At 63.7% G+C, this 224,130-nt stretch carries 216 protein-coding genes, 2 pseudogenes and 1 riboswitch (1 of these 219 only partly in view); of the genes and pseudogenes, 110 read left to right on the forward strand and 108 right to left on the reverse strand.

Annotated elements, in window-relative coordinates:
- Positions 1–262: 262 nt before the first annotated feature.
- The 4 genes from PI87_RS13960 to PI87_RS13975 form a co-directional block, all read right to left on the reverse strand.
- On the reverse strand, positions 263–1,156 hold the full coding sequence (locus PI87_RS13960) for an ABC transporter permease (protein WP_039598325.1): 894 nt from the start codon (positions 1,154–1,156) through the stop codon (positions 263–265).
- Positions 1,146–1,931 carry an ABC transporter ATP-binding protein gene (locus PI87_RS13965; protein WP_039598326.1) on the reverse strand — a complete coding sequence of 262 codons (786 nt, stop codon included), beginning with the start codon at positions 1,929–1,931 and terminating at the stop codon, positions 1,146–1,148. Before PI87_RS13965 ends, PI87_RS13960 begins: the two co-directional genes overlap by 11 nt.
- A gap of 65 nt (positions 1,932–1,996) precedes the next feature.
- Entirely contained in the window at positions 1,997–2,719 is a 723-nt protein-coding gene (locus PI87_RS13970; protein ID WP_039598327.1) for a GntR family transcriptional regulator, read from the reverse strand.
- A gap of 113 nt (positions 2,720–2,832) precedes the next feature.
- Entirely contained in the window at positions 2,833–3,762 is a 930-nt protein-coding gene (locus PI87_RS13975) for an MBL fold metallo-hydrolase (protein ID WP_039598328.1), read from the reverse strand.
- Positions 3,763–3,836: 74 nt separating this feature from the next.
- Between PI87_RS13975 and PI87_RS13980 the strand changes: the two genes are divergently transcribed.
- Entirely contained in the window at positions 3,837–4,736 is a 900-nt protein-coding gene (locus PI87_RS13980; protein WP_039598555.1) for a LysR family transcriptional regulator, read from the forward strand.
- 38 nt (positions 4,737–4,774) lie between these two features.
- On the opposite strand, the gene PI87_RS13985 is transcribed toward PI87_RS13980, so the two are convergent.
- The 4 genes from PI87_RS13985 to PI87_RS14000 form a co-directional block, all read right to left on the reverse strand.
- The gene (locus tag PI87_RS13985; protein WP_039598329.1) at positions 4,775–5,539 is read right to left on the reverse strand and encodes an SDR family oxidoreductase; all 765 of its coding nucleotides are present in this window, start codon (positions 5,537–5,539) and stop codon (positions 4,775–4,777) included.
- A gap of 44 nt (positions 5,540–5,583) precedes the next feature.
- Positions 5,584–6,618, reverse strand: a complete 1,035-nt coding sequence (locus PI87_RS13990) for a phosphotransferase (protein WP_039598330.1) — start codon at positions 6,616–6,618, stop codon at positions 5,584–5,586.
- A gap of 19 nt (positions 6,619–6,637) precedes the next feature.
- Positions 6,638–7,312: a histidine phosphatase family protein gene (locus tag PI87_RS13995; RefSeq protein ID WP_039598331.1), complete on the reverse strand. Its 675-nt coding sequence runs from the start codon at positions 7,310–7,312 to the stop codon at positions 6,638–6,640.
- Between the two features lie 153 nt (positions 7,313–7,465).
- A complete protein-coding gene (locus PI87_RS14000) occupies positions 7,466–8,539 on the reverse strand; it encodes an alkene reductase (RefSeq protein WP_039598332.1) in 1,074 nt (357 codons plus the stop codon).
- Positions 8,540–8,644: 105 nt separating this feature from the next.
- Between PI87_RS14000 and PI87_RS14005 the strand changes: the two genes are divergently transcribed.
- Positions 8,645–9,520, forward strand: coding sequence for a LysR family transcriptional regulator (locus tag PI87_RS14005; RefSeq protein ID WP_039598333.1), 876 nt, complete (start codon positions 8,645–8,647; stop codon positions 9,518–9,520).
- A gap of 2 nt (positions 9,521–9,522) precedes the next feature.
- Here PI87_RS14005 and PI87_RS14010 read toward each other — a convergent pair whose 3' ends face one another.
- The 3 genes from PI87_RS14010 to PI87_RS14020 are packed head-to-tail and all read right to left on the reverse strand — an operon-like array spanning position 9,523 to position 15,305.
- A complete protein-coding gene (locus PI87_RS14010) occupies positions 9,523–10,980 on the reverse strand; it encodes an efflux transporter outer membrane subunit (RefSeq protein WP_039598334.1) in 1,458 nt (485 codons plus the stop codon).
- Positions 10,981–10,983: 3 nt separating this feature from the next.
- The gene (locus PI87_RS14015) at positions 10,984–14,127 is read right to left on the reverse strand and encodes an efflux RND transporter permease subunit (RefSeq protein ID WP_039598335.1); all 3,144 of its coding nucleotides are present in this window, start codon (positions 14,125–14,127) and stop codon (positions 10,984–10,986) included.
- A 20-nt stretch (positions 14,128–14,147) separates the two neighbouring features.
- Entirely contained in the window at positions 14,148–15,305 is a 1,158-nt protein-coding gene (locus PI87_RS14020; protein ID WP_039598336.1) for an efflux RND transporter periplasmic adaptor subunit, read from the reverse strand.
- A gap of 111 nt (positions 15,306–15,416) precedes the next feature.
- On the opposite strand from PI87_RS14020, the gene PI87_RS14025 reads away from it, so the two are divergent.
- The gene (locus tag PI87_RS14025) at positions 15,417–16,172 is read left to right on the forward strand and encodes a response regulator (protein WP_039598337.1); all 756 of its coding nucleotides are present in this window, start codon (positions 15,417–15,419) and stop codon (positions 16,170–16,172) included.
- A complete protein-coding gene (locus tag PI87_RS14030; RefSeq protein WP_039598338.1) occupies positions 16,169–17,251 on the forward strand; it encodes an ATP-binding protein in 1,083 nt (360 codons plus the stop codon). The genes PI87_RS14025 and PI87_RS14030 overlap by 4 nt, the downstream gene beginning before the upstream one ends.
- A gap of 4 nt (positions 17,252–17,255) precedes the next feature.
- On the opposite strand, the gene PI87_RS14035 is transcribed toward PI87_RS14030, so the two are convergent.
- From PI87_RS14035 to PI87_RS14050, 4 genes are all read right to left on the reverse strand, one after another.
- The gene (locus PI87_RS14035) at positions 17,256–17,993 is read right to left on the reverse strand and encodes an aspartate/glutamate racemase family protein (protein WP_039598339.1); all 738 of its coding nucleotides are present in this window, start codon (positions 17,991–17,993) and stop codon (positions 17,256–17,258) included.
- A 16-nt stretch (positions 17,994–18,009) separates the two neighbouring features.
- The gene (gene hydA, locus PI87_RS14040) at positions 18,010–19,425 is read right to left on the reverse strand and encodes a dihydropyrimidinase (RefSeq protein ID WP_039598340.1); all 1,416 of its coding nucleotides are present in this window, start codon (positions 19,423–19,425) and stop codon (positions 18,010–18,012) included.
- Between the two features lie 13 nt (positions 19,426–19,438).
- Positions 19,439–20,167 carry a maleate cis-trans isomerase family protein gene (locus tag PI87_RS14045; RefSeq protein ID WP_039598341.1) on the reverse strand — a complete coding sequence of 243 codons (729 nt, stop codon included), beginning with the start codon at positions 20,165–20,167 and terminating at the stop codon, positions 19,439–19,441.
- Between the two features lie 92 nt (positions 20,168–20,259).
- Positions 20,260–21,567 (reverse strand): MFS transporter, encoded by a 1,308-nt coding sequence (locus PI87_RS14050; protein ID WP_039598342.1) that lies wholly within the window; start codon positions 21,565–21,567, stop codon positions 20,260–20,262.
- Between the two features lie 262 nt (positions 21,568–21,829).
- On the opposite strand from PI87_RS14050, the gene PI87_RS14055 reads away from it, so the two are divergent.
- Together PI87_RS14055 and PI87_RS14060 are read left to right on the forward strand one after the other, a co-directional pair.
- Complete coding sequence (locus PI87_RS14055; RefSeq protein WP_052321556.1) at positions 21,830–22,555, forward strand: GntR family transcriptional regulator; 726 nt, start codon at positions 21,830–21,832, stop codon at positions 22,553–22,555.
- A complete protein-coding gene (locus tag PI87_RS14060; protein WP_039598343.1) occupies positions 22,552–23,400 on the forward strand; it encodes a fumarylacetoacetate hydrolase family protein in 849 nt (282 codons plus the stop codon). Before PI87_RS14055 ends, PI87_RS14060 begins: the two co-directional genes overlap by 4 nt.
- 15 nt (positions 23,401–23,415) lie before the next feature.
- Here PI87_RS14060 and PI87_RS14065 read toward each other — a convergent pair whose 3' ends face one another.
- Together PI87_RS14065 and PI87_RS14070 are read right to left on the reverse strand one after the other, a co-directional pair.
- A complete protein-coding gene (locus PI87_RS14065; protein ID WP_039598344.1) occupies positions 23,416–23,814 on the reverse strand; it encodes a hypothetical protein in 399 nt (132 codons plus the stop codon).
- An 85-nt stretch (positions 23,815–23,899) separates the two neighbouring features.
- Entirely contained in the window at positions 23,900–25,051 is a 1,152-nt protein-coding gene (locus tag PI87_RS14070) for a pyridoxal phosphate-dependent aminotransferase (RefSeq protein ID WP_442965490.1), read from the reverse strand.
- A gap of 137 nt (positions 25,052–25,188) precedes the next feature.
- Here PI87_RS14070 and PI87_RS14075 point away from each other — a divergent pair, with 137 nt between their 5' ends.
- From PI87_RS14075 to PI87_RS14085, 3 genes are all read left to right on the forward strand, one after another.
- Positions 25,189–26,088: a LysR family transcriptional regulator gene (locus PI87_RS14075; RefSeq protein WP_039598346.1), complete on the forward strand. Its 900-nt coding sequence runs from the start codon at positions 25,189–25,191 to the stop codon at positions 26,086–26,088.
- Between the two features lie 56 nt (positions 26,089–26,144).
- A complete protein-coding gene (locus PI87_RS14080) occupies positions 26,145–27,029 on the forward strand; it encodes a LysR family transcriptional regulator (RefSeq protein WP_039598347.1) in 885 nt (294 codons plus the stop codon).
- Between the two features lie 146 nt (positions 27,030–27,175).
- Positions 27,176–28,129 (forward strand): AEC family transporter, encoded by a 954-nt coding sequence (locus PI87_RS14085; RefSeq protein WP_039598348.1) that lies wholly within the window; start codon positions 27,176–27,178, stop codon positions 28,127–28,129.
- Between the two features lie 85 nt (positions 28,130–28,214).
- Here the strand turns inward: PI87_RS14085 and PI87_RS14090 are convergent, their stop codons facing one another.
- Positions 28,215–29,258 carry an alpha/beta fold hydrolase gene (locus PI87_RS14090; protein ID WP_039598349.1) on the reverse strand — a complete coding sequence of 348 codons (1,044 nt, stop codon included), beginning with the start codon at positions 29,256–29,258 and terminating at the stop codon, positions 28,215–28,217.
- Positions 29,259–29,291: 33 nt separating this feature from the next.
- Positions 29,292–29,690 (reverse strand): cupin domain-containing protein, encoded by a 399-nt coding sequence (locus tag PI87_RS14095; RefSeq protein ID WP_039598350.1) that lies wholly within the window; start codon positions 29,688–29,690, stop codon positions 29,292–29,294.
- A 341-nt stretch (positions 29,691–30,031) separates the two neighbouring features.
- Here PI87_RS14095 and PI87_RS14100 point away from each other — a divergent pair, with 341 nt between their 5' ends.
- Both PI87_RS14100 and PI87_RS14105 read left to right on the forward strand, forming a co-directional pair.
- On the forward strand, positions 30,032–30,286 hold the full coding sequence (locus PI87_RS14100; protein ID WP_039598351.1) for a hypothetical protein: 255 nt from the start codon (positions 30,032–30,034) through the stop codon (positions 30,284–30,286).
- A 66-nt stretch (positions 30,287–30,352) separates the two neighbouring features.
- Complete coding sequence (locus tag PI87_RS14105) at positions 30,353–31,123, forward strand: alpha/beta fold hydrolase (RefSeq protein WP_039598557.1); 771 nt, start codon at positions 30,353–30,355, stop codon at positions 31,121–31,123.
- A 37-nt stretch (positions 31,124–31,160) separates the two neighbouring features.
- On the opposite strand, the gene PI87_RS14110 is transcribed toward PI87_RS14105, so the two are convergent.
- The 11 genes from PI87_RS14110 to PI87_RS14160 form a co-directional block, all read right to left on the reverse strand.
- Entirely contained in the window at positions 31,161–32,261 is a 1,101-nt protein-coding gene (locus PI87_RS14110; RefSeq protein ID WP_039598352.1) for an acyl-CoA desaturase, read from the reverse strand.
- Positions 32,245–33,375 carry a sterol desaturase family protein gene (locus tag PI87_RS14115; RefSeq protein WP_052321539.1) on the reverse strand — a complete coding sequence of 377 codons (1,131 nt, stop codon included), beginning with the start codon at positions 33,373–33,375 and terminating at the stop codon, positions 32,245–32,247. Before PI87_RS14115 ends, PI87_RS14110 begins: the two co-directional genes overlap by 17 nt.
- Positions 33,372–33,995 (reverse strand): phosphatase PAP2 family protein, encoded by a 624-nt coding sequence (locus tag PI87_RS14120; RefSeq protein WP_039598353.1) that lies wholly within the window; start codon positions 33,993–33,995, stop codon positions 33,372–33,374. The genes PI87_RS14115 and PI87_RS14120 overlap by 4 nt, the downstream gene beginning before the upstream one ends.
- Positions 33,992–35,302, reverse strand: coding sequence for a F390 synthetase-related protein (locus tag PI87_RS14125; RefSeq protein ID WP_052321540.1), 1,311 nt, complete (start codon positions 35,300–35,302; stop codon positions 33,992–33,994). Before PI87_RS14125 ends, PI87_RS14120 begins: the two co-directional genes overlap by 4 nt.
- Complete coding sequence (locus PI87_RS14130; RefSeq protein WP_039598354.1) at positions 35,299–36,105, reverse strand: MBL fold metallo-hydrolase; 807 nt, start codon at positions 36,103–36,105, stop codon at positions 35,299–35,301. Before PI87_RS14130 ends, PI87_RS14125 begins: the two co-directional genes overlap by 4 nt.
- Positions 36,093–37,109: an NAD-dependent epimerase/dehydratase family protein gene (locus PI87_RS14135; RefSeq protein WP_039598355.1), complete on the reverse strand. Its 1,017-nt coding sequence runs from the start codon at positions 37,107–37,109 to the stop codon at positions 36,093–36,095. The genes PI87_RS14130 and PI87_RS14135 overlap by 13 nt, the downstream gene beginning before the upstream one ends.
- Positions 37,106–38,092 (reverse strand): 3-oxoacyl-[acyl-carrier-protein] synthase III C-terminal domain-containing protein, encoded by a 987-nt coding sequence (locus tag PI87_RS14140; RefSeq protein WP_039598356.1) that lies wholly within the window; start codon positions 38,090–38,092, stop codon positions 37,106–37,108. The genes PI87_RS14135 and PI87_RS14140 overlap by 4 nt, the downstream gene beginning before the upstream one ends.
- Positions 38,093–38,253: 161 nt before the next feature.
- The gene (locus PI87_RS14145) at positions 38,254–38,958 is read right to left on the reverse strand and encodes a Crp/Fnr family transcriptional regulator (protein WP_052321541.1); all 705 of its coding nucleotides are present in this window, start codon (positions 38,956–38,958) and stop codon (positions 38,254–38,256) included.
- Positions 38,951–39,586 carry a 2-hydroxychromene-2-carboxylate isomerase gene (locus PI87_RS14150; protein ID WP_039598357.1) on the reverse strand — a complete coding sequence of 212 codons (636 nt, stop codon included), beginning with the start codon at positions 39,584–39,586 and terminating at the stop codon, positions 38,951–38,953. The genes PI87_RS14145 and PI87_RS14150 overlap by 8 nt, the downstream gene beginning before the upstream one ends.
- 16 nt (positions 39,587–39,602) lie before the next feature.
- On the reverse strand, positions 39,603–40,277 hold the full coding sequence (locus tag PI87_RS14155; RefSeq protein ID WP_039598358.1) for a 3-oxoacid CoA-transferase subunit B: 675 nt from the start codon (positions 40,275–40,277) through the stop codon (positions 39,603–39,605).
- Between the two features lie 30 nt (positions 40,278–40,307).
- Positions 40,308–41,072, reverse strand: coding sequence for a CoA transferase subunit A (locus PI87_RS14160; RefSeq protein ID WP_039598359.1), 765 nt, complete (start codon positions 41,070–41,072; stop codon positions 40,308–40,310).
- 248 nt (positions 41,073–41,320) lie between these two features.
- On the opposite strand from PI87_RS14160, the gene PI87_RS14165 reads away from it, so the two are divergent.
- Complete coding sequence (locus PI87_RS14165) at positions 41,321–42,541, forward strand: cation:proton antiporter domain-containing protein (RefSeq protein ID WP_084209961.1); 1,221 nt, start codon at positions 41,321–41,323, stop codon at positions 42,539–42,541.
- 67 nt (positions 42,542–42,608) lie between these two features.
- Complete coding sequence (locus tag PI87_RS14170) at positions 42,609–43,163, forward strand: NADPH-dependent FMN reductase (protein WP_039598360.1); 555 nt, start codon at positions 42,609–42,611, stop codon at positions 43,161–43,163.
- A gap of 424 nt (positions 43,164–43,587) precedes the next feature.
- Here PI87_RS14170 and PI87_RS14175 read toward each other — a convergent pair whose 3' ends face one another.
- Positions 43,588–44,262: a hypothetical protein gene (locus PI87_RS14175; RefSeq protein ID WP_039598361.1), complete on the reverse strand. Its 675-nt coding sequence runs from the start codon at positions 44,260–44,262 to the stop codon at positions 43,588–43,590.
- 311 nt (positions 44,263–44,573) lie between these two features.
- Here PI87_RS14175 and PI87_RS14180 point away from each other — a divergent pair.
- Positions 44,574–45,284, forward strand: a pseudogene (locus PI87_RS14180) (GNAT family N-acetyltransferase); the annotation flags it as partial.
- Between the two features lie 95 nt (positions 45,285–45,379).
- Positions 45,380–46,009 carry an NUDIX hydrolase gene (locus PI87_RS28085; protein WP_052321542.1) on the forward strand — a complete coding sequence of 210 codons (630 nt, stop codon included), beginning with the start codon at positions 45,380–45,382 and terminating at the stop codon, positions 46,007–46,009.
- Between the two features lie 60 nt (positions 46,010–46,069).
- Here the strand turns inward: PI87_RS28085 and PI87_RS14190 are convergent, their stop codons facing one another.
- Complete coding sequence (locus PI87_RS14190) at positions 46,070–47,701, reverse strand: membrane protein (protein ID WP_039598363.1); 1,632 nt, start codon at positions 47,699–47,701, stop codon at positions 46,070–46,072.
- A 156-nt stretch (positions 47,702–47,857) separates the two neighbouring features.
- On the reverse strand, positions 47,858–48,316 hold the full coding sequence (locus PI87_RS14195) for a FlxA-like family protein (protein ID WP_039598563.1): 459 nt from the start codon (positions 48,314–48,316) through the stop codon (positions 47,858–47,860).
- Positions 48,317–48,597: 281 nt separating this feature from the next.
- On the opposite strand from PI87_RS14195, the gene PI87_RS14200 reads away from it, so the two are divergent.
- The 21 genes from PI87_RS14200 to cheZ all read left to right on the forward strand — a co-directional run bounded on the left by PI87_RS14200 (position 48,598) and on the right by cheZ (position 70,742).
- Entirely contained in the window at positions 48,598–49,419 is an 822-nt protein-coding gene (locus PI87_RS14200; RefSeq protein ID WP_052321558.1) for an ABC transporter ATP-binding protein, read from the forward strand.
- Complete coding sequence (locus PI87_RS14205; RefSeq protein WP_039598364.1) at positions 49,403–50,233, forward strand: ABC transporter permease; 831 nt, start codon at positions 49,403–49,405, stop codon at positions 50,231–50,233. Before PI87_RS14200 ends, PI87_RS14205 begins: the two co-directional genes overlap by 17 nt.
- Positions 50,234–50,261: 28 nt before the next feature.
- Positions 50,262–51,275 carry an ABC transporter substrate-binding protein gene (locus PI87_RS14210; protein ID WP_039598365.1) on the forward strand — a complete coding sequence of 338 codons (1,014 nt, stop codon included), beginning with the start codon at positions 50,262–50,264 and terminating at the stop codon, positions 51,273–51,275.
- A 20-nt stretch (positions 51,276–51,295) separates the two neighbouring features.
- Entirely contained in the window at positions 51,296–52,093 is a 798-nt protein-coding gene (locus PI87_RS14215) for an IclR family transcriptional regulator (protein WP_039598366.1), read from the forward strand.
- A 63-nt stretch (positions 52,094–52,156) separates the two neighbouring features.
- Positions 52,157–53,344, forward strand: coding sequence for a CaiB/BaiF CoA transferase family protein (locus tag PI87_RS14220; RefSeq protein WP_039598367.1), 1,188 nt, complete (start codon positions 52,157–52,159; stop codon positions 53,342–53,344).
- Position 53,345: 1 nt separating this feature from the next.
- Positions 53,346–54,185: a citryl-CoA lyase gene (locus tag PI87_RS14225; protein ID WP_039598368.1), complete on the forward strand. Its 840-nt coding sequence runs from the start codon at positions 53,346–53,348 to the stop codon at positions 54,183–54,185.
- Complete coding sequence (locus tag PI87_RS14230; RefSeq protein WP_039598369.1) at positions 54,182–55,078, forward strand: SMP-30/gluconolactonase/LRE family protein; 897 nt, start codon at positions 54,182–54,184, stop codon at positions 55,076–55,078. The genes PI87_RS14225 and PI87_RS14230 overlap by 4 nt, the downstream gene beginning before the upstream one ends.
- Positions 55,079–55,919: 841 nt before the next feature.
- The gene (flhD, locus tag PI87_RS14235; protein ID WP_039598370.1) at positions 55,920–56,237 is read left to right on the forward strand and encodes a flagellar transcriptional regulator FlhD; all 318 of its coding nucleotides are present in this window, start codon (positions 55,920–55,922) and stop codon (positions 56,235–56,237) included.
- 74 nt (positions 56,238–56,311) lie between these two features.
- The gene (gene flhC / locus PI87_RS14240; RefSeq protein WP_039598371.1) at positions 56,312–56,872 is read left to right on the forward strand and encodes a flagellar transcriptional regulator FlhC; all 561 of its coding nucleotides are present in this window, start codon (positions 56,312–56,314) and stop codon (positions 56,870–56,872) included.
- Between the two features lie 486 nt (positions 56,873–57,358).
- Positions 57,359–58,219 (forward strand): flagellar motor stator protein MotA, encoded by an 861-nt coding sequence (gene motA, locus PI87_RS14245; RefSeq protein ID WP_039598372.1) that lies wholly within the window; start codon positions 57,359–57,361, stop codon positions 58,217–58,219.
- A gap of 77 nt (positions 58,220–58,296) precedes the next feature.
- On the forward strand, positions 58,297–59,244 hold the full coding sequence (motB, locus tag PI87_RS14250; protein ID WP_039598373.1) for a flagellar motor protein MotB: 948 nt from the start codon (positions 58,297–58,299) through the stop codon (positions 59,242–59,244).
- Between the two features lie 24 nt (positions 59,245–59,268).
- Entirely contained in the window at positions 59,269–59,682 is a 414-nt protein-coding gene (locus tag PI87_RS14255) for a response regulator (protein WP_039598374.1), read from the forward strand.
- Between the two features lie 33 nt (positions 59,683–59,715).
- Positions 59,716–61,917 carry a chemotaxis protein CheA gene (cheA, locus tag PI87_RS14260; RefSeq protein ID WP_039598375.1) on the forward strand — a complete coding sequence of 734 codons (2,202 nt, stop codon included), beginning with the start codon at positions 59,716–59,718 and terminating at the stop codon, positions 61,915–61,917.
- 79 nt (positions 61,918–61,996) lie between these two features.
- Complete coding sequence (locus PI87_RS14265; protein WP_021192842.1) at positions 61,997–62,488, forward strand: chemotaxis protein CheW; 492 nt, start codon at positions 61,997–61,999, stop codon at positions 62,486–62,488.
- A gap of 150 nt (positions 62,489–62,638) precedes the next feature.
- A complete protein-coding gene (locus PI87_RS14270) occupies positions 62,639–64,489 on the forward strand; it encodes a methyl-accepting chemotaxis protein (protein ID WP_039598376.1) in 1,851 nt (616 codons plus the stop codon).
- 227 nt (positions 64,490–64,716) lie between these two features.
- On the forward strand, positions 64,717–66,651 hold the full coding sequence (locus PI87_RS14275; protein ID WP_039598377.1) for a methyl-accepting chemotaxis protein: 1,935 nt from the start codon (positions 64,717–64,719) through the stop codon (positions 66,649–66,651).
- A 117-nt stretch (positions 66,652–66,768) separates the two neighbouring features.
- A complete protein-coding gene (locus PI87_RS14280; RefSeq protein WP_039598378.1) occupies positions 66,769–67,668 on the forward strand; it encodes a CheR family methyltransferase in 900 nt (299 codons plus the stop codon).
- An 89-nt stretch (positions 67,669–67,757) separates the two neighbouring features.
- On the forward strand, positions 67,758–68,375 hold the full coding sequence (cheD, locus tag PI87_RS14285) for a chemoreceptor glutamine deamidase CheD (protein WP_039598565.1): 618 nt from the start codon (positions 67,758–67,760) through the stop codon (positions 68,373–68,375).
- Between the two features lie 27 nt (positions 68,376–68,402).
- Positions 68,403–69,533 (forward strand): protein-glutamate methylesterase/protein-glutamine glutaminase, encoded by a 1,131-nt coding sequence (locus PI87_RS14290; RefSeq protein ID WP_039598379.1) that lies wholly within the window; start codon positions 68,403–68,405, stop codon positions 69,531–69,533.
- A gap of 145 nt (positions 69,534–69,678) precedes the next feature.
- A complete protein-coding gene (gene cheY, locus PI87_RS14295; protein ID WP_039598380.1) occupies positions 69,679–70,080 on the forward strand; it encodes a chemotaxis response regulator CheY in 402 nt (133 codons plus the stop codon).
- Positions 70,080–70,742, forward strand: a complete 663-nt coding sequence (gene cheZ / locus PI87_RS14300; protein WP_039598381.1) for a protein phosphatase CheZ — start codon at positions 70,080–70,082, stop codon at positions 70,740–70,742. Before cheY ends, cheZ begins: the two co-directional genes overlap by 1 nt.
- 198 nt (positions 70,743–70,940) lie before the next feature.
- Here cheZ and PI87_RS14305 read toward each other — a convergent pair whose 3' ends face one another.
- The 4 genes from PI87_RS14305 to PI87_RS14320 form a co-directional block, all read right to left on the reverse strand.
- A complete protein-coding gene (locus PI87_RS14305; RefSeq protein ID WP_084209963.1) occupies positions 70,941–72,023 on the reverse strand; it encodes a formylglycine-generating enzyme family protein in 1,083 nt (360 codons plus the stop codon).
- Positions 72,023–74,008: an arylsulfatase gene (locus tag PI87_RS14310; protein WP_039598382.1), complete on the reverse strand. Its 1,986-nt coding sequence runs from the start codon at positions 74,006–74,008 to the stop codon at positions 72,023–72,025. The genes PI87_RS14305 and PI87_RS14310 overlap by 1 nt, the downstream gene beginning before the upstream one ends.
- Positions 74,009–74,173: 165 nt before the next feature.
- Positions 74,174–74,947 (reverse strand): hypothetical protein, encoded by a 774-nt coding sequence (locus tag PI87_RS14315; protein ID WP_039598567.1) that lies wholly within the window; start codon positions 74,945–74,947, stop codon positions 74,174–74,176.
- Between the two features lie 58 nt (positions 74,948–75,005).
- Positions 75,006–75,596, reverse strand: coding sequence for a hypothetical protein (locus PI87_RS14320; RefSeq protein ID WP_039598383.1), 591 nt, complete (start codon positions 75,594–75,596; stop codon positions 75,006–75,008).
- Between the two features lie 258 nt (positions 75,597–75,854).
- Between PI87_RS14320 and flhB the strand changes: the two genes are divergently transcribed.
- Together flhB and PI87_RS14330 are read left to right on the forward strand one after the other, a co-directional pair.
- Positions 75,855–77,021 (forward strand): flagellar biosynthesis protein FlhB, encoded by a 1,167-nt coding sequence (gene flhB / locus PI87_RS14325; RefSeq protein WP_039598384.1) that lies wholly within the window; start codon positions 75,855–75,857, stop codon positions 77,019–77,021.
- A 287-nt stretch (positions 77,022–77,308) separates the two neighbouring features.
- Entirely contained in the window at positions 77,309–77,536 is a 228-nt protein-coding gene (locus tag PI87_RS14330; RefSeq protein ID WP_039598385.1) for a hypothetical protein, read from the forward strand.
- A 188-nt stretch (positions 77,537–77,724) separates the two neighbouring features.
- Here PI87_RS14330 and PI87_RS14335 read toward each other — a convergent pair whose 3' ends face one another.
- The 8 genes from PI87_RS14335 to PI87_RS29940 all read right to left on the reverse strand — a co-directional run bounded on the left by PI87_RS14335 (position 77,725) and on the right by PI87_RS29940 (position 82,734).
- Positions 77,725–78,165: a hypothetical protein gene (locus PI87_RS14335; RefSeq protein WP_039598386.1), complete on the reverse strand. Its 441-nt coding sequence runs from the start codon at positions 78,163–78,165 to the stop codon at positions 77,725–77,727.
- A 17-nt stretch (positions 78,166–78,182) separates the two neighbouring features.
- Positions 78,183–78,581 (reverse strand): hypothetical protein, encoded by a 399-nt coding sequence (locus PI87_RS14340; RefSeq protein WP_039598387.1) that lies wholly within the window; start codon positions 78,579–78,581, stop codon positions 78,183–78,185.
- Between the two features lie 139 nt (positions 78,582–78,720).
- On the reverse strand, positions 78,721–79,131 hold the full coding sequence (locus tag PI87_RS14345; protein WP_039598388.1) for an LPXTG cell wall anchor domain-containing protein: 411 nt from the start codon (positions 79,129–79,131) through the stop codon (positions 78,721–78,723).
- 45 nt (positions 79,132–79,176) lie between these two features.
- Entirely contained in the window at positions 79,177–79,491 is a 315-nt protein-coding gene (locus tag PI87_RS14350) for a hypothetical protein (protein ID WP_039598389.1), read from the reverse strand.
- 446 nt (positions 79,492–79,937) lie between these two features.
- Positions 79,938–80,462 (reverse strand): DUF6714 family protein, encoded by a 525-nt coding sequence (locus PI87_RS14355; protein ID WP_039598390.1) that lies wholly within the window; start codon positions 80,460–80,462, stop codon positions 79,938–79,940.
- Between the two features lie 78 nt (positions 80,463–80,540).
- Complete coding sequence (locus tag PI87_RS29100) at positions 80,541–80,966, reverse strand: hypothetical protein (protein ID WP_157003143.1); 426 nt, start codon at positions 80,964–80,966, stop codon at positions 80,541–80,543.
- A 7-nt stretch (positions 80,967–80,973) separates the two neighbouring features.
- Positions 80,974–81,816 (reverse strand): hypothetical protein, encoded by an 843-nt coding sequence (locus PI87_RS28540; RefSeq protein WP_232313998.1) that lies wholly within the window; start codon positions 81,814–81,816, stop codon positions 80,974–80,976.
- A 255-nt stretch (positions 81,817–82,071) separates the two neighbouring features.
- Positions 82,072–82,734: an RHS repeat protein gene (locus PI87_RS29940; RefSeq protein ID WP_198139562.1), complete on the reverse strand. Its 663-nt coding sequence runs from the start codon at positions 82,732–82,734 to the stop codon at positions 82,072–82,074.
- Between the two features lie 1,385 nt (positions 82,735–84,119).
- Here PI87_RS29940 and flhA point away from each other — a divergent pair.
- From flhA to PI87_RS14385, 4 genes are read left to right on the forward strand one after another with little or no spacing between them, the layout of a single operon-like run.
- Complete coding sequence (gene flhA / locus PI87_RS14370; RefSeq protein ID WP_039598392.1) at positions 84,120–86,219, forward strand: flagellar biosynthesis protein FlhA; 2,100 nt, start codon at positions 84,120–84,122, stop codon at positions 86,217–86,219.
- Positions 86,216–88,084 (forward strand): flagellar biosynthesis protein FlhF, encoded by a 1,869-nt coding sequence (flhF, locus tag PI87_RS14375; RefSeq protein ID WP_039598393.1) that lies wholly within the window; start codon positions 86,216–86,218, stop codon positions 88,082–88,084. The genes flhA and flhF overlap by 4 nt, the downstream gene beginning before the upstream one ends.
- Positions 88,085–88,099: 15 nt before the next feature.
- A complete protein-coding gene (locus PI87_RS14380) occupies positions 88,100–88,858 on the forward strand; it encodes a MinD/ParA family ATP-binding protein (protein WP_039598394.1) in 759 nt (252 codons plus the stop codon).
- An 8-nt stretch (positions 88,859–88,866) separates the two neighbouring features.
- Positions 88,867–89,628, forward strand: a complete 762-nt coding sequence (locus PI87_RS14385; protein ID WP_039598395.1) for an RNA polymerase sigma factor FliA — start codon at positions 88,867–88,869, stop codon at positions 89,626–89,628.
- A gap of 36 nt (positions 89,629–89,664) precedes the next feature.
- Here the strand turns inward: PI87_RS14385 and PI87_RS14390 are convergent, their stop codons facing one another.
- Positions 89,665–90,747, reverse strand: a complete 1,083-nt coding sequence (locus tag PI87_RS14390) for an MBL fold metallo-hydrolase (protein WP_039598396.1) — start codon at positions 90,745–90,747, stop codon at positions 89,665–89,667.
- A 315-nt stretch (positions 90,748–91,062) separates the two neighbouring features.
- On the opposite strand from PI87_RS14390, the gene PI87_RS14395 reads away from it, so the two are divergent.
- The 3 genes from PI87_RS14395 (at position 91,063) to PI87_RS14405 (ending at position 94,082) form a co-directional block, all read left to right on the forward strand.
- The gene (locus PI87_RS14395) at positions 91,063–91,797 is read left to right on the forward strand and encodes a hypothetical protein (protein ID WP_157003144.1); all 735 of its coding nucleotides are present in this window, start codon (positions 91,063–91,065) and stop codon (positions 91,795–91,797) included.
- A gap of 148 nt (positions 91,798–91,945) precedes the next feature.
- The gene (locus PI87_RS14400) at positions 91,946–93,358 is read left to right on the forward strand and encodes a nucleobase:cation symporter-2 family protein (RefSeq protein WP_039598398.1); all 1,413 of its coding nucleotides are present in this window, start codon (positions 91,946–91,948) and stop codon (positions 93,356–93,358) included.
- Positions 93,359–93,554: 196 nt separating this feature from the next.
- A complete protein-coding gene (locus PI87_RS14405) occupies positions 93,555–94,082 on the forward strand; it encodes a hypothetical protein (protein WP_039598399.1) in 528 nt (175 codons plus the stop codon).
- A gap of 54 nt (positions 94,083–94,136) precedes the next feature.
- On the opposite strand, the gene PI87_RS14410 is transcribed toward PI87_RS14405, so the two are convergent.
- Complete coding sequence (locus tag PI87_RS14410; protein ID WP_039598400.1) at positions 94,137–94,808, reverse strand: cysteine hydrolase family protein; 672 nt, start codon at positions 94,806–94,808, stop codon at positions 94,137–94,139.
- A 136-nt stretch (positions 94,809–94,944) separates the two neighbouring features.
- On the opposite strand from PI87_RS14410, the gene PI87_RS14415 reads away from it, so the two are divergent.
- Positions 94,945–95,913: a GlxA family transcriptional regulator gene (locus PI87_RS14415; protein WP_157003145.1), complete on the forward strand. Its 969-nt coding sequence runs from the start codon at positions 94,945–94,947 to the stop codon at positions 95,911–95,913.
- A gap of 18 nt (positions 95,914–95,931) precedes the next feature.
- On the opposite strand, the gene PI87_RS14420 is transcribed toward PI87_RS14415, so the two are convergent.
- Both PI87_RS14420 and PI87_RS14425 read right to left on the reverse strand, forming a co-directional pair.
- On the reverse strand, positions 95,932–96,114 hold the full coding sequence (locus PI87_RS14420) for a glycine zipper 2TM domain-containing protein (RefSeq protein ID WP_039598402.1): 183 nt from the start codon (positions 96,112–96,114) through the stop codon (positions 95,932–95,934).
- A gap of 195 nt (positions 96,115–96,309) precedes the next feature.
- On the reverse strand, positions 96,310–96,870 hold the full coding sequence (locus PI87_RS14425; protein ID WP_021192817.1) for a YggT family protein: 561 nt from the start codon (positions 96,868–96,870) through the stop codon (positions 96,310–96,312).
- 189 nt (positions 96,871–97,059) lie between these two features.
- On the opposite strand from PI87_RS14425, the gene PI87_RS14430 reads away from it, so the two are divergent.
- On the forward strand, positions 97,060–97,635 hold the full coding sequence (locus tag PI87_RS14430) for a YbhB/YbcL family Raf kinase inhibitor-like protein (RefSeq protein WP_039598403.1): 576 nt from the start codon (positions 97,060–97,062) through the stop codon (positions 97,633–97,635).
- Positions 97,636–97,664: 29 nt separating this feature from the next.
- Here the strand turns inward: PI87_RS14430 and PI87_RS28550 are convergent.
- The 5 genes and pseudogenes from PI87_RS28550 to PI87_RS14450 all read right to left on the reverse strand — a co-directional run.
- Positions 97,665–97,973: pseudogene (locus PI87_RS28550) on the reverse strand (DUF971 domain-containing protein); the annotation flags it as partial.
- A complete protein-coding gene (locus PI87_RS14435) occupies positions 97,900–98,859 on the reverse strand; it encodes a HEAT repeat domain-containing protein (protein ID WP_039598404.1) in 960 nt (319 codons plus the stop codon). The pseudogene PI87_RS28550 and the gene PI87_RS14435, both read right to left, overlap by 74 nt.
- 7 nt (positions 98,860–98,866) lie before the next feature.
- A complete protein-coding gene (locus tag PI87_RS14440; RefSeq protein ID WP_039598405.1) occupies positions 98,867–99,112 on the reverse strand; it encodes a 4Fe-4S dicluster domain-containing protein in 246 nt (81 codons plus the stop codon).
- Positions 99,113–99,130: 18 nt separating this feature from the next.
- Complete coding sequence (locus PI87_RS14445) at positions 99,131–100,864, reverse strand: fumarate reductase/succinate dehydrogenase flavoprotein subunit (protein WP_039598406.1); 1,734 nt, start codon at positions 100,862–100,864, stop codon at positions 99,131–99,133.
- On the reverse strand, positions 100,861–101,649 hold the full coding sequence (locus tag PI87_RS14450; protein WP_039598407.1) for a GntR family transcriptional regulator: 789 nt from the start codon (positions 101,647–101,649) through the stop codon (positions 100,861–100,863). The genes PI87_RS14445 and PI87_RS14450 overlap by 4 nt, the downstream gene beginning before the upstream one ends.
- Before the next feature lie 169 nt (positions 101,650–101,818).
- On the opposite strand from PI87_RS14450, the gene PI87_RS14455 reads away from it, so the two are divergent.
- Together PI87_RS14455 and PI87_RS14460 are read left to right on the forward strand one after the other, a co-directional pair.
- Entirely contained in the window at positions 101,819–102,808 is a 990-nt protein-coding gene (locus PI87_RS14455; protein WP_039598408.1) for a helix-turn-helix domain-containing GNAT family N-acetyltransferase, read from the forward strand.
- Positions 102,805–103,614, forward strand: a complete 810-nt coding sequence (locus tag PI87_RS14460; protein ID WP_052321545.1) for an arylamine N-acetyltransferase family protein — start codon at positions 102,805–102,807, stop codon at positions 103,612–103,614. The genes PI87_RS14455 and PI87_RS14460 overlap by 4 nt, the downstream gene beginning before the upstream one ends.
- A 41-nt stretch (positions 103,615–103,655) precedes the next feature.
- On the opposite strand, the gene PI87_RS14465 is transcribed toward PI87_RS14460, so the two are convergent.
- The 4 genes from PI87_RS14465 to PI87_RS14480 form a co-directional block, all read right to left on the reverse strand.
- Positions 103,656–105,428: a hypothetical protein gene (locus tag PI87_RS14465; protein ID WP_052321546.1), complete on the reverse strand. Its 1,773-nt coding sequence runs from the start codon at positions 105,426–105,428 to the stop codon at positions 103,656–103,658.
- A 91-nt stretch (positions 105,429–105,519) separates the two neighbouring features.
- The gene (locus tag PI87_RS14470; protein ID WP_039598409.1) at positions 105,520–105,795 is read right to left on the reverse strand and encodes a hypothetical protein; all 276 of its coding nucleotides are present in this window, start codon (positions 105,793–105,795) and stop codon (positions 105,520–105,522) included.
- Between the two features lie 1,114 nt (positions 105,796–106,909).
- Positions 106,910–109,042 carry a hypothetical protein gene (locus PI87_RS14475; protein ID WP_039598410.1) on the reverse strand — a complete coding sequence of 711 codons (2,133 nt, stop codon included), beginning with the start codon at positions 109,040–109,042 and terminating at the stop codon, positions 106,910–106,912.
- A gap of 237 nt (positions 109,043–109,279) precedes the next feature.
- A complete protein-coding gene (locus PI87_RS14480) occupies positions 109,280–110,236 on the reverse strand; it encodes a LysR substrate-binding domain-containing protein (RefSeq protein ID WP_232314004.1) in 957 nt (318 codons plus the stop codon).
- Positions 110,237–110,402: 166 nt separating this feature from the next.
- Here PI87_RS14480 and PI87_RS14485 point away from each other — a divergent pair, with 166 nt between their 5' ends.
- From PI87_RS14485 to PI87_RS14495, 3 genes are read left to right on the forward strand one after another with little or no spacing between them, the layout of a single operon-like run.
- The gene (locus tag PI87_RS14485; RefSeq protein WP_039598411.1) at positions 110,403–110,945 is read left to right on the forward strand and encodes a hypothetical protein; all 543 of its coding nucleotides are present in this window, start codon (positions 110,403–110,405) and stop codon (positions 110,943–110,945) included.
- 7 nt (positions 110,946–110,952) lie between these two features.
- Complete coding sequence (locus PI87_RS14490; protein WP_039598412.1) at positions 110,953–111,279, forward strand: hypothetical protein; 327 nt, start codon at positions 110,953–110,955, stop codon at positions 111,277–111,279.
- Positions 111,280–111,297: 18 nt separating this feature from the next.
- On the forward strand, positions 111,298–112,149 hold the full coding sequence (locus PI87_RS14495; RefSeq protein WP_039598413.1) for an MBL fold metallo-hydrolase: 852 nt from the start codon (positions 111,298–111,300) through the stop codon (positions 112,147–112,149).
- A gap of 122 nt (positions 112,150–112,271) precedes the next feature.
- Here the strand turns inward: PI87_RS14495 and PI87_RS14500 are convergent, their stop codons facing one another.
- Positions 112,272–112,877 carry a class I SAM-dependent methyltransferase gene (locus tag PI87_RS14500; RefSeq protein ID WP_039598414.1) on the reverse strand — a complete coding sequence of 202 codons (606 nt, stop codon included), beginning with the start codon at positions 112,875–112,877 and terminating at the stop codon, positions 112,272–112,274.
- A gap of 551 nt (positions 112,878–113,428) precedes the next feature.
- On the opposite strand from PI87_RS14500, the gene PI87_RS14505 reads away from it, so the two are divergent.
- Both PI87_RS14505 and PI87_RS14510 read left to right on the forward strand, forming a co-directional pair.
- Positions 113,429–114,052, forward strand: coding sequence for a hypothetical protein (locus PI87_RS14505; protein WP_039598415.1), 624 nt, complete (start codon positions 113,429–113,431; stop codon positions 114,050–114,052).
- A gap of 287 nt (positions 114,053–114,339) precedes the next feature.
- Positions 114,340–114,750, forward strand: coding sequence for a hypothetical protein (locus tag PI87_RS14510; protein ID WP_039598416.1), 411 nt, complete (start codon positions 114,340–114,342; stop codon positions 114,748–114,750).
- Positions 114,751–114,887: 137 nt separating this feature from the next.
- On the opposite strand, the gene PI87_RS14515 is transcribed toward PI87_RS14510, so the two are convergent.
- Entirely contained in the window at positions 114,888–115,553 is a 666-nt protein-coding gene (locus PI87_RS14515) for an alpha/beta fold hydrolase (protein ID WP_442965491.1), read from the reverse strand.
- Positions 115,554–115,600: 47 nt separating this feature from the next.
- Complete coding sequence (locus PI87_RS14520; protein WP_039598418.1) at positions 115,601–115,981, reverse strand: tautomerase family protein; 381 nt, start codon at positions 115,979–115,981, stop codon at positions 115,601–115,603.
- Between the two features lie 80 nt (positions 115,982–116,061).
- On the opposite strand from PI87_RS14520, the gene PI87_RS14525 reads away from it, so the two are divergent.
- Positions 116,062–116,919: a LysR family transcriptional regulator gene (locus tag PI87_RS14525; protein WP_039598419.1), complete on the forward strand. Its 858-nt coding sequence runs from the start codon at positions 116,062–116,064 to the stop codon at positions 116,917–116,919.
- A gap of 81 nt (positions 116,920–117,000) precedes the next feature.
- The gene (locus tag PI87_RS28555; RefSeq protein WP_084209968.1) at positions 117,001–117,375 is read left to right on the forward strand and encodes a cytochrome c; all 375 of its coding nucleotides are present in this window, start codon (positions 117,001–117,003) and stop codon (positions 117,373–117,375) included.
- 80 nt (positions 117,376–117,455) lie between these two features.
- Here PI87_RS28555 and PI87_RS14530 read toward each other — a convergent pair whose 3' ends face one another.
- The 6 genes from PI87_RS14530 to PI87_RS14555 all read right to left on the reverse strand — a co-directional run bounded on the left by PI87_RS14530 (position 117,456) and on the right by PI87_RS14555 (position 122,621).
- A complete protein-coding gene (locus tag PI87_RS14530) occupies positions 117,456–118,025 on the reverse strand; it encodes a YdeI/OmpD-associated family protein (RefSeq protein WP_039598420.1) in 570 nt (189 codons plus the stop codon).
- A 66-nt stretch (positions 118,026–118,091) separates the two neighbouring features.
- On the reverse strand, positions 118,092–118,742 hold the full coding sequence (locus PI87_RS14535; protein ID WP_039598421.1) for a dihydrofolate reductase family protein: 651 nt from the start codon (positions 118,740–118,742) through the stop codon (positions 118,092–118,094).
- A 66-nt stretch (positions 118,743–118,808) separates the two neighbouring features.
- Complete coding sequence (locus PI87_RS14540) at positions 118,809–119,462, reverse strand: glutathione S-transferase family protein (protein ID WP_039598422.1); 654 nt, start codon at positions 119,460–119,462, stop codon at positions 118,809–118,811.
- 540 nt (positions 119,463–120,002) lie between these two features.
- Positions 120,003–121,001 carry a hypothetical protein gene (locus tag PI87_RS14545; protein ID WP_039598423.1) on the reverse strand — a complete coding sequence of 333 codons (999 nt, stop codon included), beginning with the start codon at positions 120,999–121,001 and terminating at the stop codon, positions 120,003–120,005.
- 343 nt (positions 121,002–121,344) lie between these two features.
- The gene (locus tag PI87_RS14550) at positions 121,345–121,587 is read right to left on the reverse strand and encodes a hypothetical protein (RefSeq protein ID WP_039598424.1); all 243 of its coding nucleotides are present in this window, start codon (positions 121,585–121,587) and stop codon (positions 121,345–121,347) included.
- 62 nt (positions 121,588–121,649) lie between these two features.
- Positions 121,650–122,621, reverse strand: a complete 972-nt coding sequence (locus PI87_RS14555; protein WP_039598425.1) for a helix-turn-helix transcriptional regulator — start codon at positions 122,619–122,621, stop codon at positions 121,650–121,652.
- Positions 122,622–122,719: 98 nt separating this feature from the next.
- Here PI87_RS14555 and PI87_RS14560 point away from each other — a divergent pair, with 98 nt between their 5' ends.
- Complete coding sequence (locus PI87_RS14560; RefSeq protein ID WP_039598426.1) at positions 122,720–123,457, forward strand: NIPSNAP family protein; 738 nt, start codon at positions 122,720–122,722, stop codon at positions 123,455–123,457.
- A 35-nt stretch (positions 123,458–123,492) separates the two neighbouring features.
- On the opposite strand, the gene PI87_RS14565 is transcribed toward PI87_RS14560, so the two are convergent.
- Together PI87_RS14565 and PI87_RS14570 are read right to left on the reverse strand one after the other, a co-directional pair.
- Positions 123,493–124,500 carry a sodium:calcium antiporter gene (locus PI87_RS14565; protein WP_039598571.1) on the reverse strand — a complete coding sequence of 336 codons (1,008 nt, stop codon included), beginning with the start codon at positions 124,498–124,500 and terminating at the stop codon, positions 123,493–123,495.
- A 24-nt stretch (positions 124,501–124,524) separates the two neighbouring features.
- Positions 124,525–124,709: riboswitch (yybP-ykoY riboswitch) on the reverse strand.
- A 202-nt stretch (positions 124,710–124,911) separates the two neighbouring features.
- Positions 124,912–125,769 (reverse strand): LysR family transcriptional regulator, encoded by an 858-nt coding sequence (locus PI87_RS14570; protein ID WP_039598427.1) that lies wholly within the window; start codon positions 125,767–125,769, stop codon positions 124,912–124,914.
- On the opposite strand from PI87_RS14570, the gene mdtD (PI87_RS14575) reads away from it, so the two are divergent.
- Positions 125,768–127,306 carry a multidrug transporter subunit MdtD gene (mdtD, locus tag PI87_RS14575; protein ID WP_157003146.1) on the forward strand — a complete coding sequence of 513 codons (1,539 nt, stop codon included), beginning with the start codon at positions 125,768–125,770 and terminating at the stop codon, positions 127,304–127,306. The two genes, PI87_RS14570 and mdtD (PI87_RS14575), sit on opposite strands and share 2 nt — an antisense overlap.
- Before the next feature lie 24 nt (positions 127,307–127,330).
- Here the strand turns inward: mdtD (PI87_RS14575) and PI87_RS28095 are convergent, their stop codons facing one another.
- Positions 127,331–128,683, reverse strand: a complete 1,353-nt coding sequence (locus PI87_RS28095) for an ankyrin repeat domain-containing protein (RefSeq protein WP_157003147.1) — start codon at positions 128,681–128,683, stop codon at positions 127,331–127,333.
- 125 nt (positions 128,684–128,808) lie between these two features.
- Positions 128,809–129,219 (reverse strand): HU family DNA-binding protein, encoded by a 411-nt coding sequence (locus PI87_RS14585; protein WP_039598429.1) that lies wholly within the window; start codon positions 129,217–129,219, stop codon positions 128,809–128,811.
- A gap of 328 nt (positions 129,220–129,547) precedes the next feature.
- Here PI87_RS14585 and PI87_RS14590 point away from each other — a divergent pair, with 328 nt between their 5' ends.
- The gene (locus PI87_RS14590) at positions 129,548–130,465 is read left to right on the forward strand and encodes a DMT family transporter (protein WP_039598430.1); all 918 of its coding nucleotides are present in this window, start codon (positions 129,548–129,550) and stop codon (positions 130,463–130,465) included.
- A 19-nt stretch (positions 130,466–130,484) separates the two neighbouring features.
- On the opposite strand, the gene PI87_RS14595 is transcribed toward PI87_RS14590, so the two are convergent.
- Positions 130,485–131,291 carry an MBL fold metallo-hydrolase gene (locus PI87_RS14595; RefSeq protein ID WP_039598431.1) on the reverse strand — a complete coding sequence of 269 codons (807 nt, stop codon included), beginning with the start codon at positions 131,289–131,291 and terminating at the stop codon, positions 130,485–130,487.
- A 90-nt stretch (positions 131,292–131,381) separates the two neighbouring features.
- Here PI87_RS14595 and PI87_RS14600 point away from each other — a divergent pair, with 90 nt between their 5' ends.
- Positions 131,382–132,353 carry a GlxA family transcriptional regulator gene (locus PI87_RS14600; protein WP_039598432.1) on the forward strand — a complete coding sequence of 324 codons (972 nt, stop codon included), beginning with the start codon at positions 131,382–131,384 and terminating at the stop codon, positions 132,351–132,353.
- 14 nt (positions 132,354–132,367) lie between these two features.
- On the opposite strand, the gene PI87_RS14605 is transcribed toward PI87_RS14600, so the two are convergent.
- The 3 genes from PI87_RS14605 to PI87_RS14615 form a co-directional block, all read right to left on the reverse strand.
- Positions 132,368–132,760, reverse strand: coding sequence for a VOC family protein (locus PI87_RS14605; RefSeq protein ID WP_039598433.1), 393 nt, complete (start codon positions 132,758–132,760; stop codon positions 132,368–132,370).
- Positions 132,761–132,857: 97 nt separating this feature from the next.
- The gene (locus PI87_RS14610; RefSeq protein WP_039598434.1) at positions 132,858–133,652 is read right to left on the reverse strand and encodes an enoyl-CoA hydratase; all 795 of its coding nucleotides are present in this window, start codon (positions 133,650–133,652) and stop codon (positions 132,858–132,860) included.
- Positions 133,653–133,660: 8 nt separating this feature from the next.
- Positions 133,661–134,215 (reverse strand): TetR/AcrR family transcriptional regulator, encoded by a 555-nt coding sequence (locus PI87_RS14615; protein WP_039598435.1) that lies wholly within the window; start codon positions 134,213–134,215, stop codon positions 133,661–133,663.
- Positions 134,216–134,295: 80 nt separating this feature from the next.
- Here PI87_RS14615 and PI87_RS14620 point away from each other — a divergent pair, with 80 nt between their 5' ends.
- From PI87_RS14620 to PI87_RS14645, 6 genes are all read left to right on the forward strand, one after another.
- On the forward strand, positions 134,296–134,907 hold the full coding sequence (locus PI87_RS14620) for a DJ-1/PfpI family protein (RefSeq protein ID WP_039598436.1): 612 nt from the start codon (positions 134,296–134,298) through the stop codon (positions 134,905–134,907).
- 136 nt (positions 134,908–135,043) lie between these two features.
- Complete coding sequence (locus tag PI87_RS14625) at positions 135,044–136,405, forward strand: hypothetical protein (protein WP_052321548.1); 1,362 nt, start codon at positions 135,044–135,046, stop codon at positions 136,403–136,405.
- A gap of 238 nt (positions 136,406–136,643) precedes the next feature.
- Positions 136,644–137,168, forward strand: coding sequence for a formaldehyde-activating enzyme (fae, locus tag PI87_RS14630; RefSeq protein ID WP_039598437.1), 525 nt, complete (start codon positions 136,644–136,646; stop codon positions 137,166–137,168).
- A gap of 11 nt (positions 137,169–137,179) precedes the next feature.
- Complete coding sequence (locus PI87_RS14635) at positions 137,180–138,202, forward strand: aldo/keto reductase (protein ID WP_039598438.1); 1,023 nt, start codon at positions 137,180–137,182, stop codon at positions 138,200–138,202.
- Positions 138,203–138,216: 14 nt separating this feature from the next.
- Complete coding sequence (locus PI87_RS14640) at positions 138,217–139,665, forward strand: NAD-dependent succinate-semialdehyde dehydrogenase (RefSeq protein WP_039598439.1); 1,449 nt, start codon at positions 138,217–138,219, stop codon at positions 139,663–139,665.
- A 113-nt stretch (positions 139,666–139,778) separates the two neighbouring features.
- Positions 139,779–141,152 carry an MFS transporter gene (locus tag PI87_RS14645; RefSeq protein WP_039598440.1) on the forward strand — a complete coding sequence of 458 codons (1,374 nt, stop codon included), beginning with the start codon at positions 139,779–139,781 and terminating at the stop codon, positions 141,150–141,152.
- A 43-nt stretch (positions 141,153–141,195) separates the two neighbouring features.
- Here the strand turns inward: PI87_RS14645 and PI87_RS14650 are convergent, their stop codons facing one another.
- Complete coding sequence (locus PI87_RS14650) at positions 141,196–142,071, reverse strand: LysR family transcriptional regulator (protein ID WP_039598441.1); 876 nt, start codon at positions 142,069–142,071, stop codon at positions 141,196–141,198.
- A 377-nt stretch (positions 142,072–142,448) separates the two neighbouring features.
- Here PI87_RS14650 and aldA point away from each other — a divergent pair, with 377 nt between their 5' ends.
- The 11 genes from aldA to PI87_RS14705 all read left to right on the forward strand — a co-directional run bounded on the left by aldA (position 142,449) and on the right by PI87_RS14705 (position 156,896).
- Positions 142,449–143,873 carry an aldehyde dehydrogenase gene (aldA, locus tag PI87_RS14655; protein WP_039598442.1) on the forward strand — a complete coding sequence of 475 codons (1,425 nt, stop codon included), beginning with the start codon at positions 142,449–142,451 and terminating at the stop codon, positions 143,871–143,873.
- Between the two features lie 204 nt (positions 143,874–144,077).
- Positions 144,078–145,298, forward strand: coding sequence for an MFS transporter (locus PI87_RS14660; RefSeq protein WP_332308701.1), 1,221 nt, complete (start codon positions 144,078–144,080; stop codon positions 145,296–145,298).
- A gap of 28 nt (positions 145,299–145,326) precedes the next feature.
- Positions 145,327–146,649 (forward strand): MFS transporter, encoded by a 1,323-nt coding sequence (locus PI87_RS14665; RefSeq protein WP_039598444.1) that lies wholly within the window; start codon positions 145,327–145,329, stop codon positions 146,647–146,649.
- Positions 146,646–147,863: a mandelate racemase/muconate lactonizing enzyme family protein gene (locus PI87_RS14670; RefSeq protein WP_039598445.1), complete on the forward strand. Its 1,218-nt coding sequence runs from the start codon at positions 146,646–146,648 to the stop codon at positions 147,861–147,863. The genes PI87_RS14665 and PI87_RS14670 overlap by 4 nt, the downstream gene beginning before the upstream one ends.
- A gap of 18 nt (positions 147,864–147,881) precedes the next feature.
- A complete protein-coding gene (locus PI87_RS14675) occupies positions 147,882–149,594 on the forward strand; it encodes a GMC family oxidoreductase (protein WP_084209969.1) in 1,713 nt (570 codons plus the stop codon).
- A 118-nt stretch (positions 149,595–149,712) separates the two neighbouring features.
- Positions 149,713–150,855, forward strand: a complete 1,143-nt coding sequence (locus tag PI87_RS14680; protein WP_039598446.1) for a porin — start codon at positions 149,713–149,715, stop codon at positions 150,853–150,855.
- Positions 150,856–151,118: 263 nt separating this feature from the next.
- A complete protein-coding gene (locus tag PI87_RS14685; protein WP_039598447.1) occupies positions 151,119–152,219 on the forward strand; it encodes a branched-chain amino acid aminotransferase in 1,101 nt (366 codons plus the stop codon).
- A 40-nt stretch (positions 152,220–152,259) separates the two neighbouring features.
- On the forward strand, positions 152,260–153,063 hold the full coding sequence (locus PI87_RS14690; protein WP_039598448.1) for an alpha/beta fold hydrolase: 804 nt from the start codon (positions 152,260–152,262) through the stop codon (positions 153,061–153,063).
- 28 nt (positions 153,064–153,091) lie between these two features.
- Positions 153,092–153,985, forward strand: a complete 894-nt coding sequence (locus tag PI87_RS14695; RefSeq protein WP_039598449.1) for a LysR family transcriptional regulator — start codon at positions 153,092–153,094, stop codon at positions 153,983–153,985.
- 173 nt (positions 153,986–154,158) lie between these two features.
- Positions 154,159–155,451: a glycerate kinase type-2 family protein gene (locus tag PI87_RS14700; RefSeq protein ID WP_039598450.1), complete on the forward strand. Its 1,293-nt coding sequence runs from the start codon at positions 154,159–154,161 to the stop codon at positions 155,449–155,451.
- A 281-nt stretch (positions 155,452–155,732) separates the two neighbouring features.
- Complete coding sequence (locus tag PI87_RS14705; RefSeq protein WP_039598451.1) at positions 155,733–156,896, forward strand: alkane 1-monooxygenase; 1,164 nt, start codon at positions 155,733–155,735, stop codon at positions 156,894–156,896.
- Positions 156,897–156,979: 83 nt separating this feature from the next.
- Here PI87_RS14705 and mdeB read toward each other — a convergent pair whose 3' ends face one another.
- Together mdeB and PI87_RS14715 are read right to left on the reverse strand one after the other, a co-directional pair.
- Positions 156,980–159,679 (reverse strand): alpha-ketoglutarate dehydrogenase, encoded by a 2,700-nt coding sequence (gene mdeB / locus PI87_RS14710; RefSeq protein ID WP_039598452.1) that lies wholly within the window; start codon positions 159,677–159,679, stop codon positions 156,980–156,982.
- A 90-nt stretch (positions 159,680–159,769) separates the two neighbouring features.
- Complete coding sequence (locus PI87_RS14715) at positions 159,770–160,786, reverse strand: 1-aminocyclopropane-1-carboxylate deaminase (RefSeq protein ID WP_039598453.1); 1,017 nt, start codon at positions 160,784–160,786, stop codon at positions 159,770–159,772.
- A 145-nt stretch (positions 160,787–160,931) separates the two neighbouring features.
- Between PI87_RS14715 and PI87_RS14720 the strand changes: the two genes are divergently transcribed.
- From PI87_RS14720 to PI87_RS14740, 5 genes are all read left to right on the forward strand, one after another.
- The gene (locus PI87_RS14720; RefSeq protein WP_039598454.1) at positions 160,932–161,453 is read left to right on the forward strand and encodes an Lrp/AsnC family transcriptional regulator; all 522 of its coding nucleotides are present in this window, start codon (positions 160,932–160,934) and stop codon (positions 161,451–161,453) included.
- 90 nt (positions 161,454–161,543) lie between these two features.
- Complete coding sequence (locus tag PI87_RS14725) at positions 161,544–162,458, forward strand: AraC family transcriptional regulator (RefSeq protein WP_039598455.1); 915 nt, start codon at positions 161,544–161,546, stop codon at positions 162,456–162,458.
- A gap of 105 nt (positions 162,459–162,563) precedes the next feature.
- Positions 162,564–163,454, forward strand: coding sequence for an NmrA family NAD(P)-binding protein (locus tag PI87_RS14730; protein WP_039598456.1), 891 nt, complete (start codon positions 162,564–162,566; stop codon positions 163,452–163,454).
- Positions 163,455–163,577: 123 nt separating this feature from the next.
- Entirely contained in the window at positions 163,578–164,372 is a 795-nt protein-coding gene (locus PI87_RS14735) for a hypothetical protein (RefSeq protein ID WP_039598457.1), read from the forward strand.
- A 75-nt stretch (positions 164,373–164,447) separates the two neighbouring features.
- Entirely contained in the window at positions 164,448–164,975 is a 528-nt protein-coding gene (locus tag PI87_RS14740) for a hypothetical protein (protein WP_039598458.1), read from the forward strand.
- 18 nt (positions 164,976–164,993) lie between these two features.
- Here the strand turns inward: PI87_RS14740 and PI87_RS14745 are convergent, their stop codons facing one another.
- The 4 genes from PI87_RS14745 to PI87_RS14760 all read right to left on the reverse strand — a co-directional run bounded on the left by PI87_RS14745 (position 164,994) and on the right by PI87_RS14760 (position 166,909).
- Positions 164,994–165,473, reverse strand: coding sequence for a YbhB/YbcL family Raf kinase inhibitor-like protein (locus tag PI87_RS14745; RefSeq protein ID WP_039598575.1), 480 nt, complete (start codon positions 165,471–165,473; stop codon positions 164,994–164,996).
- A 200-nt stretch (positions 165,474–165,673) separates the two neighbouring features.
- The gene (locus tag PI87_RS14750; RefSeq protein ID WP_039598459.1) at positions 165,674–166,036 is read right to left on the reverse strand and encodes a DUF1304 domain-containing protein; all 363 of its coding nucleotides are present in this window, start codon (positions 166,034–166,036) and stop codon (positions 165,674–165,676) included.
- A gap of 79 nt (positions 166,037–166,115) precedes the next feature.
- Positions 166,116–166,550: a hypothetical protein gene (locus PI87_RS14755; RefSeq protein WP_039598460.1), complete on the reverse strand. Its 435-nt coding sequence runs from the start codon at positions 166,548–166,550 to the stop codon at positions 166,116–166,118.
- Positions 166,547–166,909: a GIY-YIG nuclease family protein gene (locus PI87_RS14760; RefSeq protein ID WP_039598461.1), complete on the reverse strand. Its 363-nt coding sequence runs from the start codon at positions 166,907–166,909 to the stop codon at positions 166,547–166,549. Before PI87_RS14760 ends, PI87_RS14755 begins: the two co-directional genes overlap by 4 nt.
- Positions 166,910–167,130: 221 nt before the next feature.
- Here PI87_RS14760 and PI87_RS14765 point away from each other — a divergent pair, with 221 nt between their 5' ends.
- Positions 167,131–167,847 (forward strand): dienelactone hydrolase family protein, encoded by a 717-nt coding sequence (locus PI87_RS14765; protein WP_039598462.1) that lies wholly within the window; start codon positions 167,131–167,133, stop codon positions 167,845–167,847.
- A gap of 26 nt (positions 167,848–167,873) precedes the next feature.
- Here PI87_RS14765 and PI87_RS14770 read toward each other — a convergent pair whose 3' ends face one another.
- The 7 genes from PI87_RS14770 to PI87_RS14800 all read right to left on the reverse strand — a co-directional run bounded on the left by PI87_RS14770 (position 167,874) and on the right by PI87_RS14800 (position 175,819).
- Complete coding sequence (locus tag PI87_RS14770) at positions 167,874–169,496, reverse strand: NAD(P)/FAD-dependent oxidoreductase (protein WP_039598463.1); 1,623 nt, start codon at positions 169,494–169,496, stop codon at positions 167,874–167,876.
- Between the two features lie 13 nt (positions 169,497–169,509).
- On the reverse strand, positions 169,510–171,093 hold the full coding sequence (locus tag PI87_RS14775) for a polyamine aminopropyltransferase (RefSeq protein ID WP_084209970.1): 1,584 nt from the start codon (positions 171,091–171,093) through the stop codon (positions 169,510–169,512).
- Positions 171,094–171,233: 140 nt separating this feature from the next.
- Entirely contained in the window at positions 171,234–171,950 is a 717-nt protein-coding gene (locus PI87_RS14780) for an ABC transporter ATP-binding protein (RefSeq protein ID WP_039598464.1), read from the reverse strand.
- Positions 171,947–172,696 carry an ABC transporter ATP-binding protein gene (locus tag PI87_RS14785; RefSeq protein ID WP_039598465.1) on the reverse strand — a complete coding sequence of 250 codons (750 nt, stop codon included), beginning with the start codon at positions 172,694–172,696 and terminating at the stop codon, positions 171,947–171,949. The genes PI87_RS14780 and PI87_RS14785 overlap by 4 nt, the downstream gene beginning before the upstream one ends.
- On the reverse strand, positions 172,693–173,652 hold the full coding sequence (locus PI87_RS14790) for a branched-chain amino acid ABC transporter permease (RefSeq protein WP_039598466.1): 960 nt from the start codon (positions 173,650–173,652) through the stop codon (positions 172,693–172,695). Before PI87_RS14790 ends, PI87_RS14785 begins: the two co-directional genes overlap by 4 nt.
- The gene (locus PI87_RS14795) at positions 173,649–174,518 is read right to left on the reverse strand and encodes a branched-chain amino acid ABC transporter permease (protein ID WP_039598467.1); all 870 of its coding nucleotides are present in this window, start codon (positions 174,516–174,518) and stop codon (positions 173,649–173,651) included. Before PI87_RS14795 ends, PI87_RS14790 begins: the two co-directional genes overlap by 4 nt.
- Before the next feature lie 41 nt (positions 174,519–174,559).
- Positions 174,560–175,819, reverse strand: coding sequence for an ABC transporter substrate-binding protein (locus PI87_RS14800; protein ID WP_039598468.1), 1,260 nt, complete (start codon positions 175,817–175,819; stop codon positions 174,560–174,562).
- 320 nt (positions 175,820–176,139) lie between these two features.
- On the opposite strand from PI87_RS14800, the gene PI87_RS14805 reads away from it, so the two are divergent.
- From PI87_RS14805 to PI87_RS14835, 7 genes are all read left to right on the forward strand, one after another.
- Positions 176,140–176,538: a DUF350 domain-containing protein gene (locus tag PI87_RS14805; RefSeq protein WP_039598469.1), complete on the forward strand. Its 399-nt coding sequence runs from the start codon at positions 176,140–176,142 to the stop codon at positions 176,536–176,538.
- A 38-nt stretch (positions 176,539–176,576) separates the two neighbouring features.
- Positions 176,577–177,620 carry an SPFH domain-containing protein gene (locus PI87_RS14810; RefSeq protein ID WP_039598470.1) on the forward strand — a complete coding sequence of 348 codons (1,044 nt, stop codon included), beginning with the start codon at positions 176,577–176,579 and terminating at the stop codon, positions 177,618–177,620.
- A 343-nt stretch (positions 177,621–177,963) separates the two neighbouring features.
- The gene (locus PI87_RS14815) at positions 177,964–179,415 is read left to right on the forward strand and encodes a DUF4178 domain-containing protein (protein ID WP_039598577.1); all 1,452 of its coding nucleotides are present in this window, start codon (positions 177,964–177,966) and stop codon (positions 179,413–179,415) included.
- The gene (locus PI87_RS14820) at positions 179,412–179,597 is read left to right on the forward strand and encodes a hypothetical protein (RefSeq protein ID WP_039598471.1); all 186 of its coding nucleotides are present in this window, start codon (positions 179,412–179,414) and stop codon (positions 179,595–179,597) included. Before PI87_RS14815 ends, PI87_RS14820 begins: the two co-directional genes overlap by 4 nt.
- Positions 179,594–180,013: an adenosylmethionine decarboxylase gene (speD, locus tag PI87_RS14825; protein WP_039598472.1), complete on the forward strand. Its 420-nt coding sequence runs from the start codon at positions 179,594–179,596 to the stop codon at positions 180,011–180,013. Before PI87_RS14820 ends, speD begins: the two co-directional genes overlap by 4 nt.
- A 214-nt stretch (positions 180,014–180,227) precedes the next feature.
- Positions 180,228–181,517, forward strand: a complete 1,290-nt coding sequence (gene cqsA / locus PI87_RS14830; protein WP_052321550.1) for an alpha-hydroxyketone-type quorum-sensing autoinducer synthase — start codon at positions 180,228–180,230, stop codon at positions 181,515–181,517.
- Complete coding sequence (locus PI87_RS14835) at positions 181,514–182,812, forward strand: sensor histidine kinase (RefSeq protein ID WP_052321559.1); 1,299 nt, start codon at positions 181,514–181,516, stop codon at positions 182,810–182,812. Before cqsA ends, PI87_RS14835 begins: the two co-directional genes overlap by 4 nt.
- A 34-nt stretch (positions 182,813–182,846) precedes the next feature.
- On the opposite strand, the gene fumC is transcribed toward PI87_RS14835, so the two are convergent.
- Positions 182,847–184,232, reverse strand: a complete 1,386-nt coding sequence (gene fumC, locus PI87_RS14840; protein WP_039598473.1) for a class II fumarate hydratase — start codon at positions 184,230–184,232, stop codon at positions 182,847–182,849.
- Between the two features lie 108 nt (positions 184,233–184,340).
- Between fumC and mdtD (PI87_RS14845) the strand changes: the two genes are divergently transcribed.
- Positions 184,341–185,849 (forward strand): multidrug transporter subunit MdtD, encoded by a 1,509-nt coding sequence (gene mdtD, locus PI87_RS14845; protein WP_442965492.1) that lies wholly within the window; start codon positions 184,341–184,343, stop codon positions 185,847–185,849.
- Here mdtD (PI87_RS14845) and PI87_RS14850 read toward each other — a convergent pair whose 3' ends face one another.
- The 5 genes from PI87_RS14850 to PI87_RS14870 form a co-directional block, all read right to left on the reverse strand.
- Positions 185,850–188,000, reverse strand: coding sequence for an ATP-dependent helicase (locus PI87_RS14850; protein WP_039598474.1), 2,151 nt, complete (start codon positions 187,998–188,000; stop codon positions 185,850–185,852).
- A 171-nt stretch (positions 188,001–188,171) separates the two neighbouring features.
- A complete protein-coding gene (locus PI87_RS14855; protein ID WP_039598475.1) occupies positions 188,172–188,561 on the reverse strand; it encodes a hypothetical protein in 390 nt (129 codons plus the stop codon).
- Between the two features lie 20 nt (positions 188,562–188,581).
- The gene (locus PI87_RS14860) at positions 188,582–190,384 is read right to left on the reverse strand and encodes a S10 family serine carboxypeptidase-like protein (protein ID WP_039598581.1); all 1,803 of its coding nucleotides are present in this window, start codon (positions 190,382–190,384) and stop codon (positions 188,582–188,584) included.
- A gap of 1,111 nt (positions 190,385–191,495) precedes the next feature.
- Complete coding sequence (locus tag PI87_RS14865; RefSeq protein WP_039598476.1) at positions 191,496–191,810, reverse strand: hypothetical protein; 315 nt, start codon at positions 191,808–191,810, stop codon at positions 191,496–191,498.
- A 155-nt stretch (positions 191,811–191,965) separates the two neighbouring features.
- Entirely contained in the window at positions 191,966–192,298 is a 333-nt protein-coding gene (locus PI87_RS14870; protein ID WP_039598477.1) for a YnfA family protein, read from the reverse strand.
- A 112-nt stretch (positions 192,299–192,410) separates the two neighbouring features.
- Between PI87_RS14870 and PI87_RS28560 the strand changes: the two genes are divergently transcribed.
- Positions 192,411–192,719, forward strand: coding sequence for a DUF1272 domain-containing protein (locus PI87_RS28560; RefSeq protein WP_084209971.1), 309 nt, complete (start codon positions 192,411–192,413; stop codon positions 192,717–192,719).
- Between the two features lie 20 nt (positions 192,720–192,739).
- Here PI87_RS28560 and PI87_RS14875 read toward each other — a convergent pair whose 3' ends face one another.
- Positions 192,740–193,750, reverse strand: coding sequence for a TraB/GumN family protein (locus tag PI87_RS14875; RefSeq protein WP_039598478.1), 1,011 nt, complete (start codon positions 193,748–193,750; stop codon positions 192,740–192,742).
- 49 nt (positions 193,751–193,799) lie between these two features.
- A complete protein-coding gene (locus tag PI87_RS14880; protein ID WP_039598479.1) occupies positions 193,800–194,411 on the reverse strand; it encodes a TetR/AcrR family transcriptional regulator in 612 nt (203 codons plus the stop codon).
- Between the two features lie 113 nt (positions 194,412–194,524).
- Here PI87_RS14880 and PI87_RS14885 point away from each other — a divergent pair, with 113 nt between their 5' ends.
- Positions 194,525–196,054: an MFS transporter gene (locus tag PI87_RS14885; RefSeq protein ID WP_232314000.1), complete on the forward strand. Its 1,530-nt coding sequence runs from the start codon at positions 194,525–194,527 to the stop codon at positions 196,052–196,054.
- A gap of 36 nt (positions 196,055–196,090) precedes the next feature.
- Entirely contained in the window at positions 196,091–197,011 is a 921-nt protein-coding gene (locus PI87_RS14890; RefSeq protein ID WP_039598480.1) for an alpha/beta fold hydrolase, read from the forward strand.
- A 3-nt stretch (positions 197,012–197,014) separates the two neighbouring features.
- Here PI87_RS14890 and PI87_RS14895 read toward each other — a convergent pair whose 3' ends face one another.
- Complete coding sequence (locus tag PI87_RS14895) at positions 197,015–198,205, reverse strand: hypothetical protein (protein WP_039598481.1); 1,191 nt, start codon at positions 198,203–198,205, stop codon at positions 197,015–197,017.
- Positions 198,206–198,381: 176 nt separating this feature from the next.
- Here PI87_RS14895 and PI87_RS14900 point away from each other — a divergent pair, with 176 nt between their 5' ends.
- The 5 genes from PI87_RS14900 to PI87_RS14920 all read left to right on the forward strand — a co-directional run bounded on the left by PI87_RS14900 (position 198,382) and on the right by PI87_RS14920 (position 203,714).
- On the forward strand, positions 198,382–198,783 hold the full coding sequence (locus PI87_RS14900) for a DUF2946 domain-containing protein (RefSeq protein ID WP_039598482.1): 402 nt from the start codon (positions 198,382–198,384) through the stop codon (positions 198,781–198,783).
- 84 nt (positions 198,784–198,867) lie between these two features.
- Positions 198,868–201,180 carry a TonB-dependent receptor gene (locus tag PI87_RS14905; protein WP_039598483.1) on the forward strand — a complete coding sequence of 771 codons (2,313 nt, stop codon included), beginning with the start codon at positions 198,868–198,870 and terminating at the stop codon, positions 201,178–201,180.
- Complete coding sequence (locus tag PI87_RS14910) at positions 201,180–202,433, forward strand: sialidase family protein (RefSeq protein WP_039598484.1); 1,254 nt, start codon at positions 201,180–201,182, stop codon at positions 202,431–202,433. Before PI87_RS14905 ends, PI87_RS14910 begins: the two co-directional genes overlap by 1 nt.
- Positions 202,430–202,936, forward strand: coding sequence for a TlpA family protein disulfide reductase (locus tag PI87_RS14915; RefSeq protein WP_039598485.1), 507 nt, complete (start codon positions 202,430–202,432; stop codon positions 202,934–202,936). Before PI87_RS14910 ends, PI87_RS14915 begins: the two co-directional genes overlap by 4 nt.
- 73 nt (positions 202,937–203,009) lie before the next feature.
- Positions 203,010–203,714: a hypothetical protein gene (locus tag PI87_RS14920; protein WP_039598486.1), complete on the forward strand. Its 705-nt coding sequence runs from the start codon at positions 203,010–203,012 to the stop codon at positions 203,712–203,714.
- Between the two features lie 305 nt (positions 203,715–204,019).
- Here the strand turns inward: PI87_RS14920 and PI87_RS14925 are convergent, their stop codons facing one another.
- Both PI87_RS14925 and PI87_RS14930 read right to left on the reverse strand, forming a co-directional pair.
- Positions 204,020–204,310 carry a hypothetical protein gene (locus PI87_RS14925; protein ID WP_039598487.1) on the reverse strand — a complete coding sequence of 97 codons (291 nt, stop codon included), beginning with the start codon at positions 204,308–204,310 and terminating at the stop codon, positions 204,020–204,022.
- A 17-nt stretch (positions 204,311–204,327) separates the two neighbouring features.
- Entirely contained in the window at positions 204,328–205,086 is a 759-nt protein-coding gene (locus PI87_RS14930; protein ID WP_039598488.1) for a sulfite exporter TauE/SafE family protein, read from the reverse strand.
- Between the two features lie 126 nt (positions 205,087–205,212).
- On the opposite strand from PI87_RS14930, the gene PI87_RS14935 reads away from it, so the two are divergent.
- From PI87_RS14935 to PI87_RS14945, 3 genes are all read left to right on the forward strand, one after another.
- Positions 205,213–206,097, forward strand: coding sequence for a LysR substrate-binding domain-containing protein (locus PI87_RS14935; protein ID WP_039598489.1), 885 nt, complete (start codon positions 205,213–205,215; stop codon positions 206,095–206,097).
- A 137-nt stretch (positions 206,098–206,234) separates the two neighbouring features.
- The gene (locus PI87_RS14940; protein ID WP_039598583.1) at positions 206,235–206,756 is read left to right on the forward strand and encodes a hypothetical protein; all 522 of its coding nucleotides are present in this window, start codon (positions 206,235–206,237) and stop codon (positions 206,754–206,756) included.
- 151 nt (positions 206,757–206,907) lie between these two features.
- Positions 206,908–208,596 carry an AMP-binding protein gene (locus PI87_RS14945; protein WP_039598490.1) on the forward strand — a complete coding sequence of 563 codons (1,689 nt, stop codon included), beginning with the start codon at positions 206,908–206,910 and terminating at the stop codon, positions 208,594–208,596.
- Between the two features lie 78 nt (positions 208,597–208,674).
- Here the strand turns inward: PI87_RS14945 and PI87_RS14950 are convergent, their stop codons facing one another.
- Complete coding sequence (locus tag PI87_RS14950; RefSeq protein ID WP_039598491.1) at positions 208,675–209,016, reverse strand: DUF1488 family protein; 342 nt, start codon at positions 209,014–209,016, stop codon at positions 208,675–208,677.
- Between the two features lie 899 nt (positions 209,017–209,915).
- Between PI87_RS14950 and PI87_RS14955 the strand changes: the two genes are divergently transcribed.
- Entirely contained in the window at positions 209,916–210,992 is a 1,077-nt protein-coding gene (locus tag PI87_RS14955) for a serine hydrolase (protein ID WP_039598492.1), read from the forward strand.
- A 26-nt stretch (positions 210,993–211,018) separates the two neighbouring features.
- Here the strand turns inward: PI87_RS14955 and PI87_RS29845 are convergent, their stop codons facing one another.
- Positions 211,019–211,147: a hypothetical protein gene (locus PI87_RS29845; RefSeq protein ID WP_021192722.1), complete on the reverse strand. Its 129-nt coding sequence runs from the start codon at positions 211,145–211,147 to the stop codon at positions 211,019–211,021.
- A gap of 457 nt (positions 211,148–211,604) precedes the next feature.
- On the opposite strand from PI87_RS29845, the gene PI87_RS29445 reads away from it, so the two are divergent.
- Positions 211,605–211,751 (forward strand): hypothetical protein, encoded by a 147-nt coding sequence (locus PI87_RS29445; RefSeq protein ID WP_039598493.1) that lies wholly within the window; start codon positions 211,605–211,607, stop codon positions 211,749–211,751.
- A 129-nt stretch (positions 211,752–211,880) separates the two neighbouring features.
- Here the strand turns inward: PI87_RS29445 and PI87_RS14970 are convergent, their stop codons facing one another.
- Positions 211,881–212,507 (reverse strand): FMN-dependent NADH-azoreductase, encoded by a 627-nt coding sequence (locus PI87_RS14970; protein WP_039598494.1) that lies wholly within the window; start codon positions 212,505–212,507, stop codon positions 211,881–211,883.
- 127 nt (positions 212,508–212,634) lie between these two features.
- Between PI87_RS14970 and PI87_RS14975 the strand changes: the two genes are divergently transcribed.
- Positions 212,635–213,582 (forward strand): LysR family transcriptional regulator, encoded by a 948-nt coding sequence (locus tag PI87_RS14975; protein WP_039598495.1) that lies wholly within the window; start codon positions 212,635–212,637, stop codon positions 213,580–213,582.
- 87 nt (positions 213,583–213,669) lie between these two features.
- Positions 213,670–215,244, forward strand: a complete 1,575-nt coding sequence (locus PI87_RS14980; protein WP_039598496.1) for an MDR family MFS transporter — start codon at positions 213,670–213,672, stop codon at positions 215,242–215,244.
- Between the two features lie 3 nt (positions 215,245–215,247).
- On the opposite strand, the gene PI87_RS14985 is transcribed toward PI87_RS14980, so the two are convergent.
- Positions 215,248–216,144, reverse strand: a complete 897-nt coding sequence (locus PI87_RS14985) for an oxygenase MpaB family protein (RefSeq protein WP_039598497.1) — start codon at positions 216,142–216,144, stop codon at positions 215,248–215,250.
- 224 nt (positions 216,145–216,368) lie between these two features.
- Here PI87_RS14985 and PI87_RS14990 point away from each other — a divergent pair, with 224 nt between their 5' ends.
- Positions 216,369–217,235 carry a hypothetical protein gene (locus tag PI87_RS14990; RefSeq protein ID WP_198139567.1) on the forward strand — a complete coding sequence of 289 codons (867 nt, stop codon included), beginning with the start codon at positions 216,369–216,371 and terminating at the stop codon, positions 217,233–217,235.
- 7 nt (positions 217,236–217,242) lie between these two features.
- On the opposite strand, the gene PI87_RS14995 is transcribed toward PI87_RS14990, so the two are convergent.
- The gene (locus PI87_RS14995; protein ID WP_039598499.1) at positions 217,243–217,674 is read right to left on the reverse strand and encodes a PGDYG domain-containing protein; all 432 of its coding nucleotides are present in this window, start codon (positions 217,672–217,674) and stop codon (positions 217,243–217,245) included.
- A 152-nt stretch (positions 217,675–217,826) separates the two neighbouring features.
- Here PI87_RS14995 and PI87_RS15000 point away from each other — a divergent pair, with 152 nt between their 5' ends.
- Positions 217,827–218,330, forward strand: coding sequence for a nucleoside deaminase (locus tag PI87_RS15000; protein ID WP_039598500.1), 504 nt, complete (start codon positions 217,827–217,829; stop codon positions 218,328–218,330).
- Between the two features lie 116 nt (positions 218,331–218,446).
- Positions 218,447–219,877: a dipeptidase gene (locus PI87_RS29450; RefSeq protein WP_084209973.1), complete on the forward strand. Its 1,431-nt coding sequence runs from the start codon at positions 218,447–218,449 to the stop codon at positions 219,875–219,877.
- A 64-nt stretch (positions 219,878–219,941) separates the two neighbouring features.
- On the opposite strand, the gene PI87_RS15010 is transcribed toward PI87_RS29450, so the two are convergent.
- Entirely contained in the window at positions 219,942–222,044 is a 2,103-nt protein-coding gene (locus PI87_RS15010) for a hypothetical protein (RefSeq protein WP_039598501.1), read from the reverse strand.
- A gap of 241 nt (positions 222,045–222,285) precedes the next feature.
- Here PI87_RS15010 and PI87_RS15015 point away from each other — a divergent pair, with 241 nt between their 5' ends.
- Positions 222,286–223,404, forward strand: coding sequence for a helix-turn-helix transcriptional regulator (locus PI87_RS15015; protein WP_039598502.1), 1,119 nt, complete (start codon positions 222,286–222,288; stop codon positions 223,402–223,404).
- 7 nt (positions 223,405–223,411) lie between these two features.
- Here the strand turns inward: PI87_RS15015 and PI87_RS15020 are convergent, their stop codons facing one another.
- Together PI87_RS15020 and PI87_RS15025 are read right to left on the reverse strand one after the other, a co-directional pair.
- Complete coding sequence (locus PI87_RS15020) at positions 223,412–223,717, reverse strand: NIPSNAP family protein (RefSeq protein WP_039598503.1); 306 nt, start codon at positions 223,715–223,717, stop codon at positions 223,412–223,414.
- Between the two features lie 87 nt (positions 223,718–223,804).
- Positions 223,805–224,130, reverse strand: the end of a protein-coding gene (locus PI87_RS15025; protein ID WP_039598504.1) for a cytochrome d ubiquinol oxidase subunit II. The gene runs 706 nt beyond the window's last position; the window shows 326 of its 1,032 coding nt (coding positions 707–1,032); its start codon lies off the right edge, out of view — the gene reads right to left on this strand; it ends in the stop codon at positions 223,805–223,807.

The raw sequence follows: 224,130 nt of genomic DNA on the forward strand, positions 1-224,130 counted from the left end.
CCGTTTCGTCCCCTGCCGGGGCCGACTCACTTTCTTTGTCTTGCCAAAGAAAGTAAGCAAAGAAAGGCGCGCCCGAGATGGCGACTTCCCCTTGGATTTTTGTCACGGGGAGGGGAAGGAGCCAAACTCGCTGCGCTCAGACAAGGCTCCTTCCTTTTTCCTCCCCGCAACAAAAATCCAAGGCGCCATCTAGGGCAGGGTACGGCCAAACCGTCTGGGTGCGTGGGTTGGCGCCAAGGCTCGCTGCGATACTGGCGCGGGTTTAGTTCTGCATACCCCAGCGTTTGACGGTACGGTTTTCCAGCGTGCGGAACACGAGGTTCTCCACCAGCAGGCCGATGATGATGACGGTCAGCAGGCCCGCAAACACTTCCGGAATCTGCAACTGGTTCTTGTTCTCGTAGATGTACCAGCCGAGGCCGCCCTGGCCAGAGCTGACGCCAAACACCAGCTCGGATGCGATCAACGTACGCCACGCAAACGCCCAGCCGATCTTCAGGCCGGTGAGGATGGACGGGAACGCCGCCGGGATCAGGATCTTCGTCAGATACCCCATGCCTGAGAGGCCGTAGTTGCGGCCGACCATGCGCAGCGTGTTCGAGACCGACAGGAAGCCCGCATGCGTGTTGAGCGACACGGCCCACACCACTGAATGCACGATCACGAAGATCAGGCTGCCGTTGCCCAGGCCAAACCACACCAGCGCGATCGGCAGCAGGGCGATGGCGGGCAGCGGGTTGAACATGGCGGTAAGCGTTTCCAGGAAGTCCTGCCCCAAGCGGTTGCTGATGCCCAGCACCACCAGCGCGCACGACAGCGCCAAACCAAGCGCATAGCCAGCGAGCAAGGTCTCCATGGAGGTGCCGATGCGCGCGAACAGTGTGCCGCTGGCGAGCCCTGCCCACAGCGCCTGTGCCGTATCCGAGAAGGTCGGCAGCAGCAGCGGGTTGTCGAGCCAGCGCGCGCCGCCTTCCCAGACGAGCGCCAGCACGACGAGGATGATCAGCTTGCGCAGCCACACCTGTTCGTAAAGTCGCTCGGCAATCGACAACGGTTTTTCAACCACGCCGATACGCTCGAACGCCACCGGCGTGCGGTACACCGGCTCGCGATCGCTCACGTTGGTGGTGGGCATGGAAAGGGTTTCAGTCTGCATGGGTTTCCTCCACCGCGCGGGCGAACAGCATGTCGTGGATCTCGGCTTCGAGGGCCTTGAAGCGCTCGGGGTCGCCATCACCGCGCGCGAGGCTTGGCAGTTCGGCGCGGACCTGGCCGGGGTGCGGCGAGAGGATCAGGATGCGGCTGCCGCAGCGGATCGCTTCCGGAATCGAGTGCGTGACGAACAGCACGGTGAAGTGCGTTTCGTCCCACAGTTGCAGCAGCTCATCCTGCATCTTGCGGCGGGTGAGCGCGTCGAGCGCAGCAAAGGGCTCGTCCATCAGCAGCACGTCGGGCTCCATCGCCATGCCGCGCGCAATCGCCACGCGTTGCTTCATCCCGCCCGACAGCATATGCGGGTGGTGGTCGGCAAACTTGGTGAGGTTGACCTTGTGGATGTAGTGCAGCGCGCGTTCCTCCGCTTCGCGCGCACCGAGCTTGGCCGTCGACAGCAGCGGGAACAGCACGTTCTCTTTCACCGTCTTCCACGGCAGGAGTTGGTCGAACTCCTGGAACACCATCATGCGATCCGGCCCGGGCTTGGTCACCGGTTGGCCCTTGAGGCGGATCTCACCCTCCGTGGGCGTGAGGTAGCCGCCGATGGCCTTGAGCAACGTCGACTTGCCGCAGCCCGATGGGCCCAGCAGGATGTAGCGCTCGCCGGGGTAGACCTGGAAGTCGACGCGGTACGTGGCGGTGACCAGATGCTGGCGTGTCTTGTACTGCAGCGTCACGCCGCGTACGTCCAGCAGTGGCGGAGGGTTCGCCTGCATGGTGTGTTGTCTCCTGTTTGTGTTTTGTAGGTATGGGTGTGTCGCGTGCGGCTGTGGCGCTACCGCTACCGGATGTCGACGTGATATCGGAAGTGCGCCGCCGCGCCGCGTGAGCGCCGCCATTCGAGCGGCGTACGGTCATAGCCGCGCGCCACGCGCTCGATCACCATGACCGGGTCACCGGCCTGGATGCGCAGCAGGCGCGCGTAGGTGGCGTTGACGGCCTCGGCGGTGAGCGTTTCTTCTGCGCTCGCGATGATCTGGCCACAGTGCGATTCGTACAGCGGGTAGAGCAGGTCGCCAAAGGCACTGAGGTCCAGCGTGGCGAGGTCGGCAAAGCGGTCGTGCGGCAGCCAGATTTCTTCGGCCAGCAGCGGAGCGCTGTCGAGCAAGCGCAACCGGGTCAGGCGGATAACGGGGGCACCGGTTTCAATCTGCAGGCCTGCGGCGGGCGCGGAGGGTGCGTCGAGCACATCGCGCTTGAGGATGCGGCTCTCGGGGATACGTCGCTCGCCGGTCTCGCTCTGGAAGCGGAAGAAGCGGAAGAGCGAGCTGGCAAAGCTGGCGCGCCGCACGAAGGTGCCGCGCCCCTGGAAGCGCTCGAGCAGGCCTTCGGCCACCAGCACATCCACCGCTTTGCGTACCGTGCCGACGGCCACGTTGTACGTCTTGGCGAGTTCCGCTTCAGTGGGGATGGCGTCACCCGGGCGCCAGTGCTGTTGGGCGATCTGCGCGGCCAGGTCGTCGCGCAATTGCTGGTAACGGGGCAGGCGGAGATCAGCGGGCATGAGGAGCAATGCAGGTCAACTATTCATCTATATGACTCCGCCATTGTAGAGAGCTTGGTCTCAATGGGCAGTACAGGAAAACCCGTGCCCGTGCCGGTCGCCTTGCGTGTGCCTTAGCTGGGGCGATAGACGCCGTGTTCGTCCACCTGCACTCGGCCATCGGCTAGGAGTTCGGCCAAGTGCTGCGAGATCGTGCGGGTTTCGGCACTCACTGCCCAGAGGCTCTCGTAGCCCGGCGGATACAGCAGCCGTTGCTCGACCAGTTGCTCCAGTGTCTTGGGCGATGCGTTCAGCAATGCCAGCAGGCGCTGCTCACGCTCATTGAGCTTGGCCGTGTACGCGGCGAGATCACGCAGGAATTGCGCGCGATCGGTGTACACGCCCCGATGGTGCGACGTGACCCACACCTTTGCGGGAATCTCCGTCAACCGTGCGAGGCTGCGGCGGAAGTCGCGCAGACTCGAACACGCATCGCCGTAATAGGGGCCGAAGCCGGTCAGGTCGATATCGCCGATGAAGGCCACGCCCTCCGGCTCGACCAGCAGCACGGTGTGGCCTGCCGTGTGGCCGGGCATGTGGATGGCGCGAATCCGCGTCTGGCCTACGTCCCACGAGGCACCGTCCGCGTACCCCAGCGCATCGGGGCGGGGGGCGTAGAAAAAATCGCGCTGGATGTTCGCCAGCATGGCCGGAGCATGTGCCGCGTCCAGGCCGTAGTGAGTCACCATGCCGTCCCAACTGTGCACGGCAGCCAGATCGGCTTCGTTCACGTGCACGGTGGCATGCGGCAGGCGATGCAGGCCGGCCATGTGGTCTTCGTGCGCGTGACCCATCACCACCAGTTCGGTTGCGTCGAACTCGGGCCCGATGTGGTTCGAGACGATGGGCGTGTCGAACGCAGCGCGGGTGTCCGAGCCGCGGATCACTACCTGATTGCCATCGGGGTACTTCCCGCTTTTCTCACCAAAGAAGACAGACACGCGGCCAAAGTCGACGCGCTGGACGGGTACGTGGGGAGCGGGTTTGCCGGCAGTGGTGCTCACGTTGATCCTTTCTTCAATGGGCGTAGCCGCCGCGTGCTCGATCGCGCTTATGATCCCGCCATGGAGGCATGGCGATGCGCATTTCGAAGGTTGACCTGAATCTGTTCGTTGTATTTGAAGCGATCTACCACCACCGCAACCTGACGCGGGCGGCGGAAACGCTGTGCATCACGCAACCTGCTGTCAGCAACGCGCTGGCGCGCATGCGCAAGACCTTCAACGACCCGCTGTTCGTCAGCACCCCTGCCGGCATGGTACCGACACCGATGTCGGAGAACATCATCGGCCGGGTGCGCGAGGCATTGCAGTTGCTCGATGCCAGCGCGCACGAGGGCGATGTGTTCGACCCGGCCGCGTCGGAGCGCGTCTTTCCCGTCAGCATGAGCGACCTGACTGAGGCCCTGGTGCTGCCCGCGCTGGGCGAGCGGCTCCAGCAGCAGGCGCCCGGCATGCACATCCGCAGCTACTACACCGACCGTGCCGAGGTGCCCATTGCGCTGGCGAATGGGTCCATCGCCCTGGCCATCGACGCCCCGCTCATTGCCGATCCGCAGTTGTGCCAGACCGCACTGGGGCGCGACCGCTACGCTTGCATGATCCGCCACGACCATCCGTTCAAGGGGAACGTGATGTCGATGGAGGACTACCTGGCGATGGGGCACGTCCACGTGTCGAGCCGCCGCAAAGGCAGTGGCTATGTCGACGCGGAACTCACGCGGCTCGGGCAACGCCGGAACATCCGGATGCGCGTGCAGCACTACATGGTCGCGCCGCTGATCGCCATGCGGACGGACCTGGTGCTGACGGCGCCGCTCAGGCTGCTGCAACGCTATCCTGTCCGCATTCTCGAGTTGCCGTTCGAGATTCCCGATCTTGAGTGGCACTGCTACTGGCACCGCAGCGTCGACCGGGACCCCGGCAACCAGTGGCTGCGCGAACAACTGATGAGCCTGATGCGCGACGCCGCGGACTGACCCGCGCTAGCGGGCCATCAACCATCAACCATCTACCGTCAGACCGTCATGCCACCGTCCACGACGATGCACTCGCCGTTGGTGTAGCTCGCGGCATCGGATACCAGATAGAGCACCGTGCCGGCCATCTCGCGCGGCTCTGCGTGGCGGCGCAGCGGGATCTGGCTGATCCAGCGGTCGTAGGTTGCCTTGTCTTCGAACAGCGCACCGGCAAACTTGGTCTTGGTCAGGCCGGGCAGCAGGGCGTTCACGCGGATGCCGAACGGCCCGCATTCCATGGCAAACGCACGCGTCATGTGGGCCACAGCCGCCTTGGTGATGGAGTAGATGCCTTGCTTGTCTCCAGGGTGTAGCGCATTGACCGACGCGGTATTGACGATTGCGCCGCCGCCCTGTGCCTTCATCATCTTGCCGGCTTCGATCGACATGAAGAAGTAGCCGCGGATGTTCACTTCCACCGTCTTCTCGTATGCGCCGAGATCGGTGTCGAGGATGTGCCCGAAGTGCGGGTTGGCGGCCGCGTTGTTGATGAGGATGTCGAGCCGGCCATGCGTGCGGCGGATGGTGTCGAACGTGGCGGTGATGTCTTCCATGCGGCCGACGTGGCAGGCGAGGGCCTCGGCCTTGCCGCCTGCTGCGCGGATGCTTTCTGCAACGGCTTCGCAATCGGCCAGCTTGCGGCTGGAGACGATCACGTGTGCGCCTTGGCTTGCGAGCAGTCGGGCGATTTCCTCGCCAATGCCGCGGCTTGCGCCGGTCACCAGGGCAATCTTGCCGGTCAGGTCGAACAGGTTGGTGCTCATGTTGTGCTCCTCCAATGGTTGGAATTTTGTTGGCTGCGGCGGTGTCAGTGTTGGGCGTCGATCAGGCGCACCGCGGCTTCGGCCAGCGGCCTGGTCATGTCTCCGGCCTTGCTGGCCTGTGCGTTGGATGCGTTGCCGTTGAGCGCGCGCCGCTTGACGCCTTGTGCAATGGACGCAAGGCGGAAGAAGCTGAACGCCAGGTAGAAGTGCCAGTTGTCGATGGGGGGCAGGCCGCGCAACTCGCAGTAGCGCGCCACCATCTCGGCTTCTTGCGGAATCCCCAAGGCGTCGCGGTCTTGTCCTGCAAGGCCGGGAATGTGTGAGCCCGACGAAGGCAGCCGCAGGCACATGCAGAAGTACGCCAGGTCTGCCAGCGGATTGCCGAGGGTCGACAGCTCCCAGTCGAGCACCGCCTTCACACGCGTGCTGTCCGGCTCGAACATCATGTTGTCGAGGCGGAAATCGCCGTGTACGAGGGCTGGTTTACCGTCATCCGCCGGGCAGGCCGAGGGCAGCCACGCGATGAGCCGCTCCATCGCGTCAATCCGTTCCGTTTCGGCCAGGCGGTACTGCTTGGTCCAGACGCCGATCTGGCGTTCGAAGTAGTTGCCGGGCTTGCCGTAGTCGGCCAGCCCCACCGAGTCCACATCAATGTCATGCAGCGCCGCCATCGTGCGCAGCATGGCGTCGTAGGCAGCGGTCCGATCCGTTTGCGACAGCTCGGGCAGGGCTGGATTCCAGAAGATGCGCCCGTCTTCAAAGCTCATCACGTAGAACAGGCTGCCGATCACCTCACGGTCTTCGCACAGGTGATACGGGCGCGCCACCGGCACCGCCGTGCCCGACAGCGCGGTCAGGATGCGGAACTCGCGGTCGACCGCGTGGGCGGATTTCAGCAACTCGCCTGGTGGTTGCCGGCGCAGCACGTAACGGGCGTTGGGCGTGCGCAGGAGAAAGGTCGGGTTCGATTGGCCGCCGGAAAACTTCTCGGCAACCACCGGGCCTTCGAAGCCGGGAACATGGTCTTGCAGATACCGCGCCAGCGCGGCGATATCGAGTTGCTGCGGATCGTTCGTCATGGTGAAACGCGTGGAGCGCTTATCCGTAGGTCTGGAAATCGTGCCGCTCGGAATGGTCCAGGTGCGGGATGCCGTTGAAGGTGGCGAGCTGGAATGCGTCGGCATTGAAGAAGTACTGCGAGATGCTGCAGTTGCGCACCTGCAGATTCAGCGCGATGGCGCTGGCCGCCGGTGCCGCCAGTACCTGCTGTGCGGTGACGGCAATCGGGCCGCCTGAGCTGACCGTCAGCACACGCTGCCCGCCACCGCGTTGGATGGCGGCGCGCGCATCGGCCACGCGCTGCTGGAACTGGGCCCAGGTCTCGGGAACGGGGCCGCGGATCTTGTCTTCGGACCACAGTTGCAGCACCTGCTTGAGCGCGCGGTAGTGGTCGCGCATCGACCCGGTGGCCATGCGCGTCAACTCGGGAAAATCATCGCCGAGCGCGGCAAACAGCCCTTGGAAGTCGTATTCGTTCAGGCCGGCGTGCTGTTCGCACTGGGCGTCCGGGCGGCCCATGCCGCGCAGGATGGCGTCGACGGTTTGTTCGTGCCGGCGCAGCGTGCCGCAGATCACCCGGTCGAAGACGATGTTTCGCTGCGCGAAGTACTCGCCCAGCCAGGCGCTCTGTTGCACGCCGCGTTCGGAGAGCTGGTCGTAGTTCGCCGCGCCAAACGATGCCTGTCCATGCCGTACGAGATAAAGCTCCGCCATCGTCTGCTCGCTAAGTAGGGGGCCCCAGCTTAGCGGCAGGACATCTATTTTTGAAATTTATTGTTTTAATGGTTGGTCATTCATGCGAAGAATGACCTGCGGCCCCTGCTGGGGCCGCGTTTGGGTGGGTTGCACTGAACTATGGACGGCGCGTCAGGCGCTCTGCGCTTCACGCAGCGTCGGGTAATCCGTGTAGCCCTGTGCCGTGCCGCCAAAGAAGCCGTTGCGGTTTGCCTCATTCATCGGCGCAGCGGTTTGCAGGCGGGTCACGAAATCGGGGTTCGCCAGCACCATCTGGCCATAGGCTTCCAGATCGGCCAGGCCGGATGCCACATCGGCGCCGATCTGCTCACGCGGGCGGCCCGGCCGGTTCAGGATGAGCGTGCCCCTCCACAGCCGGCGGATGTCGGCCAGCAACGTTTCGTTGCCCTGATGCATGACGTGCAGGTAGGCCAGCCCCAGCGTGTCGAGTTCTGCGACGAGGTGGCGGTAGAGGTCCGGGCCTTCTGCGCCTTCATCGATGCCCCACATCGTCGTACCCGGCGACAGGCGGATGGCAGTGCGGTCCCCGCCGATTTCCTCGGCAATGGCCGTGGCCACCTCGATGGCGAAGCGCGCACGGTTCTCGAGCGTGCCGCCGTAACCATCCGCGCGCGTGTTGGCGCTGGGTGCGAAGAACTGCTGGACCAGGTAGGCATTGGCGCCGTGGATTTCCACGCCGTCGGCGCCGGCCTCGATGGCGCGGCGGGCGGCGTGACGGAAGTCCTGCACGGTCTGGCGCACCTCGTCGGTGGTCAGCGCACGCGGCGTGGGGATGTCCTGCATGCCCTTGGCGGTGAACATCTGCGTGCCCGGCGCAATGGCCGACGGCGCAACGCCCGGCCGGTGGTGCGGCGTATTGTCCGGATGCGACATGCGCCCCGCATGCATGAGCTGGATGAACAGACGGCCGCCCTGCGCGTGCACAGCGTCGGTGGTTGTCTTCCAGCCGGCCACATGCGCGTCGGTATAGATACCGGGCGTCGTGAGGTAGCCCTGGCCGTCATCTGAGGGCTGCGTGCCTTCGGTCACGATCAGGCCCACGCTTGCCCGCTGGGCGTAGTACTCGGCGGCCAGTGCGCCCGGCGTGCCGTCGACCTGGGCGCGGCTGCGCGTCATCGGTGCCATGACCAGGCGGTTGCTCAGGGTGGTGCGTCCAACGCGGGTGGAGTCGAACAGCGTGCGCATGATGAAACCTCGAAATGGGGTGGGATGGCGGCATCATCGTCTGCTTCTTCGGCGGGATAAATAGGATAATCTGCAGAACATTGATCCATTGATGGAGCAATCAGCATGGAGTTGCTGAACGACATGGCCTTGTTCGTGGAGGTCGTCAAAGCCAAAGGTTTCCGCAGTGCTGCGGAGGCGATGGGCGTGCCGAACTCGACCCTGTCACGGCGCATCAGCGCGCTGGAGAAAGCGATCGGCCTGCGCCTGCTGCATCGCACGACTCGCAAGATCGAGTTGACCGAAGCCGGGCAGATCTACTTCGAGCGCTGCAAGCGCATCGTTGACGAAGCGCGCCTCGCGCACGAGCAGTTGGGCGACATGTTGGCGCAGCCCAGCGGCGTGCTGCGCGTGTCGTTTCCGGTGGATTTTGCGGTGACCTACCTGGCGCCGTTGATTGTCGAATTCGCCAACCTGTATCCCGGCATCACGTTCGATTTCGACCTGACCTCACGGCGGGTCGATCTGGTGAGCGAGCCCTTTGATGTGGCGATCCGCATGGGCGAGTCCGATGACTCGCAACTCATCGCGCGCCAGCTGGTACAGCTCACGCCCAGGCTCTACGCATCGCCCGGCTACCTGCGGCGTGCGGGCGAGCCCGCCAGGCCCGCCGAGCTGGCGCGGCACGAGTGCGTGGGCATCCTGAAAGCGGGCGCGTGGACATTGCATGACGGCAAGCGAAGCACCACGGTGTCGATCGGCGGCCGCTTTACGCTCAACAGCGTCGGCATGATCCGGCGCCTTGCCACGCTGGACATGGGCATCATCCTGGTGCCGGAAGAGGTGGTGGCCGATGAGCTGGCCAGCGGCAAGCTGCACCGCATTCTGCCGGCATGGCATGGGACCCCCACGCCTGTTTATGCGATGACCGAAACGCGCCTGCTACCGGCGAAGACGCAGCGCTTCATCGAATTTCTTCGCGAGCGTCTGGGCGCGGCCTGAGCCTATTCCGGAGCACCCGGGCGGACGTTCTGAACCGCGCCGCTCGCGAGCGTGGCGTTGGTGTCTGACAAACCGCCCCCCAGCGCCTTGTAGAGCGCGACAGCATTGCCGAACTCGCTGCGGCGCAGGTCCAGCAGCGCCTGCCGTGCGGCATACAACTGGCGCTGAGAATCCAGCAGCTCTAACCGTCCATCGACTCCCGCGCGATAACGCAGGTTGGACAGCTCGGTCCGGCGCTCGGCGCTGGCAACGACCCGGGCTTGGGACGCGATCTGCCGGCCGAAGGTTTCACGCCCGGCCAAGCCATCCGCCACTTCACGGAAGGCACCCTGGATGGCGCGTTCGTACTCCGCCACCGCGCTGGACTTGCGCAGCTCGGCCAGACGCAGTTCAGAGCGCAGCCGGCCGCCCTGGAACAGCGGCAGCGTGACCTGCGGCGCAAAGCTCCAGGCGCGGTGGTCGCCATCAAACAGGCCGCGCATGGCTGGGCTGACGAAGCCCAGCGAGGCCGTCAGTGATAAGCGCGGGAAGAACGCTGCACGTGCCGCGCCAATGTCGGCATTGGCGGCCACCAGTTGCTGCTCCGCCTGCAGGATGTCGGGCCGACGCAGCAGCAAGTCGGACGGCAGCCCCGCCGGCAACTGCGTGACCACCTGCTGCTGATCCAGCGGCAGCGGGGCAGGGAGGTCCACCGGCAGTTCGGTGCCCACCAGCAGTTGCAGCGCGTTGCGGGCTTGCTCAACGGCACGCGTGCGGGCGTCCAGATCGGCCTCGGCACTGGCGACTTGGCCTTCCGCCTGCGCGACATCCAGACCGCTGTTCTGTTGGCCTTCTTTCAGGCGGCGTGCCAGCTCCAGCGACTGGCTCCAGTCGGCCAGCGTGCGGGTGGCCAGCCGCCGCTGTTCGTCGGCCAGGCGTTCCGCAAAGTAGGCGTCGGCCACTGCGCCAACCAGCGCGATCTGCGCGGCGCGGTGCCCCTGCTCGCTCGCCAGGTAGCGCGCGAAGGCGGCGTCAGACAGCGATCGCACACGGCCGAACAGGTCGATTTCGAACGCGCTCAACCCCACGTTCACGCCAAATTGCTTCTGCGTTTGCGCGGGAACGGCGGGGTCGACGTCTGCATTGGCCGCCGTGCGCTGCCGCGTGGCGTTGCCGGTGGCGTCAATGCTGGGCAGGCGTGCAGCACGTTGGATGCCGTACTGGGCCTGCGTGGCCTCCACGTTGAGCGCGGCCAGGCGCAGGTCGCGGTTGTTGGCCAGCGCCAGCGCAATCAGGCGCTGCAGGCGCGGGTCGCCAAACATGGCGCGCCAGCCCAGATCGGCTGCGTGCGCCTGCGCATCGGTTGTGGCAAGAGCGTTGACCGGATACGTGCCCGGCACCGGCAACTCCGGCTTGACCATCGCGGGTGCCAACGAGCAGGCCGACAAGGCCAGGACAAGAGGAAGGATGAGAAATCGCATGACTTAATGTTCTTGTTCGGGGCTTGGCAGAGCGAGCTTGCGGCGAGACGTCAGCCACTGCCCGATGCGCTCCTGCAGGCCCATCACGAATACGAAGAAGACGGGAACGAAGAAGATGGCCAGTACGGTGGCCGTCACCATGCCGCCGAATACGCCGGTACCGATGGCGTGCTGCGTCTCGGCGCTGGCGCCCGAGGCGATCATCAGCGGCACCACGCCCAGGCCGAAGGCCAGCGAGGTCATCAGGATCGGGCGCAGCCGCAGCCGCGAGGCTTGGATGGCCGCTTCGATCAGCCCCTTGCCTTCTTCGCGCAACTGCTTGGCAAACTCGACGATCAGGATGGCGTTCTTGGCGGACAGACCGATCACCGTGATCATCCCGACCTTGAAGAACACGTCGTTCGGCAAGCCGCGCAGCAGCACCGCACCAATCGCGCCGATCAGGCCCAGCGGCACCACCAGCATGACCGACAGCGGGATCGACCAGCTCTCATAGAGCGCTGCCAGCACCAGGAACACGACGATCATCGACAGCGCCATCAGCATGGGCGCTTGCGATGCCGATTGACGTTCCTGCAGCGACTGCCCCGTCCACTCGACTGCAAAGCCAGGCGGCAGTTGTGCAGCCAGACGTTCCATCTCGGCCATGGCGGCGCCGCTGGACTGGCCGGGCGCGGCGGTGCCCGAGATGCGCGCAGACGGGTAGCCCTGGAAGCGCACCATCTGCAGCGGTGTTTCAGACCACACGGGGCGAACCACTTCAGACAGCGGCACCATGCCGCCGCCGGCGTTGCGTACGTAGAGCTTCATCACGTTGTCGATCTGCATGCGCGCCGGTGCATCGGCCTGGATGATCACCTGCTGCATGCGGCCCGCGTTCGGGAAGTCGTTCACGTAGGTCGAACCCATCGCGGTCGACAGCGTGTCGCTGATGGTCGTGAACGATACGCCGAGCGCCTGCGCTTTTGCGCGATCGATCTCCAGGCGGATGCTTGTGCCGGCCGGCAGGCTGTCTGGGTACACGCCCGACACGATCTTACTTTGCGCCGCGAGTTCGAGCAGCTTGGTCTCGGCCGCCTTGAGCGCTGCATTGCCCTGGTTGGCGCGGTCTTCCAGGCGCATGGTGAAGCCGGAGCTGTTGCCCAGTTCATCGATTGCCGGTGGCAGCAGGCTCATCACCGTGCCTTCGGTCACGCCGGCCATCGCCTGCTGGGCCAGCATGCCTTCCTCGAGGGTTGACGAGCCGCCGCGGTTCTTCCAGTCCTTGAGCACCGCCCAGTTCATCGCGGCATTCGAGCCGGAGCCGGAGAAGCCATAGCCGATGACGGAGATGCTGGACTCGATGGCCGGACGCGAGGCAAGGTGCTTTTCCAACGTGTTGACCACATCCTGCGTACGCTCGGTCGTGGCGCTGGCGGGCAACAGGAAGCCCGTCATGAAGTAGCCCTGGTCTTCATCCGGCAGGAACGACGACGGCAAGCCCTTGAAGCCGAACACCAGCGCGCCCGAGATTGCAACGAACACCAGCATCACGCGGCCCGCGCGGCCGATCAGCCGGCCCACGCGCGTCTCGTACCAGTCTGTCAGGCGTTCGAAGCGGCGGTTGAACCAGCCGAAGAAGCCGCGCTTTTCGTGGTGCCCCGGTTCCACCGGTTTGAGCATCGTGGCGCACAGGGCCGGCGTGAGTGTCAGCGCGAGCAGCGCCGAGAACAGGATCGACACCGCCATCGACAGCGTGAACTGCTTGTAGATGACGCCCACCGAGCCGCTGGCGAGCCCCATGGGGATGAACACAGCGGTGAGCACCAGCGTGATGCCGACGATGGCGCCAGTAATTTCCTTCATCGCCTTGATGGTTGCGTCCTTGGGCGAGAGGCCTTCTTCCGCCATCAAGCGCTCGACGTTCTCGACCACCACGATGGCATCGTCGACGATGATGCCGATCGCGAGCACCATGCCGAACATGGTCAGCACGTTGATGGAGAAGCCGGTCATCAGCATGACCGCGAAGGTGCCGAGCATGGCCACCGGCGCGACGATGGCCGGGATCAGCGTGTAGCGCGCGTTCTGCAGGAACAGGTACATCACCGCAAACACGAGCACCATCGCTTCGAGCAGCGTTGCGATGACCTTCTCGATCGAGATCTTCACGAACGGCGACGTGTCGAACGGGATCGAGTAGCTCATGCCCGCCGGCATCGTCTTGCTCAGTTCCGTCATCCGCGTGCGGATGGCGTCGGCGGTCTTCACCGCGTTGGCACCCGGTGCGAGCTGCACGCCGGCAAGGGTGGCCGGCTTGCCGTTTTCGCGGTTGACGAACGCATAGCCCTGCGAGCCGAGTTCAACACGTGCGACATCGCCCAGCACGACCTTGGAACCGTCTGCGTTGGCGCGCAGCACGACCGCCGCGAATGCTTCCGGCGTGGTGAGCTGCCCTTGCACCGTGAGCGGCACGGCCACGCGCTGGCCCGGCAACGCGGGCGAGGCACCCAGGCTGCCCGGCGCGATCTGTACGTTCTGCTGGCTGATCGCTGCCGTCAGGTCGCCCATCGACAGGCCGTAGTTAATCAGCTTCTGCGGGTTGACCCAGATGCGCATCGCGCGCTCGGAGCCGAACTGCTGCACGCGGCCCACGCCTTCAATCCGGCGCAGCTCTTCAGCGAGGTTGCGCGACATGTAGTCGGCGAGTTCGCTTTCATCAAAGCGGCCGCTCTCGGAGCGCAGGCCGATGAGCATCAGGAAGCCCGATGACGCGGATTCCACGACCACACCGTTCTGACGCACGACGGCAGGCAGGCGCGGCTCGATGGTCTTGAGCTTGTTCTGCACGTCGACCTGCGCCATGGCGGGGTCCGTACCGGGCTTGAACGTGACCGTGATCTGCGCGCTGCCGGACGTGTCGGACGACGATTCGAAGTACAGCAGGTTTTTGACGCCGGACAGCTCGCGCTCGATCAGGCTCAACACGCTGTCGTTCATCGCCTGCGGCGTGGCGCCGGGGTAGTTGGCGGTAATCGTGACGCTGGGCGGCGCCACCGTGGGGTAGCGCGCGACCGGCAGTTGCGGGATGGCGATCGCGCCCATCAGGATGATGAACAGGGCGATCACCCACGCAAAAATCGGGCGCCGGATAAAGAATTGAGACATGGCTGGATGCTCCCCGAGGCTCAGTGCGCGGAGGCAGTTGTTGTCGCATCAGGCGACTTCCAGTCGGACGCGGTCACGGCCGCGCCGTCGATCAGGCGTTCCATCCCTTCAACGACAACCTTCTGGCCGGCCTGCAGACCCGACTTGATGCGGTAGCTGCGGTTTGTCAGCTCGCCGATCTCAACGGCTGTCAGGTGCGCCTGGCTCTTCGCGTCGAGCACCCACACCTGCGGTTTGCCGCCCGCGCGCAAGATTGCCTGTTGCGGCACCGTCAGCGCGTTTTCGTAGTGCGCACGTGGAATGCGGGCGCGCACGTACATGCCCGGCAGCAGTTGGCGCTTCGGGTTGTCGACCAGCACACGCAGCAGCACGTCACCGGTGCCGGGGTCGACATTGACCCCCGAGAAGAGCATGCGGCCCTGCACGTCGTAGCGCGTGTCGTCGTCGCGCAGTACGTCGACGGGCAGGCCGTTGCCCTTGGCTTCTGGCTGTGCCGCCAGCGCGCCACGTAGGGTTTCGAGCGATGCGGCCGGCTGGCGCACGTCCACATAGACCTGGTCGATCTGCTGGATGCGGGCCATCGGGTTGCTGTCGCCGCTGCCGACCAATGCGCCCTCCGTCACGAGTGCCTGATCGATGCGGCCCGGGATGGGGGCCTCCACCGTGGCGAACTTCAGGTCGAGCTGGCGGCGGGCGAGGGTTGCGCGGGCTTGCGCTACGTCAGCGGCAGCTTGGTCTCGCTGGGCAACGGCGTCGTCGTAGACCTGGCGGCTGATCGCGTCAGCCTGGACCAGCGGCTGGAGCCGGGTGGTCTGTACGCGTGCACGCGTCAGGGCAGCTTCTGCGCGTTGCAAGGCGGCCGCGGCGGTTTCCATGTCGGCCTTGAAGGGTGCCGGGTTAATCTGGAACAGCGGCTGGCCGGCACGGACTTCGGTGCCTTGCTCGAACAGCCGGCGCATCACGATGCCGCTGACCTGCGGCCGGATTTCCGCCACGCGCACCGCGGCCACACGGCCGGGCAGGTCTTCCGTCAGTTTGAGAGGGGCGGGCGCCACGGTGGTCGTCGCCACCTGAATGGCCGGCGCAGCGGCCTGCTGCTGGGACTCCCCACACCCCGCGAGTATCGCCACCGCCAGGGCGCACACCACCCCGTAGCGGCAACGTCGTTCGTTCTTCATATCGACTCCATAAGGCGCAGGCAGCCACCTGCCCGCTAAGACCAGCCGGAGTCTGAGCGCGTCGAATGGGGGTTTCCGTGCGGTAGTATGGAGATTCGATGGAGATGTTGAATGGCTGTGAAGTCGACGACGACCGACGCTACCCCCTCGCCCGGAACAGTACCGGGCCCGCAGGCCCTGATCCTCATAGCCGAGGACGAACCCGAGATCGCCGAGATCCTGGCCGCCTATCTGACGCGCAACGGCTTGCGCAGCGTGCATGCCCCCGATGGACGCAAGGCACTGGAGCTGCATCTGGCGCTCAAGCCAGACCTGGTGCTGCTCGACGTGCAGATGCCCCACGCCGACGGCTGGCAGGTGCTGGCGGAAATCCGCCACCGGGGTGACACGCCGGTCATCATGCTGACGGCGCTGGACCAGGACATCGACAAGCTGACCGGCTTGCGCATCGGCGCGGATGACTACGTGGTCAAGCCGTTCAACCCGGCAGAAGTCGTGGCGCGTGTCCAGGCCGTGCTGCGGCGGTCCATGTCCGGCTCGCGTCAGCCGGAGCAGCGCGTGTTGCGCGCCGCGCCGTTCGAGATCGATCTGGACCACCACGAAGCCACCGTGCAGGTGGGCAAACAGCGCCATGCGCTGGCGCTGACATTGACTGAGTTCAAGCTGCTCGCCCAGTTGGCGCGTGCCCCCAGGCGGGTGTTCAGCCGCGGTGAACTGCTGGCAACCTGCCTGCCCGAGGGAGATGCACTCGAACGTACCGTAGACAGCCACATCAGCAAGCTGCGCAAGAAGCTGGAGGATCTGGACGTCACCGGTATTCCGGTAGGCGTGCGCGGTGTCGGCTACAAACTCTGGAGCGGCGAATGAGGCTGCAGGGGCTGAGCCGCCAGATTGCACTGACCATGGCGGCGATGGCGTTTGGCGTGATGCTGCTGGTGGTCGTGTCGGCTTACGGGTTCTACTACCTCGCGTTTCTGTACTGGCCGGCACATCTCGAGACATCCGACTGGACCATCACGACGCCGGAATGGCTGGTACTCGGTGTGTCGACGCTCGCAGGGCTGGCCGTCTCGGTTGCGGTGGCAATCAAGTTGGCGCGTCGCATTCTGGTGCCGCTCAACTCCGTCACGGACAGTATTCGTCGCGTTGCCCGGGGCGATCTTGGTGCTCGTGCCATTGCGGGCGACCGCTCGCTGCATGAAGCGGCCGCGCTGGCGGACGACTTCAACGCGCTGGCAGACCAGTTGCAACGCGTCACCAACGAACAGGTGTTCTGGAACGCGGCCATCGCCCATGAGTTGCGCACGCCCGTCACCGTATTGCGCGGGCGGCTGCAAGGGCTGGCCGAGGGCGTCTTCACCCCCGACGAGGCGCAGTTCCGCAACCTGCTGACCCAGGTTGAAGGCTTGGCCCGGCTGATCGAGGATCTGCGCGTGATCAGCCTGGCGGAGAGCGGACACCTGAGCCTGGATGTCCAGCATGTGGATCTGGCTGCGGACATCAAAGCCGTCGTCGCGGTGTTTGCCGATGCGCTGCAGGCCGCTGGCCAACAGCCCGTGCTGGATCTGGATGACCGGCACATGCATTGCGATCCGGTTCGGATTCGGCAGGCGCTGCTGGCGTTGCTGGAGAACGCGCGCAAGCACGCGGTGCCTGGCGCGGTGCGCATTCAGACGCGCGTCGAGCAGGGCACGTGCCAGTTGTCGGTCGAAGACGATGGGCCGGGCATCCCACCGGAATTCGCGCCCCACGTTTTTGAAGCGTTCAGGCGCGCAGACAGCGCACGTACCACCCGGAGCGGAGGCAGTGGGCTGGGGCTGGCTGTGGTTGCCGCCATTGCCCATGCTCACGGCGGGCAGGTCACTTGCAGCCCAGCCGCCGGTGGCGGCACGCGGTTCGACATGTCCTGGCCCGACGCTGTCACGCTTGCAGGGAAGGCAAGCTAACCGCTTACGCCAGCATGGCCGCCAACGCTGGCGGCAAGCCGCGACTGGGCTTGTGCGGTGGGCGCGCAAAGCTACCTTCGGCGGCGCCCTTCGGGGCGAGTGCGATCAGGCTCTCGCAATGGCGGATGGCGCTGGACACGCCATCGACCACCGGCACAGGAATGCGGTCCTTGAGCGTGCGGGCCAGCCCCGCGAGCGGGGCGCCGGCCACGATGATCACGTCGGCGCCGTCTTCGCGCACGGCCTGCAGGCTGAGTTCTTCCAGCCGCGCTGCATGGTCTTCCTGCACGCTGCCGATATCGCGCAGCGGCTGGTGCAGCGAGCGCACGCTTGCCAGTCGCGACGACAGCCCGTTGGTCGCCACGCACTCGCGGTACCACGATTGAATGCGGTTCGAGATTGCGATGATGGAAAAGCGCTGACCAAGCAGGCACGCACTCGCGAGCGCCGCTTCGGTCATGCCAACGACCGGCACGTTGCAAAGCTCCTTGATGCCGGCTAGGCCCGGATCACCAAACGCCGCCACGACCACGCCGTCGAACTGGCCTTGATGTTCAGCGACGGCGCACGCGGTGGCATAGCCGCCCACCAGCGCTTCGAAGCGCGTTTCGATATAGGCCACGCCAAACGGCGCCGTTGCCATGGTGAGCGTGGTGCAGGGGGAGATGGAGCGCTGTGCCTCTGCATGGATCAGCTCGGTCACGCTCTCAGAGATGTTGGGATTGACGACGAGAATACGCATGATGGAAATCTGAAGATCAAACCAGAGACGGCGCACCCGCCGGCAGGAATTGTCCGCGGCCCGGTGCCGGTTCGAGGTACTTGCCGTTCTCGACCAGCATCTCGCCGCGCGAGAAGCAATGCACTGGCCAGCCGGTCACTTCAATGCCTTCGTACGGGGTGTAGTCCACCGCGTGATGCAGCGCATCGTTGGTGATGCGCACGCGGCGCTCCGGGTCCCACAGGGCGATGTCGGCATCGGCGCCCACGGCGATGGTGCCCTTGCGCGGGTATAGGCCGTACAGGCGCGCCGGGCGATACGACGTCAGTTCCACAAACTGATGCAGCGACAGCTTGCCTTGCGCGATGCCGTCGAACAGCAGCGGCAGGCGCGTTTCGATGCCGGGCACGCCGTTGGGAATATGGTCGAACGGCTGCGCTTGGCCGCCGAGCTTCTTGCCTTCCGGGTCGTCATAGTTGAACGGCGCGTGGTCGGACGAGAACACGCTGAACACGCCGCCGGCCAGCGCACGCCACACGGCCGCCTGGTTCTCGGGGTCACGCGGCGGCGGGCTGCAGACGCACTTGGCGCCTTCGTAGCCGTCGTCGCCTGGCAGGCCCATGTCTTCGGCGGTCAGGTAGAGGTACTGCGGGCAGGTCTCGGCCAGGATCTGCAGGCCGCGGCTTTGCGCCCAGCGGATCTGCTCGATGGCTTCCTTGCCCGACACGTGCACGATCAGGATGGGCACGTCCACCAGCTCGGCAAACGTGATGGCGCGGTGCGTGGCTTCACGCTCGACCGCGGCCGGGCGCGACAGACCATGGAAGCGCGGCGAGATGCGGCCTTCGCCCACCAGCTTTTCGGTCAGCCACGAGATGCAGTCGGCGTTTTCCGCGTGCACCATCACCAGCGCGTTGTTCTGCTTGGCAACGTCGAGCACGTCCAGCATTTCGCGGTCGGAGAGCTTCAGGTCGTCATAGGTCATGTAGACCTTGAACGAGGTGTAGCCCTTGCGGATCAGCTCCGGCAGTTCGTGCTTGAGCACTTCGGGCGTTGGGTCGGCCACGATCAGGTGGAATCCATAGTCGGCCACCGCTCGACCTTCTGCGCGGCGGTGGTAGTCGTCCACCGCGGCCTTGAGCGAATGCCCCTTCTCCTGCGCGGCAAACGGGATGACCGTGGTGGTGCCACCGCACACGGCGGCGCGCGTGCCGGTGAAGAAGTCATCGGCCATGCGCATGCCGTCGGGCATGGGTTGGTCGAGGTGGCAATGGCCGTCAACGCCGCCTGGCAGCGCGAGCAGGCCGGTGGCATCGATTTCGCGCGCGCCACGCGGCAAGCCGTGGCCGAGCACGGCGATGCGGCCGTCGCGCACGCCGATATCGCACGTAAAGCGGTCGGAGGCGGTGACAACATCCGCGTTGCGAATCACCAGGTCGAGTTCGGTGGACATGATTGGCGCCTCCTTATGCCACTTTCGAAAACAGGCGGCCCCAGCCGTGCAGCTCGCGCGTGTCGACGCCGGCCAGGCGCAGCGATTTCCACACGACCGTCGAGATGGTGTCGTAGACGGGGATGCCGGTTTCCGCTTCCAGCGCTTCCACCAAATGCGCCGCGCGCAGGTTTGTGCAGAACGTGGTGATGGCAGCGGGTTTTTGCTGCGCCACTTCACGCACCATTGCGCGGATCGTGTCTTCTTCCACATCGGCAAAGCTGTGGTTGACGTGCAGATCCAGGTGGCGCTCGGCGATGCAGTTGAAACCGCTACGCTTGTAGTTCTGCACGATCAGCTGCTGCACGTCGTTGAGGTACGGCGTGACGAGCGCGAAGTCACGCGCGCCCGTCTTGGCGAGGATCTCATTGAGCGCCAGCACCGACGTGGTGGCCGGAATGCCGGTGGCCTCGGTGATCTGGCGGCACAGCGCTTCGTCTTTCTCAAAACCGAGCCAGCCGGAGGAGGTGCCGTTCCATGCGATCACATCGACGTGCGCGTCAGCCAGCAGCTTGGCCGCGTTCAGGATCTTCTCCAGATCGAACTGGCCCAGCGCCTGATCGCGCAGCGAAATTTCCGTGACGGTAAAGCGCGAGAAATGCGCGCTGACGTTGGGCAGCCCGCTCACCATGGCGCTGGTGATGGGTTCCAGCGCCGTGTTGGACGACGGCGTGAGCATGCCGAGCTTGATGCGTTTGGTCATGGGAGTCTTCTTCGTGATTGGTGCGGCCCTGGCGTGCGGATGGTCACGCGCGGGGCCTCGCTCATTGATTGGGGGTGGTTCCTCTTCTAGCGTCAGACCGGCAGCTTCTTGCCGTAATCGATCAGCATCGTGGAGCAGATGAACAGCCCAGCACCGGCAGCGGCAAATAGCATCAGCGCCATGTCGTAGGAGCCCGTTGCCTGCACGATTACGCCCACGATGATGGGCATGCCGATACCGGCCACGTTGCCGCCCAGATTCATCGTGCCGCCCAGGAAGCCCACGCGCTTGCGCGTGCCCAGAATCGACGGCACGCACCAGAACAGGCCGCACCAGCGCAAGAAGAACAGCGTCACCGACAGCAGCGCCACAACGACGATCGGGTCCTTGAAGCGCGCCACGGTGTAGATGGCCACCGTGGCAACCACCGATGCAATGCCGAACAGCGTGCGCAGCACCTTGGCCTGCGATGCGCCGGCTGCCTTCCACTTGTCGGCCAGCCAGCCGCCGAACATTTCACCAACGAAGCCGGAGAAGAACATGGCGAACACTGCGCCGCCCATCTGCTTGATATCCAGGCCGTGCACCTTCGAGAGGTAGGTCGGCATCCAGGTCAGCAGGCCGTAGAACAACGCGTTGAAGCACATCCAGCCGAAGAACATGCCCCACACCGAGCGGTACTTGAAGAAGTCCAGCACGTTGCCGCTCACGTTGGCCGGCTCTGCTGCCATGTCGGCAGCGTGCGCGGCCTCGATGTAGGTTGCTTCGGCGTCATTCACGGACGGGTGCTGGCGCGGATGGTTGCGGACGTACCACCAGGCGAAGAAGCCCGCGATCATGGTGCCGATGCCGGCCACCACGAACGAGGTGCGCCAGGATTGAAACTCGGTGATCAGTCCCGCGATGATGAGCGCCCCCAGCGCCGCACCCAGCGGCGCACCGCCGTCGAGCAGCGTGGCACCGCGGCCGCGCTCGTTTTGCGTCATCCAGATGGCATTGAGCTTGCCGCCGGCCGGATAGATCGGCGCTTCAGCGGCGCCCAGGCCCAGGCGCGTGAGCATCAGCGGTACCCAGCCGGTGCAGACCGCCGCGATCGCCTGGAAGAAGCCCCAGCCCAGCGTGGCGCCGGCAATCACGACGCGCGGACCGAAGCGGTCGGCCAGCATGCCGCCGGGGATCTGCATGAAGGCGTAGGTCCAGAAGAACGAACTCAAGAGCAGGCCTTGCACCGCCGGGCCGATATCGAATTCCTTGGCGATCAGCGGCATCGCCACTGACAACGATGCCCGGTCGACGTAGTTGATGGAGATGAGCATCAACATCATCAGAAAGATCTTCCAGCGCACGGAGCTCTTCGTCTCCGTTAGCGCCATGGCCGGGGCCTGGCTTGCGGTTTCCATTACGCGTGTCTCCTTGATCGCTCCTGAAGCCGTTTCGAGAAGCGCCCGACGGACCTGGCTGTCGTCGCCAGTTTGCTGCGGGTGGCGCTGTTCGAAACGACCTCAAAAGTCGGTTTGATTGAATAGTGTTGCGCAACGTGGCCGAGTATAGGATACGTAATCTGTAATTACAACACTTGTAAGTTATTGATTTATATAAAGTGAAATAGCAGAATAGTCGCGTGTGGTAGCCTTCTTGTGGTGCCTGTTCCTCATTCCGGTGATGCCTGTGACTCAATCGTTGCTCCAATCCACGCGCCTGCGCACGCTCGGCATGTCGGCCGAAATTGCCACGCGTTTGCGCACCCTGATCGAAGAGGGTGAGCTGCCGCCTGGCGCCCGCATTGACGAGCGCGCCTTCTGTGAGATGTTCGATGTCTCCAAGACGCCGCTGCGCGAGGCGCTCAAGGTGCTGGTGGCCGAAGGGCTGGTGCTGCATCGGCAGTACATCGGCTATCGCGTTGCACCGCTCGATCTTGATGAGCTGCGCGCCACCTTCGAGACCTTGCACGGGCTGGAAGCCACTGCCGGCGAGCTGGCAGCGTCGCGCTTGTCCGAGGTGGCCATGGCTCGCCTGGAGCGCAAGCACCAGGCCATGCTCGATGCGCACGAGGCAGGGCGGCGCACCGAGTACTTTCGCATCAACCAGGAAATCCACCAGCTCATCATCGACGGCGCGGCTAACCCGGTGCTGGCCGGCATCTACGCTGCGCTGATGAGCAAGGTCCACCGCGCGCGCGGTGCCGCCAATGCCGACATGCTGCGCTGGCAGGAATCGCACGAAGAGCACGAAGTCATCATGGCTGCGCTGCGCGAGCCGGGCCGCCCGCGCTTGGCGCAGGTGCTGCGCGAACACTCCGAGAACACGGCCAAGGAAGTGCTGAGCGTGGTCGCGCGAAGCTTGTCCGAAACGTCCCGAACCAAGAACGAAGCCAAAGGAAACCGATGAAACTCGTACGTGTAGGCCAACCGGGGGCAGAGCGCCCCGGACTGATCGATGCACAAGGGCGCGTGCGTGACCTCAGCGGTGTGCTGAGCGACGTAGGGCCGCAGCAGTTGTCCGATGCAGCCTTGGCGCAACTGGCACAAGCGGACATGGAGGCGCTGCCCGTGGTCCAGGACGCGCGCTTTGGCGTGCCATGGCACGGTATCGGCAAGATCATCGCTATCGGCCTGAACTATGCCGACCATGCCGCTGAAGCCGGCATGGCGCCGCCGGCGGAACCCATCGTCTTTCTCAAGGCCAACAGCGCGTTGAACGGCCCGAATGATGCCGTCATGCTGCCGCGCGGGTCGGAGAAGACCGACTGGGAGGTTGAACTCGGCGTGGTGATCGGCAAGACGGCGCGCGATGTGTCACGTGAAGCGGCGCTGTCGCACGTGGCTGGCTATTGCGTAGTCAACGACGTGTCGGAGCGCGAGTTTCAGCTCGAACGCGGCGGCACGTGGGACAAGGGCAAGGGCTGTGACACCTTCTGCCCGGTGGGGCCGTGGCTGGTCACGCGCGATGAGGTGCCCGACCCGCAGGCGCTCAACCTATGGCTTGAAGTCAACGGCGAGCGCGTGCAGAAGGGCAACACGGCCACCATGATCTTCGGCGTGGCGCACTTGGTGAGCTACGTCAGCCGTTTCATGACGCTGCACCCTGGGGACCTGATCTGCACGGGCACGCCGCCGGGTGTCGGCATGGGTTGCAAGCCCCCGCGCTATCTCAAGGCCGGCGACACTATGCGTCTGGGTGTGGATGGCATTGGCGAGCAGACCCAACCGGTGGTGGCTTACGCCAAGGATTGAAGCGCGGATACGAAACTAGGGCAGCGGCGCATCCTCCAGCACGGCATGCGTCAACGCGCGGATGCGCTGATCCACGAAGTAGCCGCCGCCCTCTGTATAGCGCAGGAAGACGCGCGAGCATGCCGTGCACTCCCAGACATCGCAGCGGTTGAACGGGTAATACAGCGCTGCGATGGGGGCTACGGGTGACCAATACTCCGTGTCCTTCGGATGAAACTCCACCAAGGTGGCTTCGTCGACGTCGCCCTGGATCAAGGTGCCGATGCGGTGCACCTGTTCATCAGGAAACGAAACGGGTCGGCTTGCCCATCCGATGAGCGGCGTTGTGCAACACGTGCATGCTGATGTGACGCGATCCGAGCGCGTCGCTAGCGCTTCGAGTGCTGCAAAGTCCAGATAGGGGAGCGAATCCATGCCGTGCACGAGGGGAGTCAGTTGAAGCCGGCAAGGGTAGCATCCGCGTCGCGCGTGGGCGCATGCACCTGCACCTGAACGTGCACTATTGAAGCGCGCCCAGCGCCGCTGCCATTCGATCCGCCGCCAGCGCAAGCTGTGCATCCGACGTTGCATACGACAGCCGCAGGAAGCCTGCCATGCCAAAGCCCGACCCCGGCACCACGGCCACGCCCTGTTCCAGCAGATAGGCCGCCAGCGCGACATCGTCGGTCACAACGCTGCCTTCGGGTGCCTTGCGGCCGATGAAGGCGCGCACATCCGGAAACAGGTAGAAGGCGCCCTCCGGCTTGGGCGTATGCAGCCCGTCAATCGCGTCAAAACGCTGCAGGAGGAAATCCCGTCGCGCCTGGAAGATGCCGCAGCGGCGCGCCACCTCATCCTGCGGACCATCCAGCGCCGCCACTGCTGCCGCCTGCGACACCGACGACGTATGCGAGTTGATCTGCATCTGGATCTTGGTCATGGCCTCGATCAGGGTGCGCGGCCCGCTGGCGTAACCCACGCGCCAGCCTGTCATCGAGTACGCCTTGGATACGCCGTTGACCGTCAGGATGCGCGGTGCCAGATCCGGTGCAATTGCCGCCAGCGTGGCTGCCTTGCGCCCGTCATACAGGATGTGCTCGTAGATGTCATCCACGAGGATGAAGAAGCGCTGGTTGGCGCTCTTGCGCAGGATCTCGGCAAACCGCAGCAACTGGTCAGCCGTGTAGGCCGTGCCGCTCGGGTTGCTGGGCGAGTTCAGCACCAGCCATTTGGTGCGCAGCGTGATCGCCGCTTCCAGGGTTTCGGGCTGCAGCGCGTAGCCGGTCTCGGGTGACGTGAGCAGCGGCCGCAGCGTGCCGCCGTTCATGGAGACGATGTCGGCATACGAAGCCCAGTACGGTGCGGGAATCAGAACTTCATCCCCCGGGGTCAACGTTGCCAGGAACGCCTGATAGATGACCTGCTTGCCACCACAACCCACGCTGATATCGGCCGGCGTAGTGATCAGGCCGTTCTCACGCAGCAGCTTGCGCACGATGGCCTCACGCAATTGCACCGTGCCATTGATGGGGGTGTAGCGGGTCTGCCCCTCGGCAATCGCGCGCACGGCGGCCTCGCCAATGTGCTCGGGTGTCGGAAAGTCGGGCTCGCCCAGCGTCATGTCGACAACGCTGTGCCCGGCTTGCTGCGCCTGACGCGTACGTTCTGCCATGACCTGGATGGGAGAGGGGCGAAGGGTGGAGACGGTCTTGGAGAGCATTCGGGCGGCCTTTCGATCAGCGTGATCCATGGGAATGCGCACTAATCTAGAATTCATGTTGTTCAATCTCAATTGAGTTTTGCTTCAGCATGAAGAACACCCTTGCGCCGCAGTCCCCGACGCTTCGTCAGTTGGAGCTGCTGCTGTCACTGGCCGGCGCCGATGGCATTGCCAATGCCGGCGCCAGGATCGGAATGACACCGTCCGCAACCAGCCACGCGTTGCGCGCCCTGGAAACCGCGCTGGGCACGGCCTTGGTGGATCGTAATGCGCAGACGGTGGAACTCACGCACGCGGGGCAGCAGATCCTTCCACACGTGCGGGATCTCTTTGCCGCGCTGAACCTGATTCAAGCCACAGCCAGCGCCAGTACCGGCCTGCAGAGCGGCGTGCTGCGGATCGGCTCGTTTGGTGCCAGTTCATCGCTGCGGCTGCTGCCACCGCTGCTGGAACGCTTTCAGGATCGCCACCCAGGCATTGAGGTGTATGTCACGGAAAAGCCCGATGCGGAAATCGAGCAGGCGCTGGTTGAGCGCCGTATCGAGTTGGCTGTGGTCACCTTGCCCAAGCCGCAGTTCGACACGCTGCCGCTGGCCGTGGACGAACTCGTTGCCGTATTGCCGACGCGACACCCGCTGGCGCAGGCCGATTCCGTTGACCTGCGCACGCTGGCACGGCATCCGCTGATCCTCACCCATGCCGGCTCGCAAGACCTGGTGGCGCGCATGTTTGCGCGGGCCAACGTGCAGCCGAAGGTCACGCATGAGCTGTCGCAGTTGCTGTCGATCCTGGAGTTCGTGGCGCGCGGGCAGGGTGTGTCGATTCTGGCGTCGTTGGCGCTGCCCGAGCGGCATGATGGGGTGGTGGTTCGCAAGATCACCCCGCGCGCCTCACGCCGCGTGGGGCTGGCCTGCCTGAACCAGCGCAGGCTATCACCGGCTGCGGCGGCATTGTGGCGGCAGGCGCAGGCCATCAAGCTGCGTCGATAACGCTGGCGCTGGCATGCCATGCGCTATCCTCATCCGATCGAACCTCGCTCCCGATCATGTCTTTACGCGCACTGAGAACGCTCGTCGCCATTGCCCGCCACCGGACGTTTGCCCGCGCGGGTGAAGCCATCGGGCTGACGCAATCAGCGGTCAGCCTGCAGGTCAAATCGCTGGAGGAGGAGTTCAACGTCCGCTTGTTCGACCGCTCGCGCCGCGAGCCTTCGCTCACGGAAGCGGGGCGCATCGTGCTCGCGCAGGCCGAACAGATCCTGGCGCTGTATGACCGTATTCCCGATGCGTTGAGCGATGAGAAATCACTGGTCGGCCGGCTGCGCATCGGCGCCATCCAGACCGCGATGTCCGGGCCCATGCCCAATGCGCTGCTGACCTTGCGGCGCGATCACCCTGGACTGCGTGTGCACGTGGCGGCTGGCATGTCGGCCGAGCTTGCGCAGCGCGTGGCCGATGGTGAACTGGATGCCGCCATCACCTCGCAGCCCGTGCGGCCGCACCCGGCAGAGCTGGTGTGGTCAACGCTCTATGAAGACCGCTTCTGGCTGCTGGCCCCGCCGCAATATGCCAAGCACGACGCGCGTGCGCTGCTGACCGAGCTGCCGTTCATCCGCTTTGATGCGCAGGCTTGGGCCGGCCGCATGATTGCCGCGGAGCTGCGCCGCCTGGGCGTACGGGTGCGTGAAGAGATGGTGCTCGACAACAAGGACACCATCGTGCGCATGGTGGCGAGTGGCCTGGGCGCGGCCGTGGTAGCGCTGTCCGACTCCGTGCTGACGCAACTGCCGCCCATTACACGCTTGCCGTTCGGCCAGCCGCAGACGCGCCGCGCAGTCGTTCTGCTTGAACATCAGTCGCGCCCAGCACAGTGCTTTACCCAGGCATTGGCCGATGCCGTGGTCGAATCTGCCATGAGTATTTCTCGTTGATCACACGATCAATCACAATCATTACTGCTGTCACGGCGTGATAGCGTGATGGTGTTCCTGTTTTGATCGAGCACCGCCATGTTGTCCCGCCTCTTTCCCCTGATCCCTTCCATACCGGGCATGCATTGCCGTGCGGGAGCATCGCGATGACTGCCGCCATCCTGCTGGCGCTGGCGCCAGTCGCCCTTCTGGTTGCGCTCGGTTATGGGCTCAAGCACACCGGATTCATTGCCGATGCGTTCTGGCCGCAGGCAGAGCGACTTTGCTACTACATCCTGCTGCCCGCGCTGTTTACGCACGGATTGGCGAGTGCGCACCTGCAGGCCCTGCCGGTCCTGCCGCTGGCCGGCACGCTGATCGTTGCAACGGTGGTGGTGGCGGCGGTCTTGGTGCTGACCCGACCCTGGATGCGTGTGGATGGCGCGGCGTTCACGTCGGTGTTTCAAGGCGCGGTGCGTTTCAACAACTACGTGGGCGTGTCGCTTGCTGCGGGGCTCTTCGGCGCGAAAGGCATTGCGCTGGCTGCCGTGTGCAACGCGGCCATCGTGCCGACCGTCAATCTGCTGTGCGTGCTGGTGTTTGCGCGTTTCGGTTCGGTGCGGCTGAGCGGCAAGGCCCTCGCGCGCCAGATTGTGACGAACCCGCTGGTGGTGGCGTGTGTGCTGGGCATCGGTATGCAGATCGCTGGCGTGCAGGTTCCAACGTTGATCGAGCCCGCGGTGCGCTCGCTCGGCGTGGCTTCCATGCCGCTTGGCCTGCTGTGTGTGGGCGCGGCGCTGAACTTCAGCGGCGTGCGCTCGTGGGCGCAACCGGTGTTCGTGTCGTCGTTCGTCAAGTTTCTGGCCATGCCGGTGTTGACACTGGTGGTGGGCCATGCCATCGGGCTGACCGATGTGGCGCTGATGGTGGCGCTGCTGTTCCAGGCACTGCCGACAGCATCGTCGTCTTACATCATGGCGCGCCAGCTTGGCGGCGATGCACCACTCATGGCGGGCATTACCGCCGCGCAGACGGTGCTGGCCGCCGCCGCCATGCCGGCGGTGATGACGCTGCTGGTGGTGACGCGCGGGTTGCCGCAGGGGTTGATTTCGGCGCTCTAAGTCCGGAGCCAGTCGACTGCCATTGAAGAGGCTGCGCCACGATGTACAGCGCAGCCTCAGCACGCAGACGCAGATCCGCCGCATCTCAAAGCCGTGCCACATCCAGCATTGCCTGTACAAACGCCTTGGGCGCTTCCTGCGGCAGGTTGTGCCCAATGCCGCCGCCGATGTTGCGGTGCTGGTACTTGCCCGCGAACTTCTTCGCATAGGCCGACGGTTCCGGATGCGGTGCGCCGTTGGCATCGCCTTCCATGGTGATGGTGGGTACCGTAATGGAGGGCGCAGCGGCCAGGCGCTTTTCCAGCGCGTCGAACTGCGATTCACCCTGGGCCAGCCCCAGGCGCCAGCGGTAGTTGTGGATGACGACGGCCACGTGGTCTGGGTTGTCGAACGCGGCGGCGCTGCGGTCGTAGGTGGCGTCGTCAAACTTCCAGGTGGGCGAGGCGAGTTTCCAGATCAGGCGGTTGAAGTCTTTGCAGTTGGCGGCATAGCCCTGCGCGCCGCGCTCCGTCGTGAAGTAGAACTGGTACCACCAGGCCAACTCCGCAGCCGGTGGCAGCGGCTTGCGGTTTGCCTCCTGGCTGCCGATCAGGTAGCCGCTTACGGAAACCAGCGTCTTGCACCGTTCCGGCCACAGCGCCGCGATGATGTCCGCGGTGCGTGCCCCCCAGTCGTAGCCGCCAAAGTGGGCCTGCTTGATCTTGAGCGCATCCATGAACGCGATGATGTCGACCGCCAGCGCCGCCTGCTGCCCGTTGCGCGGCGTATCGGCCGAGCGGATGCGCGTCGTGCCATAGCCGCGCAGGTACGGCACGAGCACGCGATAGCCGGCGGCTGCCAGTGCCGGCGCCACCTCTGCGTAGCTGTAGATGTCATACGGCCAGCCGTGCAGCAGGATCACGGCGGGGCCGTCCTTGGGGCCCAGATCCGCATAGCCAATGTTGAGCACGCCCGCATCAATCTGCTGCAGGGTGCCGAACGGGTTGGCCTGGCCGCCCAACAGAGCATTTGATGCGGAAGGCGCAGGCTGCGCATGCACAAGCTCGGCCAGCCCGAGATCGAGCACGCCAATGCTGGCGATGGTGGTGCCGAGAAGGCGGCGGCGACGGAGGTTGATGGGGTTCGACATTGGGGACGCTCTCAAGTGGTTGGATGAATACGGTTACTGGGCGAGTTGGACGAGCGGCTCGCCCTTTCTGACAACGTAGGTCGCCAACTCCGATGCCTTGCCGCTGCCGACATTTCTTGCCGAATGCGCCACACCGGCCGGAATGAACAGCGATTCACCGGCTTGCAGCGTCACCGGCGGTTGGCCATCCAGGCGGTACTCAAGCGCACCCTTCAACACGTGGGCGATCTCTTCGCCCGGATGTGCGTGTTTGGGGGCGAACGCCTTCTCATCAAAGTCAACGCGCACCTGCAGGGTTTCGTAGCCATTCGCGCTCAGGTCGTGGTGAACCAGGTCGGCACGTTGCACGCCGCCGGCTTGAGCGGATGCGCTATGGGAAACAACGGCGCCTGCGAGCACGAGCAGGGCGGCGGCGATTCGGATCGGTTGCATGGGAACTCCTGTAATCAAGGATGGATGACGAGGGAGGGTCCAGGAATGGTCCAGCCGACCTCGTTCCCTGCATTGGACGATCGCGGTGTATCCCGCATGTTTCACCGTTCTGCCGATTTGTATCGCTGTGTACCAACGGACTGCGGTGACCGGGGTTTTGTATGCGTATGTATCTGGCCATGACGGGGGTACACGGTCAGACAAAACGGGCTGCTTGCTGCTACGTACGGGATACGTCCGTCCGCTTAAATGCATTCCGTGGCCAGACGCTGCACCGATACGAAGCAACGCCGGACCGCGCAATCCCCAACGCAGTCTTCACTCTTCTTAGGAGAACGATCATGACCCGCAATCTCGCCAAGTCTTTCGCTGTTGTTGCACTCGCCGTTGCCGCTGTTGGTGCGCACGCTGCCACCGCGTTTGGCAGTGCACGCGACCCGTACACCGAAGGTGCGCGTTCGGTTCAAGAGGCACGCGACGTGTACACCGAAGGCGCTCGCTCGACCGACATCTACACGGACGGTGCACGCGCAGCCGATGCCTATACCGACGGCGCACGCAGTGCTGACCCGTACTACGACGGCGCCCACGCCTGACGCAGCGCGTGCCCCGCGACCACCTCATCCTCTGAACACTCGCTTAAAGACTCAGGAATCGACATGTTGAAACGCAACGCTGTCTCCCTCGCAATGCTCGCGCTCGGCATGGCCACCAGTGCGCCCCTCCTGGCTGCAGGTGCCGACCAACCTTCCGTGGTGATCGTGCACGGCGCCTTTGCCGATGGCTCCGATTGGGCCAAGGTCATTCCGCTGCTGCAGGCCAAGGGCGTGAAAGTGCAGGCCGTGCAGAACGGGCTGAACTCACTGGCCGACGACGTGGCCGCCACACGCCGCGCCATCGGCAATCAGGCCGGCAAGGTCGTGCTGGTGGGGCATTCGTGGGGTGGTACGGTGATCACCGAAGCCGGCGCAGACGGCAAGGTTGCCGGGCTGGTCTACGTGGCTGCCTTTGCGCCGGATGCAGGCCAGTCGACAGAAGAGGTTGGCAAGGACTACGCGCCCGCGCCCGGCATCGGCAAACTGGTGGCAGATGCCAACGGTTATCTCTCGCTACCCGCCGCGGCGCTGGCGAGCGATTTCGCGCAGGACGTGCCAACTGCCCAGGCTCGCGTGATGGCGGCTACGCAGGGGCCCATCAAGGCAACGGCGTTTGGTGAGCGGACCACGGTGGCCGCATGGCAGAGCAAGCCTTCGTGGTTCATCGTCAGTGAACACGACCGGATGATTCAGCCGGACCTGGAGCGTGCCATGGCCAAGAAGATCGGCGCCAAGGTGACGAGCCTGCCGACGAGCCACGTGCCGCAGCAGTCGCGGCCGCAGGATGTGGCGAAGGTCATCCTCGATGCCGTGCATGCGGTCGAGGCGCGCAACTGAGGGGTGTGTGCAGCGCGAGGCGGTGACGGCCGGGGCGTCAGCTTGGCCGCTCACCCATTGCACGCAGAAAGGTCTGCTGTGCAGCGAGGAGTTCCGGATAGGTGAGCGCGCGGTAGTCGAGCGCGTGCGTACGCGCAACTTCCGCCACGCGCGCAGCCAGCGCTGGATAGTGGCGATGGCTATAGGTCGGGAACAGGTGGTGCGTCAGGTGCCAGTTCAGGCCACCCAGCCAGTAACCGACCCATGCCGGTTGCGGCTGCCAGTCGCACGCGGTGTGGAAGGCATGCTCATGCCACGTGTGCGGCACCTGGCCGGATTCGGGCGGCAGATAGAACGCCACATCGGCCCAGTGCGTGCCCAGGATCAATGCCACCAGCACGCACGATGCCAGCATCTGCCCGACAAAGTAGCCGAACACCACCCAGCCCCATCCAAGTCCAATCTGATGCGCCACCCAGGCAGGCACGGCCACAGCCGTCAGCAGATGCAGCGCCTTTGCACACAGGAAGGTTGCCCACCCACGCAGGCCAGGCAGCACGCGGTCTGCCTTGAGGGCCGTGAGGCCGACTCGATCTGACCAGTCGTAGATCCAGTTGATATACGGCAGCGACAGCGCGGCAATCAGCGGCCAGTAGCGATGCTGATAACGAAACTGCGGATACCACGGCTGGAACGGCGTCTGCCGCAAAAAGCGGTTGGCGGCGGTGTCCAGATCGTAGTGTTCGATGTTGGCGTGTGCGTGGTGATAGTGCACGTGGCGCACCGTCCAGTACGCAGGTTCGATGCCCAGCGGGATGGCCGTGAGCCGGATCATTGCGCTGTCCAGCCACGCCCACGGCGACAGCGCTCGGTGCGCGCCGTCGTGCAGCACGTTCATGGCCAGCATCATCGCCAAGAACGGAAACGCGAGATACGCCAGTACGAAGACGATCGGGCCCTTGGCCGTGACCATGGCGGCATACAGCAGTGCCGCACTGGCTGCGAGGAACAGACCCTTGACGATCAGGCCGAGGTCCGCAAAGCGGTGGTCGCCATTTGCCTGCAGGTAGTCGTGCGCAGCGCGGCGCAGGTCATCCGCCAGCGTGGATGAACGCGGCGAGGCATACCGGAGCTTAGGGAGCTTACTGAGATTCGGCATGTGGTGAAGATTGCAAGTGCGCGCTGGTACGCAGCGCATGCCACAGGCCACAGGCGAGACCATGCACGCCAAGCGCGATGGTCAGACCATTGGAGAGCGCATCCCCCGCGCTGCACGCGCCGATCATGAGCGCTGGCAGGGTCAGCGCCAGCAACGCCCACAGCCAGCGGCCCCAAGCGCACCCATCCGACAGACCACCCAGTGCCACCGTCAACAGCAGGATGAGGGCAAACCACACGGCCTGCCAATGACCCGGCCAGAAGCCATCGGTGCGCACGTAGTCGATCACCACGCCAAAGAGCAGAACGCCGCCGGTGGCGATCCAGCCAGCGGGGGTTACGCGCGTGTCGCGCTGCAGATGCGGTGCGCGCAGGCCGAGCCAGTGCAGTGCCGGCACGATGTTGGCCCAGAACGGGTTGTCACTGTGCGTGGGTTTGTGCACGCCATAGCGGATCGGCACGTCGGGCAGTGCGCGCTGGTAGGTGCCGAACAGCTTGTCCCACAGGAGCAGCGTGCCGCCGAAGTTGCGGTCGATGTATTCCGGGTTGCAGCCGTGGTGCACGCGGTGGTTGGCGGGCGTGACCATGAACTTGTCGAGCACGCCGGAACTGCCCACCAGCCCGCAATGGTTGTAGAACTGCACGGAGTAGTGCAGGCCCGAGACCGCCACGAACATCTCGGGTGTCACGCCCAGCAGTGCCAGCGGCACAAAGAACGGCAGCGAAGTCAGCGACGACAGCCACGCATTGCGTACGCCCAGCGACAGGTTGAAGTGCTCCCCCTCGTGATGCACCGCATGGATGGCCCACAGGAAGCCGAACCGGTGGTGCGTACGGTGCAGCCAGTAGAAGCCCAGGTCCCACGCGACGAAGGCAAAAGCCCAGCCGATGACGGGGTGCCAGCCATCCACCCAATGCAGGCTGGCATTGGCATACAGCCAGGTGAAGCCAGCCACCTCCAGGCCGCGGCACAGCCACATCAGCACGTGGCCAGAATTCAGGTTGAGGATGACGTCACGCCACGGCAGCGGCTGGCCACGCCACCATTTGAGCGCAGCCAGCTCCAGCAGCACGCAGCCGAGCATCAGGGCCAGCGGCAGGGCAAATGCATTCATGTCGATACGGTTTCAATCGAGAGGGTGGGAGCGGGCCGCGTCAGCCATTGGCGCACGGCCATGCCGCACAGCATGCCCACTGCGACGCCTGCGGACAGGTCGAGTGCCACATGCCGACGCGTCTGGATGGTCGCGTATAGCACGCCAAGCCCCCACGTCGCCGCCAGCAGCGTGCGGACTGGTTTGCGCGCATTGGCCAGCGCCCAGACAGAGAGCACCGTGAGCGCGCCATGCAGTGAGGGCAGACAGTTCTGGCTCGAATCCATGGCGATCAGCATGCGTTGCACACTGGCCGGCAGGGACCCGTCCACCAGCGGCGGGTAGTGCAGTGTGGTCGGCCAGAGCAGGAATACCGCGCCGCTCACCAGCGCGCTCATCTGCATGGCGCGTTCCAGCCAGCGCAGCCGGTGTGCATCGGCCAGCAGATACGCCAGCGGAATCAGTGCAAAGAATGACAGGTACAGCCAGATGCCCGACGTGCTGAACGGTATGGCGCGGTCCAGCGCCGTCTCAGGCACCACGGTGCCCGCGCCTTGCAGAACACCGCACGTGCCGTAGACGAGGCCGACCGAGCACCAGCCCAATGCCATATGCCGCAGGCGCGTAGCGAACGGGCTCATCGTGCAGCCTCGGTTGGTGCAAGCCGGACGATGCGACGCCGCTTGGTGGTGAAGTCGGTCGCAATGTCTTGCGGTGCCGGGTGCCATTTCACGCGGGTCATGTCGACTCCTTGGCAGGCAAAGACGTCCGCCAGATGCGCCTCGCACGTGCGGGTGATGTTGGCATCGGCGGGTTGGATGGAGAGCGCCAGCGTTTGCGCATCGGTCTGCACGAGGCGGTAGTCGGCCTGCAGCGGCAGCGCTTGCGCCAGGGCGCGCGAGCACACGTCGGCAAACAGCGTGACGGTGCCGCCGCCGTGTGCGGGCAGGACGAGCGTGTCGTCGCAGCGGCCTTCGATGCGCTCAATGGCCATCGCGGGGTTGCCGCAGGGGCAGGGCGGTAGCGCAGGGTCACGGCGGATGAGGATGTCGTCCAGCCGGTAGCGCACGATGGGCTGCGTGCTGCGCGTGAAGTCCGTGACGATGGGCGCGAAGCGGCGGTCGTCCAGCCACTGCGGCTCGATGTGCACGTGCGCTTCGTTCAGGTGCAGCGTGCCGTGCGAGCAGGTAGCGCCCAGGAAGCCCTCGGTGGCCTGGTAGACCTCGCCGACGTTGCCAAAGGCTTGTGCCAGCAGCGCGCGGTCCATCGGCTCCAACACCTCGGCGCCGGACAGCACCTGCACCGGCGCGATGTCCAGCCGTCCGGCCAGCTTCTCCAGCGCCAGCGCGCGCAGCACCTGCGCGGGCCCCACGACAATGGTTGGCCGCAATGCCTCCAGCGGCGCGCGGTGCGAATCAAACGGCGCGAACAGATCGAAGAACGCGAACGTCAGCCACGGGTTGCGCACCGCCGTGTACAGGTTGTTGTTGGCACGCAGGAACAGGGCGACACGTTCACCATGCAGCAACCCGCGCGGTAGCAGCTTGGCGAGCAGGATGCCGGCCCATTTGGCGCGTTCCGCAGGGCTGACGACAAACACGCCGCGCCCGCCCGACGTGCCGGAAGACAGGCCCACCGAATACGGGCCGACCATCGGCCGGAAGTCCCGCGATTGCTCAGCCTGGCGCGCGCAGGACAGTACGTCGTCCAGGCGCAGGCCGGCGGTGTTCATGGCGTCGAAGTTGGCCATCATCGTGGCCTTGTCCATCAGCGGCCACGCGTGCATCGGCTTCGATACGAACGCGCGGAAGTGTGGGCTGCGCGTGAGCACGCGCTGCGTGAAGCGCGCAATCTGGCGTTGCTGATGCGCCTCCAGCGCGGCACGGTTGGCCGGACGAAAACGGCGCGCTTGCCAGTACGACCACAGCAGGCGGTGAAAGGCCGTCACAGCGCACCCTCGTGCGTGAGCAGGATGCGCACGTGGCCGCCCGCATCGAGTGCGTGCAGCTTGCGCAGCGTGTCGAAGTAGGCGTGGCGGTCTTCCATGATGGTGTACGCCAAAACCGATGGCCCGCGCAGCTCGCGATAGCTCAGCGGAGACCATGCCGCGTCAGCCGCCAGCAGCACCCAGCCCTCGTGCGTGCGAATGAAGGCGCCGATGTGCCCGGCGGCATGGCCCGGCAGCGGCACGAGCAATACGTCGCCATTGCTGTCTGGCAAGGCCCATGCCGACGTGAACGGCGCCAGCTCGGGCGGCAGCGCAACTTGCTCGAACTGCTCGACAAAGCGCGTGCGCGCTTCGAAATCTTCGGGAATCAGCCCTGGCACGAAGGCGCGCCGCAATGCTGGGATGCCGCGCAGCGCGCGCAGGCGCCTCCAGCCTTCACCGGAGCAGACGACGGGCACACCGGGGAAGTCGCGCAGACCGGCCACGTGGTCACCGTGGAAGTGCGAGACGATCAGCCCGTCCAGGTCAGCCGGCCGCAGCCCCTGTTGCGCAAGCTGTGCCGCCATCGACTCGGACGTATCGAAGTACACCGGTGTGACCTTGCGGTAGATCGCAAACAGGCCGCTGCGTGTGTGGTCGTGAAAGTGCGAGGCGTAGCCCGTGTCCCACAGCCAGCGGCGGCCGGCGGTTTCGATCAACCATGCGCGCGCTGGAAATGCACACGTGCGCAGGCCTGCACCGCGCAGCGCCACGCAGGCGGTGTGCGTGCAGTAGCCGGCTTCAAAGACCGTTAGCGTTGCCATATGCGGTTGCCATGTTCGCGTAGCCAGTGAGCCGTGCGGCGGATGCCTTCGGCCATGTCGATGGGCGGCACGTAGCCGAGTTCGATGCGCGCGCGGTCGTTGGCGAGTGTCATGTCGTAGTGCAGCGCGGCGGCGCTGTAGCGCGTGAGCAGCGGCTCGCGGTGCGTAATGCCGCTGGCCGCTTCCATCAGGCGCGCCGCCAGCGCCATGGCGGGATACGGCACCGCGCGGATGCGGTAGCGCAAGCCAAGCTGTTGCCCCAGCAACTGGTCCAGCAGATCACGCAGCGTGGCGGGCGCGTGGTTGGTGATGTTGTACGCGGTGCCGCTGGGCACGTCAGCCGTGGTGGCACATTGCATGGCGTGCACCACGTTCTCCAGATAGGTCAGGTCCATGCGTGCGGCGCCACCGCGCGGCAGGGGCAGCGTGCCGCCACGCAGCTTCAGCAGATGCAGGATGCGCGGCAGCACCACGCGGTCGTGCGGACCAAACAGCCCGCGCGGGCGCAGGATGACGAAGCGTGTTGTGTCTTGAGCGGATGCCTGCTGCGCAATCGCGTCTTCCGCCAGCATCTTGGTCGCCGCGTAATGATTGGCAAAGCGGGCCGGGCGATAGGTCTCGGGCAGGTTCGCGTGGTGCTGGTAGTCGAAGTAGATCGACGGTGTGGAGATATGCACGAAGCGTCGGACGCCGCGCTTGACCGCACCTTCGGCCAGAGCCGCCGTGGCACGCACGTTGGCCGCGTAGAAATCATCATAGGCGCCCCACGGCGACGACAGCGCCGCGCAATGCCACACCGTATCGACACCCTCCAGCAGTGCATCCAGCGTGGCTGGCGTGAGGCGGGCCAGATCGGCCGGCACGTAGTCGGCACCGCGCGTAAGAAAGGCGTCACGCTGCGCGGCATCGCGTCCGGTGGCACGCACGCGCGCACCCTGCGCCAGCAACGCGTCGACGGCGTTGCGGCCCAGACCACCTGTGGTGCCGGTCACCAGTGTCGTCATGTCGTCAGCACCATGCCGCCGAGCGACAGGCCCGCTGCGGTGCCCACCAACAGTACCGGGCGGCCCGATTCGATGCGCCCGTGCGTGACGGCTTCATGCAACGCAGTGGGAATCGATGCGGCCACCTGGTTGCCGTGCTGCGCGTAGATGTCGACCAGGCTGGCCTCGGGCACGCCCAATCGTTTGCGCAGGTGCTGCATGCCGAGGTGGCTGGCCTGGTGCGGCACGACCACGTGCATGTCGCGCAGCGCATAGCGGCTGCCCGCGAACAGGCGCTCGAGAAAGCCGTCCATCAACTGCGAGGCCAGCTTGAACACGCGCTTGCCGTCCATGTGGAACAGGTAGTCCGATGGCTGCGCACCTGTGCGCGGGTTGCGGCGCGTGCCACCGGCCGGAATTTCGCAGAAGGTCTTGCCGGCAGGGTAGGTCTCCATGCGATAGGCGTGGATGCCGGTGCCGGACGCCGCAGGTGCTGCCTCGACAATCACAGCGGCCGCGCCATCGCCAAAGATCAGCGCGGTTTCCGCATCGCTCCAGTTGATGCCGCGCGAGGCAAGATCCGACGCCACCACGGCAATGCGCCGGTACGCGCCCGTCGTCAGCAGGTTGGCCGCTACGTGCAGCGCCGTGACAAAGCCCAGGCAACTGGCGTTGACATCAAACGCGGGTGTGCCGGCAGGTAGCCCTGCAGGCTCCAGGATGCGCGTGGCGGTGTTGGGCAGCGCCTGCTCTTGCACGCCCGAGGCGGAGATCAGCAGATCGATGGAGGCGGCAGGCACATTGGCGCGGCGCAGGGCATCGCGCACGGCGCCGCCGGCAAGTTCTGACTGGTGCTCGGCAAGCGTGGCATGGTGCCGCACGTCAATGCCTGATTTCTTGCGCACGTAACCGGCTGCATGGCCCAGGCGCGTATCCAGCTCTGCGGACGTGACCCGTTGCTCCGGCAGCGCCTTGCCGGTGGAAAGCAGATGAATCGGCAGCATAGATGCAGGTGTGCACGTCGTGCGCCACCTTGGTTCCTCTTTCAGCTACGGGCAGCGCAGTGCGCGTGCCGCAGCGTAACGATCTTGTCTTGTTGTGCCGCGATTCTAGCGGCTGCAGGCCGCTAGATCGGATGAAGATTCGTTAACAGAGTCAGGCGCTCTCAGGCGCCGTAACTGCGCAGGCGTTCCAGGTCCACCACCGTCACGCCGCCGTATTCCAGCCGCACTACGCCGTCTTTCTCCAGCGCCTTTAATGACTGGTTGGCCACCTGTCGCGTCATGCCCGAGAGCAGGCCAAGTTCTTCCTGCGTGATCTCCAGATGGTCACCCGCGCCGGGGTAGAGCACCGGATTGAACAGCGAGGCGATGCACCGCGCCAGGCGCGGCGTGACATCGAGCAGGCGGTCGTATTCGAGCAGCGCCATGAAGTGCCCAAGCCGCTCGTTGAGCTGCTTCACTAGGAAGCGGTTGAAGGCCACGCTGTTCTCGACCAGCCACATGAAGGTAGTGCGGTCCATGAAGGCGATGCGCGTGTCGCGCAGCGCGACGATGTCGTAGCGGCGCGGCTCGTTCTTGAGCACCGTCCCTTCGCCAAACCAGCCGCCGGCCGGCACGCCCGTGAATGTGACGCTGCGCCCCTCGGGCGACACCGTGCCGATCTTGATGAGGCCCGTGACCACGCCGGTCCAGCTTTCCAGCAGCGTGTTCTTCGGGCAGATGCAGGCGCCGCGCGCGTAGGTCTTTTCGACGATGCCGGCGCAGGCGCGGTCGGCCTCATCGGCAGGCAAGTCGATCGACCAGGCAGCAATGTGCGCCAGCCGTGCGCGGCTGATGCCGGGGCGCGAGTTTGTGTCGTGCTCAGCCACGCTGGATACCCACCGGCAGCGTGCTCACGCGTTGCACTTCGGGTGTGGCAAGCCAATCGGTGGTGAGGCACCGCACGAACATATCGGTCGCATCTTCGCCCCAGAACAGCTCGCCGTTGTGCACCAGCGTTGGCACGCCAAACACGCCGAGCGCGATGGCGGCATCTGTGTGCTGGCGCAGAGCATCTTTCACGGCGGGTTGCTCAACAGCTGTCACGCCTTCTGCGAAGCCCACCGCCTCGCACAGCGCTGCAAAACCCTCGGGCGATGCGACATCGTTGCCATCGCGCCAGATGTGCCGGAACACCGCGCGCACGGCATCGAGCGAGCCGTCCATCGCAATCGTCAGCCGCAGCGCCTTGATCGGGTTGAACGGATGCGCGGGCGGCATGTGGAATGGAATGCCAAGCTGTTGCGCGCGAAAGAGCGAATACCGATACGTGAACACCCGTTTGGGCGCCATTTCCGCCGGGCCCTTCTGGCCCCAGTGGTTCAGGAGTGCGCCCAGCACGATCGGGCGTGGGTGGATGACGATATCGTGCGCCGCCTGCAGCCGGTCGAGCTGCTCCAGTTGCAGGTAGGCAAACGGCGAGATGACATCGAAGAACCAGTCGACAGTCGTTGGCATGAACGTTCCTCAGGCCTCAGGCGGCACGCATCTGCAACAGCGGCGCCAGCGTGAACGGCGCTGCCGTCATGGCGCGAATGTCGTCGAGTGTCGCATGCGAGAGGATTTCACGCAGCACGAGCCCCGTGTCGGTCACGTCAAACACCGCATGTTCGGTCACGATGACCTTGACGCAGCCCTGGCCCGTGAGCGGCAGCGTGCAGCGCGGCAGGATCTTCGAATTGCCGTGCTTGTCGGTATGCGCCAGCGCGGCAATCACCTTGCGCGTGCCGTAGCACAGGTCCATCGCACCGCCGATGCCGGGCCACCACTTGCCGTTGCGATCGCACGCCCAGTTGGCGAGGTTGCCCAGCGCATCCACCTGCAGGGCGCCGAGGATGGTGACGTCGATGTAGCCGTTGCGCATCGCGCCCAGCGAGGTGGCAAGGTCCATGATGGCCGCGCCCGGCGGCAGCGTGATCGGCTCACAGCCGGCGTTGGTGATGTCGCTGTCGATGGCGTCCAGTGCCGGGCGTCCGCCAAAGCCGAAGGCGCCGTTCTCGGTGTGGAAGATGACGCCGGCATCGGCATCCAGATAGTTGGCCGTGAGCGTGGGAATGCCCAGGCCGAGGTTGACGACTTCGCCCGCGCGCAATTCCTGCGCGCAGCGGGCGGCGATACGTTGCTTTGGGTGCTCGGGCAGCGGGTGCATTGCGGTCTCCTTGTGCTTGTTGTCGGGCGATCAGGCTTGCGCGGCGGCCGGCAGGCGCCCGAGCTTGGTCCAGTGCTGCTTGTAGAGCGCGTGCTGGTCTTCCAATGACAACCCCTGCACCACCGCATTGACGAACACGCCCGGGCAGCCCACGCGTTCGGGCGGAATCGTGCCCACCTCCACGATCTCGTTCACTTCGACAATGGTGTAGTCGCCCGCCATGGCGATGTCGCGCTGGTTCTGCAGCGCGGTGCCGCGAAACTCCACGTTGCCGAAGGTGTCGGCGCGCCAGCCCTTGATGATCGACACGTCGGCGCGCAGGGGCGGCTCCACGAAGCAGGTCATGCCGTCCACCGTGATCGTCGGCTTGGGCGCGCCGCGTTGCGGAAACATCCCCGGCTGGTCGAGGATGCCCACGCCCACCGGCACGAGCGCACCGCCCAGGCCCAGGGCCCCGGCGCGCACTTTCTCGGCCCAGGTGCCCATCGGGAAGAATTCGGCCACGCGCACGCTGTCGCTTAGGTATGCCTGCGTCGATTCATCCGTGGTGCCGACGTGCGTGCCGATGTACTCCGCCAACTGGCCCGAGGCGAACAACCTGGCCTTGAGGAAGCCGCCGCGCAGACCCGACGTGTTGGCGATGAGCGTGAGCTGGTTGATGTCGCTGGCGAGCAGCGCCTCGATGCAGCAGGCGGGCTCGCCGGCGCCCACGAATTCGCCCAGCATCAGCCGGCTGCCGCTGCGGACGTGGGCAATGGCCTCGTTCACGGAGAGGACCTTGTTGGCGTAGCGCATGTGTTGTCTCCTGGTCCGCCTCGGAGGGGCGGGTCTGCGGCGCAGTGTAGGAGTGGCGCTCCGGCGGCGATGTCTTCTGCATGACATTTGCGTCGTAAGGTTCGCCTAAGGGCATCCCTTATAGTTGTGACGCAATGTGAACAAATTGCCATCGCGGATGTCGCACAAGGGCCGACCCGGCCCTTTTCCAGCACGACGCCGTACCGCCGCACCCGTCTTTCAACCTGCACCCCCTTTCCCAGGAACGCATGCACGTCGACACCCCGCTTATCTCCACCGTGATTGGTGGCCTGGTGCTGGCCTTCATCTTCGGCACCATCGCGCACCGCCTGCGCCTGCCGCCGCTGGTGGGCTATCTGGTGGCGGGGGTGGTGGCGGGGCCGTTCACGCCGGGGTTCGTGGCAGATCAGAGCCTCGCGCCGCAATTGGCCGAGCTGGGCGTGATCCTGCTGATGTTTGGCGTGGGGCTGCATTTCTCGATGAAGGAGTTGCTGGCGGTCAAGTCCATTGCCATCCCGGGGGCGCTTGGGCAGATTGCGCTCGCCACGCTGATGGGCATGGGGCTGGCCTGGCTGCTCGGCTGGGATTGGGGCCCGGGGCTGGTGTTCGGCCTGGCACTGTCGGTGGCCAGCACGGTGGTGCTGCTCAAGGCGCTGGAAGACCGTGGCATTGATAACTCGCACGAAGGCCATATCGCCGTCGGCTGGCTGATCGTCGAAGACCTCGTGATGGTGGTGACGCTGGTGCTGCTGCCGGCACTCTCAGGGGCGCTGGGCGGCGCGGGCAGTACGACCGTGGGCGCGTGGGACATCGTCCGCGTGCTGGCCATCACGCTGGGCAAGGTGGTGGCCTTTGCGGCGCTGATGCTGGTGGTGGGCCGTCGCGTGATTCCGTGGATGCTGGAGCGGATTGTCATGACCGGCAGCCGCGAGCTGTTCCGCCTGGGTGTGCTGGCGACTGCGCTGGGCGTGGCTTACGGCGCGACGGTGCTGTTTGGGGTGTCGTTCGCGCTGGGCGCCTTCTTTGCCGGCATGGTGCTGGCCGAATCCCCCTTCAGCCAGCGGGCGGCGGAAGAATCGCTGCCGCTGCGCGACGCCTTCTCGGTGCTGTTCTTTGTGTCAGTCGGCATGCTGTTCGACCCGAGCGTGCTGGTTGACGACACCTGGGCGGTGCTGGGCACGGTGCTGATCGTGGTGGTGGGCAAGTCGCTGGCAGCGTTTGCGGTGGTGCGCGCTTTTGGCCACGCCAACCGCACGGCGCTCACGATTTCCGCCAGCCTCGCGCAGATCGGCGAGTTTTCGTTCATCCTGATTGGTCTGGGCATCAGCCTGGAGATCCTGCCGGTGCGCGCCCGTGGCCTGCTGCTGGCGGCGGCCATCCTGTCGATCCTGCTGAACCCGTTGATGTTCGGTCTCATTGACCGCCTGAACAAACGCGCAGCGCTGGCCGAGCCGGCCCGGGCGGAATAGGGGATCGCCTTCAGGGCCGCGCAGCGTTCAACCCTCTGTCTGAACCTTTGTCGAGCGAGGAGTCCTCATGAGCAATCTGACTATTGGTGTCATCGTCGGCAGCCTGCGCAAGGCGTCGTTCAACCGTCAGCTGGCGCACGCGCTGATTGGCCTGCTGCCGGCTGGCGCCACCGCCAGGATCATCGAGATTGGCGAGTTGCCGCTGTACAACCAGGATCTGGACGGCAGCCTGCCCGAGCCTGTGCAGCGCTTCAAGGCTGAGGTGGCAGGGTTGGACGCGCTGCTGTTCGTCACGCCGGAATACAACCGCGGCATTCCGGGCGTGCTGAAAAACGCGATCGACTGGGGTTCGCGGCCGTACGGCCAGAGCGTGTGGGGTGGCAAGCCGGCGGGCATTGCGGGGGCATCACCGGGGGCGATCGGTACGGCCCTGGCGCAGGCACAGCTGCGCAACGTGCTCTCGGCCGTGGGCGTGCAGATCGTGCCGTTGCCGGAGGTGTTCTTCCACTTTGCGGGGGAACCGTTCGACGCCCAGGGCGGGGTGACGGAGGCGCGCACGCGCCAGTTCCTGCAGGGGTTTGTCGACCGGTTCGTCCAGTGGGCGGGCGCCAAGGGCGCCTGACACGCACCTGACGAACCCATCGACTTGAATTCCAGGCCGGGCGGGAAGGGGTCCTGCTCGGCCGTTTTTGCTTCTGGGGCGGGGCCCGGGTCTTACCTGGGGGTTAGGCCAGGAAGGAGGCTGCGCTGATGAGCCAGCCTGCTGCGACGCAGCTTGCGATCCAGGCGGCCATGACGGCGCCGATATCAAACCATTTCATGATTGCTCTCCTTACAACACTTGCATGTATGTCCAGGCAATCGATGTCTGAACAACTGTGGCGAAGTTTAGGTGTTGCAATGCGGAAGAACAATATGGTGGGGGGTGAACAGACTGTTCCAAAGGTAACAACAAATTTCAGAGCTTGCGTGGCGCGGCCTGCGCTTGCGCTGCGGTTGGCCGACGCCCGCGCAAGTGATGTTGCTACGCAACAAAAATAGGTCGCCTACTTCGTGCGGAAGGTGGCGGCCACCGCATCGGCAAAGCGGGCTTCCTCGGCAAATTCCGGCTGGTTGTGCCCGGCGGCTCCGAACACACGCAGCAGGTAGACCGCGCCGTTGCCGAAGAAGGCATAGCCCCGGACCATCGCCGTCTGGTTGTTGGAGGTATGCCACTCGCCCTCCCAGTAGATCACGCGGCGTTCGCCCAGCAGCCGTTGCGAGGGTGCTTTGCCGCGGATCAGGCGCATGGCCCAGACCGGGCGGTCGCCGTGCACGCGCGATTCCATGTGGTTGAGCAGGATGGCCAGATCGCGCGGCGGGATGGTCTCCAGATACTGCGGCGCGCCCTTTTCGAAATCGGATTTGCGCACCGTGACCAGGCCGAAGCCCTCGGCTGGCGTGGCTTGTTGCGCAAACACCAGGCGTGACGGCCCGAACGGCGAGTTGATTGTCCCGGCAACCGAGGCGATGGGCGCATCGTGGTTCAACTGAAGCGGCCCCCATGTGCGCGGCAGGGCAACGGTTGCGTTGGCGTCAACGCGCGCGGTGGCCAGGTTGGTGAATTTGGGGCTGGCCAGCGCCGGGCTGCATGGTGCCAGGCAGGCAACGGCAGCCCACAACGTGAGGGCACATCCGGTGCGGGCGTACTGGCGAATCCACCTGCTGAGCAATGGCGCCACGCGTGGGCTCCTGAAAGAAGACAGCTGACCGAGGCGTCTGCCGATGAACGTGCATCTCGAATGCGGACGCGCGCTTGCCGTGCGGCAAAGCGCGTGCCCGCGCCGTTTCCTGGCGCTGTCCTCCCCCGGTCGACAACATATCGACTCACACAGTTGGGCGCTATTGCCACGTAGCAGGGCGCCGAACGGACTAATCCGCATGCAGCGCGGCCGACCGTGGTTCTATCGTGTTGGGGTGCCATGGCTCTTTCCTCGGAACCATGAAATTCGGTACGGTCGTGCTGTATTGATGCCCCGACCCATGGTTTCGTATGACTGCCACAACGCTGAACCCCTTCCAACAACCCATCGGCAACGCTTTGCCGAACTGGAGCCCCCGGCCGCTGCCGCCGCATGCGCCGTTGACCGGCCGCTACTGCCGGCTGGAGCCGTTGGACGCCGCGCGCCATGCAGATGCGCTGTTCGAGGCCTTTGGCCAGGCACAGGACGGCCGCGATTGGACCTACCTGATGGAAGGCCCATTTACCGATGCGGGTGCGTTTCGTGCCTATATCGAGCGCATTGCGGCCAAGCGTGATCCGCTGCAGTACACGGTGATCGACGCGCGCACCGATCGCCCCGTTGGCACGCTGGCGCTGATGCGCATCACGCCGGATCACGGCGTGGTGGAGGTCGGAGCCGTTACGTTCTCGCCGTTGGTACAGCGCACGCCGGCGTCGACCGAAGCGCAGTTCCTGCTGATGAAGCACGTGTTTGACGATCTTGGTTATCGCCGCTACGAGTGGAAGTGCGACACGCTGAATATGCCGTCGCGGCAGGCTGCGCTGCGGCTGGGCTTCGAGTTCGAGGGCATTTTCCGTCAGGCGGTGGTCTACAAGGGTCGCAGCCGCGACACCGCGTGGTTTTCCATCATCGATGCCGATTGGCCCCAACTGCGCGCCGCATTCGAGCAATGGCTGCTGCCCGACAACTTTGACGCGCAAGGGCGTCAGCGGGTGTCGCTGACTGCGCTGCGCTCGGCTTAGCGCGGCAGCCCGATCTCCCATCTCCCGGCGCCGATCGCTTGCACGCGATTTGTTGGCTTGTGTTATTCACTCCAGGACAGCCGGAGGAAGACATGGGAACCGACAGCAGTGTCCTGGAAGCGATCGTGCGCGGCGTGGAAGGCTTTCGGATTCCCGCCTCTACGGATTGGCCCACCGCCAAACAACACCTTGCGGACAACGATGGGCAGTGGAAATTCTCTGCGGTCCTGGTGCCGATCGTGGCGCGCAGCGAGCCGACGATCCTGCTGACCAAGCGTTCGTCGGGGCTCAGTGAATACTCTTCGCATGTCAGTTTTCCCGGCGGTCGTCCTGAGGCGTCCGACGGCACTGTTGGCGCGACCGCACTGCGTGAAGCGTTGGAAGAGGTTCGCATTGCGCCCAGTGCAGTCCAATTGATTGGATGCCTGCCGCTGCACAAGACAAGAAAACGCAATCACGCGATCTTCCCAGTGGTTGGCATCGTGTCAGAGGCGGCCGAGTGGGCGGCTGCGCCTGCAGAAGTCGAGGAGATCTTTGAGTTGCCGCTGACCACGCTGCTGAATCCGGATCTGCCCCGGCAGTACGCGGACGGGGAGCGTGCTGGCTCCTGGTACTGGGCAGATCAGGCGTATGACATCTGGGGTGTGACCGCCGTCATATTGAAATCCTTGGCGGAACTGGCGCTTGCGCCTATATCGGCCAAGGGTTTGCATCAGAGCTAACCTCGCCCGCTGGAGCCGTCCTCCAGCACACCAGCCGCGTCACGCCAGAAAGCTCGGCAATTACATGTCTGGGGCAGACGCGCGCGCGTACATGCCGCGCAGTGCGAGCGCACGCTCGGCTTCGGGCAGGGCCAGGATGGAATGCGCGAAAGCGATCAGTGCCTGACAGCGCTCGGCGGGCGGCGTGGTGTGCCGCAGTGTGGGCAAGGTCAGCACGCGTTGCTCTTGCAGTGGCAGGGCTGCTACGGCCAGTTGCAGCGCGGGCAAGGCCTGCGCGCGGGTGACCACGGGTACGTGTTCTGGGTCCGCCGCCTGCACCAGATCGGAGAACAGGGTTTGCTCGCGCGCGATCAATGCACGCGGCAGCCGCGCGGCAGCGGCGGCGGCATCGGCCGTGCCATCCAGGTAGGCGACGCAGGCTTCGGGGCTCAAGCGTTGGAGTGCGTGCGCTTCGTCAATGGTCAGCTGTGCATTAGCAAACAGCAGCACATCGGGCGCGGTCGGGATCAGTGCGCGGTACAGCTTGGCTGACTGGGTGTGCAGCAGCGCCGTGACCTCGGCGTCGTTTGCATTGCGCTGCAGGGCCTGCCACACGGTGTCGAGCAGGCGGCTGAAGTGTGCCGGATATTTGCGTTCCAGCGCTGCATACAGCGCGCCGCCGCGCAGCTCGGCGGCCAGTGCATCGCGCGTGGTGAGTTGCGTGGCCATGGTCGCGTATTCGCCACCGGGTGAGGCGCGCGTGACGACATGGTTATCCAGCAGCTCCTGCGCGCTGGGGAACCACATCTGCTCAAACGGCGTGTTCTGCACACGGCGAATGAACGCGTCGGGCAAGCCCGCAGCGGCATAGGCGCCCCACAGCTCGCTGTCGGTGGCGCCAGGCGTTTGATCATGATCGGCGCCGACCGCGCGCGGGCGATGGAAGCCGATGCGCGCGCCTGGCGCGGCGGCGCGGTCCTCGCCAGCGAGGAACGCGATCGTGCACGCGGAGGCGCAGGCGCGCTCCACATACGTACGCAGATGGTGACGGCGGATGACATCGGCCACCAGCGTGCCTTCGCGCAGCCAGCCGCCTTCAGAGCGCAACACAACGGCAGTGGCGTTGGGTGCGCGGCGCAGGGCGGCTTCCAGTGCATCGGCAGCGCCGTCGTTCATGCCGCCGGTAAAGAGGACGGCGTGTCCATCGCGTTGCGGTACCACGGTAAAGGGCGAAGCGGCTTGCTCGCCGAGCGCAGTGCGCAGGTGCGCCTGCAGGCGCGGCAGATCGTTGATCACGCGCGAACTTGTGCCGATGGCGCCCAGCGCAATCATCAACTTGGCGATGAACGGCCACAGGTTGCTCATTCCCGCTTGCCGGTTGCGTGCCTGTTCGTGCTCGGCCGAGCGCCACGTGCCGACCACCGCCCAGATCCACAGCATGATGCCGAGCACATAGATCACCAGCAGCGCTGACGAGGCCGCGCGTGCCGGCGCGTTGTGGGCCAAGGCGTGTGTGACGCCGGCGCTCAGTGCCATCACGCCAAACTGCATCAGCGCGGTATGCAGCCAGTACGAGCGTACGAGGCTGTAGTCACCGCGCCAATGACGGGCGAAGAAGTTGCGGGACGGCACGCGCACCGGACGCGGATCGACGGGTGCGTTTGGGTCGGTCGGGTGGGTGGGGGGCAGGGCGTCGCTGGCGGCGGAGGTCATGCGGGTTCTCAATACCGCACACATCGCGGCTGCGCGGCGATTGTCGCCGTTGCCGACGCGCGCCGGCCTCCCCTCATTGGAAGGGTATGGCTGGTGAGCAAAGTGGGGATCGGCGGGTGCGCCATCACAACAGGGCCGCCGCCGGGGTGCTGCCGGTCAGGCTCGGACCGAAACCAGCGGTGGCTCTGCCGGTTCGATGGCTTCGGCGCTGGCCGGATGGGTTGCCTGCGCGGCTTTCTGGGCTTGCAGCCGTGCATCGGCCAATGACGACGAACCGGTGACCTTGTCGGTCGTGCGTGCCTTGGCCGCGACCTCGGTCTTGCTGGAGTTCGATTCGTTGTGACGATTCTCGACCTGGGTCTCGGCCTGCTCCAACCCCTTCTGGGCCTGAAGGCGTGCGATCTGTGCCTGCACGATCTGGATCTGCTGGCTCAAAAGCTGTGCCTGCTCTTTGGCCTGGTCGGGAGGCAGCCCTTGGTTGGGCAGCTCCGCCATCGACTTCTGCAGGTTTTTGAGCTGGCGCTGCAGGCGTTCGATTTCGTTTGCCGGATTGCTCCCGCCGCCCGAGGCGCCGGTGCCCGCAGTGCTGGAAACGGGGGAGGAAGAAAGTTGCATCGCCATCTCGCTAGTCAGTACGCCCTTGAACGGGAAGCGGGCGGAAAACTTTAGGGTTGGCTCACAAATATTTCCCTTCTCGTGAATTCTTCTTGATAGAACAATATTCCTTTGGGAGGAACATTAAGCAGCAATCACTGAGTGATCCTGAGCAGCTATCAGACTGAGTCAGTCGTGTTTACGGGTTTACGCGGCTTATTTGTCTGATTGCTAGCCTATAAAATAGAACTATATTCCATCAAACAGAACGCACGATGATCGGCGCGTTCAAGGAGACGCCCATGCTTTCCTCTTCCCAGGCCGCAGGTGGCCGGCTGCACGCCGGTTTGCCGGCGGTCCAGCTCAATCAGGTGTCGGTGCGGTTCGGCAGCTTCACGGCGGTGCAGGGTGTCGACCTGTCGATCGGTGAAGGCGAGTTCGTGGCAGTGGTGGGCCCGACCGGCTGCGGCAAGAGCACGCTGCTCAACGCCGTGACCGGGCTGCTTAAGCCGGCCGGCGGCACCGTCAACGTATTTGGCGAGCCGCTGACCGGGCTCAATGGCAATGCCGGTTTCATGATGCAGCAGGACTCGCTGCTGCCCTGGAAGACGGCGCTCGACAACGTCGCGCTGGGTCTGGTGTTCCAAGGCATGCCGGTGGATGAGGCCCGCGAGCGCGCCCGTCCGTGGATGAAGAAGGTGGGCCTGGCGGGCTTCGAGGCGCGCTATCCGCACCAGCTCTCCGGCGGTCAGAAGAAGCGCATCAGCATGGCGCAGACGCTGATCCTCTCGCCCAAGATCGTGCTGATGGACGAGCCGTTCTCGGCGCTGGACGTGCACACGCGCCACCTGATGCAGAGCGAGCTGCTGCGCCTGTGGCAGGAAGACCGCAAGTCGCTGCTGTTCATCACGCACGACCTGGAAGAGGCGATTGCCCTGGCCGACCGTGTGGTGGTGATGTCCGCCGGGCCGGCCAGCCGCCCGGTTGGCGATGTCGCCATCACGCTGCCGCGCCCGCGCAACGTGTCTGAAATCAACATGTCCGACGCGTTCATCCGCCTGTATCGCGAGATCTGGTCGATCCTCGGCACTGAAGTGGAGAAGAGCCATGCCGTCCAGCACTAACGCGATGCCTACGATGAGCGCCCCGCGCACGGGTCTCGCGCACAAGACCAAGATCCGCTTGACCCAGCTTGCCGTGGTGCTGGTGCTGTTCGGCTCGTGGGAGGGCTTTGGCCGCGCGGGCATCGTCGATCCGTTCTACTTCTCGATGCCGTCGTCCATCGTCGCGCGCATCTGGGAGTGGTTTACCGGCGGCGATATCTATACGCACCTGGCCATCACCCTGGCCGAGACGATTCTCTCGTTCGGCATCGGCACGTTGATGGGCATCAGCCTGGGGTTGTGGCTGGGCTTGTCCAAGCTGGCGGCCGAGGTGCTGGACCCGTTCATCAAGATCGTCAACGCGATCCCTCGGATTCTGCTCGCGCCCATCTTTGTGATGTGGTTCGGGCTGGGGCTCACCTCCAAGGTGGCACTGGGCGCGACGATGGTGCTGTTCATCACCTTCTTCAATACGTACCAGGGCGTGCGTGAGGTGAACCCGGTCATCCTGGCCAACGCGCGCCTGCTCAAGGCCAGCCGCCTCAGCCTGCTGCGCCACGTGTATGTACCGTCGGCCACGAGCTGGATTCTCTCCAGCCTGCGTGCCTCCGTCGGTATGGCGGTGATGGGCGCGATCGTGGCCGAGTACCTCGGTTCGTCCGCTGGCCTGGGCCACCTGATTGCGCAGGCCGAAGGTGTGTTCGATGCCACCGGCGTGTTCTCGGGGATCGTCGTGCTGTCCGCGTTCGTGATCGCGCTGGACCGCAGCGTGGATGCACTCGAGGGCAAGTTGCTGGTGTGGCGTCCGAAAGCTGACCCGGAAGCTGGTGCCTAACCTCATCACTACAAATACGGAGACAACCATGAAACGATGGATTTCGACCCTGCTGTGCGCCGCCGCCGTTTGCACGATGGCCGCCGCCAACGCAGCCGAGCCGGAGAAGAAGGACGTGAGCCTGTCGGTCGGCTCGATGATCCTGAACTACATGCCGGTGCCGCTTACGCAGTCGCTGGGCAACTTCCAGAAGGAAGGGCTGAACGTGAAGGTGGAGAACTTTCAGGCCGGCGGCAGCAAGGCACTGCAGGCGCTGATTGCCGGTTCGACCGATGCGGTGGTGGGCTTCTATGACCACACCATCCACATCCAGGCGCAGGGCAAGGACATCGTGTCGGTGGCGTTGCTCAACATCACACCAGGCATCGTGCTGGCGGTGCGGCCCGACCTTGATATCAAGAGCGGCAAGGACTTGAAGGGCAAGAAGATCGGCATCACCGCGCCGGGTTCGTCCACGGACTTGTTCGCGCGCTACTACGCCATCAAGAACGGCCTGCAGGTGAACGACGTGTCGTACATCGCCGTGGGGTCGGGCGCGCCGGGTATGGTGGCGCTCGATCGCAAGGAGATCGACGCGCTGGTCAACTTTGACCCGGTGGCGAGCCTGCTGGAGAAGCGCCGCGCGGCCAAGTTCCTGGTGGATACGCGCACCGATGCCGGCTCCAACGCTGTGTTCGGCGGCCGCTACCCCACGGCCACGCTGTACGTCACGCGTGACTTCATGACGAAGAACCCCGAGACCGTGCAGCGCCTGGTGAACGCCTTCATCCGCACGCTCAAGTGGATCGATGCCAGCACGCCTGAAGCCATTGCCGACAAGATGCCTAAGGAGCAGCAGGTGGGCGGCCGTGACGTGTTTGTCGACGCGCTGCGCCACTCCAAACCGATCTTCTCCAAGGACGGCTTGATGACCGATGCCGATGCCAAGGTGGCCCTGACGGTGCTCTCCAGTTACGACGAAAAGATCCGCAATGCCAAGATCGACCTCGGTAAAACGTACACTAACCGCTTCGTCGACCAAGCCTTGAAGACGGTCCAGTGAGCCGCCTTCCCCATATCGTCATGACTGCAGAACGCCAAACCGCCCAGAACGAGACCACGTTGCCCGTCGCCAATGAGGGCGATGCGGCTGCGCCGGGGCAATCGGGCGTGGCTGCGCTGGACCGCGCGTTCTCGATCCTGTTCGCGTTCCGCCCGGGCGATTACGCGCTCACGCTGGCCGAGCTGGCCGCCCGCACCGGGCTCTACAAGAGCACGATCCTGCGGCTGGCCGGCTCGCTCATCCAGCACCGCATGCTGTTCCGCCTGGAAGACGGCCGCTACCAAATAGGCGCCGCACCGTTGATGCTGGGCGCGCTTTACCAGCGCAGCATGCGTCTGAGCGACGTGGTGCTGCCGCACATGCGCGCGCTGGCCGAGGCGACGGGTGAAGCGGTATCGCTCTACATCCGCGAGCGAGACGTACGTGTCTGCCTGCACCGCGTGGATTCGAACCACTCGATCCGCGACCACGTGCGCGAGGGCGACGTGCTGCCGCTGGAACGCGGCTCGGGCGGGCGCGTGCTGTGCGCGTTCTCGGGCATGCAGGGCGCCACGTACGACGCGATCCGGCGCGACTACTACTACGTGTCGATTGGCGAGCGCGATCGGGAAACGGTCGGGCTGTCGGTGCCGGTGTTCGGGGCGCAGCAGGCGCTGCGCGGGGCGCTGTGCCTGGCGGGCCCGGCTTCGCGCATCGACGGCGCCTTGCTGCAATCGTGGCGCGCCCCGGTGCTGGAGCACGCTGCGCAAATCACCTCCACGCTGGGTGGCGACCCCGCGCCGCTGCGCAACGCCGCCCAGCTCATCCAAAAAACCTAGGCTCCGCCAAACACGCCCCAGACGGCGAGGGGCGGAGCCGATTGTGTAGCAGGAGTTGTTTTCATGGCTTTGCCTCTCGCAGGTTTGCGCGTGCTCGACTTGTCGAACGTGCTGGCCGGGCCGTTTTGCGCCTATCAGTTGGGCTTGCTCGGCGCGGAAGTCATCAAGGTCGAGGTGCCCGGCAATGGCGATCTGGCCCGCCGTTTGGGCGCGGATCCTGAACAGGCACGTCGCAAGATGGGCGCCTCGTTCGTCGCCGTCAATGCGGGCAAGCAGTCCATCACCGTCAACCTGAAGCACCCGGAAGGGCGCGCCATCCTGCTCAAGCTGGTGGCGCAGGCCGATGCGCTCATCGAGAACTATCGTCCTGGCGTGATGGAGCGGCTGGAACTCGGCTATGACGTACTGCGCGAGGTCAACCCGCGCCTCGTCTACTGCGCCATCTCCGGCTTCGGCAAGGACGGTCCGCTGAGCGGCAGACCCGCCTACGACCAGATCATCCAGGGCATTTCCGGCGTGATGAGTGTCACGGGCGACGATGAATCGGCGCCGTTGCGCGTCGGCTACCCGATCAGCGATACGGTGGGTGGCATCACGGCGGCGCTGGCCGTGACCGCCTGTCTGCTCGGCGCGCAGCGCACGGGCGAGGGCCAGATGGTGGACGTGTCGATGCTGGAGTCGACGCTCGCCACCATGGGCTGGGTGGTGTCGAACTATCTGAACGCCGGCGTGAGCCCGCGCCCGATGGGCAACCAGAACTTCACCGCCGCGCCGTCGGGCACGTTTCGCACGGGCGATGGGCTCATCAACATCGCCGCCAACGAAGACAAGCAGTTTGCCGCACTGTGCCGCGTGGTCGGCCATCCGGAGTTGGCGGCGGATGCACGCTTTGCCGAGCGCCAGTCGCGCAAGGAACACCGCCACGCGCTCAACGATGCGTTGGAGGCTGCGCTTGCAACACGCCCCGCCGCCGAATGGGAGCCACTGCTGATCGATGCCGGTGTGCCGGCCGGTCTGGTGCTCGACGTGCCCGGCGTGCTCGCGCACGAGCAGGTGACGGGGCGCGGCTTCGTCACCTCGTTCCCGGAAGAAGGGCAGCACGTCACCCGTGCGGGGTTCCGTCTCTCGGGCGAAGACCCATGCCCGCAGACCCCCGCGCCGCTGCTGTCCGCCCACACTGATGACTGGCTCGGCAAGCTCGGCTACCGGCCAGACCAAATCGAAGCCTTGCGCGCTGACGGCGCCATCTGACATGACATCGAATCTTCCGCAGGACGCCGCAGGCCTCGCCGCCGACTATTGGCGCACCGACATCATCGACATCGAACCCGGCCGCATCCACGTGCGCGGCTACCCGATCCAGGAGTTGATCGGCCACATCGGTTTTGCCGAGATGATCTGGCTGATGCTGCGCGGCGAGCTGCCGAGCAAGCGCCAGGCGGCATTGCTGGAAGCGGCGCTGGTCGCTTCGGTGGATCACGGCCCGCACGCGCCGTCCATTGCCATCGCCAAGATGGCGACGAGCTGCGGCTTGCCGCTCAACGGTGCGATGGCGTCTGCGTTGAATGCGCTGGACGACGTGCACGGCGGGGCGGGGCAGCAGGCGGTTGAGCTGTTCCACGACATCGAGGCACGCATGTTCGATGGCGCGTCGCTGGAGGTGGCCACGGCGGCGGGCGTTGATGCGTTCATCGCTGCGCACGGCAAGTACCTGCCGGGCTTCGGGCACCGCTTCCACCCGGTCGACCCGCGTGCAGGGCGGTTGCTCGCGCTGGTGGATGAGGCCGCGCAGGACGGCGTGGTAGTGGGGCGCTACGCCGCCATCGGCCGGGCCATCGAGGCGCTGCTCTCGGGCCGCAAGGGCAAGCCGATCCCAATGAATATCGACGGGGCCACGGCCGTCATCTATGCAGAACTTGGGTTTGCGGCGCCACTGGCGCGCGGCGTCTTTTGTCTGTCGCGCGCGGTCGGCATCCTGGCGCACGCGTGGGAGCAGAGCGGCCGCGGCGAGCGCAACAAGGGCCCGATGCCGCGCCAGTTGCCGTATCGCTATACCGGCGCCGCCACGCGGCATCTGGCAGAAGCCGAATGACGTACTTCAACTGGCCTACCGTCGAGACCACGGTCTTTGCCGAGATGCCCGCCGCGCTGCGCCGTCCGGTGCCGACCGAATGGTCGCGCGCCAACAAGGGCGGGGCGCCGGTCGATTGCTTTCTGGAAGGCCCGTGCTGGGACGCGGACGGCAACCTGTGGCTGGTCGACATTCCGCATGGCCGCATCCTGCGGGTCTCGCCGCAGGGCACCTGGGACGCGGTGGCCGAATACGACGGCGAGCCAAACGGCCTCGCGCTGCGCCACGACGGCACGCTGCTGATTGCCGACTATAAGAATGGGTTGCTGTCGCTGGACCCGGCAACAGGCGTGGTCAGCCCCTTCCTCACCCGCCGCAACAGCGAGCGCTTCAAAGGCCCGAACGACCTGATCGTCGCCCGTAACGGCGACATCTATTTCACCGACCAGGGCCAGACCGGCCTGCACGACCCGACCGGCCGTGTGTATCGGCTCCGTACCGATGGCCGGCTCGATTGCCTGCTCGCCAACGGCCCAAGCCCGAACGGGTTGGCGCTCACGCCAGACGAATCCGCCCTGTTCGTGGCCATGACACGCGACAACGCCGTCTGGCGCTTGCCGCTGCTGGCGGACGGCAGCACCAGCAAGGTCGGCCGCTTTGCGCAGTTCTACGGCACCAGCGGCCCGGACGGCATGGCAGTGGATGCGGCAGGCCATCTGTTCGTTGCCCATGCCTCGCTGGGCGCGGTGTTCGTGCTCTCACCGCATGGCGAACCGCTGGCGCGCATCGCGTCGTGCCGGGGGCGGACCACGACCAATGTCGCGTTGACACCCGACGCGCAATCACTCGTCATCACTGAATCCGCTACGGGCGCCGTATTGCTGGCCCGCTGGGCTCCGTCCCGCCACACCTGAGCACACCTGCACTTGCGGGCGCTGTCCTACAGCAGTGCCCGTGCGCAATCGCAGGAATTCCGACGTTTCTCCCGCAGGCGGTAGACCATGCCGCACTTTCCGGCATGGCCTCGTCAGGCAAGTGGTGTCGCCGTCCTTTCTCGCCCTGACAAGCTTGCCAAAGCGATCTTCATTGTCTCTATTTATAAGACGTGTATCGTATAGAGAGACATTTGGGTAGGAGCTGTCCTACAAAATCGCCATTCGACTGTAGGAGTGCTCCTACAAAACTGGCCGAAAAGCGGTCGGAACTGTCCTACACGGCCTGTAGGACGGGGTAAGAAGTGTCCTACAAACCGTTAACCCGGCATCCGATGCTCACAGTGGCAGAAGTGCGACGCCTTCTTTGTCGATTCTGCGCGTCTTTAGGCAATAATATTGCTATTTTCAGCCGAACATTAGGGTAAAACCGTGTCAAACGACCGCTTTAGCGCACGGTCTATCCAGGCTTACTGCGTCGGCAATGGCCGTGTTTACAACATTTATTAACAGTTTTGTAGGAAGTTGGCCTACAAGAAAACGGCTTACCTCACCCCTCCGACGTAGGGGGCCACCCTTCTTTACTTACCCCGATCGGAAACCCACAATGTGTTCAACAGAAAACAACTTCGCCATGTCTTTAGCGACGTGAGTAAGAAGGAGGCAGGAAGTGCCGGCAACGGTGCCCACTGCCAGGAACATCCGATCTGTGGGGATTGGTGACCGCCCGGCGAGGGTAGGCGTGAAACACAACAGCGCCACCGGGCAGCACCATGCGGGATCGGATGCAGGTTGTACTTTTACTGCACACGACGGGACATACATGGACACGCAAGATATCGTTTCTGAGATCAGCGAGCTGAATCTCACCTATTTGATGCTTGCCCAGCAGATGCTGAGCAAGGATCGCGATGCCGCTCTGTTTCGCCTCGGCATCTCTGAAGAATTGGCTGACATCCTGTTGACGATGTCGCCCGCGCAGATCGTCAAGCTGGCCAGCACGAACATGATGCTGTGCCGCTTCCGCTTCGACGATCACGCCATCCTGGGTCTGGTGACCCAGCCGCACCGTGACAAGGGCCTGCAGCAATCGCAAATGTCGATCCTGCTGGCGCGTCAGGCGGTTGAGCAGATCAGCTAAGCCATTTGCGGCGGGTGTTCCGCCGGGTTTAGCGTGATTCGGATGGGTAGCAGAAGCAAAGCGGGAGCAGTGCCATGCGTCATACCAGCGTCATGAATGAAGTCCAGCAGATCCACCTCGCAGCGGAGTTGATTTCGCTCGGTGCGCGTCTGCAGTTGCTGGAACAGGAAACCACGCTCAGCCGTGAGCGTCTGGTCAAGCTGTACAAGGAAATTCGCGGGGAATCGCCGCCCAAGGGCATGCTGCCTTTCTCGGCAGACTGGTTCCTGACGTGGTCGCCGAACATCCACTCGTCGATTTTCCTGAACATTTACCGTTTTCTGGGTGAGAACAGCCGCAGCACCGGTGTGCGCCGCCTGATCTCGGCCTACAAGCTGTACCAGGAACACATTCACGTTCACGAGCAGGAAGAAGTGCTATCCATCACCCGCGCGTGGATGATGTTGAAGTTCTTCGAGGGGAAGATGCTGCACACCGTGAAGTGCACGCGCTGCACCGGCCATTTCGTGGCCCACGCAGAAGACCTGCACCATGGTTTTGTGTGCGGTGTATGTCAGCCGCCGTCACGCGCAGGGAAGAAAAAGCGCGTCGCTGGCCAGGCAGATGCGGTCGCAGACAAGACGATCGACGCCTGAACGGTATCAACGGGACGCGGGGTACGGGACGTACGGGAACGCTCGCCGGGGAATGACGGGAAATACGGGAACACAATAAAAACGGCCGGCAAGTCCAGCACATAACAAGACAGTACAGAACACAGAGCAGGAAAAAGCACAGGGGCTCAGACAGTACAAAAGGGGAAGGGGGTAGGCCGGTCGTCGCAGGGAGCTGCGGACCGGCATTTTTTTTGCCGCCGCGCGTGAAAGCTGGGGAAAAAGGGACGGAAAGCGTTTTTCCGTCCCTTTTTCTTTTGTTTTGCCTCCTGCGGGGGGCGAGGTGGTGCTCAAGCCGCCCGTTTTGCTGCCGTTCTTGGTGGAGAAGGGCGCGGTGCGCCGGTTTCCGACAGCCTTTTCCCACGCAGAAAGGCAGCAAAACCCGGCGCCAAGCCTTCAGTAAACCGGGCCGATGCCGTTAATCCACCTTGTATTGATCGCAGCATTGCCCATTCAGGAGTTTGCCCCGTGCTAGTCGCCATCGGTTACATCGTGATCATCGCCTCGGTGTTCGGCGGCTACATGCTGGCCGGCGGGCACCTGGGGCCCCTGTTTCAGCCGACTGAACTGCTGATCATCTTCGGTGCCGGTGTCGGCGCCTTCGTGGTCGGCAATGACAAGAAGGCCATCAACGCCACCGTCAAGGCCATTCCGGGTCTGTTCAAGGGCTCGAAGTACACCAAGGCCCTCTATATGGAAGTGATGGCACTGCTGTATGTAGTGCTGTCCAAGATCCGCCGCGAAGGGATGATGTCGATCGAAGCCGACATCGAAGCCCCGCACGAAAGCGCGCTGTTCGCCAACTACCCCGCCATTCAGGGCGATCACCACGCGCTGGATTTCATCTGCGATTACCTGCGCCTGATGGTGGGCGGCAACCTGAATCCGTTCCAGATCGAAGCGCTGATGGATCAGGAAATCGACACCCACCACCACGAAGCCGAACAGCCGGCCCGCATCATCACCAAAGTGGGCGACGCCATGCCGGCCTTCGGCATCGTGGCGGCGGTGATGGGCGTGGTGCACACCATGGGCTCGGTCGGCTTGCCGCCGGCAGAGCTGGGCAAGCTGATCGCCTCGGCGCTGGTCGGCACCTTCCTAGGCATTTTGCTGGCGTACGGCTTCATCGGGCCGCTGGGCTCGCTGCTGGAGCAGCGCGCTGAAGAATCGACCAAGTTGTTCCAGTGCATCAAGGTGACGCTGCTGGCAAGCATGAACGGCTACGCCCCGGCGATTGCGGTGGAGTTCGGCCGCAAGGTGCTGTTCTCGACCGAGCGCCCGTCGTTTGCCGAACTGGAAGACCACGTGCGTGGCGCGAAAACCGCCTAGCGCTGACCTTATGAGACAAGAGCACGGCCGCCGAGCCGCGCCATTCACCACGCAGTACTGACCGACGGGAACGGACCATGAGCAAGTCCAGCACACCGACCTTCATTGTCATCCGGCGCAACAAGAAGGCCGCACACGGCCACCACGGTGGCGCGTGGAAGATCGCCTACGCCGACTTCGTGACCGCCATGATGGCGTTCTTCCTGCTGATGTGGCTGCTCAGCTCGGTCACCAAGGCCGAGCTGTCGTCGGTGGAAACGTATTTCCGCACGCCGCTGAAGGTGGCGCTGTTTGGCGGCGCCGGTTCGGGCGATCAGTCGAGCATTCTGAACGGCAGTCCGGCGCTCAAGCAGAACATGCCGCAGCCGAACCCGAGCCCGAGCCCGACGGTGCAGCGCCAGCGCAACATCCGCGATGAATCCGACGATGCCGCGCTGAACAGGCTCAAGCAGAAGATTGCCGAGATGGTCGAGACCAACCCGGTGATGAGCCAGTTCAAGCACCAGTTGCTGATCGACATGACCAGCGAAGGGCTGCGCATCCAGATCGTGGACCAGCAGAACCGCCCGATGTTTGCCAACGCCAGCGCCGAGGTGCAGCCGTACATGCGCACCATCCTGCGCGAGCTGGGTTCGGCACTCAATGACGTGCCCAACCCGATCAGCCTGTCGGGCCATACCGACGCCACGCAATACGCCACCCAGAACGGCTACAGCAACTGGGAGCTGTCGGCTGACCGCGCCAACGCCTCGCGCCGTGAGCTGATTGCCGGCGGCATGAAGCCCGAGAAGGTTAGCCGTGTGGTGGGTCTGGAGGCATCGGTGCCGCTGGACAAGACTAACGCGTACAACCCGATCAACCGTCGCATCAGCATTGTTGTGCTCAACGCACGGGCGGCAGAAGCAGTCCGCTCGGGCGGGGTCGAGCCGGTGGCCGACCTGCGCAACGACGGCAAAGACACGCTGCCCGATGCAGCAGCACGTGCAACAGGAGTGGCCGACGCCGCTACTCCAGCCAAGCCATAAGCGCCCAGGGGGAGAAATCAGCCAATGAGCGAGAAACACATCCTGGTGGTGGACGATTCCACCTCGATCCGCCGCATGATCGCCGCGTGCCTGCGCGAGTGCGGTTTTGCCGTGACGGAAGCCCCAGACGGCGCTGCCGCGCTGGAAGCCGTGCGCAAGCAGACCGACGGCACCCACCACCTCGTGATTACCGACCAGGTGATGCCGGCAATGGACGGCCTCACCCTGATCCGCGCACTGCGATCGCTACCGGACTATGCCGACACGCCGATCCTGATGCTCACCACCGAGGCAGACGGCACGATCCGTGAACAGGCGCGTGCCGCCGGCGCGACGGGCTTCCTGCCCAAGCCGTTTGATCCGGAAGGCCTGACGGATTCGGTGAAGCAATTGTTTGAATGGCATGCGCAGACCCACGGGTCTGCATCGACGCATTAAGCGAGCAGATACACCCTTGACCGAGACCACAACATGAACCTCGACCTTAGCCAGTTTTTCGGCGCCTTCTTTGAAGAGGCGGAGGAGCTGCTCGTCGACATGGAGCGGCTGCTGCTCAATCTCGATGTCGCCAACCCATCTTCTGATGATCTGAACGCCATCTTCCGCTGCGCGCACTCCATCAAGGGCGGTGCCGCAACCTTCGGTTTCACGCACATGACGGAACTCACGCATGTGGCGGAATCGATTCTGGACCGCGCTCGCACCGGCACCCTGCAGTTGCGCGAGAACATGGTGGATGCCTTCCTGGAAACGAAAGACGTGTTGAAAAGCCAACTTGATGCCTACCGGCAAGAGCACCCCATCGATACGGCCACGCTCGAATACATGGTGGCCAAGCTCAACAGCCTGGCTGCCGAGGATGGCGCCGCGGCAGCGCAGCCCGCACCGGCAGCGCCCGTAGCCGCACCGGCTCCGGCGGCTGTCGAGTCCGTTGCGGTGGCGCCCGAAGTGGTGGAAGCGCCGGCGGCTGCACCGGCCGTGGCCATTGACGGCGGCCTGGACATCAAGCTCATCAACGTCTCCAACGAAGACTGCGAGCTGATCGTCACCGAACTCAAGCACCTGGGCACCCTGGTGAGCCACGCGCGCACCGGCCGCAACAGCGACATCGTGCTGCAGAGCACGTGCACCGCCGACGACATCATCGCGGTGAGCTGCTTCATCATCGACGCCGATCAGATCGTCATCACGCCGCACGTGGGTGGTGCCGCGCCTGCCGCTGCCGCTGCCCCGGTGGTGGAAGCCCAGGTTGCTGCCCCGACGCCGGCTGCCGCGCAAACCGAAGCGCACGCTCCGGCTGCCAACGAAATTGCCGCAGCCCCGGCTGCTGCGGCTGCTGCGGCTGCTGCCGCTGCGCCGATGCCGTCGCGCCCGGCCGCTGCCGAAAAGCCGGCAGTCGCCGCGGAAACGTCGATTCGCGTGGGCGTGGAAAAGGTCGACCAGCTCATCAATCTGGTGGGCGAACTGGTGATTACGCAGGCGATGCTGGCGCAGACCGCGTCGTCATTCGACCCGGTGTTGAACGAGCGCCTGTTTGCCGGCCTGTCGCAGCTCACGCGCAACGCGCGCGACCTGCAGGAAGCCGCCATGTCCATCCGCATGATGCCGATGGACTACGTGTTCAACCGCTTCCCGCGCCTGGTGCGCGACCTGGCGCACAAGCTGGGCAAGCAGGTCGAACTGTCGACGTTCGGTAAATCGACCGAGCTGGACAAGGGCCTGATCGAACGCATCATCGACCCGCTCACGCACCTGGTGCGCAACAGCCTGGATCACGGCATCGAACTGCCCGAGGCCCGCGTGGCCGCAGGCAAGGATGCGACCGGCCAACTGCTGCTGTCTGCGGCCCATCAGGGCGGCAACATCGTCATCGAGGTGAGCGACGACGGCCAGGGCCTGAACCGCGACAAGATCCTCAAGAAGGCGCGCGAGCGCGGCCTGCCCGTGTCGGACAACATGACCGACGATGAGATCAACCAGCTCATCTTCGCGCCGGGCTTCTCCACCGCTGACCAGGTGACGGACGTGTCCGGCCGCGGCGTGGGCATGGACGTGGTCAAGCAGAACATCCAGTCGATGGGCGGCTACGTCGAGATCCAGTCGCAGAAGGGCAAGGGCACGACCATCCGCATTGTGCTGCCGCTTACGCTGGCGATTCTGGACGGCATGTCGGTCAAGACCGGCGACGAAGTGTTCATCCTGCCGCTGTCGTGCGTGGCGGAATCGCTGCAGCCGCGCCCCGAAGACATCAAGGCCGTGCCGGGCGGTGGTCGCCTGCTGAAGGTGCGCAACGAATACCTGACGCTGGTGCCGATGTACGAGCGCTTCCGCATCACGCCGTCGCTGCCCGATCCGTCGGAAGGCATCGTCGTGATCCTGGATTCGGAAGGTAAGAAGATCGCCCTGCAGATTGACGAGTTGGTTGGCCAGCAGCAGGTGGTGGTCAAGAACCTCGAGACCAACTACCGCCGGGTGCCGGGCATCTCGGGCGCAACCATCCTGGGGGATGGCAGCGTGGCGCTGATCGTTGACGTGTCGGCGCTGATGCGTGAGGCACGCGAGACACGTTCGAGCCATTCAGAAAACGCCGTGCGTGCCGTTACTGCCGAGAAGCACGAGATGGGCGAGGCACAAGGCCGTCGATTCTCGACCGAGGCGATGGCCGCGGCATAAACGTCCACGCAGCTTTGGGTGGGTAACCGCCCGACAACGAATTCAATCTAGTGGCCCGACGGGGCCGAGGGGAACCGCAATGGCAGTCAAGGAACATGCGATCGGTGAGGAAACCGGCGGGGAGGAGTACCTGGCCTTCACCCTGGGTCGCGAAGAGTACGGCATCGATATCCTGAAAGTGCAGGAGATCCGTGGCTACGAGACCGTCACGCGCATTGCCAACGCACCGGACTTCATCAAAGGTGTGATCAACCTGCGCGGCATCATCGTGCCGATCGTTGATCTGCGCATCAAGTTCCAGCTCGACCGCGTGGAGTACAACCAGTACACCGTGGTCATCATCCTGAACCTGATGGACCGCGTGGTCGGCATCGTGGTGGATGGCGTGTCGGACGTGCTGACGCTGCAAAGCCAGCAGATCAAGCCGGCGCCGGAGTTCTCGGGCGCGCTGGACACGGAATACATCCGTGGCCTGGGCTCGATCGACGAACGCATGCTGATCCTGGTGGACATCGAGCGACTGCTGATGTCGGCCGACATGGCGCTGTGCGACGAGGCGGAAGCGGCCTAGTTGGGTGGCCTGATCGGGCAGCCTGATCACAACAGAAAAGTGTGGCCGGAGCATGCACCCGCGTGCATCCGGCAGGCGACAAGACACCTTGCGGCGGGCGCTCAAACGCCCGCCGTATCACAGGTGCGGCGCTGAAAGGGGAGGGAATCCATGTTCAGCAACATGACCATCCGGCTCCGGTTGGGGCTGATGATGGCGGGCATTGGTGTGCTTGCCGTCATCGTGGGTGTGACGGGCCTTGTCGGCATGCGTCACGCCAACACACGCTTGCAGGACACGTATGCCGTGCAACTGGCAGGCGCGGTGGCATTGGCTGATTCCGATTCCAACCTGCTGAGCTTCCGCATAGTGCTGGATCGCGCAGCCATGGTCTCGGGCACCCCTGCGGGGGCAACCGGCATGGACAAGACGATCGAGCGCGCCAAGATGTTCCTCGACAAATCCGATGCGGCCTGGAAGCGCTACCGTGCGCTGCCGACCTCATCGGAAGCGCGCAAGCTGGCCGACGAGGCCGATGGATTGCGTGGCACCTTCCTGCGCGACGGCGCCGAGGTGCTGATGCGCGCTGTGCAGGCTGGTGACCAGGCGACCGTCACCAAGACAGTAATGGATGTGATGCCCGCGCTGTACCGCCCGCTGGGCGACAAGGTGGCGGCGCTCAACCGCGTGCAATTGGAGACCGCCAAGTCGGATTACGAAGCCGGCCAGCGCGAGCACGACAGCCTGAGCGTGCTGACGACCAGTCTGCTGTTGGGCGGCATCGTCGTGGGCGGGCTGTTGACGTGGGCGCTGCGCCGCTCGATCACGCTGCCGCTCACACGTGCCATCGAGCAGGCTGAACACATCACACAGGGCGATCTCACGCACACCATCCACGTGAGCCGTGCGGATGAAACCGGCCGCCTGCTGCTGGCCCTGCAGCGCATGCAGGAGAGCCTGCAGAAGATGGTGGGGCAAGTGCGTTCGGGCTCCGACTCGATTGCCAGCGCCACGCAGCAGATTGCCACCGGCAATGCAGACCTGTCGCAGCGCACGGAGCAGCAGGCCAGCTCGCTGGAGCAGACTGCGTCGAGCATGGAGCAGCTCACGAGCATCGTGAAGCAGAACGCCGACAACGCTCGTCAGGCAAGCACGCTGGCTGGCAACGCATCGGACATCGCCGTGAAGGGTGGCGAGGTGGTGGGCCGGGTGGTGGACACCATGGCCGGCATCAACGAAAGCAGTAAGAAGATTGCCGACATCATCGGCGTGATTGAAGGGATTGCCTTCCAGACCAACATCCTGGCGCTGAATGCCGCTGTGGAAGCCGCGCGTGCGGGCGAGCAAGGCCGCGGCTTTGCCGTGGTGGCTGGTGAAGTGCGCAGCCTCGCGCAACGCAGCGCCACGGCCGCCAAGGAGATCAAGGAACTCATCAGCGATTCGGTTGGCCGCGTTGAAAACGGCACAACGCTGGTGGCCGAGGCGGGCAGCGTGATCGATGACGTGGTGGTAGCGGTCAAGCGCGTGACCGACATCATGGGCGAGATCAGCTCGGCGTCGGATGAGCAGAGCGCGGGCATCGAGCAGGTCAACCAGGCTGTGACCCGCATGGATGAGGGCACGCAGCAGAACGCGGCGTTGGTGGAACAGGCGGCAGCGGCGGCGATGTCGCTGCAGGAGCAGGCCGACGGGCTGCGTCAGGCAGTGGCGGCATTCCGCACGCATGCAGGCACGCAGATCGAACCAGCTCGGCAGGTTGCCAGTGCGCCTCGCGCGGCAAAGCCGGCAGCGGTGAAGCCGGTTGTACGCCGTGCCGCAGCCAAGGCGGCGCCCGCTCGCAAAGCGCCTGCAGCCGTGCAGCCGACCAACGAACAACCCAAGCCGGCCGCAGTGGAAGCTGCCGCAACCGAACAACAACGCGTGCGACCTGCCGCCGCCAAGCCGGCAGCACAAGCGCCCAAGTTGCAAACGCCCAAGCTCGTTGCCGCCGGTGGTGACGACAGCGATTGGGAAACCTTTTAACCATGTATGCACGAGATCTTCGCTGCTCGCGAAAGCTCTCTCGTGTGTGTTTGTGGTGTGCAGCCTGCCCTTCGGGGCAGGTTTTTTTTTGCCTGGGCAAGTCGTGCTGACAGATGAAGGGGCGATCCCCCTCTGAAGTGGCATGACCCCGAGGCGGTTCTAAAGAGCCGTCCCCTAGGAACCGATAGCGGTTACAGGGGCATATAAAAAAGAGAGAGGTAGACAACATGGGTTGGATCAAGCGTTTGCCGGTGTCCACGGTACTGACCGGCGGATTCCTGATCGTGGCCGCCATGGGCGCGGCCATCGGCGGGTTGGGCATCTACACGATTACGCAGTTGACGCGTGCCAGCGACGAGCTGGCGCAGAAACAGATGCGCGCCATCACCCAGATGGGCAGCGCGGCCAACAGCCTTGCGCACGCCAGCCGTGCGCAGACGGCCTTGCTGATTGCCACCACGCTCGACGAGCGGAAGGCGTTGAGTGGCGAGATCAGCAGCAACATGCAGCGCCTGAAAGACGGCGTCGAGAATGTGCGCCCGCTATTCGCATCGGACGAGGGCAAGAAGATGATCCGCGAGGTGGATGCCATCTACCCCGTCTGGAGCAAGCGCATGACGGATTTCGTTGCGCTGATGGACAAGCAGGGCCTGGACCCGACCCAGTTCGACAGCCGCGTCACCGCAGAGAACGTGGGCCTGCTGGACGACACGGGTGCGTTTGAGAAGACGCTCGACAAGATGGTCAAGCGCGTGGAGGACGTTTCCGCCGCGTCTACCGTCAAGGCACGAGAAGACGCGCAGCGCTCCCGCTTGCTGATGATGGTGATGGCGGCCGTGGGTGCGGTGCTGGGCATCGTGCTGGGTATCGTCATTGCGCGCCGACTGTCGCGCCAGCTGGGCGGTGAGCCGTCGTACGCTGCTGACATTGCCCGCCGCATCGCGGGCGGCGATCTGGCCGTGCAGGTGAAGACCCGCCCGGGCGATCACAGCAGCATGCTGTTCGCCATGTCGCAGATGCAGCAGCAACTGACTGGCACCATCAGCAACATCAAAAGCTCGGCGGATTCGATTGCCAGTGCCACCAAGCAGATCGCAGCGGGCAATGCCGATCTTTCCCAGCGCACGGAAGAGCAGGCCAGCTCGCTGGAGGAAACAGCATCCAGCATGGAAGAGCTGACCAGCATCGTGAAGCAGAACGCCGACAACGCCCGTCAAGCCAGTGCGCTGGCCGGCAACGCATCGGACATCGCCGTCAAGGGCGGCGAGGTGGTGGGCCGCGTCATCGAGACGATGACGGGTATCAACGCCAGCAGCAAGAAGATTGCCGACATCATCGGCGTGATCGAGGGCATCGCCTTCCAGACCAACATCCTGGCGTTGAATGCCGCGGTGGAAGCCGCCCGTGCAGGTGAACAGGGGCGCGGCTTTGCCGTGGTGGCGGGTGAGGTGCGCAGCCTGGCGCAGCGCTCAGCCACGGCTGCCAAGGAGATCAAGGAGCTGATTGGCGATTCCGTTGGCCGTGTGCGCAACGGCTCGGCGCTGGTGACGGAAGCGGGTGGGGTGATCGAAGAGGTGGTCGTCGCCGTTAAGCGTGTGACGGACATCATGGGCGAAATCTCTGCTGCCTCGGACGAGCAAAGCTCCGGTATCGAGCAGGTCAACCAAGCCGTGAACCAGATGGACGAGGTCACCCAGCAGAACGCCGCACTGGTCGAGCAGGCCGCCGCCGCCGCGCTGTCGCTGGAAGAGCAGGCACACCTGCTGCGCAACGCCGTATCGGCGTTCCGGACCGATGAATCCGCCGAACTGGCGGCATCGGTGATGGCACCTCTGGCGGCCGAGCCCGCCAAGCCGGCAGTGCGCAGTGAAGTGCACCCGGAAGGCAAGACGCAGATCGTGCGTTCGGTGGCCCGCGCGATTGCTTCACGCAAAGCGGGTCAATCGGCCAAGCCTGCACCGGCTGTTGTGGAAACCCCGGCGCCAGCGGAAGCGCCTGCCGTTGCGCCGGATCAAGGCGAAAAAGCGCATCAAGAAGCACATTCCTCGGTTGCACCTGTGGCTGCGGTGGCCGCTTCTGCTGCTGTTTCGGTGGCCGTTGCAGCGCCAACCCTCAAGCTGTCCGCCGCTTCTGCCGATGATGATGAATGGAGCACCTTCTGACGCCAGCGCCCGGCCAGCATCACTGCAGCATCTACGGCGCGGCACCAGAAACCCGGTGCCCGCCAATCGACTGAAAGCGGGCATCCAAGACTCGCGCAATTACGGGGTAGTTATCTAATGGCACAAACGGCACAAACGGCACAAACCTTGGCGCCAGTTTCGCCGACGCTCGCGTCGCGTGAGTTTTCGTTTACCGCGGCAGATTTCGCCCGCATCCGCGACCTGATCTATCGTCGCGTCGGCATTTCGCTGTCCGACCGCAAGAGTGAGATGGTCTACAGCCGCCTGGCCCGCCGCCTGCGTGTGGTCAACCTCGGCTCGTTCCGCGATTACCTGGATGCGCTGGAACACGGCCATCTGCCCGACGAGTGGGAAGCCTTTACCAACGCGCTGACCACCAACCTGACCGCGTTCTTTCGCGAGCAACATCACTTTCCGCTCCTGGCCGAGCATGCCAAGGCCAAGCGCACGCCGTTTACCGTGTGGTGCTCGGCCTCGTCGACCGGCGAGGAGCCGTACTCGATCGCCATCACCCTGGCGGAAACGTTCGGCACGATGTCGCCGGGCCAGGTAAGCGTGGTGGCTTCTGACGTGGATACCAATGCGCTGGCCCGCGCCCGCGCCGGCATCTACCCGATGGAACGCGTGTCGGCGCTGTCCACCGATCGCCTGAAGAAGTATTTCCTGCGTGGCACCGGCAAGCAGGAGGGCTACGCGCGCGTGCGGCCCGAGCTGCAGGCCATGATCGACTTCCGCCAGATCAACCTGCTCGACCGCGATTGGCCGTTGCAACAGAAGTTTGACGTGATCTTCTGCCGCAACGTGATGATCTATTTCGATAAGCCGACGCAGGCCAAGATTCTCGAGCACTTCATCGACGTGATGAAGCCCGATGGCCTGCTGTTTGCCGGCCATTCCGAGAGCTTCCTGCAAGTGACCAAGGCATGGTCGCTGCGCGGCAAGACCGTGTACGAAATCGCGCCCGAACTGCGCGCGAAGATGACGGGGGCGAAATGATCGAACTCGGCAAGAAAGCAAACGCACACGCCACCTTGCGCACCGCCGCCGACTCGGTGCGCAGCGACAGCGGCATGACGGTCGGCGCCATGGCGACGCTCGCCCAGTCCGCCGCCAGCACGCACGCGTACTACGACACCACCTTCAGCCGCCGTGCCATGAAGGTGCTGCCCGGCGAGTACTACGTCACCACCGAAGACCTGATGCTGGTGACGGTGCTCGGCTCGTGCGTCTCGGCCTGCGTGCGCGACAAGATTCTCGGCATTGGCGGCATGAACCACTTCATGCTGCCCTCGCGTAACGAGGGGGAATCGATCCTGTCGCCCTCCATGCGCTACGGCACGCATGCCATGGAAGTGCTGCTCAACCAGCTCTACAAGGCCGGCGCTCGCCGCGAGCACCTGGAGATCAAGGTGTTTGGCGGTGCCGCCGTGCTGGCCGGCATGAGCACGCTGGACGTGGGCGAGCGCAACGGCAAGTTCGTGCTCGAATTCCTGCGCAACGAAGGGCTGGCCGTAGCCGCCAAGGACCTGTTTGACGTGCACCCGCGCAAGGTGTATTTCGTGCCGTCCACCGGCCAGATCATGGTGCGCAAGCTGCGCTCGCAAAGCTCGGCCGCCGAGCTGGACAGCGAAGCCCAGTACGCCAGCAAGCTGTCGAAGTCCATTGCGACGAAGCCGACTTCGCGCCTGCAACTGTTTACGTAATTCCTGTTCCTTGCTCCCCCCAATAACATGAACGACAAACGCAAGATTCAGGTGCTGTGCATCGACGATTCCGCACTGATCCGCAGCATCCTGAAGGAGATCATCAACAGCCAGCCCGATATGGAAGTCGTGGGCGTTGCACCCGACCCGATCATCGCGCGCGACCTCATCAAGCAGACCAACCCGGACGTGCTCACGCTGGACGTCGAAATGCCGAAGATGGACGGCCTCGACTTCCTGGAAAAGCTCATGCGCCTGCGCCCGACGCCGGTGGTCATGATCTCGTCGCTGACCGAGCGCGGCTCTGAAGCCACGTTGCGCGCGCTGGAGCTGGGCGCGGTGGATTTTGTCGCCAAGCCCAAGCTGGGCATGCGCGACGGCATGAACGAATACGCTGACCAGATCGCCGACAAGATCCGCGCGGCCGCCCGTGCCCGCTTGCGTCCGCGCACGGCGGCACCGGCGCCGGCGCCGGCAGCTGCTCCGGCTCACGGCGCACACGTTCGCGCGGAGCACGCACCGGCCGCCCCGGTGGCGTCTGGCCCGGCCCGTACCCATTTCTCGTCGACGGAAAAGCTCATCATCGTGGGCGCGTCCACCGGCGGCACCGAGGCCATCAAGGATTTCCTGCTGGAGATGCCGCCCGACTGCCCCGGCATCCTGATCGTGCAGCACATGCCGGCGGGGTTCACCACCTCGTTTGCCAAGCGGCTCGACGGCCTGTGCCGCATCCGCGTGAAGGAAGCCGTGCACGGTGAACGTGTCCTGCCTGGCCACGCCTACATTGCCCCGGGTGACATGCACCTGTCGCTGGGCCGCAGCGGCGCCAACTACGTGACCGAGCTGGACCAGGGCCCGCCGGTCAACCGCCACCGCCCGGCGGTGGATGTGCTGTTCCGCTCGGCGGCGCGCAACGCCGGCGCCAACGCGCTGGGCGTGATCCTGACCGGCATGGGTAAGGATGGCGCGGCCGGCATGCTGGAAATGCGCAACGCGGGCGCGTATAACGTCGCCCAGGACGAGGCCTCGTGCGTGGTCTACGGCATGCCCAAGGAAGCCGTGGCCCACGGTGGCGTGCATGAAGTCCTGCCACTGTCGCAGATCGGCCCGCATGTGCTGGCCAAGCTGTACGCGCATGGCCGTGTGACGCGTGTGTAACTTGTAAACCGCTGATCAATCGAGGTCGGGGCGCAGTGGTCGGGCGCCCCGAAGCACGCCGGTGCTCAAGAAACGGCTGTGCGCGCCGATAACTCAGCCAAGGTAGTCCCGAAACCCCCCAATTTAGTAAGTGGAGATTGTGTCCATGGACAAGAGCCAGTGCCGATTCCTCGTCGTCGACGATTTCCCGACGATGCGCCGGATCGTGCGTAACCTGCTCAAGGAACTCGGTTTTTCCAACGTCGACGAGGCCGAAGACGGTGCCGCCGGCCTGGCCAAGGTCAAGGAAGGCCGGTTCGATTTTGTGGTTTCGGACTGGAACATGCCCAACATGGATGGTTTGCAGATGCTGCAGGCCATCCGTGCCGACGCCAACCCGGTCATCAGCAAGCTGCCGGTGCTGATGGTGACGGCCGAAGCCAAGAAGGAAAACATCATTGCCGCCGCCCAGGCCGGTGCCAACGGCTACGTGGTCAAGCCCTTTACCGCTGCCACGCTGGACGAGAAGCTGGGCAAGATTTTCGAGAAGCTCGAGAAGGGGGCGTGATGAGCGAGATGCACGATGGCGCCCACGCGCCAGCCGCAGAAGGTGCAGATCACGGCGATATGCCGGAAATGCTCCAGCGCATCGGCCACCTCACGCGCATGCTGCGCGAGAGCATGCGTGAGCTGGGCCTGGACAAGGGCGTGGAGAAGGCCGCATCGGCCATTCCCGACGCACGCGACCGCCTGAACTACATCGCCAACATGACTGAGCAGGCGGCCACCCGCGTGCTCAACGCCATCGACGCGGCCCGCCCGGTGCAAGACGCGCTGGAATCCGACGCCGAGGCGCTGGTCAACCGCTGGCAATCGTGGATGGACCGCCAACTGGGCGATGACGAAATCCGTGATCTGGTTGGCCAGACCAACGGCTTCCTGCGTAGCGTGCCGGAAAAGACGCGCGACACGAACCAGCAGCTGATGGAAATCCTGATGGCTCAGGACTTCCAGGACTTGACCGGGCAGGTGATCAAGAAGGTGCTGGATGTCGTGCAACTGATTGAAAGTCAGTTGGTCGGCATCCTGCTGGAGAACGCACCTGAACATCTGCGCACGGAAGCATCGTCGTCGTCGCTGCTGAATGGTCCGCAGATCAATCCGGACCACCCAGACGTGGTGGGTAGCCAGGAACAGGTTGACGATCTGCTGGAAAGCCTCGGCTTCTGAGAACCTGTCCACGATCCTACTGCGCGTCCCGATCTTGGTCCTGTGATGCTCGCCGTACCCGTGTACGGCTGCGCTTCTCGAACCAACCTCGGGCCGCTCGCTACGGATCGTGAACAGGCTCTGAATCGGCTGTCAACGCTCCCCGTTTGCTGCCGCGCCCGCCAGTTTGGCGGGCGTTTTCATTTCCGGGGCCGCGTTTCAGTCGCGCAGGATCGTCCGGAACCCGATGTGCGCGGCCGGCAGGTCAGCCTCCTGCGCCTCACGTGCCGAAGCCCGATACCGCACGCAGAAATCCGGCGAGCACAGGAACGAGCCCCCCTTGATCACCGTCGGCCGATTCGGCTGGCTGCCGTTCCGCCCGAACAGTTGCGGCTGGTCCAGCGCGGCCACGGCGCGCGTGTCGCCGTTTGCGTGCGACTGGTGCGGGCCGGTGTACGCGTCGCGCGTCCATTCCCACACGTTGCCGATCATGTCGTACAGCGCGAAGCCGTTGGCCGCATAGCAGCCGACCGGGCCAATGCCGGCGCGGCCATCCTCCGCCGTGTCGAGCACGGGGAAGATGCCTTGCCAGTAGTTGGCGCCGGGTTTGCCGTTGCCATCGCGCGGGGCTTTCTCCAGGTCGTCACCGTCCTGTCCGGCCTTGCCGGCGTATTCCCATTCCGCTTCGGTCGGCAGGTCATGGCCGAGCCAGTGCGCGTAAGCCAACGCATCGGCCTGGGTGACGCGCGTCACAGGCTGGTTGTCGACGTTGACGGGCTTGCTGTCGGGCCCAGTCGGGTGTCGCCAGTCCGCGCCTTTCACCCAGCGCCACCATGCGTACGGGCGCGCCTGCAACTCCGCTGTGTCCGGCACGTGAAAGACTACTGCGCCGCCCTGGCGCTCGGCATCTGTCACGTAGCCGGTGGCGGCCACGAAGGCGGCGAACTGCGCGTTGGTGACTTCCGTCTGGTCGATCCAGAAACCGCCCACGCGTGTCTTGCCGGTGCCCTGGGCAGGGCGTTCGTCCGGATAGCCGAGCGTGGTGCCAAAGGTGAAGCTGCCGCTGCTCACGTGCACCATGCCGGCCCGCGTGTCTTGGCGCCAGCCCGGCGGCAGGCCGGCGTAGCGGCCGCAGGCGTCGGCCGTGCCCAGCGGCAGGCGTGGTGCCGTGTGCGCGCTAACCACGTTGGCTGCACGGGCCGCCATGTTGCCGCCAGCCGGGTGCAGCAGCACAGCACCGGCCGCTGCCAGTGCCGTGCCCGCCAGCACCCAGCGCACGCGCTGATGGTCGGCGGCGCCCATCAATAGAACCCACGCGGGCGCAGCGGCTCCACACCGCCAACGCTGCGCATGTAGTCCTGCCATTGCCGGTACAGCGTGGCCGCCACGTCGGGGTACTGGGCAGACACATCGGTGGTCTCACCGCGGTCCTTCGAGATGTCGAAGAGCTGCCAGTGACCGTCGGCAACGCCCAGCGGCGGTTCGGTCCACAGCGCCTTCCAGCGGCCATCGGCGCTGCGCAGGTAGGCGCGGCCGTAGGACTCGTCACCGAAGGGCTGCGTGTGGATCGGGCCCGCATCCGCAGATTGCTTGATCGACGCCAGCAGCGACACGCCCGTCACCGGATACACTGCACGGCTGCCGTACTGCACCTTGCCCTTGTTCTGGTCGACACCGTTGCCATCCACGGCCGGTTGCGCGGGTGTGCTGGGCGTTGCAATGCCGGCCACGGCCAGGAAGGTGGCGGTGTTGTCCGTCACGTGCGTGAAGCGCGTGATGGGCGGCAGCGCCTGGGTCTGGCCCGGCAGACGCACGATGGCCGGCACCGAGACGCCGCCTTCAGCCGCATGGCCCTTGACCAGGTTGAACGGCGTGGCGCTCACCTCGGCCCAGCGCAGGCCGTATTGCAGACGCTGTGCGGCGGACAGGCCGTTGTCCGTGCCGAGCTTGGAGTAGACCGGGTCGGTGGCGTTGGCTTCATCGGTGGCCTTCGGGTCTGCGCCCGAGTCGATCGGCCAGCCTTCAGCGCCGTTGTCCGACTGGAACATGATGAAGGTGTTGTCGTACTCGCCAATGTCTTTCAGGTGCTGGATCAGCAGGCCGATGTTGTAGTCGAGGTTCTCGACCATGCCGGCGTAGATCTCCATGTAGCGCGCCTGGGCCTTGCGCTCCAGTGGCGTGAGGTCGCTCCACTTCTTGTTGACGTAGCCGGGGCCGTAGTCGGTGTAGCCCTGTGCGGGGCCGTGGTTGGCGTTGATGTAGCGCGCGTTGGCCGTGCCGTTGTTGGGCGAGGCGGGCGAGCGCGTGGTGGTGCCGGGCAAGCCGGCAAACGGCGTGAAGTCGGCCGGGATGATGCCCAGTGCCTTCTGCCGTGCGATGCGTGCGTTGCGGATGGTGTCGTAGCCCGCGTCATAGCGGCCGGCGTACTTGTGCAGCCACGGGTCAGGCACCTGCAGCGGCCAGTGCGGCGAGGTGTAGGCCGCATAGGCGAAGAACGGCTTGCCGTCGCCCTTGTGCGAATCGATGTAGCTGATCAGCTTCTGCGTGTAGAAATCGGTCGAATAGAACACCGCCGGGCTGCCGCCTGCGCCGCCCGGTTGCCCAGGCTGACCGGGCTGCACGTAGGCGCCGTCTTCCGTGTAGTTTTTCGCGTTGGCGTTCTCGTGCCCGAAGTGGTTGGCGGCAGCGCCCGGCAGCAACGCATACGAGCGTTCGAAGCCCCACTGGTCGGGCGTCTTGCCCAGGTTGGCGGCGCTGCCCGGAATGCCATTGCCCAGGTGCCACTTGCCGGCCATGTAGGTGTGATAGCCACCGTCCTTGAGCAGTTGCGCGACGGAGAGCGAGCGGTCGTTCAGATAGCCCTCGTAGCCCGGCAGGCCGGCGCGCTCGTCGTTGGGCGCACCCATGGTGCCTTCGCCCACGAGGTGGTGATCGGTGCCCGAGATGAGCATCGCGCGCGTGATGGCGCAGACGGTGCCTGCGTGGTGGTTGGTCAGCAGCCGGCCCGACTGCACGAGCGCATCGAGGTTGGGCGTGTCGATCTCTCCACCCATGGCGTGGATGTCGGAATAGCCGAGGTCATCGGCCATGATGTAGAGGATGTTGGGCTTGCGGGCCGGAGTGGTGGGCTGCGTGGGTGTGCTGCTGTCGGTGGCGCTGGCCGACGATGTAGCGGGCGGTGAATCGCTGCCGCACGCGGTGAGTGTGGCAACGGCGGTCACAAGCAACGCAGCAAGCGCACGTTGGCGCAGGGGTACGGCAGGGGAGATGGCTCGATCGGGTGACATGACGGTTGGTCCGTTCTGGTTTGACGAAGAACGGGTCATGCTATGGACGCGCCCCGCATAAGGCCACGAAGTTTTCCGCAGGTCGATATGACGCGGGAGGCGTCATATCGCTGCATCGCGGGCGTGCGGTTCCATTGCGAACCGCACGTTCGCTCAGTCCTGCGTTCAGTTGCGTGCTTGCTGTGAGACTTGCTGCAGGATCTGCCCCGCCGCGCTGTAGCTCGTGTTCATATAGATCTTCGCGAACGAGTGGCCCAGCACGTCAGACAGCGGGTGCCAGCCGAGCGAGTAGTTGGCGGGCAGCACCGTCTGCACCAGGCTCAACGCGCCGATCACCGTATCGGAGTGCGACGTCAGGTAGGTCGACCCCGGCAGTTGATAGCGCGCCGCGTTCCCCACGTTGACCGCGCTGATCTTGCCTTGCGCCTTGTCCGGCCCCGTTACCAGCAGGTTGATCTCGAAGTTGGTGTAGAGCGTGCCCTGCGAGTGGCCGACCAGCACGACCTTGCGCTGCGCCTTCAGATAGTTGCGGTACTGGTTCAGGTGGTCCGGCAGCTCGGGAATGTCGTTCTTCGTGAGAATGTCGATGTACTTCTGCTGCAGCGCTGCGTTCATGCCGCTGGCGGGCAGGCTGTTGCCGTCGATGGCGCGCCAGAAGTCGGCCGGGCTCGAGCCCTCCACGCTCTTCTGCTTGAACACCTGGTAGATGTCGCTCAGGGCACCCTGCGTGGCGTTGTAGGCGTTGCCGTAGATGTAGGTGTTGTTCTTGTCGCGCGCGTTGAGCTGGGTCTTCAGCACCTGCAGGCTGGCAACCGCATCGTCAAACGTATTGTTGATGCCGTTGACGAACACGATGGCAGACCCGGGGGCAGCCGAGAGGGCACTGAGTGGCGCGGCGAGCAGCGAACCGGCGAGCACGATGGTGGCAAGTCTCTTCATCTTCATCATCTTCATGCAGCAGTCTCCTTGGTGGCGTGGGTGAAGTCAGGCGGGAAACTCAGTTCGGCAGCGTGGCCGGATCGAAGCTGCACGAGGCGGCGCCGGGGTCGTCAAAGTACTGGCCGCCGGCCAGCGACTGGAAGCGCAGATAGGCTGTGGTGTCGCTCTCGCTATCCAGCATGACGGCACGCGCGGCCTTGATGCGGTCGAGCATCGTCTGCTGGTCAACGCCGGTCCTGGCCAGCACGCCCGGGCCCAGCGCGCAGGCGATGCCCCGGGCGATGTCATTGCCGGCCAGCTTGGCGTCTTGCGGGCCGCGCACGTCGTTGACGGCCTCGCTCCAGCCGTAGGCGATTTGCGTGAGAGCCTGGCGTGTGGCGGCGGAGTTGGGATATTCGCGGGCCAGGTAGTCGGTAAAGCGGGGCGGCAGCGGGCGCTCGGGCGGCGGCGGTGGCTTGTAGGCGGGCGCAGCCTGGGGTGGCTGTACGCTGGCGGGTGTTGGGGCGGGCGAGGGTGGCGTGGCCGCGGCGGCCTGCTTTGGCGGATCGGCCGGTGGGGCATCGGCGGCATCGGCCGAAAACAGCCGTACCCCCGCAAACAACAAGACTGCCGCCGCCAGGATCGCCCCGGCCTTGACCTGCCACCGCATATCCCCTCCTGCATGACGAGGTTGGACTGCCCGACGTACCGTATGCACCGCAGTGCATGTGACTGCGGCGCATGGTAGCGGCCTGGGCAGGCGGTTTGGTTAGGCCAGTGTTACCAAACAGATGTTTGGAGGTTTGCGCGGTGGCGGGCGGCCATTTCATGGAAAAAGCCGGCCAGAGGCGGTTTTCTCCACGCTTTAGAGCACGCGCGGTGCCGGAATAATGCGAGCGTCCAGTCATCCACCTCTCGCACGCCCGGCATGTCCGACGACAGCGATCTTGAAAAAACCGAACCCGCCTCTCCGAGGCGCCTCGAGCAGGCGCGCGAAGAAGGCGACGTTCCCAAATCACGGGAACTGGGTTCGTTCGCCCTGCTGGCCGTCAGTGCCGGCGGGCTGTGGGTGATGGGCGATTCGATCGTGCGGGCCGCGTCGTCGTTTCTGGCGCGCTGCCTGGAATTCCACCGCTACGACTACACCCGGGCACAGGACCAGTGGACCTACATCGGCGCGCAGTTCACGCCGCTGGCCACGGTGCTGGGCGGGCTGGTCCTCATGCTGATCCTGGCCGCGCTCACGCCGCTGGCGATGACGCGCGGGGCGATCTCGTTCAAGCCGCTGGAGCCGGACATCTCACGCCTGTTCAAGCTGCAGGGCCTGACACGCATGTTTTCGGTGGAAGGGCTGCTGGAGCTGCCCCGGCTGCTGCTCAAGCTGGCGCTGGTGGGCGGCGTCGGCTGGGGGCTGATCGTGCACTACCGGGGGGAGTTCATGGAGCTGCCCCAGCAGGACCTGCGCGCCGCCATGGGCGACGTCATGCACGTAGCCGGTGTGGCCTTCCTCTGCATGGCCGCGGTGATGCTGCTGGTGGCCGCCGTGGATGTGCCGCTGGCGCTGTGGCAATACGCCCGCAAGCACCGCATGACCAAGGAAGAGGTGCGCAAGGAGCACCGCGAGTCTGAAGGGGATCCGCACCTCAAGGGCCGCATCCGCGCCATGCAACGCCAGGCCGCCCAGCGCCGCATGATGGCCGACGTGCCCAAGGCCGATGTGATCGTCACCAACCCGACGCACTACGCGGTGGCGCTGCGCTATTCCGAAAAGGAGGGCGGCGCACCGCGCGTACTGGCCAAGGGTGCCGACCTAGTGGCCGCCAAGATCCGCGAGCTGGGCACCGAGCACAAGATTCCCATTCTGGAAGCGCCGCCGCTGGCGCGTGCGCTGTATCGCCATACCGAGATCGGTCACCAGATTCCGGAAGCGCTTTACGCTGCCGTGGCGGAAGTGCTGGCTTACGTCTATCAGTTGCGTCGCCTGCATCAGGTCGGTGGCCGCGCGCCCAAGCGCCCAACCGATCTGCCGGTGCCGGCGGATATGGACCCGGGGCCACAACCTGGCCCCGAGGATGAGGCAAATTCTGATTTATAGTTGCGCCCTTGCTTTGATGAAGTGCGGGTCATTACACTCTGCGGCACTGCTTTCGGTGCCATAGAGAAAGTGGTCGAGGCGTGGAACCCTCGAGTTAGCGGGCAAGTGCCGGGCATTAGGCGCTTGTCCTCAACTGCTATGGCTTGGCTTCGTCTTCAAAGGGCGAGCCAGGCTTGGACGGCTTCGGCCGTGCCGATCGCTAACTTCGGTGTTCCAACCAACCTGTGCTCGCCCACCCCCTTTTCTCAAAGGGCGTGGTGCGGCTCCAGTCAATAACAGGAGACCCGATGACCCACCCAACCCCCGATACATTCGCCCCTCAGCGGCTGGAAGCACACGCCGCGCTGTTCGATCGTCTGTCCAAGCTGCGTACGTTGCTCGATATGTTGCACGCCAACGGGTTCGAGCATTTCCACCGGCTGGAAGCGAACCGGCAAGCGGAGTATCTCTGGATGTGCAAAGAGCACGCGGATGGGGCGTATGACGCGATGCTGGTGTCGGATGGGGTGGTGTGAGCCGCCTTACTGAGGATCAACGATCGGAGTGTTTCAGGATCTCGATCACGTAGATCCTGAAATGCTCATAGACCCCGAAGCGGCCCTCGTCGGGAGAGGGCCACGGCTGTAGCGGTCGATATATGCCTGGACGAGAGCGCGCTCGTCGGTGGGGTTCATGACTCTTAGAAAGACACCAGTAGGTATGTCTACCCGTCCGCTTCCAGCAATACCTCGGAAAGTTCACCACGAAGCATCGCTTGCATGTCTGCGACCAACCGTTCGATGCCTGCGTATGTCGTACGCAATTTCACTGAAGCGGAATGGCGAAGCGTGTCACTTGCAACGCTGTAGGGGCTGACGACACGAATCGAAGCGACCAAGTGGCCTGTCGCGTCGACGGGGAAAACGGAAAAATGGAAGTGCTCGTCCTCCATCTCACCGAGTGAGTTCAGGAATCCAGACGTTATCTCAGGTGGATTTCCCGCAGACAATGGGTACGCGGAAAATGCGTCAAGCTGGCGTATCAAGCGCTCCGTATCGAAATATCCATGACCTCGCCCAGCAAAGCCGTCCGCATGGAATTCAACTTGTAGAGCGCCCGTGCCATCGCCGTCATCATCGAATTGAAAGCGGATGTGGTTTTTCATCGTCCGTGCAGGGGCTCTCACTTCCCCTTGGCCAAACCGAGCCGACGCTCCTGCTCCGCCAGAATTGCGGCTTCTTTCTTAACGTTGACTTCTTTCTGTGTGAGCCAAGCCTCGTCTCGCTTCAGGAATGCCTCCATTCTCTCCATCTGGGCATCGCTGCGACTCATCTGCTCATCAGCGCGTTTTTGATTTTCGTTCCATTTAGCAACTTCTTTCTCATACTGAGCGTCTTGCTTGGCCGTCTTCTCTTGTTGTTTCTGGCGGGCAACAGCGCGGTCGGCTTGCGCTTGCGCGTCTTCTCGGTCCGTTGCGCTTTTGCTCATGTTGTATAGGATGCCCGTAGTTGCGCCGAGGATTACGCAGAAGATCACCGAGAATGCGATGGACTTTAAAAGGAAGTGGAGGATGTTTTTCATTTTCCCTGAATAGAACTCTGCTTAGGGGCAATCTTGAATTGCCCAGCGAATCATTGGTGTTGGTTGATAATTTGATGCTAGCGTGAGCTGTGTACTCGTGGATGAGAGCCTGATCTTCAGGGCAGCTCGATAGGCGCGTCTAACTGTGCGCGCTACTTGTCGCAAATGCCTTCACGTAATCATCTACCGTTGCGAGAGCAGAGATGTCGACTTCCTTGCCCTGACGCGCTGCACGTTTTGCTGCCAATTCAGCCAGCGTGTCCAGTTCTTCGCTCGTGATTAACGATACTCCAGTGTCGGTTCCGAACTTGTCTGTCGGACGCAGCTTGTAGGCTGGCACTCGCAGCGTCTCTACAATCTCGTTCCACGCAGCACGAACTTCCGCCACGTCAAAATTGCCGCCAGCGTAGAACTGTTTGTAGATTTCAGCATCGCTGAGCGATTGCCGCTCAGAGAGGGCCTGCAGGCTTACCTGGCGGCGCTTACGACGGAGCCATGCTGCTCCGCCGCCGATTGCAAGTGCGAAACCAGCGATCAGATATATGTTCATGAACGTGCTCATCGAGAGACTGTAGCCCTGCAAGCAGGCGGTTCGCTACCGGTCGTAATCTACACAGAACAAGCCGAGCTTAGCCTCAAGCCGCTTTACCAATTCTTGCGCTTCTCCGCGCGATGCAACTACGACATCTTCCAGGCCGTAAATCAGATCACCTGAATCGTCCACTTGAGCCACGGAGATGATTTTCAGCTTTCCAGAAAAGCCGTCGAGGGGTTTCAGGTGCTGTCCACCAACATACAGATCTACGACCTCCCCAACGCTGGGGGGCGATTGGACGTCAACGCTTCCCGTTACGTTTCCATGCGCGGTGACTGGAGAGTCGAAGATGCTGAAATCGATATCAATTTGCATGGTCAGAGAGGCGCTTGCGCTCCAAGAGTCAACAAAGCCATGCCTCTCTTTACAAGCCAGAATCAGGCGACATCAAGTCGCCGCCAAAATAACTATCAAAAATCGACCCATTAAAAATAAAATTCACCATCCAAGAATATTCTCCGTTTCTCTTTGGGACTATGTTATCCACTAAATTTGCGATTCTTTTTCTGTCTAGGGGTGAAAAATTGCTTACCCCATCCGTTACCACGGAGATAAGAACAAAGTTGAAATCGTTTTGTATTTAGTAGGAGATATTTATTATTTCAAAGGGGGCGTTGTTTATAATTGAAAAGATGCAATTTTCTGCAATTTCATCGTCTACCGGTTTCTTTTCTTCCATAGCCAGCCACGTGCGCCAGATCCAAATTTGAGGTGGACTCTGTTTGGACTACTCCTGGGAGCAGTCCGGCGGGTGTCCACGCTCACTCAACCGATGATTCCGCCCGTTCAAGCCAGTAGTTGGCTAGTGCCTGCTGAATCGACAGAGCATCAAATCCATCCGGTCCCTCAGCCTCAAGCTTGAATTTAAGGTACTCAACAATTGCGCCAGCCTGCGCTTTCGAAAATACGGAATGCCGATAAATAGCACTATCCCAGCCTGTCCGATCCCCATATCTACGAGGATTGATTCTTTTCGATGCCCCGTGTCCCTCAAGGCCATGGACTAGGTGGAACACCACATCGTTGTAATGAATCTCCCCTCTGATGTCGTACAGCATGAAAGCTTGTATGTAGTACCGGAAAGCTTCATCCGAAAGGAACGACAAGACCGCGTCCTGATCCATCTTGAATACGTGCAGGTTCCTCCAATCTTTCACGCCACGGAATATTGCCTCTATCTCTGCAGGTTCGGAGCCTTCACGGCTACGCACGAGGGCCCAATCCGGAGGCGTCTTGACATTCACGAAAGCGTTAGCGATGGATTCTTCCAGTTTGCCCTTGTCCATTTGCTGATCTCATCGTCCAGCGTGCAAGCGAGCGCCGTGCAGCTACGAGTTGGCGCTTGGTGACTTTCACCTATCCTGCTAGCCATCCAGCCCAGTAAGCCGATCTCGCAGCAGCGGCCAAGCTTCATCAAGATACTTGCGGGCGTCTTCGCTTTCCTTTGCGGCTTCCTGCAACAAGGCCTCAATGGACGTATTGTGCGTGGCGGTCTTTGCTGTGAGAGCCAAGTCGACTAGCCTGAGCGCGCCAATGAAGAGCGAATCATCTTGCCGGCTGCCTTGCACCACCGGCACCTCTCCATCTCCGAATAGCGGCCCGTGCCACGACTGAAGCAGATTGAGGACACTACCACCGACTCGATATGCGGCATCAGAGGGCTCATAAGCCTTCAGTTCATCTGGAGGAACGCTCACGATCAACTGAAATGGAATATCCGGTCCTTTGGCTCTTGCAATGCAAAGATCACCTTCTTGGCTCAGGTAAATTTCCAAATGAGGTACTTTCATATCAACTCTATTTCCCATCACATTGCATCATGCACTGACGAAGATATTCGCCTGCTCGGTCCACACACTCTTTATACCCAGGTTTTCCCCAAAAGATATGAGCGATACTGCAGTTCTTCACATCATCTTCATGTTGGGTCACACAATCTTGTTTACACGCTTCACGAGTTGTATCACCACCACGACATACTGCGCCTCCGCTGGCGCTTCCGATCCGCTCTAGTTGTCTTCTCGCTCTCGAACGAAGGTCGGGCCGAACATGATCACGAGAGTTTTGGTCAACCAGATCCTCAGGGTACGCGGATCGATTGCCGCTTGGTGAACCACTCGAAATGGGCGGAGATAGTTGGTAAATGCTGGACATCGCATCGCCCCCTACGGGAGGGACTTGCGCGTGGGCGGACTGGATGATTGCGGACAACCATTGTTTGATCCAGTTCAGCACGGCATTCCAAGCACGCACTGCAGTGTCGTGGACGGTCTGCAGGCTCGTTGGAGGCGCAGTTTCTAGCTTACCTTGGGGCACGGCCAATGATGAGACCACACCGGTTTGAACACTGCTTTCAGACACAGTCAAATTAGCCAGAATCTCAGTTAGGCGATGCGCAGAATCGTAGACCCATCGCATTGCCAAATCTTGAGGCCCGAGCATGGCGGTGCGCTGCCCAACCACATCGTATTCGTATCGGATTTGCTGCCCGCCTAGATCGTAGGTGGTTAACCACCCGCGCACGTTGTAGCTGAGCTTGATAGTGATGCCATTCACATCGATAGCCTCCCGCACACGCCCCGCGCTGTCGTACTGCGTGATCCGCCCAGTCTTACCCTCCGGATTGGTCAACGTCAGCAAATTGCCCTGAGCATCATAAGTGAGCGTCCATGTACCGGTGACAACTTGATCTGTCCGCTCTGCTGCAGTTAGAACGTGTCCGCTATCGTCGTAGGTCCAGTCTGTGCGCTGGAGGGGCCCAGAAGCCGCAGCCCCAAAACCCTGGCTACCGTTGGCATCACCAGTCGGCGTCACCGAATGCGAAAGCAGATTCCCATTCGCATCGTAGGAAAACGCTTCAATCTGATACGGCGCAGCGACACGAGTGACCAGCCATTACTGCGCATCCCACTCCGTTGTAGTGGTCTTCGCATCCGCAGTCCCAGCCCCGACTACCCGCTGGGTCTCACGGCCAAGGGCGTCATAGCTATACGCCGTTGTGGAACCGTCATAACCCGTCTTACTCGTCGGGTTGTTGTTGGCGTCGTAGCTGGTACTTTGCGCAGTACTACCGCAAGTCGGGCAGGGCGCCGACACCCCCGTAGGCAACAGCACACCGTTCTGCTTGAGGAAGTTGTACGTGCTGGTCGTGCCTGACGGCTGCGTGACGATCGTCTGGTTATTCGCTTGGTACTGGAACTGATACCGATCCGTGCCACCCGTCAACTCACTTGTAATAGCCCGCCCCTGATCGTCATAGGCATAGGTGGCATATCGCACACCAGCTTCGTCGATCACGCCCGTCAGAGCAGTCGGGAAACGCGAGTCTTCATACACATACTGCCGCACGGTGTTGTCCGGCCAGGTGACCGAGGACAACATGCTGGTTGCGTTATACGAGTACTTCGTCACAGCGCCGTCTGGCGCAGTGATGCTGGACACGCGGTTTTGCGTGTCATAGGCCAGGGTCAGGCTGCGTCCGCTCGGAGCCGTGACTTGGGTAAGTTGGGCCTTAGCGTTGTAGGTGAGCGTCGTCGTACGGCCATTCCGTTCGCGCACGGATAGCAATCTTCCGCTTGCGTCGTAACTCTCGACCGCACCAGTGTTTGTCCCCCCATATTGCCAGCCGGTCACTTTGCCATTGGCGTCCGTCAGCGGCTGCAACGTGTCTTGCGTACCGGTTGCGCCCCAACGCGTCCCGGTCTTCTGAAAAACCAGGATCGAGCCATCGTTTCGGAGTGCGGAAATTTCTGCCTGCACATAGGGAAGAAGACTTGTGTCAAGCCGGCGCTGCCAATTGAATAGCCATTGGCCAGCGCCCCCACTTGATCCAAATACACTGAAAGAACGATACGAACGCGTTACCGGTAGATCCGTGCTGCCGCCGTCTGATTCAGTCACAATCTTGGTACCGGTGCCCGGGATAACGGGATGGCTGATTGCGCAGGCTTGCACCGGCGGGCGCGATACTACACATGCCCCATCCGGCTGAAAGGTGTACCCACTTGCACATCTAGGCCAACGCCCCGCTGTCGCAATCTGACCGCCATTAGGGCTATTGCACTTGTAGGCCCACGCGCTCCAAAAAGACGCCCCCCCATAAGCAACACCGTTGCGATTCGCCCAATCCGCACACGCGGCGTCAGGCGAAGCGAAGTCGCCAGCATCGACATTCCACAACTCCCCTGCGGACTGAGCGTTAGAAACCGTACTCAGGCCACTTGCAAGCATTGCCACCAGTAGCACACGACCCAGGCGGACACCGACCGAGATACGCGCGCGGTGATGGGGACGGTGGCCCAACGTGCTGCGGTTACCAGAATGCCGTCTGCAGCCAAGTACCTTTGCCCCCAGCCCGCTCGATGCCTGGACCAAGCTCGACACTGTGGGCCAAAGCCACTTCTTCACAAATTGCTGCATCCCATCCCCTGCCTTATTTCTTTTGTCGGAGACGTGACTCTCTGGACGGCTCTTGCCTTCGGCAAGTCAGATTTTCTTCAATCTGAATTCAGAAATACTTCCATCGAGCAATGCAAGGGGGGGGGGGGCTGACACCACGTGCTTCGGCAGTGTGTGCGAGACGACGAGGGCATGTTGCCGGTGACATCGACAGTTTTCGTATCCCCGCAGCAACTGTCTCGCTCAGTACACTCAGTACATTTAGAGGTTGGCGAGGGGGGCGCCACACCGATGATGTTGGCATCACCGCGAACTCGGTCGGCTAGCGTGGGCTGGTGCGGTTCAACCCAGCCAAGCTCCAAGCGAGGCGTAAGCGTCATGTCTCATGGAGACCCGGCGGCGCGCATCACAGCTTCCACACCCCCCGTTGGGAGGGTATTTCAAAGAAAAGCCGCCTTTTGGGCGGCTTTCTCGCTTCTTCGATTTGGCGGCTTCCCCGGCAAGATGGCATCCATCAAAAAGCCCCCCGCTGCCCGCCTCTCCAGATGAACGCCGCACTGCTCCGAGTCTCCAGCTTCCTGCGTCAGGGCGACTATCGCTCCGCCGCCGGCCCGGTGCTCATCATCCTGATCCTGGCGATGATGGTGCTGCCGCTGCCGCCGTTCATCCTGGACTTGCTGTTCACGTTCAACATCGCGCTGTCGATCATCGTGCTGCTGATCAGCATGCACACGCTGCGGCCGCTGGATTTCTCGTCGTTCCCCAGCATCCTGCTGATCACCACGCTGATGCGGCTGTCGCTCAACGTGGCTTCCACCCGCGTGGTGCTGATGGAAGGCCACACCGGCCCCGACGCCGCCGGCAAGGTGATTGAGGCCTTCGGCCACTTCCTGGTGGGCGGCAACTACACCGTCGGCATCGTGCTGTTCGTCATCCTGGTCATCATCAACTTCATGGTGATCAGCAAGGGCGCAGGCCGGATCGCCGAGGTCAGTGCACGCTTCACGCTGGATGCCATGCCCGGCAAGCAGATGGCGATCGACGCCGACCTGAACGCCGGCCTGATCCGTGAAGACGAAGCCCGCAAGCGCCGCACGACCATCGCCCAGGAAGCCGAATTCTTCGGTTCCATGGACGGTGCCAGCAAGTTTGTGCGCGGGGATTCGGTGGCGGGTATCGCCATTCTGCTGATCAACATCATCGGCGGGCTGGCTGTGGGCGTGCTCCAGCACAACATGGACATCGGCCACGCCGCTACCAACTACACGCTGCTGACCATCGGTGACGGCCTGGTCGCGCAGATTCCGGCGCTGGTGATCTCCACCGCAGCCGGCATCATGGTCAGCCGGGTGTCGACCGACAAGGACGTCGGCCAGCAACTGTCGAGCGAGCTGTTTGCCATGCCGATGGTGCTGATGACCACCGCCGGCGTGCTCGGCCTGCTGGGTCTGGTGCCGGGCATGCCGCACATCCCATTCATTCTGTTTGGCGGCGGTCTGGGCTATCTGGGCTGGTATCTGAAGAAGCAGCGCGCGATTCCCGAGCCGGAACCGGTGTTGCAGGCCATCGCCCCCGTCGACACGCCCGAGGCAAGCTGGGACGACGTGTCGTGGGTCGACGTGCTGGGCTTGGAGATCGGTTACCGCCTGATCCCGCTGGTCGACAAGAGCCAGGATGGCGAGCTGCTGCGCCGCATCAAGGGCATCCGCAAGAAATTCACGCAGGACATGGGCTTCCTGGCGCCGGTTGTGCACATTCGCGACAACCTGGAGCTGGGCCCGTCGTCGTACCGCATCACGCTCAAGGGCGTGGAAATCGGGCAGGGCGAGGTGCAGCAGGGCAAGTTCCTGGCCATCAACCCGGGCGGTCAAGACGGGCGCCTGGGCACGCAACTGCCCGGCACGCCTACCGTGGACCCGACCTTCGGCCTGCCGGCCATGTGGATCACCGCCGATGTGCGCGATCGCGCGCAGGCCGAGGGTTATACCGTGGTCGATTGCAGCACGGTCATCGCCACGCACGTCAATCAGTTGATTTACACCCATAGCACCGAGCTTCTCGGCCGTTTGGAAGTGCAGCAGTTGCTCGATCATTTGGCCAAGGAAGCACCGAAGCTGGTCGAAGACGTCGTGCCCAAGCTGTTGCCCGTCGCGACCGTGCAGAAGGTGCTGCAGAACCTGCTGGACGAAGGCCTGCATATCCGCGACATCCGCACCATCGTCGAGACGCTGGCGGAGCACGGAGGCAGGACGCAAGACCCCGCCGAACTCACCGCCGCCGTGCGGATCGCGCTGGGCCGGGCGATTGCCCAGCACCTGTTCCCGACCAAGAACGAAATGCAGGTCGTCACGCTCGACCCGAATCTGGAGAACATCTTGCTGCAAAGCATCGTTGGCGCTCATGGTGGCTCGGCCGCCCCGATTGAACCGCAACTGGCTGACTCGCTCATGCAAGCGGCCGCGGATTCGTCGCGCCAATACGAACAGATGGGCCAGACGGGCGTCCTGCTCGTGCCGCCCGCGCTGCGCCCCATGCTGGCCCGCTTGTTCAAGCGTGCCGCACCCAGCCTGCGCGTGCTGTCACACGCTGAAATTCCAGATCACCGAACGATTAAGGTTGTCGCCATGCTTGGAGGCCGCGCATGAAAATGCATCGATTCACCGGACTGACGTCGCGCGACGTGTTGCGTAAAGTGCGCGACCAGTTGGGCGACGACGCGCTGATCCTCTCGAACCGCGCCGTGCCCGGCGGCATCGAGGTCATCGCCGCCTCCGATACGCACCTGGATGCGCTGGTCGATACCCACTCGACCGCGCCCAAGGCTGCGCAACGCCGCCCAAGCATGCCAGCCCCGATTCCCGAGCCTGCACCGGTGGCCGAGGTTGCCGCCCAGGCACCTGCCGAGCCGCAAGCGCAGGTTTCGACCCCGGTTGAAGCCTCGGCTACACCCAACGCACTGGCCCGCCTGCGCAACCGCTTTACCGCCGCACGCCGTGTTGCCGCAGCCCAGGCTCCGGCACAGGACGACGCTTCGGCCACACCGACGGCCGGCCGCAAGCTGCAGGCGCGTGTGGATGACGATGTGGTGCTCGGCGCATCGGAAGAGTTGCTGGGTGTGGACCCGCTGGTGGCCTCTACCCGCATGCTGGCTGGCCTGTCGCTGGATCGCGCCAACGCTGATATTGCCGAGACGGCCGCCCAGACGCTGGCCAGCACCGCCCAGTTCATCGCCCGCCGCACCGTGGTGCCGGAAGACGAACCGGTCGAACAGATCAAGCGCCCGGCCGCACGCCGCGAGCAGGATGATCAGCCGACCACGCTGCGCTCGTTTGCTGAGCGTGTCGAAGCCCAGGCCCGCGCAGCACGTGCTGAGCAGCAGGCTGCCCGCCCGCAACCGCAAGTTGAGACCGCCAAGCCGGCCGACATCTTCGTCCGCATGGAGGATTCGATGGCTAAACCTGATGCCCAGCAAGACACGCAGCGCGAAGACAGCAGCCTGCAGCGCTCGGCCATCAAGGCAGACATTAAGGCCGAAACCGATGCCATGACTCGCCGCATGGTCAGCGAGATCGACGTGCTCAAGAGCACGCTGAACGACGCCATGTCGAGCCTGGCCTCGCTGGGCGTGAAGCTGGGCGACCCGGTGCGCACGCGCCTGTTCCAGACCATGCTGAACGCGGGTTTCTCGGCGCAGCTCACGCGCTACGTGCTGGAGAACATGCCCCAGCACGACACGTATGAGGGGGCGCTGGACTTCGTGCAGCGCGCCATTGAAAAGAACCTGACCACGGTGTCGGATGAAAACAGCCTGCTCGACCAGGGCGGCGTGTTTGCCCTGATGGGCCCGACCGGCGTGGGCAAGACCACGACCACCGCCAAGCTGGCTGCACGCTTCGTGCTGCGTCACGGCGCCTCGCGCGTGGCACTGCTCTCGACCGACAGCTACCGGATCGGCGGCCACGAACAACTGCGCATCTACGGCAAGATCCTGGGCGTCTCGGTGCACGCCGTGAAAGACGCGCAAGACCTGAGCCTGGCGCTCAACGATCTGCGTGAGAAGCACGTTGTGCTGATCGACACCATCGGCATGAGCCAGCGTGACCGCGCCGTGTCCGAACAAATGGCGATGCTGCACGCCGTGGGCCCGTCCATCAAACGCCTGCTGCTGCTCAATGCTGCAAGCAACGGCAAGACGCTCGATGAAGTGGTCGGCGCCTACCGTGACGCCAACCTGGCCGGCTGCATCCTGACCAAGATCGACGAGGCCGCCTCGGTGGGCCACGCGATGGACGTGATGATTCGCCGCCGCCTGCCGCTGCACTACGTGTCGTACGGCCAGCGTGTGCCGGAGGACATTGCAGTACCGAACAAGAAGCTGCTGATTCACCGCAGCTTCCGTGCAAGTGCCGAGCAATCGTCGTTCGCGCTGGATTCAGATGAATCGCTGCTGGTGGCGCAAGGCGCCGCACGCAGCCGCGAACCGGGCTTGGCCGCTTTCGATTTCGCATAACAAAGAGGGGCGACCATGACGACCCCATTCGCCAAGGACCAAGCCGCCGGGCTGCGTCGCATGCTCGGCCAGGTGGCAAGCCGCCGCGTGCTGGTGATCGGTGCAGAAGAGCAGATCGACGACTTTGTCGACAACCTGCGCATTGCGTTGTCGGCCATGGGTCGCGACGCTGCCGTGGTGAGTGCCCAGACCATGCTGGCGGTGGCCGGCATGCTTGAGCAGCACGACGACAGCGCCGACGTCACCCTGGTGGCCGCGCATTTCGGCAGCCGTGCGCTGGGCACGGTGGCCGAATCCTGCGACGACGTGCTGCTGGTGTTCTCCGATGGCCCGGAAGGTATCAAGAGCGCGTACACGCTGCTCAAGAAAACCGCTGGGTTGCAAGGTGGCGCAGGCATTCGCACCGTGGTCTGCGGTGCGCATTCGGTCGACTCTGCGGTGCGCGTGTTCGGCAATCTGGCCAACACGGTGGGGCAGTACCTGAACACCCGCATCGATTTCGCTGGCTATCTGCCGGAAGACCGGCACGTAGAACTGGCGCTCTCGCTCGGCAAGCCCGTGGCGAGCGCGTTTCCCGCATCGCCTTCGGCCATGGCCTTCCGCCAGCTTGCCGAAGAGATGCTGAGCTGGGCCAGCGCCGAGGCCCAGGCTGCTGACGACGCAGCGATGGTATCGGCGCAAGCATCGACTCAGACAGCGGTACATGAGTCGGAACAAACAACGCCGATCCCGACGCCCCGCGCCACCGCGCGCGCGGCCGAGATGGTTTATTGAGGCGCACCATGAACGAAGCGCCAAAGGCAGGCATGGATATGTACACCGCAACCGGTCGCAAGACCAAGTCCGACGAGATGGCGACGTACGCACCGCTGGTGCGCCGCATTGCCAACCAGATGATGGTGAAGCTGCCGGCCAGCGTCGAACTCGACGATCTGATCCAGGCCGGCATGATGGGCTTGCTCGATGCGCTGTCGCGCTATGAAGAAACGCAGGGCGTGCAGTTCGAGTTCTACGCTGCCCAGCGTATCCGCGGCGCGATCCTCGATGAACTGCGTGGCTCCGACTGGCTGCCGCGCGGCCTGCGCCGCAACGCTCGCACGATCGAGCAGGCGATCCAGAAGCTGCAGCAGCAGAAGGGCCGCGCGCCCACCGAAACCGAGATTGCCGCCGCACTGGGCATGTCGCTGGCCGACTACCAGAAGCAACTGGTCGACCTGCAAGGCAGCCAGCTCCTGTACTACGAAGATTTCGACCGCGAAGACGCCGACGCTTTCATCGAGAACCGCGCTGCTGAGAACGATTCCACGCCGCTGGACCAGTTGCTGGACCACGACCTGCGTGAATCGGTGGTGGCCGCCATCGAAGGTCTGCCCGAGCGCGAAAAGCTCATGATGAGCCTCTACTACGAGCAGGATCTGAACCTGCGCGAGATCGGCGCCGTGATGGGCGTGTCGGAATCGCGTGTGTGCCAGATCCACAGCCAGGCTATCGCCCGCATTCGCGCCCGTCTGCGCGATCGTGCATGGCTGCCGACACCGACCTGATGCCGGCGTAGTCCCGAGCGGTACCTGCCAGAATCTTTACTGCGCGGCCAGCGAGTCATCTCGCGGCCGCGCTTTTTCTTTGGGCAACTCGGCGACAAGGCGCTGTGCTGCCGCATCCCACACACGGGTCTCGCCGTGCTTGAAGAGGGCGAAGCGCTCGGCGGGCACGTTGGCGGTCTTCAGTGCGTGGGCCAAGTCTGCGATGGGCTGGTCCAGCGGTTCGTCCGTCAGCGCGAACGTGCCCCAATGGATGCCCACCGATTGCCGTGCGCCGATGTCCTGCATGACCTGCACCGCCTCGGTCGGGTCGATGTGCTGGGCCTTCATGAACCAGCGCGGCTCGTAGGCGCCCACGGCAATTGCCGCCACATCAAAGTGGCCGAAGCGCGTGCCGATGTCGCGCGTGTCTTGCGAATACCCCAGATCGCCCGAGAACCAGAAGCGCAGGCGTGGATGCAGCAGCGCCCAGCTCCCCCACAGCGTCTGGTTGCGGTCGTATAGGCCGCGTGCGGACCAATGCTGCACGGCGCAGAAGTGGGCGGTGAAGGGGCCGAAGCTGGCCTCATCGTCCCAGTCGAATGCGCGCACGTTGGGGTTGTCTCCGCGCAAGCGCGTGCCGCGTACGTTGCGCGCGAACCAGTGGTCGATCCCCAGTGGCACAAAGAACATGGGTGCGCCGCCCGGCTGGCGCATCAGCGCGCGCACGCTGGCTTTATCCAGGTGGTCGTAGTGGTTGTGCGAGATCAGTACCAGGTCGATATGCGGCAGCTGCTTGAGCGACAGGCCCGGTGGCTGGTGCCGGCGCGGGCCGGCAAACGGCAATGGCGAGGCACGCTCGGAGAACACCGGGTCGGTCAGCACGTTCAGCCCGTCAATCTGCAGCAGCAGCGTCTCGTGCCCGATCCAGGTGAGCTGCGGCACGTTGGGCGGCTGGTGTACCGCGTTCAGGTTGGGGGCAATGCAGGAGAGGTCTTGCGTGGGCGGCTTGGGGAGCCCAGCCTTGCGGCGCTCGCGTTGCCATTTCCAGAAATCGCCGCCGGGGCGCGGATGGGGGTAGCGGTTGCGGAAGCCGTCCGGCGTGTGGTGAGGCTTGGCCGGATCGTAGTGAGGGTTCTTCATGGCATCGCGGGGGATGGACGAGTTCTGCAGTTGAGGGAACCCACTTGAATATCAAGAAGTATCAAGTTGTGTTGTTTTTTGCACTTTGGGTCAGACGCTGCCTAGGCTGAAACCGCCTCGCCGAGGCGCGCTGCGCAGCACATTCCGCTACGGAGTCGCGGCAGTCAAACCTTCCTCAAGGACCACAATGGATTTACCTCACCACTTGGCTGGGCAAACCGACGTTACAGACGCGCATGACGCGCATAAAAAAAGGGGACCGCCTGCAATTTGACAGGTTGTCAGGAACCGGAGGCGAGCAGACAGACTGCTCTGTTGGCCGATGCCCGGTTTGCCACCTTTCTCATAGAAACATCACCTGTTTATCGTAACGCGCCGCCCCGCTTCATGCTGGGCAACGGGGCGCGGCAGGTCAGCGGCAGCGCCGTATGGCTGGCGCAGCTACCCTCCGGCGCCATCGTCGGCATCAACGACTACCGGCTGATCGGCGACACCGCCGAGCTGGCCGATCTCTACCACCACCGCGGTTACATGCACGGGCGCTGGGCGCGCGGCATGGCTCGTATCGGCAGCCAGACAAAGCAGGTTGGCGACGATGCGGGGGACTACCACTACGCCGTGATCGATCAGGCCGACTTGACCTTGCGTCAGCAGACGGTGCTCGGGTGCCGTGGTGTGTTCACGGTGCCTACCGTTGTCGCTGGACGCGGCCCAGTTGGCTGCGTGCGCGGCACGCTGGACATGATCTGGAAGGACGGCACCCTGCGCCTGATTGGCAGTCTGGAGGTGCTCGCCAACGGAAGCCGTGTGAATCTGCCGATCCGGCACTATCAGCCCGACATTGGCACCACCAACCACGGTGGCAGCCCGTTTGGGGGCAGTACCTACGATCTCACGCCCGTGGTGGCAGAAAACGGCATGCTGCGATGCGTCATCCTGTACCGCGTGCGGCTCGATCCCGGGGTGATCTACCAGGGCGTGGCGATGTTCGAAGCGCACACGCATTTCAGAACGCAAAATATGTACACAAAAGACGGTGTGAATTGTTGACATAGTCCGGGCTGCGATCCAAGATGCCGGCAAATGTGTGACATCACGTCACGCAAATGTCGGCAGACAGCGCCTGATGCCTGTTCTGCCCGATGCACACCAGGCACGCCTCCGGCACGTACACGGGGGCGGCTTCAGGAGACAAGACATGCGCCAATCCCCCGGCCAACCCTCGCCGTCATCCTCGACCTGCGTCGATCCCGTCAACGAACGCCTGCCGCTGCCGCGCCTGTTTGCGCTTGGCCTGCAACACCTGTTGGTGATGTATGCCGGTGCGATTGCGGTGCCGCTGATTGTCGGCAATGCGCTCGGCCTGTCGAAGAGCGATCTCTCGTATCTGGTCAATTGCGACCTGTTTGCCGCCGGTATCGGCACACTCATCCAATCGCTCGGCTTCCTGTTCTTCGGGATCCGGCTGCCGGTGATGATGGGGGTGACCTTTGCCGCCGTGGCGCCGATGATCGCCATTGGCGTGGAGCCCGGCATGGGACTGCCCGGCATTTTCGGGGCGTCCATCGTGTCAGGTGTGTTCGGCATTGCCGTTGCACCGCTGATGGGCCGGCTGCTGGGCCTGTTCCCGCGCGTGGTGACGGGCACGGTCATCATGCTGATCGGCTTTTCGCTGCTGAGCGTGGGCATCAACTGGGCCGCCGGTGGCCAGCAGATGATTCCGCAGGTAGTGAACGGCGTCACGCACATGGTGCCGAACCCGGCCTTTGGCGATCCGTTCGGTCTGGCCATTGCCGCACTGGTGCTGGTGACGATTCTGCTGCTGACCAAGTTCGGTAACGCGCTGCTGTGCAATATCGCTGTGCTGCTGGGCATCGTGGCGGGGACGCTGGTGGCAGCAGCTTTCGGCAAGGTGTCGCTGGCCGATGCGAGCGCCGCGCCGCTGATGACGCTGGTGACGCCGTTCCACTTCGGCATGCCCAAGTTCGAGCTGTCGGCCATCATTTCGATGTGCATCGTGATCGTGATCACGCTGGTGGAATCGACCGGTATGTTCCTCGCGCTGTCGCACGTGGTGGGCAAGCCCATCTCGCGCAACGAGCTGACCAACGGCCTGCGCGCTGATGGTCTGGCGACGGTCGTGGCCGGTGTGTTCAACACGTTCCCGCATACGTCGTTCTCGCAGAACATCGGGCTGGTATCGATCACGGGGGTGCGTTCGCGCTACGTGGCGGCCGCCGGTGGTGTGCTGCTGATCGTGCTGGGGCTGTTTCCGAAGCTGTCGTACGTGGTGGCCTCGGTGCCGCAGTACGTGCTGGGCGGCGCGGGCCTCGTGATGTTCGGCATGGTGGCTGCGGCTGGTATCCGCATGCTGGGCATGGTGGATTTCCAGCAGCAGCGCCACAACCTGCTGATCATTGCCGTGTCGGTGGGCTTTGGCATGGTGCCGACGCTGGCGCCGGCCTTCTTCCACCACTTCCCGGACTGGATGCGCCCGATCACCCACAGCGGCATCGTACTGGGCACGCTGGTGGCGGTGGTGCTCAACGCGTGGTTCAACGGTATCCGCGGTTCGCATGAAGTCATGCATGGTGCCGCCGCAGCGCATTGAAGCTGCCCTAGAACATTCGGCTCACCGCAAACACCCCGCTTCAGGCGGGGTGTTTTGCTTTGGCGACACCAATCTGAGCGCAAGCGTTTGCTATGTGGTGACTTTGCGCAGCGGGCCTTTGTTTCACGGTTCTGCAAATTAAGCGCCTTAGGTTGTACCCAATCTTCGGGGAGGAAGAGAAAAAGCGGGGGGAACCATGCAAGGGCTAGCTGCACGATTTGAAAAAACAGACGCGGGGCGCCGTGAAATCGCCACGCGCAACGGCGCGCTCAGCCGCTCAAGCCGCGCGCTGCTGATCATGGTGGATGGCCAGGTCACGGGCGAGGATCTTGCTGTGCGTGCGGGCCAGCTTGGTCTGCAAGCGCAGGCCGTGTTCGATCTGGTACAGGCAGGCTTCATCCAGAGCGCGGCGGACACCGCTGGCGAGCCGGTCTTCGTTCAGGTTGAGCCGCAGCCCGAGGCGCACAAGCCCGCAGCGGCCAACCGCAAGCGCTCGCTGGCGGCGGCACGTATGTACCTGATGGACATCGCCGCACGCACGTTCAGCTCGGCAGAGCATCCGATTCGCCAGCGGCTGGTTGAAGCGACGGATCGCGCCTCGGTGGAAGGCGCGTTCGATGCATTGATGGCAGCCCTGCGTGAAGCCACGTCGGCGTCGATGGTGGAGCAGGTGGAAGTGTCCTTCCGCGGCTTCCTGCCTGCCGAAGAGGGCATTGCCGGCTAAGCAGAGACACCCCGCGCAAGGCGAGGTGTTCGCTTTGGCGACAACGCCGCGCACTCAGGCGGCCTTCTGCGCCACCTCATCCTTGAGCAGGCCACGCGCCCGCTGATTGGACTTGTAGATGTTGTCGCGCACCGGCGCTGCGCCGGTCTTCACGCTGTGTACCCATTCCTGGGTCGACATGACCGCCGCAAAGCGCGATTGCAGCACCACGCTGAACACACGGTGGATTTCTTCCGCGCTCGCAAAGCCCGCCTGGTTCTGATACGGCACCGCGCCCGATGCATCGTGCAGGAACTCCACTGCCGTACCGTTGTGCAGCGCGTGGTTGATGGTGGACGCATCGCAGTTGTGCGTCATATAGCCAACCACGGTGAGCGTGTCGATGCCGCGCGCTTCCAGCCATTGCGCCAGATCGGTCTCCGGATAGGCGCTCGGCAGCGTCTTACGCACGTAGTGGTCATGCGGACGCGAGGCCACCACCGGGTGCAACTGCCAGCCATCCGTATCGATGGCAAACAGCGGCGAGCTGGCAGGCGAAGTCTGCTGCACGACGATCACCGGAATCCCAGCCTCGCGCGCCGTATCCATGGCAACGCCGACATTGGCAACAGTCTGCTGCGGGTTGGGATACTCGATCGGCAGGCCGCCGGTGAAGTATTCGTTCTGCACATCGATGACGATCAGGGCGCGGTTTGGGGTAACGGCGGGGGTGGCGGTTGCAGTCATGGCGAGGCTCCTAGAGCTGGTTGGGATCGGGCATTTGCGTGAGCCCGTGGACAGCATCTTCGTGCATGGCTATCCTTCCTGATAGTGGCCCGGAAGACATTCATCGATGAAATTGGGCCAAACCAAAGGATGCGCCATGCAACCCCTGGAAATCGCCGTTCTGGCCTTCAACGACATCAGCCCGTTTCACCTCTCCGTGCCGTGCCTGGTCTTCGAAGACCGCATCTGGGCGGGGCTGCCTGCCTACAACCTGCGGATCTGCGCGGGTGAGCCCGCCCGCAAAGGCGGCCTGCGCACCACGGCCGGGTTTGCCGTGCAGACCGATCTGACGCTGGAAGACGCCGCCCGCGCCGACGTGCTGATCGTGCCGTCATGGCGCGACACGCAAGAGCGCCCGCCCGCGCCCATGGTGAATGCCGTGCGCGCTGCGTACGAGCGTGGCGCCACGGTGGTCGGCCTGTGCCTGGGGGCATTTGTGCTGGCGGAGGCCGGTGTGCTCGACGGCCGCGAGGCGACCACGCACTGGAGCGCGGTCGAAGCGTTCTCGCAGCGCTACCCACGCGTGAAGCTGGTGCCCGATGTGCTGTATCTGGATGCCGATGATGGCCGGCTGGTGACATCCGCCGGCACCGCTGCGGGGCTGGATTGCTGCCTGCATCTGGTGCGCCGCTGGCATGGCGCAGAGGTGGCCAACCGCATTGCGCGACGGCTGGTGGTGGCGCCGCACCGGCAGGGCGGGCAGGCGCAATACATCGAGCAACCGCTGCACGATGCGCCGGGCGGCGATCGTCTATCCGATCTGCTGAACTGGGCCGTCGCCAACCTGGCCGAGCCGCACACACTCGACTCGCTGGCAGAACGTGCCGCCATGAGCCGACGCAATTTCACGCGGCGCTTTCGTGAGTTGACCGGCGCGACCGTTGGCCAATGGTTGCTCGGCCAGCGTTTGGCCTATGCACAGCGCATGCTGGAGACCACACGCCAGCCGGTGGAGGCGATTGCGCAACTGGCGGGGTTTGGCAGTGCGGTGTCGCTGCGCCAGCATTTCAGCCGGACGTATCACACGTCGCCCAGCGCCTACCGCGCACTGTTCGCGCAAACCTGAAAGGGGGAAGGCTGGGCCTTACTGGCCAAGCTCGTGGCCGATGATGGCGCCGGCGGCTGCACCGCCGATCGTGCCGGCCGGGCTGTGCGTGAGTTCATGCCCCGCCACGCCACCGGCCACTGCGCCGCCGAGTGTGCATGCAGACAGCGCGGGCACCAGCACAACAACCATCGAAGCGAGTACCGTTTTCCATGTGTTCATGTGTGCTCTCCTGATCGGGCCGGCGCAATGTGTGCGCCGACACCTTCAGTCGAGCAAGGCGCGTGCCGCGCTCAGAATCTGCTCACGATCCGTAGCGAGCAGTCCGAGGTTGGCTTGAGAAGCGCAGCCGTACATGTGTACGGCGAGCATCACAGAGCCAAGATCGGGCTGCGCAGTAGGATCGTGAGCAGGTTTTCACATGAACAGCGGCGAGAGCGACAGATGCGACAGCGCGATCACCAGCACCTGCGCAATCACCAGCAGGATCAGCGGAGACAGATCCAGCCGCCCGCCCAGCGGCGGCACCACGCGGCGGATCGGGCGCAGCAGCGGGTCAACCAGCGTGTTGAGCACCGCGCCCATGGGCGATGCCGGGCCCATCCACGACAGGATGGCCGACGCAATGGTCACCCACACCAGCACGTTGAATGCCCACTTGAGCACCGTGAATAGCGCTGCCACAAAGCCCCACGGCAGGAGCGCCATCGGGCTCACACCCACAGAGGCCAGCAGCAGGAACAGATACACGAGCGCCGTGGCATAGGCTGCCACCAGCGAAGACCAATCGATGTAGCCCGTGGCCGGAATGACCCGGCGCAGCGGATGCACCAGCCAGCCCGTCAACTGAAAGATGGCCTGCGACAGCGGGTTGCGCGGTGACAGCCGCACCGCCTGCGTCCAGGCGCGTATCAGCAGCGCTGCGCCAAAGAGCGAGAAGATCGTGTCGAGCAGAAAACGCGTGATGTCGCCGAACATGCGTCCGGGTCTCCTATGGTCAGGTGAGGCCAAAACAGCGGGGCGAAGGTGGATCGCCCGGGGCGCGGTATTGTCGCACGGGACCCTGACGGCAAGCTGCGTGTGGTGACGTGTCGCGCGCAGCAGGCATTGTCATGGGCCTTGGCGTATCGTGGTGGCGCATTCCACTCAAGGCCCAAGGAGACCCCCGTGAAACCACGATTGCTCCGCACGTTGTTCAATGCCGCGCTGTTCCTGCTTGCGAGTCTGGCTGCCGTGTCGCAAGCGCAGGCGCAGTCAGGTGTTTTCACCATCCAGTCGCCTGCGTTTGCCGACAACGGCGTGATGGACCGTAAGTACGCCGGCAAGAACGCTGCCAACCCGAATTGCACGGGCGACAACGTCTCGCCGCCGCTGGCCTGGTCTGACGTGCCGGCCGGCACCACCAGCCTCGCGTTGATCGTGAGCGACCCGCAGGGCGGTGGTGGCCTGGGCGTGAACCACTGGATGGCCTACGGCATTCCCGCCACGCAGACCGGCTTGCACGAAGGCGCCGGCACTGGAGATGGCCCGCGCATGGGGCAGAACACCCTCGGCAAGCCGGCGTACCTGGGGCCGTGCCCGCCCAAGGGCTCCGGCATGCACCACTACGTGTTCCTGCTGATCGCCACCGATCTGGCGCCGGACGCGCTGCCCAACGGGCTCACCCGCGCCGAGCTGGAAGCCGCACTCAAGGGGCACACCAAGGGCGCCACTGCGTGGATTGGCCGCTTCGGCAACTTCTGACAGCCCGCCAGCGATGCGAGATACGTCCACGGGAAGATGCCACGCGTGTGGCCGTCGCTGAAGATGAGTTGCACGCCGTAGCCCGCAGGTTCAATGCGAGTGACACGCACGTCGTGCGGCGCATCGATCGGCTTGCCTTGTCGCTGCATCGCCTGGCATCCAGCGCAGCGGCACGCGCGGCGCAACGCGGCGTGATCGATTGAGATTGCGGTATCCGCCCAGGCCAGATGCAGTTGGCCCTGGGCGATGTCGTTGTCGATCCGCTCAGGCGCGTGCATGTGGGCTCCCAAGCTGCGCGAGCGCAATCCGCACGGCCTTGACGACTTCCGGGTCGCCATCGGATTCCGCTGCGTGCAATGCAGGTAGCGCACTGGCGCTGCCGATTTCACCCAAGGCCAGCGCAGCCTCTTTGCGCAGATTGCTGATCGGGTGCGTGAGCAAGGCGGCAAGGATGTCGACGGCGTGTGTGGCGCGCCAGCGGCCCAGTGCTCGGGCAACTTGCAGGCGGACTTGCCAGTAGTCGTCGGCCAGTGCTTCACCCAACGCGCGGGTGACATCGGCGTTGGGTGCCAGCGTGCGCAGCTTGCCGAGCGTGGCGGCCGCTTCCTCACGCACACGCCAGACCGGGTCACGCAGCGCATCCAGCAGCGCAGGCAAGACGGATGCATCGCTTGCCAAGCCGAGTGCGCCGGCGGCTGCGCGGCGCACTTCGGCATCGGTATCGCCGCGCGCGCGTTCTGCCAATGCCGGCAATGCGGCCACCTGCTTGCGCCAGCCCAGCACGGTTACCGCTTCACGGCGCACGGTGGCTTCGGTGTCTTGCAGTGCGGCCAGCGCCGGGGCGTCGGCCTCGGACACACGCAGCTCGCGCAAACCACGCAACGCTGCGGCACGGACGAAGGCATCTGCGTGAGCAACGTACGGCAGTAGCGCGGGCGCAGATTCGGGCGATTTCAATTCACCCAACCCGAGCGCCGCTGCGTCACGCACAGCGGCGTCGTGGTCTTCCAGTGCGCGCGCCAGCGCGGCCACGGTGTCAGGCTGTTCCCACGTTGCCAGAATGCGCGCGGCTTCAAACCGCACATCGGGCGATGGGTCTTCCGCCAGCAGTGCAATCACCTCGGGCAGTACGTCGGCGTCTTCTTCATCGGCAAGCTGCAGGAGTGCGACGCGGCGTGTGGCGGCATCCGTGTCGCGCAGACGGATCAGAGTCGTTGTCGTCATCAGCACCTCAACGCAGCAGATAGGGAATGTCGACCTTCACCGCGCCGGTTGGGCAGTCCTGTTCGCAGGGCATGCAGTACCAGCACTCGTCGAATTGCATGAAGGCTTTGCCCTTGGTCAGGTCAATGGCGAGCAGGTCGAGCGGGCAGACGTCAACGCACACCGTGCAGCCTTTGTCGGCAATGCACTTGGCTTCGTCAATGGTGACCGGTGCGCTGCTGCGCGAGGCGATGTCGTGGGGCGTGAATGGCATGGCGATCGCTCCTCAATCTCATGCGGCTTGTGGGATGCGCAGATGTGCGTAGGCGTTGACACTTTGCGTGCCGTGCACATCGACGGGGATCACGTAGGGCTCGACGGCCTGCTTGCGGCTGACCATCGCGCCCTGCGCGTCTTTGTAGAGGCGCGTGTGGCAGAACCAGTTGGCGTCGTCGCGCGCGGGGTAGTCCACGCGGTGGTGGTAGAGGCCCCAGCGGCTTTCCGTGCGGAAGAGCGAGGCACGCGCGGCCATCTCCGCGCAGTCGCGGATGAAGCTGACTTCCATTGCACGCATCAGCTCGTGCGGGTTGCGCGCGTGCAGGTGCGTGATGTCTTCGGCAATTTCGTCGAAGCGGCGCAGGCCGATTTCCATCTTGCGCGTGACCTTGGGCGGCTGCAGGTAGTCGTTGACCATGCGGCGCAGCTTGTATTCCACCTGCGCCGGAGCAAGGCCGTGGTCACGTTGCAGTGGCGCGAAGATGCGCGCGCGCTCGTGGGCGATCTGCTCGTCGTCGACGCGTACCTCACCTTGTTTTCCGGCAATGTAGTCCGCCGCGTTCTGCCCGGCAAACCAGCCGTAGGTGAACGCGCCCAGCATGTAGTTGTGCGGCACGGCGGCCATGTCGCCTGCAGAGTAGAGGCCGGGCACCGTCGTCTCCGCACGCGCGTTGACGTGCACGCCCGATGCGCTGTGCCCGCTGCAGAAGCCGATTTCGGAGATGTGCATCTCCACCATCTGCGTGCGGTAGTCGGTGCCGCGCCCGGCGTGGAAGCGGCCGCGGCTCGGGCGCTCGTTGGTGTGCAAGATGGTCTCGATGGTCTGGATGGTTTCTTCGGCCAGGTGGTCGAGCTTGAGGAACACGGGGCCCTTGCCGCCCTGCAACTCCTGGTAGAACTCCCACATCATCTGACCACTCCAGTAGTCGCACTGGATGAAGCGTTCGCCGCGTGCGTTGGCGGTGAAGCCGCCCAGCGGGCCGGTGACGTAGGCACAGGCGGGGCCGTTGTAGTCTTTGATGAGCGGGTTGATCTGGAAGCATTCCAGGTTGGATAGCTCTGCACCGGCGTGGTACGCCATCGCATAGCCATCGCCCGCGTTGGTGGGGTTCTCGTAGGTGCCCATGAGGTAACCGGATGCGGGCAAGCCAAGCCGCCCGGCTGCGCCGCAACTCAGTACCACGGCCTTCGCGCGCACAACGAGAAAATCCGCCGTGCGGCAATCGAAGCCGAGCACGCCGCACGCCGCGCCGTCGGCATCCGTCAACACACGTGTGACGACGATGCGGTTGGTGATCTCCACCCGCGCGCGCTTGAGCTGTCGATACAACACCTTCTTGATGTCGTGCCCCTCCGGCATTGGCAACACGTAGCTACCCATGTGGTGGACCTTCTTGACGGCATAGTCGCCCGTCTCGTCCTTCTCGAACTTCACGCCCCAGCGGTCCAACTGCTCGATGGTGGCAAAGCTGTGCTGCGCATACGCGTACACGGCAGATTGATCGACGATGCCGTCATTGGCCAGCGTGATCTCGCGCGTGTATTGCTCGGGTGTGGCGTGGCCGGGAATGACCGCGTTGTTCAGACCGTCCATGCCCATCGAGATAGCGCCGCTGCGTTTCACATGCGCCTTGTCGATCAGCAGCACGCGCAGCGCGGGGTTGCGTTCCTTGGCCTTGATGGCAGCCATGGGGCCGGCGGTGCCGCCGCCCACGATGACGAGGTCGTACTCCAGTTCCTGCGTGTTCATACGGTGCCTTGCAAAGGGAAGATGGATTGGGCCGATGCGGCCACCTGCCGGTCCAGCCGCAGACGGTACTGGAAGGCATCGCCGCGGAAATACAGGCGTTCAAAGTCGATGGGGTTGCCGTGCGCGTCGTGCGTGAGGCGCTCTACGCGCAGGATGGGTGCGCCTGCACCTACGTCGAGTGCCGTTGCTGTTGCGTGATCCGCCAGCGCGGCATCAATGGCCAGTGTGGCGTGGCCGAGCGGCACGCCCGCGTCCTGCTCCAGCACGAGAAAGACATCGCGCGTTGCCAGGTCTGCGCGGGCAACGACGTGGCCGAGCGTTTCCGGCAGCCACGTCACCTCCAGCGACACTGGCGCGCGATCGAGCAGCCGCACACGATGCAATTCAGTCACCAACGTGCCGGGCGCGAGCTGCAGTGCCTGTGCCACGTCAACGGGCGCGGGCACCGTTTCCAACCGCAGCACGCGGTTGTGGATGCTGTGGCCCTGCGCAGACATCGCCTCCGCAAAGCCCTGCAGCGCCGTCACGTTCTGGAAGGCCTTGGGTTGGCTGACAAACGTGCCCTTGCCGTGGCGGCGGAAGATCAGCCCTTCGTTCTGCAGATCGGCCAGCGCCTGGCGCACGGTGATGCGGCTGGCGCCAAACTGCTCGCACAGCGCGGCTTCAGACGGCAGCAACGTATCGGGCGCGGCTTGCCCGCTGAGGATGCTCTCGCGCAGCGCGCCCTTGATTCGCTCATAGAGCGGCGGCGCTTGCAGGCGGGGGGAGGGTGGGGACGTCGTCATCTTGGGGGTGCACGTGTCAACTCGTCATAACAAGTGCGCCCAGTCTAAAAAGACGACGTTGGCAGGGGAACGAAGCTTTTTCGATATGGTTCTGCGGTTTTCTTTGGTGCTTGAAAAGGTTGTGTTGCGCAACTATATTGGTTGCTCAGTGCAACTTGTTGAGGTTGGCATGGATTTCATCGAGACACCCGCGCAATCGCGCGAGCAGACCATCCGTGAGCTGCGCGAGGTCTCGCGCAAGCTCGTGCGCGAACTGGGCTTCATGCGCAACACGCTGGCGGAGAGTGACTTAGCGCCCTCTGCGGTGCATGCAGTGCTGGAGATTGCCGGGGCACCGGGCATTCCAGCACGGGATCTGGCCGAGCTGTTGCGGCTGGACAAGTCGAGCACCAGCCGTCAGGTCACGCGCCTGGAATCCGCCGGGCTGATCGAGCGCCGCACCAGCAGTGACGATGCGCGCTCTTCCGAGCTGTACCTGACCAAGACCGGCCAGCAACTGCGGCGTAAGATCGACGCGTTTGCATCGGACCAAGTCTCCAACGCGCTGCGTCACCTCACCCCGGCAGATCAGCAACGGTTGGTCGCATCCCTGTCGCAATACGTCAGCGCGCTGGCCGATGACAACGACCACAAGCCGCAGCAAGGCACCGCAGATACCGGCCCCCAGATCGTGCAAGGCTACGTGCCCGGCTGCATTGGCGACATTGCAAGTCTGCACGGCCGGTTCTATGCGCAGCACTGGGGGTTTGGTGTGTTCTTCGAACGCCGGGTCGCGACCGAACTGGCCGACTTTGCGCAATCCCTGCCCGATCCGAACAAGGCGCTCTGGCTGTGCGTGGAAAACGGCCGCTGCCTCGCATCGCTGGCCATCGATGGCAACCCTCACTATCGTGCTGCGCATCTGCGGTGGTTTATCGTGGATGACGCATTGCGTGGCACGGGCGTCGGCCGCAAGCTCATGTCGCAAGCCATGCAGTTTGTCGACGCTCGCTTTGATGAAACCTATCTGAATACCTTCAAGGGTCTGGATGCAGCCCGCCACCTGTACGAATCATTCGGCTTTGAACTCACGCAGGAAGAAGAGGGTACGCAGTGGGGCAGCACTGTGACTGAACAGCAATTCCGCCGCCGCGCACACGCGCAAGGAGACCGTACGTGACATCGCAGATCAACCTGGACGCCTACTTCAACCGAATCCAATGGGGCGGCGATACCCGCCCAACGTACGACACGCTCGCGCAGTTGGTGCGCGCGCATATGCGGCACATTCCGTTCGAGAACCTCGACGTGCTGCTCGGGCGCGGTATTCGGATTGATCTGGAGAGCATCCAGAACAAGCTCGTCCATGCACGCCGGGGTGGCTACTGCTTTGAGCACGAGACGTTGTTTGCGGCAGTGTTGGAGCAACTCGGCTTTCAACCGGTGCGGCATTCATCGCGCGTGGTGCTGCTGTTTCCGCGCACTGAAGCCGCGCGCACCCACATGTTCCTGACCGTGCCGCTGCCCGAAGGCACCTTCGTCGTCGACGTGGGCTTTGGCTCGTTGGCGCCGCGCGTGCCGGTGCCGCTGGACGGCACGCAGGTCAGCATCGATGGCGAATTGCACTGGATGGTGCGCGATGGAGACCATTGGGTGCTGCGCGCGCAGGTGCGCAGCGATACGCCGGTCGATGCGTGGGTCACCACGTTGGAACAGGACTACCCGGTCGACTTCGAGATGGCGAACCACTACACGTCTACGTATCCAGCGTCGCCGTTTATGAATCGCATCTTGATGCGTGCCATCACTGATGAGGGGCGGGTGACGGTGATGAATCGGGATGCGACGATTTGGCGTGGGAATACGCCGCATAAGTTTGAATTGGAGGATCGGCGGGCGTTGCGGGATCTGCTGGCCGAATATTTCGGCATCGATTTGCCGGAGGTGGAGGGGATGCGGGTGCCGGGGGTTCCGGAGTGGGCGTGATCAACGCAAGGAGGCCGACGGAGATTGTGGTGCAGGGGCGGTCATTTCAAATGCTTGAAGAGCAGGCCTGTTGGCGACATACGTCGGACTCGATCCTCCTCGGCAATCTCACGAAACCGAGTTTTGATTTCCCTCAGGTTTGGTAGACCCGCAACCCCAAGGACACCGGAAAGTGCGCCCAGCGCTGGATTGCTCGTTAGAGCTGCGGTGACAGCAATGCCGCCTACCGTAATGCAACTCGCTAGATCGAATCCGTACAGTTTGAGCTTCTTTTGCCTTGCCTCAAGCAGCGACTTTTGATGAGCGCGAAAAGCGTTATCGAGATTTTCGACAACTTGGTCAGCAGTCCGGAAATAGTTGTTCGGGTCTACACCGATGAGGTTGGTCACGCCATGACCCAGCATGGCCCGGATTTCTTCAGCAGCTCCTTGTTTGCGTATCTGAACTACTGTCTCCGGTGGTACTTTGCCGAGCCACGACAAATTCGTGTCCTGTTCGGCGGACAAAGCATGCACGACATGCATGCTTTGGAGTCGCGCAGGATCATTGGTGACTTGGCGACCTTCGTAGTCCAACATCCACGTGTAGTAGCGCCATGAGGTTTCCGCATTTATGAAAGGTGTGCCACCGACATGGAACGCATTTTCTTGCGCTGCAAGAGCTTGCGGCATTCTTCCCAAGCATGCACCGAGCACATGATGGCCAGCACATGTTGCATCCATATCCGGCAGAATGAACTCTCGCTCTGTCATGGCTCGCGTGAGTTGGCGATGAGCGCCTTCTCCCCATTCTGTGTCGAAGAGAAGACGATCAGGGCCTTTCAGTTCGCTCATGACCTGATCGACCGTCGCAAGAGAAGCACAGAAGTCCGCGAGATCTTCTATTGACTCGAATTGGCGACCAAAAAGGTATTGACCATGAGCGCATATCGCGGGTGTCGCTCGTTCAGTCAGCCCCATTTTTCCTTTGCCGTCGAGATCGGTCTCATGAGGCAAGATCAAGACTATTGGGGGGCTTACGTCTGCCAGTGCAATGTCCCGATACGACATTGCTGTCAAGGTGTGCTTGATGAATAGCGAGGCAACGGTCTGGTCAGGTAGGTGACCAATGAGGGGCGATATTCGAGTTATCGGGCAAGGAAGCACTATTGTGTCGACATACAATCCTGCCATTGATACTGCATTTTCCCAATGTGCAGGAAACAGGTCTCCAGCGAAGGTTGCTTTTAACTGCGGTCCATCCTGAAGATGAAATGCGCCGGACTCGGAAACGGCGCTCCAGAATTCGTGCAGATTTGCAGCAAGTTCCGGAAGTCCCTTCGTGACCTTTGCAACAAAATCGGGATTCTTTACGGCCAATCTGGCGACATCTGCAGGTGACGCGGACTTCTTTTGCATCTCGTCATACAGCCAACCGAGTTCGCGAAAAAGAAGCTCGAAATATATCTCCTGGATTTGCGCCAGGCTGAAGGCAGCCATGCTCTCTTCCCGGTATTTCATTGCTCGTACAGCCATTGCTGCAGCTCTGATGCGCCCATCGACTGAGGCGGGGTCAACGAGTCCGTCAGGGCGTAACCTGATCGCTTCCCAGCTTTGCTTGAAACCATCGACGAGATGCGCGGCGAAGTGCATTTTTCCGGCTTCCAGTTTCGTTTTCATTAGGAAGATGCGGTCAGTCAATTCTTGGACTTCTTCCTCTGTGTAGATTCTTCCCGCCATTGAGGCCTCCCTAACAGTGCTGGTTTGCATGGCGATTCTATCCCGTGCGTATTGCTTCTCGGCTCGCTGCATCAACTGAAAGATGATGTAAGCCATTCAGTTTCTGTTGCGCTGTTGGAAGGTGATTCATTAAGAGCCTTTCTTCGCTCTCTTCCCCGCCCGTCTCGGGGAGAGAAGCTAATTTTTCTTATCTACCCCGCCCCCGCTCTAGCTCCTCCAACAACTCCCACCGATACAACTCCACCAACACCCCCTCCAGCGTGGTGAGCAAATACACCCCAATCCCATCTAAAAACCCCGCGTGGTACTCCGCCGACTTCTCACAGGCGTAGCTCTGAAACTCCCATCGCAGCACCCTCGGCTCAAACTGCCGATGCAGCTTCAGCCCCGCCTGCGTCCGCCGCAGAAACTCCCGCGCAGACAGCGCGCCTTTCAGATAGTCCCGGTTGTGTTCAAGCGTCATCGCGCACCTCCGCACACGGCGTGGCGATCAATGCAGGGTGGGGAGGGGAAATATGCGGAGCAGCGTCCGCGAGATGTGGGAACAGCGTGAATCAGTAATGCCATCGTCTTGCCCTCTAACTTTGAGTAAGGGGAGCCGCCCACCAGGAGGGGTGGGCGGGCACACGGCAAGGTCTGCAATACCGATCAGATCACACAAGAACCGGCAGGGCCGAAGCCCTCCCTGCCGGGCCCGCCCATATAGGCGAACGACGGCGCGTCAGTGTCATAACGACACTCACGGTGTGATCTGAATTCGGGATTGCAGTCCCGGCTGCGCTTGTTTGCGCGAGCGGGGCTGAGTTTAGGGGTGCCGAGCAGCGACGGCAAGTTGGGGTTTCTGGCGGTGCGAGACTCAGAGTGCATCCGCCGAGTAGAAAAGCGCCGCGCGCGGGGTTCAGAACAGCAGGCCCCGAGTTCCGAACCCTAAACGCCGAGCAAAAAGCTCCAAACGCCGAGTTCAGAGCACCGGTCGCCGAGCAAAAAGCGCCGATCGTCGAGTCCAGAACCCCACTCGCCGAGTTCATGGCCTCAATCGAGACCCAAAAAGTGTCATGGGTTGCTGAAAAAAACAGCAAGCGTGAGGAAAAAAGTGTCGCGCGCCGAGTTCGGAAACTCACGCGTGGAGTTCAGAATGCGGAGCACCGAGCAAAAAGACTCGATACCTTGCTGAAAAAAGCAGCAACGGTGGAGCAAAAAGCCTCGCGATCGACATTTGGAACTCGACACGCGAGGTAAAAAGCTCGGCGCTCCGAGAAAAAAGCCTCAAACGCCGAGCTTGAGGCAACGCATTCCGGCAAGAAAGCCGGTGCAGGTATCCTGCGCGCATGTCGAAAATCACGATCTGTTCGCTGCTGTGCAAGAACCCGCCGGGGTTGCCTGCGTGTCGGAATCGGGTGATTGATGTCACGCGCTGTTGTGCGCCGGCGGCTGCGGCGGGGCAGCGTTAGCGCGGTAGACGCGCAAAGAAAAAGGCGTGCCGCCTGGCACGCCTTTCCACCACCTTGATCGACCACGTTCCGTACGCCTGATGCATGGCGTGCAAGAACGTCGGCCGGATCGCGTCGCTTTCTCGCTTAGTTGTACGTGTACACGGCGCTCTTCATGCTGTTGTCCAGCATGCGGTAGTTGAACAGCAGCGAGCGCGTGCCAGTGCTGGTCAGCGCCGGCACCTGCTGCAGGTTCGGTGCGATCACAACCGAAGTTGCGCCACGGCGCACGTTGGTCGACGCGCTGTAGGTGCCCTTCAAGTCCACCGTAACGGCAGCGCTGCCGATCTGTTGGGCTGACAGGTTTTGCACCCAATCTGCCGTGATCGAAGACAGCACGCCGTTGGTGGCACTGTTGGACGGGTTCAGATCCGCCAGCGTCTGGCTGCCAGCCGTATTCCACGGCAGGTTCACAGCCTGCGTTGCCTGCACCAGATCCGTGATCAGCGACTTGTAATACACGCGGTCAGGCGTGGTCTGCGAGCCATAGAACAGCTCAACCTTGTAGCGCGAGCCCTTGGTGACCGGAGTCGGGTCCAGGGTGTCCGATGCCTGCGCCCAGACCGGGTTGCTGAAATCGCTGCGCGGGGCGGCCAGCGTGGTCGCGGCGCTGCCCGTCAAACCAACCGTACGGGCGAACCAGAAGTTCGGGCAGTTGAACGTGGCCGTGCCGCCGTTGCTGCAACGGGTGGTGGCCGGAACGACGCCGAACTTGTTGCTCACGTCCATGTACCACTGATCCGGCTCGTTGCTGTCGCCGGTGGGGGCAACGTAGACGAGGCCGCTGGTGGGCAGGCCTGGCCCGGTCACGCGCACAAAGTTCAGGGTGCCGTTGCCGTTGACGGTGCCCGGGCCCTTGGCGTTGATCGAGAACTGGATGCCGGTCTGGAAGTGGCTATAGGCGTTGCTGTTGGCGCTGGTGCCGGTGAAGTTCGGGTTGACCTGCTCGACCCGGCGAACCAGCAGGCGGTCGCTGATTTCCACAGGCTGCTGATTGCCCACGACCCACCAGTTGGACGGGTGTGCACTCGACGTGCCCGAGGCGACGTAGCGCACCAGCACGATGATGTTGCCCGGGTTGCCGTTGATGTCCAGGTACTTGTTGTTCAGCACGGCCGTGTCGTACGTGGGGGACGACGCCGAGCCCGCCGGATAGAACGCCATGACTTCCGGCACGCTGAACTTGGCGCCGGTCATGCTATCGCTGACCAGGTAGCCGTAGAGCAACTGTCCGAACGCGTAACCGTTGTGCAGGAAGGCGATGCCGCCAGCGTTGCTGGTGTCCGATGCGATGTTCTGGCAGGCCGGCGCCAGCGACGTCACCTTCGGGCCGCCTTGCGTCATCGGCAGTGACGTGTCAACACCGAGCACACGTTGCGAAGTCGGCAGTGCAAAGCAGGCCGTCAGCGCATTCGCCAACGCCTGCGCACCCTGCGGCAAGCTGGAAACGTTGGCAGCCGGTGCAGGCAGCGCCGAGCCGCCGCCGGTGGCGGTGGCCAGCGGCACGGGTGTGCCGTCCACCGTACCCAGTCGCAGCTGGCCGGTGGCCGGGTCCTTCGATACCGTCACCACGTCCAGGATCTGGTCGGCCGTGTTGCCAACGCCAGACGGCGTAGCGGCGGAAATGCTGGTGGCGAACGGGTCATAGTTGGCCGGCGCACCGATGGCGCTCAGCACCGATGACAGTTGCTTCACCACGTTGGCGGTAACGGCCTTGAGCGCGTTCGCATCCACCGTCTTGGCATTGACCAGCGTCAGCGGGTTCCCGTCCGGCGAGAGCTGCGCCACGATGGCGGAGGTCAGCGGCGTGGCATTGAGCGTGAGCGGCGTGCCGGCCGGCGGGGTGGTTGTGGTCACGCTGACCAGCGGCGCGGTATTGCCGGTCGGGTCGGTGACGACCACGAAGAACGGCGCCGTCGCGCCAGTTTTGAGCGTGCAGGTGTACGTGCCCAGCGCACTGGTGGTGATGGCTGTCTCAACGCACGGCGAATTGCCGGTGCTGTCGGTCACGACAACGTTGGCGTTGGCCAGCGCGCTACCGGTGGCGGCGGTGCCGGTCAGGCTAGCGGCTGCCGGCGTGACAGTGCTTGTGCCACTCGAAGCGGAGCTATCCGATCCTCCACCCCCGCCGCAACCGGCAACCAGCGTCACTGCGGCCAATGCAATGACTGTCGCGGCCGAACTCAATTGCCAGATGCTCTTGGCATGCGTTGCTTTCATCAAAAACCTCCCTGTTTTTGTTTTGTCATGAGGTTGCGCGCAAATGGCCCCTCTCGATTGAGAAAGGCGTTAAGCAGCAACCTCTATGTGCGCGCGGGCGAGTGCGCTCGCGCACGCGGATGCTAAGAAAAAAGCAGCAGGGAATCTATCCCTATATCGTGGGATAACCGTTTGGTTAGGTGGAGATTTTGGTTATTTCATGGGAATGAAACGAGTGGTCTTTATTGCTTGGGGGTATTAACTTCCCCTCCTGCCAGCAGCCGTTTTGCGGGGGCGCTGTGAATCTTTCGCGTTTGATCCGCCTGCCACCGCCCCCTGAGCCTCCCCAAGCATCCACCTGGCAAACGCCTGCACAGGCCCCTCACTCAACTCGATCGGCTCAGGAAGCACAAGGCAGAAGTTCTTGGTAATCGCTTTGCCGTCTGGCCAAGGCGCCACCAAACGGCCTTGTTCAAGCTCCGCTCCGATGTAAAGACGCGGCACCAGCGCAACGCCCAAGCCAGCCAGTGCCGCCTCTATCAGCATGGAATGGAGGTCGTAACGTGCACCAACCGCCGAGTTGGTGAGCACGATGCCGGACTCTTGTGCATACACCTGCCACGCATCCGGATTCTGTCGTCTGTGCAAACGTGGCAACACATCCAGCGACGGGTTCGCGCCGGCGTCTGCAAGCAGCGCCGGACTGCAGACGGGCACAAGTACCTCTTGCAGCAGGGGATGCAGATACATACCCGCCCATGCCGGGTGCTCAAAATGAATGGCCGCGTTGAAGCCGCTACCCGCGAGCAGGAAGGGCTCCATCCGCTCGGCGATATGCACGGTGATGCTCGGGTGCTGATCCTGAAAACGCTTCAGCCGGGGGATCAGCCAGCGGGTGGCGAAGGTTGGAATTGCGGCGATTTCAATGCTCGCGCCTTCGATCGGCTGCCCCATCAGATACAGGCTGTCCCGCTCCAGCCTGTCCAGCGTCTCTCGCACCTGCACCGCATATCGCGCACCGTTGGGTGCGAGCCGTACGCGATTGCCGACCCGCTCGAACAAGGTGACGCCCAAGAACGCCTCCAACCGGCCAATCTGACGACTGACGGCGCCTTCGGTGCGCGCCAACTCCTCGGCGGCGCGGGCGAAGCTTCCGTGTCGAGCTGCGGCTTCAAAAGCCTGGAGTGCGGAATTGCTTGGAATTTTGCGTGGCATTGACGTCTCGCCGATCAAGGTGTGCTCGTCGTCAGCTTGAGTAAATGTCACTGAAGCCTGACGTTATTTCGTTTTATACGTCGGAATTGCCAGCCTAGCATTACGTTACTGCAGTGAACATGAACCGTCTGCAGAACGACACGCATCCTGCTCGAAGGACAAACTGATGCTCTATACCGTGGAATGCAGCTTCGCTGACCCAACCAGCGAAGCCGAATGGAACGACTTTTACAGCCAGGAAAAACTGTCCGCGCTTATCTCGGTGACGGGGTTTCACACGTCGCAGCGCTTCAAGGCGATCAGCGATGGCTGCCCCGTCTATCTGGCCATTCACACGATTGACGGCCCCGACGTCTTGACCGGAGAGGAATACCGTCGAAAGGGCGGCGGCAATTTCGCGAGGTGGCAGCAGCAGATCACTGACTGGCACCGAAATCTTTACAGCGACATCGGTCTCGCTCCAGCGGTAAAGGACGATGAGCTTCTCGCGCTTTGTGCAAGCGGTCCCGATTCGTTGATCCAAATGGGCATCACGCCCTTGGCCATGCAGGCCGTTGCGCTCGAGAGGTTTCCAGAGCGCCGTTGGCTCGCGGTACTGCCTCGGTGCAATGCGCAGGTTGTCGAGCACATCGCGCAAGGGATTCACCTTTACGTGCCGATGACGGAGCAACTGACAAGCGCAGGCTCCTTGTCGACAGCGCAGGAATAGCGCTGAGATGCCGAACATCACCTTCTATTTGGACGTGAAGCAGATGCCGTCGGATGAATGCCTTGCCGAGCTTTCTCGCGACTGCATCGAACTCTGCACCACTGTGCTTGCAGCAGCGCTCAAGAACGTTCACGTCATCTTTGTGGATGTTCGGCACGGATATGGGCATCCCGTCTTTGCGGACATCCAATACCGCCTCGAGACGTTTCGCACGCCACGGGTCATGAACCAGTTCATGGAAGCCCTGGATAACGCAATTGCCCGTCGCACAGGGCTCACGGCGCGCATCCGTTGCTTTGGTCATGCGGCGTCGAACATTGACGCCCGCAACTAGCCCGTCAGGAGAGGTCTTGTGTCCACCCTTACTTTTCCCAGTCAGCAAGTCGGGGATTTCACGATCACCGCCATCAGCGATGGTTACCTCACCGCCAGCCTCGACTTCCTCTCGAATATCGACACGTCTGAGGCTTCCAGAATGCAGCGCGATGCGGGGCAGCAGGCGCCGGCTGCTGTGCATATCAACTGCTACGTAGTGCGTGGGGCGGGCCGTACCATCCTCATCGACGCAGGTGCCGGGGGCATCAAGCAATGGGGCGGCCGCCTGAAAGCCAATCTGCTGCATGCCGGGATAGCGCCATCGACGGTCGACACCATCCTGCTTACACACGCGCATCCTGACCATGTCGGCGGGCTGGTGAGCGCAGCCGGGCAAATTGCCTTTCCGAATGCGGAGCTGGTTGCGCATCAACGAGAGGTCAGGTTTTGGCGGGATGACGGCAACCTGAGCCGCGCCAGCGAGCGGGCACGCGGCAACTTTCAGATAGCGCGTCAGGTGTTCGACGGCTACAGCGACAAGCTTCGCACGTGCGATGAGGGAGAGGTGCTCCCCGGTATCAGCGCAATGCCGCTGCCGGGGCACACAGATGGGCACACCGGCTACGTCCTCGAATCCCGTGACCAGAGTCTTCTTGTCTGGGGGGACGTTGTTCACTTTCCCCACATCCAGATTCAGCGGCCAGGCGTATCGATTGCATTCGATCAAGATCAGTCCCAGGCAGCCACGACACGTTCAAGGCTTCTGGACATGGTCAGCGCGGAGGGGCTGTTGATCGCCGGGATGCATTTGGGGGAACTCGGCTTCGCGCGCATCAAGCGGGCGAGCGAGGGATATGGTTTGTTTTACGAGACCGACGCTGCAGGATGACGTTGGCGCATGAACGCTTGATCGAGAACGTGTGTGAAAGGCGATTCCTGACCCGGGGGGGCAGTCGTTCCATTGCTGAGAAACCCTCCCTGATTGGAACGACGCCGTCAGACTGCGGCGGCTCAAGATACCCGCTTCAGAGCGATGAAACTCCAGGTCACATCCCCCCGGCCAAGCATGTCTTCGCGTTTGCTGCAGTGATGTTCCTGCAATCCGGCTTGCATACCCAGTGCGATGGTCTCGTCTGCGGACACATCGAACATTCGCCGCCCATCGGGGACAGGACCGTGCCGAAGCGACATGACGACCAAGCCGCCAGCGCTCAAGAGTTCGGCTACGGCAAACATCGCGGTCTGCCGCTCCGTCTCGTCAAGGTGCATCCAGACCGCCGTAAGAAGGATCAGATCAAAGCGCTTCGGTTTGCTGCGCATCACGCGGAGCATCGGCAAGTGATCATCCACCCATTCGAGATTGGGGAGGGCGTGAAGCCTTTCCCCCTCATGCCGCAGTTCTGGCGTCGGCTCGACTGCAACGACGCGATGTCCGCGCGCAGCCAGTGCGGCGGCGTCGCGGCCAGAGCCTGCGCCGATGTCGAGCACATCTGCAGTATTCCGCGGAAAGAGATGAATGACATCTCGATGAACCGCCTCAAACGCAATGCTTTCATACTGCGCAACCAACTCAGTCGCACGGCTGCCATAGCCGGCTGTACCAGCGGGAGCATTCATGAAGTCTCCGAGAATGCGCTGTGTAGTGGACGATCAGCTCGATTCGAAACACGCATTCTGATGGAGATCGGCCCATCTGGGGAATTGGTTGACCGGCACAGCGCGATGAACGCGCGGTTGATTCTTCAATGAAGACAGCAACACGACCATCCAATAGCGGCCTTGCAAGAGGCGCGTCGCCTTCCTTACCAACGTCTTTTTCCATCGCGCAGCGCCCCTAAATTTGGGGATGTTCGCACCTACCCGGTTTGATATTTCTGCCCCTGCCTGAGCGATGCCCCTTTCTACGGCTCAGGTCATGTTCTGAACAGGGAGAGATCAAAATGAAACGTACAAACCGGCTGGCGACTTTGCTCTTATGTGCAAGCGCCGCGCTGATGGCAGCCGCATGCGGCGGTGGCGATGGTGGCAGTGGTGGCGGCAACGCCTCCGGGTCTGGGGGTTCCCTCACCGGCGATGGTGCAAGCTGCAGCGCTGTCAAACCGCAATGCACGGTGTCCGCGTCTCCAGCTTCTACGGCAAACAGTCCGTTGCCGGCTGGGACCAACGTCATGCTCAGCGCAAGCTGCAGCACGGGTGTGACCCAAGCGGATTGGTTCACCAATGCGCAGACGTTTGCCAAGGGCCTGAACGTAACGGTCAATCCGAGCACGACAACGGGCTACGGCTTTGCCTACAGCAACTGCGCCGGTGGTGACCACACTGGTCTCTATGTCTACGTGGGGTCTGGCACCAATGGCGGCACACCGGGGAATGGTGGCGGCAGCAACGGCGGCGGCAACGGCGGCAATAGCGGCAGCATCAGCACCAATTCCGGCACCAGCGCGGTCAACTGCCTGCGTATGGGCACCACGGCACAAGGTTCGATCACGATCACGAACACCTGCAACGCGAGAATCTCGACTGCCTACTGCAACCTCTACGCAACGGCACCCAGCTCAACGGGCACACTGTTCGTTTGCAGCGGCCACGCGGCATCCTATAGCCCAAGCGGGTATGTGTATGAGCAGGGCGCGGGTTCGATTGCCCCAGGGCAGACCGAGATCCTTTTGGGCACTGCCGTGCAAAACCAGAAGTCGTGGGTGATGGCTTGTGCGAGCGGGAACCCGCATATCGTTGACTTCAATACCTCAACCATCAGCGCCAACTCCACCGCAACAGGCATCTGCTATTGAGTGCGCGCGCGCGGGCTTCGGAACCGAAAACGCTCAGGGCGGTGCATCAGCCGCCCCGGTCCTTGAGCGTGAAGCCCGCGTGGAACACGTCCAACGCATCTGAGCTGGCGGCATTTCCGGATGAGACCTATCTCAATGGTGGATAGGTGCCGCACCCTCCACCCCTGCCAGCGCGAGTTCCACCCAGCAAACGGAACAATGCGTTCCGTTTTTGTGCATTGCAATATCCGGTGAGGCTTCCTACCTTCGATTGACCGTCGTTCTGCTGACGCCCCAGGAGGTATGCCATGAACACCACGAACACTACGCTCGACACCGGACACTTGTCCTTCCGTTCCGAGGCCGACAACACGGTTTCGGCCCTTCAACATCGCGACATCGTTGCTGCATTTACCGCGCAGTCATCTTCCCAGCGTATCGCTGTGCTGCACATGCTCTACCCGCACACCGACGCCCGCACGCACCGCAGCCTGGATCACCTGGTGGACGCATTGCATCGCCATGGGCTCCATGGGGTCGCCGCGCTGGTGGAGGGGGAGGCGCGCTACCTTGTGTTCGAAGACCCCTCCGAAGCATGGCGCGCACTGCACGAAATTCGCCATGACTCGTTGGCCGTTGGCGTACATCTCTACTACCGCGGCTTGATGGGTGGTGCTGCTGAAGCTGCGTTGGATGTCGATGCGCATCTCTTGCAGTGAGCGTCTGACGCTCCCCTTGCCGTGCTTCACCAACGACGAATGCACGGTTGAATGACCGTGAGGGACGAGGCTCGAGATCGCCCCTGAGCGGTCAGTCAACAAGCGTACGCGCGCGGCCGTCATCCAACCTTGCGATGTCAAGCGCGGTCACTGGCGCCGCGCCGAAGTAAGTGGGCATCAACCAGCGGAGCCAGCTGCAACGCATGCTCATGTGCCAGGTTGTGGTTGCCACCTGAGACGACGTGCAACTGCGCGTCATGCAGCAGTTCAGCTAGCCGCTCGCCAACCGCGACCGGGCTGATTGGATCGGCATCTCCCCAAAGCAACAGGACCGGTTGTGTGATCCGGCCCAGCGCGTCCGTCAGATCGGCCTTGAACGATGTGAACCAATCTGGGAAGGTCGGATTGGCCTGGATGAATTCGTTTTGCCAATCCGCGGCACCCAATGCGCGTGTGTCGAGCCCGCCAGAAGTCACCGTCAGCACCAAGTGGGTCACCAGGTCAGGCTTCTCCAACGCAGCGCGAATCGCAATCACACCCCCCATCGATTGGGCGATCAAGGCGGTGGGTTGGTCGATGCGGGATACGACCATCCGCACAAGGTCGTCGATGTCGTTGACATCGGGCGCGACGGGCTCCTGACCGAACCCCGGATACCCAAGGAAGACCTGTGTGGCAGGGTGCGTGAGCTGACCGGCGAGCGGCTGCCAGAACGCAGTGTTGCCAGATGCCCCTGGCAGAAAGAGCAATGTCGACGGGGCATGCAAGTTCTGGTTCTCCATGTCTTCGTGGGGGGAGTGCATCAAGCGTTTCGACGTGTTGAATTGTTGGCGATGGACACCGCATTGCCTCAAGCGTATTGCGCAAGGCCGTGGCCGAGAGACCAATTCTCTTTCACAACCTCGACAAGGCTCACGAACACGTCCTCCGGCCGGATGCCCGGGTTCTCGCCAAGCAGCTCCGCGATCCGCCGAAACAGTGCTTTCTTTTGTTCCACGGTGCGAGTGTTGTTGGCGGTGATCTGGATATACACGAGGTCGTCGCTCCGGGCGACGTCAAGATAAGACGCGCCGTAGCGGAAGTTCGCAGCTTCATGCTCAGTCATGGCCATGAACTGGTTGTCTTCAGGAACGTTGAACGTTTCGCGCATCGCGCGGTAAATGGCGTCGAAGATTGCCTGCCGATAGGCTTCCGTCTTTCCGGTGCGCAACGAGATATGAGCGAGTGGCATCGTGAGTCCCCTTGTTGTCTCGCTTCATACTAACTATTCTGTTGGGTTATGTATTTTTATTTCAATGATAATCATTTGAAATGACTGAGCGCCCCCTCGACCTGGATGCCGTCACGGCCTTCGTCCGTGTTGCTGAGCTTGGCAGCTTTACGCGTGCCGCCCAGGCCATGCAGACAACGCAAGCCGCAGTCAGCTTGAAGCTCAAGCGGCTCGAAGACAGGCTCGGTTTCCGGTTGATTGAGCGAACGCCCCGGTACGTGGAGCTCTCAGCGCGGGGCGCAACCTTCCTTGAGCACGCTCGCGAACTCCTGGAAGTCCATGATCGCGCGCTCTCTGCATTTGTCGGGACCCGGCAGCGCCTCACCATTGGCATCAGTGACCATGTTGCGGGGCCAGAGCTTCCGGCATTGATCGCGCGCATGAACGCGCAAGACCCGGAGCTGTTGATTGAGGTCCGGATCGGATCGTCGGGTGACCTGCTGCAAAGCTTTGACCGACGAGAACTCGACACGGTGATCGCCCGCTTGCATGTCGGTCGGGATGACGGAGAAGTGCTTGCCGAAGAAAAGCTGGGCTGGTTCGCGGCACCTGGCTGGCATCCTCGAGCAGATGAGCCACTGCCGCTTGCCACGCTTGCAGAGCCATGCGGCGTGCGTGCGCTGGCAGGTAAGCTTCTCGACGAAGCAGCCGTGCCGTGGAGAGAAGTCTTCGTTGGTGGCGGTGTGGCGGCGGTTTCTGCGGCCGTCATGGCCGGGCTTGGCGTTGCCGCGTTGGCGCCGCGGATGTTGCCGTTTGGCGCCGTTGACGTGGGCGCCAAGCTTGGGCTTCCCGGCTTGCCGCGGCTGCCGATTCTGCTTCACACAAGGGTCAAGGACGGTCGCCCTCGTGACGTGCTGGCCGCGCTTTCAGCGGCCTTCCGGAGCGTGGTGCGAGGCTAGCGGAGCGTTAGGTTATCGGGTTGCTCGCGGAAGGGCGGATGTTGTTTCATAGCAGGCTTGTAAAAAAAAAACTACGAAAAAATGAGAACAATCTTCATCGCTTCACTAGGGATTTCATTGCTTATTCAGACGTCACTATCCTTCGCGGATAGCGACAATGGGAAGAAGCTCTTTTTGGCAAGATGCGCCATGTGCCACGGAGCAGATGCCAAAGGAACAGGGCCGTTGGCCAACAAGAGCAATCCACCTACGCCTGATCTGACGACATCCGCTTTCAGAAAGCGACTCAGTGACTATCCGGGCGTCATTGTTTCGTCAGTCATACTTCGGCCAAATGGAGACTTGATTCCAAAAACGTTGCGGGAGAATGGTGTCAAGCTGTCACCTCACCCTTGGACGGTTAAGGACTTCCGTGATTTGAATCAGTACATGAGTGGCCTGATTTCAAAGAAATAAATAGACAGGTTATGACTGAAAGCCGTCGCCTGTGCACCGAGAGGCCGACGGCTATTCCGGCTCCAGGCCGACGTTGAACGCTATGGGTGAAGCTTTTCGCCGTTGTTCAGCATGTCGATGAACTGAGCGATTTTCTTTGCGCGTGTTTCGGCCTTCTTTACGTTCTGGATTCTGAACAGAATCGCGTACCGGTTCTGGCCATTCAGGGTTGCGAAGAATTGCTTGGCCTTCGGGTTGGTGTCGAGGGCTTGTTGCAGATCATCGGGCACGGTCGACGTACTCGCAGAGGGATAGGCCGCCTCCCAACGTCCGTCGTGCTTGGCTTGATCGATCGCGCGAAGCCCTGTGGGGCGCATCCTTCCGGCGGAGATCAACGCCTCAGCCTTTGCCTTGTTGATCTTCGACCAGATGCTTTTGGCCGTTCTAGGCGTAAATCGTTGTAGCCAGTAGTGCTCGCTTTCCGCCTGCTTTTGCCCGTCAATCCACCCGTAGCAGAGGGCGCTCTCAAGTGCCTGTGCATAGGACACAGTCGGTTGTTCGGCAGACCGCTTTGCTATGCGGAGCCAGACACCGGGCACATCCTCTGCGTTGGCTTCGAGCCAGGCTTCCCAAGCTTCCTGATGGGTGAACGAGAGTGTTGGGTTGTGCATTTCGCTAAACCTTACGTGCTTGTTCAATGGCGTAGCAGGCGGTATAGGCCCGTCGTCAGGCCACCGTCACCCCTGGCGCCGCAGAACAACATGCGTCGCCTTCTCTGATGCCACGGACTCAACGCACGCGTATCCCAGTGCACGCAAGTCGAGCCCTTCGAACAGCGGTTCCCCCCGGCCGAGCAGGACTGGCGAGATCGCAATGTGCAGCTCATCAATGAGGTGCTCACGAAGATACTGCCGGATGGTGTTCGGCCCGCCGCCGATCCGCACGTCCATTCCGGCTGCGGCCTCGCGCGCACGGTCGAGCGCCTCGTGGATGCCCCCGGTGATGAAGTGGAACGTGGTGCCGCCTTCCATCTCGAGGGAGGGGCGAGCATGGTGCGTCAGGACGAAGACTGGAACGTGATACGGCGGGTTGTCTCCCCACCAGCCTTTCCAGTTGGTGTCCGGCCATTCCCCGCGGATGGGGCCGAACATGTTCCGCCCAAGAATCCAGGCCCCGACATTCTGAAAGCTGCGGGCGGCGAAATCATCGTCAACCCCGGTCGTGCCGCCTTCCTTGCCGAACAGGTGCAGCTGGAAGGTGCGTGTGGGGATCAGCCACTGGTGCAGTTCGATCCCGCCAACGCCGAGCGGATTGTTGATGTCTTGATCCGGACCCGCTCCGTATCCGTCGAGCGAGATGGTGCAGCCTGCAACGCGAACGCGTGTCATCGTTTGCCTCCGTGTAGATGCTTAACAGGTCATCCCCCACCACTGGCAACCCACAGCCGCCGTTCCTCAGCCGCCCGGCAGTTTGCCAGTGAATACCGCCAATTGCGCAGCGAAAGCCCGCTTGTAAGCGGGCCGCGCCTCACCGCGAGCGACATAGGCCGCCAGCTTCGGAAATTCGTCCAGAAGGCCCGACGCCCGCAGCCGGAGCAGCACGGACACCATCATCAGATCCCCCGCGCTGAACGCACCATCAAGCCACGCCGCATCGCCCAGGTGCGCAGAAAGCTGCTCCAGCCGATGGCGGATGCGATCCATGATTAGCGGTAAGCGCTCCTTGGTCCAGGGCTTGTCGCCCTCCTGAAACCTGGCGGTGACGAGTTCAAGGATCGGCGGCTCCACGGTGTTGAGCGCTGCAAACATCCATGTGATCGCCCGTGCCCGGGCATTGTCATCGTCCGGCAACAGTCCCGCATGGTGCTCTGCGATATGGAGAACGATCGCCCCGGTCTCGAACAGGACGAGATCGCCTTCCTCATACGTGGGGATCTGGCCGAACGGGTGCCGGCTCAGATGTGCGGGTTCCTTCATCGTCTGGAACGAAACCAGCCGAACCTCGTAGGGTTGGCCTGTCTCTTCGAGCGCCCAGCGCACGCGCGTGTCACGCGCCAGTCCCTTGCCGCCGTCGGGCGACCGTTCAAAGGCAGTGATGGTGGGGGGCATTGCGTGCTCCGGGGATGGGAAGCTATGGCGCGGACGACGATTTCTTCGACACGGGACGTGTTTCTTGCGCTGCTTTATCCACGACGAACGAGCCGGGGCCAGTTCGACATGTTTTCTGTTCGGGTGATTGGCGGTACATCCACATCTGGCCCCCAAACCACCACACATACATCCCCCAACCATTCACATTCACAACGCGCCGCCGCGTTGTACTTTCCCCGCCTGTCCCGAGGAAAGCAACAGCATCTTGTTATTGACTCCGCCCCGTTCCAGCTCCTTGAACAGCTCTCACCGATGCAGTTCCACCAGCCCCCTCCTGCGTAGTGAGCAGATCAACCCCAAAACCGCATGTATGAGGTTCAAAGCGTGGCGTTCCGAGCAAACAAGATTCGCGGTGCCGAGTCAATCCCGCCATGTATGGGGCTCTGAACCTCAGGCGTGAGCCTCAGAGGTTCAGAAGTGGAGCAGGGCGCCGCGACCGGCAGCAGCATCAGATGGCTGACGTCAGACCTGGGTCAAGCCGATGCGCGCGACGTGTGTTCAGTTCTGCGTCAGCGGATTCAGCGTCGTGCAGAGGAATCCGCTGCAGTTGCTGGCCTTGAAGTAGTAAGACGCCGATGTGCCGAGCATGAGATCCCCAAGGTAAGCGTTGTTCTGCGCGCCAAGGTCGTTCAGTTGCTGGATGTACGCCGCGCTTGCCGTCTGCACGGTTGCCGACTGGTACGTGAAGGTGGGCGATTGGGTCTGGTCCTTCACGTAGACCCACGCGGAGTCGGCGCCGAACATCAACGCCCCCTTTGCGCGATAGCCGTTTGCACCTTCGCTGTTCGCCTGCGCGATGAAGCCGCTCGACGTCGTCGGCAGCGTGAGCGCGTCGTAGGTGTAGGTCGCGTTTGACGCGTTGTTTTTCATGTACAGGCTCGTGCTCGCTGAACTGAGCATGATCGGGCCGACCAGCCAGTAGCCCGATTGTCCTTGCCCGTTGGCTTGCGTGAGGAACGCGGCCTGACTGGTCGGCCAGGCTACCGCAGCGTAGGTATAGGTGGCTGACGAGCCGCCGTCCTTGCGATACAAGTTTCCATACGTCAGCGGACCTTCAAAGCGATAGCCGCGTGCACCCTCGGCGTTTGCCTGCGCGAGGAAGGCCGACTGGCCGCTTTGTGCGCCGACTAGTTCGTACGTGTACGTTTGCGCGGTGCCGTCGTTGACGAAGACTGAAGTCGTGGTGCTGCCCGACGCGTTGAACCGGTCGCCCAGATAGCGAAAACCCTTTGCGCCTTCGCTGTTCACCAGAGCAAGGAAGCTCGCCGCATCTGCCGCGGGCGACAGGGCTTCATAGCGCAGCGTGAGCGTGCTGCCGCCATTGGACCCCGAGCCTGGATTGGTGCCCGTGCCCGTGCCCGAACCTGTACCCGGCCCCGAGCCTGTACCCGTTCCGGTTCCCGCATTCGAACCGGTGCCTGATGTGGAGGAGTCGCCACCGCCGCCACAGGCAGTGAGTGCAACACAAGTCATCGCGATCAGCGCAACGGTTTTCATGGGGTCACCTCGGAAGAGAAAATGTGTGAGCGAAGCCCGCGCGCACGACCCTGCCGTGTGCGGGCAAATAGCAACAAGCCATACAGGTAATACCTTCGGTTGGTAATGGAGTTGCCCCGGTTGGCTGGCCGCTGGCATGCGCCAGCGTTGCGCCGTAGCGAATCCATGACATGGAAATATACCGATCTATCTCATTTGGGTGATGATCGTTTGGTAATGCACGGCACTGAATGATCGGCGCGTTGAATCCATTGGGTGGTGGCCGTGGTGGCCGTGGTGGCCGTGGTGGCCCTGCTGGGGCGGCAGGTTTTCTGGTGGCTGGGATGCATTACCCGCCTTAACTTCAGCGCTTGCTTCGATCCCGCGCCTTCACGTCGTACTGCTGGCGATCAATCTCATCCCCATACAGCAGGGCATCGTTGAAGAGCCGGTTGTCGTGCGGCAGGGGTTCGGGCCATTCGCCCTCTCCGTAGAAGCATCGGTAGATCAACTCCGCCTGGTGGTCCCATCGAAACATCACCTCCTCGAAGGGATAGTCCACGAACACGTCTCGACCCTGGAACGTCACACCTTTTTGAACCGGCATCTGTGCCCTTCGGAAAGCGGACACCGGACCAGTCAGTGCTCGGCATCCGCGCAAAACGAATCTCATGTCTTGTAGAGCGTTTTCAACTGCGACAACTCTTCCAGCAGCTGCTGCTTGAGTTCCTGCGGCCCAAGGATCTTCATATGTGCACCGTACCCGAGCAGCTTTCGCGCGCCGTGCTCGATGGATTCGATGGGCAACAGAAATTCTTTCCAGCCAGCCGGCACCATGGTGCTGCCGGCGTCCTGGTCAACAGGCAGGGTTTTGACACGCGCGTTGATCAGCCAATTCTCGCCGCGTGGGGATACGGCGATGTGTGCTGTCAGCCGATAGAGATCGGTCTCGTACCGGCGCATGGCGTCATGCCAGTGCTTTGCCAGATCAAACCGCGCGGGCCGCTTGAAGCGGCGGCGCGAGGGTTTGAGTTCAGCAATCTTCGCCAGCCGAAAGGTCAGCGGGCCGGGCTTGCCGGCCACCTTGGCAATCAGGTACCAGGCTCCGCCCTTGAGCACCAGACCGAGGGGTTCGAGCTCGCGGTCGGACAGGCCATGCCAGCTCTCGTACTTCACTTCGATGCGGTACGAATTCCACACGGCATCGGCAACTTCACGCAGGAACACCGGTGTCTCCTGCGCGCGGTACCAATCCACGGTATCGATGTGCAGTCGGCTGGCGACGCGGTCTGCCTGTTCGCGCGAGTCCGGCGGCAGGCTGGCAATCATCTTCCGCTGCGCGGAGGTTGCCATGCCGTCCAGGCCGAGTTCTGTCGCCGGACCGGGTAGCCCCGCCAGAAACAGCGCGTGTGCTTCCTGCACTGTGAGCCCGGTGAGATCGGTGCGCCAACCCTCACGCAGTTGAAAGCCGCCGTTGCGGCCGCGGTCTCCCCAAATGGGCACGCCCGCGGTGGAGAGCTGGTCGATATCCCGCAGGATCGTGCGCTCGGACACCTCCAATGCTTCCGCCAGCGCCGGGGCAGTCATGCGCCCGCGCGCTTGCAGCAGCATCATGATCGACAACAGCCGGCTCGCTTTCATCAATGCACCATGGCCTCAAATACATGACATGAGATGTCATGTTAATGGACATATCGTTGGCGCATCCCCTGTTGGTGCCGTCCACGCAAAGGTCAAACATGAACGCGAGCATTCAAGACACGCAGCTGGAGGTGATCGAGCTGCGCCAGTACACGCTTCAACCCAACAAGCGCGATGTGCTGATCGATCTCTTCGATCGCGAGCTTGTCGAGACGCAGGAAGCGGTTGGGATGACCGTCATGGGGCAGTTTCGCGATCTCGATCATCCGGACCTGTTTGTCTGGCTGCGCGGGTTTAAGAGCATGGAGACCCGCCTGCGCGGCCTGACGGCGTTCTATGGCGGCCCGACTTGGCAAGCTCATGCCGAGGCGGCCAACGCCACGATGCTGGATTCGGACAACGTGCTGCTGTTGCGCCCCGCCTGGGAGGGTGCCCACCTGCCGACCGACCTGACGCGCCGCGCGAGCCAGGATGCAACGGCGATACCGCCGGGCTTTGTCGACATCACGATCTTCTATCTGGAAGCGCCCGCGTCAGCGGAGCTGCTGGCGTTCTGCCGCGAACGCATGGCGCGCGTTCTCAGCGCCGGCGGCGCGGCAGCCCAGGGCTGGTACACCACCGAGCCGAGCGAGAACGATTTCCGTCGATTGCCGGTGCGGGCGAATGAGCACGTGCTGGTGGGCGTTGCCGTGTTTCCTGACATCACCTGGTTTGACGCATTCGGCCGATCGAATCTGTGGGCGCGTGAGGTTGCGCCGCAATTGGCGCAATGGCCAATTCGGTCGACCGAGACGCACCGGCTGGTGCCCACGGCGCGCTCGGCCATTCACGCGTAAGGCGGGTTTGCACGCACACAGGCGCCGCCGTCGCACTAGCCGTTGGTAAACCGGACAATCAGCACCACCGCAAAGACGGCATACAAGCTGCCGGCTACCACCAGCGTGCGTCCGTGGACCATGCCGCGCCGGAACATGGCCCAGAGATACACGATGGCGGCGGCGGTGATGATGCCGGATGCGAGCAGCGGCCCGTCGAAGCGCCAGGGCGTGAAGAAGATGCCCAGCGCGCTCGGGATGGTGGCCTGGATCATCATCGCGCCAGAGATGTTGGCCAGGGCCAGGCGCTCCTTGCCTTGCCGGACCCAGATCAACGCGTTCATCGTTTCCGGCAACTCGGTGGCAACGGGGCTCAGCAGCAGGGCAACAAGGTGGGGCGGCCACTGCAGTGCCGTGCCGATCGACTCCAGCTGCGACACAAACACATGTGAAGCGCCGCCAATCACCACGAGCGCAATCACAGCTTGCAGCACGGCCCAGCCGAGCGCGGGCTCTGCCTGGTTGGGGCGGATCGACAGGGGCTCCAACTCCTCTTCTTCCGGCGCGGTATCGCCATCCCGGATTTCTCGCCAGACGTAGACGGCGTACGCGGCAAGGAAGAGCACACCCAGCCACGGCTTGTAGGCGAACGCGACCAGCCCCAGGGCGACCTTGACCACAAAGACGCCCAGGAAGGCAGCCTGGTCGCGGCTCATCCGCATGTGGTCGACTTTGACTTCTGTCGTTGGCCGTCCAAGGCGTTTCCGGTTCGCGATCAATGCCAAGCCGACCACGGCATAGGCGAGGGTCGCCAGCACAAGCGGGCCGCCCATTGCTGCGCCGACACCGAGGTCCTTCTTCTCGGGCGTGGAGCCGAACGCGACCGCTACAAACGTCACGGCGCTTTCAGGCAGCGCGGTGCCAAACGCGGCCAATACCGAACCCACCGCAGTGGCGCCCAGATTCAGCCGCTTGCCGCACCATTCAATGCCGTTGACGAAGTATTCGCAGGCCAGGTAGATGGCACCTGCCGACATCAGGAAAAGACCGATCGTGAGAAGCATGAAATGTGAGGGGCCGGGCGACGCGATCAACCAATGGCGCAGCAACGCACGTCGCCCAGCCCTGGGGAGCACGTTGCGGCCAAAGGTCTCGCCTGGCGGTTCCGCTTGCAGCGGTCGCTGTCCACACCATGAGGCATTGGCGCCTCAAGTTTGTTGATGTGGACTTCCGAGCATTGCGCCCGGAATGGCTACTCCCCAATGACAACGGGCGCGAGTCTATCACGTGGGCGACAGGCGTTCTACCGGCCATTTACGTGGCGTAATACCGTCGTCACCCTCACTGTAGGCAGCTGATGCGCCCGTGCCACAACGGCATTCCGACGAGAGCCGAAGCGACGCCCTGGCATTCTGGCGATGGCCAGCATCGACATGGCGCAGTTTGGCGACGTGTTGTTGTCGTCCTGACTGCACTCAGTCTGTGCGCCCAGCACGCAGGTCGCTCTTGCGGATGAGTTGCAGCAGCGTTTCCGCAGGCTTGGTCAGGCGCCGTGCCGACAGCGTGATGAACTCGATGGCCGGCAGGGGAGGCAACGCATCGCCGTTGACGGGCGGCACCAGTCCACCGCCGGCCAGGTCTTGCGCGCGCACCGTAATCCCCAGTCCGCCGCGTGCTGCGGCAATACAACCGGAATGGCTGCTGCTGGTGCAGACCACGCGCCAGAGCCAACCGGCTGCGGCCAGCGTGTCCAGCACCACCGAGCGGGTCACACTCGGCTCATTGACCAGGATGAGCGGCAGCGGCTGGTCCACGTCCACCACGGTGCCGGGTCGCGCCAGCCATTCGAGCTGCCCTCGGAATAGCGGCACCCCACGCCGCCCGCCTTCGCGGCGCTTGCCGATGATCAGGTCGAGCGAGCCGTCTTCGATGCCCTCGTAGAGCTTGCTGGTCATCCCCATCGTGATCTCGAGTTCGACATCGGGATGCGTCGCCCGGAACGCCGCCAGCAGATTGGGCAGTGGCCCTTGGGCCAGGTCTTCCGATGTCCCCAGCCGAACGCGCCCCTGCAGCCGCGGTGCGCTGAACTGCAGTTCGGCGCGCGCCAGTGATTCGAGGATCAACCGTGCGTGCACGAGCAACGCCTCGCCATCGGGCGTGAGCGACAGGGAGTGGGTGTCTCGTACGAACAGCCGCCGGCTCACGCTCTGTTCCAGGCGGCGGATGTGATCGCTGACCGACGATTGCGACAAGCCAAGCTGGCGCCCGGCATCGGTAAAGCTGCGCGCCGCGGCCACGGTGGCGAAGGTCTGGATCCAAACGGGATTGAGCATGCGGCATTGTCATCGGAGATTCCGATTACAGTCAACGACTCTAGAGGGGTTCCCGATTGGTCAACCATGCGTAGCATTGCGGGTGGATGTCCGGAGCTTTCCGGACAGGCATTCCAGGATTCACATGCAGACCGCTTCAACCTCCGCTGCCTCGCAAGACACCTCGCAGAAGGCCATGCTGTGGATCGTCTTTGCCGGCTTCTTCATGCAGGCGCTGGACACGACGATCGTCAATACCGCGCTGCCCTCGATGGCGCGCAGCCTGGGCGAAAAGCCGCTCGATCTGAAATCGGTGGTGGTGGCCTACACGCTCACCATGGCGCTGCTGACGCCGGCGTCGGGTTGGCTGGCCGACAAGTTCGGCACGCGGCGCGTCTATTTCAGCGCCATCCTGATCTTTGTGATCGGCTCGGTGTTCTGCGCTACGGCACATACGCTGCCGCAACTGGTCATCGCCCGCGTTCTGCAGGGTGTTGGCGGGTCCATGCTGCTGCCGGTGGGGCGGCTGGCGGTGTTGCGCAATATCCCGGGCGAGCAGTACATCGCGGCGCTGGCGTTCGTGTCGGTGGCTGGGCAGGTTGGCCCGCTCGTGGGGCCGGCCCTGGGCGGGTGGCTTGTGCAGGACGCCTCGTGGCACTGGATTTTCCTGATCAACGTGCCGGTGGGCCTAGTGGGGTTGTTTGCTGTGCGGCGCTATCTTCCGCAGGACGCGTCGAGCGCGGTGGCGCCATTCGACTGGATCGGTTGCGGTCTGCTGTCGATGTGCATGGTGACTTTTTCGCTGGCGCTCGAAAACGGCGCGAACAGCCCGTGGAGTGCGCTGCTCATCGCTGTCAGCCTTGTCAGCGCGTTGCTGTATATCCCGCATGCAAGGCGGCGGGTTGCGCCGTTGTTCCGACTGACGCTGTTCCGCGAACCGAATTTCAGCGTTGGCCTGGTCGGCAACCTTTTCTGCCGGATTGGTTCGGGCGCGGTGCCATTCCTGCTACCGCTGCTGTTCCAGTTGCAGTTGGGCTACTCGCCGTTTCGCTCGGGGTTGCTGCTGTTGCCGATCGCCATTGCGGGCATGCTTGCCAAGCGCTGGGTCGTGCCCCTCGTGAACCGGTTCGGCTACGACGGTTTCCTGCTGATCAACACGTGGATCGTCGGCCTATCCATTGCATCGTTTGCCGCCATGTCGCCGGGCTGGCCGCTGGTACTGTCGATCCTGCAGCTGTCGATTTTCGGCTGCGCGAATTCGATGCAGTTCGCGGCCATGAACAGCATCACGCTCAAGGGCCTGTCGCATGAGGACGCCGGCAGCGGCAACAGCCTGTTCTCGATGGTGCAGATGCTGGCGATCGGCCTGGGTGTGACGATTGGCGGTGGGCTTGTCAGCCTGTTCTCGGTCAGGCTCGGTATGGCCGGCCCGGCCTATCAGTTCGCGTTTCTCACCATGGGCCTGGTGACCGTGGTGTCTGCGCTGATTTTCCGTCGGTTGGATGCGAAGCCGTTCAATCCGGCGCGTGTCGAGCCAGCGGCCGCACGGGCACGGTAGCGCGGCGCTGGTGGCGACTGGTCTTCAACGAGGGCAGTCCCCCGCTTGTGCCGCCGGGTTCTTCTGCAGCAGCAGTTGCGCAACGTCCGGATGCCCATAGCAGCGCGCGTAGGCAAGTGCGGTCAAGCCCGACGGGGATTTGGCGTTGGGATCTGCGCCCGCATCCAGAAGCCGTCTCGTCAACGGCAAGTCGCCATAGACGGCGGCGCGGACCAGCAAACTGTATCCCCGGGCATCCCGTGTGGTGACGTCAACAAGACGGCTCGGCGGCGACATCGCGTTCAACTGATCGTTGAAGCGCTTGAGCTGAACTTCGGGAATGGCATCCAACGCTTGAAACAGCACGGTTTTCATACGCTGGTTCACTTCGTCAGGAATCAGCGGCTGCGGCGAGATACCAAGCATCATCTCCAGCGCACGGGTATCGCCCTTGACGGCAATCTGGGCGCTACTCATGAGCGGAGACGTCCAGACGCCTGTCGAGTGACGCTCGACCGGAAGCGCGTAGCGGCGTTGAATCAAGGATTCGAGGATGTCCAGGCGACCGGCATGGATTGCGGCATCCCAGACCGCCATCTCGGGCGGGGCGGGTTCATGCATGTCCAGCAAGGTCTTTACGACGTCAATGGGCGCGCGCTTGCGAATGGCAGCCGTGATATCCGCGCTCCTGAGCGGATAGCTCACACCCGGGTCCCGTTGCCAGGCGTCGCGGCTTGGCGTGAATTGGTCGAACTTGGCCTTGAGCCGTTGCAGGGCTTCTGTTCGTTGCGGCTCTGGCAGGTCAGCGATCCCTGACCAAAGCGTCGACAGGTTAGCCGTTTGCTCCGCGGGCGCCTTGTCGAGCAGGCGATCGAGGAAGATGCGAGCCACCTGTGCCGTATCTTCTGGCGTGGCGCGTCCACTGCTGAGTATTTGCAGGAAGCGCCCGACATCTCCCCAGGCGTACCGCCCGTCTTGCGTTGGTGTGGCGCCATCGTCAAGCAGCGACTCGATCCCGCGCAACACGGGCTTCATATGCAGTTGGTTTGGCGCCAGGTTGATAAAGAAGGCCAGGCGTTTGTTGTTCAGCGCTGCGCGATCTTCCGGACGCGCACCATCACGGAACGCGAGCCAGTCACCCTGCCGAAGGTTTTCAGTGGCGATCTTCCCCAGCGTGTACACGGTATGCGGGCACTTCCCGGAGGGTTGAATCGGTTCGCCCAATGCGCGCAGGCGTTGCATATCACCATCAATGACTGCCTCACATTGCTTTTCAGATGCCGTTTCCGGTTCTGCTGCACTCGCCGCCATTGCTAGCGTTGCACCTCCAAACACCACGTTCAATATCACAGACAGCCGAACCGCGTGGTGCAAGCGTGCAGATGAGAATGGGGTCACTTAAACAATCCTCGACGGGTGGAGATAGCGTGCCGTTTAGCCGGGTGAGTGTATGACAGGGTTTGCACGCTTCAACTCAGCATAAAAAAAGGGGGCCGAAGCCCCCTTTTTCTTGTTGCGGCGTATTACCCGTTCAGGGCTGCGTCCTTGACCTTTTTCAGGGCACGGACTTTCACACGCACCGTTGCCGGCTTTGCTTCGAACCACTGCTCCAAACCGGTGAAGGGGTTCTTGCCAAAGCGGCGCTTGGTTGCGGGAACCTTCACAGACGTCACCTTGAAGAGGCCCGGCAGCGTGAACTCGCCGGCACCCTTCTTGTGCAGTGCGCCTGTGATGGTGTTTTCCAGGTGGAGAAGAACGGCCTTCACGGCTTTGGCATCAACCTGCGCCTGTTCGGCAAGATGGCTCACCAGGCTCGACTTGGTGAACGTGTCTTTCAACGGCTTGACGGACACAGCGGTCGCGGCAGACTTCTTTGCCGGCGCGGCCTTCTTCGGTGCTGCCTTTTTTGCTGCTGTTTTAGCTTTGGTTGCCATGGGAGTATTCGGAAGTAGGTGAATGGGCCAGCAAGAGTTGAGCGTATCGCACAGCGCGACACGCTGCAAGAAAGGATAGCAAAACTCGCGCTGATCGCATGCAGAAATCAGCCGTCAGGGGCGCATTTTGGCTGATCGCACGGGTGACTCCTCAAGGTTTCCATCATCTGGTGAGTACGTTCGTTGAGCGTTGCCGTCGTTGTGTGCATGGCCCGCACCGACACTTTGACCGAGACCGAACCGTTCCTTCTGGGGAAACACCCCGGCCCCGGCTACGCTCCTCAGACATTGCACGTCAGCCGATGACCGTCAGCGGAAGGGGATTCAGGTGCCAAAGACCGACACATCTGCAACCAGCAACCTGGCCGGGTTGGTGTTGCTTCTCGTCCTATCCAGCTTGTGGGGCGCGTCTTACACCTTCATCCGGATGGGCGTGGAGACCATTCCGCCGCTGACCTTCATTGCCGCAAGAACGCTGATCGCAGGCCTGCTGCTGTTGCTTTGGATGCAGGGCCGTCGCATTCCAATGCCCAGCGAACGGGCCGTCTGGATGCGTTTTGGCGTGCAGGCGCTGCTCAACAGCGTGGTGCCGTTCACGCTCATCGCATGGGCGGAGCGCTCGGTGGGGGCGGGGCTGGCCACCATCCTGAACTCAACGTCGCCGGTCATGGTGTTTCTGGGTACGGCGCTGATCACCCGACACGAGCCGGTGTCTGTGCGCAAGCTCGTTGGCGTGATCGCGGGGTTGATTGGAACGTGTATGGTGATCGGCCCGAGCGCCATCGATGGGCTGGGCGACCAGCTCATTCCGCAGTTGGCGATCGTGGCGGCGACGGCATGCTATGCCGGCGCCGCAATCTACGGCCGATCCTTCAAGGGCTTGAATCCCGCTGCCCCTGCCGCCGGGTCGTTGATTGTCGGCGCACTGCTGCTGACCCCTGTCAGCCTGGTGGTCGATCGGCCGTGGGAAGTCCATCCTTCTACACGCTCGTTGACGGCGTTGTTGGCACTGGCGGTGTTCTCGACGGCCCTGGCGTTCGTCATCTACTTTCGGCTCATTCAAGTGCTGGGGGCGATCGGCACCACGGCGCAGGCCTATCTGCGTGTTCCGATTGGTGTTGGGATCAGCGTTGCGTTCCTGGGCGAGTCGCTGGCACCTTCGGCCTGGTTGGGGCTGGGGTGTGTCGTTGTTGGCGTTGCCGCGATGTCGATACCCGCGCGCCTCACGCGAGCGCAGCGGGCGTAGGTTGCACGTCCGCAGGCCATCACATCGGCAGGCAGCTTGGCCGTTCGGTATGGCCAAGTTCCAGCGTTTCGCCATCGGCGGGAATGCGCAGCCGCGTTGCGACGCCGGCTTCCCTGGCGGCGCGCCTGAGGTCGTCACGCGTCACGGGGCAATGGCTCAGTGCTTCAAGGTGATTCGCCACGACGATGCTGGGCGCCTGGCGCGTGAATTCGATGACCTCGTCGATGCCCATGATGATCTCGCCGCCGAGATCGAAGCGTGCGCCGCCTGCTGGCACGACACACACGTCTGGACGGCGCCGCGCAACGAAGTCCGTGACGGTGGGCGTCAGTACCGTGTCGCCAGTCAAGTAGAGCGAGGGCTCGCCGGGCGCTTCGATCAGGTAGCCGACGCCATGCTCCATCAGCCGGCCCACCAGCCCGCGACCGTGTGTGCAGCGTACGGTGCGTATCGTGCCGCCCAGGAACGGGCCAGGTTGCGCGTGCTCACGGTGCAGCGGCTGCACGTTCAGGCCGCGCTGGGTCAGATGCTCGGCATCATGCGGCGTGCAGATGACGGGAATCTGCCGCTCACGCAGCCACCGTTTCGCGGCGCGGTCCAGGTGGTCGAAATGACCGCGCTGGCAGTGGGTAATCAGGCAATGCGTGACGGATTCCAGCGCCGGCCAGGCAACGTCAGGAAGCTCGACCAGCGGATTGCGTTGCCGCGCGCCGGACAGCCGCAGCGGCGGCAGCGCGTGTCTGGGCGCCAGCATGGGATCGACCAGGATGCGGTTGGCGCCGATCTCCACGATGAGGGTGGCATTGCGTAGCTGTTGGATTTTCATGAACACGTCTCCCCGGATACGCGTTCATTGTGTCGAGGTTCATCGGCTGCCAGAATGGCAGGATTAGACACATTTGATTCATTTTTCGCCATGCCTAAACCGCTCCGGATTGGCCTGCTGCTTTACCCGCATTGCATGCCGGCAGGCGTGCTGGCGTTCGCCGATCTGCTCCACGCGGCCAACCGCCGCGCAGGGCGGGTGATTTTCGAGCCACGCTATGTCTCGCTGCAACCTGCTGAGGTCGTTTGCGGCCAGGGGCTCTCTCTGCAAGTCAGGCATGCGTTGGATGCGCAGGCGCTCGACGCTGTCTTGGTGCCTGGCTTCTGGGCAGAGTCGGCCGCGCAGATCGAAGCGGTGCTGGGCGCCAATATGGCGTTGATCCAGGCATTGGCAGCGTTTGACCGAAGCAAGCGGCTCTGGGGGTATTGCACTGGCGTGTGCCTGCTGGCCGCCAGCGGCAAGCTGAACGGCCAACCGGCCACCGTGACATGGTGGGCGGCAGACGCCATGCAACGGCACTACGGCAAGGTCCGCTGGCAGGCCGAGCGAAGCTGCATCGTCAACGCACGCACGGCAACGGCTTCCGGCGTGAGCGGCTATCTCCCCATCGCCCAGGCGCTCATCGAGCAGCACGTAAGCGCGGAAGCCTTGCACGATCTCGTCAAGCTGATGGTCCTGCCGCGCCCTGCGCAGACACACGAGGCGTTCCAGTCGATGAGCTTGATTGAGCAGGGCAGCCCGATGCTGCGCCGGCTGCACGCGCTGGTGGGGCAGCTTCCGGCGGAGTCCATCACCGTAACGAGCCTTGCCGATGCGCTTGGCATGTCTGCGCGCACCTTGGCGCGGAAGGTCGTCAGCGAGACGGGGGTACCGGTCGCCGAGTATGCGCGCCGGGTGAAGTTGAATCAGGTCAGCGAGCGTCTTGTGTTGACGTCGGTGCCGGTCGGCACCATCAGTGCGGACCTTGGGTTCAGCAGTGATTCGAACATGCGGCGCATGTTCAAGGTGCTGACGTCGATGACGCCCGTCGAGTACCGCAGGAAGTATTCGCGGCAATCGTGATCTGGCCTGACGTTTTACGCGCCACTTCCAGACAAGTCCTGTCCCACCATCATTCGATGTCCATCTGGCGTTGCCACAACGAACTCCCGCATGCCATGTGGCCTGTCGGTGGGCGCCTGAAGAATGATGGCGCCCTTGCCAACAAACTCGTCGTGAAGCGCATCAGCATTGTCGACATGGAGGTAGCCGAAATAGCTGTGGTCGCCCGTTGCGGCAGGTGACAGTGCGTCCGGGCAATGGCCCATCATGATGCGCACACCCCCTCTGGTTGCGAGTTGCCACCCTAAACCATCGGGCCACGCAAGCCGAAAGCCGAGCGCGTCACGAAAGTAGGAGGCGCTCCGTTGAAGGTCAGGTACCGCAATCACAAAAGAAAATGAACGCAGATTGGCTTCGGATGCGGACATGTCGGCAACTCCAGAAGAGGGATTGTGCGATTTTATCCAGGGCGCTCCTGAGGCTTGTGGCTCCGTCAGAGCGATGCCGTTTGTGCCGCAGATGCGTTTACTCCCGCCACTTGGCCGGCCGCTTCTCCAGAAACGCGTCAATCCCTTCGCCGGCATCCTCTTCCATCATGTTGCGCGCCATGACATCGCCTGCGTAGGCGTAGGCATCGTTCAGCGCCATTTGCCGCTGTCGATAGAACATCGCCTTGCCGTAGCGGATCGCGGTGGGGCTCTTTGACAGGATCTCGGCCACCTTGCGGGCGACGGCATCGTCAAGCGCCGCATCGGGCACGGCCTCGTTGATGAGTCCCCAGTCTGCTGCGGTGGCAGCGTCGATGAAGCGGCCCGTCACCAGCATGTCGAACGCGCGCTTGGCCGATACGTTGCGCGACAACGCCACGGCGGGTGTCGAGCAGAACAAACCGACGTTGATGCCCGACACCGCAAAGCGCGCTGCTTCTGAGGCGATTGCCAGATCGCAACTGGCCACAAGCTGGCAGCCTGCCGCCGTGGCAATGCCATGCACGCGCGCGATGACCGGCACCGGCAGCGCCTGGATGGCCTGCATCACCACGCTGCAGCGCGCAAACAGCGCCTGGTAGTAGGCAAGTTGCGGCGTGCCGCGCATTTCGCGCAAGTCGTGTCCGGCGCAAAATGCCTTGCCTGCGGCGGCCAGCACCACGCAGCGCACGCTACCGTCTGCCGCAATGTCGACCAGGGCACGCTGCAGTGCATCCAGCATGGCTTCGGACAGCGCGTTGAATTGCTGCGGACGGTTCAGCGTGAGGGTGACCACGCCTTCACGCGCTTCGCACAGCACCAGCGCGTCTGTTGTGGTGGGGCTGGATTCCATACATGCACCTACAGGGGGAGGGAGGACGAAAGCCCGCCACTGCGCAGCCGCGTGATCGCCAACTGTGCGAGCTGGGCGAACGAAGCCGGTTGGCTCCGGTCGCCCGATTGCTGCCCGCCGATGAGCCACAGGTGTGCAAAGCGTGCGACGAGTTCTGCGTCAACCGGGTTGTCCATCCGCGCGCGGCAGGTCGAGATGGCGAACGACAAACGGGTGCGGTCGACCCGGTCCTGGTACTCGGCAACCAGCCGGTCCCGGCGTGCCCATGCCCGAATCGCAATCTCTCGCTGCGGATGCTTACCGGCAGCCACCGCCAGATAGCGCGCGAGCACATCTTCCAGGGTGAGACCTTCTGCCGCATGCGCGAGCATCCGCTCGGTGTAGTCCTGCTCCCATTGCGTGAGCACGGCGCGGACAAAGGCTTCCCGGCTGCGGAAGTGGTGATAGAACGAGCCCCGCGTCACATTCAGGCGTCGGGACAGGCGCTCGGCAGACACGCCCGCATAGCCCTCGTGGTCGAGGGCATCAAATGCGGCGGCAATCCATTGATCTCGCGTCAACATTGGGTGGGTACCGATAACGTACAGACTGTGTATGGTCGTGCCGGCGTCACTAGACTGCGGCTTCGATTCTGGAGCCGCCAATGAAGCAAATCGCACTGATCGCCTTTGAGCAATTCACCGACATCGACCTGTTCCTGATGTGGGACATTCTGGGTCGCAATCAGAACGATTGGCAAGTTCGGATTCTGGGCCAGCAACCGGAACTTCGCTCGGCCCATGGCCTGGTGATTCCCACGCATGGCCGGCTTGAAGAAGCCAACCAGGCCGATGTCGTGCTCTTTGCCAGCGGCAAGGAAGGCGTGCCCACTGCCATGTCGGACGCCGCCTTCATGGGCGCGTTTCAGCTGGATTCGAGCCGCCAGTTGATCGGCTCCATCTGCGCGGGCGCGTTCATTCTTGCGCGACTCGGTCTGCTTCCCCAGCCCCTGGCCACGACACACCCCGAGGCACGCGCGGCGCTACGGGCAGAAGGCGTGGAACCCGACGAGCGGCCGTTCGTGAGCGACGGCAATGTCGCCACGGCCGGCGGGTGTCTTGCAGCGCTCTATCTGGTCGGCTGGGTTGCCGAGCGCCTGTTTGGCGCAGAGAAATGCTTGGAGACGCTGCGGCCGGTACTGCCTGCGGGGCAGTACGGCATGTATGAGACGCTGATCGTGTCCAGCCTGGAGCAGGGCAGCACGCAGCATGCATGAGCCACGGCGCCGGACTGCACAGTAGCGCGCGTTATGCCGCCGGCGCATGACCTCATCGTTTTATCTTCGTTCAGCCCGGAGGGCTGCTGTCACAGACTTTCTTGCTGCTGTTCCACAACAACCACAAGGAAGAAAGATGACCCCGCAGTTCTCTCCCCGTGTGCAGCCCCGGTTTGCCCGTTCGCTTCGTGTGGCGGGCGTGGCCGCGCTCTTCGCGGCGCTGGCTGTGCCAGTTCAGGCGGCTTCACCGCTTGCCACGGCCGATCAGGTTGCACTCGATGCGCTGGCCGTGCAGATCAACCGGAACAACGGCTATCCAGTGCTCAAGGCGGAAGCCAAGGCCGCATACGCCCTGGCCTATGGCGGCAACGTCAGCGCGGAAGCCGCAAGCCGCCTCGACAACGCCATCAATGAACTGGCATTCAGCGCCATCCAGAAGTCGGTCAATGGCGATCCGTTCAACCCCAAGGTGTACTGGGTGGATGCGCCACCGCGCAACTGGCCGGGCGTGAACGTGCCGGGCGGGCGCTATTCCTATGACAACCCGGACAACATCTACCGGACCATCCCGATCGACGGGTCGTCGCGCTACGTCATCAAGGGCAAGCGTACGTATCCTGGCCCGACCGATGTCACGTTCTCGCTCATCAGCAATCCGAACTCGCAGCAGACCGTGGCCATCCTGACGGGGCCGGATCTGGTCGTGGACGCTGACGGCACATACACCATCACCGTGGACAATGCGCCGGCCAACGGCCGCGTGAACCATATTCAGTCCAACGGGCAGGCGCGGCAACTGTTCATCCGCAACAACCTTGGCAACTGGAATACGGAAACGCCTGACACGCTGAGCGTAAAGCGCGTGCCGGACGGCCGGAGCTATCCGGCCAAGGGGGCCTTTGCCATCGCGGCCGATGCGTGGTTGAACCTGCAGGAATCCATCTTCGACTACGGCGTGGGTGCACTGGGCCTCAAGACGCATACCAACCCGGTGAATACGCTGTCTAGCCCAACGGTCTCGTCCACCCTGGGTACGCTCACCACGCAGGCCAGTTCGTTCGGCTACTTCAAGCTGGCGGACGACGAGGCGCTGGTTGCCACGGTGCAGACGGGCGGTGCGGGGTACGTAGTGTTTCCGGTGACGGACCCGTGGCTGGTCACAGTTGATCCGATTCGCCATCAGTCCAGCCTGAACAACGTGCAGGCCGCACCGAACCCCGACGGCAGCTATACCTTCGTGGTGTCGACCCAGGACCCGGGTGTGGCCAACTGGATCGATCCGGTGGGGCTGCATGAGGGCACCATCATGGTCCGCTGGCAGAACCTGCCTGCCACCAAACCGCTGGCTGGCGGACCAGCCATCCAGACGCAGGTGGTGAAGCTGGGCAACCTTGCAGGTGCACTGCCGGCCAGCACGCGCTATGTGAGCGCTGCCCAGCGGGCTCAGCAATTGACCGACCGCGCCGCAGGGTATGCGCGGCGCGTAGCCCTCCAGTAACAAGCGAGGAGGGGGCGACTACGATCGTTCTCCTCCCAGCGCCGCTCCGCATATTCCAGGGGGCTGGCCCGTCCTGACGGTGCTCGCCACCTCGCGTCACAGTCCCGCTACGCCGCAGCTTCGGAATCGTCCCGATATGCGGCTTGCGCATACCCCGTCATCGAAATTTGTCGCTTCCCGGGTGGAATCGCACGCCGACACAATGGCCGCGCATAACCCCCTTGGACGCGACATCGCAATGACTTCCCCCACCCAAAAGCAGCTCTACATCGGCGAAGGCTTTGAAGGCCCCGGCGTCAACCTCGCGCACATCAACGTGCTGATTGGCCCGCGCAACGGCCCTGCTGGTCAGGCATTCTCCACCGCACTGGCGACACCGTCGGCTGGCCATGCACCGTTCGTCATCATCGCGCAGCCGGGCATCCCGACCAAGCCGCTCACGCTGTACGTGAACAAGGCGCCGATCGAGAGCGACTTCCACGGCAACGCCACGTGGGGCGCATCGCAGGCCGGTATCGCCAAGGCCGTGGCCGAAGCGCTGGAGAACGGCACGCTGCCGCCGGAAGCGGAGAACGACTGGGTGGTCGTGTCGGCCAACTGGGTGAACCCCAAGACCGACAACCTCGACGCTGTGTTCGAGAACAACTACAAGGCCTGCCGCAACGCGATCATCGCCGCCATGGAAGGCCTGCCGCGCAAGGAAGCCGTGTTTGCCGCCGCGCGTGATGTCTCCAACCCGTTCTACACCCCGAAGAAGGGCTGAGGAGACCCAAGATGGAGTACGTCCGCCTGGGCCAATCCGGCCTGAAGGTGTCGCGCCTGTGTCTGGGCACGATGAACATGGGCACGCCGCAATGGAAGCCCTGGATTTTTGATGAAGCGCAAAGCGAGCCGATCGTGCGCCACGCACTGGAAGCCGGTGTCAACTTCATCGACCTGGCCGACTTCTACTCGACCGGTGTCGGCGAGGAAGTTGTCGGCCGCATCCTGAAGCGCCTCGCGCGCCGCGAAGAGCTGGTTGTGACCACCAAGGTCGGCTACGACATGGGCAACTACCCCAATGCGGGCGGCCATTCGCGCAAGCACATCCTCGATGGCATTGACGCGTCGCTCAAGCGGCTCGACATGGATTATGTCGATGTCTACATGCTGCATTTCTTTGATGTGAACACGCCCGTTGAAGAGACCATGCGCGCGATGCATGACGTTGTTGAGGCGGGCAAGGCGCGCTACCTCGGCGTGTCGACCATGTACACGTGGCAGTTCGCCAAGATCATGCAGGTGTGCGAGCGCAACGGCTGGCACAAGCCGATCAACATGCAGCTCCAGCTCAACCTCGCTTACCGCGAAGAAGAGCGCGAGATGGTGCCGTATTGCATCGACCAGGGTGTGGGCGTGTCGGTGTTCAGCCCGCTGGCGCGCGGCTTGCTGACCTGCGAGCCGACATCGACGCGCAACCAGACCGATTTCTTCACCGCGCAGATGTATGGCGACCCGGCATCGCTGGCGATTGCGGACTCGGTGGCCAAGGTGGCCAAGCGCCGCGGCGTGCCGGCCGCGCAGATCGCGCAGGCGTGGGTGCTGAGCCGCCCGGGCATCGCCAGCATGCTGGTGGGCGCCGATTCGGTTGCGCAATTCGATAGCGCACTGGGTGCGCTCGAAACCAGGCTGACCGAAGACGAGCTGTTCGAGCTCGACCGCAACTACACGCCGTGCGACCTCATCAACGACTACACGGCCGGCAAGCGCTGCGCACGTGAAGCGCGTCCGCCGCAAGGCGTTTTTGCGGCAGATTGAAGGAGCAACACACGATGAGCGAATTTCTCAAGACAGGTCATTACATCAGCGGCGAATGGTATGTGCCGCAAGCGGGCGCAGCAACGTATCCCGTGCTGAACCCCGCCACCGGCGAGACGATCGTGCAGGTCGCCAAGGGTGGCGCTGCTGAAACCCAGCAGGCCATCGACGCGGCAGGGCGCGCTTTGCCGGCTTGGCGCGCACTCACCGCCAAAGAGCGCGGCGCACGCGTCAAGCGTTGGGGCGAGCTGATGCTCGAACACCGTGATGCGCTGGCCGAACTGATGTCGCGCGAGCAGGGCAAGCCGCTGGCCGAAGCCAAGGGCGAAGTGGCCTACGCGGCCAGTTTCCTTGAGTGGTTTGCCGAAGAAGCCAAGCGCATGTACGGCGACGTGATCCCGAGCCCGAAGCCGAACGCACAGATTGTGGTCACGCGTGAGCCGATTGGCGTGGTGGCGGCGATCACGCCGTGGAACTTTCCGCTGGCGATGATCACGCGCAAGGCCGGCCCCGCGCTGGCAGCCGGTTGCACGATGGTACTCAAACCGTCGGAAGAGACGCCGCTGTCGGCCTTTGCACTCGCCGTGCTGGCCGAGCGCGCGGGGGTGCCGGCCGGCGTGTTCAACATCGTGTCGGGCGATGCCGTGGCCATCGGCGGTGTGATGACCGAATCACCGGTCGTGCGCAAGCTGTCGTTCACGGGCTCGACGCGTGTGGGCAAGCTGCTGGCCAAGCAATCGGCTGACACGCTGAAGAAGCTGTCGCTCGAACTGGGCGGCAATGCGCCGTTCATCGTGTTTGACGATGCGGACCTCGACGCGGCCGTGGAAGGTGCGATGGCATCGAAGTTCCGCAATACAGGCCAGACCTGCGTGTGTGTGAACCGTTTCTTTGTGCAGGAGGGCGTGTATGACGCCTTCACGCAGAAGCTGGCGGAAGCGGTGCGCAAGCTGCGCGTCGGCAATGCACTCGCAGGTGAAACCGATCAGGGCCCGTTGATCAATGCGGTAGCGTTGGCCAAGGTGGAGTCGCACGTGGCCGATGCAACCGAGAAGGGCGCTTCCGTGGTCACTGGCGGCAAGCGCCACGCGTTGGGCGGCACGTTCTACGAGCCGACCGTGCTGACCGGCATGCAGGCCGACATGCTGATTGCCGAGGAAGAAACCTTCGGTCCCGTTGCTGCTTGCTTCCGCTTCAAGACCGAGGAAGACGCCATTGCTGCCGCCAACGACACGCCGTTTGGTCTGTCTGCGTACTTCTACACGCGCGATCTTGGCCGCGCATGGCGCGTGTCGGGTGCGCTGGAGTCGGGCATGGTTGGCGTCAATGACGGAATCATCTCCACCGAAGTCGCACCGTTCGGCGGCGTGAAGCAATCCGGCCTCGGCCGCGAAGGCTCGAAGTACGGCATCGACGAGTACGTCGAGCTGAAGTACACGTTGATGGCCGGTCTCGGCCGCTAAATCGCTTCCCAAGCGATAAGTGCCGTGCACCTTCTCTGGGTGCTCGGCGCTCCCTTTCCCTCGCCGTGGCGTCCCACGCCCGCGCGCCATCACTAAAAAATCAGAGGAGAGCCATGAGCCAATCGAATGCTCAGTATGTTGCTGACGGCGCAATGCCGCGGTCTCCAGCCGTTGAACGGCTGCAAGGTCGGGTCAATCTCGACGATGTTCCGCTGAACCGTTTCCATATCAAGATCGCCGGCTTGACCTTTGGTGCACACCTGACCGAAGGCTACGTGATCGGTACCGTCGGCTACGCGCTCAGCGCCATGGGCAATCAGATGCCGCTCGATCCGTTCTGGATGGGAATGCTTGGTGGTTCCGCGCTATTCGGCATCTTTATCGGCAGCCTGCTGTTTGGCCGCTTGTCCGACATCATGGGCCGTCAGAAGATCTTCCTGACGAGCTTCCTGATCATCACCGTCGCGTCCGCCGCGCAGTTCTTCGTGACTTCGCCAACAGAGCTGTTCCTGTTGCGTGTCCTCATTGGCATTGGGATGGGGGGAGACTTCTCGGTCGGCCATGCGATTCTTGCCGAGTTCTCGCCGCGCAAGCATCGTGGTGTGTTGCTGGGTTCGTTCAGCGTGATCTGGACCGTGGGCTACGTGATTGCCAACGTGCTCGGCATGGCCTATGCGCACGCCACGCCTGATGCCTGGCGCTGGCTGCTGGCCTCGGCCGCATTGCCTGCCGCAATCATCCTGGTCTTGCGCATGGGTACGCCGGAATCCCCGCGCTGGTTGGCCGGTAAGGGGCGCGTGAAGGAAGCGCGCGCGATTGTCGCCAAACTCTTCGGCCCGAATGTCGTGCTGGATGGTGCGGCTGAACCGCATGAGAACGTTGGTTTTGCGCGCCTGTTCCAACCGGATCTGATTCGCCGCACGGTCTTCAACTGCGTGTTCTTCATGTGCCTGGTGATCCCGTACTTTGCGATCTACACGTTCCTGCCGACGATTCTCTGGACGATCGGCTTGTCGCAAGGCTTTGGCACGGATCTGCTGCTCAACGCCTTCCTCGTGCTGGGCGCGCTGGTTGGTATCTGGCTCACGATCGTACTGTCGCGGCGTGGCTTCCTGATCGGCTCGTTTGCAGTGACTTGCGCGTCGCTGTTGGCACTGGCACTCCTGCCGTCCACGGCTTCAGTCGCCATGATCATCGCGTTTGCGATATTCACGCTCACGATGTCGGCGTTCAGCAACCTCGTTGGCGTGTTTCCTCCCGAATGTTTCCCAACGGAGGTACGAGCGAGTGGCGTGGGCCTCTCGGTAGCGTGCAGCCGGTTGGGCTCTGCGGTTGGCACGTTCCTGCTGCCGGTCAGTATTACGACGCTTGGCTTCCAGGCAACGATGTTTGCGCTGGCAGCCGTGCTGTTGATCGGAATGATCGTGTCGATTGCGTGGGCGCCGGAGACAAAGCATTTGACGCTCAACCAGGCGGCTGGTCACTGAAGCATCTACAACCGCAACAAGCGGGTGGTGGGGCGCCTGTCAGTCAGGTTCGCTCCGCCACTTGCTCCCGCAACCACGTGGCAAACACAAGCACGTGTTCAACTGCGGCGTTGGTTGGCGCAACGTCTAGCCAATAACCGAACGGGCCGACCACCTGCGCGGGCGACAACTGCACGAGCGTGCCGTCGCCGATCTCTTCCTCGATCATGTTCAAGTCGACGATGGCGAGTCCGGCACCCTTGCGGGCGGCGTGGATCGCTTGCTCAAGCGTCGAGAATTCGATGCCGTCCCCGACGCGCTTGTAAGGGAAGCCTGCCCGCGCGCACCAGTCGGCCCACATCGTCAGGCGCTTGCCCTCGTGCAGCACATGCAATGGCGGCAGCGTGCCGAGCAGTGTGTCGAGTGGCTCACCGGAAAACTTTGGTGCGCCCACCAGGGCGTGCCGTTCCATCATCAGCAGTTCCGAATGCATGTCGGGCAGCGCGGCGCGTCCGAAGCGGATATGGCAATCGCTGTCGTCTGACGCATCCGTGCGGATCGACAATTCAACATCCGGCTGTGCCTCCGAGAGCGTCCCCAACCGTGGCGAGAACCACTGGGTCGCGAGTGTGGGCGGCAGCGATACCGTGAGGCGGCGCTTCGCTTCCGGAGGCTCCGCGGCAACTTCGCCAACGCCGCGCTCGATAGCGTCGAACGCCTGCTCCACGAAGGGGAGTAACCGCTGACCCGCATCGGTCAGGCTGACGCCCTTGTGGTCACGCTCGAAGAGCTGCACGCCAAGCGAATCTTCCAGCAGCCTGATTTGCCGACTGACGGCGCTTTGCGTCACGAACAGCGAGCTTGCTGCGCGGCTGAAGCTCAGATGCCGCGCGGTTTCCTCAAAGAATCGCAACGCGATCAGCGATGGTAGGCGTCGCATGGTGTCGGTGTCCTCTGGTTCATCGATGCCGGTTCTGCGGGTCAGCGGAGAGTCAAACTATGTCACAACGTCCGGGCATCTTTTGGACGTCGATGTCGCGAGACGTTATGCGCTTCGTTGCCTGGCAGCATTCGGATACGTCCGAAAATTGCGCGGCTCCGTGATCCGCAATCTGCATTGCGAAATCTCGCACAGCCATATGCGGTGTGCGCTTGTGGCGGATCGATCAGCTCAGCATGAGTTTTACGCATACCCGCTGTAACAATAAGTCGTTTGTCGTGCACTGAACGCCTGAACAGAATGCGCTCCTGTCCAGTGATGCGTGATCGCTAGTCGAAGTCGAAGCGATTCGCTCATCCACCCGAAGGAGCGTCTTCATGCGTACCGAGTGCAACTACGTGAACGGCCGTTTTGCCGCTGCAGCAAGCGATGCATTCATCGTTGTTCACAATCCCGCCACTGAGGCGCCGTTCGCACGTGTGTCCGCCGCGACAGCGGACGAAGCCGTTGCCGCCGTCGAGGCCGCCGCCGCTGCACAGAATGCCTGGCGCAAGCTGCCCAGCACCGAGCGCGCTGCCTACCTGCACAAGCTTGCCGACGCGCTGACGGCACGCGCCCCCGAGATTGGCGCGGCGCTTGTGCAGGAGTCCGGCAAGAGCGTTGAAGATGCTTCGAATGAAGCCATCTATGCCAGTCAGATCACGCGCTATCACGCCGAGTGGGCGCGCCGGATCGAGGGCGAGATCATCCCCAGCGATACGCCTGACGAGACGCTTCTTTTGCAACGCGAGCCGATTGGTGTTGTGGCCTGCCTGATCCCATTCAACTATCCCGTCTATACGCTGCTGCGCAAGATCGCGCCTGCACTGATCACGGGCAACACGGTGGTGGTGCGCCCCAGCAACAACACGCCTGTCTCGGCATTCGAGATTGCCAAGGCGGTGGATGAAGCGGGGTTCCCGCCGGGTGTCGTCAACATCCTGGCGATGGATCACGCCACGGCCGAGGTGCTGTGCACGCGCCCGGCGGTAGGCATGATCACGCTCACGGGCAGCGTGAATGCGGGCCGCAAGGTGCTCGACTACTGCAAGGTGAACATTGCCAGGCCATCGCTCGAGCTTGGCGGCAAGACGCCTGCCATCGTTGAGCCGGACACCGACCTGGAGGCCGTGGCCGCGGCGCTTGTCGCGGCCAAGATCGCGCACTGCGGTCAGCGTTGCACCGCCATCGAGCGCGTCTACGTGCATGAGAGCGTGCACGACCGCCTAGTCGCGCTGCTCAAACAGAAGATGGCCGCCGTGCGCATCGGCGACCGTGCCGTCGACCCGTCGTGCATGGGGCCGCAGGTGAGCGCATCGGCGCGCGCCAACATTCACGCGATGGTCGAACGTGCGATTGCCGACGGTGCAACGCTGGAGACCGGCGGCAAGATGCCCGAGGGCCCCGGCTTCTTCTACCCGGCCACGCTGCTGACCAACTGCCGTCAGGACATGGAGATCGTGCAGGAAGAAACCTTCGGCCCGATTCTGGCCGTGCTGCGCTACTCGACCATCGACGAGGCCATCGCCTTGGCCAACGACCACCAATTCGGGCTGGCCTCCGTGCTCTACACCGAGAACTACCGCGTGGCGATGCAGGTCGGGAACGCGATCGAAGCCGGCGAGCTGTACGTCAACCGCACGCCGGCCGACCCCTACCAGGGCTACCACGCCGGCTGGAAGCGCTCCGGCCTCGGCGGCGACGACGGCAAGCACGGGATGCTGGAGTTCACGCAAACACGCTTGGTGGTCATGAAGTATTGATCGGCGCGGTTGCGCCCAACCCGTGCGCTTGCTACCGAGCGCACGGCACATCTGTTTCCCCATAAGAACAATCGGAATCGCGCAACGCGCTTTCCAAGGAGACTTCCAATGACGACTTCATCGTCAACAGCGCAGACAGCGTCGCTTTCTGCCGGTAGTGCGCAGCAGTCCGCGCGCGTGCAGCGTTACATCCAGTTGGCGCTGGTGTTGCTGGCCGCAGGCACGATCTACCCGATGCTGTATCTGCGCAAGGTGTATGAAGTCACGATCTTGGAGTTCTTCCAGCTCAATGATCTGCAGCTCGGCACGCTGTATTCCATCTTGGGCACGGTGTTTGTGATTTGTTATATGCCAAGCGGTTGGTTGGCAGACCGCGTCCGCCCGCGCATTTTGATCAGCTTTTCATTGGTGATGACGGGTGCGCTGGGTTATCTGTATTCCACCGCACCCTCCTATGAAACGCTGTGCGTCATTTATGCCTGCTGGGGCGTCACCACGGGCTTGACCTTCTGGTCGGCCATTATCAAGCGCGTCAACTCAATCTCCTTGCCTGAGGAGCGGGGCCGTTTCTTCGGCATTCTGGATGGCGGCCGTGGCTTGGTGGAAGCCGCACTGGCGGTGATTGCGCTGACGGTGTTTTCGTACTTTGCCAGCCAGAATGCAGAAGCGACCGGCTTTCGCATGATCCTGCTGATGTATGCCACGCTGTGCGTGACGTTGGGCACGATCTTGTTTTGCTTGAAAGATCCGCAAGGCGCAGAGAAAGGCAGCGCGCCGGTTGAAAAGAAAAAGAGCAACCTGTGGGCGGATCTCAAAACCCTGGCAGGCATTCCGGAACTTTGGATTCTGGCGGCCGTGGTGTTTTGTGGCTATCAGATGTTCTGGGTGTCGTACAAGTTCTCTGCGTTCGTGCGACTGCCTGAATTTGGCACGTCGGCAACCATTGCCGCCACCATTACCGTCGCCATGATGTGGATGCGCCCCATTGGGGGTGTCGGTGGTGGATTCTTGGCCGACAAGTTCTCGCGTGAATTGGTGTTGGCGGGTGTTCTGGTCTGTGGTGCGCTTGGCCTGGCTGGCTTGAGCATGGTGCCGGCCGGTGCATCGGTCCCGGTATTGCTGGGCTTTGTGTTGCTTCTCGGCATGTTGGGCTATGCGGTGCGCGGCTTGTACTGGGCGCTGGTGGGTAAATGCGGCATTCCCGACCATTGCGTTGGCTTGGCCATCGGCATGGTTTCGATGGTGGGCTATTCGCCCGATATTTTCCTGCCGAAGATCAGTGCTTACCTCACCACGAAGTACGCCGGTGTGCTCGGTTACCGGTATTTCTTCGGCTACATCATCGTGATGGCATTGCTCGGTGCGTTGGGTGCATTGGTGCTCAAGTATCGCTTTGGTCGTCTTGCCAAAAACGCGAAGGCGTAAAGCCTTGACTGAAGCGGCGGACAACACAATGCCAACTCGATCGGCTCACGTCACATCCGTGCCGTTGCCTGCAGAGGTGCAAGCGTCGCGCAACGCGCGCACGCAGCGCTATGTGCAACTGATATTGCTGGTAGTCGCTGCGGGCGCGATTTACCCGATGCTGTATCTACGACAGGTCTATCAATCGACGATGCTGGAGTTCTTCCGCATCGATGATGTGCAACTGGGCTACCTGTATTCGTCGCTTGGCACGATCTTCCTGCTGAGCTATCTACCCAGCGGCTGGTTGGCTGACCGTCTGCCCCCGCGCTGGCTGATCTGCTTCTCACTGTTGGCGACGGGGGCACTTGGCCTGCTGTACGCCACGGGGCCGGCGTTCCCGGTGTTGGTGATGATCTTTGGCGCGTGGGGCCTGAGCACGGGACTCACGTTCTGGGCTGCGGTCATCAAGCGCGTGAATCTGATTGCCGGGCCGGGCGAGCAGGGCCGCTTCTTCGGTTTGCTCGATGGCGGGCGCGGGCTGATTGAGGCATCGCTGGCCACCATTGCGATTGCGCTGTTTGCCTACGTCACGCAAACGCGTGGCGAATCGGATGTCGAGGGCTTCAAACACGTTGTCCACCTGTATGCATTCTTCTGCATTGCATTGGGTGTGCTGCTCGCGCTGGTGAAGGACGGCCGGCCCGCCGCGCAGCGTGACGTCAAGGCCATCCAGGCCAAGCGCGGCAACGTGTTGAGCGATTTGAAGACACTTGCTGCCATTCCCGAGTTGTGGCTGGTCGTCGCGATCGTGTTCTGCGGCTATCAGGTGTTCTGGGCGACCTATAGCTTCTCGGCCTATCTGCACGAAGGCGGTTTTGGGTTGAGTGCTACCGCAGCCGGTGTGATCACCACGCTCAAGCTGTGGATGCGCCCGATCGGCGGCATCGGTGGTGGTTTGCTGGGCGACCGCACGTCCAAGGTGTCCGTGCTGCTCTGGGCGTTGGTGCTGGCGGCGGTATCGCTGGTGGGAATGATCTTTGCACCCACCGATAGTCCGGCCGCCATTCTCGTGGTGCTCGTGCTGTTCATCGGCATCCTGACGTATGCGGTGCGCGGGCTGTACTGGTCGTTGCTCGACGACTGCAAGGTACCCCAGCACTGCGCGGGGCTGGCCATTGGCCTGATCTCGGTGCTGGGCTACGCCCCCGACGTCTTCCTCCCTCTGATCAACGGCTATGTCACGCAGACCTTCGCGGGGGCGCGTGGTTATCAACTCTATTTCGGCTACATCGCTGCCATTGCGCTGCTGGGTGCGGGCGCGGCCGCCGCGCTCAAACAACGCTTGAACCGCAACAAGGAAACATCATGAAAATCGTCTCGCTTGAAACGCATGTTGTCGCTGTTCCGCCGCCGCATGTGGGCGGCATGTACTGGCTGTTCGTCAAGCTCAAGACGGACGACGGCATCGAGGGCGTGGGTGAGATCTACTCCGCCACGTTCCACCCGAAGGCGATGGTGCCGGCCATTGAAGACACGTTCGAGCGCTACCTGCTGAACCACGATCCGCACCACGTCGAGCGCCTGTTCCGCCAGTGCTATTCGAGTGGCTTCACACAGCGCCCTGACCTGACCATGATGGGCATCGTCAGCGGCCTGGAGATGGCCTGCTGGGACATCATCGGCAAGGCCGCAGGCAAGCCCGTGTATGAGCTCTTGGGTGGCATGGTGAATGAGCGTCTGCGGTCATATACCTACCTCTATCCGAAGAACGCCCAGGGTGAGTACGACTACGACGATCCGGATCTCGCCGCTGAATGCGCGCTGGAGAACGTCAAGCTCGGCTTTACCGCCGTGAAGTTCGATCCGGCGGGTCCGTACACCGCGTATTCCGGTCATCAGATTTCGATGGAAGTGCTCGACCGCTGCGAGCTTTTCTGCCGTCGTGTGCGCGAAGCGGTTGGCAGCAAGGCTGACCTGCTGTTCGGCACGCATGGGCAAATGGTGCCGTCGTCGGCCATCCGCCTTGCCAAGCGCTTGGAGAAGTACGACCCGCTGTGGTTTGAAGAGCCGGTGCCGCCGGGCCAGGAAGAGGCCATGGCGACGATCGCGCAGCACACGTCGATTCCCATCGCGACGGGGGAGCGTCTGACCACCAAGTACGAATTCCACAAGCTGCTGCAAGCGGGCGGCGCGTCGATCCTGCAGTTGAACGTGGCGCGTGTCGGCGGCCTGCTCGAAGCCAAGAAGATCGCCACGCTGGCCGAAGTGCATTACGCGCAGATCGCGCCGCACCTCTACAACGGCCCCGTGGGTGCAGCTGCGAGCATCCAGCTTGCCGCCTGCACGCCGAATTTCCTGATCCAGGAAAGCATCATGACGTGGGACGGTTTCCACGCCGAGGTCGTGAAGACGCCGATCCGCTGGGAAGACGGCTACATCATCCCATCGAGCGAGCCGGGCCTGGGCATCGAGTTGAACATGGACGTGGTGCGCGCGCATTCGCCGTACACCGGCCAGCGCCTGCACCTGCAGATGGGCGAGAAGCCCGTCGACGTGAAGGACCTGGCGCCCGCCAAGGGCTGATTGCGCAAAGAGGGCTGCATGACTTACGACTACATCATCGTCGGTGCAGGCTCGGCCGGTTGCATTCTGGCGAACCGGCTGAGCGAGTCCGGCAAGTATTCGGTGTTGTTGATCGAGGCAGGTGAGCGCGACGCCTCGTTCTGGTTCAAGGTGCCGGTGGGCTTTACCAAGACTTACTACAATCGCAGGTACAACTGGATGTACTACAGCGAGCCGGAAGCGGAGCTGGAAGGACGTACGCTGTATTGTCCGCGCGGCAAGGTGGTGGGCGGCTCCGGCTCGATCAACGCGATGGTGTACGTGCGTGGTCAGCGCAGCGACTTTGATGATTGGGCCGCAGCGGGCAATCCGGGCTGGTCGTTCGACGATGTGCTGCCGTACTTCCGAAAGCTGGAGACGCACGCGGCTGCCGGAGTCGATCCGGAGCATCACGGCGCAGCCGGGCCGATTCACATCACATCGATGCAAGCGGATGTGCACCCGATCGTCCACGAGTTCCTGAAAGGTTGCGAGCAACTGAAGCTGCCGCGCACGACCGACTTCAACGGCGCGCAGTTCGAGGGCGCAGGCATTTACGACCTGAACACCAGGAACGGTGAGCGCTGCTCGAGCAGCTTCGCGTATCTGCGACCGGCAGAGAGCCGCCCGAGCCTGACCGTGCGCTCCGGCACTCTTGTGCGCCGCGTGCAGTTTGAAGGCAAGCGGGCGGCTGGCGTGGTCGTGGCCGGCCCCAATGGCGACGAGACGATCAATGCGTCGCGCGAAGTGATTCTCGCTGCGGGCGCTGTCGATACCCCCAAGCTGCTGCAGCTGTCTGGCGTGGGTGACCCGACGCTGCTCCGGCGTCATCAGGTACCGGTTGTGCAAGCGCTGCCGGCGGTTGGACGCAACCTGCAGGACCACCTGTGCGTGAGCTTCTACTTCAAGGCGAATCGCCCCACGTTGAACGACGAGATGGGCACGCTGCTCGGCAAGATGAAGATCGGCCTGCGCTACTTGTCGACCAAGCGCGGCCCGCTTGCGATGAGCGTGAATCAGGCGGGTGGCTTCTTCCGGGGTGGGCCTGACGAGCAGGAACCGAATATTCAACTCTACTTCAACCCGCTGTCATATCGGATTCCGAAGAGTGAGCACGCGAGCATCGAACCCGAGCCGTACTCGGGATTTCTGATCGCGTTCAATCCGTGCCGGCCGACCAGTCGGGGCTCGATCGAGATCGCATCGAACCGTGCGGAAGATGCGGCAAAGATCCATATCAACGCGCTGACTACGCAGAAGGATTTGGACGAAGCCGTGCAGGGCAGCAAGCTGATCCGCGCGCTGATGAAGGCGCCTGCGCTGAAGACGATGACGATCGAAGAGATTTCACCGGGGCCGCAGGTGCAGTCCGATGAAGACATGCTCCAGTACTTCCGCGAGCAATCGGGTTCGATCTACCACCTGTGCGGCTCATGCGCGATGGGCCCGGATGCGGCCACCTCGGTCGTCGACGCTGCGCTGCGGGTGCATGGCCTTGAGGGCCTGCGGGTGGTTGACGCATCGATCTTCCCGAACATCACGTCCGGCAACATTAATGCGCCGACGATGATGGTCGCCGAGAAGGGCGCCGGCCTGATTCTGCGCGACGCGCAGCGCAGCGAGGTGACGACGCGCGATGCAAGCCACTTGCCGAGGCAGACCGACAAGGCGCTTGAGCCTGTGACGTCGTCAGCAACCGATTCGAACGATTGAGGTATCCGCGGCCGCAACCGGTGCCGCGGTGGCGTTCTTTTGCTCTTTTCTTTCCAGTGCACACGGATGTGCGGATTCGAATCAATACAAAAAAACACTAACCAGGGAGTATTAGGGAATGAGGAAACATGCATTGGCACTGGCGGTCTCCGCCACGTGCGTTGGCTCGGCTGCAGCCCAGAGCAGCGTTACGCTGTACGGCATCATCGATACGGGTCTGAACTACACCAGCAACGTGGGTGGCCATGCGGTGACGGAAATGGCGAGTGGCCATGTGAACGGCAGCCGCTGGGGTCTCAAGGGGAACGAAGATCTGGGCGGAGGCAACAAGGCCGTTTTTCAGCTTGAGAACGGTTTTGCCGGAGATACGGGCCGCTTTGGTCAAGGCGGCCGTATGTTCGGTCGACAGGCCTATGTGGGCCTGAGCAGCAACGACCTGGGCACGCTGACGCTGGGTCGCCAGTATGACGCCGTGGTCACCTACTTCGCGCCCACGACGGCAAACGGCAACTGGGCCGGATACCAGTTTGCGCATCCGCTCGACAACGACAACACCGACAACTCATTCCGCCTGGACAACGCGATCAAATACGCGAGCCCGAACTTTGGCGGCCTGGAGTTCGGCGGCACGTACGCATCGAGCGACAGCACGTCGTTTTCCAACAACCGTGCTTACAGCATGGGCGCGAAATATACCTACGGTGAATGGCGCTTCGGCATCGGCTATCTGCAAGCGGACAACGCGGGCACGACGGAGGGCGGCGGCATCGCCACAAGCGATGCCAGCTACATCAGCGAGCGGATGCGCATCTTTGGCGCGGGCATCAACTACACGACCGGCCCGGCCACCGTTGGCGTGGCGTACTCCAACACCTACAACAAAAATCCGTCGGGCAATGGTTACCTGGGGGCGTCGTTCATGCCGGCTGGGGCCGTCAGCGCGATCAAGTATCACAACATCGAGGTCAACGGAAAGTACCAGCTCACGCCGGCATTTTTCCTCGGCGGTCAGTATGTTCTCTCGCTGTTGAAGTACGACGCCTCGACGGGGCGGGCCGCGCCGCGCATCCATACCGTCGGGTTGATGGCGGACTACGCTTTCTCGAAGCGCACGGACATCTACCTGCAGACGTCGTACCAGCATGTGGTCGGCGGCAAGACGGGCTCGGTCCTGGATCAGGCGTTCGTGCTCGGTTCGCAGGCGCCCTCGTCGACGGCCAGCCAGGTGGCGGTGCGATTGGCCCTGCGTCACAAGTTCTGATCTAACCGGGTTTGGGCGGAGTTTCGACAATTCGTTGAAAATACAAGGGTTTGCCGCCAGGCGTCGGCCTGCGGCGCCCCTCGGTTGGTAGCGATATGGTCTGTACTGGCGGCCGCCTGCCGCTTGTTGCGCCGATTGGCGTGGCAGGCGGCGGGCGGCCGTTTGCGTCATGTGCCGTTGAATACGCAACCAAATTGCACCGCCGATGGCGCAAAATAGCGGTCTTGGCGCTCTGCGCGCCCCCAGCACTCCATGGAGACGGTATGAACAACGTTGTCGAATCGACCCTTTCGATCGAAAGGAACCCGAACCCCGTTGCGGCGGATGAGCGCGCGCGCCGTCTGGAGAACCCGGCGTTCGGCCGCGTGTTCACCGACCACATGGCCACTATCCGCTACACCGAGGGACGGGGCTGGCACGACGCCAAGATCGGCGCCCACGGCCCGATCTCGTGCGATCCGTCCACGCTGGTGCTGCACTACGCGCAGGAAATTTTCGAGGGCATGAAGGCATATCGGCTGCCGGACGGCGGCGGCGCGCTGTTCCGCCCGGACGCCAACGCACGCCGTTTCCAGAACTCTGCCAAGCGCCTGGCGATGCCTGCGCTGCCTGAAGACCTGTTCCTGGAGGCCGTGCGGGAGCTGGTCAAGCTGGACCGCGACTGGATCCCGTCAGGGCAGGGCGCGGCGCTCTACCTGCGGCCCTTCATGATTGCCACCGAGGTAGTGCTCGGCGTGAAGCCGTCGGCTGAATACCTGTTCTGCGTGATCGCCTGCCCGGTGGGCGCGTACTTCAAGGGTGATGCGTCGAAGGGCGTCACGATCTGGGTATCCGACAACTACACGCGCGCAGCGCCGGGCGGCACCGGCGACGCCAAGTGCGGCGGCAACTATGCCGCCAGCCTGGTCGCCCAGGCTGAAGCCACGCGCGAGGGCTGCGACCAGGTGGTCTTCCTCGATGCAGTGGAGCGCCGCTGGATTGAAGAGCTTGGCGGTATGAACGTGTTCTTCGTCTTTGAAGACGGCTCGCTGCAGACGCCGCCGCTGACCGGCACGATCCTGCCGGGCATCACGCGCGATTCGCTGATCACGTTGGCACGCGGCATGGGCCTGACCGTGCGCGAAGAGCCGTACTCCATCGACCAATGGCAGGCCGACGCCCAGAGCGGCCGCCTGCGTGAAGCCTTTGCCTGCGGCACCGCCGCCGTGGTCACGCCCATTGGCAAGGTGAAGGGTCACAAGCACAACTTCACCATCGGTGATGGCGGTGTGGGTGAGTTGACCGGCAAGCTGAAGGCGGCCTTGGTCGACCTGCAGAACGGCCGCGCGCCGGACCCGCACAACTGGCTCGACCGCCTGTTCTGAACCCGAAGTTCGTTCAATCGTCGGATGCAGGCGCGCGGATATGACTGAGTCGCTTTCCCTGGAGGCGGTCGAGACCTGGGTGACCACCGTCAACGGCCGTCTCTATGCCAAGCAGTGGGGCGGTACGGCGGATGACGCCGCGCTGCCGCCCATCGTGCTGCTGCACGATTCGCTCGGCTGCGTTGCGTTGTGGCGTGATTTTCCGCAGCGGCTCGCGCAGGCGACTGGACGCACGGTGATCGCCTACGACCGGCTCGGCTTCGGCCGATCCGACCCGCATCAGGGCAAGATCAGCGCGGACTTCATTCGGCAGGAGGCGCATACCGGCTTCTCCGCACTTATCGACCAGCTTGGTGTGGAGCGTTTCATCGTCTTCGGCCACAGCGTGGGCGGCGGTATGGCGGTGTCGATTGCTGCTGCGTATCCGGACCGTTGCGTTGGGCTGATCACCGAGTCTGCGCAAGCCTTTGTGGAGGAGCGGACGCGCGAAGGCATCCGCACGGCCCAGGCCCAATTTGCCGAGCCCGGTCAGATGTCGCGCCTGGAGCGGTACCACGGTGACAAGGCACATTGGGTCCTGGACGCCTGGGTCAGCACCTGGTTGTCGCCCGAGTTTGCCGGCTGGTGTCTGGATGAGGAACTGCTGGGCGTCCGCTGCCCGGTTCTCGCCATGCATGGTGTGGAAGACGAGTACGGATCGACCGCGCAGCCCGAGCGCATCGTGACCTTGGCCGGTGCGCCGGCTCGGCTGGCGCTGTTGCCGCGCTGTGGGCACGTGCCACATCGGGAGCAGGAGTCGGTGGTGCTTGATGCGGTGAAGACGTTTGTTGCTGCGTCCAACTGATCCGCGATCGGCTGTCTAGCGCAGACCCATGGAACTCTATCAACTCAAAGCCGTACTCGCCGTCGCGCGCACGGGGCAGCTCGCGCGTGCCGCCGAGCAACTGCACCTGACGCAATCCGCCATCTCCAAGCAGATCAAGGGGCTGGAGGATGAGCTGGGTGTGCTGCTGTTCGACCGCACGCCCACCGGCATGACCGTCACCGCGGCTGGCCGGCGCCTGCTGCCGATTGCAGGGCGCGTCGTAGACGCTACGCAGGAGATGACCGCACTGGCATCGTCGCTGCGCGGCAATGTGTCCGGCGTGCTGCGGCTCGGAACGATCATCGATCCCGAGTCGATCCGCCTGGGCCCGCTGCTGGCGGCGCTGCTGCAGTTTTATCCGCATATCGACGTGACGCTGGCTCACGGCATTTCTGGCAGCGTGCTGCAGATGCTGCGTGACGGTCAGGTGGATGCCGGTTTCTACCTGGGCACCTTGCACGATCCGGAGATCACGGTGCACCCGCTGGCTGTGGAGCACTACGTGGTGGTGGCGCCCGCCGCCTGGGAGGCGAAGCTGCGCGGGGCCAGCCTGCAGGACCTTGCCGCCATGCCGTGGCTGGCCACGCCCGCTGGCAGTTCGCAGCACGGCATGGTGGCGCAGATGTTTGCGGAGCGTGGCCTGTCGTACAACACCGTGGTCGAGGCCGATCAGGAAGCGTCGATGATCGAGCTGGTGCAGTCCGGCGTGGCCCTGGGCATCATGCGCGAGCGGCTGGCCGCCGGCATGGTGCAGAGCGGTCAGGCTGTCATCTGGGACGGCGCTCGGCTGCCGTGCCCGCTGTGCTTGCTGCACCGCCGCGCCAGCGCAGACAACCCCATGGTCCAGGCCCTGCTGGCCACCTTGCCGATGATCTGGCAGCCTGAGGCGGACGTCGTCTGAACCGGCTCCCATCCTAGGGTTTGCCCGGGCAAGAATCCCGGTCGTTGGCTGCAAAGCCTTGCCCCATCAGGGGTTTCCTGGGCGTTCAGGCCGTCTTGAAGATTCTCCAATAGGCGGGCTGCACGCCGCTCCGTAGACTGCCTCCAATCTGTTCATACCGTTCGAGGCTTCTCATGCAACCCACGTCCACCGCCAAGCAACCCGCGCTGCTGCGCGCCATGTTCGATGCCGCCGTGGCCAGCGCCCAGTCCTCGCTCTGCCTGGCGCAGCATCTGCCGCCGGCGCCCAAGGGGCGGACCATCGTCATTGGTGCCGGCAAGGCATCGGCCGCCATGGCGCAGGCACTTGAAGCGCACTGGCCGGGGCCGCTAGAAGGGCTGGTCATCACGCGCTACGGCTATGCCGTGCCGTGCGAGCGCATCGAGATCGTCGAAGCCGCACACCCGGTGCCCGACGCGGCCGGCCTGGAAGCCACCGCACGCGTGCGCCAACTGGTGTCCGGCCTGACCGAAGACGACCTCGTCATCGCGCTGATTTCCGGCGGTGGTTCGGCGCTGCTCGTGGCACCGGGCGAGGGCATCAGCCTGGCCGACAAGCAGGCCGTGAATTCGGCGCTGCTCAAGAGCGGCGCCAACATTGCCGAGATGAATTGCGTGCGGCGCCACCTGTCGCAGGTCAAGGGCGGGCGGCTGGCGGCGGCGTGCCACCCGGCGCGCGTCGTGACGCTGCTGATTTCCGACGTGCCGGGCGACAACCCGGTCGATATCGCGTCCGGCCCCACGGTGGCGGACCCGACCACGCGTGCAGACGCCCTGGCGATTCTCGAGCGCTACCGGATTGCCGTGCCCGACAACGTACGTGCATTCCTTGCCAAGGACGAAGCCGAAAGCATCAAGCCGGGCGACGCACGCCTGCAGAACATCACCACGCGCATCATCACCGCACCGCAGATCGCCCTGGAAGCGGCCGCCAAGGTGGCGGAGGCGGCAGGCTATACACCGTACATCCTGGGCGACAGCCTGGAAGGCGAGGCGCGCGATCTGGGTCTGGCCATGGCCGGCATCGCACGCCAGGTGGTACAGCGCGGCCAGCCGTTCAAGACGCCGTGCGTGCTGCTCTCGGGCGGCGAGACGACTGTCACCGTCACGGGCACCGGCCGCGGCGGGCGCAACGTGGAGTTCCTGCTCTCGCTGGCGGTGGCGCTGGACGGGCTGCCGGGCGTGCACGCCATTGCTGGTGACACCGACGGCGTGGACGGTGCCGAAGAAATTGCCGGCGCCATCATTGCGCCGGACACGCTTGCCCGTGCATGGGCAGCCGGCATTCAACCGCGCAAGAGCCTCGACAACAACGACGGCCACGGCTTCTTCCTGGCATTGGGCGATTCGGTCATCACCGGCCCGACGCTGACCAACGTCAACGACTTCCGCGCCATCATCATCGACACGCAGACTGACGCAGCGTAAGCCGAAACGTGCTGCCTGACGCGCTTGTCGGGCAGCATGTGCGTTTGCACTGCACCAAAATCGAACGATCGTTTGTAAAACGCCGGTTTCAATCACCAGCGTTTTCCCCGCCCGTGCGCGCCATGCCACGGGCGTTCTTGTTTGGAAGTGCCAGCCTAAACTGAGACATTGGCAACCTCCTCCTGCCGCCCCTATAAAACAGGCGTTGGGCATGACCCGACGGCGCACCCCTGTGCGTACACAAGCCAACCGAATCAAGCGGGGCAAATAGGAGGAAGACAATGGCCACACCCGGCACCGTCGCGTCCATTGAGTGGACCGACAGCAAGCGGTATCTCTGGATGCTCGGCGCGTTGACGATCACGCTGCCGATGATTGCCGCCGCCCTGGCGCTGTCCACTGGGTGGCATCCGCTATGGTGGGCCGGGCCGTTCATCGTGTTCACGATCATTCCGCTGCTGGACTACCTGATCGGCGACGACCGGGACAACCCGCCCGAAGCGGTCGTCCCCGAACTGGAAAAGCAGCGCTATTACCGCCGCATCGTCTATCTGGCGACCACGGTGCTCTATGTGAGCTTTGCTGCGGCCATGTGGGTGCTGCATACCTATCAGCTCACGTGGTACGACTACATTGCATTTGCATTCTCGCTGGGCGTGGTGACGGGCATCTCGATCAACACCGCGCACGAGCTTGGCCACAAGACCAACGGCTTCGAGCGCTGGCTTGCGAAGATCACGCTGGCGCCCGTGGCGTACGGGCACTTCTTCGTCGAGCACAACCGCGGCCATCATGTGCGCGTGGCCACGCCGGCTGACCCGGCAAGCGCGCGCTTTGGTGAGTCGTTCTGGGAGTTCCTGCCGCGCACGGTGGTGGGCAGCGTCAAGTCGGCCTGGGCACTGGAGAAACAGCGCCTGGAGCGCAACGGGCATTCGGTGTGGTCGTGGCGCAATGACGTGCTCAACGCCTGGGCGATGACGGTGGTGCTGTGGGCCGTGTGCATCGCGTTTGTCGGCATCAAGGCCGTGCCTTTTCTGCTGATCCAAGCCGTCTACGGTGCTTCGTTGCTGGAGGTGGTGAACTATCTGGAGCACTACGGCCTGTGCCGCAAGCAACTGCCCAGTGGCCGCTACGAGCGCTGTACGCCGCAGCATTCGTGGAACAGCAATCACGTGGTGACGAACCTGTTCCTGTATCAACTGCAGCGCCATGCCGATCACCACGCCAATCCGACGCGCTCGTTCCAGGCGCTGCGCCACTTCGAGCACTCACCGCAACTGCCCGCCGGCTATGCGGCGATGGTGATGCTCGCCTATGTGCCGCCGCTGTGGTTTCGCGTGATGAACCCGCGTGTGATCGCGCATTACCAGGGCGACATGTCGCAGGCGAACATCAAGCCATCGATTCGCGAACAGGTGGTGGCGCAATATCCGGCGCGCGCCTGACGGGGCAAGCACGCGGATACGTTATCGCCGGCCGACCATGTGCTGCACGCCGTGCGGGCCGTAGCGCTCGGCGTGCGCGGCTGTCACCGTTGCCAAGGCGCGTCGTTCATGGGCAGGTGTTTGCCATAGCGCGCAACCGCTTCGCGTACCACGGTGCGATCCAGCTCACCGTCGTCAGCGAGTGCCTGCAGTGCGGCGATGACGATGGATGCGCGGTCCACTTCAAAGAACTCGCGCAACGCCCGGCGCGAGTCGCTGCGGCCAAAGCCGTCGGTGCCGAGCGTGACATAGCGGTGCGGCACATGCGCCCGAATCAGTTCCGGCACCGCGCGCACATAGTCGGTGGCCGCGATGACGGGGCCGTGCGATTCACGCAACACCGTTTCCACATACGACGGTGCGGCGTCACCCTCCAGGCGCGCAGTGCGTTCTGCCGCGATGGCTTCACGGTGCAGTTCCGAGAAGCTCGTCACGCTCCAGGTGGCGGCGTCGATGTTCCAGTCGTCCTTGAGCATCTGGGCGGCGGCCATCACCTCACCGAGAATGGCGCCCGAGCCCAGCAATTGCACGCGCGCGGTCGATAGGCTGTGCGGTGTCAGCGGATACATGCCCTTGAGGATGCCTTCTCGCAGGTCGCTATCGGGTAGCGACGGCTGCGCATAGTTCTCGTTCGTGACCGTCAGGTAGTAGAACGTGTCCTGCTGGCGCTCCAGCATCTCGCGCATGCCTTCGTCGAGGATGACGGCAATTTCGTAGGCAAACGCCGGGTCGTACGCACGGCAGTTGGGGATTGTCGATGCGGCAAGGTGGCTGGTGCCGTCCTGATGCTGCAGCCCTTCGCCGCCGAGCGTCGTCTTGCCTGACGTCGCGCCGATGAGGAACCCGCGCGCACGCTGGTCCGCCGCCGCCCAGATGAGATCCCCAATGCGCTGGAAACCGAACATCGAGTAGTAGATGTAGAACGGCAGCATTGGTAGATCGTGCGTGCTGTACGCGGTGGCTGCGGCAATCCACGACGAGATGGCGCCGGCCTCCGAAATGCCTTCCTCCAGAATCTGCCCGCCGGTTTCTTCGCGGTAGTACAGCATCGAACCCAGATCTTCCGGCTCGTACTGCTGGCCCAGCGGCGAATAGATGCCGACCTGGCGGAACATGCTGGCCATGCCGAAGGTGCGGGCCTCGTCGGCCACTACCGGCACGACACGCGGGCCGAGGGTCTCGTCTTTCAGCAGGTTGCCGAACATGCGCACGATCGCCATCGTGGTCGACATCTCGCGGCCTTCCGCTTGCAACGCGAATTGCCCCCAGGATGACAACGCAGGCGCGGTCAGTCCCTGTGTTGCCGCCTTCCGCCTTCTGGGCAGATAGCCTCCGAGGGCAGCCCGGCGCGCATGCAGGTATTGCATCTCCGGGCTGTTTGGCGCTGGCTTGTAAAACTTCACTTGCTCGACGTCGGCATCCGACAGCGGCAGGCGGAAGCGATCGCGAAACGCCTTGAGCTGATCGACGTCGAGCTTCTTCTGCTGGTGCGTGGTCATCCGGCCTTGCCCAACGCTGCCCATGCCGAAGCCCTTCATGGTCTTGGCGAGGATCACGGTGGGTTGCCCCGTGTGTTGCAGCGCCTTCGCATACGCGGCATGGAGCTTGCGCACGTCGTGGCCGCCGCGGCGCAGGCGGTCGATGTCTTCGTTGCTGAAATGCGAGACGAGCGCGGCAAGCTCTGGGTTCTGGCCGAAGAAGCGCTCGCGGTTGTAGGCCCCGTCGTTGGCGGAGAAGGTCTGGAACTGGCCGTCGACGGTCTGCGCAAACGCGCGCAGCAGGGCGCCCGAGCGGTCGCGGGCGAAGAGGGCATCCCAGTCCGAGCCCCACAGCACTTTGATGACGTTCCAGCCGGCGCCGGTGAACTGGGCTTCGAGTTCGTCGATGATGCGGCCGTTGCCGCGCACGGGCCCGTCGAGTCGCTGCAGATTGCAGTTGATGACGAACACGATGTTGTCGAGCCGCTCGCGTGCCGCCAATGACAGCGCGCCGATCGACTCGGGCTCATCCATTTCACCGTCGCCGAAGAAGCCCCATACCTTGCGCTCCGACGTCTGCAGCAGGCCACGGTTCTGCAGATAGCGCATGAAGCGCGCCTGGTAGATCGCGTTGATAGGCCCGATGCCCATCGACCCGGTGGGGAACTGCCAGAAGTCCGGCATCAGCCACGGATGCGGATACGAGCACAGTCCCGGCCCGGTGATCTCGCGCCGATAGTGTTCGAGATGTGTCTCGTCGAGAAATCCTTCCAGGTATGCACGCGCGTAGACGCCGGGGGACGAATGCGGCTGGAAGTAGACGAGGTCGCCGCCGTGCTTGGCATCGTCGGCATGGAAGAAGTGGTTGAAGCCCACTTCAAACAGATCGGCGGCCGACGCATAGCTTGCAATGTGGCCGCCCAGCTCGCCGTAGGCCTGGTTGGCGCGCACCACCATGGCGAGCGCATTCCAGCGCAGCGCGGCGGCCAGCCGCTCCTCGGTGTCGATGTCGCCCGGATACGGCGGCTGTGCTTCAACGGGGATCGTGTTGGCGTAGGGCGTGACGCGGGCGAGCGCGGTGCCGACGCCGAGCTTAGACGCACGCTCTGCCAGACGGTCGAACAGGAACTGCGCGCGCGAGGTGCCGGCATGCTGGACGACCGCATCCAGCGCGTCGAGCCATTCGGCCGTTTCCCCAGGGTCGCTGTCTTCGGTGCGCTGCGCGAGGGAGCGCATCGACGCGGCCCCCGTCGATAAATCCGTCATGGCTGGTCCTGCCTGAGAGGAGGAGTGGAAGGCGAGCCGTCTTGGTTGATGACGGCCCGCGTTCAGATGCGCCGATGCGGCGCTGCGTCTTCAACCGTTGCGGAAGATAAAGCTGTACGCGTTGAGGGCCGGCACGCCGCCCAGGTGGGCGTAGAGCACGCGCGAGCCTTCAGGGAATTCGCCATTGCGCACCATATCGATCATGCCGTGCATGGACTTCCCTTCGTACACGGGGTCGGTCAGCATGGCTTCCTGGCGCGCGCACAGGCGGATGGCTTCCAGCGTGCCCTCGTTGGGCAGGCCGTATTCCGGGCCGCCGTAGCGTGTGTCGAGCACCACGTCTTGCTCGGTGATGCGGCGGCCGAGGTCGACCAGCTCGGCGGTGTTCTGCGCAATGCGCAGGATCTGCGCGCGCGTCTGCTCAGGTTTGGCGGAGGCATCGATGCCGATCACCTTGTCGGCCCGGCCATCGGCTGCGAAGCCGACGATCATGCCGGCCTGCGTGCTGCCGGTGACCGAGCACACCACGATGTAGTCGAACTTGAAGCCCAGTTCCGCTTCCTGCTGGCGCACTTCTTCAGCAAAGCCCACAAAGCCCAGGCCGCCGAGCGGGTGTTCCGAGCAACCGGCCGGAATCGGGAACGGCTTGCCGCCGCGCTTGCGCACATCCTCCATGGCCTGTTCCCAGCTCGGTCGGATGCCAATGTCAAAGCCCGCGGCGTCGAGGCGCACATCGGCGCCCATGATGCGCGACATCTCGATGTTGCCGACGCGGTCGTACACGGCATCGGAGTAGTTCACCCAGTTCTCCTGCACCAGCACGCACTTGAGCCCGAGGTGCGCTGCCACGGCTGCCACCTGGCGCGTCTGGTTCGACTGAATGCCGCCAATGGAAACCAGCGTGTCGTATCCGCCTTCCAGCGCTTCCGGAATCAGGTATTCCAGCTTGCGCGTCTTGTTGCCGCCGAAGGCCAGGCCGCTGTTGCAGTCCTCGCGCTTGGCATACAGCTCCACTTTGCCACCCAGGTGCGCGCTCAGCCGTTTCAGCGGCTGGATGGGCGTCGGCCCGAACGTCAGGGGATAGCGGGGGAATTTCTGCAGGTTCATGAGGTGGCTCCTTCAGTGCCGCAAGTGGCGGGATGTCGGGAATCAATGGTACGCAGAACACGACGAAATGAGCTTGCAAAGATCAGCTAGTATCCAGAACGTATCCGGGTGGGAATTCAATTTCGAATGTCTTTGTTTCTTTGAAATGAGAAAAAGCGAAACAAAATTGCAGAGCGCATCCAGCGATGCAGCGGCTTCCGTGCGCCACGCCTTGGACCGCACCGATCGGGCGATTCTCCGAGCACTCCAGCGCGACGCGTCCATCTCCAACGTTGCGTTAGCCGCAAAGGTGAACCTGAGCCCGCCCGCCTGTTTGCGCCGTGTGGAGCGGCTCAAGGAGCTGGGCCTGATCAAGGGGATCGTCGCGCTGCTCGATCCGCGTGCACTGGATCTGGGCTCGCTGGTGATGATCGGCGTCGTGCTGGATCGCTCCACGCCGGAATCCTTCACGGCATTCGAGAAAGCGGTGCAGAAGGTGCCCGGCTGTCTGGAGTGCCACGTTGTGACCGGCGAGTTCGACTACTTCATGCTCGTCCGCACGAAAGACAACGAGGGCTACAACCGGCTCCACGCCGAACAGTTGCTGTACCTGCCGGGTGTGCGTCAGATCCGGACGTTCATGGTGCTCAAGCAGGTGCTGTCGACCACGGAATTGCCGGTGGCTTAAGCGGGCAATGCGTGGCATGCAGGCGGGTGGGCACAGGGCGGCAATCGGGCGCAGAATGTCGGGGCGATTCCCGCGCCGACTGCTCAAGCCATGCACACCATTCTGCCCGTTGCGTCATCCACCTTCACGCCGGAACCCGCCCCGATCCGCCTGCGCTCGAGTGAGGATCTCGGCTGGGACGGCTTTGCCGCCACGCTGCTCGGCATCCGCCCTGGCACCTACAGGGTGCCGGCAATGGAACATCACCGTATCAATGTGCATGTCGGCGCACCGGTCCGCGCGAACTGCGTGTGTGACGGTCGACGCTATTCGCGCATCCAGGCGCACGGCGATGCCGACGTGATCCCGGCCGGATTGCCCGGAATGTGGACAGACGATGCCGACTGCCGCATCCTCCGGATCGCCATCAGCGATGCGTTTGTACGCTGCATCGGCGAGCAGATTGGGACGCTGCAGGCAGAGATCGCACCGCGTCTGCAATGGCGCGACGCACGCGTGCATCACCTGGCTTCGGCGCTTGGTGCAGAGCTGGAGGCGGAAGACACCTCCGACCCGCTGTATGCGGAAAGCCTGTGCACGGCGCTGGTGGTCCGCCTGCTGAACAGCAGCCGGGATGTTGTCGCTGGTGAGCGCAACAGCGCGCGCACCCTGGCACCCCGCGTGGCCACGCGCGTGATCGACTACATCGAAGCCCACCTGCCCCAACGGTTGACGCTGGCCGAGCTGGCAGCGCAGGCCGGTTTGAGCACGCCGCACTTCAAGGTGCTGTTTCGCGCCACGCTGGGCGTGCCCGTGCATCGCTACGTTGTGCAGCGCCGTGTGGAGCGCGCGAAGGCGCTGCTGCTGGAAGGCCATCGCAGCGCATCGCAGATTGCGCTGGACGTCGGCTTTGCACACCAGAGCCATATGACGCAGTGGATGCAGCGGCTGCTGGGCGTGACCCCGCGCGAAATTGTTCGAGCAGGCAGGGCTGCGGTGGCTTCTGCCGACATGCTTGCCGCATAGCCGGCACGACCCAATCCTCCGTATCTGCCAGATTCCTCCGTTCCTGCAAGTTCGTCTTGCCGGGCCGGCCTAAGCTCGCGTCTCACATCTGAAAGGAGCGCGAGCATGTACGTCATCTTTGGGGCATCGGGCAAGGTCGGGCGTGCCACGGCCATTGCGTTGCGCAACGCGGGCCGTCCGGTGCGTGCAGTGGTGCGCCAGGCCAAGCAGGGCGAGACACTGGCCAAGATCGGCTGCGAAATCGTCTGCGCTGATTTGACCGATCCCACCTCCGTCACCTCCGCCATCAAGGGCGCCACGGCGGTGCAGATCCTGTGTCCGGTGCCGGTGGGCGATACGGACCCGGCATCGACCATGCAGCGCATGATCGACGTTGCCGCCGATGCGCTGCGCGCCAATCCGCCCCCGGCCGTGCTGGCGCTGTCGGACTACGGCGCTGAGCTTGACCGGGGCACCGGCCTGACGCGGTTGTTCCACCTGCTGGAAGAACGGCTCAAGCCGCTGGCGACGCATCTGACGCTGCTGCGTTCGGCCGAGCACGCGCAGAACTGGGCGGCGATGCTGCCCGTCATGCTGGCGACGGGGCGGTTGCCGAGTCTGCACGCTCCGCTGGATCGCGCCTTTGCGACGGTCTCAACGCAGGACGTCGGCGCGTTGGCTGCCGAGTTGCTGCTTGAGGCGCCGTCGGCCGAAACGCCGCGTATCGTCAGTGTGGAGGGCCCGCGCCGCGTGAGCCTGAACGAGGTGGCGCGTGCGTTCAGCGCCGTCGTCGGCCGAGAGGTCGTCGCCAACGCCGTGCCGCGCGAAGCCTGGGCGCCAATGCTGCAGCACGCCGGCCTGAGCGAGAACCACGCGCAGCTCATCACCGAGCTGTACGACGCGGTCAATGCGGGGCAGATTGATGTGGAGAAGGGCGTGTCCGAGCAGCGCTTCGGCAAGACTGAGCTGACGGACGCGTTCACCGCGATGCTGGCGGCGCATGTGAAATCGAGATGATCGTGTGGCGCGGCCGCCCGCAAATGCGAATGCCTCTTATGCGGATTTCTGTCTGCGCCTTCCGGTTATTGCGCACAACGCTCATCTCGCCCCTATGATCTCGGGAATTTTCCCGGGATCATCATGCTGCTCACTCGTGCCATACGTGCCACCGGTGCTGTCTGGATCGCTGCTGCGCTCTGCAGCGTCGCGCTGCCCGCGCGTGCGGTCCTGCCGGATGAAATCCAGGTCTACACCGGAGACATCAACGCCCCCGGGCAGTTCGGCCTGGAGCTGCACCTGAACACCACGCCCAGCGGCATCAGCGAGCCCAGCTATCCGGGCGAGGTCACCACGCCGCACGGGTGGCGTGCCACGGCGGAGTTCTCCTATGGGCTCACGCCATCGCTGGAGCTTGGGCTGTACGTGCCGACCACACTCACGCGCGAGAACACGACCTACGTGACCGGCCCCAAGCTGCGCCTGAAGTGGATGCCGGTGCGGCCCGAAGATGACGTAGGCCAGTTTGCCGGCATCAACGTGGAGGTGGCGCATGTTGCCGGGCGCTTCGAGCAATCACAGAACGGGCTGGAGCTGCGGCCCATCTATGGGTACCAGGATGCGCGCTGGCTGTGGGCGGTCAACCCGGTACTCGACTGGAACCTGTCTGGCCCGGGGCGCAGCGGCGTGCCGGAGGCCGCGCCGAGCTTCAAGATTGCGCGCACGGTCACGACGGGCGTGCGGGCCGGCATGGAGTACTACGCGGGTCTTGGCCCCATCAACCACATCGCGCCGCTGCATGAACAGCAGCACACGGTGTTTCTGGCATTCGACGTCGACCTGAAGCCCTTCGTCTTCAACTTTGGCATCGGGCGTGGCCTGACGCGCGCAACGGACCGATGGACGCTGAAGTGGATCTTTGAGATCCCACTCGGTTGAGCCCTGGCGGCTACGCCATGGTGCACCTATGCTTGGCAGCAACCGATTGCGCTCGGGTCTGCCAAGGAGGCCGCCATGATGATCGACATCCGCTGCCTTGCAGCGGCCTTGCTGTTGTTCAGCACACCGGCCATCCACGCAGAAGACGACCTGCAGAACCGCGGCCACGATCCGTTCTTCCAGATTTCGTCGGGCGTTGCCAACTGCCCCGAGCCCGCTGGCCCGCGCATCAGCGAGGCCGAGTGGAAGCGCGATTCCCACCACCGTATCGAGCACGGCAACCACTGCTGGGTTGAAGGCCGCTGCCGCTTGCCCAATGCTTTTTCCTACGATGACGAGATTGCTGAAACGGCGCAGCGGCGCCTGCAGTGGATGGCGATCCACGTGCCAGGGTGGAAGCAGAGCACCACGCTGTGGGTAACGGTGTGGCAGCGCTGGATGCTCGTGCAGGGTTGTGTGGCGCCGGGGTATGCGTTTGAGCCGTTCATGACCGCGCTGCACGACGTGCCGGATGTCGAGCGCTTCATCAACGAGACGACGGCACACCCGGAGCGCGGCGTGCCGTACGCGCTGTTCCGCAAGGGTGCGGTAGCCAAGCCCTGAACCGGTTGAAATGCAGGCTCAGGGTTTGTGCTTCTGGTAGGTGCCGACCAGTTCAGCCTCAGCGATGACGTGGCCGCGCATCGCACGTTCCAGCGCGGCCTTGTCGGGTGCACCCATCTCCGGCAGTTCCACGTTCAGCGCGTAGAGCTTGTGGTAGTAGCGATGGCGCCCGACAGGCGGGCAAGGGCCACCGTAAGCAGTGCGCTGCCAGTCGTTGGTGCCGGCGCGCGTGCCGGGCGGCAACCCCTTGCGCGCGGCATCCTCAGCCAGCGCTGCTGCACTGGGCGGGATGTTGTAGAGCAGCCAGTGCACCCAGGTCATTTGCGGCGCGGCGGGGTCCGGCGCGTCCGGATCGTCGACGATCAGGGCCAGGCTGCGGGTGCCTGCCGGTACGCCAGTCCAGGCCAGCGGTGGAGATGTGTCCGAGCCTTCGCATGTGAGTTGGCTGGGCATTGCACCACCGGTGGCAAAGGCGGGGGAGGTCAAGGTCAGCGTCATGGCTTTCTTCACTTGAGCGGAGATGGGAGGGCCACACAAGCTCGCCAGCAGCAACGTCAAGACGCACATTCGGCGGGTTGCTGGTGGCATGTGTGAAGTCCCGTTGGTGATACCGCATCCAATGGATGCAGCACCTTTCGACTCCTTCAAGCTAGTGCGCAATGGCGATGCCGACAAGCGCCGCCGGATTCGCATCACCTTCAGGCGAAGTACCCCAGCGCCAGCGCCACGACTGCCGGCACCGTCTGCACGTAGAGGATCCGCTTGCTGACCGTGATCGCGCCCCAGATACCGGCCACCGCCACGCAGATCAGCCCAAACAGCGCAAACGATGCATTGACCACCGGGTCTGGCGCCACCAGCCCGATCACCAGCGCCACCACCAGAAAGCCGTTGTACAAGCCCTGGTTGGAGGCCATCGCTGCGGTTTCTGCCGCCTTCTCCGGCGTGATGCGGAACACCTTGGGGCCGCGCGTCTTCCACAGCACCATCTCCAGCACGACGATGTAGACGTGGATCAACAGCACCAGCAGATAGACGATCAGGGCAAGGGTTTTGACCATGGCAGTTGTCATGTCAGGAATGAGCGTGCCGCCATGATAGAGACTTTGCGCCGCCTGCCTGCTCCCATGAGGAGGGGTATCAAAGCACCCTCAGAATGCGGGCATCGGCAAAGACGTGGAGCGCGGCTTCTGCGGATGCAGCGGATGCGGGCTCGATCGGCATCAACGCTTGGCCGCTGAGCCAGCCGATGGTTTCGCGCGCGTTGTGCACCAGCGTCTTGCCTGCGGGGCGAATGGCAATCCGGCGGCCTTCGTGTGCGCTGTGGCGTTCGACCAGGCCGATCTTTTCCAATGCCAGCACGCGCTTGAGTACGGCGGGGCGCGGCAGCCCGAGCGGTTGCACGCATTGCACGAGGCTGGCGTGGCCGTCTGCATGTGAGAGCAGCCAATCCAGCAGCACGAAATCAGCAAAGTCGATGCCGTAATGCGTGCCGAGTTTGTCGTCGAGCTTGAGGCGCAGGCTGGCATGTGCACGCTGCACGGCCATGCAGAACGCGAATCCGGCGGTGCTCATGCTGCGCGCTCCTCGTTCTCGTAACCGGATGCGCCCTGGCACGGAACCTCCTGGCGCCAGAGCGTGACCAGCGTTTCCAGTTCGCGTGCGGCATCAAAGTCCGGCGCTTCACGGTGCTTGACCAGGTCGAGCACTTCAAACACGAAGCTCGATTCGCCGTGGTCTGCCCAGTCCTGGCGCAGCAAGGCGTTGGCATGGCTGCCGTGCTTCAGCTCGAAGTGATGCCGGTTGAGTGCGGCCTGCGCGTGGGTACTGCCGTTGACCAGGGCTTTGCCTGTGACAAGGTTGCGGATGGCGTACACGCCGGCGCGGGTTCGGGTCTCCAGGTACTGGCGCTTCAGTTCCCGTCGGTCGGTCATGGTGGGTCCTTGCGTGATTCCGTGATGGCGCGGCGTTCAAAGATCGGGTGTGCCGCCGATCGGCAATTATTATCCGGGTATAAATAAAGAGTCAATATTACCCGGGTTAAATATTGATCGTGGTGTGCCTTAGCGCACTTCGCCTGTCGTGCGCGCGGCTGCAAATTTCACCGCCGAGGGCTATGCTGTGCGCTTTCGTTTCAGGCAGAGGAGCTTTTCGTATGACTGCACCGCAAGGAACCATGATTTCGTTCAAGCGCCCGGACGGGCAGGAACTCCAGGGCTATCTGGCCAAGCCGGCCAAGGAGGAGGGCGCCCCCGGCGTGGTCGTCATCCAGGAGTGGTGGGGCCTGAACGACCAGATTCGTGGCGTGGCTGACCGCCTCGCACGCGCCGGCTATGTGGCGCTGGTGCCCGACCTCTATCGCGGCAAGATGACGGTGGAAGAGGAAGAAGCCCACCACCTGATGACCAATCTGAACTTTGGGGATGCAGCCACGCAGGATGTGCACGGTGCCGTGCAATACCTCAAGCAGAGTTGCGACCGCGTGGGCGTGACGGGCTACTGCATGGGCGGCGCGCTCACGCTGCTGGCGTTGTGCAACGTGCCGGAAGTGGCGGCCGGTGTGGTGTGGTACGGCTTCCCGCCGCTGGAATACATCGATGCCTCGAAGATCAAGGTGCCGGTGCAGGGCCACTGGGGCACGCAAGACAACGCCTTCAAGATCGAAACGGTGGATGCGCTGGAGAAGAAGCTGCTGGATGCCGGCGTCGACGTCGACTTCCATCGCTATCTCGCGCATCACGCCTTTGCCAACGAAACGGCGGTCGGCGAGAACCGCATCGCCATCACGCAGTACGACCCGGTCTGGGCCGAGCACGCCTGGGATCGTGCACTGACGTTCTTCGGCCGCACGCTCTGGCCGCGTCAGGGTTAAAGCAAAGGTCTAAAGCCCCGTCACCCTCAGGCGGCCAGGATGGACCGCGCCGCCTGATCGCCCCACCACGCCGCTTCTTCAAACACCGAATAGCCGGACAGATCCGCATGTGCATAGTGGATCGGCCCGGTGTTCTCGCGCAGGCGCGCAATGCCCGGGCGCGAGAGAAAGCCCGGCGTGGGAATCGCCATGGCATGCCCGCGCAGGGTCAGATCGGCACGGCGGATCTGCGTGCGCAGGCGGATGCCGTAGACCCTGTCCAGATCGGCCAGCGCGCGATCGAGCAGCGCCTGCGGTGATGCGTTCAGCATCCATTCACGTGCCGCCTTCGGCGTCATGTCTGACAGCGCCACATAGGCCGTGAACACACTCTGCGCGGGTGGCCCCACGCGAATGTCCTGGTGATTGGCCACCACATAGCCCAACCCCGTGCCGCGATAGACCACGTTGTCCCATGCGAGCGGCGTGTCGTCGTACTCGGGCGGAAAACCATCGATCAGCAGGTTGGCAAGCAGCCACGGCGCAGCCTCGGGCAGCTCGGCGGCCGGCACGTCAAAGCCTTCGACGACGTGCTTGGCGACGTGCAGCGGCATCGCACTGACCACGTGGTCGGCCAGCAGGCGCACCACGCGGCCGTCCGCTTGCAGCACGTCGGCATAGACGCGTGCACCACTTTCGGTTGTCTTGCCGATGCGCGCGGCGCTGCCCGGGAGCAGGCGTCCGGCATCGTTCAGCCCAGCGGCCGCGAACAAGCGCTCGGCCATCCAGTCCAGCCCTTCCGGCCAGGTAAGCACGGTGCCCTGTTCCGCGTTGCTGGCCATGCCGCCGCGGCTGGCGAAATAGGCGATGCCGGCCCAGGCGGAGACGTGATCCGCCGTGGCACCGTAGTCGTCGCGGCAGCAGTAGTCGGCATACCAGTGCAGCGTGGCGGCTTGGTAGCCCTCGCGGTGCAGCCAGTCGCGGAAGGTGAGCGTATCGAGCGCGCGCCAGGCCGGGTCGGCGGAGGAGAGCGCGGTGGGTACGGTGAAGATGCGGCGGCCGTCGGTGCCGGTGGTCTGGCGCAGGCGGTCAATCTCGGCAAAGAAGCGGGTGTGCTCGGCGCGCTCGGCTTCAGTAATGCCTTCATGCGGCACGAAGCCGTCTTGCCAGCGGTTGCCCAGCCACAGGCGTTCGTCGGGGGCGTGAACGAGCACGCGTTCGTCGTAGGTCGGGCGCAGCGCAAACGGATTGCGCTCAATGACGCCAAAGTCGGCCAGCATCTCGCGTACGTGCGTCGATTCCATCGACGGTAGCGGCAGGTAGTGCGCGCCGGTCGGGAAGCGTTGGTTGCCGAACGCACCGCCGGCGGCATTGCCGTAGCGTTCCGGCCCCTCCACAACCACCACGTCGCGCCGGCCGCTTTTGGCCAGCCGCCACGCACAGCTCAACCCGCCAATGCCGCTACCGCAGATGGCAACGCCTATGCGGCGTGTCTCCGATGGGGCGGGCAATGCCTTCAGGTCGCGCAACTGGTGGCCGGCAGCTTGGCCGGGCATGCGCACGTTGGGCGTGATCTCGGTCAGCGCGCGAAAGCCGGCCCACGAGGCGGCACCGGCGGCGGCCACGCCGGCTGCCGCTGCGCCGATCAGGAAGCTGCGTCTGCTGTTCATGACATGCAGGCCATCAGCGCAGCACGCCGTGCCAGTCTTCTTCAAAGTACCGCACCAGCGACTGGTTGTTCAGCCGGTTGGGCTCCACTTGCGGGCGTGGCATGTCGGGTGCGAAGCTGAACATCTGGTGCGTAGTGTCGGCGTCCAGGAAGCGTGTTGGCACACGGTATGACGTGGGCGGCTGGAAGTCTGCGCGGCCAGGCGCGGCCAGGATGAAGCCCCATTCGCCAAACGATGGCACCAGCGCGTGGTACGGCCACGTGCGATAGCCAGCTTCCTTCAAGGTTGCATCCACGCACCAGTACGAACGCGGCGCGAAGTAGGGGGAGGTCGCCTGAATGACCACCAGCCCCGTATCCGCCACGTGGCGCGACAGCAGCCTGTAAAACGGCACCGAATACAGCTTGCCGATACTGAAGTTGGACGGATCCGGAAAATCGACGATGGCCACGTCGAACATGTCGGTGGCGGTCTGCAGCCATTGCCCCGCATCGGCGTTGACCACCGTCACACGCGGGTCGCTGAAGGAGTGCTGGTTGAGCGCCACCAGCGCTTCGGCGTGCGAGAACAGGTTGGTCATGCGCGGGTCCAGATCGACCAGCGTGACGTGTTCGATCTGCGGGTATTTCAGGATTTGCCGCAATGCCAGGCCATCACCGCCGCCCAGTACCAGCACGCGCCGCGCGCCGCGCACGGATTCCAGCGCGGGCAGCACCAGCGCCTCGTGATAACGGTATTCGTCGCGCGAGGAGAACTGCAGGTTGCCGTTGATATAGAGACGCAGATCGTCCTTCCAGCGCGTGACCACCAGCCGCTGGTAGGGCGAGGAAATCGCATGGATGATCTCATCGCCAAAGAGCGCGCGTTCGGACCAATGCGTGAGCTTGTCGGATGCTGCAAAGCCCGCCAACAACGCTGCCGCCACCGCACCTGCGCGCCATGCCATCGCACTGCGCATGCGGGCCGTGAGCGCCAGCTCTTTGCGGAAGTGCCAGAGCGTCCAGACCGCAATCGCCGTATTGAGCAGGCCGAACAGGAAGCCGGTGCGCACTAGCCCTAGGCGCGGCGCCAGCACCAGCGGAAACAGCAGCGACACCGCCAGCGCACCCAGGTAGTCGAACGTCAGCACGCGGCTGACCAGGTCCGAGAACTTGGCCTGCCGGCGATGCAGCATGCGCATTACCAGCGGGATCTCCATGCCCACCAGCACGCCAATCACCGTCACCAGCGCATACAGCACCAGCCGGAACGGCGCCGACTCCACCGCAAACAGCACAAACAGCGCCGCCGCCGATACGCCGCCAAACAGCCCCACCAGCAGTTCCAGATCGACAAAGCGCGCGAGCAGCGCGTCGTCCGCCACGTAGCGCGAGAGCCACGAGCCGATGCCCATCGCAAACAGATAGGCGCCAATGATGGAGGAGAACTGCAGGATCGAATCGCCCAGCAGGTAGGAGGCCAGTGCCCCGGCAATCAGTTCGTAGGCCAGCCCGCACGAGGCGACCACGAACACGGCCAGGACCAGCAGGGCGTTGCCGCGACCTTGTGGCTGTTGGGGCGATGAGGATTCGAGACTGGCGTCGGGCTGCGGCGTCATGCGCGGGGTGGGCGAGGGATGGGAGTGGGCGGATCATGATCGGGCGTTAATAAACTACCGACGCACCGGGTGGGCCAACAAGCTGGCGAGCGCGATTGTGCCGATTTTTTGCCGAACCGGCGACCCCACTGCGCCGGCCCCTATGCCGCTGCTGCCGCGCTGGCCCCCGTCAATGCGCGCACCCGGTGCTCGTCCGCCGCCAGCTCCCGCGCGTTGCCCGCGTGGACGATGCCCCCGTCGTCAAGCACATAGGCGTAGTCGGCAATTTCCAGGCTCATGCGTGCGTTCTGCTCGACCAGCAGGACGGTGATGCCTGCGTCGCGCATCTGCGACACCACGCGAAACACCTCACGCACCACCAGCGGCGCCAACCCCTGAGACGGCTCATCCAGGATCAGCAAACGCGGGTTGAGCAGCAGCGCACGACCCAGCGAGAGCATCTCCTGCTCGCCGCCCGAGAGCGAGCGCCCGCGGCTGAACTTGCGTTCGGCCAGGCGTGGGAACAGCTCATATATGCGGGGGATCGTCCATGGGCCGCTGCGCTCGATGGGCACCTTCAGGTTTTCTTCGACCGTGAGGTTGGCGAAGATCCGGCGGCCTTCCGGCACGTAGCCAACCCCGCTGGCGGCGATGCGGTAGGTGGGCCAGCGCGTGGTGTCGGCGCCGAAGATCGTCACGCGCCCTTGCCGGGCAGGCGTCAGGCCCATCAGCGTGCGCAGCGTGGTGGACTTGCCCGCACCGTTGCGGCCGAGCAGCACGGTGATGCAGCCTTGCGCCGCCTCCAGGCTGACACCGTGCAGGATGTGGCTCTTGCCGTAGCAGGTGTGCAGTCCTTCTGCCGTCAGCGCCGCGGTCATGATGTGCTCCCGAGGTAGGCAGCCTGCACGGCCTCGTTGGCGGCAATCTGCGCTGGCGTGCCTTCGGCCAGCAGCCGCCCCTGGTCGAGCACGGTAATGCGATCGGCCAGGTCGAACACCACGCGCATGTCGTGCTCGATCAGCACGATGGTGAAGTTGTTCTCACGGTGCAGGCGGTGGATGAGCTGCATGGTCTCGTCGGTTTCCTGGTCGCCCATGCCGGCGGTGGGTTCGTCGAGCAACAGCAGGCGCGGGCGCAGTGCCAGTGCAATGGCAATCTCGGTGGTGCGCTGGTCGCCGTGCGCCAGTTCGCCCGCCAGCCGGTTGGCCTTGCCATGCAGGCCGGTGAGCTCGAGCGTCTGCGCAACGTGCTCGCGCACGCGGGCGGTGTCGGCAGGGCTGACCCACGGGCGCAGGCGAAAGCCCGCGGCGGTCTCCGCGCTGATGCGCACGTTCTCGAACACCGTCAGCTCGGGAAAGATCTCCGTGATCTGGAAGGTGCGCGCAATGCCGGCCGCCACGCGCCGGTGCGCGGGCAGGGCGGTAATGTCCTGTCCTTCAAAAGCGATGGTGCCTGCAGTCGGCCGGAAGAAGCCGCTGATGAGGTTGAAGAAGGTCGTCTTGCCGGCGCCGTTTGGGCCGATGACGGCGCGCAGTTCACCGGGCTCCACGGACAGCGAAACATCCTGCACCGCGACCAGGCTGCCGAAGTGCTTGCTGACGCGGTCAACGGCAAGCACGCTCACGATTCGCTCCTGCGCCGGATCACCCCCAGCAGCCCGCGCGGGAAGAACAGCACGATCGCCACGAACAGCATGCCGACAAACGACATCCAGTTGATGGTGATGCTCGACAGGTAATCCTGCAGCACAACGAAGACCACCGCGCCCAGCAGCGGCCCCCAGAAGCTGCGCATGCCGCCCATGACCGCCATCATCACGAAATCGCCCGACTGGCTGTAGTGCAGGCCGCGCGGGTCGGCAAAGTTGTTGAGCAGCGCATAGAGCGCGCCGGCAAAGCCCATGAAGAAGCACGACAGCGTGAAGGCGATCCAGATGTGCCGGTTGACCGGAATGCCGAGAAAGCGCGCACGTTGTTCGTTCTCGCGAATGGCGATCATGGTGCGGCCGAATGGGGATCGCAACACGCCCGCCATCACCCCCGTCACCAGTGCAAGGCAGGCGAGCACGAAGTAGTAGAACGCGTCGGCATTCGACAGGATGTCGATGGTGGTGAAGCCCAGGTGCAGCGGTGCACGGGCGAAACCGCGCAGCCCGTCATCGCCGCCGGTGAGCGAACTCCACTGGAAGGCGATGTAGTAGAACACCTGCCCGAAGGCGATGGTGACCATGGCGAAGTACACGCCGCGCCGCCGCACGCTCAACGCGCCCAGCAGCGCACCAGCGATGCCGCCCAGTAGCGTGCCGCATACGAGCGCCAGCGGTGTGCTCTGCGCCAGGAACTTCAGCGCCAGGCCCGCCCCATACGCGCCTAGCCCGAAGTACGCCGCATGGCCGAACGACAGCACGCCGGTAAAGCCCAGCAGAAAGTTGACCGCCATAGCCGCCAGCCCGAGCACCAGCACGCGCGTACCCAGCGCGGTGTAGCCGCCCAGCAGCGGCATCCAGTAGGGGGCAAGCAGCAGCACCGCCCAGATGGCCAGCAGCCCCAGTACACGACGAAGCTGTGCTGGGTCGCTCATGTCAGCATGCCTTCTTCACCCAGCAGCCCACGCGGGCGCAACAGCAGTACGAGCGCCATCATCACGTAGATGACCGCCTCGCTGGCCGCGGGCACGAACACCGCCGTCACGCCCGAGGCCACCCCGATCAGCAGGCCACCCAACAGCGTGCCCGTCAGGCTGCCGACCCCGCCGACGATGATGGCGATGAAGCTCGGCATCAGAAGCCCCGTGCCCATGGTCGGCTCCAGCCCGAGCTGCCCGGCTGCCAGCACGCCCGAGAGGCCCGCCAGGTAGATGCCCACGGCAAAGTTCAGCGAGCGCAGCCGCCCCACATTGATGCCGAGCGCTGCCACAGTTTCCAGATCCAGCGTACCGGCGCGGATGCGGATGCCCATGCGCGTGTAGCGCAGCAGCAGAAAGAGCGCCGCCACCGTCACCGCCACGGTGCCCACCATGAACAGCCGGTAGCCGGTGATGAAGAAGAGTTCGTTGGAGAGCGGTTGCGCCAGCGCTTCCGGAATCGTCACCGGCTTGCCTTGCGCACCCCAGATGAAGCGCGTGCCGTCTTCAAACACGAAGGCCAGGCCGAAGGTCAGCAGCAGGCTGTAGAGTGGGTCGCGCCCATACACGCGGCGGATCAGCAGGCGTTCCAGCACCAGCCCGATGAGCGCGGCAATCGGCGGGGCAATCAGCAGCGCCCCCCAGAAACCGACATACGGCGTGATGGTGTAGGCGATATAGCCGCCGATGACCAGAAAGCCGCCATGCGCGAAGTTGATGACATTGCTCAGGTTGAGAATGAGCGACAGCCCGAGCGCCATCAGCACGTAGAACGCGCCGATGATCAGCCCGTTGGTGATGTTGAAGAGCAGCAGTTGTGTCATGGCTCCCCACACGCGTGCTGGCTGGCGGCCGGCCTAAAAGATCAGGTCGGCCATTTGACCGTGCAGCCGGTCGCGCTCTCGGGCGGCGCGGTCTGGTCGCCAGGCACCACGTGATCGACGCGGAACAGGTCTTCCGGGTCGCCCGCCGGTTTGGTCAGCGCCTCACCTACGAATGACGACGTCATCAACTGGTGATCCCCCTTGCGGTAGTAGCACTTGTTGGGTTGCAGCTTCACGTCATCGGGTAGCTCGTAGCCGCCCAGCGCCTCGGCCAGCTTGCGCGCATCGAGGGTCTTCTCGCGGTTGGCGACGCCCGCAAGCGTATGCACCGAGGTGTAGCCGAACCAGTGGCGCGCGGTTGGTACCTTGCCGTTGTTGACCTTGCGGATGTCGGCAACGAACTTCTCCACGTGCGGCACGCCCGGCTGCTTCCAGTACCACTCGAACATCCAGACGCCGACGCGCGCCTCGGGCGGCATTGCTTCCAGCGATTCCAGCTCCTGCTGCAGCCCCGCAATGTGCATCTGCTTGCCGATACCGAACTGTGCGATCTGCTTGAGGCAGTTGACCATGTCCGAGCCCTGCGGCAGCACCAGCAGCACGTCGGGGTTGGCGGCGCGCGCCTTGATGAGGAACGAGGAGAAATCGGTCGTGCCCAGCGGTGTCAGCTCGTTGCCGGTCATGGTGCCGCCGAGCTTCTGCAGATCCGCCGCCGCGGCCTTCTGCAGCGTGTGGCCGAAGGCGTAGTCCGGCGTGATGAAGTGCCACTTCTTGCCGTACTTGGTGAACAGCAGGCTGGCCACCGCGTTGGCTTCCATGCTGGTGGTGTTGCACACGCGGTAGACGTTCCACTTGCAATCGCTGCCGGTGATGGTGTCGGTGTGCCCGCCCGAGACGATATGCAGCACCTTCTTCTCGTTGCTGACCTGAGCGATGGCTTGCGCAATGCCGGAGTTCACGTCGCCGATCAGGAAGGTCACCTGGTCGCGCTCGATCAGCTTGCGCGCCTTCTGCACGCCGGTACCGACGTCGTTGGCGGAGTCTTCCACCAGCAGCTCGATTGGCCGGCCGAGGATGCCGCCGCGGGCGTTGATCTGTGCCACGGCAAGCTTGGCGCCCGTGACTTCGTTTTGCGCGACCGCGGCATAGACCCCTGTCAGCGGGTCGACCATGCCGATGCGCAGGGGAGCGTCGCCGCGTGCCTTGATGATGAAGGGCGGTGCCAGTTGCACCGCTGCCGCCGCAGCGGCGGTTTTCAGGACAGTGCGACGGTCAATGTGGATGCAATTTGGTGTCGTCATGGCAGCCCCCTGACAGTCGGTCGAATTGACCAATCCCTGTCACTCACTTTAGGTGTGCGCACTGAGTTGCACAAGACAGGTCAACCCGCGAAAACGGTTGATGGGCAAGGGTTTCTACGGGACGGGGGAGGTGGCGCGGGTGAGTCTGCGGCTGCCATGTACCGGCGGCCGCACGCCGGCAAAAATTAAGGCGCGATAACAAATGCTGCGCAAACGCTTGGCAGGCTGACGCACCGGCATCTGTGGGGGGTACGCAAGCGACGCATCAGCCGCTATAGTGGCGCCACTTGTGCACTGCCCAGGCTGATTGCCTTCTGCCCATGCCCGATATGACCGCTTCCGTCATCGCCTACGTCTCGCACTTGCTGGCGGGCGCTGTGGTGTTTTCCGGTTTCTTCTTCGTCTACCTGCGCCTGACGCCGTACGACGAGTTCAAGCTGATCCGTGAAGGCAACGTCTCTGCGGCGCTGTCGCTGGCCGGCGCGCTGCTCGGCTTCGTGCTGACCATCGCGTCCAGCATCGCGCACGCCGATGGTCTGCTGCCGTTCCTGTTCTGGTCGGTGATGGCGTCAGTCGTGCAGTTGATCGTCTTCCTGGTGCTCACGCGCCTGATGCCCGACTACCGCTTGCAGATCGAGCACAACAACACCGCCGCCGGTATGCTGTTCGGCGTGAGCGCGCTGGCGGTGGGTGTGATCAACGCTGCCTGCCTGTCCTGATTGTTCCTGCCCCGCGAATCCACGCGAAGGAGTTTCCTGTGAGCCTGTCGAGTTTCATCAAGAAGCAGTTTATTGACATCCTGCAGTGGACGGAGAGCGAAGACGGCGTACTCGCCTGGCGCTACCCCATGCAGGACATGGAAATCCAGACCGGCGGCACCCTGGTCGTGCGCGACTCGCAGATGGCGATGTTCGTTAACGAAGGCCAGATCGCCGATGTGTTCGGCGCCGGCACCTTCAAGCTGACCACGCAGACGCTGCCGGTTCTCACGTACCTGAAGAACTGGGACAAGCTGTTCGAATCCCCCTTCAAGTCCGACGTCTACTACTTCAGCACACGCCAGCAGCTTGGCCGCCGCTGGGGCACGCCGCAGCCGGTGACGGTGCGCGACAAGGATTTCGGCATGATCCGCCTGCGCGCCTTTGGCGTGTATGCGTATCACGTGGCCGATCCGAAGCTGTTCTACCAGCAGGTGAGCGGCACGCGCGACATCTACACCGTCGATGAAGTCGAGGCTCAGCTTGGCCCCGTCATCATGGGCGCCATGGCCACGGCCTTCGGCGAATCCGGCGTGCCGTTCCTGGATCTGGCCGCCAACCAGACGCTGATGTCGAACAAGGTGCGCGAGACCCTGGCGCCGCAGTTCACGCAGTACGGTCTGGCGCTCGACAGCTTCCAGGTCTCCAGCGTCACGCTGCCGGACGAACTGCAGGCCGCGATGGACCGCCGCATCAGCATGGACATGACCGGCGACATGGGGCGCTTTACGCAATACCAGACGGCCGAATCGCTGCCGCTGGCTGCGCAAAATCCGGGCGGTATTGCCGGCACTGGGGCGGGGCTGGCCGCAGGCTTGGCGATGGGTCAGGCGATGGCCGACAGCCTGCGCACGGCTGTGCAGGGCAACGCTGGTGCTGCGCCTGCCGCACAGCCGGCGGCCGCCGCACCTGCTGCACCGGCCGCAGACGACCCCACCGCGCGCCTGGGCAAGCTTAAGGAGCTGCTCGACAAGGGCCTGATCACCCAGGCCGACTTTGACGCCGGCAAGGCTGCCGTGCTCAAGGCACTGACCGGAGGCTGAGCACAGCCTCGCTGATCCGATGACCGGGCGGCGAGGGGCTGTTCCCCTATGTGACGTGCGCACGTTGGCCCGAGCGGGGGGCCAGATGCACGAAGGACGCCGCCGCAAAGGGTCCTTCCCTTTGCAAGGCGTTCCGACAAAGCAGATGGCCCCCGCTCGGGCCAACCCGGAGGGCAAGGTGCAGATGGGCCGCATGGCGTCGTTGCGGCCGGCTTGCTTGGAATGACCAAGCGGCGCCGTCCACGCCTAGCCCTGCGACCCATCTGCACCTTGCGTGCGCACGTTACATAGGGGAACAGCCCCTTTAGCCGCCCGTTTTGCTGTGCAATCGAACGACCCGACCATGTTTCATGCCAACTGCCCGGCGTGTGGCGCGCCGGTGGAACTGAAGTCCGCCGCTGCCGTAATGACGGTGTGCAGCTTCTGCAAGAGCACGCTGCTGCGCGACGGCGAGACGCTGTCCGACATCGGCAAGATGTCTGCCGTGCTGGAAGACTACGCGCGCGTGCAGATCGGCACCACCGGGCGCTACAAGAACAAAGCCTTCACCGTGGTCGGCCGCATCCAGTTGCGCTACGACGCGGGCTTCTGGAACGAGTGGTACGTGCTGTTTGACGACAGCACCGACGGTTGGCTGGCCGAGGCTTCGGGCCAGGTCACCATGACCTTCTCGCGTGGCGTGCCGCGCAACGCCGTGGCGTTCGAGACGCTGCGCCCCGGCCAGCTTTACGATGCCGAGGGCAAGCAGTTCACGCTGTCCGACGTGCGTGAGGCCGATTGCACCGGCGGGCAAGGTGAATTGCCCTTTCGCGTGGGCGAGGGGTGGCACGCACGTGTGGCCGATGGCCGCCGCGAAGACGCCTTCATCACGCTCGACTACTCCGACGGCACCGCGCCCACGCTCTATTTGGGCGAGGCCACCACGCTCGAAGCGCTCAAGTGTCAGCTCCTGCGCACGGACGCCGAGATCAAGGAAACCGCCGGCCGCGTCCCCCGCAAGCTCACCAACCTCGACTGCCCGCAATGCGGCACGTCGATTCCGTTCAGCCCCGGCGTGACGGGGCACGTGCTGTGCCCAGGCTGCGGCGCGGCCATTGATGCGGCCACGCCGCGCGGCGAGATCATCGCCCGCGCACGGTCCGTCCCGCAGGTCGTTACCACGCTGGAACTGGGCGACAAGGCACTGATTGACGGCCAGCAATGGCAGGTGATCGGCGTGATGCGCCGCACGGTGGTCGACGGCGGCGGCGAGTGGTTCGAATATCTGCTGTACACCCCCAAGCGCGGCTTTACGTGGATGGTGGAAACCGATGACGGCTGGTTCCGCGCCAACGTGCTCGACCGCTGGCCCACGCAGACCGACGGCCGCAAGGCCACGCTCGGCAACACGCAGTACACCCGCGACGAGGATTACACCTCCCGCGTGACCTACGCTGCCGGCGCTTTCAACTGGCGTGTGCAGGCGGGTGACCAGACGCGCGTTGTTGAATACACGGCGGGTCAGGAAAGCCTTGCCGCAGAGAGCGATGCACATGAGCTGAGCTGGTCCAAGAGCACACCCGTCAGTACCGCGCAGATCAAGGCGTGGTTCGGCAAGGTGGTGCCGGAACCGGTGGCGCAGACATCAGCCTCGGGCTACATGACCGTGGCGGTGGTGTCCTGCGTGCTGCTCGGCCTGCTGAATCTGGTGCCGTTCTTCATGGCGCCGGGTTCCGTGTTCGGGATCACGTTCTTTGCGGCGCTGATGCTGATCGTGCCGGCATGGCTGGTCGCCAAGGTTGGGGGTGGGGAATGAAAGGCTGGTTCGTGTTGTACGCCGTGTGTGTGGTGATCGGCGCAACGGTCATGGACTGGAAAGCCGGCTTTGCCGCGCCGCGCACGCCGTCGTATGGCAGCGGCACCAGCGGGTCGTCCTACTGGGGTGGTTCGTCGAGCGGAAGCGGTTACGGCGGCGGCTTCAGCGGGGGCCACAAGTGACGCGCACAGACGCGACACCGCACGCCGAGGCGATCTCCGTTGCCGTGGGCGAGCATCTGCTGCTCGACCTGTATGGTGTGGCACCTGCACTGCTGCGCGATGCTCAAGCACTGGAGGCCGCGCTGCGCGAGGCTGCCGCGGCGCTGGGCGCCACCATTCTCCATGCGCATCTGCATCGCTTCGATTCGCTGCGTGTGGGCGCACCTGCCGGTGAGCAGGGCGGTGTGACCGGCGTGTTGCTGCTGGCGGAGTCCCACCTGTCGATCCACACCTGGCCCGAGCACGGGTTCGCCGCCATCGATGCCTTCATGTGCGGCACCGGCACAACGCACGGCGCACGCGCCGTGTTTGAACGCGCACTGGCACCAGAGCGTGTCGACGTGCGCGTTGCGCAGCGCGGTTGCGCACCAGCGTAAAGCATTCGGTTTAATCCAATATCGTTTTCGGCCCACGCTTCAAGCAGGCAGTGGGCTTGGCCACCGCCGCCCGTATGCGGCGCTCGGCAATGCCTCGTTGTGAGTGAAATACGCACGCATTGACGTGCCATGATGGACGTTCGGATTGCATCCCGGTGGTCGATGCAAGGCCATCGGCGTTTGGTTCTCCCATCACCAACCCGACGAGGCCTTCATGACCACGCTGCCTACGCGCGTCTCTTCTGCGCTACTCCCCACACCTTCTCCCGCCGCGCCGGCATTGCCGGACTGGATTGCCGTTCGCATGCGGCGTCACTATGACGATCGCATGGGCAAGCTTTGGGGCGGAGACCACCTGCTCCACGGCCGTACGCCAGGGCCCGATGCCCTGTTCCTGAACAGCAACGACTACCTGTGCCTGCTCGGCGAGCGGGAACTGGTACGTGCCCAGGCGCGCGCACTGCTCGGGCACGAGCGTGAGTTGCTCATGTCCGCGGTGTTCCAGCACGGCGATACCCCGCAGAGCCGGCTGGAAGCCCGGCTGGCTGCCATGATGCGCGCCGAGGCTGGCCTGATCGCCCAGTCCGGCTGGGCTGCGAATGTGGGGTTGATCCAGTGCATCGCAGGGCCGGGGGTGCCGGTCTATATCGACATGACCGCGCATGCCTCGCTGTGGGAAGGTATCACCGCGGCTGGCGCGCAACCGGTGCCGTTTCGCCATAACGACGTCGACCATTTGAGCCGGCAACTGGAGCGCACCGGGCCCGGCATCATCGTCGTGGATTCCGTCTATAGCACGACCGGCAGCGTGGCACCGTTGACGGCGCTGGTGGCGGCGGCGGAGGCCAGCGGCTCGGGCATCGTCGTAGATGAATCCCACTCGCTGGGCACGCACGGGCCGGGCGGGGCTGGCCTGGTGGTGCAGCTCGGGTTGGAGCGCCGTGTGCACTTCCGCACGGCATCGCTGGCCAAGACATTTGCCGGCCGTGCGGGGTTCGTCGCCTGCAGTGGCCTGTTCAAGGACTTCTTTGCCGTGGAGGCCCGCCCGGCCATCTTCAGTTCGGGGCTGCTGCGGCATGAGCTGGCTTGGTTCGAGGCCGCGACGGATTTCATTGGCGCGGCAGATGCTCGGCGCGAGAGTCTGCACGCCATCACCCGTTCTGTGCGCGCAGGTATCGCCGCGCTGGGCTACAACATCAGTGACGGCACCGAGCAGATCATCGGGCTGGAGGCCGGGTCGGAGCCGCAGGTCAAGGTGCTGCGCGACGCATTGCAGGCCCAGGGCATCTTCGGTGCGGTATTCTGTGCGCCGGCTACGCCCAGAAACCGGGCGTTGGTGCGCCTCACGCTGCATGCCAAGCTCACGCCCGCAGAGATCGGTCGGCTGCTTGGTGTCCTGGCGGAGATTCGTGATCGGGTGGGGCTGGACGACTGGCCGTCCACGCGCCGGATGCGAAGACCTGCAGCCGCCGTTCAACTCAATGCATGTTTGGCGAACGCATGACGAACACAGTGGGTGGAGTCCCCGCAGACAATTCGGGTCGCTGGCCGGCCCGCGTCTGGCAATACCTCGCTACCTTCCTGACGAGCGCGGCGCTACTCGACGAAGAGAGCGCCGCGCGGCTGCGCCGCATCCGTTTCGTTGGGGCGCTGGGTGTGATCGGCCACCCGCTGTACTTCGTGATCTGGTCGCATGTTTTTCCACAGCCTTACGAGAACATCTGGCTGCGCGCCGTGTGCACGCTGCTGTTCATTCCGCTGCTGTTTGCCAACCGACTGTCGCAATACAAGTGGCTGCCGGCCTATGCCTTGTTTGCCATCACGGCCGGGCTGCCCTTTGCCTTCATCTTTTTCTATCTCGAGAACGCCGGGACGATGGTGTGGGCGGAGTCGGTGGTCATTGCGGTCGTCATCCTGTTCCACTTCAGCACGGCGTTTGCGCTGATCTCGCTCATCAGCGGGGCGGTTGCTGCGACGGCGCTGTTCTTGCTGGCCGGCAACGCGGTGGCGGCGTTCCCGTGGCACGCGCTGCTGGAGCAGGTGCCCGTGGTGGCGTTTGTGATGGCCGTGCTGGTCGTCATCAAGCTGGATCGCCAGATCCTGGCGGAGCAGAAACAGCGCGGCGTGGCGCTGGCGCTGGGCACCGTGGCCCATGAGCTGCGCACGCCGCTGGCCAGCGTGGCCCTGACGGCGCGCGGCATTCAGGACCGCTTGCCCAAGCTGGTGTCGCCCGATCATCCAGACCTGCCGGCGGTGCAGCATGCGGTCGAGCGCATGCGCACGGACGTCATGCGCGCCAACAACAGCATCGAGCTGCTGGTCGCCAATTCAAAAGACCCGCAGACCGTCAGCATCAACTGGTTTGACCCGCATGAGGCAATCTGCTCGGCCATCGCAGCCTTTCCGTTTGAACCCGGCACGCGCGAACTGATTTCCATCGCGCCGAGTATCGGCGTGCGGGTGTTGGGCAACGCCAGCCTGTTCGAACACATCATCACCAACCTGACCAAGAACGCGCTGGAGGCCATCCAGCGCGTGGGCAAGGGTGATCTGCACATCAGCTACGAGCGGTCGTCGCGTGCTGTGGAGATCGTGGTGCGCGACACGGGCTCGGGCATCTCGTCGACCGTGCTCAAGCGGATGTTTCAGCCCTTCTTCTCGTACCCGGCGCATCGCGGCACGGGCATTGGGCTGATGTTCTGCCGCAAGGTCCTGCGCGGTTGGGGTGCGAGCATCTCGTGCCGGTCGGTCGAGCACGAGTACACCGAATTCCGCCTCCGCTTCCCGAACCCGCGCTGATGTTTGCAACGCGGGGCTCGGGGCGGCCTGTGGCTTACCGGCCGACCATGTTCTCTGGCCGCACCCACGCGTCGAACTGCTCGGGCGTCACGTAGCCGAGTGCCAGCGCGGCTTCACGCAGGCTCGTGCCTTCCTTGTGCGCCTTCTTGGCGATCTGCGCAGATTTGTCGTAGCCGATGTGCGGATTGAGCGCTGTCACCAGCATCAACGAGCGCTGCACCAGCTCGTCAATGCGGGCGCGGTTGGGCTCGATGCCCACGGCGCAGTGGTCGTTGAAGCTGCGCATGCCGTCGGCCAGCAGGCGCACGCTGTGCAGGAAGTTGTAGGCAATCATCGGGCGGAACACGTTCAACTCGAAGTTGCCTGATGCGCCGCCAATGTTGACCGCCACGTCGTTGCCGAACACCTGGGCGCACAGCATCGTCACAGCTTCGCTTTGCGTGGGGTTGACCTTGCCCGGCATGATGGACGAGCCGGGCTCGTTCTCGGGAATGGATATCTCGCCCAGGCCGCTGCGGGGGCCGCTCGCCAGCCAGCGGATGTCGTTGGCGATCTTGGTGAGGCTGGCGGCCAGCGTTTTCAGCGCGCCGTGCGCATGCACCAGGCCATCGGCCGAGGCCATGGTCTCGAACTTGTTGGGCGAGGTCACGAAGGGCAGGCCGGTCAGATCGGCCAGTTCGGCCGCCACTTGTTGCGCATAGCCAGCCGGTGCATTCAGGCCGGTGCCCACTGCCGTGCCGCCCAGTGCCAGCTCACACAGGTGCGGCAGCGCCGCGTTCAGGTGCGTCTCGTTGTGCTGCAACTGAGCGACATAGCCGGAGAACTCCTGGCCGAGCGTGAGCGGCGTCGCGTCCTGCAGGTGCGTGCGGCCGATCTTGATGATGTCGTCGAAGTCTGCCGCTTTCTTGGCAAGCGTTTCGCGCAGTGTGCGCAGCGATGGGATCAGGTGCCGCGTGATGGCGGTGACGGCCGCCACGTGCATCGCCGTCGGGAACACATCGTTGGACGACTGGCTGCGGTTGACGTCGTCGTTCGGGTGCACGAGGCGGCTCTCGCCACGCTCGCCGCCCAGCAGTTCGCTGGCGCGGTTGGCGAGCACCTCGTTCATGTTCATGTTGCTCTGCGTGCCAGAGCCGGTCTGCCAGACCACCAGCGGAAATTCATTCGGGTGCTTGCCGGCGATGACTTCATCCGCCGCGCCGATGATGGCGTTGGCCTTCTCGGCCGGCAGCAGGCCCAGGCGATGGTTGACGGCAGCGCTTGCGCGCTTGATGCGGGCCAGTGCGTCGATCAGCTCGCGTGGCATGCGGTCACCCGCAATGTCGAAGTTCTGCAGCGAGCGCTGCGTCTGCGCGCCCCACAAATGATTGGCGGGGACTTCAATCGGTCCAAAGGTGTCGCGTTCGGTACGAGTGGTCATGACAGGTCTGCACGAGGGTGACTGGGACGAACGCCCACCAGTATAGGCGTCCGGTGTGTGCAACTCGGTGCCCGCGTTTGCTGTAGGGTGACCGGCGCGTGACATTGTTTGCGAGCCTGCGCCGCGCACGCCACAATGTCGGCTCGCCCTGTCGTACCGCGCCATACGAAGTTCCGCCGCCCACTGCCTGCCATGTCCACCTCCGTTTCCGTCGACAAGTCCCTCCAACCGTTGCTCTGGCTGGTGGCGGTTGGCCTCTTTATGCAGACGCTGGATTCCACCATCGTCAATACGGCATTGCCGGCCATGGCGCGCAGCCTGTCGGAGAGCCCGCTGAAGATGCAGTCGGTCATCATCGCCTACACGCTGACGACCGCTATGCTGATGCCCGCCTCGGGCTGGCTGGCCGATCGGTTCGGCACGCGGCGCATGTTCTTTGTGGCGATCTTTCTCTTTACGGTCGGCTCATTGCTGTGCGCCGAGTCGCGCAGCCTGACCATGCTGATCATCGCGCGCGTGGTGCAGGGCGTCGGCGGCGCGTTGATGATGCCCGTGGGGCGGCTGACGGTGCTGCGTGTGGTGCCGCGCGAGCAGTTTCTGGCGGCTATGAGCTTTGTCACCATCCCTGGGCTGATCGGCCCACTGATCGGCCCCACGCTGGGCGGCTGGCTGGTGCAGGCAGTGTCGTGGCACTGGATCTTCCTCATCAACATTCCGGTGGGGGTGGTTGGCGCGATGGTCACGCTCAAGGTCATGCCCGACGTGCGCGCGGACGATGACAGCCGCTTCGACTGGTCGGGCTATCTGATGCTGGCCTTTGGCATGGCGGCGGTGTCGTTCTCGCTCGACGGCCTTTCGGAACTGGGCTTTCAGCACGCCACGGTGCTGGTGCTGCTGGTGTTTGGGCTGGCGGCGCTCACGGCGTATTGGCTGCATGCGGGCCGGGTGATGGGGCCACTGTTTCCGCGTTCGCTGTTCGGCATCCCGAGTTTTTCCATCGGCATTCTCGGCAACCTGTTTGCGCGCATCGGCAGCAGCGGCATGCCGTTTCTGATTCCGTTGCTGTTGCAGGTGAGCCTGGGGTATTCGCCATTGCAGGCCGGGCTGATGATGGTGCCGGTGGCGGCTGCGGGCATGGCGGCCAAGCCGTTGGGCAACTGGCTCATCAAGCGCTACGGTTATCGCGACATGCTCTTCGCCAACACGCTACTGCAAGGGCTGATGATTGCCAGCTTTGCGCTGGTGGCGCCCGGTTGGCCGCTGTGGGTGCGTATCGTGCAACTGGCGCTGTTCGGCACCTTCAACTCGATGCAGTTCACCGCCATGAACACGCTCACGCTCAAAGACTTGAACGGGCCGCATGCCAGTTCGGGCAACAGCATGCTCTCGATGGTGATGATGCTGGCGATGAGTCTGGGTGTGGCGGCGGCGGGCGCATTGCTGACGGGCTTTACCGACTTTACCGCCGGGCCCGAAGGGCACGACACGCTGGCCGCGTTCCACAAGACCTTCATCTGCGTGGGCGTGATGACCAGCGCGGCAGCGTGGATCTTTGCGCAGCTCTCGCACGCGGAGCCGGCACAGGTGCTCAAGCGCGCCGAAGTGGACGTCGAGTGACTATTTCTGCCAGTAGCCGCGCATCTTCTTGGTGAGGTCCACCTTGGCGGCGGCGCGTGCTTCGGCCGCCGGGTCCGCACCAGGCTCGGGCGGCGGCCATGCGCAGGCCTCGAACAGCGGCAGCAGCGCGGGCGGAATGAAGCGCGTGCGCGAAGCGTAGAGGTGGCGATCGCCATTCGGCGTCTGCTGCGTGACGTAGAAACGCTGCGGCACCAGGATGTCCAGGTGTTCACGGGCGCGCGTCATGGCGACGTAGAGCAGGCGGCGTTCCTCTTCCAACTCTTCGTGCGAGCCGGCGCCCAGGTCGGCAGGCATGCAGCCGTCCACGGCGTTGAGCACGTACACGGCTTTCCACTCCTGCCCTTTTGAAGAATGGATCGTGGAGAGGATCAGGTAGTCCTCATCGCGGTACGGGGCGCCGGATTCATCGCTGGTCAGCTCCGGTGGGTCGAGCGTCATCTCGGTCAGGAAGCGCTCGCGCGTGGCATAGGTGGCGGCCATGCGGGCGAGTTGGTCCAGGTCGCCCTGGCGCACGGCGGCATCGTCGTGCAGGCGCTCCATGTGCGGCGTGTACCAAGCGCCCGCGGCTTCGAGTTCGCTGGCCCATGCCAGGCTGTCCTTCGGCGTGCGCAGCAGTTGCATCAGCGTCATCAGCGCGGCCCAGTCACCGGCCAGGCGGGCGGGGGGCTCGTAGGCAAGCAGTGCGGCAATCGGGTCCACCGCTTCGGCCATGGCGTCGAGCACGCGTGCCGCCGTGGCAGGGCCGGCGCCCGGCAGCAACTGGATCACGCGAAACCCGGCGATGCGGTTGCGCGGGTTCTCGGCCCAGCGCAGCACCGAGAGCACGTCCTTCACGTGCGATGCTTCGAGAAACTTCAGCCCGCCGTATTTCACGAAGGGGATGTTGCGGCGGGTGAGCTCGATCTCCAGCGGCGCGCTGTGGCTGGCTGTGCGGAACAGCACCGCCTGTGATTTCAGCGCGAGGCCACCTTCCCGCTGATGCAGCACCTGCTCGGCCACGCAGCGCGCCTGCTCGGCCTCATCGCGCACCGAGATCAAACGTGGTCGATGTGTCGACGCACGATCCGTCCACAACGTCTTGGCAAAGCGTTCGGTGGCAAAGCGCATGACGCCGTTGGACGCATCGAGGATGGGCTGCGTTGACCGGTAATTGCGCTCCAGCAGCACCGTGTGCGCGGGCCGCGAGAAATGACGCGGGAAGTCGAGGATGTTGCGCACCGTCGCTGCGCGAAACGCGTAGATCGATTGCGCGTCGTCACCCACCACCGTCACGCCGCGGCCGTCCGGGCGCAGCGCACGCAGGATGGACGATTGCAGCCGGTTCGTGTCCTGGTATTCGTCGACGAGGATGTAGTCGAAGCGCGCGCCGATCTCCGCCGCCAGTTCAGCGTCGGACACCATGGCGTGCCAGTAGAGCAGCAGGTCGTCGTAGTCGAGCACGTGCTGCGCCTGCTTGGCTTCGACGTAGGCGTCGAACAGTGTGCGCAGCTGCGCCTCCCACATCGCGCACCACGGAAAGTGGTGCTTGAGCACGGCGTTCAGCGGGCTTTCAGCGTTGATGGCGCGCGAGTAGATGGCCAGGCACGTCTGCTTGAGCGGGAAGCGGCGTTCCTTGGTCGACAGGTTCAGTTCGTGGCGCACGACGTTCAGCAAGTCGGCGGAATCGCTGCGGTCGTGAATGGTGAAGTCGGGCGCGAGGCCGACGCGTTCGGCGTACTCGCGCAGCAGGCGCGCACCGATGCCGTGGAAAGTGCCGGCCCAGGGCAGGGTGGTCTGGTACGACGTGCCGGCCGCATTGAGCGCGCTGTTAGTGCGCTCGCCGTGCATGGCACGCGCAAGCAGATGACCGGCACGATTGGACAATTCACTCGCGGCGCGGCGCGAGAACGTCAGCAGCAGGATGCGCTGCGGGTCTGCTCCGTTGGCGACCAGATGCGCGACGCGCCAGCCCAGCGTGTGCGTCTTACCCGACCCAGCGCCGGCCAGCACAAGCAGCGGGCCGGTCTCGGCGGCATCTGCCCCAGAAATGCCGAACTCGACCGCCTGGCGTTGCTGGTCGTTCAGTTGCGCCAGATAGCCCGGGGCAGTCTGGGCGCTGGTGGTGTCAGGGGTGGGGGCGGCAGCGGGCACGGCGGGACGTCACAGAAAATAACTGTATGAATATACAGCACTGTAGTGCCTGCCCGTGAAGACGGAGACGGTGGGTGCCGCACCCAGGCAACGGGTGCGACATCCACCGAAGTGTTCACGCAGCAAGGCAACCCTGCTGGGCGGCCTTGCGTGCGTCAGACGTGGTGGTGATTAGTGGCGCTGCTGTACGTAGCGCTGCACATCTTTGAGCGTGACCTGACCGGAATGCGAGGTATCAATCTGGTCAAAGTGCTTGGCCACGTAGCCCAGGCCGCTGGCTTGCGCCTGCGCCTTCGTGATGGCGCCGCCGCTGCTCAGCGCCGAGTTTGTGCTCAGCCGTTCGGTCAGGCGTTGATTGGCTTCCTGCTGCAACTGCGTGCCAGTGGAAGCTGCGGCGGGCGCTGGCTTGTTGGCCGGAAAGAACGGGCCATCCACGCCGTGGCCGCCCTTGGGCAGCGTCACTGGGGCCACAGCCTGGGTGGTCGGTGCGGCATACGCCTGACTGGCCAGCACACCGAGCACACTGAGAAGAATCGGCGGCAGCATTTTGATAGGGGACATGATCACTCCTTCAATCAAGATTAGTGCGCAGCTTGTGCTGTGAGTGTTGGCGTGCCGGCTGGGTTCTCGTCCGCCCACGGCGCGGGCAGCGTTGCCAGCGTCAATGCAGACGGAATGGACTGGCCGCCGAAGTACGCCACGAGATCGCTCTTCATCTGCGGACGGGCCACGTCATCCAGGTAGATCATGTGACCGCCCTGGTAGAAGGTGACCTGCAGGTGGGGGTTCAGGCCCGACACGGTTTGCAGACGCGCCAGTTGCTTCTCGGTGTTGAAGAACGGTGTGGCGAGGTCGTGGTAGCCGTTGGATGCCAGCACCTTCAACTGCGGGTTCATCTGGATCGCGGCAAGCAGGTCAGGCAGCGTGTCCGGCAACGGCTGGCCATTGTGGGAGAAATCCCACGAGCCGATGATGTTGTCGTTCAGCGGCAAGAACGTTGCGTTGGGCGCCGAATAGCCCAGGTAGTTTGGCATCTGCGTCTGCAACGCGGTGGTGAAAGGTTGCGAGATCAGAATGTCCGACGGGTCTCCATCGCTGGCCAGACGCGAATCCGAATTCGGCAGCGAAACGCGACCGTCGTACCGGCCAATCGTGGTACCCGGCAGGAGCGTTGTCTGGAACGGCGTCTTGCTGAAGTAGCCCTGCAACGCCTGCAGCGTCAGGCCGGATGGCGATTCCCACGACGCGAGCGTCGACTTGGACGGGTACTTCGGCGTGCCGAGCGCATTTGGAGAACCCAGCTGGCTGAGCGCCCACGAGTTGGCGTACGTCTTGAACGTGCTGTATTTGTTCGTGACGAATTGCTCGGACTGCGTCGCAAATGTCGACTGGCTCGGCTGGGCAGGCGAGACCTGATTGAAGTACGACGCCACCGCGGCATAACCCGGGTAGTAGCCCACCAGCGTATCGGTCGCGAGCTTCAACCCTGCGGTTGAGTTCTCGATGGCCGTGGCTTCAACCGCATCGGCAAAGTAGTTCAGGATCGACGACTGCAGCACGATGCCGGTGAGGTGTACGCCCGCCGTTTCCAGCGCAAGCGCCAGCATGTTGGTGCGCGGGGTGCCATACGACTCACCGTACAGATAGATGGGCGAGCTGCTGCGGCTGTTGACGGTCAGGTAGCGCTGGATGAAGTCGCGCATGACGTTGACGTCGACATCGCTGCCCCAGAACGAGCTGTTGGTGTTCGGCGCAATCGCTTCGGAAAGGCCGGTTCCGGGCGGGTCGATGAACACCATGTCGGTGGTGGCGATCAGGCTCTCCGCGTTATCGACGAGGGTGTAGTTCGGCCAGTTGGTCAGCAGCGGATCTGGCGTTGCAACACGCGTGGGTGCGAACGAACCCAGGCGCAGCCAGATCGACGAGGAACCCGGGCCACCGTTATAGAAGAAGGTCACCGGCCGCGGCTGCCCGTTGCTGCTGGGCGCCGTGTACGCGACATATGACATCGTGGCCTCGGGGTTGCCGCTGGCGTCCGATGCAGTCAGGTGGCCAGTCGTCGTGGTGTAGTTCACCGGGGTGGCGCCGGCTGTCCACTGGTAATGCATGACCGCCGCATTCTCGGACACCTGCGACACATCCAGACTATCCGTCGCATTGCCCGAATAGGCGATAGGGTCAACATACGGCTGGTTGCCCGTTACCGTCTTCGCGCTCACATCCACTTGGTTTGCGCTCGCCGCGGATGCGACGGGGCTGCCATCATCGCCACCGCACGCGGTGACAAGCGATACGCCGACAAGCAGCGCGCCGACGCCGACCAGCCGCCCGAACGCGGGAGAACGGCGAAGGACATAACCACTGGAACTACGGTTTGGTTTCATTTGCATCCCTGTCATTGATGAGATACGAACAAAAAGCCGCTTGGCGGAGAAATCATCAAACAATAGGCGGCATTAATCCACGCGCTTAATATCGCGAATGAAATCAAAAAAACGATTCCGCCTCGCTAATCAAAAGCGATAGAAAAATCTACCAATAATCTGAATGATGCGATCGGCGCGTTAGCGGCGGGTTTCACGTAAATCAGAAATTCGAAAAAGCATTCCTGATTTGCGTTGAAAGGCGCTAAGTCCAACCGCGGCCACTGGAGGGTGGCGGCTTGGAGATGATGAGGTCGATGGCGGCTACCGGCGGTGAGTTGGCGCCACCGCCGCCATCTGTGGCGGCCGGAGCAGCGCAATTGCGCGGCATGATGAGGCTGTCATTTCCCGATAAAGCATCAGGCGCACAGGAATGGTGCGGCGCTGATTGCGTCTGGGCGTGTGAGTCGTTTCGCGTTATGTGCCCAGGTTGTGCTCGTGTTCCATCGCTGTATTGCAATCTTGCAGACAACATGCTGTCTCCCGGATCAGGATAGTTGTCGGGCCATTGTGGGGGTGTTTCTATGTGGCCGTTTTATACACCTTGTGAGTGTTTTGCTCGGTTCCCGCCGTCAAACTGGCGTCAAAAGAGTGGTTGAATCATAGAGGCAAAATTTGCCGTGTCAATGGAGTGCCGCATCTATTTTTCGGCTTTGTAATTTTGATGCGGATTCCATGTTTACGGAAAATTACACGAACAATTTTTCATCCACTTAAGCGGGTGCTTCAAGCCCCCTTTTTATGAGCGATTGGCGGCTCAGCTCAATCAATCGATCTGATTGCGATAAATGGTTTATCAGAATTACACCATCCAAGAAGGTCGTGCCGAAGTTTTTTAACGATTTGATAGAGAAATTATTGCTATCTCTATTGACGTAAATTGAATCGGATGGAGGTGTGGTCTTGCAAGGGCGCAGGCGAGACGAGGTTGCCCACAATTGGTGCGTGTGGGGCGCGTGCGTGGGGGAGGGAATATGGCGGGGCCCGGGTGGCCCGTCATCGGCATCGACGATGACGAGATGCCAATCGATGCCAATGTGCAGGAGAAACGAAACGCAAAGGGACGAGGTGCTTAGAGGCCGTCCCGCAGGTTCTTCGGCAACTCGCGCCATGACGTGCGGTGATTGACGGCATCCACCACTTCCGCCAGGAACCAGGGCAAGACGAGTTTCGTGTCGGGGTCACTTAAGCCGACGCGCAATCGGTCTTGCGCGGCCGGGTTTGCGTGTTGGGCTGGGCTGGTTTGCGCGGGCCGGCTTTGCGCAAGCATCGCCTGAAGCTCTTGGTCGGAGAACGTGGCGGACGACGTGGTTAGCGCAGAAGCGGTCATCGCAGCAGACATCAACGCCGATGCCACGAAAAGATGTTTGAGGATTGCGGCAGGCATCGGGGCCCTCCATCGATAAAAAGGACTGAATTGACGGCAACCCGGCTGCGCTGACTGACAACTCGGTTGCCGGTTGCAATGATCCCTCTTCCAATCATAGCGGCGGCTTAGGGTTCCGTTTCTGTCAGGAAAGCGTAAAGATCGCGCGCGATCGATCAATTTGCCTGCGGCTGCAGTGCAATGACCGCCATGCCGACCAGCGCGATGGTCGCGCCGCCGATATCCCAGCGGGTAAGGGAGACGCCATTGACAAGACGCAGCCACACCAGCGCCACGGCGATGTACATGCCGCCGTATGCCGCATATGTTCGCCCGGCCGCCGTGGGATGCAGCGTCAGCAGCCATGCAAACAGTGCGAGCGACGCCGCTGCCGGCAGCAGCAACCAGATGGGCTTGCCTTGCCGCAGCACGAGCCACGGCAGATAGCAGCCGACAATTTCCGCCAGTGCGGTGATGGCAAACAGGAGGGCGATGCGCAGGAAGTCCAAGGGGCGGTACCGAGGTGATCAGGAAGAGGGTGCTGATTGTGGCACGCGCGGGCGTGGTGGTTTCTCGGTATCGTTGCGGTCTCGTCCAACAACAACGATATCGGGAGACCCCATGCTCGAACTCCGGCCGACATGCGAACACTGCAACACCGCACTGCCACCCGACGCCACCCACGCCCGCATCTGCTCTTTTGAATGCACGTTCTGCGTGACCTGTGCGGAGGGTGTGTTCGGCAACGTGTGCCCGAACTGCGGTGGGGGTTTCACTGCGCGGCCGATTCGCCCATCTCGGGACTGGAAGAACGGCAATTTCCTCAGTAACCATCCGGCCAGCGCAACGATCAAACATCGGCCGGCTGACCTGGCCGCGCACGCGCAATTGGCGGCGGCCGTTGGGGTGACTCCGCCGGAGAAGCGCTAGCGCCTAGCGCATGACGCGGGTTAGTGCGAAGCCGCTGGCGGCAACACCGGTGTGACCGTAAACCCACGCGCAGCCATGAGTGCTGGTAGGCCTTGCGGGCCGATCATGTGCAGCGCGCCCACTGCGCCGAATACGCGCTGGCCGCGCGCATGCACCTTGGCAAGGTTGTCGGCCATGGCGCGGTTGCGGTTCGTCACCAGACGTTTGAAGGCGCGCTTGTCCGACGGCGTCTTCAGGCAATCGCACCACTGCGGATAGCGCTCCAGCGTACTGAGGTCGCTATCTGCCCAGGCATTGGCGAGCGTGAGGGTTTGCGTGCGCGCCTCGCCCGATTCAATGGCGTCGAGTTCGGTGTCGAACTGCTGCACCATCTCGTTCTTCGGCACGATTTCATCCAGCACACGCAGTTGGTCGGCCAGGGTTTCCAGCGGCACGATTGGCACATGCACGCTGTTGGCGTACGTGGTCAGGAACAGGTCGATGCCGAAATCGGGATACAGCCCATCGGCGCGTAGCCCCAGTGCCGACAGCGATGCGAGCTGCATGATCGGCTGAAACTTGCGGATCTGCGTGAGCGCGGCATCGGGCAGGCATGCGGCGGCGATCAGCTTGTCGAGGCGCTCGCCGCGGCGGCCGCTTACCAGGCGCACATCGCTCTTGGTCTTGCGCGCTGCAAACGCTTTGCGGCTGCTTTCCTTGTCGAGCAGGTCGAGTTCGAGCGCAACTGCATCGCTGTGCTTGAGCGCATCGCGAATCGTGGGCCCAGGCAGCATCCAGTCGGCGCGTGCTACGTGGATCGTGCCGTACAGCCACGAGGTGTGGCCGTCCTTTTCGATGCGCCAGAGCAGGCCGTGATCGGTGGCGCGTTGGGCGGCGGCAGCCCAGCCGTCTTTGGGGATGGAGTCCGCCGCGGGCGGCGGGCAAGGATTTGCGGTTTGCGGTGATGCGTCTTGCGCGGTGGCGGTGCCAATGCCCGACAACAGGCAGAGCGCCGCCGCGAGCGTGCGCCACAGGGTGCGGTTGCGTGCCATGACTCTTCCCCGAGAAATCTTGTGATTTTGTGAGTGTGCTGCCTGCAGTTTAGCGGGCGCTGACCATCGCGTCCCATGCCGCCATCGCACAATCGACAGTGGAGAGCAACGCTTCACGCGGTGCACCATCGCGCGCCTGGATCGACAGGCCATTGAGCACCGTCGCGTAGTAGCCGCCCAGCGCGTCGGCGTTGGTGGCGGCCGGCACATCGCCTTCATCGATGCCGCGGCGGATGCGGGCGCGGATGGCGTCGATGGTCTCCAGCCGGATCGCCCGCATGTCTTCCTGCACCTGCTGGTTGGGCGCCGAGCACAGTAGTGCACCGAGCACGACCATGCAGCCGCGCGGCGCGTCTGGCTGGCTGAAGGCGAGGGCGTTGCTGCGCAGGAGTGCGTCGATCGATTCGCGCGCGGTGGCGGGTTCAGTCAGCGCAATGACCGTCGTGCTGCCCGCCGTCTGCCGGTACAGCGCGATCGCCTCGCGAAAGAGCGCCTCTTTTGAGCCGAACGCGGCATAAAAGCTCGGCGCGGTGATGCCGCCCATGGCCGCCTTGAGGTCGTCGAGCGTGGTGCCTTCGTAGCCGCGTGCCCAGAACACGGTCATGGCCTGGCGCAGGGCTGCGTCGCGATCAAAAGTGCGGGGGCGTCCGCGTGTCGCCATGATGAATCCTTGAAATCCCTATTTCTATACTGGGCAATATATTAATCCTTGACGCCTGCCGTGTCGTGCCCTTAATTTGTATATCGACCGATACATAAATAGGGGCTGCTCCTTTGAATACAACGACACAACAACACCTGGAGCCCACCGGGCGCTGGCTGGTGCTGGCAGCGGTCTGCATGGCGGGGCTGATCCTGCCGCTGTCATTTACCGGCGCAGCGGTGGCAACACCGGCCATCGGGCGCACGCTGGGCGGCAGTGCCACGGCGCTGAACTGGGTGGTCAACGGCTTCATGCTGGCCTTCGGCAGTTGCCTGATGGTGGCGGGGGCGATGGCCGATGCATTTGGGCGCAAGCGCATTTTTGCCAGCGGCATCGCCTTGTTCGTGCTCGCGTCGATTGGTGTGGCGGTAGCGCCCAGCGTGACGGCGATCGGCTGGCTGCGTGCGCTGCAGGGCGTGGCGGCTGCGATGTCGATGGCCGGCGGCTCGGCGGCGCTGGCGCAGGAGTTTGACGGGCATGCGCGCATCCGCGCCTTCAGCCTGCTCGGCACAACGTTCGGCGTGGGGTTGGCCTTCGGGCCGCTGATTGCCGGGGCGTTGATTCAGGCGGCAGGCTGGCGCGCGATCTTCGCGCTGTGCGCGGTGGTGGGCGCGCTCGCCTTCGTGTTTGGCGTGCCGCGCATGCGTGAGACGCGCGACCCCAATGCACGCGGTGTGGACTGGGCCGGTGCGGCCAGCTTCACGGCCACGCTCGTCCTGCTGACCTGGGCGCTGATGGAGGCGCCCGAGCGCGGCTGGGCAGATGGCGTGGTGCTGATGCTGTTTGCTGCGGCGGTGATCGGGTTGGTGGTGTTCATCGCCATCGAGCAGCGCGTGGCCCGGCCGATGCTGGACTTGTCGCTGTTCCGCTTCCGGCGCTTCGTCGGCGTGCAGTTCCTGCCGATTGCAACCGCCTGCTATGTGGTGATGCTGGTCGTGTTGCCCGCGCGCCTGATCGGTATCGAGGGGCAGGGCGAGACCGAGGCCGGCATCACGATGATCGCGCTGTCGCTGCCCTTGCTGGTGGTGCCGCTGCTGGCCGTGCAACTGGCGCATCGGTGGTCTGCTGCAACGCTCACCTGCGCGGGGCTGCTGGTGGCGGCGGTGGGTTTCTGGTGGCTGGGCGAGGTCGCTCCGGGTGCATCCGCCACTGCGTGGATCGCCCCGATGCTGATCACGGGCTTCGGCACCGGCTTTGCTTGGGGGCTGATGGATGGCCTCTCGGTGAGCGTGGTGCCCAAGGAGCGCGCTGGCATGGCGACCGGCATCTTCAGCACCACCCGGGTGGCTGGCGAGGCCATTGCGCTGGCGGTCGTGGGCGCGGCGCTCAGCGCGTTGATCGTTGCGCAGACGGGCACGTCCGGCGCAGCAAGCGCGGCGACGTGGATGGAGGCTGCGCACCGCACGGCCATGGGCAATGTTCCAGCGGCGCTGGCGCTACTACCGGCAGGCTCGGGGCCGATGCTCACGTCGGCGTATGGCGCGGCCTTTGCGCAGCTCGCGCACGCGCTGGCCGTGGTGTCCGTTGTGTCGGCAGCGGTGGTCTGGGGGCTGCTGGGGCGTTCTCAGTCTGCGCTGTCGGTCGCAGCGGACTCGCTGTAACACGTTCCATTCTTTCCACCCAAAACGAGGCACCTCATGCTCCAATCCAGCGATACGTTGGACGGCACGTTCCCGTACGCCCCGCACTTCACGGACGCTCCAGGTTTCCCAATGCACTACGTCGATGAAGGCCCGCGCGATGGGCAAGCCATCCTGTGCCTGCACGGCGAGCCCACGTGGGGCTACCTGTTCCGGCACCTGATTGCCGCGTTGCGTGAGACGCATCGCGTGGTGGTGCCCGACCACATGGGCTTTGGCAAGAGCGCCACGCCACGAGACCGCAGCTATTGGCTGCAAGACCACGTCGACAACCTTGAGCGCTTCGTGCTGGCGCTGGATCTGTGTGATGTCACGCTGGTCATGCACGACTTTGGCGGGCCGGTTGGGATGGGATTGGCGGCACGCCATCCTGACCGCATCCGCCGTGTTGTTTCCATCAACGGCCCGACGCCTTTCGGGCAAGCCAGTCTGGTCGAGCGGCTGACCGCGAACGTTCAAGTGTCGCCCTGGTTCCAGTGGATCGTGAAGGCGCAATCCGAAGGGCGTCTCGAACCCGTGCTGGGCGAGCTTGGCTACAACATCCTCAGCACGCTCAAGCTCAATGGCTTCGAGAATCACGCGCGCATCAACGACACGTGGCTACGTGCCTATGGCGCGCCGTTCGCCACGCCGGCCGAATGTGCCGGTGCGATCGGCTGGGCCAAGGGGTTTGCCACCGACGCACATCAATTCGAGATGCCCGATGCGGTTGCCAAACAGGCCATCCAGTCCAAGCCGGCGCTTGCGATCTGGGGCATGGCGGACCGTACGCTGCATGCCGAGCACTTTCTGCCGCTGTTCGGTGAGCTGTTTCCGCAGGCGCCTGTCCACAAGCTGGACGGGGTGGGGCATTACAGCCTGGAGGACGCGCCGGAACCGATCGCCGCGCTCGTTGCGGCGTTCCTGCAGCAGACCTGACGGCTATTTGCTCAAGCGCGGCGGCACGGCGTGTGCACCGCGCGTTTCGCGAAACCACAGCGCCAGGCTTTCGTCTTCCAGCGCATAGGCGCCGCGCGATTCCTTCCAGATCAGGTTCTTGTCGCGCAGCGCGTCAAGCGCGGCTTGCACCGTGGCGGTGGAGAAGTCGCTATGGCCCAAGCGCGCGGCGTAGGCCTTCATCGCGTCTTCCGAGAAGGGCGAGTAGCCTTGCCCGCGCTCGATCAACACGGCTAGCACCACGCGCTGGATTTCGGTCAAGGCGCTGTACTCGCTCTCGATCTCGCCCCAGATGCGGTCGCGGAAACCCTGTGCGCCGCGCTTGAGCAGTTCGCCCAGGCTGGCGGCCTCGCCCAGCTCCAGCGCGATCTCGCTGACGATGCCCTTGAGCATCTCCGGCCGATGTCCGACCAACTGGAAGGCAGCAAAGATGTCGTCTTCCTTGAACTGGTTGTTGGGCGCCAGGTGCTGGTTGACCCACGCGGTATAGGCCGACACATAGGCACGGCCCAGCAGCGGGAAGTTGGTCACGCGCGAGCCGAAGAACGGCTGCGTACGATTGAGCAGCAGGTTGGCGAGCTTGTCGCGGTTCGAGCCCGTGAAGACCAGGAACAGGCGTGGGTCCTCTACCCCCTGGTTCATCTGGTCGCGCGCGGCCTTGAGCGCGAACATGGCGTTGGTGCCCGCCTCGGTGGACAGCGCGTGCTGCGCCTCATCGATGATCAGTACGATGGGCCGCTGCACCGCCTTGTAGAGCACATCCAAGGCATCGGCCAGGGTGATGCCCGGCGGCAACCCGATCTTGCCGAGGTTGAACGTGAAGGTGCGCAGCACGTCCACCTTCTCCATGCCGGCCTGCTTGGCCAGCTTGGCGATCGGCCCGTCGAATTCGGACAGCTTGGACTTGATGGCATCGGCGATCAGCAGGCCGGGGTCGCGGGCGCGGTCGGCCCAGAGGTCGACATAGATGGCGATCCACTTGCGGCGCTCGACTTCGGGCACCAGGTCTTCGCGCAGGAACGTGCTTTTGCCGGTGCGCCGGGGTGCGGACAGGAAGAGGCCGGAGCGTGCGTCGGCCAGGCCCTTGCCCTCCAGGCTGTCGCACAGCGTATGGGCGAGGTCCTGGCGGTGGAAGTTGAAGCGGCCGGTGTCAGTGTCTGAATCGGTGGATGCCATCGCTTTAGGTTCGATTATGGATTGCGGTATAAATTATAGTCAGAACCATAATTAAGGATAATCCCGGTCGGATTGCAACCCGATCTGCGTGATTTGTGATGGCGCGGCACTACGCCGCAGGCAAAACGGGGAACCTTGTGCGCCGCTATACTCCCGGGATTCCATCGTTGCGCCCCATGCTCCATCGCCGCTGGCTCCCCCTCGTCTGGCTTGCGATCGTACTGAATGTACTGTCGCCGGTGCTCGCTTCCGCTCGCGCGGCAGCTACGGGCACGCTCGCCGTCGACCTGTGTAGCGCAACGGCCCCGCATGGCAGCACGGTGCAGGTCACCATCGACCTGCAAGGCGATGGCACCGCCGATGATTCGGCCGCCCACCATAGTGTGGCGCACTGTCTGTACTGCCCGGGGTTTGCTGCCGGGTTCGCGCTGGCATCATTGCCGGCGCTGGATGTTCCTTCCGCCTATTTCGTCTATCGCGTGCGGCAGCCGGCCAGCCCGGCGCCGGTGTACGCGCGCAGTGCGCTGCGCGTGGCCGAATCGCGCGCGCCACCGGTTTCTCCGCCGTTGTCGATCTGACGCGCCCGCGGGAGTGAGTCTCGCGGCGCTTTTGCGTCTGGCCAGCTTCATGGCCGGCGCCATCGCAATCCGGAGATCACCCCGATGTCATTCCCCATGCGCGCCGCGGCTGCCAAGCCCAAGCGCACGCTGGTGTGCCGTGCCGCGCTCGCCTTGAGCGCTGCTGCACCGCTGCCTACCTTTGCCGCTGACGATGCGGCACCCGCGCTGGTTGCCCAGGAACTCGCGCCGACCGTGGTGCGTGCCACCGCCGCGCCCGCGCCGTTTGCCCGCAACACGCCCGCCGTGGTGCAGACCGTGACGGCCGATCAACTGGCCGATCGCAATGTCGTCACCACCGAAGACGCCGTCAAATACCAACCCAACGTGATGGTGCGCCGCCGCTTCATTGGCGACCGCAACTCCATCTTTGCCGGCCGCGACTTCAACGAGATTCAGAGCGCACGCGGCCTGCTGTATGCCGACGGCATCCTGCTCTCCAACCTGCTCGGTTCCAGCTACAGCTTCCCACCGCGCTGGTCGATGGTCGGGCCGGATGACCTGGCGCGCGTCGACATCCTGTACGGGCCGTTTTCGGCGCTGCTGCCGGGCAATTCGATGGGCACGACGATTTCGATGACGTTGCGCAAGCCCGAGACCTTCGAGGCCGCTGCGCAGACGCAGGTGATGCGCCAGCACTACAGCGATGCGTATGGTTTCTCGCGCAACGTCACCGGCAACCACGAGAGCGCGTCGCTGGGCGACCGTGTCGGCAAGTTCTGGTATGCGCTGTCGGTCGACCGGCTGGAGAACGACAGCCAGCCGATGCAGTACGCCACGCCCAACTCCAAGTTCACGCCGGGCGGCGCACCGGTGCCGGTGACGGGCGCCCGGCAAGACCTCGGCCCCAACGGACTGCCGCGCGTGATTCTCGGGCCGCAGATGCTTGAGCGCACGCAGCAACTGCAAGAGACGCTGCGCATGGGCTACGCGTTCAGTGACAGCCTGGAGGCATCGCTCACGCTCGGTCATTGGGAGAACCACTACAACGACCAGGCGATCAGCTTTCTGCGCGATGCCGCCGGCAACGCGGTCACGGGCGGCAACGTGCTCATCAATGGCACGCCGTACACCATCGCCCAGAACGCCTTCGCCCCGCAAAACGGCGATCAGGAAAACTGGCTGTACGGCCTGGGCGTAAAGGGCAAGCTTGGCGGCTGGAAGATCGACGCCAACGCCTCTGCGTACAACGTCACGCGCGACATCCTGCGCGCGTCCAACACGGTGGCCGGCAATGGCCCCGGTACGGTGTTTTACGGTGATGGCACGGGGTGGTCGAATTTTGATGTGAAGGCCGTCTCGCCCACAGTGTCGGGCCATACCTTCACGACTGGCTACCACTACGACCAGTACCACCTGCGCAACCAGACCTTCAACGCCACCAACTGGTCTGCCGAGACGCTTTCCACGCTCAAGTCCAGCTACCAGGGCGATACGCGGACGCAGGCCGTCTTCCTGCAAGACGCGTGGGCCTTCGCGCCGCGCTGGCTGGCCACGCTGGGTTTGCGGTACGAGAACTGGCGCGCCTACAACGGTCAGCTCGGCAACGGCAGCACCACGCTTGGCTACGCGAGCCGCACGGAAGACGCGTTCTCGCCCAAGGCCGCCGTGCAATGGCAAGCCACGCAAGACACGTTGCTGCGCCTGTCGTATGGCCGTGCGGTGCGCTTCCCGACGGTGGCGGAGTTGTTCCAGGGCACGATCAGCGGCAACACCATCGTCAACAACGACCCGAACCTTAAGCCCGAGCGCGCCAATGATTTCGACTTCACCGTCGAGCAGGCCGTGCCGTACGGCGTGCTGCGCACCAGCCTGTTCCAGAGCGACGTGCGCGACAGCATCTACACGCAGACCAACATCCTGGTCACGCCCAACGTGACCAATGTGCAGAACGTCGGCCGCGTACGCACGCGCGGCATCGAGCTGGCGTATTCGGGGCAGGACGTGCTGCATGACGTGGGGGGGCGCGGCGTTGACGTGGAGGCCAACGTTGCCTTCACGCAGTCGAAGACGCTGGAGGATGCCGCCAACCCCACTTATGTCGACAAGACCTGGCCGCGCATGCCGCGCGTGCGCGCCAACCTGTTTGCGAGCTGGCATGCCACGCCGGATTGGACGGTGGGCGCGGGTGTCCGCTATTCGGGCCGGCAATATGGCACGCTCGACAACACCGACGTGCTGCCCAATGTCTATGGCGGCACGAGCAGTTTCTTCACGGTGGATCTCAAAGCCAGCTACCGCATCGACAAGCACTTCACGCTGGCACTTGGCGTCGACAACCTGACCGATCGGCGGTACTTCGTGTACCACCCGTATCCGTCGCGCACGTTCTATGGACAACTGAAATGGCGTCTGTAATGCATTCGATTCCGCGGTGGACAGCTGGCCTGCTGCTGGCCTTGGCAGCGGCGGTTGCCATCGCGCACGAAGGCCACGACCACGGCGCCATGGCCAGCAAGGCTGCAGCCAAACCGCAGCTCGCCACCACCGCCGCGTTTGATAAAGCAGGGCGCTTGTGGGTGACGTGGGCGGAAGGGCAGTACGTGGTGGTGGCGTCGTCCGATGATCTTGGCAAGACGCTCTCCAAGCCGCAGCGCGTGAACCCGCAGCCCGAGCCGATCTACACCGACGGCGAGAACCGCCCCAAGGTGATTGCCAGCCCCGATGGCGCGCTGTACGTGAGCTGGTCACGCCCGCTTGACGCGCCGTACACGGGCTACGTGCGCTTCTCGCGCTCGCTCGACGGCGGAAAGACGTGGAGTGCTCCGGTGATCGTCCACCATGACCGCCAACCGATCACGCACCGCTTCGATTCGATTGCCGTGGATAGCGAGGGCCGGATCTTCGTCACCTGGATCGACAAGCGTGATCTGCTGCGCGCGCAGGCGGCCAAGCAGCCGTACGACGGCGCGGCGGTGTACTACACCGTGTCCACCGACCGGGGCGCCACGTTCGCGCCGGAGCGCAAGGTCATCGACCAGACCTGCGAGTGCTGCCGCATTGCACTGGCGCCGGATGCCAACGGCCACATGCTTGCGTTGTGGCGCAACGTGTTTGCCGGCCAGATTCGCGATCACGCATTGGCGACTTTGCCGGTCGACAACACGCCGTTTGCCATCACGCGGGCCACGTTCTCTGAATGGCGCGTCGATGCCTGCCCGCACCACGGCCCGGCCCTGGCCGTAACGGCCGATGGTGTACGGCACATGGCGTGGTTCTCGGTACAGCAGGACAAGCCGGGGTTGTTCTACAGCCGTCTCTCGGCGGATGGCCGGCCGATTGGCGATGCCTGGGCGTTTGCGGGTTCCGCGCAAGCGGGGGCGCAGGCATCGCACCCGGCATTGCTGGCGGCGGACAGCGCGCTGTGGCTCGTCTGGAAGCAGTTTGCCGATGACCACATGCAGATCCTGCTACGCAAATCGACCGACGGCGGTGCGCACTGGACGACCCCAGTCAGCCTGGCTCAAACCGATGGCGGCAGCGACCATCCGCAACTGCTTGCGCGCGACGGCCATGTCTACCTGTCGTGGCGCACGCAGGCTGAGGGTTACCGCTTGATGAATATCGACAGTGCCAGTCCGTCCAATCCATCACTGGAAGCATCTCAATGACTATCCGCTTGAAGACGCTGGCGATGGGGTTGGCGCTGTCTGCCGCTGCCATCACTGCACAAGCTGCTGAGGCATTGCGCTTTCAGCCGCTGTACGCGCGCGACGTACCTGCGCTGTTGCAAACGCCACGTACCCGCCCGCTCATCGTCGAGATCTGGTCGCTCGATTGCAGCTACTGTCGCGAGAACATCGCCCGCATTGCGCAGTGGCGGCACACCGCCAAGCAGAACGTGGATGTCGTGATGGTGGCAATGGATGGCCCAGAGCAGGCCGACATGATGAACCGTGCGCTGGCGCCGCTAGCGCGCGACAGCAAGGTTGGCCTGGCACGCATGCCGCAATACGCCAATGCCGAAGCCATGCCCGAGCGCATGCGCGCCGCGCTGGACCCAGGTTGGCAGGGTGAGATGCCGCGCACCATCATCCTGCGTGCCGACGGCAAGCGCCATGCATCGAGCGGCTTGCTCACGCCAGAGGCACTGGAAGCGGCGCTCGCACACTAAGCTCTCTTAACCTACCCGGACGCTCGTTTTGAAATAATCCCCGCCCCAATTCTTCAACAACAAAGGCAGGGAAATGAGCGTTCTCAATAAGGTCGAAAGCGGTTATCTGCAACTGATGCGGATTCTGGTGCTGACGCTGGCCACCGTCGTGCTGGTGGGTGTGGTGCTGCTGGCGGTGAACGCGGTGAGCGACTACAACGCCAAGCCGGCACCCGTCTCGGAAACCATCAACATCAAGGCCGCGGCCTTCAAGCTCGACGACGAAGCGGCAGAGGGCGCCGATGGCGATGCGGCCAAACAGCACCCAGGTGCGGCCAAGCAGGAAACGGCGCTTGCCGACGTTATCAACAAGCATGGCAAGGCATTGCTGGGTGTGTCGTTCCAGTTTGACAAGGCGGAAGTGCATGAACTGGTGACCGGCGCGCTGGAAGACCCCGACCAGGGCGAGCCGTTCCTGACCTCGCAAACGGCTTACCTGGATCAGGTGTTGGGCCGCGCCGACGTTGCCAAGCAAGCCAAGACGAGCGAAGCGTTCTATGCGATCGTCAACAAGGTGTTTGTCGATTACCACGTAGCCTACGCCACCGAGAAGGAGCGCATCTCCAACGAGAAGGACGAGGCCAAGCTGGATGCCAGCGGCAAGCGCTCGGGCGTTTATATCTCGCTGTACATGATTGCCGCGCTGTTCTCGGCATTCATCATGCTGGTGATGCTGATTGTGCAGATTCGCATCGAGCGCAGCATCCGCGTGATGTCGGAAGCCAACGCCCGCGCTTGATGTCACCCGGCGGCGCCGCGCCGCAAGCAACGATCGGCAGATGGTTGGACGAGGTCTCCCTTACCGGAAGTGTGAACAGTCATTAAAGAAAACGGCGCGGACCCCCCTCGTTGTTGGGGTATGTCGGGGGACGTGTACTTTTTATAATGGCCTCGCTTTGTGAATTCCGGCGCATTGCTCGTTCACAAAGCACACCCGACCATCTTTCGTCGTCAAAGGCTGAAGATGTTAAGCCCGCTCGCCCCCCGGCCCGCGGGCTTTTTCTTTGCCCGATCCGCGCCGCGGGGGCGGATGATAGCGTGCCTTCAACGCGCTGTCGCGTGCGACGAAGTGGGGTATACGGTGGCCGGCCGCTCGGTCTCGTCGGATGTCGCGCTCAGGCCCACGGCCATCGCCGCCAGCAAGATGGCAATACCGCGCGCAACGTAGAACACCGTTTGTGCGCCGATCATTTTCGATTCAGGTGCCTTTGCTTCGGTGGGGCGGGCATGCCATGCGTCGTGCGCGGCGTGGCGCGATGCGTGCATCGGCGCGGCATCGCGATGGGCACGCGGTGCGCGCGTGCGATGCGTCGGATGAGGCTGCATGTGTGACATGGCGGTTCTCCTCATGTTCAAGCGTGAGACCAGGCGCGCCAAAACAGCAGAGCCGTCATCGAAAAGCCGAAGGTCGAAATGAGCGCCAGCACGACCGGCACGGGCAGGCGCTTGCCGACGTGCGCGCCCAGATAGCCGCCAAGTGCTGCGGCCACCAGCATGACCAGCGTCTGTGGCCACCAGACCATCTTGGCCAGCGCAAAGCACAGCACGGCAACGAGATTGGTGGCGCCCACCAGCAGCGTGCGCGAGGCATTCAGTGCCTTGATGTCGTCGTGGCCGAACAGGGCCCAGACCGCCATCATCATGATCCCCACCGCGCCGCCAAAGTAGCCGCCGTAGATGGCCAGCCCGCCTTGGGCGATCAGCAGCATCGTGCGGTTGATCTGCATGTGCTGACGCAACCACGCCCCAGCCTGCTTGCCAAACGTGAACGCCAGGGTGCCCACCAGCAACAGCCACGGCACAATGAAGTCGAACGCGCGCGAAGACGTGTTCATCAACAGCAGGGCGCCCGCCAGGCCGCCCACCAGGCTGACCGCCACCATGGCGCGCATCGAAACCTGCTCGAACCCGCGATAGTCGCTTCGATAGGCCCACGCCGAGGTGGCCGCGCCAGGCAGCAATGCGACCGTGCTTGACGCATTGGCCGCAACCGACGGCACGCCCGCAAACATGAGCGCGGGCAGGGTGACGAACGAGCCGCCGCCCGCCAGCGCATTCATCATGCCGGCGAGCAGGCCCGCGCCAAAAAGCAGCAGCGTGGCGGATTCCATTGGGGGCGTTGGAGATGCTGTGTTGGAAGATGCCTCAGTTTCTGCCACTGGCGACCCCGCCACAATCTGCGATACATTGATTCAGCCTCAGGCTGAAACTGAGGCTTAAGCCGATTTTGCCCCGCCATGCGCTTCGATCTGACTGATTTGCGACTTTTCCTGCATACGGCTGAGGCCGGCAGCATTACCGCCGGTGCTGAGCGTTCGCACCTGACGCTCGCGTCGGCCAGCGCGCGTATTCGCGGCATGGAAGAGGCATTGGGGGCGCCACTGCTGACGCGTAACCGGCGCGGCGTGGAGACTACCGCCGCCGGCCGTACGTTGGCGCACCACGCGCGCGTTGTTCTGCAGCAGATGGACCGCATGCGCGGTGAGCTGGGCGAGTACGCGCGCGGGCTGAAGGGCTACGTGCGGTTGTTGTCCAACACGGCCGCCATGACCGAGTTCCTGCCCGAAACACTGAGCGCGTTCCTGGCCGCCCACCCTGAGGTCGACATCGATCTGGAAGAGCTGGTCAGCCATGAGATTGTCGAGGCGATTGCGCAGGGGCGGGCCGACATCGGCATCGTTAACGACGCGGTGGATTTGTCGGGGCTCGAGACGTTTCCTTTTCGCCATGACCGTCTGGTGCTGGTCACCGCGCGTGATCATCCGCTGGCCGAGCGCCGCGAACTGGCCTTCGTCGAGACATTGCAGGAAGCCTTTGTCGGCCTGACGGGCGACAACGCCCTGCAGGCCTACCTGGCCGGCCATGCCGCACGCGCCGGCTACCGACTCAAATACCGCGTGCGGTTGCGCAGCTTTGATGCGGTGTGCCGGATGGTGGAGCGCAACGTGGGCGTGGGCGTCATTCCCGAGCATGCGGCGATCCGGCTGCAGCGCTCGATGGGCATTCGCCGCGTGCGCCTGACCGATGCCTGGGCGACACGTCTGTTGCGCATCTGCGTACGCAGTTTTGACGACCTGCCGGTCTTTGCACGACAACTGATCGAGCATTTGCGCGAGGCCTGACGCCAAGCGTGTCGGCCATTCGGGGGAGGCGTGCTGTTTGAACTCGCTTGCGTTCAAACGCGTCGATACACTGCAAACACCGTTGCGGCGCGCTGACATGCGGCACCGCATCAACCCATCCGCTGATGGAGCGCATCATGGCTTCTGCCGGTGTTCCCCCGATTGGCCTGCTGCACGCCGCGCGTGCACTGCGCATCTATCGGCGCCACGAGATCAACGCGCTGGCCTGGATCGCGCTGGGTGTATGCCTGCGCAGCCCGGCGCCCATGGCGGCCCTGAGCATCGCACTGCTGATCGTCTGCGCATGGACACTGACGCGGCATATCCAGCATCTCAAGCCCCTGTATGAACTGCCGGTGTTCAGCCGCGTGCTGGCGCACAGCGGCATGGCGTTCGCGGCCGTCAACGCGGCGCTGCTGGCCGTGGAGCTGGCGACGGGTGCTGGGCGCGGTGCATGGTTCGATGCCGACGGCTGGCTCGAACCGGCGTGGCCGCTGATCCTGCCGGGCATGTCGGGTGCGATCGAGCTGATGTTGGTCTGCGCGCAATGGGGCGCTGTGCTGGGCGCGGTGGCTGCGGCCGCGGCGTGGGCATGGCTGAGCCTGGGCGGTGGCCGTTTTCTGCGCTCTCCGCCACCTTCGCCGCCGCGCTCGCAATGAGCCAATGAGCATGCGGCCCGGGTGACTCCGGGCTGGTCTGGCGGGGCATTTCCTCCTATAAGTTGGAGTGGCAGTTGCTGGTGCGTTTTCAGAGCGCCCGGACAGAACGTGCCCACACGAGGCGCGCGCAATCCAATCACAGGAGACTGGCATGACCTCGCTGGATGCATTCCTGCGGTGCCGCGATTTTCTGCTCGCACACCGTGAGGATTACGACACCGCCGTACGCGACTTCGCATGGCCGACGCTGGATCGCTTCAATTGGGCGCTCGACTACTTCGACACCATGGCGCGCGGCAATGACGCGATCGCCCTCTGGGTGCTCGATGACCAGGGCAACGAAACGCGCCTGTCGTTTGCACAGATGGCCGAGCGTTCTGCGCGCGTGGCCAACCATTTGCGCGCGCTGGGTGTACAGCGTGGGGATCGCATCCTGCTCATGCTCGGCAACGTGCCAGCACTGTGGGATGTGATGCTCGCCAGCATGAAGATCGGCGCCGTCATCATCCCCGCGACCACGCTGCTGACAGCCGAAGACCTGCGTGAGCGCATCGCCATGGGCGACGTGCGGCACGTGATCGTAGGCGGGGCGGATTGCGCCAAGCTCGATGCCGTCTCGGGCACCTTTACGCGCATCGTGGTTGGCACGGACAAGGCGCCTGCGGGCTGGCACCACTTTGAAGATGCGTACGGTGCCTCGGCTGAATTCACGCCCGACGCGCCAACGCAGGCGAGCGATCCGCTGCTGCTGTATTTCACCTCCGGCACCACGTCCAAACCCAAGCTGGTGATGCACACGCACGCGAGCTATCCGGTCGGGCATCTTTCCACGCTGTACTGGATCGGCCTACGCCCGGGCGACGTGCACTGGAACATCAGCTCACCCGGCTGGGCCAAGCATGCGTGGAGCTGTTTCTTCGCGCCATGGAATGCCGGCGCCACGATTTTCATCTACAACTACGCGCGCTTCGAACCCAAGGCCGTGCTCGACGTGCTGTGTCGTGCCAAGGTGACCACGCTGTGCGCGCCGCCCACCGTGTGGCGCATGCTGATTCAGGAGGACCTGGCCGCCTGGAAGCCTGCGTTGCGTGAACTCGTCGGCGCAGGCGAGCCGCTCAACCCCGAGGTGATCGAGCGTGTACGTGCGGCCTGGGGCATCACCATCCGTGATGGCTACGGCCAGACCGAAACCACGTGCCAGGTCGGCAACAGCCCGGGGCAGCCGGTCAAGCCGGGCTCCATGGGCCGGCCGCTGCCCGGCTATCAGATCACTTTGCGCGACCCCGATGGCAACGAGACTGAGGAAGGAGAGATCTGCATAGAATTGAAATCACGCCCGACGGGGCTGATGGAAGGCTATGCCGGCAACGCCGCAAAAACCGCCGAGGCCATGCGCGGTGGCGTATATCACACCTCTGACATTGCCGCGCGTGATGCAAGCAGCTACCTCACGTACGTTGGCCGCGCCGACGACGTGTTCAAGGCGTCGGACTATCGCGTCAGCCCGTTCGAGCTGGAAAGCGTGCTGATCGAGCATCCCGCCATCGCCGAGGCCGCAGTCGTGCCAAGCCCCGACCCCGTGCGCCTGGCCGTGCCGAAAGCCTTCCTGGTGCTGCGCGCTGGACACGAGCCCGGGCCCGAACTGGCGCACGACATCCTGCGCTTCTGCCAAAGCCGGCTGGCTTCTTACAAGCGCGTGCGGCGCATCGAGTTTGCCGAGTTACCCAAAACCATTTCGGGAAAAATCCGGCGCGTTGAATTGCGCCTGCGCGAAGCCGCTCGCCCTGAAACAGGCCGCAACGCCCAGGAATACTGGGAAGACGATTTTCCAGCGGATTGATGGCCGCCGCCGCTTCCACCCGGTGCAGACAAACATGCGGCCCCGCGAGGCCGCATGTTCGTGTTGCTCAGCCGGCGTTCAGCGTGACGCGCGCGGGACCAAGCGCAATTGACGTGCGCGATCCAGGTCGTACGCCGGCACACCACCATGTGGCAGCGATGCACGCGAAGCTGCCAGATCACGGCCGCGCACGATGACCGGTGCGAGCGCGCCCGCACGGATCAAGTCCGATGCAGCTTGCTCGATCCAGTCGCGATAGCTGCGATAGACGTCTTCGGCGGTGGCTTTTTGATGCGCGCAATCGCACAACGACAGCGCTTCAGACGTGACAAAACAGCTCACGACCTTGCCGTCGACGATGGCTTGGAAGAACAGGTCCCCCACAGACCTGAAAGTCTTACCGGTGAACGAGATGTTCATGATGCTCCCCCCAATGATCAAGCACGCTGTTTGGGCGGCGTGCTCCACATGCCGCTTTCGCGGCGCATTGATCACATGCGGGAGCGTGGTTTCCGAAAGGAGGGAAGACGATGCTCCAGATACCAATGCCATCCGGATGCAATTGACCCAATGAAGCGGGTCAGACTATCCCTCGGTGCCGTTATACGGTCTGTCAATTCGGTGCTGACTGCGGTTTTGCTCTCGCGCTGCGACCTTCCCCGTACAGATTCTGTTCACTATTGTTTTGGTCACCACAAACGGTGCAGAAGCACACGACCGACACCGATCACGATTGAGATGATCAGCAGCCAAAGCAAAACAACCGGAACGCGTGTCTGCGGAATGCGCGATGTTTGAAACAACCGTCGTCGCGTTGGAATGAACTGCAGGATCACTGGTGACCCAGCAGTGTGACGTTCCCACCCCAAGCGGGCCGACAGTCCCGCGCTTCCCCGTTTCATTGTTCCCATGGCTTGCTCCCGACAGCCTTGTGTTTCCTGCGTATTTAGTTTTATTTAATTCTGCTTTTCTTCGGTTGCATTCTAGGACACTCTACGCGGAGCGCTAGTGCGCCTTGGCATGATTTCTCTACTCCATTTGGCTCACGTCCGTGCGATCTAAGACATATTGGGGGAGGGAATATGCTGAGTTTTGCCAGGGTTGAAAAGGCGATTATCGGAGACGCAAACGCTTACGTTTCAAACGAGTTTGAGGCAAATCGGACAATCTTCCCGCAAGGCGGGGCGACTAGAGTCATGCCCTTTTTCCAAAGGTCGGATGTTGCAGTGCGATGACAACGTCACGAGGTGGGAAACGCCATCAACACGAGGTAGAGTGCTGGCGGCTACAAACATCATAAAAAAAGCAGGAAACCACACATGACGGAAGCAAAACGCGCCCGGAAGCCTCGGGCGCTGGCAGGGCTTGGCCGACGTTCGGTCGCCGTGCTGGCAGCCGTGGGGGCGGTCGGGGTTGCTGGAGTGACCGAGGCGGTGCATGCGCAAGAGCCAAGTCTGGCAATGCGCCGTGCCGCCGTTGAATCGACGCTGGCGCACGCCGGCAATTGTCAGCGCCTGGGCGACTACTACTGGGAAATCGGCGACGCAGGCGGCGTGCTCATGCGCGGCCAGCAGGGCCAGCGCATTGGCGCCAACAAGACGGTGCGGCTCGCGTCCGCCTCCAAATGGGTGTTTGGCGCCTACGTGGTCGAGCGCACGCGCGGCAAGCTCACGCCGACCGAGATTGATGCGCTTACCATGCGCTCGGGCTACGACGCACTCAACCCGTTCCTGTGCAATCGCAACGATACGGTGCAGAGCTGTTTTCGCCGCGGGCGCAACGATGCGTTCACGCCGGGCCATGTTGGCCGGTTCAGCTACAACGGCGGTCATGACCAGAAGCTGTTGGTGGACCTGGGCTTGGGCAGCGCCGATGCGGCCACCCTCAGCGAAGAGCTGGATCGCGAGCTTGGTCACACCCCCGGCATGCGTGACGCCGACAAGCCGCTCGGCATCAAATATCTGGCGCCGGAACCGGCCGGCGGCATGATCGCTACGCCCGCGGCGTATGGCCAGTTCCTGCGTCGACTGATTCGGGGCGACTACCTGCTCGGCAAGATGCTCGGTCAACATGCCGTGTGCACCGAGCCCGGCAGTTGCCCAACTGCCGTGAGCACACCCGCCGCACTGCCGTGGCACTACGCGCTCAACTACTGGATCGAAGACCAGCCCGGCGGCGACCGCGCGTATAGCTCGCCCGGTGCGTTTGGCTTCTATCCGTGGGTGACTGCCGACAAGCGCTACTACGGCATGATCGCGCGCGAGACGCTTGCCCCACGCGCCTACGTGCGCAGCGCGGCATGCGGCGCGCTGATCCGCAAGGCGTTTGCCGAAGGCCGCGCGCAGCAATCTCCCGCTGAGAACGACCAAGCCGGCAGCGCCGACGCCGGCGACTGATCAGCCTCCGGCGTCGTTAGCGTCGATCAATAGCCGCGGTAGTACGGATGGTAGTAGTGCGGGCCGTAGTAGCCACCGGCCGGCACGACCACGCAAGCACTCAGCGAGGAAGCGGCTGCAGCGGCAAGAATCAGCAAGGCGATTGTGCGTTTCATGATGAGGCTCCGGGTGTGTTGTTGGACTTGGCCTCACTCTATGGAAACGCCTCGCAACCGCGCTTTACCGTTTGTAAGAAAAACTGCGATGCCCGGGCAGGCAATTCACGGCTCGGGCTGTCCTTGCTGCGTGCGGCACACGGATTGGCGTAATTTGCCGTTACCTTTGCGAACAGACCGTGGAGCGGCATGCAGCCGTGAGACGCCGCACCAGGCCGGGTGGGCCTGTCTGGGGCGCGCCACAATGTTCTACAAACTTATCTCCAATCTATTGACAGATCGCCGTGATAGGCGGGAAATACAACAAACAGCAAACGTTGGGCATTCAAGTCGGAAGGCCTCGCGCCGATAGCTGTTCATAGAGACATGTCAGGGCGCAATGACGCCCTGCGGGGACTACGCGATGCGCGCCCACCTGACCGCGCGCGTCGGCAATATGTGTCGGGGGGAACGCATCATGACGAATTTTCTGGAATCCACCATTGCCTGGGCTGTGCCCTGCCTGATCGCCACGGCGATTGTCGTGCCGGTGATGTGGCGCAAGCTGCGTACGCGCCGCACCCTGGAAGCCATGCACCAGGCGCGAGAGCACCGCGACGAATAGTCAGCAGCCGGTTCCGCCTGTTGTTTTTCACCTGCCCATGAAGAACGGGCGCCGCATTGCTGCAGGCGCCCGTTTGGCGTTGCGCGAATCCAGCGGCGGTGCGTCCCGTGCGCCGCGCCCCGTCTTCGTTCAGGCTGCCACGGCCTGATTCACCACATCGCGCATCGCGGTGTGCGCGGCTTCCATGGCTTGGGTGCGGGCATCCGGGCCCATGGCCAGGCCTTCGGCACGCACGAATTGCACATTGGTGATGCCGAGGAAGCCGAACACGGCCTTCAGATAGGCTTCCTGGAAGTCCACAGCGGCGGCCGGGCCAATCGAGTACACGCCACCGCGCGTGGAGGCGACGATTACCTTCTTGCCGCCGGCCAGGCCGACCGGGCCGTTTTCCGTGTACTTGAACGTACGGCCGGCTTGCGCCACGCGGTCAACCCAGGCCTTGAGCTGGCTCGGCACCGAGAAGTTGTACATCGGGGCGCCGACCACGATCACGTCGCTGGCGAGCAGTTCGTTGACCAGCGCTTCCGAGCGGGCATGTTCAGCGCGGGTAGCATCGTCAAAATCGTTGCTGCCCGTGGCGCGGAAACCGGCGGCAATGGCGCCGTCCAGGTGGGGAATGGCTTCCACGGCCAGGTCACGGCGGGCGACGATGGCTTCGGGGTTCTCACGGCGCAGCTCGTCGACGATGGCGGCGGTCAGGATGCGCGAGGCCGAAGCGTCGCCGAGGATGCTGGAATCGATGTGAAGGACTTGCATGGTGTCTCTCCAAGAAAAAGGTGGGTTGCTGCAAAGATAGTGCGGCGCACCAAGTTCCAGTAGTGGGTCGAATCAGCACACATCGTTCTATGAGTGGGACAATGTGCGTGAATCTTGGAGAACAGCCATGGAAGACCTGAACGACCTCGTCCTGTTTGCCAGCGTGGTGACGCACGGCAGCTTTTCTGGCGCCGCACGGGCGTTGGGGATTCCCAAGTCACGCGTGAGTCGCCGCGTGGCCGATCTGGAGGCGCGGTTGGGGGTGCGGCTGCTGCAGCGGTCAACACGTGCCGTGCATGTCACGGATGTGGGGTCGGCGTTCTACACGCATTGCGAGACCATGACGCAGGCCGCCAATGCCGCCTTTGAGGTGGCCGAGCACGCCGGCGAAAAACCCTCCGGGCGCTTGCGGGTGAGCTGTCCAGTGGGGGTGGCGAGCCTGTTCATGGCGCCGGTCGTGCCGAAATTTCTGCGCGCCCACCCGGATGTGCGGCTGGAGTTGGATGTGACCAGCCGCCGCGTCGATGTGATCAGCGAAGGGTATGACGTGGCGCTGCGCGTGCGCTCAACGCTGGACGATTCCAACCTCGTGGTGCGGACCTTTGGCGTGAGCAACCAGGTGCTGGTTGCCAGCCCGGAATTTGTGGCCGAGCACGGGCCGTTTGAGACACCGGAATCGTTGCAGGGTGTGCGCGGACTGTGGTTGGGTGCTGTGAGCTCAGAGCGCTCGCGTTGGCGCCTGGCCGGGCCCGAGGGGGCGGTCGACATCGAGTGCCAGCCAGTATTGGCCACCGACGATCTGCGCCTGCTGGGGCTGAGCGCCATTGCCGGCGTAGGGGTGGCGCAATTGCCGACCAACCAGTGTGCCGAAGCGCTGCACGACGGCCGGCTGGTGCAACTGTTGCCGCAATACAAGCTGCAGATGCACCAGTTTCACGCGGTGTTTCCGTCACGCCGCGGGCTGGTGCCGGCCGTGCGCGCGTTCATCGAGTTCCTTGCCGTCGAACTGCCGCCCATCACGGCCCGCGTGCAGACGGGCTGCTATGAGGAGCGCGGCCCCAGCGCCGATCGTTGACGCTGCAACGATTGCCGATCAGCAGTATCATCAACGGCTTCGTTCCTGCCTTTCCGTGACGCTGCCCGGCTGCTCACGCGCGCTCTCATGTCTTCCCGCCCGAACCTCGAACAGCCCACTCCCGATACCGTGTCAGCGCCATTGGCTGCCTCGCTCGACGCGCCGCCGGTGCCCGAGATTCCGGTGATGGTGGTGATGGGCGGGCTGATGCTCGCCATCCTGCTGGGGGCGCTGGAGCAAACGATTGTCGCGGTGGCGTTGCCCGTCATTGCGGGGGAGTTCAACGGTTTTGCGCTGATGGCGTGGCTGGTGTCGGCCTACCTGGTGGCTTCCACCGTCGTTACGCCCATCTACGGAAAACTCAGTGACCTATACGGCCGCCGCGCCATGCTGACCACGGCCATTGTGCTGTTCGTGCTGGCCTCGGTGGCGTGCGCGCTGGCGACCAGCATGCCGATGCTGCTGGTGGCGCGCGTGCTGCAGGGGCTGGGTGGCGGCGGGCTGATCTCGGTGGCACAGGCCACCATTGCCGATGTGGTGCCGCTGCGTGAACGCGGCCGCTACCAGGGCTATGTGAGCGGCATGTGGGCCATGGCGAGCTTGGCCGGCCCGGTGATTGGCGGCTACCTGACGCACTACCTGTCGTGGCGCTGGATTTTCTGGATCAACCTGCCGCTGGGGCTTGTTGCGCTGGTGGTGGTGCGTCGCGCGCTGCGGCATTTGCCGGTGGCGCATCAGCGTCGCCCGATCGACGTGCCGGGTGTGGTGCTGTTTGCCGTGGGGCTGACCGCATTGCTGGTGATGATTACCCGCGTGGGCCAGGGCGTGCCGCTCATGCAGCCTGACAACTTCGGCCTGCTGGTGGGGGCGGTGGTGGTGCTGGGCGCGTTCGTCTGGCAAGAGAATCGCGCGGCCGAGCCGATCATTCCGCTGTCGATGTTCCGTGTGCGCACGGTCACGATCTGCTGCGCGGCGCTGTTCCTGTGCTTCTTCCAATTGATCGCCACGTCGGTGCTGATGCCGCTGCGCTTCCAGATGGTGGCAGGCGCCAGCCCCGATGCCGCGGCGCTGCGGCTGGTGCCGCTCACGCTGTCGATTCCGCTTGGCGCCTTCCTGGCTGGCAAGTGGATGACGCACAGCGGTCGCTACAAGCCGTTGATGATCAGCGGTGCCTGCGTGGTGCCGTTTGCCGTGGCCTCGCTCGGTTTGCTGGACCCGCACAACGTGCTGGCGCTGACCTTGGCGATGATCGTGCTGGGTCTGGCGATTGGCGTGCAGTTTCCGACCGGTCTGGTTGCCACGCAGAACGCCGTTCCGCCTGAGACGGTGGGGCTGGCCACGGCACTCACGGCGTTCTCGCGCCTGTTGGGTGGTGCCGTGGGTGTGGCGGTGCTGACTTCAGTGCTGATTGCGCTGCTGCGTCAGGCCGCGCCCGACGCGCAAGTGGCTGCCGGTGGGGATCTGCTGATGGATCTGTTCCACGCGGCGCTGGCCAGCAACAATGCCAACGCACAAGCATTGCAGCGTGAGGGCGAGACGGCGTTCCGCCACCTGTTCTTCTTTGCGGCAGCCGTGTCGGTCGTTGCGCCCCTGCTGCTGTTCAAGCTCGAGGAGAAGGCGTTGCGCGGGAAGGTGTCGGTCGCGCACGCAGTGGTGGATTGAGCGCTACGAAACGCTTGGTGCCAGGGCCCGACGGCGGGCCCGGCGCGCGACGCTGCCTTCGTACAGCGCCCAGCGCAGTGTCGGTGCCACGGTGCGCATGGCGGCAGCGCTGAAGGCGGCGCGCAGCGGCGGCCGCTCCAACTGCAGCATCTGCATGGCCCACGGCGGCAGCAACTGAATACCGGCATCGAGAAAAACGCGCACTGCCGGTTGCAGCCCCGGCCGCGGCGCCTGCCACGTCATCAAGACTTCCACCACGGCGCGTGTGCGATCGCTCGCAACCAGCTCCGCGCGCATTGCATTCAGGTAAGCCTGTACCGCCGCGCGGGACTTCGGCACGTTTGCAGCGCCCAGCAGTTCGGCAATCAACGCGGTCTCTGCAAAGTAGCGGTCCTGGTTGGCGCCGCTCAGGCTGCCGTCCACATAGCGCAGATAGCCGGCCAGGAAGCTCGACATTTCAGCCACGTGCACCCAGGTGAGCAAGTCCGGATCGTTGGCGGAGTACGGCCGGCCATCAGGCGCCGTGCCCTGGATGCGGCCGTGGATGACCTTGACGTGTTCGATCAGGGTCAGCGCGTCGTGCCGGCTGCCGTAGGTGGTGCCCGCCACGAACTGCGCGGTGCGGCCCAGGCGCCCCTGCAGGTCTTCTCGGAAGTTGGAGTGGTCCCACACGCCGGCCAGTGCGCGCGGGTGCAGCGCTTGCAATAGCAGTGCGCTGATGCCGCCCGCCATCATTGCGGGGAAATCGGCATGGACCTGCCAGCAGACGGCATCTGGGCCGAACAGGCCGGGATCGCCGGGCGGCGAGGCGATGTCGAGCGTGAGGCCGCCGGTGGCGCGCGTCAGACCGCGGACCTGGTTGGCGATGCGTTCACGCAGCGTTGCAAACGGGGAGGGCATGGTGCCGGACGGCAGGAGAAGAGGATGCCTTCATTTTACCGAGCCGGTCGCACCTGCTGTGATGACGGAACGCCGCATGACGTGTTCACCACGCGTGGATCGTTTGTTGCGGGCTGGTTGGTGTCGCGGCTCCTAGAATGCAGCAACCACCTCACAAACACATCATGCAACCCTCTTCCTACCGAAACGCTGGAAACGCCGGCTGGCTGGCCGCCATCGCCCTGATGGTCGGTTGCTGGTGCCTGCCCCCGGCTGCGCATGCAGAGAACGCCCAGGCCCTGCACGACAAGTACCAGAGCCTCGCGCCGCAACTGGCTGACAACGCGTTCCATCGCCCGCTGGTGCTCGAATCCACCGAGACGCCCGACAGGCTCAAGAGCGACATCTATAGTGTGCTCGACTACCCGTTCGCCACCGTGAGGGGGGCGTTGGACGACCCGGCGCAGGGCGCCGCCAACTGGTGCGACGTGCTGATCCTGCATCTGAACATCAAGTACTGCCACGCGACGAAGGGCGCCAGCGGCAACGTGCTCGACGTGAACCTGGGCCGCAAGGTGGAAGAGTCGCTCTCCAGCAGCTACCGGCTCGAGTTCAGCTATCACCCCGTCGTCAGTAGCGCGGACTACTTCCGTGTGGAACTCAGTGCGGAATCCGGCCCGTTCAGCACCCGGGATTACCACATCGCGCTGGAAGCCATGCCTGCGCCGGGCGGCGGCAACCACACCTTCCTGCACCTGACCTATGCCTACGGTTATGGCGCCGCCGGCCGGCTGGCGATGCGGACGTACCTCGCTACCGTGGGCAGTGGCAAGGTCGGCTTTACCAGGACAGCGGAATCCTCATCGGGCGCAGAGCCTGAATACGTGGGCGGCGTGCGCGGCCTGCTTGAGCGCAACACGATGCGCTACTACCTTGCCATCGATGCCTATTTGAAGGCGCTTTCCGTGCCGTCGGAGAAACGCCTGCAGCAACGCCTGACCACGTGGTTCAACGCCACGGAGCAATACCCGCGCCAGTTGCACGAACTGGAGTGGCAGGACTACCTGCAGATGAAGCACCACGAGGTCGAGCGCCAGCAGACGGCGCAGTAGGGTGGCTTCAGGCGGGGCGATACACCTTGGCGAAACGCTGGGCCTGCACGACGCCGTAGTCGCCGGGGGCGTATTGCAGGACCCAGTCTCCGGCCTGGCCGTGCAGCACGTCGCCGGCTTCGGAGCGCGCCATCGAGAAGGGTTCATTCATCTGCTTGGCGAGCACCACACTCGGGCGATTGCGATACGCGCCGGCCTGGCCGTGCGCGAGCGATGCGTCGGCTGGCAGGTACTTGGCATCGAAACGCTCGCGCGAGACCACCCAGCGGTCACCCGTTGAACCCGTGATGAGCGCATCGCCGGGTGCGTAGCGGTTGGGGCCTTCCAGGCTCATCAACTCGCCGGGTTGCGCGGCGAAATCGACCTGGACAGTCTCGTCCTTGATGAAGGGGCGGGCGGCGGGGTCGGCGCGCAGGTCGACGTGTTGCAGGGTAGGCATGAAGCGGTGACAGCGAATGTACGGCGGGGCAATCGGGGCGTTAGGGGCGTAAGGGTAGCGCGAAATGGGGCAGTACAGCGGGGCAGCGCGGCGTTAAGCTGATCATCGGCAATGAACGCCACGGATTCCGCCCGCATACCAAGGCCCTAACCATGAACCAACCTGCCCCCCAACCCCAACTGACCGACCGCGACATGGCATTGCTGCGCCAGGCGATCCAGCTTGCCGACGATGCACGCCAACGTGGTCGCCACCCGTTCGGCGCGCTGGTGGCTGACGAGCACGGCAACGTGATCGCCACGGCCGGCAACAACTCCATGCCGCCAGAAGGTGATCCCACGCAACACGCGGAGCTGGCCGCCGCTGCCGCCGCCGCCAAGATTCTTTCGGCCGAGCAGTTGGCCCACTGCACGCTCTACACCAGCGCCGAGCCCTGCTGCATGTGCTCGGGCGCCATCTACTGGTGCAACATCGGCCGCGTGGTCTACGCGTTGTCGGAGCACCATCTACTGGTGCTGACGGGCGACCACCCCGAGAACCCGACGTTCTCGCTACCGTGCCGCGAGGTGTTCGTACGCGGGCAGCGGCAGATTGAAGTGCACGGCCCGCTGATCGAGGACGAGGCCGCCCGTTCGCACGTCGGCTTCTGGAGGTGACCGCCGTACCGGTAGGGCGAATCTGGCAGGCGGTGCGTAACAGGGTGTAGGCGAGGGCGGTAGCACCCGGTCACGATCGCACGCACAATACCGCAGCCCAACCATGCGGAGCGCACATGCCGATCGACTGGATCCTCATCGAGACACGCGAGGCCGATGCCTTGCACGACACCGTTGTCGAGATGGAGGGTTGGGCGCTGCCGCTCGATGCGGCGGCGCCGTCGGCAGACTACTTCTTGCTTTCGGCGGATGCGCCTTGCTGCGGCGGCAGCATGCCACGCAACCCGGCAACGAGCATCGAGGTGTTCACAACACAGCCTGTGCCGACGGGCGACGAGGCCATCCGCCTGCGCGGCCGCCTGCTGCGCTTGCATGACGACCCGGCGGGGTGGCGCTATCAACTGGTCGACGCTGCGCCGACTGCCGTGCAACCGGCGGCCCAGTCAGCACGCATGAGCCGTCGCGTGTTCCTGGCTGCCGGTGCCGCTTTGGGGCTGGCGGCTTGCGCACCCGGCCACTTCGCCAACTACACCGAAGGCGATGCCGGGGCGGATACCGCGTGGACGCCACCTCCCGGCGCGCTCACCATCGACATCCACAGCCATGCGGGCCGCGTGACCGTTTCGCGCGATCCCAAGTTGGGCGCCAACCGGCCTTTCCTGCCGGTAGCTGAACCGATGCGGGCGGGCGGCATGCATGTCATCTGCCTGGCCATCGTCACCGATACAACGGCGGTGCACGTGGCCGCCAGCGGCAACCGTTTCGAAGCCTTCCGCACGCCGGAGCCCGGCGAGTTGTACCAGCTCGGCCTGACCGAGTTTGCGCGTGCCCAGCGCTTGATCGATAAAGAGCAACTGCATGTGGTGACGGATGCCGCATCGCTGGCGGCCATGGGCACGCAGGGCCCGAGCGTCATCATCGCGTCGGAGGGAGCGGACTTTCTGGAGGGTCGCATCGAACGCGTGGACGAGGCCTACACGCAGCATCGTCTGCGGCATCTGCAGCTCACGCACTACCGCGTGAATGAGCTTGGTGACATCCAGACCGAGCCGCCCGTGCATGGTGGCCTGACAGACTTTGGCGCAGAGGTGGTGCGACGCTGCAATACGCTGGGGATTGTGGTGGACGTGGCCCACGGTACGTACGACCTGGTCAAGCGCGCTGCGGCCACGACCACCAAACCGCTGGTCCTGTCGCACACGGCGCTTTCAAGATCGCCGAGGGCGCGCAGCCGATTGATTTCCGCCGACCATGCGCGCGCGGTGGCAGAGACGGGCGGGGTGATTGGCGTATGGCCCAATGCGGCGGATTTCCCCAGCCTGGATGCCATGGCGACGGGCATCAAGCGCATGGCCGATGTGGTGGGGGTGGCGCACGTGGGGCTGGGTACCGACATGCTCGGCTTCATCAAGCCGCCGGTATTCACCAGTTACAAGCAGTTGCCTGCGCTGGCCACTGCGTTGCTGCAGGCCGGCTTCACGCAGACCGAGGTGGGGCAGATTCTTGGCGGCAACTACCGGCGCGTGTTTGAGGCGACGATGGGTTGATCGTGGCCCGCAAAGCGGCAAGCTTTGCGGGCCCGATCACCGCACTTCCCCGTGTGCTCCGTGTTTAGCGGTCGTACTCGACCGACGTAGTGAAGTTCAGGTCAAGCGGATCTGCCCACGACATGTTGGTGAACGACATGTCTGTGGTGCCAGTCCAGCCCACCACTGCCGGGAAGGCCACCCCCTGGTCACCCGCCACGTTGACGGTGAGCGTGGTACCTGGCGCCGCCGGCGAGGCGCGGCCCACACCATTCACGAACACCTGCGATTGGCCTGAAGCCGTGGAGCGGATCTGCACGTTGACGCGCTTCACGAACGGCACACCTGCCTTGGTCGTCCACGTGACCGGCAGGGTGGCGCCGCCCGCAAACGTCGATGCCGTGCCCGGGGTGAGGATGTCGCGTGTGGCTTGCGAGATGTCCTGCCACGTGTACTGGCGCAGTGCCGTGGGCGAAGGCGACGGCGTGCGCAGCCGGACCGTGTAGGTCTTGGACGGCTGATTGGTGTTGCCACCCTGGTAGATGGCGACCGTGTAGGCGCTGAACGGCGTGATGGTCGCCAGTTCCGATGCCGTCAATTGCGGCTTGGCCCATGCCGTATTGTTGCGCGGTGCGTCGCCAGGCCACGTGAACAGGCCCTGGTTGGCCGGGTCTTGCGCAACGCCTGCCAGACGGAAGTTGTTGCGGCAGGAGTTTTGCCTGCTCAGCCCGGCAAGCTGCGTCGCGGTCTGGCCTGCGCCAACCTGGGCGCGGATGTTCAACGTGTCGCACGTGCCGGAAGATGGCTGCAGGAACACCCCGTTGCGCAGGCCCGGGCCGGTGACGATTGCAAAGTCGACCGGTGTGCCGCCGGCATCCACGATCCCGACCTGCATGTTCATCGAATCGACAAACGCGTTGGTGCCGGTCATGGCGGTGGCGCTGTTCAGCCAATCCCACTTCTGCGCATTGGCGTTGACCTTGGTGAGGACGGCGCGCTGGTTGCCAACGATGCGCCAGCCGTTGTCGCCGCTCGCACGCGAGGCGGCTTGCACGGCCACCTGCACATGTTGCTGCATGCCGTCGCGCAGGCCATCGGCGCGGGTCCAGGCGAGCTTGACCCACAGCGTATCGCCGCTGTTGGATGCCACGCGGATGATCTCCGGCAGGCTGAAGCTGGCGTTGTTCATCGCGTCGTCAGCAAACAGGCCGGGGGTGCCGCCGCCGGTTGCGGGTCCGAATTCCTGGTCGGCGGTCATGCCGTTGTTCAGATAGGCCGAAGGCACGCCGCTGATGCGCGCGCCGCTGGTCACGTCATCCACGAAGATCTGGCCGCAGACGGGCACGCTGCCGCCCGTGCGCCCGGCACCCGTGGAGCCTGCAAAGCACTGGTTGAGGGCAGTTTGCAGGGCCGCCAGGTCGGTGGCCGTGGGCAGGTTGGAGACGGGGTTGCCGTTGATGGTTGCCGTGCTTGGCAGGCTGGCTTTGTCGCTGGCTTGCGGCGCCACGCCGGGGGAGAGCTGCAGTTGTGCGGGCGTATCGCTCGACGCACCGGCCACCGAGCTGATCTGTACGCTGCCGTCCGGCAGCACGTTGACTTTGACCTGATCGAGCAGGCGGTCGAGCCCCGGCGCGCCGGCGGTCAGCGGGCCCGAGATCAGGTCCACCCCGGTGTTACCTGTCGAGGCCAGCAAGTCGGCCAGCGCAGCGGCATATGCAGCCACCGTGCTGGAGACGCTTTGCGTGGTCACCTTGCTCTGCAGCAGGCCCGTGTTGCCCAGGAGCTTGCTCGGGTTGTCGCCCACGATGGTGGCGGCAATGGCGTTGGTGATGGGGGTGATGTTGATCGTCTGCGTGCCGGCGCTGGCGGATAGCGCGATCAGCGTGGCCTGCGAGTCGGCAACGTTGCCGGAGGCGGATAGCACGAACGGCGCGGTGAGACCCGTCACCGCACACTGGAACGCCCCCGTAGTGGCGTTGGCCGGGCAGTTGACCGACTTGCCGGTCGCGTCCATGAGCGTGACGGTGGCGCCTTGCATGGCGGCACCGGTGGCCGCTACGCCGCTGACGGTCTGTGCTGCCGGGACATTGGTGCCGGGTGATGTGTTGGCGTTGCTGCCGGAATCGCCGCCGCCGCAAGCCGACAGGGCAAGGGTGGCCAGTGCGAGTGCAATGGGGGTGAGTTTCATGGAGTCCTCCGCTGGATCGTGGGTGCGCCGTACGTGCGGCGCCGCCTTTTTGGCACGGAGATTCTCAAAGGGAGGGCCTTCGCATCGCATCCTTCATTTGGAGGAAAGCGCACGCCAAATGAACGATGCCGGAGCGAAAACGCACGTGCTACGGTTGCGTACACAACATGCCCGGCGCTGACCAACACGGCGAGCGCGACGGGCGGCACGGCCAGACAGCCATCCTTCGGGGGAGGGACGCTTGCTCAAAGACCAGCTCATTGGTGATCTGTACGAAGCCGCGGTGACACAGGATGGCTTCCTGGAGGTGTTCCACAACGTCACCGAGGCATTGGGTGCCAACGTGTTCCACATGTTCAGTTGGGACCCAGTCCGCAACGCTCCCCATCTTTCGACTTACTCCCCCGGAAGGGGGTACGACGAAACCATTGCCCGCTACGACCAGTACTACGGCGCGCTCGACCCTAGGCGCGAGCATGTTGCGCGTGCGGCGCTGGGTGAGTTCGCCTTCTGCCAGGACTATGTGTCCGACGCGTACATCGAGCGCAGCGAGTTTTACCAGGACTACCAATTGCCATCGGGCCTTCGCTACCTGATGGGCGTGCGGCTGGCACGCCCAGGCGGCAGTGACATCCTGCTCGGTATGCTGCGCGCCAGTGGTCGCACGCCTTTCTCGGATGAGGAACGCGCCACCGCAGTCGGCATGACCAACCACCTGCAGCGCACGATCAACCTCTGGCAGGACACGCGTGTGTTGCATCGCGATGCCGCCCTCGGCACGGAATTGATGGAGCAGCTTGGCCTGGCCGTGTTTGCGCTCGGGCGTGATCAACGCGTGCTGTTTGCCAACGCACAGGCCGAAGCGTTGCTGCGTGCATCGACTTGCCTGCGGCTTGAACATGGGCGCCTGAGCGCCACGTTTGCCGCCGATAACGATGGCCTTCAGGCCGCGCTAGGGCGTGTGGCGAAATCACGCAAGGGCGAGAGCTTTGCCGTGCGGACCACGATGGGTGCACCGCACGAGATCTTTCTAGGGATCTCGCAATTGCCGGCCAGCGCGGCGCACGCGGCGTTTGGCGATGCCGCCATGTTAGTCACGGCGCGCCGTCGTGGTGATGCTGCGCCGGTCACGGCCGTGCAGTTGCGACAGGCCTTCGGCTTATCGGCAGCAGAAGCTGCGGTCGGTGAAGCATTGATCGCCGGTAAGACGCCCGACGAATACGCCGCCAATGCCAATGTCGCCATGTCGACAGTGCGCTCGCAACTGCGCGCTATCTACGAGAAGACCTGTACACGCTCGCAGGCGGAAGCCGTGGGAGCAATGCTTTGGGTGCTGGCGCAGCGCAAGCCCCAGGGCTAGACGGGTGTCAGGAGAAGACAGGGCGGAAGAAGCTGCGCTCGTAGCTGACGATGCAGCCGGTTTCCTCTGCATATTGGAAGGCGGCGATGCAAGCGGGGTCGCTCTTCGACCGTTCCCGATAGACCTCGTAGGCCGCCAGGCTCGGGAACGAGAACAACGCCAGCGCGACATTGTTCGCCCCTTCGGAGGGGAGAAAGTAGCCGTGGTGCTGGCCGCCAAATTTCTCGACCAGTGGAATCCACATCTTTCCGTAGGCCTCGAATTCCGCAAGCCGTGCCGGGTTGATGATGTAGCGGAGGTAGCATGTGACCATGTCGTGTGCAGGCGAGTAGATGGGCACACGAGCCTAAACGTCCGCCCGCTGCCCGGTCAATCCGGGTATGCAGGCGGACAGCATGTTTCAGTAGTACCGCAGCTCCGTCGCCTTGCCGTGGAACACCTTGTACGAGTAGATCGTGTAGCCCACGATGGTCGGCAGCACGATGGCCACGCCCACCAGCATGAACTCGAGCGATTCCGGCGCGCTGGCGGCTTGCCAGATGTCGAGCCGGTCCACCACCAGATACGGGAACAGGCTGTAGGCCAGGCCATTGAAGGCGAGCAGGAAGATCGCACCGGTGCCGACGAAGGGGGCCCAGATCAGGTGTTCATCCCCCTTGGCGATCTGCTGTGGCAGACGGCGCAGCACCCAGTCGATCAGGCCGAACAGCACCACCGTTACCAGTG

This window comes from Ralstonia sp. A12, from assembly GCF_000801955.1.
In the GTDB taxonomy this organism is placed as follows: domain Bacteria; phylum Pseudomonadota; class Gammaproteobacteria; order Burkholderiales; family Burkholderiaceae; genus Ralstonia.

Excerpts from the sequence above, each read along its gene's own strand:
- PI87_RS14820 (WP_039598471.1), top strand. The coding sequence starts at position 179,412 with ATGAAAGGCTGGTTCGTGTTGTACGCCGTGTGTGTGGTGATCGGCGCA.
- PI87_RS14700 (WP_039598450.1), top strand. The coding sequence starts at position 154,159 with ATGCAACCCACGTCCACCGCCAAGCAACCCGCGCTGCTGCGCGCCATG.
- hydA (WP_039598340.1), bottom strand. The coding sequence starts at position 19,425 with ATGTCCACCGAACTCGACCTGGTGATTCGCAACGCGGATGTTGTCACC.
- PI87_RS14205 (WP_039598364.1), top strand. The coding sequence starts at position 49,403 with ATGCCGTCCAGCACTAACGCGATGCCTACGATGAGCGCCCCGCGCACG.
- PI87_RS15010 (WP_039598501.1), bottom strand. The coding sequence starts at position 222,044 with ATGAAACTCACCCCCATTGCACTCGCACTGGCCACCCTTGCCCTGTCG.
- PI87_RS14505 (WP_039598415.1), top strand. The coding sequence starts at position 113,429 with ATGCTCAGCGCAAGCTGCAGCACGGGTGTGACCCAAGCGGATTGGTTC.
- PI87_RS14425 (WP_021192817.1), bottom strand. The coding sequence starts at position 96,870 with ATGTTCGGCGACATCACGCGTTTTCTGCTCGACACGATCTTCTCGCTC.
- PI87_RS14100 (WP_039598351.1), top strand. The coding sequence starts at position 30,032 with ATGACCCGCAATCTCGCCAAGTCTTTCGCTGTTGTTGCACTCGCCGTT.
- PI87_RS14335 (WP_039598386.1), bottom strand. The coding sequence starts at position 78,165 with ATGAAAAACCACATCCGCTTTCAATTCGATGATGACGGCGATGGCACG.
- fumC (WP_039598473.1), bottom strand. The coding sequence starts at position 184,232 with ATGACCACTCGTACCGAACGCGACACCTTTGGACCGATTGAAGTCCCC.
- PI87_RS14280 (WP_039598378.1), top strand. The coding sequence starts at position 66,769 with ATGGCACAAACGGCACAAACGGCACAAACCTTGGCGCCAGTTTCGCCG.
- PI87_RS14555 (WP_039598425.1), bottom strand. The coding sequence starts at position 122,621 with ATGAAAGCGAGCCGGCTGTTGTCGATCATGATGCTGCTGCAAGCGCGC.
- PI87_RS29450 (WP_084209973.1), top strand. The coding sequence starts at position 218,447 with ATGCCGATCGACTGGATCCTCATCGAGACACGCGAGGCCGATGCCTTG.
- PI87_RS28085 (WP_052321542.1), top strand. The coding sequence starts at position 45,380 with ATGGGAACCGACAGCAGTGTCCTGGAAGCGATCGTGCGCGGCGTGGAA.
- PI87_RS14475 (WP_039598410.1), bottom strand. The coding sequence starts at position 109,042 with ATGAAAGCAACGCATGCCAAGAGCATCTGGCAATTGAGTTCGGCCGCG.
- PI87_RS14615 (WP_039598435.1), bottom strand. The coding sequence starts at position 134,215 with ATGTTGACGCGAGATCAATGGATTGCCGCCGCATTTGATGCCCTCGAC.
- PI87_RS14530 (WP_039598420.1), bottom strand. The coding sequence starts at position 118,025 with ATGCACAACCCAACACTCTCGTTCACCCATCAGGAAGCTTGGGAAGCC.
- PI87_RS14585 (WP_039598429.1), bottom strand. The coding sequence starts at position 129,219 with ATGGCAACCAAAGCTAAAACAGCAGCAAAAAAGGCAGCACCGAAGAAG.
- PI87_RS14900 (WP_039598482.1), top strand. The coding sequence starts at position 198,382 with ATGCTCCATCGCCGCTGGCTCCCCCTCGTCTGGCTTGCGATCGTACTG.
- PI87_RS14110 (WP_039598352.1), bottom strand. The coding sequence starts at position 32,261 with ATGCCGAATCTCAGTAAGCTCCCTAAGCTCCGGTATGCCTCGCCGCGT.
- PI87_RS14020 (WP_039598336.1), bottom strand. The coding sequence starts at position 15,305 with ATGAAGAACGAACGACGTTGCCGCTACGGGGTGGTGTGCGCCCTGGCG.
- PI87_RS14330 (WP_039598385.1), top strand. The coding sequence starts at position 77,309 with ATGACCCACCCAACCCCCGATACATTCGCCCCTCAGCGGCTGGAAGCA.
- PI87_RS14890 (WP_039598480.1), top strand. The coding sequence starts at position 196,091 with ATGCTCCAATCCAGCGATACGTTGGACGGCACGTTCCCGTACGCCCCG.
- PI87_RS14445 (WP_039598406.1), bottom strand. The coding sequence starts at position 100,864 with ATGAACACGCAGGAACTGGAGTACGACCTCGTCATCGTGGGCGGCGGC.
- PI87_RS14950 (WP_039598491.1), bottom strand. The coding sequence starts at position 209,016 with ATGAACATCTCGTTCACCGGTAAGACTTTCAGGTCTGTGGGGGACCTG.
- PI87_RS13970 (WP_039598327.1), bottom strand. The coding sequence starts at position 2,719 with ATGCCCGCTGATCTCCGCCTGCCCCGTTACCAGCAATTGCGCGACGAC.
- PI87_RS14685 (WP_039598447.1), top strand. The coding sequence starts at position 151,119 with ATGAACAACGTTGTCGAATCGACCCTTTCGATCGAAAGGAACCCGAAC.
- PI87_RS14975 (WP_039598495.1), top strand. The coding sequence starts at position 212,635 with ATGGAAGACCTGAACGACCTCGTCCTGTTTGCCAGCGTGGTGACGCAC.
- PI87_RS14080 (WP_039598347.1), top strand. The coding sequence starts at position 26,145 with ATGTCTTTACGCGCACTGAGAACGCTCGTCGCCATTGCCCGCCACCGG.
- PI87_RS29845 (WP_021192722.1), bottom strand. The coding sequence starts at position 211,147 with ATGAAACGCACAATCGCCTTGCTGATTCTTGCCGCTGCAGCCGCTTCC.
- PI87_RS13965 (WP_039598326.1), bottom strand. The coding sequence starts at position 1,931 with ATGCAGGCGAACCCTCCGCCACTGCTGGACGTACGCGGCGTGACGCTG.
- PI87_RS14165 (WP_084209961.1), top strand. The coding sequence starts at position 41,321 with ATGCACGTCGACACCCCGCTTATCTCCACCGTGATTGGTGGCCTGGTG.
- PI87_RS14170 (WP_039598360.1), top strand. The coding sequence starts at position 42,609 with ATGAGCAATCTGACTATTGGTGTCATCGTCGGCAGCCTGCGCAAGGCG.
- PI87_RS14565 (WP_039598571.1), bottom strand. The coding sequence starts at position 124,500 with ATGCTTCTCACGATCGGTCTTTTCCTGATGTCGGCAGGTGCCATCTAC.
- PI87_RS14150 (WP_039598357.1), bottom strand. The coding sequence starts at position 39,586 with ATGCCAACGACTGTCGACTGGTTCTTCGATGTCATCTCGCCGTTTGCC.
- PI87_RS13995 (WP_039598331.1), bottom strand. The coding sequence starts at position 7,312 with ATGGCGGAGCTTTATCTCGTACGGCATGGACAGGCATCGTTTGGCGCG.
- PI87_RS14875 (WP_039598478.1), bottom strand. The coding sequence starts at position 193,750 with ATGGCACGCAACCGCACCCTGTGGCGCACGCTCGCGGCGGCGCTCTGC.
- PI87_RS14030 (WP_039598338.1), top strand. The coding sequence starts at position 16,169 with ATGAGGCTGCAGGGGCTGAGCCGCCAGATTGCACTGACCATGGCGGCG.
- PI87_RS14215 (WP_039598366.1), top strand. The coding sequence starts at position 51,296 with ATGACTGCAGAACGCCAAACCGCCCAGAACGAGACCACGTTGCCCGTC.
- PI87_RS14010 (WP_039598334.1), bottom strand. The coding sequence starts at position 10,980 with ATGCGATTTCTCATCCTTCCTCTTGTCCTGGCCTTGTCGGCCTGCTCG.
- PI87_RS14980 (WP_039598496.1), top strand. The coding sequence starts at position 213,670 with ATGTCTTCCCGCCCGAACCTCGAACAGCCCACTCCCGATACCGTGTCA.
- flhB (WP_039598384.1), top strand. The coding sequence starts at position 75,855 with ATGTCCGACGACAGCGATCTTGAAAAAACCGAACCCGCCTCTCCGAGG.
- PI87_RS14195 (WP_039598563.1), bottom strand. The coding sequence starts at position 48,316 with ATGCAACTTTCTTCCTCCCCCGTTTCCAGCACTGCGGGCACCGGCGCC.
- PI87_RS14640 (WP_039598439.1), top strand. The coding sequence starts at position 138,217 with ATGAGCGAATTTCTCAAGACAGGTCATTACATCAGCGGCGAATGGTAT.
- PI87_RS14440 (WP_039598405.1), bottom strand. The coding sequence starts at position 99,112 with ATGCCATTCACGCCCCACGACATCGCCTCGCGCAGCAGCGCACCGGTC.
- PI87_RS14605 (WP_039598433.1), bottom strand. The coding sequence starts at position 132,760 with ATGTCCGCATCCGAAGCCAATCTGCGTTCATTTTCTTTTGTGATTGCG.
- PI87_RS14025 (WP_039598337.1), top strand. The coding sequence starts at position 15,417 with ATGGCTGTGAAGTCGACGACGACCGACGCTACCCCCTCGCCCGGAACA.
- PI87_RS14800 (WP_039598468.1), bottom strand. The coding sequence starts at position 175,819 with ATGACGACACCAAATTGCATCCACATTGACCGTCGCACTGTCCTGAAA.
- PI87_RS14420 (WP_039598402.1), bottom strand. The coding sequence starts at position 96,114 with ATGAACACATGGAAAACGGTACTCGCTTCGATGGTTGTTGTGCTGGTG.
- PI87_RS14355 (WP_039598390.1), bottom strand. The coding sequence starts at position 80,462 with ATGGACAAGGGCAAACTGGAAGAATCCATCGCTAACGCTTTCGTGAAT.
- PI87_RS14610 (WP_039598434.1), bottom strand. The coding sequence starts at position 133,652 with ATGGAATCCAGCCCCACCACAACAGACGCGCTGGTGCTGTGCGAAGCG.
- PI87_RS14930 (WP_039598488.1), bottom strand. The coding sequence starts at position 205,086 with ATGGAATCCGCCACGCTGCTGCTTTTTGGCGCGGGCCTGCTCGCCGGC.
- PI87_RS14750 (WP_039598459.1), bottom strand. The coding sequence starts at position 166,036 with ATGGTCAAAACCCTTGCCCTGATCGTCTATCTGCTGGTGCTGTTGATC.
- PI87_RS14155 (WP_039598358.1), bottom strand. The coding sequence starts at position 40,277 with ATGCACCCGCTGCCCGAGCACCCAAAGCAACGTATCGCCGCCCGCTGC.
- PI87_RS14525 (WP_039598419.1), top strand. The coding sequence starts at position 116,062 with ATGACTGAGCGCCCCCTCGACCTGGATGCCGTCACGGCCTTCGTCCGT.
- PI87_RS13985 (WP_039598329.1), bottom strand. The coding sequence starts at position 5,539 with ATGAGCACCAACCTGTTCGACCTGACCGGCAAGATTGCCCTGGTGACC.
- PI87_RS14775 (WP_084209970.1), bottom strand. The coding sequence starts at position 171,093 with ATGACGCCGCAGCCCGACGCCAGTCTCGAATCCTCATCGCCCCAACAG.
- PI87_RS14140 (WP_039598356.1), bottom strand. The coding sequence starts at position 38,092 with ATGCTGCCGATTCATCTGCTTTCCACCGGCAAGGCGCTGCCGGAGCAA.
- PI87_RS14405 (WP_039598399.1), top strand. The coding sequence starts at position 93,555 with ATGCAAGGGCTAGCTGCACGATTTGAAAAAACAGACGCGGGGCGCCGT.
- PI87_RS14880 (WP_039598479.1), bottom strand. The coding sequence starts at position 194,411 with ATGGCGACACGCGGACGCCCCCGCACTTTTGATCGCGACGCAGCCCTG.
- PI87_RS14550 (WP_039598424.1), bottom strand. The coding sequence starts at position 121,587 with ATGCCGGTTCAAAAAGGTGTGACGTTCCAGGGTCGAGACGTGTTCGTG.
- PI87_RS14995 (WP_039598499.1), bottom strand. The coding sequence starts at position 217,674 with ATGCCTACCCTGCAACACGTCGACCTGCGCGCCGACCCCGCCGCCCGC.
- cheY (WP_039598380.1), top strand. The coding sequence starts at position 69,679 with ATGGACAAGAGCCAGTGCCGATTCCTCGTCGTCGACGATTTCCCGACG.
- PI87_RS14545 (WP_039598423.1), bottom strand. The coding sequence starts at position 121,001 with ATGAAAACCGTTGCGCTGATCGCGATGACTTGTGTTGCACTCACTGCC.
- PI87_RS28560 (WP_084209971.1), top strand. The coding sequence starts at position 192,411 with ATGCTCGAACTCCGGCCGACATGCGAACACTGCAACACCGCACTGCCA.
- PI87_RS14735 (WP_039598457.1), top strand. The coding sequence starts at position 163,578 with ATGCTGCTCACTCGTGCCATACGTGCCACCGGTGCTGTCTGGATCGCT.
- PI87_RS14490 (WP_039598412.1), top strand. The coding sequence starts at position 110,953 with ATGCCGAACATCACCTTCTATTTGGACGTGAAGCAGATGCCGTCGGAT.
- PI87_RS14780 (WP_039598464.1), bottom strand. The coding sequence starts at position 171,950 with ATGACCGCGGCGCTGACGGCAGAAGGACTGCACACCTGCTACGGCAAG.
- PI87_RS29100 (WP_157003143.1), bottom strand. The coding sequence starts at position 80,966 with ATGAAAGTACCTCATTTGGAAATTTACCTGAGCCAAGAAGGTGATCTT.
- PI87_RS14720 (WP_039598454.1), top strand. The coding sequence starts at position 160,932 with ATGAGAAAAAGCGAAACAAAATTGCAGAGCGCATCCAGCGATGCAGCG.
- PI87_RS14500 (WP_039598414.1), bottom strand. The coding sequence starts at position 112,877 with ATGAATGCTCCCGCTGGTACAGCCGGCTATGGCAGCCGTGCGACTGAG.
- PI87_RS14715 (WP_039598453.1), bottom strand. The coding sequence starts at position 160,786 with ATGAACCTGCAGAAATTCCCCCGCTATCCCCTGACGTTCGGGCCGACG.
- PI87_RS14000 (WP_039598332.1), bottom strand. The coding sequence starts at position 8,539 with ATGCGCACGCTGTTCGACTCCACCCGCGTTGGACGCACCACCCTGAGC.
- PI87_RS14005 (WP_039598333.1), top strand. The coding sequence starts at position 8,645 with ATGGAGTTGCTGAACGACATGGCCTTGTTCGTGGAGGTCGTCAAAGCC.
- PI87_RS14805 (WP_039598469.1), top strand. The coding sequence starts at position 176,140 with ATGCCCGATATGACCGCTTCCGTCATCGCCTACGTCTCGCACTTGCTG.
- PI87_RS14070 (WP_442965490.1), bottom strand. The coding sequence starts at position 25,051 with ATGGCAGAACGTACGCGTCAGGCGCAGCAAGCCGGGCACAGCGTTGTC.
- PI87_RS14740 (WP_039598458.1), top strand. The coding sequence starts at position 164,448 with ATGATGATCGACATCCGCTGCCTTGCAGCGGCCTTGCTGTTGTTCAGC.
- PI87_RS29445 (WP_039598493.1), top strand. The coding sequence starts at position 211,605 with ATGACGAATTTTCTGGAATCCACCATTGCCTGGGCTGTGCCCTGCCTG.
- cheD (WP_039598565.1), top strand. The coding sequence starts at position 67,758 with ATGGCGACGCTCGCCCAGTCCGCCGCCAGCACGCACGCGTACTACGAC.
- PI87_RS14755 (WP_039598460.1), bottom strand. The coding sequence starts at position 166,550 with ATGAGCACCGCCGGATTCGCGTTCTGCATGGCCGTGCAGCGTGCACAT.
- PI87_RS14795 (WP_039598467.1), bottom strand. The coding sequence starts at position 174,518 with ATGACACAACTGCTGCTCTTCAACATCACCAACGGGCTGATCATCGGC.
- PI87_RS14915 (WP_039598485.1), top strand. The coding sequence starts at position 202,430 with ATGACTATCCGCTTGAAGACGCTGGCGATGGGGTTGGCGCTGTCTGCC.
- PI87_RS14665 (WP_039598444.1), top strand. The coding sequence starts at position 145,327 with ATGCCAACTCGATCGGCTCACGTCACATCCGTGCCGTTGCCTGCAGAG.
- flhF (WP_039598393.1), top strand. The coding sequence starts at position 86,216 with ATGAAAATGCATCGATTCACCGGACTGACGTCGCGCGACGTGTTGCGT.
- PI87_RS14210 (WP_039598365.1), top strand. The coding sequence starts at position 50,262 with ATGAAACGATGGATTTCGACCCTGCTGTGCGCCGCCGCCGTTTGCACG.
- PI87_RS14765 (WP_039598462.1), top strand. The coding sequence starts at position 167,131 with ATGACTGCACCGCAAGGAACCATGATTTCGTTCAAGCGCCCGGACGGG.
- PI87_RS14075 (WP_039598346.1), top strand. The coding sequence starts at position 25,189 with ATGAAGAACACCCTTGCGCCGCAGTCCCCGACGCTTCGTCAGTTGGAG.
- PI87_RS14865 (WP_039598476.1), bottom strand. The coding sequence starts at position 191,810 with ATGCCTGCCGCAATCCTCAAACATCTTTTCGTGGCATCGGCGTTGATG.
- cheA (WP_039598375.1), top strand. The coding sequence starts at position 59,716 with ATGAACCTCGACCTTAGCCAGTTTTTCGGCGCCTTCTTTGAAGAGGCG.
- PI87_RS14895 (WP_039598481.1), bottom strand. The coding sequence starts at position 198,205 with ATGGCATCCACCGATTCAGACACTGACACCGGCCGCTTCAACTTCCAC.
- PI87_RS14690 (WP_039598448.1), top strand. The coding sequence starts at position 152,260 with ATGACTGAGTCGCTTTCCCTGGAGGCGGTCGAGACCTGGGTGACCACC.
- PI87_RS14410 (WP_039598400.1), bottom strand. The coding sequence starts at position 94,808 with ATGACTGCAACCGCCACCCCCGCCGTTACCCCAAACCGCGCCCTGATC.
- PI87_RS14510 (WP_039598416.1), top strand. The coding sequence starts at position 114,340 with ATGAACACCACGAACACTACGCTCGACACCGGACACTTGTCCTTCCGT.
- cheZ (WP_039598381.1), top strand. The coding sequence starts at position 70,080 with ATGAGCGAGATGCACGATGGCGCCCACGCGCCAGCCGCAGAAGGTGCA.
- PI87_RS14320 (WP_039598383.1), bottom strand. The coding sequence starts at position 75,596 with ATGCGGTGGCAGGTCAAGGCCGGGGCGATCCTGGCGGCGGCAGTCTTG.
- PI87_RS13990 (WP_039598330.1), bottom strand. The coding sequence starts at position 6,618 with ATGACGAACGATCCGCAGCAACTCGATATCGCCGCGCTGGCGCGGTAT.
- PI87_RS14945 (WP_039598490.1), top strand. The coding sequence starts at position 206,908 with ATGACCTCGCTGGATGCATTCCTGCGGTGCCGCGATTTTCTGCTCGCA.
- PI87_RS14090 (WP_039598349.1), bottom strand. The coding sequence starts at position 29,258 with ATGTCGAACCCCATCAACCTCCGTCGCCGCCGCCTTCTCGGCACCACC.
- PI87_RS14485 (WP_039598411.1), top strand. The coding sequence starts at position 110,403 with ATGCTCTATACCGTGGAATGCAGCTTCGCTGACCCAACCAGCGAAGCC.
- fae (WP_039598437.1), top strand. The coding sequence starts at position 136,644 with ATGACTTCCCCCACCCAAAAGCAGCTCTACATCGGCGAAGGCTTTGAA.
- PI87_RS14480 (WP_232314004.1), bottom strand. The coding sequence starts at position 110,236 with ATGCCACGCAAAATTCCAAGCAATTCCGCACTCCAGGCTTTTGAAGCC.
- PI87_RS14910 (WP_039598484.1), top strand. The coding sequence starts at position 201,180 with ATGCATTCGATTCCGCGGTGGACAGCTGGCCTGCTGCTGGCCTTGGCA.
- PI87_RS14730 (WP_039598456.1), top strand. The coding sequence starts at position 162,564 with ATGTACGTCATCTTTGGGGCATCGGGCAAGGTCGGGCGTGCCACGGCC.
- PI87_RS14390 (WP_039598396.1), bottom strand. The coding sequence starts at position 90,747 with ATGAAGAACCCTCACTACGATCCGGCCAAGCCTCACCACACGCCGGAC.
- PI87_RS14745 (WP_039598575.1), bottom strand. The coding sequence starts at position 165,473 with ATGACGCTGACCTTGACCTCCCCCGCCTTTGCCACCGGTGGTGCAATG.
- PI87_RS14815 (WP_039598577.1), top strand. The coding sequence starts at position 177,964 with ATGTTTCATGCCAACTGCCCGGCGTGTGGCGCGCCGGTGGAACTGAAG.
- motB (WP_039598373.1), top strand. The coding sequence starts at position 58,297 with ATGAGCAAGTCCAGCACACCGACCTTCATTGTCATCCGGCGCAACAAG.
- PI87_RS14065 (WP_039598344.1), bottom strand. The coding sequence starts at position 23,814 with ATGGATTCGCTCCCCTATCTGGACTTTGCAGCACTCGAAGCGCTAGCG.
- PI87_RS14515 (WP_442965491.1), bottom strand. The coding sequence starts at position 115,553 with ATGCACTCCCCCCACGAAGACATGGAGAACCAGAACTTGCATGCCCCG.
- PI87_RS14135 (WP_039598355.1), bottom strand. The coding sequence starts at position 37,109 with ATGACGACACTGGTGACCGGCACCACAGGTGGTCTGGGCCGCAACGCC.
- PI87_RS14115 (WP_052321539.1), bottom strand. The coding sequence starts at position 33,375 with ATGAATGCATTTGCCCTGCCGCTGGCCCTGATGCTCGGCTGCGTGCTG.
- PI87_RS14315 (WP_039598567.1), bottom strand. The coding sequence starts at position 74,947 with ATGAAGAGACTTGCCACCATCGTGCTCGCCGGTTCGCTGCTCGCCGCG.
- PI87_RS14160 (WP_039598359.1), bottom strand. The coding sequence starts at position 41,072 with ATGCGCTACGCCAACAAGGTCCTCTCCGTGAACGAGGCCATTGCCCAC.
- PI87_RS14225 (WP_039598368.1), top strand. The coding sequence starts at position 53,346 with ATGACATCGAATCTTCCGCAGGACGCCGCAGGCCTCGCCGCCGACTAT.
- PI87_RS14055 (WP_052321556.1), top strand. The coding sequence starts at position 21,830 with ATGCCTGTGACTCAATCGTTGCTCCAATCCACGCGCCTGCGCACGCTC.
- PI87_RS28555 (WP_084209968.1), top strand. The coding sequence starts at position 117,001 with ATGAGAACAATCTTCATCGCTTCACTAGGGATTTCATTGCTTATTCAG.
- flhD (WP_039598370.1), top strand. The coding sequence starts at position 55,920 with ATGGACACGCAAGATATCGTTTCTGAGATCAGCGAGCTGAATCTCACC.
- PI87_RS14860 (WP_039598581.1), bottom strand. The coding sequence starts at position 190,384 with ATGAAACCAAACCGTAGTTCCAGTGGTTATGTCCTTCGCCGTTCTCCC.
- mdtD (WP_157003146.1), top strand. The coding sequence starts at position 125,768 with ATGCGGCATTGTCATCGGAGATTCCGATTACAGTCAACGACTCTAGAG.
- PI87_RS14790 (WP_039598466.1), bottom strand. The coding sequence starts at position 173,652 with ATGAGCGACCCAGCACAGCTTCGTCGTGTACTGGGGCTGCTGGCCATC.
- PI87_RS14725 (WP_039598455.1), top strand. The coding sequence starts at position 161,544 with ATGCACACCATTCTGCCCGTTGCGTCATCCACCTTCACGCCGGAACCC.
- PI87_RS14120 (WP_039598353.1), bottom strand. The coding sequence starts at position 33,995 with ATGAGCCCGTTCGCTACGCGCCTGCGGCATATGGCATTGGGCTGGTGC.
- PI87_RS14680 (WP_039598446.1), top strand. The coding sequence starts at position 149,713 with ATGAGGAAACATGCATTGGCACTGGCGGTCTCCGCCACGTGCGTTGGC.
- PI87_RS14380 (WP_039598394.1), top strand. The coding sequence starts at position 88,100 with ATGACGACCCCATTCGCCAAGGACCAAGCCGCCGGGCTGCGTCGCATG.
- PI87_RS14385 (WP_039598395.1), top strand. The coding sequence starts at position 88,867 with ATGAACGAAGCGCCAAAGGCAGGCATGGATATGTACACCGCAACCGGT.
- PI87_RS14635 (WP_039598438.1), top strand. The coding sequence starts at position 137,180 with ATGGAGTACGTCCGCCTGGGCCAATCCGGCCTGAAGGTGTCGCGCCTG.
- PI87_RS15000 (WP_039598500.1), top strand. The coding sequence starts at position 217,827 with ATGAACCAACCTGCCCCCCAACCCCAACTGACCGACCGCGACATGGCA.
- PI87_RS14560 (WP_039598426.1), top strand. The coding sequence starts at position 122,720 with ATGAACGCGAGCATTCAAGACACGCAGCTGGAGGTGATCGAGCTGCGC.
- PI87_RS14620 (WP_039598436.1), top strand. The coding sequence starts at position 134,296 with ATGAAGCAAATCGCACTGATCGCCTTTGAGCAATTCACCGACATCGAC.
- aldA (WP_039598442.1), top strand. The coding sequence starts at position 142,449 with ATGCGTACCGAGTGCAACTACGTGAACGGCCGTTTTGCCGCTGCAGCA.
- PI87_RS14925 (WP_039598487.1), bottom strand. The coding sequence starts at position 204,310 with ATGTCACACATGCAGCCTCATCCGACGCATCGCACGCGCGCACCGCGT.
- PI87_RS14255 (WP_039598374.1), top strand. The coding sequence starts at position 59,269 with ATGAGCGAGAAACACATCCTGGTGGTGGACGATTCCACCTCGATCCGC.
- PI87_RS14050 (WP_039598342.1), bottom strand. The coding sequence starts at position 21,567 with ATGGAAACCGCAAGCCAGGCCCCGGCCATGGCGCTAACGGAGACGAAG.
- PI87_RS14345 (WP_039598388.1), bottom strand. The coding sequence starts at position 79,131 with ATGAACATATATCTGATCGCTGGTTTCGCACTTGCAATCGGCGGCGGA.
- PI87_RS14045 (WP_039598341.1), bottom strand. The coding sequence starts at position 20,167 with ATGACCAAACGCATCAAGCTCGGCATGCTCACGCCGTCGTCCAACACG.
- PI87_RS14600 (WP_039598432.1), top strand. The coding sequence starts at position 131,382 with ATGCCTAAACCGCTCCGGATTGGCCTGCTGCTTTACCCGCATTGCATG.
- PI87_RS14920 (WP_039598486.1), top strand. The coding sequence starts at position 203,010 with ATGAGCGTTCTCAATAAGGTCGAAAGCGGTTATCTGCAACTGATGCGG.
- PI87_RS14060 (WP_039598343.1), top strand. The coding sequence starts at position 22,552 with ATGAAACTCGTACGTGTAGGCCAACCGGGGGCAGAGCGCCCCGGACTG.
- PI87_RS14985 (WP_039598497.1), bottom strand. The coding sequence starts at position 216,144 with ATGCCCTCCCCGTTTGCAACGCTGCGTGAACGCATCGCCAACCAGGTC.
- PI87_RS14435 (WP_039598404.1), bottom strand. The coding sequence starts at position 98,859 with ATGACGACAACGACTCTGATCCGTCTGCGCGACACGGATGCCGCCACA.
- PI87_RS14705 (WP_039598451.1), top strand. The coding sequence starts at position 155,733 with ATGGCCACACCCGGCACCGTCGCGTCCATTGAGTGGACCGACAGCAAG.
- PI87_RS14970 (WP_039598494.1), bottom strand. The coding sequence starts at position 212,507 with ATGCAAGTCCTTCACATCGATTCCAGCATCCTCGGCGACGCTTCGGCC.
- PI87_RS14265 (WP_021192842.1), top strand. The coding sequence starts at position 61,997 with ATGGCAGTCAAGGAACATGCGATCGGTGAGGAAACCGGCGGGGAGGAG.
- PI87_RS14540 (WP_039598422.1), bottom strand. The coding sequence starts at position 119,462 with ATGCCCCCCACCATCACTGCCTTTGAACGGTCGCCCGACGGCGGCAAG.
- PI87_RS14275 (WP_039598377.1), top strand. The coding sequence starts at position 64,717 with ATGGGTTGGATCAAGCGTTTGCCGGTGTCCACGGTACTGACCGGCGGA.
- PI87_RS14305 (WP_084209963.1), bottom strand. The coding sequence starts at position 72,023 with ATGGGCGCCGCCGACCATCAGCGCGTGCGCTGGGTGCTGGCGGGCACG.
- PI87_RS14310 (WP_039598382.1), bottom strand. The coding sequence starts at position 74,008 with ATGTCACCCGATCGAGCCATCTCCCCTGCCGTACCCCTGCGCCAACGT.
- PI87_RS14200 (WP_052321558.1), top strand. The coding sequence starts at position 48,598 with ATGCTTTCCTCTTCCCAGGCCGCAGGTGGCCGGCTGCACGCCGGTTTG.
- PI87_RS14290 (WP_039598379.1), top strand. The coding sequence starts at position 68,403 with ATGAACGACAAACGCAAGATTCAGGTGCTGTGCATCGACGATTCCGCA.
- PI87_RS14465 (WP_052321546.1), bottom strand. The coding sequence starts at position 105,428 with ATGGCTTACATCATCTTTCAGTTGATGCAGCGAGCCGAGAAGCAATAC.
- PI87_RS14450 (WP_039598407.1), bottom strand. The coding sequence starts at position 101,649 with ATGACGACGTCCCCACCCTCCCCCCGCCTGCAAGCGCCGCCGCTCTAT.
- PI87_RS14595 (WP_039598431.1), bottom strand. The coding sequence starts at position 131,291 with ATGAAAATCCAACAGCTACGCAATGCCACCCTCATCGTGGAGATCGGC.
- PI87_RS14760 (WP_039598461.1), bottom strand. The coding sequence starts at position 166,909 with ATGACCGACCGACGGGAACTGAAGCGCCAGTACCTGGAGACCCGAACC.
- PI87_RS14455 (WP_039598408.1), top strand. The coding sequence starts at position 101,819 with ATGGATTTCATCGAGACACCCGCGCAATCGCGCGAGCAGACCATCCGT.
- PI87_RS14835 (WP_052321559.1), top strand. The coding sequence starts at position 181,514 with ATGACGAACACAGTGGGTGGAGTCCCCGCAGACAATTCGGGTCGCTGG.
- PI87_RS14400 (WP_039598398.1), top strand. The coding sequence starts at position 91,946 with ATGCGCCAATCCCCCGGCCAACCCTCGCCGTCATCCTCGACCTGCGTC.
- PI87_RS14855 (WP_039598475.1), bottom strand. The coding sequence starts at position 188,561 with ATGTCCCCTATCAAAATGCTGCCGCCGATTCTTCTCAGTGTGCTCGGT.
- PI87_RS14955 (WP_039598492.1), top strand. The coding sequence starts at position 209,916 with ATGACGGAAGCAAAACGCGCCCGGAAGCCTCGGGCGCTGGCAGGGCTT.
- PI87_RS14990 (WP_198139567.1), top strand. The coding sequence starts at position 216,369 with ATGGTCGGTTGCTGGTGCCTGCCCCCGGCTGCGCATGCAGAGAACGCC.
- PI87_RS14095 (WP_039598350.1), bottom strand. The coding sequence starts at position 29,690 with ATGCAACCGATCCGAATCGCCGCCGCCCTGCTCGTGCTCGCAGGCGCC.
- PI87_RS14470 (WP_039598409.1), bottom strand. The coding sequence starts at position 105,795 with ATGACGCTTGAACACAACCGGGACTATCTGAAAGGCGCGCTGTCTGCG.
- PI87_RS14695 (WP_039598449.1), top strand. The coding sequence starts at position 153,092 with ATGGAACTCTATCAACTCAAAGCCGTACTCGCCGTCGCGCGCACGGGG.
- PI87_RS14415 (WP_157003145.1), top strand. The coding sequence starts at position 94,945 with ATGCAACCCCTGGAAATCGCCGTTCTGGCCTTCAACGACATCAGCCCG.
- PI87_RS14130 (WP_039598354.1), bottom strand. The coding sequence starts at position 36,105 with ATGGCAACGCTAACGGTCTTTGAAGCCGGCTACTGCACGCACACCGCC.
- PI87_RS13980 (WP_039598555.1), top strand. The coding sequence starts at position 3,837 with ATGCGCATTTCGAAGGTTGACCTGAATCTGTTCGTTGTATTTGAAGCG.
- PI87_RS14340 (WP_039598387.1), bottom strand. The coding sequence starts at position 78,581 with ATGAAAAACATCCTCCACTTCCTTTTAAAGTCCATCGCATTCTCGGTG.
- PI87_RS14935 (WP_039598489.1), top strand. The coding sequence starts at position 205,213 with ATGCGCTTCGATCTGACTGATTTGCGACTTTTCCTGCATACGGCTGAG.
- PI87_RS14190 (WP_039598363.1), bottom strand. The coding sequence starts at position 47,701 with ATGACCTCCGCCGCCAGCGACGCCCTGCCCCCCACCCACCCGACCGAC.
- cqsA (WP_052321550.1), top strand. The coding sequence starts at position 180,228 with ATGACCACGCTGCCTACGCGCGTCTCTTCTGCGCTACTCCCCACACCT.
- PI87_RS14650 (WP_039598441.1), bottom strand. The coding sequence starts at position 142,071 with ATGCGACGCCTACCATCGCTGATCGCGTTGCGATTCTTTGAGGAAACC.
- PI87_RS14230 (WP_039598369.1), top strand. The coding sequence starts at position 54,182 with ATGACGTACTTCAACTGGCCTACCGTCGAGACCACGGTCTTTGCCGAG.
- PI87_RS13960 (WP_039598325.1), bottom strand. The coding sequence starts at position 1,156 with ATGCAGACTGAAACCCTTTCCATGCCCACCACCAACGTGAGCGATCGC.
- PI87_RS14675 (WP_084209969.1), top strand. The coding sequence starts at position 147,882 with ATGACTTACGACTACATCATCGTCGGTGCAGGCTCGGCCGGTTGCATT.
- PI87_RS14645 (WP_039598440.1), top strand. The coding sequence starts at position 139,779 with ATGAGCCAATCGAATGCTCAGTATGTTGCTGACGGCGCAATGCCGCGG.
- PI87_RS15020 (WP_039598503.1), bottom strand. The coding sequence starts at position 223,717 with ATGGTCACATGCTACCTCCGCTACATCATCAACCCGGCACGGCTTGCG.
- PI87_RS14220 (WP_039598367.1), top strand. The coding sequence starts at position 52,157 with ATGGCTTTGCCTCTCGCAGGTTTGCGCGTGCTCGACTTGTCGAACGTG.
- PI87_RS14625 (WP_052321548.1), top strand. The coding sequence starts at position 135,044 with ATGACCCCGCAGTTCTCTCCCCGTGTGCAGCCCCGGTTTGCCCGTTCG.
- PI87_RS14085 (WP_039598348.1), top strand. The coding sequence starts at position 27,176 with ATGACTGCCGCCATCCTGCTGGCGCTGGCGCCAGTCGCCCTTCTGGTT.
- PI87_RS14570 (WP_039598427.1), bottom strand. The coding sequence starts at position 125,769 with ATGCTCAATCCCGTTTGGATCCAGACCTTCGCCACCGTGGCCGCGGCG.
- flhC (WP_039598371.1), top strand. The coding sequence starts at position 56,312 with ATGCGTCATACCAGCGTCATGAATGAAGTCCAGCAGATCCACCTCGCA.
- mdeB (WP_039598452.1), bottom strand. The coding sequence starts at position 159,679 with ATGACGGATTTATCGACGGGGGCCGCGTCGATGCGCTCCCTCGCGCAG.
- PI87_RS14905 (WP_039598483.1), top strand. The coding sequence starts at position 198,868 with ATGTCATTCCCCATGCGCGCCGCGGCTGCCAAGCCCAAGCGCACGCTG.
- PI87_RS14035 (WP_039598339.1), bottom strand. The coding sequence starts at position 17,993 with ATGCGTATTCTCGTCGTCAATCCCAACATCTCTGAGAGCGTGACCGAG.
- PI87_RS14940 (WP_039598583.1), top strand. The coding sequence starts at position 206,235 with ATGGCTTCTGCCGGTGTTCCCCCGATTGGCCTGCTGCACGCCGCGCGT.
- flhA (WP_039598392.1), top strand. The coding sequence starts at position 84,120 with ATGAACGCCGCACTGCTCCGAGTCTCCAGCTTCCTGCGTCAGGGCGAC.
- PI87_RS14770 (WP_039598463.1), bottom strand. The coding sequence starts at position 169,496 with ATGAACAGCAGACGCAGCTTCCTGATCGGCGCAGCGGCAGCCGGCGTG.
- PI87_RS14015 (WP_039598335.1), bottom strand. The coding sequence starts at position 14,127 with ATGTCTCAATTCTTTATCCGGCGCCCGATTTTTGCGTGGGTGATCGCC.
- PI87_RS14670 (WP_039598445.1), top strand. The coding sequence starts at position 146,646 with ATGAAAATCGTCTCGCTTGAAACGCATGTTGTCGCTGTTCCGCCGCCG.
- PI87_RS14270 (WP_039598376.1), top strand. The coding sequence starts at position 62,639 with ATGTTCAGCAACATGACCATCCGGCTCCGGTTGGGGCTGATGATGGCG.
- PI87_RS14520 (WP_039598418.1), bottom strand. The coding sequence starts at position 115,981 with ATGCCACTCGCTCATATCTCGTTGCGCACCGGAAAGACGGAAGCCTAT.
- PI87_RS14350 (WP_039598389.1), bottom strand. The coding sequence starts at position 79,491 with ATGCAAATTGATATCGATTTCAGCATCTTCGACTCTCCAGTCACCGCG.
- PI87_RS14535 (WP_039598421.1), bottom strand. The coding sequence starts at position 118,742 with ATGACACGCGTTCGCGTTGCAGGCTGCACCATCTCGCTCGACGGATAC.